Source organism: Nocardioidaceae bacterium SCSIO 66511 (genome assembly GCA_023100825.1).
In the GTDB taxonomy this organism is placed as follows: domain Bacteria; phylum Actinomycetota; class Actinomycetes; order Propionibacteriales; family Nocardioidaceae; genus Solicola.
In genome coordinates, this window is the sequence record CP095846.1 from 2241633 (window position 1) to 2472318 (window position 230686).

The following is a 230686-nucleotide window of genomic DNA, read 5'->3' on the forward strand; positions in this document are numbered from 1 at the left end:
CCGCTGCGCATCGAGTGCTACGACGTCTCGAACCTCCAGGGCACCGAGGTGGTCGCGTCGATGGTGGTGTTCGAGGACGGCCTTCCCCGCAAGAACGAGTACCGCCGGTTCGTCATTCGCGGGGTCGACGGTCAGAACGACGTCGCGTCGATGCACGAGACGATCACCAGACGGTTCCGGAGGCTGCTCGACGAGCAGGCCGCGGCCGGGGCGACCGCGGCGGGTGACGGATCGGCTGCCACCGAGGACGACGATGCCGCACCGGGCCTGATCGACCCCGAGACCGGCCGACCGCGCAAGTTCTCGTACAGCCCGTCGCTAGTGGTCGTCGACGGCGGTCCTCCGCAGGTCGCCGCGGCGCAGCGCGCACTCGACGAGCTGGGCGTCGACGACGTCGCCCTGTGCGGGTTGGCGAAGCGGCTCGAAGAGGTCTGGGTCCCCGGCGAAGACGATCCGGTGATCCTGCCCCGTACGAGCGAAGGCCTGTATCTCCTGCAGCGCATCCGCGACGAGGCGCACCGGTTCGCGATCGGGCACCATCGCAAACGCCGCTCGAAGTCGATGGTCGAAAGCCAGCTCGACGGGGTGTCGGGGTTGGGCGATGTTCGACGCAAGGCACTGCTCAAGCACTTCGGCTCGCTGAAGAAGCTCCGCGCGGCGACCGTCGAAGAGATCGCCGAGGTGCCAGGATTCGGCATACGTACGGCAGCCAACGTCGTCGAGGCGCTCGCCGCAGTCAACGGAAACGGCAGCAACCGGACCACGTCGGTCAACACCGCGACCGGCGAGATCACCGAGGAGTAGAGGGGACGCGATGTCAGCGATCCGCGAGGTACTGCTCGTCACCGGGATGACCGGGGCGGGCCGGAGTACGGCTGCAAAGGTGCTCGAAGACCTCGGCTGGTTCGTCGTCGACAACCTGCCGCCGCAGTTGCTCGAGCAGACCATAGAGCTGCTCGGCAAGGGTGCATCCGACACCCGTCTGGCGGTCGTCGTGGACGCTCGGTCGCGGTGGTTCTTCTCCGAGCTCGAGGGCTCCCTCACCGATCTACGCGAGCACGGCCTGCGACCGTCGACGCTGTTCCTCGACGCCAGCGACGACGTCCTCGTCCGCCGTCAGGAGGCCGCACGCCGGCCCCATCCGTTGATGCCGGAAGGCCGGTTGCTCGACGGCATCGAGGCCGAGCGCACGATGCTGCGGGTGATCCGCGGCCGGGCCGACGTACTCATCGACACGTCACATCTGAACGTCCATCAGCTGGCAGCCCGGGTGACGACCGCGTTCGCTGACCCCGAGGTGCAGCCGATCCGGGCGACCGTCGTGTCGTTCGGTTTCAAGTACGGCATCCCTGCCGACGCGGACATGGTCGCCGATATGCGGTTTCTTCCCAACCCGTTCTGGGTGCCGGAACTGCGGCACCAGACCGGCCTGACCGAGCCCGTACGTGAGTACGTCTACTCGGCGACCGAAGCGATGGAGTTCCTCGACAACTACGAGGCGGTGCTCAAGGGCGTCGCGCGCGGGTTCGTCCGTGAGGGAAAGCGCTTCCTGAGCATCGCCATCGGGTGCACCGGAGGCAAGCACCGAAGCGTCGCGATGTCCGAGGCGCTCGCCGAACGCCTTCGCGGCGATGACATGCGGGTCTTGGTCGTGCACCGCGACCTGGGGCGCGAGTGACGCCGCGTCGCGTGCCGCGTGCGCCGGGGATCACTCGCCCCGGCGAGCTTCCGTCGGTCGTCGCACTCGGCGGCGGTCACGGGCTGGCGGCGACCCTCGCCGCCGTCCGCCGCATCACCCCCGACATCACCGCCGTCGCGACGGTCGCAGACAACGGCGGTTCGTCCGGCCGCTTACGCGACGAGCTCGGCGTACTCCCGCCCGGTGATCTGCGGATGGCGCTCGCAGCCCTGTGTGGCGATGACGAATGGGGCCGCATCTGGGCCGACGTTCTGCAGCACCGGTTCAGCACCGGAGGCGACCTGCACAACCACGCCGTCGGCAACCTGCTGATCGTCGCGCTGTGGGAGCTGCTCGGCGATCACGTCAACGGGCTCGATCTGGTAGGTCAGCTGCTGGGAGCGCAAGGCCGGGTGCTGCCGATGAGCTCGGTTCCGCTCGACATCGAGGCGCTCGTCCGCCGCGAGCTCGACGGCGAAGAGGTGATCGGGCGCGTACGCGGACAGGTCGAGGTGGCATCGACCGATGCCGAGGTGATGGCGGTACGCCTCGACCCACCCGATCCGCCAGCGTGTCCGGAGGCCGTCGAAGCCATCCGGGCGGCCGACTGGGTCGTGGTCGGGCCCGGATCCTGGTTCACCAGCGTCATTCCGAACCTCCTCGTGCCCGGCATCTTCGATGCGCTGCACGACACCGCGGCGAGACGCATCGTCGTGCTCAACCTCGCGGCACAGCCGGGCGAGACGGACGGATTCTCCCCTGAGACGCATCTCGAAGTGCTCACTGCCCACGCACCGGATCTCCAGATCGACACGGTGCTTGCCGATCCGGGCACAGTCGACGACACCACCAGCCTCTCGAAGGCCGCCGCTTCTCTCGGCGCCGAGCTGGTCGTCGCGGATGTCGGCGCCATCGACGGTTCGCCACGGCATGATCCGCTCCGGCTAGCCTCGGTGCTCGAAGACGTCATCGGATAGTCGCGGCTGGTCCGGCGACCGATTGCGCGTAGACCAGCGACAGGTGGCCGTGCGGCGCGTAACGTCGGATTCGACGTAGAGTTGGTCCGTTGTACTCGGACGACGGAGGGTCGCAGTTGCGACGGAAACGGGGCAGGAACGATCTATGGCAATGACTGCACAAGTCAAAGCGGAGCTCTCGAGCACGACGATCACCAAGGCCTGCTGCCGGAAGGCCGAAGTGTCGTCGTTATTGCGCTTCGCGGGTGGACTCCACATCGTCAGCGGCAAAGTCGTCGTCGAGGCCGAGCTGGACACGGGGGCGGCAGCACGACGGGTTCGCAAGGACATCCAGGAGGTGTACGGCCACGACAGCGAGCTCGTGGTCGTCAACGGTTCCGGCATTCGCAAGGGCACGACGTACGTGGTGCGGGTCGTCCGTGACGGCGAGGCTCTTGCTCGCCAGACCGGGTTGCTCGACGGACGCGGCAGACCCGTACGCGGGCTTCCTCCGCAGGTGGTCTCCGGCTCGTCCTGTGACTCGGTCGCTGCCTGGCGTGGAGCGTTCCTCGCCCGCGGCTCGCTGACCGAGCCCGGACGCTCGTCATCGCTCGAGGTGACCTGCCCGGGTCCCGAGGCGGCACTCGCGCTGTGCGGCGCTTCTCGTCGGTTGGGCATCGCCGCGAAGGCTCGCGAGGTACGCGGTGTCGATCGCGTCGTCATTCGTGACGGCGAGGCGATCGGCGCAATGCTCACTCGGCTCGGTGCGCACGAGACCCTGCTGGGCTGGGAAGAGCGTCGCATGCGCCGTGAGGTACGCGCGACCGCGAATCGCCTGGCGAACTTCGACGATGCCAACCTGCGCCGGTCTGCGCGGGCGGCGGTGGCCGCGGGTGCGCGGGTCGAGCGCGCGTTGGAGATCCTCGCCGAAGACGTACCCGATCACCTCAAGCTGGCCGGCAGCCTGCGGGTCGAACACAAACAGGCGAGCCTCGAGGAGCTCGGTCAACTGCACGAGCCGCCGCTGACCAAGGACGCCATCGCCGGGCGGATCCGGCGACTGCTGGCGATGGCCGACAAGCGGGCCAAGGAGCAGGGCGTACCCGACACCGAGGCGTCGCTCACCGACGACATGCTGCGCGAGGACGCCTAGTACTCGTCGTTGCGCATGGTCCGTGCCAGTTCGGCGATATCGGCCGGTGTCACCCGGCAACATCCACCGACGGCGGCGGCCCCGGCCGCGACCCAGTGTTCGGCAAGGCCCGCGTCGAAGGACGACTGCCCGGTCCATTGCCGGTCGGCCCAGCCCTCGCCGCTGTTCGGGTAGACGACGATCGGCTTGTCGGTCGCCGCACGGGCCACGCGAACGGCGGGTTCGACGTCGGCAGGTGCGCAGCAGTTGACGCCGACTGCGACGATCTCGGCAGCGTCGGCAACGACGGCGAAGGCCTCGTCGAGTGGCTGCCCGGCGCGGGTGCGGTCGCCGTCGATGGTGTACGTCAGCCACGCCGGCACCGCACGGCCGTACATCGCGCGTACGAGCGCCTCGGCCTCGTCTGTGTCGGGAACCGTCTCCAGTGCGAGTACATCTGCGCCGGCATCGCAGAGGACATCGAGGCGCGGCGTATGCCATGCGGCGAGCTCGGCGACGGAGAGGCCGTAACGGCCGCGATACTCCGAGCCGTCGGCGAGAGCCGCGCCGTAAGGTCCGGCCGATGCGGCCACCCAACGGCGGACGCCATCGGATCCGACCTCGTCGCGCGCCGCGACAGCGAGCTCGACCGCTCGACGGATCAACCGTGCTGCCTCGGACTCCGCGAGTCCGCGCTCGGCAAAGCCGCCGAAACTCGCCTGATACGTCGCAGTGGTGGCGACCTGGGCGCCGGCCCGATAGAACGTCTCGTGTGTGGCAGTGATCTCGGCAGGATCGTCGACGAGAAGTCGCGCCGACCACAGTTTGTCCGAGAGGTCGTTACCGCGTCGCTCCAGCTCGGTCGCGAGTCCGCCATCGAGGATCGTCGGCGGGCCGTCGAAGAGGTCCACGCACCGAGCGTACGACGGCCTGCCGGCGGGCTCCCGCTTCGGCCCCGATCGCACGGAACCGGTAGTCTCGGTCAAGACCTGAGTATGTCTTGCACCGAGGAGCAGACGCCGTGACCGTGCGTGTAGGTATCAATGGATTCGGCCGCATCGGCCGCAACTTCTTCCGGGCCGTCGAGGAGGCGGGCGCCGATATCGAGATCGTCGCCTTCAACGACCTCGGCGACGACGAGACGCAGGCGCATCTGCTGAAGTACGACTCGATCCTCGGGCGCTTCGACAAGGATGTCTCAGTCGTCGACGGCGGCATCAAGATCGGCGACCGCGTGGTGACCTCGCTGGCCGAGCGCGACCCAGCACAGCTGCCGTGGAAGGACCTCGGCGTCGACGTCGTCCTCGAGTCGACCGGGCTGTTCACCGATGCCGAGAAGGCGAAGGCGCACCTCGACGGTGGGGCAAAGAAGGTCATCGTCTCCGCGCCGGCCAAGAACGCCGACGCCACCTTCGTGGTCGGCGTCAACGAAAAGTCGTACGACGCGAGCGCGCACCACATCATGTCCAACGCCTCGTGCACGACCAACTGCCTGGCGCCGATGGCCAAGGTGCTCAACGACGGCATCGGCATCGAGCGCGGCCTGATGACCACGATCCACGCGTACACCCAGGACCAGAACCTCCAGGACGGCCCGCACAAGGACCTTCGCCGGGCCCGGGCCGCCGCGCTCAACGTCATCCCGACCACGACCGGTGCTGCCAAGGCCGTCGGTCTGGTGCTCCCCGAGCTCGACGGCAAGCTCGACGGCTACTCGCTGCGGGTCCCGGTGCCGACCGGTTCGATCACCGATCTGACGTTCACTGCGTCAAGGGAGACGACGTCAGACGAGATCAACCAGATCGTGCGCACTGCCGCCGAAGGCCCGCTGAAGGGGATCATCACCTACACCGAGGACCCCATCGTCAGCAGTGACATCGTCACCGACCCCGCGTCGTGCATCTTCGACGCGAGCTTGACGAAGGTGATCGGCGATCAGGTGAAGGTCTTCGGTTGGTACGACAACGAGTGGGGCTTCTCGAACCGTCTCGTCGACATGGTCAAGATCGTCGGCTCGTCCCTCTGAGCCCGCGACCAGTGCGAACGATCGACGACCTCGGCGACCTCCGCGGGCGCCGCGTACTCGTACGAAGCGATCTGAACGTTCCGCTCGACGGCACGACGATCACCGATGACGGGCGGGTACGCGCAAGCCTGCCCACCCTCACCCACCTGCGCGACGCGGGCGCTCGGGTGATCGTCACGGCACATCTTGGCCGTCCGAAGGGTACGCCCGACCCCGCGTACTCGCTGGCACCGGTCGCCGCGCGACTCGGCGAGCTGCTCGGCGGCGACGTGGCGCTGGCGACCGACACGGTCGGTGAGTCCGCCCGCAGTACGGTCAACGCCCTCGACGACGGCCAGGTCTGCGTCCTCGAGAACGTCCGCTTCAACGCGGGTGAGACGAGCAAGGACGACGCCGAGCGCGCCGCCTTCGCCGGTGAGCTCGCGAGCCTTGCGGATGTGTTCGTCTCCGACGGCTTCGGTGTCGTGCATCGCAAGCAGGCCAGCGTTTACGACGTCGCGAAACTGCTGCCGCACGCCGCCGGCGGGCTCGTCGAGAAGGAGACCGAGGTGCTGCGACGCCTCACCGAGTCACCCGATCGGCCGTACGCCGTGGTGCTTGGCGGCTCCAAGGTGTCCGACAAGCTCGGCGTCATCGACAGCCTGCTGGAGAAGGCCGATACGTTGCTGGTGGGCGGCGGGATGGTGTTCACCTTCCTCGCCGCGCAGGGCTACGAGGTGGGCAAGTCGCTGCTCGAGGCCGATCAGCTCGACACGGTTCGGGGCTACCTGGCGGAAGCGAAGGAGCGCGGCGTCGACATCGTGCTGCCGACCGACATCGTGGTCGCACCGGAGTTCGCCGCCGATGCTCCAGCGACGGTCGTCGCTGCGGACGCGATGCCCGCCGACCAGCTCGGCCTCGACATCGGGCCCGAGTCGGCGGCGGCATTCGCCGAGGCGATCCGCGGCGCGCGTACCGTCTTCTGGAACGGCCCGATGGGCGTCTTCGAGATGGAAGCCTTCGCCGCGGGCACGCGTACCGTCGCCGAGGCGCTCACGGAGGTCGACGGTCTGTCCGTCGTCGGCGGGGGAGACTCCGCGGCCGCCGTTCGTACGCTCGGCTTCGCCGACAGCCGGTTCGGGCACATCTCGACCGGCGGCGGAGCAAGCCTGGAGTTCCTCGAGGGCAAGACACTGCCCGGCCTCGACGTACTGGAGAACTGACGTGGCAAACAGCCGCACCCCGCTGATGGCGGGCAACTGGAAGTCGAACCTCAACCACCAGGAGGCCGTCGTCCTGGTGCAGAAGCTCGCCTGGACGCTGCAGGACAAGAAGCACGACTTCGCGCGTTCCGAGATCGCCGTGATCCCGCCGTTCACCGATCTGCGCAGCGTGCAGACCCTGGTCGACGGCGACCGACTCAAGATCACCTATGGCGCGCAAGACGTGTCGGTACACGACGGCGGCGCGTACACGGGCGAGGTCTCCGCGGCGATGCTGGCCAAGCTCGGCTGCACCTACGTCGTCGTCGGACACTCCGAGCGCCGGGAGTATCACGGCGAGGACGACGCGACGGTCTCGGTCAAGGCACAGAAGACGATCGCGGCCGATATGACGCCGATCGTTTGCGTCGGCGAAGGCCTCGAGGTACGCCAGGCGGGCGAGCAGGTCGAGCACACGGTCGCGCAGGTAGACGGAGCACTGGCCGGGTTGACTGCAGAGCAGGTCGCCGGTCTCGTGATCGCGTACGAGCCGGTCTGGGCGATCGGCACCGGCGAGGTCGCGACACCTGCCGATGCGCAGGAGGTGTGTGCGGCGATCCGTGGCCGCCTCGCCGAGACGGTCGCGCCAGAGGCCGCCGAGGCGACGCGTATCCTGTACGGTGGGTCGGTCAAGGCGACCAACATCGCGTCGATCATGGCGCAGCCCGACGTCGACGGAGCCCTCGTCGGCGGCGCTAGCCTGAAGGCCGATGAGTTCGCCGCGATCGGCCGGTACTACGACATGCCCGATCTGAACCTCGACAACAACACGTAAGGCCCCTCCGCTGTGATTATTTTCTTCGAGGTAGTCCTCGTCGTCTCGAGCCTGGTGATGATTCTGCTCGTGCTGATGCACAAGGGCCGTGGCGGCGGACTGTCCGATATGTTCGGCGGCGGTGTTTCGAGCGGCCTCGGCGGATCGTCGGTCGCTGAGCGCAACCTCGACCGACTCACGATCGGCACCGCGGTGATCTGGGCGGTCAGCATCGTTGCCCTGGGGTTGCTGTTGAAGGTGTCGGCCTGAAATAGTGGCCGCCGAATAGCCACACTGCACACTGAGAGCCCGACCCGGGAGGTCAATTCGTGGCCAGTGGAAGTGCAATCCGTGGGACCCGAATCGGGTCGGGACCCATGGGCGAGGATGTACGCGGCGCGCCTGCCCCGCGTACGTACATCAACTACTACTGCGGCAATGGTCATGCGACCACGTTGAGCTTCAACGCGGGAGTCGAACCACCCGAGCGGTGGGACTGCCCCAGCTGCGGGCTACCCGCCGGCGATGACGAGAACAACCCGCCGCCGCCGGTGCGCATCGAGCCGTACAAAACACATCTCGCGTACGTCAAGGAGCGTCGCTCCGACGACGAGGCCGCGGCGATCCTGAACGAAGCGCTCTCGGACCTTCGTACCCGTCGCAAGAACGGCGAAGCGATCTACTAGGTCGTCACGGCGGGATCCGGCCATCTTGGTGTGCGGTCGCGCACCTGCGCGACGGGACTCCTGTCACGGCAGCCCCGTACGTACCAACGGGCACGGCAACCGCCCGCTTTGCATGGTGTTCCTGCCATGCAAAGCGGCACTTCACCATGTCTACTTGGTGAACTGCCAGCACCGACCGCGCAGAAGCCAACCGGAACGGGAAAGCCGGCGGGCAACCCCAGCCAGGTAGCTGCGGCTCCCGCGTCGCCGCGTCTTTTGCCGAGCCAGAACGCGACGGGATGCCGACAGCGAGGCGAAATCGGGCAGCCGAGTGGTCGCATCGAAGGAGCGGGAGAGCCGACCGTGACGAGAAGGGAAGCGTCGAGTGGTCGGCCGAAGAAGCAGGGAAGCCCGACTGTGAAGCCAAGTCGGGGCAGGCGGGTAGTCGGGTCGGGGAGCCCGGGAGTCAGTGCCTCAGAGGGCACTCGCGGCCGCGGCATCGAGGTGCCAGACGGTCTCGACCTCGCCGCGTACGCCGGTCGCCGGCGACTCCTGTACGTCGGTAACCGCGGAGAGCGAGCGAGCGACGGCGTCGGCCTTGCCTGCACCCGACACGATGAACCAGACGGCGCGTGACCGGTTGAGCGCGCCGAAGGTCAGGCTGATGCGTTCGGGAGGCGGTTTGGGGGAGTCGGTGACGGCGACGGTGATCCGGTCATCGACGGACAGCTGCGGATAGCCGGGAAACAGCGATGCGATGTGGCCGTCGGGCCCCAGCCCCAACAACAGGAGATCGAAGGATCCGGCGCCGAATGCTCGTACCTCGTCGCCGTAGGCGTCTGCCGCCGCGTCGAGGTCGCCTGCGTCGGACGACGGCATCTGGTGAATACGAGACTCGCGTGCGCCGAGGTCGGTCAGCATCGCCTCTCGCGCTTGTACGGCATTTCGGTCGGGCGAGTCGGCGGCTACGAACCGCTCATCGCCCCACCAGAACTCCACCGAGGTCCACTCCACGTCGCCCCGGCGTGGAGATGCGGCGACCGCCCGGTAGAGGTCGTTGGCGATGGTGCCGCCGGTCAGTCCGAGGTGTGGGACCCGACCGGATCGCTGTACGTCTGCGAGGCGTCCGATGAGTCGGTCGGCCACGTCGCCGACCAGACCCGTGGCGTCTGCGTGTCGTACGACCTCGGACTCTGTGGGGAGCTCGCTCATGCCGACGCCTTCCGCTTCTTGGATCTCGCCGCAGCCGCCGTACGCTCGGCGCGGCTGAGCACCTGCTTGACGGTCTGCGCGTACACCTCGTCTTCGTCGAGCCGGCGTAGGTCTTCGGCCAGGCACTCGGCGACCGTGCGGCGGTTCAGGGCTACCGGTCGATCGGCCTCGCCCGGAATGGTGAAGGTGCCGGTGCTACCGGCATCACGGTGGACGACGACATCGCCGGAGGCCGTACGCAGCCGCACGTCGGTCAGGCCGGGTCCGCGCGACGTGACATGCTCGATCTCGACGTCGAGCCGAGACTCCAGCCACGCACACATCAGGTCCGCGCTCGGGTTCGCGCGAGCGGCGGCGATGCGGCCGGACAACACGGGCTCATCGACCTGATCGAGTGCCGCGGCCAGCAGGGCGCGCCAAGGCGTCAGCCGGGTCCACGCAAGGTCGGTGTCACCGGCGGCGTAGTGCCTGGCCGCGTTGAGCAGCGCCTTGTGTTTGGATCCGCGGGATGCGGCCGCGTCGGTGATGCGGCGTTGGGCGAGTTGCCCGATCGCATCTCCGCTCGGATCGTCGGGAGCGTCGGTCGGCCACCAGACGACGACGGGGGAGTCGGGTAGCAGCAGCGGGAGCACAGCGGACTCCGCGTGACGTACGAGCTCGCCGCTCACGCGCAACAGCAGTGACTCGCCGGGGGAGTCATCGCCGATCGAGACCCGCGCGTCGAGCTGGGCCTTGCCTCGCGTCGATCGTCGCACCAGCCCGATCACGCGTGAGGGGTGCTCCGACGACACCTCCGCCGCGGCCTTCATCGCGTCGTAGTGCGACGCCTCATCGGTGACGACCACCAGCGTCATCACCATGTCCATCGCTGGGCTGCCCGCATTCCGGCGCGCGTGTACGAGCGCGGACGCGATGTCCGACGAAGTGGTATCGGTCAGCTCGAACACGTGCGTTGTCCCTTCCTCATGGACGCCGCCAGGTACGTCCGTCTCGGGCGAGCATCTCGTCGGCCGACGCGGGACCCCACGTACCGGACGGGTACTGGTCGGGTTTGCCGTCGGCCTGCCAGAACTCGATGATCGGGTCGAGGATGCGCCACGCGAGCTCGACCTCCTCATGCCGCGGGAACAGCGGCGGGTCACCCAGGAGAACGTCGAGGATGAGCCGTTCGTACGCCTCGGGGCTGGACTCGACGAAGGCGCCGCCGTACGCGAAGTCCATGTTGACGTCGCGGATCTCCATCGCCGTACCGGGCACCTTCGCGCCGAACCTGAGCGTGACGCCCTCGTCCGGCTGGATGCGCATGACGAGTGCGTTCTGGCCGAGCTCCTCGACGGCCGTTGCCTCGAAGGGCAAGTGCGGCGCACGCTTGAACACGACCGCCACCTCGGTGACACGGCGCCCGAGCCGCTTGCCCGTACGAAGGTAGAACGGCACACCGGCCCACCGGCGCGTCGCGATGTCGAGCCGGATCGCCGCGTACGTCTCGGTCGTGGACCTCGACGAGATGTCCTTCTCCTCGAGGTAGCCGGGTACCTTCTCGCCGCTGGCCCATCCCGGTGCGTACTGGCCGCGGACCGTGTGCTCGTCGAGCCGCGCGGGAAGTCGTACCGACGACAGGATCTTCTGCTTCTCGATCCGCAGCGCCCGCGCGGAGAACGACACCGGCTCTTCCATCGCCACCAGGGCCATCAGCTGCAGAAGGTGATTCTGGATCACATCGCGGGCGGCTCCGATGCCGTCGTAGTAGCCGGCTCGACCGCCGATGCCGATGTCTTCGGCCATCGTGATCTGCACATGGTCGACATAGTTGGAGTTCCACACGGGCTCGAACAACCCGTTCGCGAAACGGAACGCCAGAATGTTCTGGACGGTCTCCTTGCCGAGGTAGTGGTCGATGCGAAACACCGACTCGGGCGGGAAGACCTCGGAGACGATCGCGTTGAGCTCTTTCGCGCTCTGCAGATCGTGGCCGAACGGCTTCTCGATGACGACCCGGCGCCAGGAGTCGCCGTGCTGGTCGGCGAGTCCGTGCTTGCGCAGCTTGTCGATGACCGTGGGAAAGAATCCCGGCGGGATCGACAGGTAGAACGCGTGGTTGCCGCGGGTGCCGCGGGCGACATCGAGCTCCTCGACGGTCTCGCGGAGGTGTTCGTACGCCTCGTCGTCGTCGAAGTCGCCCGAGACGAAGCGGAAGCCCTCGGCGAGCTGGTCCCACACCTCTTGGCGGAACGGCGTACGCGCATGAGTCTTGGCCGAGTCGTAGACGACCTGCGCGAAGTCCTGGTTCTCCCAGTCTCGTCGCGCGAATCCCACCAGCGAGAATCCCGGTGGCAACAGGCCGCGGTTCGCGAGGTCGTAGATCGCCGGGATCAGCTTTTTGCGGGCAAGGTCTCCGGTGACGCCGAACATCACCATGCTGCAGGGCCCGGCGATCTGCGGGAGCCGCCGATCACGCGGATCGCGCAGCGGGTTCTGCTCCATGCGTTATCCCACCGCCTTCAGGATCGCGGCCACGCCGGCCGCTCGGTCGGTCAGGTGGAGCCGCAGCACCGGCCGGTCGTGGTCGGCGAGGACGGATGCGTCGCCCGCTGCCTGTGCATGGATGAACTCGCCGAAGGTGAAGTCCCGGCCCGGTACGTCGAGGTCCTGGTCGGCGTCGTCGGTGATCTGGAGGTACACACCGGTCGACGGGCCGCCCTTGTGGTACTGACCCGTCGAGTGCAGGAACCGGGGACCCCAGCCGAAGGTCGTCGGCCGACCCGTACGCCGGGCGAGCGATCGCCGTACGGTCGCCAGCTCTGCGTCGCGGCGTCGGTCGAGGTAGGCCATCACCGCAAGATATCCGCGGTCGGGATCGAGCTTTTCCAACAAGGTCGTGAGCGCATCGGTCACCGTCGTGGCGTCGCCGATGACGTCGGCCGGGCCGTACACATCGACCGCGCCGTCGGTGAATGCGGGCGTCGGCTGCTCGCCTCCGCCGGACAGCAACCCGCGGGCGGCCGCCTTCGCGCTCTCGACGTCGGGCTGGTCGAACGGGTTGATGCCGATGATGCGGCCGGCGACCGCGGTTGCGTACTCCCAGAGCAGCATCTGTGCGCCGAGTCCGGCATCGACAGCGGCGCCCCAGCCAGACGCGGGTACGACGGTCTCGAAGGGGAATCCGGCGCCGATCGAGTACAGCCCCTCGTCGTCGGTGTTCGGGTCGAAGTTCGGTGCATTGACTCCCTCGACCACGACCGGCAGCACGCCTTTGCCGTCCTTGCCTGTCGACTCGGCAAGCAGTTGTTCGGCCCAGTCGGCGAACCCGACGATCGGGGTGTCGACGGACACGAGCACGACCTTGTCGGCTCCGGCGCGGTTGGCCACGCCGAGAACCGCGCCGAGTCGGAGGGCAGGGTTGTCGACGTCGTCGGAGGTCAGCGCCGTGCTGATCGCCGAGGCGTCGTCGAGCAGCCCGCCGATATCGGCGCCCGCGAGACCGCTTGGTACGAGGCCGAACGCCGTCAGCGCCGAGTAGCGACCCCCGACGTCGGGGTTCGCGTGGAACACCCGGTAGCCGTCCGCCGTCGCCTGCTCATCGAGCGGCGAGCCCGGGTCGGTGACGACGACGATGCGCTCGGCCGGGGCGATACCAGCGTCGCGGAACGCCCGCTCGTACGCCCGCCGCTGACTGTCGGTCTCGACCGTGCCGCCGGACTTGCTGGAGACCACGACGACCGTACGGTCGAGCCGGTCAGCGATGGCGGCCCGTACGAAGTCGGGATGCGACGAGTCGACAACGGTCAACTCAACGCCGTCGGATGCGCAGATCACCTCGGGTGCGAGCGATGAGCCTCCCATGCCGCACAGCACGACGTGGTCGACACCGCGGGCGCGTAGCTCGGCGCGCAGCTGTTCGATGTCGCCGACCAGGGGCCGCGACTCCTCGGCCAGCCCGACCCAGGCGAGCCGCTTTGCCGCCTCCGACTCGGCGGCCGGGCCCCACAGGGTGTGATCGCGAGCGCCGATGCGGCTGGCGACGCGGTTCTCGACGAGCTCCTCGACGGCGCTCGTGTACGCAGTGACGTCGCGGTATCCCGCCCGCAGATGGAACGTGCCATTGGCGCGTACCTCCGCGGCGTTCCAGTCGGGCCCGGTCACCGGCGCGCCTTGTCGAGTTCGCTCTGCACCGTCTCCTCGAGCTCTGCCCACGACTTGTCGAACTTGTCGACGCCTTCGTCCTCGAGCACCTGGACGACGTCGTCGTACGAGATGCCGACCGCCGCAATCTGGTCGAGTACGGCTCGGGATTCGTCGTACGTGCCGTGCACGGTGTCTTCGGAGCGGACCTCGGCGTGGTCGGCTACCGCCCGCAGAGTCGCCTCCGGCATCGTGTTGACCGTCGGCCCCACGATCAGGTCGTCGACGTACATCGTGTCGGAGTAGTCGGGGTTCTTGACGCCGGTCGACGCCCACAGCGGACGCTGCATCCGCATGCCTGCACTGTGCAGCGACCGGGCACGCTCGGACGAGAACTCCTGTTCGTACAGCTCGAACGCCAGCCGCGCGTTGGCGACGGCGGCCTTGCCGCGCAGCGCGAGTGCTTCGTCGGTGCCGATCGCCTCCAGCCGCTTGTCGATCTCGGTGTCGACCCGGCTGACGAAGAACGATGCGACCGAGTGGATGCGCGAGACGTCATGGCCTGCGGCCTTGGCCTGCTCGATACCGGAGAGGTACGCGCCGATCACCTCGCGGTGGCGCTCGAGCGCGAAGATCAGGGTGACGTTGATGCTGATTCCCGCGGCGATGCTCGCCTCGATCGCTGGCACCCCGGCGGCGGTGGCCGGGATCTTCACCAGGAGGTTCGGTCGGTTGACCTTGTCGTGCAGCTCCTTCGCCCTCCGGATCGTCGCATCGGTGTCATGTGCGAGACCGGGCTCGACCTCGATCGAGACCCGGCCGTCGACACCGTCGGTGCGGTCGAAAACGGGGAGCATCAGATCGCATGCCTCTTGTACGTCGCGCGTCGTGAGCTCGTACACCGCGGTCTGTACGTCGGCGCCCGCCGCTGCGAGCTCACGTATCTGCTCGGTGTAGCGCTCGCCGTCGGACAGCGCCTTGGCGAAGATCGTCGGGTTGGTCGTCACCCCGACGACGTTGGAGCCGGCGATCAGCTCGGACAGGTTGCCGCTCTCGATCCGCTCGCGAGACAGGTCGTCGAGCCAGATGGAGACTCCGGCATCGGAGAGTGATTGGAGTCGGTCGTTCATGATTCTCCTTGCCTGGTTTGCCGTTGTGGAGGTTGTGCGGCAGGACGGTCAGGGCGCGTCGGGATTGTCGCCGGGGCCGACCGGACCGGACGGGCGCGCGAACACCGAGACTCCCGCGCCGCCGAGCTCGGAGGCGGCCTTGATGCTGTCGCGGGCGGCCGCAGCGACCGCGTCGGCTGTGAGGTGGAACTTCTCGTACAGCGTCGCGTAGTCGGCCGAAGCGCCGAAATGCTCAATGGCGACGATGCGACCGGCATCGCCGACCACTTCGCGCCAGCCCTGTGCGATGCCGGCCTCGACGCTGACCCGAGCACGTACGTGCGGTGGGATCACCTCGTCGCGGTACGCGGCCGGCTGCGCGTCGAACCATTCACGGCACGGCATCGACACGACTCGGGCGCTGACGCCGTCGGATGCAAGCCGGTCGCGTGCCTGTACGGCGAGCTGTACCTCGGACCCGGTCGCGACCAGCACGACGTCGGGATCGCCGTCGGTGTCGAGGAGTACGTATCCGCCCTTGGCGACCCCGTCGGTCGTGGCGTATCCGTCCTCGCCGCGAGGGAAGGTCGGCAGGTTCTGCCGGCTCAGGGCCAGTGCCGAGGGACGGTCGGTGTGCTGCATGACCAGTCGCCAGGCGGCGACCGTCTCGTTGGCGTCGGCCGGTCGGATCACGTCGAGACCCGGGATGGCTCGTAGAGCGGCCAGGTGCTCGATCGGCTGGTGGGTCGGGCCGTCCTCGCCGAGGCCGATCGAGTCGTGGGTCCAGACGTACGTGACCGGTAGCTCCATCAGCGCCGCGAGGCGTACCGACGGACGCATGTAGTCGCTGAACACCAGGAAGGTGCCGCCGTACGGACGGGTAAGGCCGCTGAGCGCGATGCCGTTGAGGACCGCGCCCATGCCGTGCTCGCGGATGCCGAAGTGGAGCACGCGGCCGTACTCGTCGCCGGAGAACTCCTTCGTCGAATGCTCGGCCGGCAGGAAGGACGGCTCGCCCTTCGGAGTGGTGTTGTTGGAGCCGGCGAGGTCGGCGGATCCTCCCCACAGCTCGGGGAGCTTCGGCGCCGCCGCGGACAGGAACTCTCCGGACGCCTTCCGGGTCGCGACGCCCTTGGCGTCGGCCGGGAACGTCGGCAGCTCGGAGTCCCAGCCGTCGGGAAGTGCACGCGCCTCGAGCCGCTGCAGGAGTCGGTTGCGCTCGGGGTTCGCGGCCGCCCACGTGGTGTACTGATTGGCCCACTCGGTGCTCGCCTCGCGGCCGCGGTCGAGTGCCTTACGGGTGTGCGCGATCACGTCCGGGTCGACATCGAACGTCTTATCCGGATCGAAGCCGAGGATCTCCTTGGTCGCACGCACTTCGTCCTCGCCGAGCGCAGAACCGTGCGAGGCGCCGGTGTTCTGTTTATTGGGCGCCGGCCACGCGATGATCGTGCGCAAGACGATGAAGCTCGGCTTGTCGGTGACCGCCTCCGCCGCACGGTACGCGTCGTACAGCGCCTGGACGTCTTCCTCGTAGCGGGTGCCGTCGTTGGTCCAGTCGACGGTCTGAACGTGCCAGCCGTACGCCTCGTACCGCTTGGCGACGTCTTCGGAGAACGCCACCGCCGTGTCGTCCTCGATCGAGATGCGGTTGTCGTCGTAGAGCACCGTGAGATTGCCGAGCTGCTGGTGGCCGGCCAGCGACGACGCCTCGCTTGCCACGCCCTCTTCGAGGTCGCCGTCCGAGGCGATCACGTAGACGTGATGATCGAACGGGCTCTGGCCCTCTGCGGCGTCCGGGTCGAGCAGGCCGCGTTGGCGCCGCGCAGCCATCGCCATGCCGACGGCGTTGCCGACACCCTGACCCAGCGGGCCGGTCGTCACCTCGACGCCCTTCGTATGGCCGTGCTCCGGGTGCCCGGGTGTGAGGCTGCCCCACGTACGCAGGGACTCCAGATCGGTGAGCTCGAGCCCGTACCCGGTCAGATAGAGCTGGATGTACTGGGTCAGGCTGGAGTGCCCGCACGAGAGCACGAAGCGGTCGCGCGCAATCCACTCGGGGTCGGCTGGATCGTGGCGCATCAGGCGGTTGTAGATCAGGTACGCGGCCGGGGCCAGGCTCATCGCGGTGCCGGGGTGGCCGTTGCCGACCTTCTGCACGGCGTCCATCGCGAGGACTCGGACGGTGTCGACCGCCTTGCGATCGAGATCGGTCCACTCGAGCTGATGGTTACCAGTGGTCACAGCGCTCTGTCCTTCTCATCGGGGTTCGTGCTCATCGGACGTGTTCGTGGGTCAGTCGCATGCGACATGCACCCGGGGTCGAGCCTACTCGTCGCGCAACGTTCGCTCAGGTCTGCTCGGCCCCGAAATGCCCGGGCATCCCCGGTGTCGGCTTACGAGCTCTCGGGTTCTAGAATCGGCGGGTGCGCGTTCGGTCCGTACGCGCCAATGTCAGGGCTCGGCCCCGGCCGAGTCGCGCTGTCGTTACGAGGTGTCTGTGACTGCCGTCGATCCGCACGCCGTGCCGGTACGCGAGGTCGCCACCGAGCCGACTCCGGATCCAACGGCGCGCGACGTGGTCATGGCCTACGTCGCCCTGACCAAACCGCGGATCATCGAGCTCCTCCTGCTCACGACGGTCCCGGTCATGTTCCTCGCCGAGCAGGGCGTACCAGGGCTGTGGGTCGTCGTCGCCACCGTCGTCGGCGGCACCCTGTCGGCCGGTAGCGCCAACGCCCTGAACTGCGTTGTCGACGCCGACATCGACCAGCGGATGCGCCGGACCCGCCGCCGCCCGTTGCCCCGGCACGCGGTGAGTTCGCGATCGGCCCTCGTCTTCGGCCTGGTGCTCGGCGTCGTCTCGACGGTGTGGCTGGGCCTTCTCGTCAACTGGCTGTCGTCGGGGCTCGCGCTCGCCGCGAACGTCTCGTACGTCGTCGGCTACAGCATGCTGCTCAAGCGGCGTACGACTCAGAACATCGTCTGGGGCGGGGCCGCGGGCTGCTTCCCGGCGCTGATCGGCTGGACCGCCGTCACCAACGAGCTCGCCTGGGCGCCGGTCGTGCTGTTCATGGTGGTCTTTTTCTGGACTCCGCCGCACTTCTGGGCGCTCGCGATCCGCTACCGCGAGGACTACGCGGCCGCCGATGTGCCGATGCTTCCGTCGGTTGCACCGACCGAGGTCGTAGCGCGCAAGATCGTCAACTACGCCTGGGCGATGGCCGCCACGTCCCTCCTGCTCTGGCCGGTCACACCGACCGGATGGTTCTACCCGGCCGTAGCCATCACGTTGGCGATCGTGTTCCTGGTCGAGGCGTACGACCTGCTGCGTCGGGCGCGTACCGGAGACTCGATCGCGACGCTGCAGCCGATGCGGCTGTTCCACTTCTCCAACGCGTACCTCGCCTTGCTGTTCGTTGCGGCAGCGGTCGACCCCTTCCTGCGCTGAGTGCAGCTCCAGCACGCGACCGGGGCAGACGCACGCCATGCGAATGATGGAAAAACAACATTCACTGATAGTTTCTCAACGTATTGCAGATCGGGAGACGAAACGGTGACGCGATGGCCGACCAAGCGAACGTCGACGACCGGATCGCACGTGCTCGGCGGTTCGGGTTCAACGTCCGAGACGTCCCCGAGGCCCGGTTCACGGCGAAGGACGAGAGCCACGACGACGGGCCCGGCCACGGCATGTTCCTCGGCGCGATCGGTGGACCTGCGTTCTCGCGCGATCTGAACGGCCGGTTCTCCCGCTGGCATCTCCATCCTGGTATGCACCTGGTCGCCGATGTCGACGCCGCGTTCCTGGCCGTTCGCTGGGTCGATGGTGGCGCGACGCGATCGGCCCGCCTGCGGCGGAACGAAGTCGAGACGCACGAGGTGGCCGCTCTGCACCCGATGAGCCATGAGGTGATCGGGCTGCGGCATGCACCGTTCGAGCTCGTCGTGACGTCGTTCTCGCCGGTCATCCCCGGCGACGAGGACGCGAGTGCAGGCCCGGTCGTCGTGATGGACGTACATGCGGTTCCGCTTCCGGGTGAGCATCGCCTGCCGCCGATCGACATCGCGTTGTTCTGGCCGAATCTCAACGGCTGGCGGGCGTCCGCCGTCACCTCGACCGATCGTGGCGATGTCGCCTGGCCGGGTCTCCATCACGCCGGCAACGTCAACCAGGAGTCGCCACTGGACACGGGCGTCTGCGTCGTGCAGTCGCGTACGAGCGCCGCCGGCACTCAGCCGCGTCAGGGAGTGTCGGTCGCCGTTGCCGGTGGGACCTCCGAGTACAGCGTCCAACAGCAGTTCCGGCTGACGCCGATGGCCACCGGTGTACCCGACGAGGAGCAGGCGTACACCCTCGCCGGCACCTACGACGCATTCGTGCGAACTGGTCGGCTGGGAATGACACCCGACGCGTCGTGGGAGGCACATTGGCACGAGCCGGTCGGTAGCGCGGTCGCGGCACATATCGACGGAGCATCGGGTCCCGCACGTACCCGGTTCGTCGTTGCGTTCGACTGGCCGGAGGTCACCTTCGGCATGGGACGAACCTGGAGGCGACGCTACGCGGCTCGGGCGGCGACGGACTGTGTCGGTCTGGCACGTAAGGCGCTCGAAGCGGGCGATGGCTGGCTGGCGTCGATCGACGCGTGGCACGAGTCGACGCTCGAACGCCTGACGCGAGCGGGGTGGTCGCCTTCGGTCGCGGGCTGCGTGGTCAACGAGCTCAACCTCGCCGTGTCACTCGGCACGGCTTGGGTCGACGGGTCTGCCTCATCGCCACAAGGCCCCGAGCACCTCGGTCTGCTGGAGGGGTTCGACGAGGGCTACTTCTACTACAACACCTCCGATCTGTGGCACTACGCGTTTCCGGCGATCGGCCTGAACTGGCCGCGGCTTGCCGACCTCGTCGTCTCCGATCTCGGTGATGCGCTCGACCGAGAGATCACCGATCGGCGTCCGATCTATCGACCGGCCGAACCGCGTCCGATCCTGGTGGCAGATAAGCTCCCGCACGATCTCGGCAACCCGCTCGAAGACCCGTTCGTACGCGTCAACGGTTACTCGATGCGCGACGACCCGAACACGTGGCGGGACTCCAACCCCGCGTACGTACTGGCGACCGTCGTTCATCACCGGATGCACGGCATAGAGCTCGACGCGCGGACGTGGGATCGGCTGCAGGCCGCAGCAGAGGTGACGGCAAGGCAGTCCGGCGACAACGGTTCGGTGCCGCGCCATGACGAGTTCGGCGACAGCACCTGGGACAACCTCGGGCTGCGCGGGTACTCCACCTACACAACGGGGCTGTGCGCTGGCATGTGGGCGGTGCTTGCACAGGAGGCCGTCGCCAGAGGCGTCGACCCGTCGTCGTACGAGCGGCGGCGTGACGTGAGTGTCGAAGTACTGGATGAACTGTGGACGGGACGGTGCTTCCGCGCTGCATCCGAGGGCAAGTATGTGGATGCGGTGATGCCGGACTCGTTGATGGGCGTCTTCTACGCCGATGTCGCCGGCGTCGGCGACATCGTGTCCGAGGTGCGCATACGAGAGCATCTGAGCACCGCGTACGACTTCGCTCATCGAGCCAACAGCGGCGGTGCCGTTGGGCCACTGCTGATCGCCGAGGAGACTCTTCGTGAGTACGAACGCGACGGCGGGCAGGAGCTTCAGGTCAACGAGGTGCTGATCGGTTCGGCCTGGCTCTTCACCGCGATGCTCGCGCGGTACGGGCTGGCCGAGCAGGCGAGCACCGTGGCGGACGCGATCCGAAACGTCCTGTACGGCGACAGCGGGCTGCAGTTCCGGTCGCCGGCCGCGGTGAATGCCGACGGCAAGTTCCGTGCCCCGCTGAACATGCGACCGCTCGCCGCGTGGTGGCTTGCCGCTCTCGCCGAGCACTGACGCCCGAAGCCGTCAGCTGTGCAGAACGGTGTCGCCGGTCAGCCGTGCAGTGAACGGGACGCGGTCGAACCCGACGAGCGTCACCTCGTGCCCCTCATCGAACGAGCCGTACGCTTGCAGCGTCCATGGTCGTTCGGCGAGATCGTCGGTGTTGCGAACCGACTCATCGACGCGAATCCGTGGGATCACGGCACCGGTGCGTACGAGCACCGGCATTTCCTCGATCCGGACCGTCCGGGTCACGTAACCGGGGCCGGTGAACCGCTCGTCGCTCAGCAGGTCGGTCCACTCGCCAGACGGTACGTAGAAGCGCCGGTCGACGGGCTCGGTGCCGTCGTCGAAGACCGGTGTGACGAGGAGGTCCGATCCGAGCAGGAACTGCGAGTCGATGCGTGCGGCGATCGGGTCGTCGGCGAACTCGAGCGCGAGCGGACGCATCACCGGCCACCCGTTTCGGAGCGACTCGTGCACCACCTGCCACAGATAGGGCAGCAGCTCGTACCGCAGTCGGATCCACGTACGCGCGATGCGTAGCGTCTCGTCGTCGAACGCCCAGGGCTCGCGTGGCCGCAGTCCATGCGCCCGCATCATGGGCGAGAGCGCACCGAGCTGCGTCCAGCGCACGTACAACCCGGGCGTGAGCTCCGGCCCGAAGAACCCGCCGATGTCGTGGCTCCACAGCCCCGGTGCCGACATGGCGTAGGACAGTCCGGCGCGTACGGTCGCCTGCATGCCGGCGACGGTCGACTCTGCGTCTCCTCCCCACTGGCCGGGGTAGCGGTGCGAGCCCGCCCATCCGCTGCGTCCCCAGACGAGCGGCGCACGCCCGGTCATCCGAGCGATGCCGTCGCTGACGGCGGCGTTGTAGCGCAGCGGATACAGGTTGTGCGCGTTCGCAGGCGGCGTACCGTCGGCGAGCGCTGCGTCTGCAGGCAGACCTTCGCCGAAATCGGTCTTGAACACGGCGACACCGTCGTCGAGGAAGTCGCGGTGCAGCTCCTGCCACCACCTGACGGCGTCGGGGTTGGTGAAGTCGACGAGTGCACGATGGCGGCCGTCGGGGGTCGGCGTACCGGCCACTCGTGCGATCGCGCCGTCGGTCGTACGCACCAGGAAGCCGCGGTCCTCGGCTTCCCGGTAGCGCGGGGATTCCGGATCGAGATAGGGCAGCTCCCACAGGGAAAGCCGCAGGGCCTGCGCCGCGAGCTCCTCGATGAAGTCACCGCGATCGCCGAACCGATCGGTGTTCCAGATGAAGTCGCAGTTCAACCGGTCGACGACGAGCCAGTCGGGGTCGAGGTGGAGTACGTCGCACGGGACCTCGTGGTTGCGCATACCGGCTGCGACGTCGAGCATCTCCTCGCGCGAGTGGTAGCGGCAGCGACCCATCCAGTAGCCGAACGCCCAGAGAGGCGGCACTTCTGCCCGTCCGGTCAGCTCGGTGTACGAGGTGAGTCGGCGTTTGGGATCGGCGCCGACCACGACGTACAGGTCCATTGCGGTGTCCTGGGTGGTGAGGCCGAAAACGCTCGGCATCGAGTGCCCGACGTCTGCGGTGATGACCGCACCGGTGTTGAGGAACCCCGCGTACCCGGCTGTCGAGTGCCAGACCGGAACCGGCTTGTACGCGGCTCCCGTGCCGGTGCCCAGTGCGTCGGCCGATCGCAGGGTCAGGCGCTGACCGTTCTTCGCCAACCGGGAGAACTGCTCACCGAAGCCGAGCACCTCTTCGTCGGCCTCCAGTTCGAAGTTCACCGTGAGGGCGTCTTCGGTGGCGACCATGGATGGTGCGAGGGGGAGACCGGCGGCCTGCCGCAACCTGTCGGCGGAGCGCAGGACGATCCGACCGGTCTGCCGATCTTCGATCAGCACGGTGAACGGATTCTTGGTGACGCGTACGCGAAACAGCTCAGTTGCGATCTCGACTGCATCCGGAAGGTCGCGTACCGATGCATCGGTCGGCCCGGGTACGGGGTCGATGACGATGCCCGTGCCTGTGCCGTCTCCTCCGACCGGGTCGTCGTCCGGCGGACCCACGACGAGCCGAACGATGTCCGGGGCCACGACCGTGACTCGAATGGCCAGTGAGACCTCATCATCGGCGGATGGAGTCAGCAACGACGGGAGGTTCGGCAGGGTTGTCTCGATGCCCTGTACCTGTGGCGGCTCACCCGTCAGGTAACCGGGTAGTCCGGCGACAGTTGCAGCGGCCACTGCACGGAGTGTGCAGCTCGCGCTGCGGTCGTCGACCTTGATGTCGGTCAGCTCGCGTACGAGGTACGTGCTCATGCTCAGCCCTTCACTGCGCCTGCGGTCAAACCTGCGACGAAGTACCGCTGCAGGAAGACGTACGCCACCACGATCGGCGTCGAGGCGATGACCACTCCGGTGAAGAGCAACGGATAGTTGGTGAGGTACTGGCCCTGGAAGTCCAATAGGGCAAGGGGAAGCGTGCGCTTGGACGGCTCTTGGATGAACAGCAGCGGATACAGCAGGTCGTTCCACTGGATGACGAACAGGAAGATCGCCGTCGCGGCGAGGGAAGGCAGCGACAGCGGAATCGCAACCGACCGGAAGGTACGCCACGGCCCCGCGCCATCGATCTCCGACGACTCGAACAGCTCCCGCGGGAGCGTACGCATGAATCCGGTCAGGATGAACACCGCGACCGGGAGGGTGACGACCACCTCGATCAGCACGAGGCCGACCAGGCTGTTCAACAGACCGAGCTGATCGAAGAGCACGTACTGCGGAATCATGTTCGCCTGAGCCGGCACCGCCATCCCGATCACGAGGAATCCGTAGATCGCCCAGCCTCTCCAGCCGGGGATCCGCGAGATGCCGAACGCGGCGAGGCTCGCCGTGAACAACGTGACGGTCACGGCGCAACCGGTCACGATCACGCTGTTCACGAACGCGTCCGACATCGCCTGGCTGCCGAGGACGGTCCGGTAGTTGCCGAGGTCGAGGGAGTTCGGTAACGAGAACGGCGAGTCGAAGAGTTCTCGCGAGGTCTTGAACGTGCCGGTCAGCACGACCAACAGCGGCACAGTGATGAGTAGCGCGTACACGCCGAGTACGGCGCGACGTCCGAGTGTGGCGGTCATCTGTCTCCTCCTCGCTCAGGCGCCTTGTTGGGTCAGTCGGAGCACCCGGCGTTGCAGCAGCGTCACGACGGCGATGATGACCATGAACACGAGCGACTCGGCCGCGGCGTACCCGAACTCGGAGTTCGCGAACGTCGTGTAGATCCTGGTCGAGAGGATGTCGAGCGACTGCTTCGGCGGGTTACCGCCCATCCCCAGGATCAGGTCGAACGCCTTGAACGACTGGATCGTCGTGTACGCGACGACGATCGCGGTGGTCGGCGCGACCATCGGCCAGGTCACGTAGCGGAACCGCTGCCACCTCGACGTACCGTCGAGGTCGGCCGACTCGTAGAGCTCGCGCGGTATCTGCTGCAGACCGGCGATGAACAACACCATCAGCTGGCCGGCGTGCGCCCAGACCTGGGTGATGGCGACGTAGTAGATCGCCAGCCGGGCATCGCCGAGGAACGCGCTCTGCAACCCGTCAAGACCGATCGCGCCGAGTGTCTGGTTGATCAGGCCGAAGTTGGGGTCGTACATGAACCGCCAGATGAACGCGACCGATACCGACGACAGGATGGTCGGCACGAAGTACAACGCGCGCAGGAAGGTCGAGCCGCGGGAGTTTCGGACGAGCAGCAGTGCGAGCGCAAGTGAGAGCACCGTCTGGGCGATCACGACCACGAGCAGGAACTTCACGTTGTTGGTCAGCGCGTTGGTGAACAGCGAGTCGTCGGTGAGGATGTCGACGAAGTTCTGCGCCCCCACCTGGTTGAAGTCCGGGCTGAAGCCGTCCCAGTCCGTGGTTGCGTACTGCACTGCCTGGAACGTCGGAACGGCGAAGAAGACCGTGTAGAGCACCACCGCCGGCAGCGTGAACAGGTAGTGGACCGGGTGCGTACGCCGCTGCCTGCCCCGTCGGCGCCTCGACTTCGTCTTCGGTTCGCCCGGCCCGGTCGAGCCGGGCACGTCTGCTGATCGCTCGTCGGTCGAGGTCGTCATTTGATCTGTTGGTCGACGATGCCCTGCGCCTTCTCGGCGGCCTGCTCCGGCGACGAGCCGGCGACGACCTCGATACATGATCCCTGGACCGCAGTCGCGACATCGAGGTCGAGGAACTGGTAACGCGGCGCGAGGATGGTCTCCCGGTCGAGCCAGGGCTCGAGCCGTGCGAGGTCCGGATCGGTGTACTCGACAGCGGTGACCGGTACGTGCTGGCGCGTACCGTTTGCGTACTCCGAAGCGATCTCGGGCTTCGCGAGGAACTCGAGGAACGCGGAGGCGGCCTCGCCGTTGTCCGAGGCGGAGTTCACGCCGAGCAGGAACGTGTGGTTGTGCACGCCTTCGTACTTCGCCTCGGAGGCCGAGGTGGTGATGGGGGAGAGCACATCCATGGGGAACTTCGCACCGAGCGAGCGCACCGCGATGATGTGGTACGAGCCGGTCGCCAGCATCGCCGCCTTCTGCGAGGCAAACATCTGCTCGAGCGGTTCCGGCTGGGTGCCCGATGCGTTGTCCTGCATGTACGGAACGAGCTCGGCGTACTGCTCGAGGCTCTTCAGGAACCAGTCATCGGTGCATCTGTACTCGCCCTGCTCGATCTTCGTACACATGTCCGGTGAGGGTGCGTTGTTCATGATCATCGAGTTCATCAGCTGTGCGGCGTTCCCGGGCTCACCGCCGGGCCACGCGATCGGCGTGATCCCGGCGCTCTTGAACGTGTCGCACATCGACAGGAAGCCGTCCCAGTCGGTCGGTACCTCGGAGACGCCGTGCTTGTCGAAGAGGTCGATGTTGTAGACGGGCATCAGGAAAACGCTCTGGTACGGCAGGCCGTACTGCTTGCCGTCGCGCTGACCGAGCTTCGCCGCGTCGGGGGCGAAGGCCGACACCAGATCGTCGTTGGTCAGCTCGGCATAGATGCCGGCTTTGGTCATGTCCTCGAACTGTGCACCTCGGAATGCCACGAAGGTGTCACCGACGTTGCCCGATTTGATGCGCTGCAACGCACTCGACTGGTAGTCCTCGGCCGCCGAGATGTCCTGCTGGATCGAGACGTCCGGATACTCCGCGGTGAACTTCTTCAGGATCTTGTCGAAGACCTTCTGGTCTTCTGCGCGCCAGTGGGCGAACGAGACGTCGCCTTCAACGGCTCCTTCGACGGCCGGTGCAGTGCTCGACTTGCCGGACGAGCTGGAGCCGGGCCCTGCGCATGCCGTTGCGACCATGCCGGCCCCGGCGGCACCGATCAGCCCGAGAAATCGACGCCGGTCGAGTGGGTTGTGCCTTGGCTGTGACATGAGGGTTCCTTCCAGATTGCGTGAGTGCCTACCACTCCACGACTGGGATATCGATCAGATCTGCTGCTGCTCGAAGTTGGGGGCGTACGTCGGTCCAGGCCAGGACCGTGTGGTGTGGGAATCCGCCGGTCACCAGTCCGTTGACGAAGTTCTCGGCGTCGGCGTCGAGGGCGACCGCGGCGGAGTTGCCCTGGAACCTGTTCGGCTCCGGTACGGACTCTCCGGATGCGATCAACAGCCGGAGTCCGTTGCTGTTCGGATCCTCGGTGAGCCGGGCCAGGATGACGGGGCCCGTCCTGAGCGGGAAGTCGCCGACGACGCCGATCTTGCGGTTGCAGTGCACGGACTGGGTTGACGGGGCGCCGTCTGCTGCCAGCTCGGTCGCGGCGGAGCCGCAGTGCCACACCCGGACGATGTTCTTTCGTACGTCGAGGTCGACCGTGTCGACGAGGTACGTGGGTCCTGAGCCGAGGGCCTCGAGGAGAAGCATGGTCGCGGTCCCGTACACGTCGCGCTCGCATGCGGTCGGCGTGCCCGCGTCTGCGAGGCGAGACAGCGATGAGCACGGGCAGGTGCCGAGCTCGGTCGGAAACTCGGGCCAGCACCGAACGGCGAGCGCAGACAGCACCTGGTCGGCGGTCCAGTCGCGCAGTGCCGAGGTGATCGCCGCGAAGCCTGCGACCTGCGAGTCATCCAGGTCGTCGAGGGTCGGTCGCTGCCGGCGCGCATCGGCGAGTTCGCGCGTGCGGTCCGCGTCGCTCACCTTGCGCACCTTGGCGAACGCGTCGTCGGTGGTCAACGCGACGACTTCGACACCGAGCAGCTTCGCCAGCATCGCCTCGTCGTACTCACTGGGTGTGAATCCGGCCGGTGCGTCGCCGACGATCCCGATGCGCTGCCCTCGGAGGGTGGCGAGCGCGTCTCGGGCGGTGTCGTCGCTCGCACGCGGCCGGTGAGCTGCGGGGAGGTCCGCGGCGGCCGGAAGTCTGCCGTCGAGGGCTTCCGACAACGCATCACGTACGTGGGACTCGTCGGGGTCGCCGTACAGAAGTCGGACCTCGCCTCCTGCGCGGACGACCGCGTGACCGAAGAGATTCGCGCCGCACAGGGAGTTCAGCCAGAGTCGGTCGCCGACAGGTCCGGGTTCGCGGAACGCCCAGAGCAGCACCGGAGCCGCGTCACCGTAGAGCCGAAGAGCCGGAGTGGCGTCGGAGAACGACGCACACACGTTGATCACCAGGTCGACGTCGTCGCCGAGGTAATCGGCGGCCGCTTCGACGGCGTCGGGAGTCATCACCAGGTCGGTCGGACCGACCACCTCGGCGCCGAGCTCGACGAGCAGCTCGCGAGCGGCGGCAGCACGCAGCTCGGCAACGTCGACGGCGAACGTCGGTCGTGCGGTGGGGATCATCGCGATGCGTGTCATGTGGTCGCCTCCCTTTGTCAGCGCCCTGCGACGGTTTCGTCGACGACGGCACAGAGACGCTGTAGTCGCGCTACGGCGTCGGTCGAGAGTGCCGCAGGGTAGTCGGGGCGGCCGACGGCGCCACTCCAGACGGCTCGGCCGCACAGGAACCCCGATGCTCCGGCGGAGCAGGCGATTCGTACCGCTTCGGGGAACGTATCCGCCTGTACGCCGCTGGACAGTACGACCCAGGGCGAGTCGACGGCATCGGTGATGGCGGCGCAGTCGGCGCGGATCAGATCGGCGTCGCCCTCACCGTGGTGGGGGACCTCGGCCTTGTAGAGGTCGGCTCCGAGCGCTCCTAGCTCCTTGGCCGCAGCGAGTACGCCGGCGTTCCAGTCCCAATGGTCGCCGCCGAGGGGCGCGCGGGAGACCGGCTCGACGATGCTGATCAGGTCGTGCGCGCGACATCGCCGGACGAACTCCTCGACCATCGAGGCGCGCGCCACGGGATCGGTGTCGGGCCGGTAGATCACCAGCAGCTTCAGTGCTTTCGCGCCCTGACGCGCATACTCGGCGGGGTCGACGGCCGGGTCGATCCTGGTGTCCGCGACCAGCTCGTCGCGGCTGGGGATGAACTCGTCGGCCGCCGCCACCAGTGCGCAGTTCTCGTCGATCGCGCCCTCCTCGATGGCGCGGTCGAGCACGAACTGCTTGTCGAGCAGTACCGCAGACGCGTACGGGGTCAGAGCGCGGGTCGCCGCCAGTTTGAAGTCCGTCACCTGTTCGTCCGAGACCGGCGTGGTCTGATGCTCCGCGAACATCGCCCGGAGCGCCTCACGCTGGTCGATGGCGAGCATCGCGAATGCTCCGGAGGGTCGGGTGATCGAGCTGAGGTCCCGGCGGGCGGTCGTCATTCTGTTTCGTACCTCGCGTCGTTGTCGGAGCGGAGCGCGGTCACAACGGTGTCGTGATCGGGTATGGCCGAGCGCCCGTCGAGGGCGCGGCAGGAAAGTGCGGCTGCGACGTTCGCGTACGCGAGACGCTGCTCGAGCGGAAGCCCGCGTACGGTTGCTGCGAGCAGCGCACCGTGAAACACATCTCCGGCGCCGAGGGTGCTGACCACGTCGATCTGATGCCCGTCGGCGCTCGCTTGCTCACCGCCCTGCGAAGCGGCGAAACATCCCTCGGCTCCGTTCGTCGCAACAACGGTGTGTGCGCCGTCGCTCAGCGCTCGGTCGAGGAGTGCGGGTACGTCGAGCGCACCGTAGGTACGACGCAGGGACTCGACGGTCGGTACGTGCAGCGCAACGCCCGTCGGCGTGAACGCGTCGATCGGGTTGCCCGCATCGACGGAGACCCTCGGTGCGCTGTTCGCCGACGGGTTGACCAGACCTCTGATCGCCGGCCAGCCGATGTGGTCGACGTGCACCCAGTCCGCGGTGCGGATCGCTTCTGCCGCGGGGGAGTCGGCGCCGATCTCGAGCGGCGCGACCGGGCGAGTCGCGATGGCGCGTACCCGGTCGCGGGCGTGTACGAGGATCACGCTTGCACCTGTGCGACGGGTTGTCGTGCGTTCGACGCACTCCGTGTCGACGCCCTCGTCATCCAGCCAGGCGAGCACCCGGTCACCCTCGGCGTCGGCGCCGACCGCTCCGACGAACTGGCTCGTCTGCCCGAGTCGAGCGGCGGCTACCGCTGCAGTGGCGGCCGGACCACCGCCCGCGACCTCGAAGTCGTCGGCGATGGTGCGCTGGTCGCCCGCCGGGAACTCCGGGACGAGCGCGATCGCATCGAACGTGGCAGCACCGACGAAGACGAGACGCGAGAGCGAGGTCGACACGCGGTCCTCCGGGGGCGGCACGGACGTAAATTCGTCGAAACGCTAACATAGAATGTTGGAATAGCAACATCCGTTGTTTGCGGTGACGAGATAGGAGAAGATCGCGTTGGTGACGAGGCTCCGGTACGACGGCGCGCCGGAGCGACGACGGTGGATTGTCGACCAACTCCATGTGTCTGGGTTTCTTTCCGTTCCGGGACTCGCGGAAGAGCTCGGCATCTCCGATATGACGGTCCGCCGAGACCTACGCCGACTCGAGGGCGAAGGCGAGGTCGTGATGGTCCACGGCGGCGTTCGTCTCCCGCACGCGCATCTGAGGTCGACGGAGTTCGTCACGCGAGCACAGCTGCGAGCGGCGGAGAAGGACCTCATTGCACGGCACGCCGTACGGTCCGTACGCACCGACGACGTCGTCGGCATCGATGCGGGCACGACCACCTATCCGATCGTGCAGGCGCTGCCGTCGTCATTCGCGGGCGCCGTGGTCACGCCTTCCGTCCCGGTTGTCCATGCACTGCTCGGGCGACCCGAGGTCCGGGTCGTGGGGCTTGGTGGCGATCTGCACTCGGCGAGCCAGGCGTTCGTTGGTCCGTCGGCCGTCGAGGCCGCAGAGCGACTCCGGGTGCGTACGTTCTTCCTGGCCGCTTCGGCGATCGACGAGCGGGGCGTGTACGTCGAGACCGACGTCGAGCGGCCGACGAAACTCGCGCTGATGGCGGGGGCGCATCAGGTGGTGTTGCTGGCCGACCACAGCAAGTTCGAGCGCACCGCCCCGGTCTTGTTGTGTCCGTTGGAGCGGATCGACCGGGTCGTGACCGATGCCGGTACGTCAGACGCTCAGCGGGCGTCGCTGACCGATGCGGGCATCGAGGTCGAGGTGGCAACCTAGTCTCGCCGTGGGGACCTTATCTACGCCGAGTCGACAGGATCGTCCATGACTGTTTCCGCGTCCATCCCGCGCATTCGGGTGCTCGCGCCGCTTTATGTTCCGGATGCGTCCGATGAGGTCCGCGGCCTCGTCGACCGGCTTGCCGTCTCGGCGCTTCGGCTCCTGTCGAATGCGGGTGCAGAGGTGTCCGTGATCGACGTTTCGGCGGCCGAGCGTCTACCGGTCGACGTCGCATGTACGACCGACGGTGTGCTGTTGCTGGGCGGCGGAGACATCGACCCCGCCTTGTACGGAGCGGAATCCGGCCCCAACCTGTATGGCGTCGATCGGCGGGCCGACGACTACACCATCGAGGTCATCACCGCCGCCAGACGCGGAGGGATACCGGTCTTGGGGATCTGCCGTGGCAACCAGCTGATCAACGTCGCTGCCGGCGGAACTCTGTACACCGACATCGCCGACCCGGCCTTGCATCACGGGGTCGCTCCGGCACAGCTCTTCGTCGACGAGGCAGTGACGCTGGCGCCGGACTCATGGGTCTCGCGTCTCTACGGCACCGACCGCCTGGTCGTACGCTCCGGACACCACCAGGCGATACGTGAGGTCGGCACCGGCCTACGTACCTGTGCGGTGGCCGACGACGGAATCGTCGAGGGAGTCGAGGCCGAGTCCGGCTGGTGCGTCGGAGTGCAGTGGCATCCAGAGGACCCCGACGGCCCGTCCGTGGATGCGGCGACGATCTTCAAGGGCTTTGTCGAGGCGTGCGGAGAATGACCGGCGCGGTTCGCGCGGGGTCAGTGTGTGTCCGGACGGCTACGGCCGCTCGGCGTGTCCGAGTCGTGTCCAGATACGCACAAGAGCCCGCAGGTCGTCATCGTCGAGTCGGTCGAAGAACAGCCGTCGAAGATCTGCGTGCTGCTGGCGCCATGCCTTGCGCAGTAGTGCGCGCCCGTCCTTGGTGAGCACGGCATTGCTCCCGCGGCCGTCGTCGAGGGATCGTCGGCGCTCGATGAGTCCTCGGTTCTCGAGACGATCGGCGAGCCGGGTGAATCCGCCGGTCGACATCAGCCGGCGAGAGGCGAGATCGGACATACGCATGCCGTTACGGCCCGCCTCGCCCAGCAGGCTGAGCACGCTGTACTCCGACATACTCACGCTCACCTGAGCAAGGCCGGATTCGAGCGCGCGCCAGATCGAGTCGTGGGTGAGCAGGAAGCCGCGCCATGCCTCGTCCTCGAGTTCGCGGAGCTTCTCGGTCGCCATATCGGAAATCTAACCACGGGGCGGGAATAGTGTCTTGCTGGTCGCCGTTATAGATGTCTGCATAGGCAACTATATCGGAGGCGAGGAACATGACGTTCGAGATCGGCATCATGACATTCGGGGAAGTGACCGAGGACGCGCTCACCGGGCACCTCCCATCGCCGCGGCAACGCGTGCAGGAGACGATCGAGCAAGCAAGGCTCGCCGACGCAGTGGGCTTGGACCTCTTCGCCGTCGGCGAGCATCACCGCAGCGACTTCGTCGGCTCTGCTCCCACCATCCTGCTCGCCGCCGCGGCCGAGGCCACGAAGGACATTCGGCTGACCAGTTCGGTGACCGTCCTCAGCTCGGAGGATCCGGTACGCGTGTGGGAGCAATTTGCGACCATCGACCTGCTCTCCGCGGGTCGAGCGGAGATCATCGCCGGACGCGGGTCGTACACCGAGTCCTTCCCGCTGTTCGGCTACGACCTGGCCGACTACGCCGACCTGTTTCGCGAGAAGCTGGACCTGTTGCTGCAGATCCGCGAGCGCAACCCGTTGACCTGGTCCGGTGAGTTCCGGGCACCTTTGGTCGACGCGGACATCGCGCCACGAGCCGATGGGGAGACGATCCCGATCTGGGTCGGGGTCGGCGGCTCACCGGCCTCCGCGATCAGTACGGGACGCCTCGGCCTCCCGATGGCCATGGCACTGCTCCTCGGGCCGCTCAGGTCACACCAGCAGACCATCGAGCTGTATCGGGGGTCGGCTCAGCAGGCGGGCCACGACGCGATGAATCTGCCCGTGAGCATCAACGTGCACGGCTTCGTCGGTCGTACGAGCCAGGGAGCGCGGGACACGATGTACCCGTACTTCGCGAAGGGCATGGCCGACAACAACCATCAACGTGGCGAGGGCATTCGCATCCCGAGGCCTGCATTCGACGCGCAGGCGACTCCGCAGTCCGGCCTGCTGGTCGGTAGCTCGCAGGAGATCATCGACAAGCTGATGGAGTACCACCGGGTCTACGGCCTGAACCGCGCCCTCATCCAGATGGGGTTCGGCGGTGTCCCGCAGCGCGATCACCTCGATGCGATCGAGCGGCTCGGCACCGAGGTTGCGCCGGTCGTCCGCCGCGAGGTGGACGCCATAGAGGGGAGCGCCGCATGACGACGACGCTCATCGATGCCGCGCACGATGTCGGCGGGGCCGGCGCGGCCCTCGAGGTGGTCGTGGTGAACGGCAGCCCGAGTGAGAAGTCGAAGACCATGGGTCTTGTCGACGTCGTGCTGGACACGCTGCGAGCCACTCGCGCCATCCGCGTGCAACGGATCGATGTCTACCGGCTCGGGCCGAGCTTCACCGGTCTGACCGATCGCGAAGACGCGCCCGCCGACATCGAGGCAGTCCTCCGGCTCGCCGAGGGCGCCGACCTGCTGATCGCGGCGACACCGGTGTTTCGGGGTTCGTACACCGGTCTGTTCAAGCACTTCTTCGACCTCATCGACCAGTACGCGCTCGCGAACAAGCTCGTACTGCTTGCGGCGACGGGCGGCGGTGACCACCACGCCCTGGTGCTGGAGCACGCATTGCGTCCGCTGTTCGGGTTCTTTCAGGCGATGACCGTGCCCGTGGCGGTCTTTGCGTCGTCGGGCGACTTCGACGGCACGATACTGCTCAACCCGCGTGTCTACGGTCGGATCGAGATGGCACTCGATGACGTCGCAACCCTGCTCGACGCACGCGTTTCCTCGTCCGAGCCGACGTGAGCACTTGCCGGCCGCCGGCTGCGATGTCCTCGCGGTCGTCGCCGGACGTCAACGCGTCATGGCCGAGGTTCGGCGGTCTTCGAGCTTGGTGCGGTGACGGGCGTGATCGTGTCGGCGGCACGACCGTACGCCGCGCACATCAGCCACGTACCAACGGCAACGAGGGCCGATGCGCCGAGCATATGAGCGGCGACCAGTACGATCGGCAGGTCGGTGAAGTACTGGACGAAGCCGATCAAACCCTGTGCGAGTCCGACGGCGAGGAACACGACGGTGGGGCGCGCCGGGAGGTGCAACGCGCGGAAAACGAACACGCAGCCGACGGACAGACCGAGGAGGACGAGTACGGCATCGGCGTGCAGCTGGCTCATATCGGCCGGATCGAGGCCGTTGCGCCGCGCGTCCAGGTCGCCGGCATGCGGGCCGCTCCCGGTGACGATCGTGCCGATGTACAAGGCAACCCAGAGCGCGACATAGGTGAGTACGACGAGCTGGCGGGCCGCACCGGGTACGACGCGCTCACCGCTGCTGCCGTACGGTCGACGGACCCAGACCAGAAGGACCGTTGCACCGGCGATGAGCGTCATCGACAGCATCATGTGCAGCGCGACGACCCACGGGTTGAGGTCGGTGAGAACCGTGATGCCGCCGATCACTCCCTGGAACGGGATGCCCAACGCGATCATCGTCGCGAGCACGAGCGCGCTACGCCGCCGCGGCCGCCAGCGCAGGATCGCCAGCCAGGTGGCGATCGCGACGGCCACCAGTACGTACGTCAGCAGACGGTTGCCGAACTCGATGACGCCGTAGATGCCCAGCTCCGAATGCGGAGTGAGGGAGTCCTCGGTGCACTTGGGCCAGGTCGGGCAGCCGAGGCCGGAGCCGGTCAGCCGTACAGCTCCGCCCGTGACGACGATGCCGATGTTCGCGACCAGGTTGGCGATCGCCAACCCGCGTACGAATCCATCGGACGGAGTGACGAAAGCGTCGATCAGCCGCCGCATCTCACTCCCACCTGAATGTCTTGGCGACGGTGAATCCGGCGAGCACCGTCCAGGCGAACAGTACGACGATCGGAGCGATGCCGGGTACGTCGCCCGCGGTCGCCGATCGGATGCTCTCGGACAGTGCCGCCGATGGCAGCAGCTCGAGGAACGGCTGGGCCGATTCGGGGTAGCGCTGCAGCGGTACGACGATGGCCCCACCGAGTAGCAGCAGCACGTAGATCAGGTTCGCCGCGGCGAGCGTCGCCTCTGCGCGTAACACGCCTGCGACCAGGAGTCCCAATGCGCCGAATGCAGCCGTACCGAGCAACACGACCGGGACCAGCATGGCGACCGATGCTGCCCCGCCGGACGGGTTCCACCCGAGCAGCAGCGCGGTAGCAGCCAGCACGACCAGCTGCAGCGCCTCGACCACCAGTACCGCGATGGTTTTGCCGGCCAGCAGGCCGGCTCGCGGTAGGGGAGTCGACCCGAGCAGCTTGAGCACTTCGTACCGGCGCTCGAAACCGGTGGCGATGGCGAGCGAGGTGAACGACGTCGACATGATCGCCAGGGCGAGCACGCCCGGCGCAAGGATGTCGATTCGCGATCCCGAGCCGAGATCGACCACGTCGCCGGACTCCGTGCCGGCGATGAGCACTAGCAACGGGATCACCAATGCGAGCAGGATCTGCTCGCCGTTGCGCAGCAGCAGGCGACTCTCCATGCGTGCCTGGGCAAGGACCATCCGTGGTAGCGGTGCGGCCCCCGGGCGCGGCGTCAGATCGAGCGTCACCGGAGCTCCCGACCGGTCAGATCGAGGAAGACGTCCTCGAGCGTGCGTCGCTCGACGGAGAGGCGTTCGGGCATGATGCCGTTCGAGGCGCACCACGCAGTGAGCGTTGCGAGCAGCGAAGGGTCGATCTCGCCGGTCACGACGTACGAGCCGGGCATCGTCTCGACGACCTTCGTCGCGGCCGAAAGTGCCTGCGCGAGCTCGCCGACGTCCAGGCCTGGGTGCGCTGTGAAGCGGATGGTGTTCTCTGCACCCGACGACGTGAGCTGCATCGGCGTACCGCTGGCGATCACGCGACCGTTGTCGACGACGTGGACGTGGTCGGCGAGCCGCTCGGCCTCGTCTATGTAATGCGTGGTGAGTACGACGCTGACTCCCGCATCGCGGAGGTCGTCGACGAGCTGCCAGGTCGCGCGGCGGGCCTGTGGGTCGAGACCGGCGGTGGGTTCGTCGAGGAAGACGAGCTCCGGACGCCCGACGATCGCCATCGCCAGGCCGAGGCGTTGGCGTTGCCCTCCGGACATCCGGCGGTACGGGGTACGTCCGAGAGATCCGATGCCGAGCCGGTCGACGAGTGCATCGACGTCGAGCGGGTGGGCATGCAGGGACGCGACGTGCGCGAGCATCTCATGCGCGCGAGCACCCGACCACGAACCAGCCTGCTGCAACATCACGCCGACACGGGGTCGCAGCTCGCGGGCGTCGGCAACCGGATCGAGCCCGAGCACGCGTACCGTGCCGACCTGCGGACGCCGGTAGCCCTCGCACGTCTCGATCGTGGTCGTCTTACCCGCGCCGTTGGGGCCGAGTACCGCGGTGACGGTGCCGCGGTCGACGCGCAGGCTCAGGCCGTCGACGGCGCGTACATCCCCGTAGCGCATGACGAGGCCGCTGACTTCGACGACCGGGGGCTCCACCAGGCCAGTCTATTTACGTGACCGGTGACACTCCTCGCTCGGGTGCGCGAGTGGACAAGGCTGACCCTGGGACAGCCTAGGGTTGCGACGACCGATCGGGCGGTGAGAAGGGATGCAACACCATGTCTCCACCATGGGAGAAGCACCCGCACTCGGCCGAGTTCTACTGGGACCGCGCCGAAACGGTCGAGAGCTCCGCCGGTGACTACGAGAACCTCTCGACCAACGTCTGGACAGCGCACGGGCCCGCAAGGGAAGGGGTTGCGGGCGACATCTCCGGCCCGATCAACAAGGTCCCGCCGGATGTACGCCGCGAGGCATTCACGCAGATGCGGATGGCGCTCGCATCCGCAGCAGGGCTCCGGTATTTCGGCGACGCCGTGCTCATCTTCGACCAAGAAGTCGACGAGCTGAACGAGCAGTACGCCAATGCGCAGGCACACGACTTCTACGTCACCGAGACCGCGGTTCACGTCGACCCGATGAACCCGCCGTTGCTTCCCCCGGGTTCGGAGGACATCTTGCGCGGCCAGATGATCGCGAACCTGGACAAGCGGTACGCGGAGCTCGAGAAGGATCTGGACGAGGCCGGAGACGAGGCCGCCGGGATGGTCACCAACTACGACCCGAGCGAGGCCGAAGTACGGCGATGGATGGCCTCCGGCGTACTGCCACCTGCTGCCGCGGCCGTGTACTCCGACTACGACTTCACCGACCTGCCGGAGTTCAAGGCATGGGAGAAGGGTGGCGACTTCCCGACCGGGGGAGAGCAACGCCGCACCTGGGCGACGTTCTTCGGGCCCGGACCCACGAGCGCGCAGGCCGTCACCGCACAGGTCGGCGAGCCCGGTCCCGATCGCGGCATCATCTACGGCCGCTACTTCATCAGCCGCAACGATGCGGCCGAACCCGCGGACCTGCTCGGGGACAACCGTGGATTCACCAGTGACGCGAACGCGCCGTACCGAATTGCGTTCGCGTACGACACAGCGACGGGGGAGATGAGCTACACCGTCAGCGGCAGTACGACGCGCGCCGGTGCAGATATGGACGCGCGGGAGATCGTCGACGACGAGCTGCCGTGGACGAACACCCATCCCACCGTGCAGACCCATTCGGATGGTCGGATCACGATCGACGTACACGCGGTGAATCCACAGACGCCTGCTGGTGCCGTCGACACGCAGATCACGATCGACCCCGACCAGAACTACGCACGGTTACAGGGCGACGACTACCCCGACTTCGAGCTCTACCGCCAGAACCGCGACGGGACGACGACCGAGATCGGCCGCGACGAGATGTCGCCTCTGGACGGTACGGCAACGCTCTGGCCGTTCCAAGGACGCGATGAGCACTGGGGCGGCGAGAACGGTCCGTCCGACGGGCCGGTGCAGGAGCCGGACTGGCAGGAGCGCTGAGCTCGCTCCGTCGCAGACCCTCGTACGGCCGTGATCTGGCGGGCCGGTGTTTTGCGATCGGTTACGCCCGGGTCGCTACCTAGTGGATCTGGGCGTCCCCGGTCGCAACGGGGCGGGATCTGGGCGTCCCCGGTCGCTACCTAGTGGATCTGGGCGTAACCGATCGCAACGGAATGAGATCTGGGCGTAACCGATCGCAACCGGGCGATCCGGCGCTGTCGGCCGCGCCTACTCCGGCGGCGGTGTGTACGGAACCAACTCGCCGGTCGTCGGGTCAACCGTGGCGTAGCCCATCTTGATGCGGAGGTCCTCGCCGTTGCCCTGCACCTGGTACGTGTTGATGATGGCTCGTCGCGATCCGTCCTCGTTCTCCTGGAAGACGACCTCGCTCGAGTAGTGCCGGTTGTACTCGGCCTGTTGGGCGGCGCTGAGACCCTCCAAACCACTGATTGCGAGCGACAATGCGCCGAGCTTGCGCTCGACCGAGGGCGGGGGCTTCTGCGAGTCCGGAATCGGCCCGGTCACCGGCTTCTCGACGTCGGGTGGGGCGGTGGTGCCGTCGTTGAGGTACGCCACTCCGTTGTCGGTGACCACATAGTCGTACTGGTCGGCGCCGACCGACTGCCATTCACCGTACGGCTTCGCTCCGGAGAGGATCCATGCGATGGTGTCCGAAGCGTCGACCGGATCGCCGAAGGCGAGGCTGCCGTCCTGCGACATGACCGTGTTCCAGCCGGATCCAGGACCGTCATCGGGAATCGCGTCGTACTGGGGCCTCATCACGGGGCCGTCCGTCGGCGGTGCGTCACCCGGTATCGCCAGGTCGTAGAGCAGTCCGTCGGGGCCGATGATCCTTCCGGTGGAGTGGCCGACTCCCGGGAGACAAGTCCCACCGGGGTGGACGTTGTCCTCGAGCTTCCAGTCCTTGGCGAACTCGGCGACTGCCTCGGGACGGTTCCCGGCGATGAGCTCGCGAACCGACCAGTTGAGGTCGGGATTGCCGAGTACCTTGGCGAGCTCGGCATCGCTGAAGTGTGCGAGTCCATCCTTGGTGATCGCGGTATCCCTGCCCAGTGTTGGGAGGTCGGTGAGCTTGAGGTTCGCACCCGGCCACGCCGAGACGGCGGCGGCCGCAAGGTTGCCTTCGGCCCACTCGAGGCGGATCTCCTCGTTCGTCGGTTCCCGATCGAGGTTGGTCGCGACTTCGTTCGCAGCGTCGTCGATCTGGGTGTCCAGGCGCCCCTTCTCGACGTCGAGCGCTCGACCACCGCTGTCCTTCTTGTCCTTCGTCAGCTTGTCGTACGCAGCGTTGAGGCTGTCGATCGAGCGCGGATCGCACGACGTCTTGTTGTACTCGTCGATGGCGTCGGCGAACTTCTCCAGCTGGCACGCAGACCAGATCGCCTTACGCGTCATCTGTGACGCGTCGCCCTTGAACGGAGTCGTCGTCGGCCGAATCGCCTCCTGGACCTCGCCCGCGGCCTCGCTGATCGCGGCGCGATGGTCGGAGTCGACCGTGCGCTCGACGCCGGCGATCGAGTCTGCCGACCCGTTCGATCGCCGCGCGATCTCGCGTACCGAGCCTGCGTCGGCGGAGTAGTACTCGTAGTGCCCCATTAGTCCTCCCGAAAGTAGGGCGAAGCGGTTGATAGTTCGAACGGAGGCACCACAGACCGGCTATGGCGCCGCCGTGACGCCGTCGCGGCTCACGGGGTCATCGGCTCGAGGTGTCCGCTCTCCGGGTCGAGGGTGGCGTAGCCGACCTTGACCCGGATGTCCTCGCCGTCGCTCTGCACCTGGTATGTGGTGATGACCGCTCGCCGTGAGCCGTCCTCGTTCTCCTGGAAGGAGATCTGGCTGGCGTAGTGGCGATTGGCCTCGGCCTGATTGACGTTCTCGAGCTTCTCCAGAGCGTCCCGGACCAGGTCTGACGCGCCGACCATGCGATCGATGGGCGGCGGCTTCTGCGAGTCGGGGATGGGGCCGGTCAGCGGGCCCTCGACTCCGACCGGCGGTGCCGTCAAGGCGTCGTGGAGGTACTTCTCCTGGTCGGGGCCGATCGACTGGTAGTCACCGTTCGGCCCGTACGGGCTGAACAAGAAGGCGGTCGGGTCCGAGTCGTCGCCGACGGTGATACTGCCGTTCTTCGACATGACCGGATCCCACCCGTTCTCCGTACCGTCGCCGGGTGGTGACAGGTCGTAGACGCGCCCGTCCGGTCCGATGATTCTGCCCATCGACGAGCCCGTCTTCGCGTTGCAGTTGCCGCCCGGGTGGAGGTGATCGCCCATCTTCCAGTCCTTGGCGAACTCATCGACCGCACCCTGGCGGGTGTCGAGGATGAGGTCGCGGACCTTCGAGTTCAGGTCGGGGTCTGCCAGCACGTCGGCGAGACCCCCGTCGGTGAAGGCCTTCAGGCCGTCTTCGGTGATAGCCGTGTCAGCTGTGCCAGGGGGGAGGTCACCGAGCTTCAGATGTGCGCCGGGAAATGCCATGACTGCGGACGCGGGAAGGTTGCCCGCCCTCCACTCCAACCGGACCTCAGCGTCGGTGGGCTCTCGGTCGAGGTTGTTCGCGACCTGCTCTGCGGCGTCGTCGATCTGGGTGTCGAGGCGCCCCTTCTCGACGTCGAGCGCCCGGCCGCCGCTGTCCTTCTTTTCCTTCGTCAGCTTGTCGAACGCCTTGTTGAGCCGGTCGATCGACCGGGGGTCCGACGACGTCTTGTTGTACTTGTCGATCGCATCGGCGAACTTCTCCAGCTGGCACGCGGACCAGATCGCCCGGCGCTTCACCTGCGCCGCGTCACCGACGATCGGTTTGGTGATCGGCTTGATCGCGGTCTGGGCGTCGCCGGCGGCCTCGCTGATCGCCGCTCGATGGTCGGACTCGACGTTACTCTCGACGCCTGCGATCGCATCGGCGGAGCCATTCGACTGGCGAGCGATGCCTCGGACGGAACCCGAGGTCGCCGGGTAGTACTCGTAGTGCGCCATGAAGTCATCCCGGGAGCGTTGCTTGGACGGTTGGTATGTAGGACGTTATGACGCGGAAGGGTCACGCAGCGTACGCGGCCGATTCCGGGTCGGTAGTGACTAAGGTCAACCTTGGTTGAACGCACCGAGCATTAACATCACACTGGTGTTGTGAAATACACGCGTGCCGCCGAGTCGTCGCAGCCCGACGACGCGCCGACGCGTGACCGCGTGGTCAAGAGCATCCTCGAATCCGGCCCGTCGACGGCCGCTGACCTCGCCGAACGCCTGGAGCTCACTCCCGCAGCCGTACGCCGGCATCTCGATCAGTTGCTCTCCGAGGGCACGATCGAGGCGCGGGAGCCGAGGGTCACCGGGCATCGCGGCCGTGGTCGACCGCCGAAGATCTTCGTGATCACCGACGCCGGCCGTGATGAGTTCGCGCAGCAGTACGACGATCTCGCCGTTCACGCGCTGCGGTTCCTCGCGGACACCTCGGGAGACGAGGCGGTTCTCGAGTTCGCGCGGCGCCGGGTCGGCGAGCTGGAGGAGCGCTATCGGCCGCTGATCGAGGCCGTGCCGGTCGAGGATCGACCCCGAGTGCTCGCCGACGCGTTGAGCGCCGACGGGTATGCCGCATCGGTTCGTACTGCACCGAGCGGCGATCAGGTCTGCCAGCACCACTGTCCGGTGGCTCACGTGGCCGCGGAGTTCCCGCAGCTGTGTGACGCCGAGACAGAGGTGTTCTCCCGGCTGCTGGGTCAGCACGTCCAGCGGCTGGCGACCATCGCGCACGGCGACGGCGTGTGCACCACGAATGTTCCCGACCACGACAGGAATCCCACGGCGGCCGGCGCTGTTAGCACTGCGGGCGCACCGGCAGCTGCCACAACAGGTTCGAACAACCCCGGGAGGACTCCCAGATGACGACAACGTCCAACGAGCGCAATGCGGTCGAGGAAGCCAACCCGGAGCTCGCCGGTCTCGGCCGGTACGACTTCGGCTGGTCCGACTCCGACACCGCGGGCGCCGCGGCACAGCGCGGCCTTTCGGAGGACGTCGTACGCGACATCTCCGCGAAGAAGGACGAGCCCGACTGGATGCTCGATCTCCGGCTGAAGGGCCACAAGCTGTTCGGCCGTAAGCCGCTGCCGCAGTGGGGCGCCGGCCTGGAGGACATCGACTTCGACAACATCAAGTACTTCGTCCGCTCGACGGAGAAGCAGGCCCAGTCCTGGGAGGACCTCCCCGAGGACATCAAGAACACCTACGACAAGCTCGGCATCCCCGAGGCCGAGAAGCAGCGTCTCGTCGCTGGTGTCGCCGCGCAGTACGAGTCGGAGGTCGTGTACCACCAGATCCGCGAGGATCTCGAGGAGCAGGGTGTCATCTTCCTCGACACCGACACGGCGCTGCGCGAGCACCCGGAGCTGTTCAAGGAGTACTTCACCACCGTGATCCCGGTCGGTGACAACAAGTTCTCCGCGCTGAACTCCGCGGTCTGGTCCGGCGGATCCTTCATCTACGTGCCGCCCGGCGTGCACGTCGACATCCCGCTGCAGGCGTACTTCCGGATCAACACCGAGAACATGGGCCAGTTCGAGCGCACCCTGATCATCGTCGACGAGGACGCCTACGTCCATTACGTCGAGGGCTGCACCGCGCCGATCTACAAGACCGACTCGCTGCACTCGGCCGTCGTCGAGATCGTCGTGAAGAAGGGCGGCCGCTGCCGCTACACGACGATCCAGAACTGGTCCAACAACGTCTACAACCTCGTCACCAAGCGCGCCACCTGCGAGGAGGGCGCGACGATGGAGTGGGTCGACGGCAACATCGGCTCCAAGGTGACGATGAAGTACCCCGCGATCTACCTGATGGGTGAGCACTCGCGCGGCGAGACGCTGTCGCTCGCGTTCGCCGGCGAGGGCCAGCACCAGGACTCCGGCGCCAAGATGGTGCACTGCGCACCGCACACGTCGAGTTCCATCATCTCCAAGTCGGTCGCGCGCGGCGGCGGTCGTACGTCGTACCGCGGCCTGCTGCAGGTGCTCGAAGGCGCCGAACACTCGGCCAGCACGGTCAAATGTGATGCGCTGCTGGTCGACCAGATCAGCCGGTCGGATACGTATCCGTACGTCGACGTACGCGAGGACGACGTCGCGCTCGGCCACGAGGCAACCGTCTCGAAGGTCAGCGACGACCAGCTGTTCTACCTGATGAGCCGCGGCCTCGATGAAGACGAGGCGATGGCGATGATCGTCCGCGGCTTCGTCGAGCCCATCGCCCGAGAGCTGCCGATGGAGTACGCCCTCGAGCTGAACCGTCTGATCGAGCTGCAAATGGAAGGTGCCGTCGGGTGACCGTCACCACTGATACCGACAAAGAGAATCTCTCGGGAGCAATCGAGACGACCGAGCGCATCGCAAGTCATCTCCACCCGACGGGTTCGTTCTCCCTTGACGACCATGCCGTCCCGAACGGCCTGGAGGAGATCTGGCGATTCACGCCGCTGAAACGGCTGAAGGGCCTGCACAACGGCAAGTTCAACCCCGACGGCAAGCTGGTCGCGAGCGTCGACGCCGACGAGCGCGTGCGGGTCGAGACCGTCGGTCGCGACGATTCACGCCTGGGTAGCGTGTACGCCCCGGGTGACCGGATCAGCGCACAGGCCTGGACATCCTTCACCGAGGCGACCGTCGTCACCGTGCCTGCGGAGGCCGAGGTCGATGAGCCGATCGTGGTCAGCGTGCGCGGAGAGAACTCCGACCAGGCCACGTTCGGGCACGTGTTCCTCGACGTCGAGCAGTTCGCGTCCGCGACGATCCTGCTGGACCACTCGGGCAGTGCTCTGCTCGCCGCTAACGTCGAGGTGCGTGTCGGCGACGGCGCGACTCTCACCCTGCTGTCGCTACAGGACTGGGACGACGATGCCGTGCACGTCGCACACCACCACGCGGTGGTCGGGCGCGACGCCACGTACAAGCATGTCGCGGTGTCGTTCGGCGGCGACCTCGTACGGCTGAACTCCTCGGTCGAGTACGGCAGCTCCGGCGGTGACGTCACCATGCTGGGCCTGTACTTCGCCGACGCCGGGCAGCATCTCGAGCACCGGCTGTTCGTCGACCACAACCGGCCCAAGGGACGCAGCCACGTCGACTACAAGGGTGCGTTGCAGGGCGACAAGGCGCATACGGTGTGGATCGGCGATGTGCTCATCCGCAAGTCCGGCGAGGGCATCGAGACCTACGAGAGCAACGACAACCTCGTGCTGACCGACGGCTGTCGGGCCGACTCGGTTCCGAACCTCGAGATCGAGACGGGCGAGATCGCCGGCGCCGGCCACGCGAGCACAACGGGCCGGTTCGACGATCAGCACCTGTTCTACCTGCAGAGCCGCGGCATCCCAGAGGACGAAGCGCGGCGGCTGGTCGTCTACGGCTTCTTCAACGACATCATCAGGCGCATCGGCGTACCTCAGATCGAGCCGCGACTGTTGAGCGCTGTCGAGGCCGAGCTGGCGAAGAACATCGGTGTCGCCGCGGCGACGAGCGAGACGACGGCATGAGGGCACGGCGATGAGCTTCGTGCGTGCGGCGTCGTTCGACGACGTGCCGAAAGGCGGCTCGATCGGGATCGAGGTGAGCGGAGTCGACGTGGCGCTGGTGCGTGACGGTGACGACGTCTACGCGATCCACGACGAGTGCTCGCATGCGGAGATCCCGCTGTCGGAGGGCGACGTCGAAGGCTGCGAGATCGAGTGCTGGCTGCACGGTTCTCGCTTCGACGTACGTACCGGCGCAGTGCTCAACCTGCCGGCGACCGAACCGGTTTCGGTATACCCGTGCAAACGCGACGGCGACGACATCGTGGTCGATGTCGAGAGCCCGTTGCCCGCACCCGAATAGACCCACAGATCCCACGAAACAGACGGAGTACGAGAGACATGGCCACACTGGACATCCGCGACCTGCATGTCGAGGTCGAGACCGAGGACGGCCCGAAGGAGATCCTGCGCGGCGTCGACCTCACCGTGAAGTCGGGCGAGTCGCACGCGATCATGGGCCCCAACGGCTCGGGCAAGTCGACGCTGGCTTACTCGATCGCCGGCCACCCGAAGTACAAGATCACCGGCGGCTCTGTCGCCCTCGACGGCACCGATGTGCTCGACATGACCGTCGACGAGCGCGCGCGTGCCGGACTGTTCCTCGCGATGCAGTACCCCGTAGAGATCCCGGGCGTCTCGGTCGCGAACTTCCTGCGCGCTGCCAAGACCGCGATCGACGGTGAGGCGCCGAAGCTGCGTACGTGGGTCAAGGACGTCAACGACTCGCTCGAGGGCCTCAAGCTGGACAAGCAGTTCGCCCAGCGCAGCGTCAACGACGGCTTCTCCGGCGGCGAGAAGAAGCGCCACGAGATCGTGCAGCTGGAGCTGCTGAACCCGAAGTTCGCAGTGCTCGACGAGACCGACTCCGGCCTCGACATCGACGCGCTGCGCATCGTCGCCGACGGCGTCAACCGTTTCACCGGCCAGGGTGACCGCGGTCTGCTGCTGATCACGCACTACACGCGGATCCTGCGCTACATCAAGCCCGACTTCGTGCACGTGTTCGTCGCCGGCAAGGTCGCCGACGAAGGCGGCGCTGAGCTCGCGGAGCAGCTCGAGGCCGAGGGCTACGACAAGTACGTACGGGCGAGCGTCTGATGATTGTCGCCGAGCCCGGTACGCACGTCGGTTACGACGTCGACCTGGTGCGCCAGGACTTCCCGGTGCTCGGTCGGCGGTTGGCCGCAGACCACCCGCTCGTCTACCTCGACAGCGCCAACACCTCGCAGAAGCCGGGTGTCGTGCTGGATGCGATGGACGAGCACTACCGTCGCTACAACGCCAATGTCGCCCGCGCGATGCATCAGCTCGGTGCGGAGTCGAGTGCGGCGTTCGAAGGTGCACGTGACAAGGTCGCGGCCTTCATCAACGCGCCGTCGCGCGATGAGGTCGTCTTCACCAAGAACGCTTCCGAGGCGCTCAACCTGGTCGCGAACGTGCTCGCCAACTCTACGGGCGACCACAGTCTCGGCAACGGCGACGAGATCGTCATCACCGAGATGGAGCATCACTCCAACATCGTGCCGTGGCAGCTCGTACGTGACCGCACCGGCGCCACACTGCGGTGGTTCGGGCTCACCGATGACGGTCGGCTCGACCTCGAGGACCTCGATTCGCTGATCACCGAGCATACGAAGGTCGTCTCGCTCGCGTGGGTCTCGAACATGCTGGGCACGGTCAACCCGTTGTCGGTCATCGTCGAGAAGGCACATGCGGTCGGCGCCCTCGTCGTCGTCGACGCGTCACAGGCGGTCCCGCAGCTGCCGGTCGACGTGGCAGCACTCGGCGCCGACTTCGTCGCGTTCACCGGCCACAAGATGGTCGGCCCCACCGGTATCGGCGTGCTCTGGGGTCGCTACGACCTCCTTGCGTCCCTGCCGCCGTTCCTCGGTGGCGGCGAGATGATCGAGACGGTGGCGATGGAGCGTTCGACGTTCGCGCCGCCGCCGGCACGCTTCGAGGCGGGTACGCCGCCGATCGTGCAGGCGATCGGTCTCGGCGCAGCCGTCGACTACCTGTCGGCGCTGGGCATGGATGCGGTCGCGGCGCATGAGCAGGAGATCACGGCGTACGCGCTGGGCAGACTCGGCGAGGTCACGGGCCTGAACATCCTCGGCCCCACCGAATCGGTCGACCGCGGGGGAGCGGTGTCGTTCGAGCTCGACGACGTGCACCCGCACGATGTCGCCCAAGTCCTCGACTCGCGCGGTATCGCGGTGCGCGCGGGTCACCATTGCGCGAAGCCGGCACACAAGCGGTTCGGCGTGCAGTCGTCGACCCGGGCGTCGTTCTACCTGTACACCACGCCGGCCGAGATCGATGCGCTCGTCGACGGCATCGAGTACACCAAGCGCTACTTCAAGGTGGGGTGACGGATGGATCTCGACGTTCTGTACCAGGAGATCATCCTCGACCACTACAAGAACCCGCACGGCAAGGGTCTGCGGGAGCCGTACGAGGCCGAGGTGCACCACGTCAACCCGACGTGCGGTGACGAGATCACCATGCGGGTGCATCTTGCGGACGGTCAGGTCGCCGACATCTCATACGACGCGGAGGGCTGTTCGATCAGCCAGGCGTCGGCGTCGGTGCTGAACGACCTGCTGATCGGCAAATCGGTCGACGACGCCATGGGCATCCTGGAGGAGTTCCAGGCCGTGATGCAGGGTCGCGGCCAGGTCGAGCCCGATGAAGACCGTCTCGAGGACGGCATCGCGTTCGCGGGTGTGGCGAAGTTTCCGGCGCGGGTAAAGTGTGCGCTGTTGTCTTGGATGGCGTTCAAGGACGCAACGGCGCAGGCCGCGGCAGGGCCCGAATGAGCAGCGCGCGCAACGGCCTGCGCTGCCAGAAGGAGGAAGCATGACCGAGAACGCAACCGATCTGCCTGATGTCGACCTGTCTGCGGACACCACGGTCGCAGTAGACGATGTCAATGAGGCGCTCAAGGACGTCGTCGACCCCGAGCTCGGCATCAACATCGTCGACCTCGGCCTTGTGTACGGCGTCCAGCTCGACGAGGACAACAACGCGTCGATCGACATGACGCTGACGTCGGCGGCCTGCCCGCTGACCGATGTGATCGAGGACCAGACACGACAGGCGCTCGAGGGCCTGGTCAACGACTTCCGGATCAACTGGGTCTGGATGCCGCCGTGGGGTCCGGACAAGATCACCGACGACGGCCGCGAGATGCTGCGCGCGCTGGGCTTCAACGTCTGACCTGAGGTGGAGTCGCCGCACCGTACGGTGCTGGTCGCCTACGAACGCATCCACGGCTGGTGCGAGCGCTTCGGCGCCCGCCACGGCGGGCACACGCGTGCCGAAAGCGGCGGGCTAGTCCGGCTGACCGGCGCAGACGGCGCCGTCGCCGAGTACGTCGCCGAGGCCCCGCCGACCCGGTTCGGGTTGATCCTGGTGCGCCGCGGCGGGTACGCGATCGGCCTGGTCGAGAGCAAGCGGATCGTTGCCTCGAAGTGCGGAACGCGTTACGTACAAGGGCGGACGAAAGCAGGAGGCTGGAGCCAACAGCGCTACGCGCGCCGCCGTGCCAACCAGGCCGACGAGCTTGCTGCCGCCGCCGGTGAGGCAGTACACCGCGTCCTCGGCGCCGCGACTCCGCTCCTCGCGTACGGCGGGGGAGACCGGCGGCTGGTCGACGCCGCGGTCGACACCTCCCGCGTCCGCGGACTCACGCATGCCGACCGTTGGCTCGATATCGGCGAGCCGCGCCGAAAGACGTTGGATGCTGCTAGCGAGCAGGTACGCGCAGTGTCGATCGAGCTGAACGAGCTCGCCTGACTGATCAGTCGATGGTCGGGGCGTGCCGACGACCTCAGACGGCCACACCGAGTGCCGCCGTGACCTGTTCGGCCAGCGCGTACTCGAGCTGGCTCGGGGTCGCCGACGAGACATTGATGGAGCCACCTGCGGGCACCCCGAGGATGGAGCTCCCGTTGCCGAATGCGGTGTGCCAGACGCTTTCCGCGAAGGATCCGCTGCCGTCGGGCAGCGCCAGGTTGATCTCGACCGTACGCACGTTTGGCCCGAGCTCCTTACTCGCCCAGCGTTGCCACCGTCGCGCCGGTACCGACTCCCGGATCGGTTGGCCGTTGCTGGACGGCGGAATCGCCCACGCGGCCAGTCGTTGCAGCGCTGTGCGGTACGTACAGCCCGACAACCGGTGGATACCGAAGTCGTCGATGTCTTCCTCGAACGTGCCCACCCGGCTCTGCAGCACGTTGTTGCGACCGGTGCGTTGGCCGTTCTGCGCCGCCTGGGCGAAGATGTAGCCGACCCCGAGGTGACGGGCATCAGCGGCGAACTGCAGCTGTTGAGTGAGGTTGAGCGCGTACCCTCCGGGCTCCTGATCGATGGTGGCGAGACCTCGCATGTACAGGCTGCGCCGACCGAAGACGGCTGCCGATTCGGCGTCGAGGCGATCTTGGGACTCGATCCACGGACGCACAGTCAGTCCCGAACGGTCGTCGGACTCCAGCGCCGCCGTCTCCTCGTCGGACAGGGCCAGGAAAGTCACGCAGCCGTTGTCCGACGGCGCGACGACCTCCTGCAGGTACTGGACCAGGTGGTCGGTCAAGCTCGCTCCTCGGTCGATTGCTTCGCGCCGTGCTGGTCGATGCCGGTCAGTGCCGCTGATCGGCGCGGTAGTAGGTGTAGACCTGCTGGGATGCCAGCACGGTGTTTCGCACGAGCTGTGCATAGGCCTCGGCGTCGCGATGGCTGAGTGCCCAGACCATCGATCTGTGCGGCTTCCAGACCTGCTGCCGGCCGTCGTGTTCGTACTCGCCCGCAGCGCCCTGCCAGTCGAGCTTGCCCTTGGCGAGCGGCCGTGCGTACGCGGGGTCCAGGGCATCAAACCGCACGGTCTGCGCTGCCAGCGGGGTCACCCGGAACGACCCCACGCGGCCGACCTCCACCGACGTGACTACGCCGCCGTCATGCACACGACGACCTGCCACCTGGATGCTCGCGGTGTCGACGCTGTAGTGCGGAACCACGAACGTACGGATGCCGGGCAGCGAACGGAGCACCGTGCCGTGCTCGTACAGCAGGTGCTGCAGGAACAGCCATTCGCCGAGCCCATAGGTGAAGGACACCATGAGCACGACGAATACGAAGAGGCCCGCTGTCAGGCCGAGCGAGTTCGGCGCAGCGAGAACGGGGATCAGTGCGAACGGAATGCTGATCGCGAACACGACGGCCCAGCCAAGGGTCGTGCTCACCGGCCGGTGGCTGTCGATCAGCCGGCCGAGCTCCTGCAGGTCTCCGGGCCTCGCCATGGTGCGTCAGTGTCGCAGATGTCGGATGCGGCCACCGTGCCGGCCGGTCACCACGGGGTGATGTCGTCGATCAGGTCGCCCGCGCCTTCGACGACATCACCGACGCCTTCGACGACGTCCTTGGCCCCGCTGTGCTCGTACACCCAGTTCGCACCGTCGGCGATCTCGTGGCGATACGTCACGGCCAGGCTGCCCAGGGCAACGACTCCGGCGCCGATCGCAATCGCCGCACCGGCCGGCGGGAACGCCATCCCGGCCGCGGCGGCGATCATCATCCCGGTACCCAGGCCGCCGGACACGACCGTTGCCGTGCTGCCCACGACGTTGTTGTAGTCGTCGAGTGTGCCGCCGAGCGGGCCGTCGCCTTCCCAGTTGGCGATCGAGTCGTACAGCCCGTAACCGCCGGCCAGGACGGCCAGCGGCGGCAACGCCTTACCGACCTTGCCGGTGACGTTGAGGAACTTCGTCCACTTGCTGACGCTCGCCGCGTGCTTGCCCACGTAGCCGTACTTGCCGAAGAGATTGCCGGGCTGTGCGGCCTTGACGAGAGCATCGCCCCGGAGTGCCTGCTTGGCGGTCTTGTAGGCAGCGACGCGGTCGGCGAACGGCATCGTCGTGCCACGGTTCGTTCGCACCAGCTCACGCAGCTTCTGCAGCACGTCCCACTTCTGCATCGAGCCATTGGTGAGCTTGTTCAGGTCCTTGCCGGCGAGCCATTGGGCGACCGATGCCAGGCTGCCCTTCAGCCCCAACGCCCCCTTGACGGTGCCGACCCATTTGCGAAGCTCGTTGAGGCCGTGGACGGTCGTGCCGAGTGCGACGGCCGCCTCTTCCGGATCGATCGAGCCGATCAGGTACAACGCCAGTACGGTCTCGCGCGTCGGGCCTGCTGTCAGCATGGCCGCAGAGAAGTCGGCAGCATCGTCGAGGTCGCCCTCGTAGCCCTTGCGCTTCTCCTCCAGCTCGCCCTCGAGCTTCGTGCGTGCGGCGTCGATCAGGCCATCGCGTGCCTTGTCGTTCTCGGCGTCGGTGTTGCCCTCTTTGTGACCTGCGTCGTCGGCGACGCCGAAGTCGTTCGCCTTGGCGGTCTTGTACTCCTCGTTGAGGTCGTCGACGTGGCCGTTGTACGTACGGATGGCGCTCGCGAAATGGTTGATCGCCCCACCGCCGACCAGGGCCCAGGTCGCTTGCTCACCGGAGCCTTCCTGAGGATCTGCGGTGATGTTCTCGACGTTCGACTTGATGGTGCCGACGGACTGGTTCGCGGCGGTGTCGTTCTGGCTGGAGAGGTTCGACGTCAGAGCGCCGAACGTCGCCTGCATGTCCTTCGCCTGACCTCCGGCGTCGGCGGCCGCATCGGCACTTCCCTCGTAGTGCGGAAAAGGTAGCTTGGCCATGGTCCCGTCCGACTCCTTCCGCAGTTACGTTCTGTCACGTCTCGGCAACGTTATCCCCGCATTGGGTCACCGAACTCGTGGATGTCCCCCTGTGCGTGCACAGGGGGGTCAGGTCACACCTGGACTCCGAGCGAGGCCGCAATTCGCTCGGCCAGCAGCTCCTCGAGTCGGGTCCGAGTCATGGACGTGATCTGCAACGATTCGCCTTCTCGTTCTGCGAGGATCGCCGTCTCGAGCCCTTGTGCGAGTAGCCAGGTCTGCGGCGCCACCTCGCCGTCTGTCCCGGGGAAGAACAGGTCCAGCTCGACCGCGCGTACGTCGACTCCGAGCTCGTTGATGATCCAGCGTTGCCAGCGGTCGGTGGAGATCCGCGTACGCATCTGTACGCCGCCTCGGTCGGCGTTCGGGAGGGCCCATTCGGCGAGCCTGCTCACCGTGGCCCGGTAGGTGCAGGCGGAGAACAGGTGAATTCCCTCATCGTCGATGTCTTCCTCGTACGACCCGATCTGCTCTTGCAGGATGTTCGTGCGCGCGCTTCGGCGACCGCGCTCGATCGCTCGCGCGAGGATGTACGCCACCCCCAGCCGACGAGTGTCGGCCAGGAAGCGCAGCTCATCGGAGGGTACGAGCGCCGGCTCCCCGGTTTCGGGGTCCGTACCCGCGACCAGCAGTCCGCGCATCACCAGGCTTCGCTCGCCGAACCGGGCAGGCACGCTCGGATGGATGTCGTCTTGCTGCTCCAGCCACGGGCGTACGGTGAACCGGGAATCGTCGGTCTGCTCGATCGCCGCCGTCTCCTCGTCGGACATCCACTCGTAGGTGGCGACGTCCTTCCCGGTGCCGGTCAGCGCCGAGCGCAGGTACTCCACGAGCTCACTCATGGTCGGCACCCTGTGCATCGAGCGGGCTGGTGATTTCCTCCAACCGTTCACGCAGCGTGCGCCGGGAGATCGGCGCGATGCGTACGCGCTCTGGTGACTCGGCGTAGAGGATTTCACTCCGGTCGTCGAAGTTGTAGAGCGCGAACCGGTCCTCGGCTCGCCGGTCCATGGTCTTGTTGTGCCGCAGCGAGATCACGCTGGCTGCGATCTTGGCCTGGCCGAGCAGCGTCTGTGCGTCCTGCTGCCAGGTCGCGACCGGGTAGACGCGGCCCTTGCCGTCGTCGTCGGCCACGTCCGGCAGCGGGTTGAGCAGACCTGCGGCGGCATCGAGCGCGGCAGCGCGCTTCATCGCGGTGAACTGATGCCGGCCGTCGTGTGTGGTCACCTCGACCAGCGCCCTGCGATCGGCGCGTACGTACACGGCCGTGAACTGCCGGCCGAGGCCGCTGTTCTGGTCGATGAGCAGAGCGCTCAGCCACTGGCGACGGAGACGAAGCACGGTGCGAGCCGTAGGCTCCTCGTCGACGGAATTGGGGCCGCCGAGGGAAGTGCCGGTCTCCGTACGCCCGGTCTCGAACAACCGTTGGGCGGCCTCCTCGGTCGCGAGCGCCCGCTGTTGGTCGGAGACGGGTTCGCCGAGGCCGAGCATCGGCACCAGGCTGGCTTTGTCGGGTCCGTCGAGCGCAAGGATCTCGGCGTCGGAGATGACGAGAACCGGTTTCGGCGCGTACTCGACACCGTCGAAGATCTGGCGGGTGCGCTGCTGGAAGTCGTGTTCGGCGTCGGTCACCGCGTGATCGACCGATCTGTGCTGGCCGCCATGGCCGGATCACTCTCCCTGACGATCGGGACTGCGTACCGGCACAGGTTAGACCCTTCGGTGGGCCGGGCCCGTTGCCCCGTGACCCTCCGCGGGCGCAGGTCTACGGTGCTCGGGAGAGGTCGAGTGGTCGAGTGATGGCCCCGAGACGGGCCCGGATCGTCTCCCGAGAGCTTGGTGCCATCTCGAGCCGTTGGGCGCTTTCGGCGTACAGGATCTCGGTACGATCGTCGAAGTTGTAGACAGTGAATCGGTCGTCGGCAGGACGAGCCATCTCGCGGTCGTGCCGACGAGCGATGACGGTCGACACGGCTTTCGCTGTCGCGAGCCGACTCATCGCGGTCTCGGCCCAGGTGGCGGTGTCGTACGCCGTCGTTGGCCCGTCCGCGTGGCGTACCTCGGGAAACGGAGTGAGGAGCTGTGCCGACGCATCGAGCGCCGCCGTGCGCTCCAGCAGCGTGAACCGGTGCATGCAGTCCTGGCCGGCGAACTCGGTCATCGCCAGGCCGTCGGCGCGCAGATAGACGGTGATGAACTGCCGTCCGATGGATGCATGCTGATCGATCAGCAGTACGCCCAGCCAGGACCGCCGCATCCGCAGAACGGTGCGTACGGTCGGCTCCGCGGCCTGCGAGTCCGGCCCGCCGAGCGGCGTGCCGTCAAGGGTGCGTTCGGTTTCGCGCAGACGTGCTGCAGCGTCATTGACCGCACGAATCCGGTGTTCGTGCGGCACCTTGTTGGTGAGCTGGAGCAGGGGAGTGACCCGCGCCACATCCGGGCCGTCGAGGGCGAGGAGCTCGGATTCGTGGATCGTCAGTACGTGTGTTGGCCTCGGGCCGACGGCGTCGAGCAACTCGACGACACCTCGTTCGTACGCGTCCGTTGCGATGTCTCGTCTCATTGTGCGGATCACGCACCCCGAGCGAATCGGAGGGACTGGTCGATGCGGTCGGCGAGTAACTCGCGAAGGTGTTCGACGGTGAGCGGTTGTACGTCGAGCAGCTCGGCACCGAGCGGTCTGGCGAGCACGGCGGAGGAGCCCCCGTACGCGACCATCCACTGCTCGGCGGCTCGCTCTCCCGACGGCGACGGGAGATACACCTCGATTGCGATGACAGTCGGCTCGGTGGGCAGCTCGGCGAGTAGGTACTCCGCCCACTGAGCAGCCGGAATCCGAACGCCTCCGCCGAGGTGACCCGCACAGTCAGCGGGCAGGCACCAGCGCGCCAGCCGTGCCATGGCCGCGTCGTACGCACAGGCGGTGAACAGATGAAACCCCTGCGGCGAGATTTCTTCCTCGAATACACCGAGCTCCGGCTGAACGACCATGATCTTGCTGCTGTTGGACGCCTCGTTCGGGCGCAGCGCTCGTACGTACCCGAGGCCGATCCGGCGCGTGTCGAGCACGACCCTGACCTCGGGAGGTACATCGAGGACCGCCGGACCACCGTTGTTGTCGGCCGCTTCTCGCAGCAGCCCGCGGGCCAGCAGACTCCGTACGCCGAAACGACCGGCCAGCTCCTGGTCGACGCCGCGTGTTCGGCTGATCCAGGGAAAGGGTTCGGGAGTCGACGACGGGTCCTGGCCGAGCGCGGCGAGCTCCTCATCGGTCAACAGAGCGATGGTGTGCGGCTCGTCCTGCGCGCGCCGAAGCATGGCGCGCAGCAGTCGTACGGAGTCGGCCGGGATGCTCACGGTCGGCCTCCTGCCTGTGCTCGCGCACGCAGGTCGTTCGCGACGGTCACTGCGTCCCGGAAGCTCACGTACCAACGCTCGCTGTCGGCTGCCCGAGGCCGCACATCGATCGGTAGAGCCGTCATCGAGGCGATGGTCGACCGCCAGTCCGCGTGGCGCCGCGCGAGCCGGCGCGCGACTGCCGGAGCCGGGCCGACGAAACTCACCACCTCGACCATCGGCGCCTGCCGGTAGCGGCGGGCGAAGGTGTCGGTCACATCGGCGGCGCCACGCACCCGGCGGTACGGCTCTACCGTCACCGATTCCGGCGCGATGGTCGCGTACGGGACGGCGTACCTCGGCGTCAGTGGGACGGAGCTGTCGAGCAGCAGCCCGTGTTCATAGACCTGCTGTCGTACGAACAGTGACTCTGCGAACAGTCCGATCAGCAGTAGCGTGGTCAGGACGAATACGTACGCGCCGATCACAGGTGACCCGACTGCTCCGAACGCGAGTCCTGCGCCGATCGCCAGGCCCGGCGCGGAACACGCGGCCAGGGCAACTGCTGGCCTGATCGGGGTGTGACTCGAGATCAGCCGTCCGAGTTCAGCGGGCTGCACGGTCGCTCCGGGTGCCGGCCGACCGGCGGCATCCGATCGACGCATCACCACGGCGTGACCGCATCCCACGCTCCGCCGATCGTGTCGCCGACGTCGTCGGCAACGTCTCCGAGGTCGTCCAGCCGGTCACCGGCCCAGTCTCCGAGCTCGTCGACCCGATCGCCGGTCCAGTTCACGACATTTTCGACCCGGTCGCCGGTCCAATCGACAGCAGTGGAGACGCCGGCCGTGATGTCGTCCCAGTTGCGATAGATCATGATCCCCGCGGACACCAGCCCCGCGCCGATCAGGACGCCCGCACCGACCGGTCCGAGCGAGAGTACGGGGGTCAGCGCGAGCAGGCCGCCGCCCGACGATACGAGGCCGGCGACATCGCCCGTCGCGCGGAGGGCGGTGTCCCACCCGCTCTTGCCGTCGTTGCCGTTCATGATCAGGTCGACGAGATCCGTGCCGTTGGCGACAACGCTCAGGACGGCCAGCGTGCCGCCGAGCTTGCCGGTTGCTTTCGCGGCATCGACCCACTTGCTCGCGGCAGCCGCCTTGTCGGCCTCGGCGAAGAGCTTGGTGTACTGCAGCAGGCTGATCTCTTCGCGGGACTTCATATAGGTGTTCAGCGACGCAAGCGAGGTCGTGTCGAGGTTTCGGCCAATCGCGGTCAGCACGGCACCCCATTGGTGCTCGGTGCGTGCCAGCTCTGCCGCGACCTCGGTGAGGTCCTTGGATGCGCTGAACATCGCGAACAGCTTGCGGAACTTGCCAGGTGTCTTCCACAGCTTGCGTGCCTCGTGGAAGTAGCTGCGGATCGTGTTCAGCGTTTCGAGGTCGATATTGGGGAATGCCGCCGTCACGTCCATCGGGAGGTAGCCGGCAGCGATGAGCAGCATGATCGACTGATCCGTCGGCCCGGCGTCCAGCATCTTGCCGATCGCGTCGGCTTCCGAGTCGAGGTTCTCAAGCAGCTGGTCGCGCTCGCGGCGCAGCGTCGCCTGCAATCCGGAGTCCGCGGTACGGATTGCGCCGGCGCGATCCTCGGGTGTGGCTGTCTCGACGGTTCCGTCGACGGTGCACACGGGCGCGCCGACGTAGAAGTCGGCCGCCTTGGCGTCCTCGTACCGCCGATTGAGGTCGTCGATGCCGTCGTTGTAGGTATCGACGGCGTCGGCGTACCGATTCAGCGCGCCGCTGGACAGGTACGACGTCTGCCCGAGCTTGGTGCTCGTCGTCTCGGGGTCATCGGTCACTGCCGACGTTGGTGCTTCGATGTAACTGTCGACGGCGGCGGTAGCGGTCGACGATCGGCCGAACAGCGATCCGGACAGCACGCCGTAGGCGTCGCCGCTGCCCTTCGCCGTCGTCGCGTTGTCGCGAATGACCGACGGCTGGGCATCGTGGTGTGCAAACAGGCCCATGGCCTTCCCCCTTGTGCTGGCGCGGCAACACAGAAGCCGACCGCTTGGCGGTTGAAAACCTAGGAGCCGGTGAATACTTCTCGGCGCACAGCAGATTGCCGGGCGGTTACGGAGAGGCATCGGGCCGGGGCTGATGCTCGTAGGCCGTCGAGACAGCGCCGATTTGACTTGGCGTGACCCCTTCGGCTCCTACGGTGAAGACCGAACCTGCACCTGGGTCGTTCGGACGGGCGACCGATAACGATGAAGGAGCGGATCATGCCAGAAGTACGGATGAATGAGGTCGACGGAGTTTTCAAGTCCGGCCAGCACTACGGCGGCACGGGTGGCGACACCTTCAGCGCCAGCAAGACGCACCAGTCGAAGATGGAGGGCATCCGCCCGGGATTCATCGGCATGGGTGGCAACACAGCCCAGACGGTCGCGGCGCTCGGCAGCGGCACGACCGCGCAGATCGCCAAGCACATCGCCGACCAGGCCGTTCGCGCCGTGCAGGCCGGTAAGTCCGGTATCACCGGTGACGAGCAGGCGCACGGCGATCAGCAGGCCGCGCACTCGCAGAACGAGATGGTCGCGCAGAGCTCGATCCCCCCGATCAACGCTGTCTGACCCACCCAGCACGTACTGAAAGGACTTGAACAATGGCTACCTCCCAGATGCAACTCGTGATGAACCACGGCCTGATCGATGAGGGCTCGGCGAACCTCGGCGCCCACGTCGGCAATGTCGAGGGTTTCCGCGGTCAGATCAAGGCCGAGTGCGGTCGACTGCTCGCCAACTTCGGCGGCGGCGCCGGTACGGAAGAGCACGGCCAGGTCATGCGGATGGTCGACCAGCTGATCGACGATCACGTGAACGCGCTCACCACGCACAAGACAGGCATGGCGAACGCATCGGGCACCGCCGCGGCCACCGCCAAGACGATCGGCACCCGGATGGGCCAGACCGCCCTCTGATCCGACCGACGTCATTTCACCTGAGTGAAGGGAGGAACCGATGTCCTTCGGTATGAACCCGGCGCCGTTGGCCGGCGCCGGCCGTAGCGTCGGCAATCTGGATACCGATGCATCGTCTGCCGTGTCCAAGCTCAAGGGCGCGTTGGCCGACGCGGAAGGTGCCGTTCACCATCCCCTCCTCGCCGGTCGGATCGGCTCGGTCGTGACCGATGTGGCGACCCAGGGCAACCGCCTCGTGCACAACGTCGGTGCCGCCGGGTCCCAGATCGTCGACGCCGCGGTCCAGGGCGTGCAGGGTGACGAACAGTCTGCGTACGATCAGGAGCCTGCGAAGTCACTTGTCACCGAGCAGCTGCCGACAGTGACGAAGCCGATCAACTTCTGACAACCGCTCGTCCAGCAACAGGCGGCCCGGTCATCGAGAGATGACCGGGCCGCCTGTTGTTGTGCTACGAGCAATGCGCCCGCCGGGCGTCGTGTAAGAGCCGACGGGTCTGAGCGTCGTCCATCGAGGTGTGCAGGTCACTGGTACGGGCCGTACGTCCCTGCGACGACGGGGCGACCGTTGTCCGGCGGCGGGGCGGGTGCCGCCCGATCACTCGTCGTCGAGCGCTGTCTGCACCTGTGAGCCGCCGCCACCCCGGCCGACGTACAACGCACGGCCTTCGGGGAGGCGTGCGGGCGCAACGTTGTTGAGCACTCGGCCCTCCATCCGGTCGCCCGAGAACAGGAAGCCCGGCGTACCGATGTCGCCGAGGCGCTGCAGCAGCGGCTCGAAGATCGCGCGCCCGAGACCACCCGTACGCCGAGCGATGACCAGATGGAGGCCGAGGTCGCGGCCCTGCGGCACGAACTCCGTGTACTCCTGCAGCGGGTTGCCGTTGCTGGTCACGACCAGGTCGTAGTCGTCGACGAGCACGACGACCTCGAGGCCCTTCCACCAGGTGCGGTTGCGCAACTGCTCGGAGGTGACATCGGGGCCCGGTACGCGCTGGCGGATCGACGCACTGATCTCGGAAGTCACCTGGCGAGCGCGCTGCTCCTCGGTGACGTACGCGAGCATGTACTCGTCGGGCACGATGTCGAGCATCGTCCGGCGGTAGTCGACGACCACGAAGCCGAGCTGGTCCGGAGGCCGGCTCGCCATCAGCCCCTTCGCGAGGACCTTCAGCATGTTCGTCTTGCCGGTCTCGCCGTCGCCGTACACCAGCATGTGCGGCGACGAGCCGAACAGGCCGACCATGGCCGTGCCGAGGTTGAGCTCCGAAAGCCCGACCGGGATGTCTTCCTGCCCGGGTTTCGGCGTGTCCAGTTCGGAGAGGCGGACCAGGCTGGGCAGCACCTTGACCTTGGAGACCCGGGTGGTCCAGCGCTGGGAGACGACGGACGCGGCGTGGGCGATGCCCGCCGAGATGTCATCGGCGTCCTGCTCACCGTCGATGCGGGGAAGGGCGCCGTGGAACTGCAGGTTGCCGTCGATGTCGGTGAGTCCGCGACCCGGAGTGTCCTTCGGGATCTGGTCCATCAGCTTGCGGTCGAACGACGAGTCGTACGAGTCGTTCAACCGGAACTCGAGCTGGCCTCCGAAGGCCGGCTGCATCCGCATCCGGATCTGCATTCCCTGAGTCACCGACAACACGACGTGCACGCCGTAGTTCAGGCCGCGGGCGGCGATATCGCCGACCACGAACTCGAGCTGGTCGTACTCCTCGCGGAACGTACCCCAGCCGTCGACGACCAGGAACACATCGCCGGGGACATCGGCGGGTACGCGCCCTTCGGCTCGCGCGTTGCGCAAGTCGCGCATGGAGTTCAGCCCGTAGTCCTTGAACAGCTGCTCGCGCGCGTTGAGGATGCCCATCACGTCGTTGATCGTGCGCTGGATGCGCTCGGCGTCCATCCGGGTCGCGACCGCACCGACGTGCGGCATCGGTTCGAGCCCGGTCAACAGTCCGCCGCCGTAGTCGATGCAGTAGAACGCCACGTCGTTCGGCGCGTACCGCAGCGCCATCGACGTGATCATGGTAGCGAGGAGGACGCTCTTACCGGATGCCGGCGATCCGGCGATGACCAGGTTGCCGGCCGCGCCGCTGAAGTCCCAGTCGAGTACGAACTGGCGCTGTTTCGCGGCGTCGTCGACTCGGCCGAGCGCCGCCTTGACGGTCGCCACGTCGCCGCGCTCATCGACGTCGATCAGGTCGTCGAGGGTGAGGGTGTCCGGCAGCGGATCGAGCCACACCGGACGTACCTTGGGGGCGCCGACGGACTCCAGCTGGTGGCAGATGACGTCGAGCACCGACTGGTTGTCGGGGCCCGTCGGCTGGTCGGGTTGGTCGGCCTCCTCGTTGGCGGCGGCCGCCTGCTGCGCGATCCAGGTGCCGAGACCGTTGAGCGCGACGTACGGAACGACCGGGACGATGGTCTTCGGACCTTCGACCGGCGGGGTGTACGGCGAAGACACCAGGGCCGCCTTGAACCGTTCGAAGACCGTCGTATCGACCTTCAGATACCCCGAGCCCGGCTCCGGCGGGAGGTGATAGGCATCGGTGACGCCGATGGCGTCGCGGCTCTCGGACTCCGAGAACGTACGCAGGCTGATCCGGTACGACAGATGCGACTCGAGGCCGCGGATCTTGCCCATCTCCAACTTCTGCGTGGCGAGCAGCAGATGGACGCCGATGGATCGGCCGATCCGGCCGATCGCGACGAACAGCTCGGCGAAGTCGGGCTTCGCGGTGAGCAGCTCGGAGAACTCGTCGATGATGACGAGCAGATGGGGGAGCGGCTCGAGGTCCGCGCCCGCCTCGATCTGGTCGTGGTACGCCGTGACGTTCGGTAGGTTGCCGGCCTCCTTCAGGATCTCCTGGCGTCGCTGCATCTCACCGAACAACGCGTCACGCATCCGGTCGACGAGCGTCAGGTCGTCCTGGAGGTTGGTGATCATGCCCGCCATATGCGGGATGTCCTCCATGGCGGCGAACGTCGCACCACCCTTGAAGTCGACGAGCATCAGGGCGAGCCGGTCCGGTGGATGACCGATCACCAGCGAACTGACGAGCGTGCGCAGCATCTCCGACTTACCGGAGCCGGTTGCGCCGACGACCATGCCGTGCGGGCCCATACCGCCGTGTGCCGACTCCTTGAGGTCGAGCGTGACGGCGTTGCCGTTCTGCCCGACACCTATCGGCACCCGCAGCAAGTCGCGCAGGGCACGCCGACGCCAGGTCACCCGCGGGTCGAGCGTTGCCGGATCGGGTACGCCCAGAATATCGGGCAGGCCGACGGTCGTGGTCAGCGTCTCGTCGGCCTCCTCCTCGACCGAAAGGCGGAGGGCGGAGAGCTGCCGTGCGACGACGTTCGTGAGACCCGGCGGCGTGGTGTCGAGTCGGAACGACCAGGGTCGCGAGGCGATCGTCGTGGTGAGGTCGTCGCCGATGGTGATCCGGTCGTCGATCGTGTCGGGCTCGGCGCGCCGGTTCGTGACCAACGAGATCACGTGTACGCCGAGGTCGGCGAGACTGACGCTCGAATCAGGTGACTCGATCGTCTGCTGAGTCAGCAGCTCCTCACCGTCGACGATGACGACGAGATGCGTCGGTTTGGTGACTTCCTGTCCGCGAGCGCGCTGATGGCGGTCCAGGCGCGCTTCGAGGTCGGGGGCGAGGAACTCCTGCATCGACGCGATGCTGTTCGTGACCCGTCGGGCCGCCAGGTCGCCGTCGTACGTGGCTCCGTCGTGGGTGTGCGGCGCCCACTTCGCCCAGTCCCATTCGTGCGCGGTCGCATCGGAGCGTACGACGGCGAGCTCGAGGTCGTTGGGCGAGTGGAATGCGATCAATTGCGCGATGACGGACTGCGCGAGCGAGCGCGACAGAGCGGGCTGCCCGAGCACGCTCACGGATCCGACCTCCTTGAGGTCGATCGTGATCGGCTGGTCGTGGAGCACCGAGTAGCGGGTCTGCAGCTCCTTGGCCGCCTCGAGACACACCGGGTCGAACTCGTTCAGCGGACCGGTGTCGGCGTTCATCGTCAGCGGCGACGCGATCGGTTCGTCGCCGGTGCCGAGGCGTACGACCAGAAAGTCGGGGTCTGACAGCCGCCGCTCCCAGCGACGTGCGTCGTCGCGGGCGATGTCGATCAGGGCGCTGAGAGGGGGGTGACGCTTGGCCTGGCCGCCGCGCTGCGTCGCGATCGTGTCGCGGACCGAATGGCGGAGCTGCTCGATGTAGTCGAGGTAGCGTTCCCGCGACTCGCGCATCTTGCGCTTTGACCCGCTCTTCTGCCCGATGATCATCAGCGAGCCGACGGCGATGGAGCCGACGAGGAACAGCAGTCCGCCGACCGCCATGATCGGGTTGTCGTTCGTCAATGCAACCGACAACGACGCGGTGCCGCTCATGATCGGCATCAGGATCATGCCGAGGCCCATGGTCGACGGCTGGTCCTGTTCCCGTTTCGGGGGCTCCGCGATCTCCAAGTCGCTGGAGTCGGCGACCGGTGGCTGGTTTCGCGCGGGCCGCTTCACCAGGATCGTCGTCACATGGCACCTCGATGATCGTTGAGCATTTGGGCCGTCGTCGGGTTTAGACCGGCCCCCACCACGATATGCTCCCTCCGGGTCTAGTTGACACCACCGTCTGCCAGGATCGTGACCTGCTGTGATCGGATGACAGCGGAGCCGACCCGGATCCGCGACAGTTGTGAGGTGAGAGGAAGTACGGTGCTGACTGCGTACAGCCGCGTGACAGTCGTGAGCCCGGAGCGCACCGTCGACCTCGCGTTGCCGAGCGCGCTGCCGCTCTCGGAGGTGGTGCCGCAGGTTCTTCGGTTCTGCTCGCCCAACACCGAACGCGACCAGCCGACCGCCTGGACGCTCGCTCGCGTCGGCGGGACCCCGATTCCGCTCGGCCAGACCCTTTCCGATGCGGGTGTGCTCGACGGCGAGGTGCTCGAGCTGCGCGGTCAGCGCGCGAACGTCAAGCCCGCCGTCGTCGAAGACGTACGCGACGCGGTCGAAGACAGCACCGACGAGGCGGGCGGCGTCTGGTCGCCGACCACCACGGTCACGTACGCCCTGCTGGCAACGGCGGCGGCATTCACCGTCATCGGCCTGTTGCAGCTGCTTGCGCCGTCGCTGGTGACCGGCGACGACACGGTTGAGATCGTGAGCTCGGTCGTGGTGGTCGCGCTCATGCTTGGCGCGACGGCATGGGCGACGCAGTTCTCACACGCCTGGGTCGAGCAGGTGTGTCTCGGCGTCGCGATGGGCTGGGGCTACCTGGTCGGGTCGTCGCTGGCCGTCACCGCTGAGCTCGACTCCGAATGGGCGTGGATGATCGGGTTCTCCTGCGTCGCGGCGGTCGCCGGAGGCGGGCGGATCCTCACTCCTTCGGGCATCGCACACGTGTCCTGGTCGGCGTTCGTACTGGTTGCCGCAGTCACGTCCGGTGTCGTCGGCTTGATCACGGCGATCGACATCCCGCCGCTGCAGGATGTCCGCGCGATCCCCGTTGTTTTCCTGCTCGTCGTCGGCATCCTCCCGCGGGTCTCGCTGTCGGTCGGCGGTCTCGCGAGCGCCGACTACCGCGTACGCAACGCCGCCAGCGTCACGAGCGTCCAGCTGCGGGCGCGATATCGCGAGAGCAACGGCCTGCTGGTCGGTGCCCTCGTCGGCATCTCGGTCGTGGTCGTGTGGGCGGCGTGGTACCTCCAGCAGAGCGACCTGTGGTGGGACCGCTACCTGATGATCTCGCTCGGGCTGGTCGCGATCCTGCGGTCACGGGTGTTCTCGCGCATCCAGCATCTGGTGCCGCTGCGCGTCGCCGGCACCATCGTGCTGGTCCTCGAGGGGCTTTCATTCGCGCAGGAGTACGACGCGATGCACACCTGGGTCGTGTTGATCTTCGTCGGTGCTGCCGCGGCGCTGGTCGGCACGAGCACGCTCGGCATGTCCGATGTGACCCGGGCGCGGATCAAACGCACCCTGAACCTCGTGGAGTTCCTCATCGTCGTAGAGATGCTGGTGATGATGTGTGGTGCCATGGGCGTGTTCGACAAGGTCGGAGGGATGATGTGAGACGTGCCGATCTCGGGGCGTACGTCGGCGTCCACCTCTGTTTGCACCGGCATCGGGAGGTGATGGCACGATGAGCGATCAGGACACACCGGACGACGAGGAGCTCGAGGAGCGCCGCAAGGCGACGGCTCAGCAGGCCGCGGCCGATCTGGACCGAATGGGCATCGACCCACGCGCGCTCGGCCTCGACACACCGCCACCGCCGCGCGAGCCTGCGCAGCGTCCGCCGGCGCCGACCCAGCCTCCGCAGCCACCGATCGAGCAGCCGCAGCCACCGGCGTCCCTGGCACCTGCGCCGCCGGCGAGCGTGACTCCGTTGCGGCCGGAGTTCGCCGCACATCAGACGGCACCGGCCCAGCGGCCGCCCGATCCGCCATTCCAGCAGCCCACCCCTGCGCCGCCGCAGGGTCCTGTGCCGCCCCGCGGCCCCATGCCACCGCGTACCCCGGGTACGTACGCCCCGCAGCACGCTGCGCCGCCCGTCGAGCCGGCGCCCGCGCCACCGCGTCAGCGCACACCGGTCGAGGAGCTGCTCGCGCGCACCGCGGGCGACATGCCGGCACCGTCGCGCACCGGCGGCCTGTTGCGCACGATGACGTCGGCGATCGTCACTCCCGACTCCGCCGAGGCGACGGCCCATGAGCGTGAGCTCGTCGCCGCACTGCGTACGCGCCAGACCGAGCGCCGGGTCGTGTCGTTCTTCGCCGGTAAGGGCGGTGTCGGTACGACCACCGTCGTGGCCGGTGTCGGCACGGCACTTGCCGCGTTGCGCGAGGAGCACACCGTCGCGGTCGACGTACGCGCGGGCACGGCCTCGCTCGGGCAGCTGCTCGGAGTAGACGCGCCGATGTCGGTGCGGCGGTTCCTCAGCGACGGCGACGAGGCACGGGTCGCGGAGGCACCAACCGGCCTGCATGTGCTCGACGGTGTTGGCTGGGAGCAGCGCCTCCGGCGCACCGATGTGTCTACGGCCGTCGAGCGCCTCGGTGCCGACCACACGTTCACCCTGCTCGACGTCGGCAACGACGCGAGTGAGGTCGGGCACGCCGCCGTTGCTCGCAGCGATCAGACCGTCATCGTGGCGTCGGCAGGTCGCGCCGGTCTGGCCGCGCTCGAAGTGGCGACGGCGCGGCTCGCGCACACCGACCCGTTCGCCGTCGAACGCGCGGTGTACGCCATCGTGTGCCAGCACGACGAGGCGTACCGGCAGGTGCACCGTGAGACCGTGCAGCGCCTGGCGATCGACCCGCTGCGTGTCGTCGTCGTGCCCCCTGACGAGGTGCTCGCGAGCGGTCGCGGGTTCGATCCGGCGACCGTGCGCGTGTCGACCCGGACCGCGATGTTGCGCATCGGCGCGGCACTGGCGCTCTCCGGAGGGCGCCAGTGACCTCCCCGAACGGTTTCGAGCGTCCGGCACCACCGACGCCGCCTCCGCCCGCACCGCCGATGGGCGGCACACCGAACGCCGAGAAGTACGTACTCGCTGCCGACGCCATGCGCCGGCGGCAGCTTCGCTCGGCGCTCCTGCACGGCTCGCGGCGTACGTGGCGAGAGCATCCGCGGGTGTGGCCGGCCATCGTGGTCGGAGTCATCGCGGTTGCCGTGGTCGTTGCGGCGATCGCGGTCGTCGGCGCCTTCCAGAAGCAGCAGGAGAAGGAGAAGCAGGAAGAGGAGGAGTCGAACTCCTTGGTGTGGACGCAGTATGACCAGGTTCGCGACACCAGGTACGTTGTGCGACGGGCTGACAGCAGCTTGACACCTGGGATCCACTCGATAACGCGTTCGGACGAATCCGAAGGAAGACACTGAATGGCCAGCACGAAGACCCCCACCAGCACGCAGAACGGCACCTCCGGGCGGCTGCCGTCGACGCGTGAGCGGCGCCCTGCCCTCGCCGCGCTCGCCGTGCTGCTGATCGTCGGCGGTGCGCTCGCCAGCGCGTGGCTCGCGATGCAGTCGGGTCACCGAGCGGAGTTCGTCCAGGTCAGCGGTGAGCTCGGCCAGGGCCAGGAGATCACCGCCGATGACCTCGACACCGTCGAGCTACCCGAAGACTTCGAGGGCGGCGTGCCCGAGGCCGACCAGGACGACCTCGTCGGCAAGTTCACGACGACGCCGTGGACACCCGGCATGGTCGTCACCGACTCGATGTTCACCGACAAGAGCGAACAAGCCGACGAGTACCGCGTTGCGCTGCAGGTCGACCCGCCGCTGGCGCCCGAGCTGACCGCGGGCACCAACGTCGTCGTCTACACCGGCGGCGGTGACGGGGTCGCCGGCACCGTCACCGACGATGTCTCTGCGAGCGATGACGGGCTCGGCTCGAGCGACGTGTTCGCGGTGATCAGCGTCGACGCGACCTGCGGCAATCAGGTGGCGAAGGCCAAGCAGGCCGACACCGCGCAGGTCCTGGTCGCCAACAAGCCCGAGTCTCCCGACGCCGCGCAGACGTGCGGCTGAGCCGGGGTCAGAGATGGGACTGATTGCGGTCGCCTCGGCGAAGGGTTCGCCGGGCGCGACGACGACATCGCTGGTCATCGGTGCGCTGTGGCCGCGTCCGGTCGTGGTCGCCGAATGCGATCCCGCCGGCGGCGATATCGCGATGCGTATGCCCGCGGCCGAGGGCGGCGTACTCGACCCCGAGCGCGGGCTGTTGAGCCTCGCCGCAGCCGGCCGTAAGTCGATGCACTCCGATCTCGTGCTGCAGCACGCGCAGACCGTTGCGGGTGGGCTCGAGGTGCTGGTCGGTGTACGCGTGCCCGAGCAGGCCGTGGCACTGAACCAGCAGTGGGCGCAGTTCGGCCCGTTGCTAGCCGGCCTCGAGGGTCACGACGTCGTTGCCGACCTCGGCCGCCTCGGCGCGACGACGCCGCAGACCTCCCTGCTGGAGTCGGCGAGCGATGTCGTACTCGTCGTCGACACCCAGCCGAGCGCGGTCGTGCACATGCGCGAGCGGGCGCGGGCGATCGCGAACCGGTTCGAACCGCCTCGTGGGCCGCGCATCCACGTCGTGGTCGTCTCCGAGGTGCGCAGACGTCAAGCCGTACGAGAGATCGGCGATGCGCTGGAGCGTTCGGACGTCTCCGTCGTCGCAGTGCACCATCTCGCCGAGGATCCCAAGGGCGCGCTGTTCTTCGCCGGTCAGATCGAGGGGCGGCCCGACCGCACCAACCTCGTACGCACCGCCCGCCCTGTCGTTGCAGAGCTCGCCGCGGCGACCGCGCCCTACTTCCGCCCCGTCGACGAGGCCCCCGCGGAGGTTCAGCGATGACCGATCACGAGCTCGTACGCCAACTGCGCGTACAGGTCGCCGACCGGCTCAACGAGCAGCGTCGGCGCGACCAGGCGTCGGGCGTTGCTCCGATGTCGGTCGAGGACGAACGCGAGTACGCACGCTCGTTGATCGTGCAGGTGCTCGAAGACCATGCGCGCTACGAGATCGCCGAGGGCCGCGCCCCGCTTGCGGCCGACGACGAGGCCGGTGTCGCGTCGGCGATCCACTCGGCGCTGTTCGGCGTCGGTCGGCTGCAGCCGCTGCTGGAGGACCCCGAGGTCGAGAACGTCGACATCAACGGGTTCGACAACGTCTTCGTGCAGTACGGCGACGGCCGCGAGGAGCGGCATCCGCCGGTCGCCGAGAGCGACGAGGAGCTGGTCGAGCTGATCCAGGTCCTCGCGGCCCATACCGGGTTGTCGAGCCGTCCGTTCGACTCTGCCAACCCGCAGCTCGACCTGCGCCTTCCCGACGGCTCGCGGCTGTCGGCGGTGATGAACGTCTGCGCGAGGCCGTCCGTGTCGATCCGTAAGGCGCGGCTCGGCCGGGTGTTCCTCGACGAGCTGATCGCCAACGGCACCGTGAGTCCCGACATCGGGTCCTTCCTGAAGGCCGCTGTCGGCGCGCGCAAGAACATCATGATCGCGGGAGCGACGAACGCCGGTAAGACCACGCTGCTGCGTGCTCTGGCCAACGAGATCCCCGAGCACGAGCGGCTGGTCACCGTCGAGCGTGCGCTCGAGCTCGGTCTGGGGGAGTACGAAGACCTTCACCCCAATGTCGTCGCGTTCGAGGAGCGGCTGCCCAACTCCGAGGGGCTCGGCGGTGTGACGATGGCCGAGCTGGTCCGCCGTTCGCTGCGCATGAACCCGTCGCGGGTGATCGTCGGCGAGGTGCTCGGCGACGAGATCGTCACCATGCTCAACGCGATGAGCCAGGGCAACGACGGTTCGCTGTCGACGATCCACGCGAACTCCTCGCTCGAGGTGTTCAACCGCATCGGCACGTACGCGATCCAGTCCCGCGAGAAGCTGCCGATCGAGGCGACCAGCCTGCTGGTGGCGGGCGCGCTCGACTTCGTGATCTTCGTACGCAAGCACAACGACTACGTCGGCGGCGGCGAGCAGATCCGTGTCGTCGAGAGCATCCGAGAAGTCGTCGGGCACGACGAGCAGGTGCTGTCCAGCGAGGTGTTCGCGCCCGACTCGCAGGGCCGGGCCGCTGCACATGCTCCGATTGCGTGCATCCGTGACCTCGAAGAGCATGGCTACCAACCGCTCGTACACGGCGCATGGAACTGATTCCCCATGTCTGACTACCGGATCGCATTGGCGCTGACCGCCGGGGCCGTCGTCGGCCTCGGAGTCGCCTTGTGCATTCTCGCGATCGTGGGCGTCCCGCGCCGCGACGTCACGCCCCGGCGCGTACGCAGCCGCAAGGACGTCGAGCGGCAGACGAAGTTCGCTGTTGCGGGTGTCGTGGTGTTCGCCGCGACGCTGGTCGTGACGCAGTGGTTGGTGCTGGCGGCGGTCTTCGGCGCGGTGGTGATCTTCTGGGACCGGCTGTTCGGGGGTGCCCGCGTCGAGCGGCAGGCGATCGATCGCATCGAGGGTCTCGCGACGTGGACGGAGTCTCTGCGCGACACGATCGCCGGTGCGGTTGGGCTCGAGCAGGCGATTCCGGCGACGGCAGTGAACGCGGCACCGTCCATCCGGCCGGCACTGAACCTGCTCGTCGACCGGCTCCGCGTACGCGAACCACTTCCCGATGCGTTGATGAAGTTCGCCGACGACCTCGACGACCCGTCGGCCGACCTCGTCGTCGCCTCGCTGATCCTGAACGCTCGGTTGCGCGGGCCGGGTCTGCGCAGCGTGCTGTCGGCGTTATCGGAGTCGGCACGCGATGAGCTCGACCTGCGTAGGCGGGTCGAGGGCAGCCGTCGCAGCACCCGGCGCAGCGTGCTGATCGTGGTGCTGGTGATCGGCGCGATGTCGGGCTTCCTGATCCTGTTCAACCCGTCGTACGTCGAGCCGTACGACACTCCGCAGGGTCAGCTCGTGCTGGCGGTCGTGCTGGGGCTGTACGCGCTGTCGATCATGTGGCTGCGCAGGCTCGCGGGCGTACGCCAGCCGGAGCGGTTCCTCGTGCAGTCGCGGCATCAGGTTGAGTCCGAGGGGGCCGGCCGATGATCCTGCAGATGGCAGCCGGCGCCGTGATCGGCCTCGGGTTCCTGTTGCTGGTCTGGGTGCTGGCGAAACCCGCACCCGGCGTCGGCGCGACGCTTGCCCGGCTCGACGCGGGACGCCGCTCGCAGCAGGCGGCGACCACGACCGCGGCGAGTTCGCGAGTCGAGGCGCGCATCGACCGGGTGCGCGACGGCATCGGCGGCCGGATCGAGGCCGAGGCGATGGCGCGCGGGTTCAACCTCGATGCCACCCGCATGAACCTCGCGGTGATGAACAAGTCGATGGCGAGCCATCTCGGGTTGAAGGTACTGCTGGCGCTGGTCGCATTGGTCTGGTTCCCGATTGTGCTATCCGCAGCGGGAGTCTCCGTTGTGGGCCTGCCGTCGGTCGGGGTGCTTGCGGCCGTGGTGATCGCGTTCATGCTGCCCGATATGGCCTTGCGTCGCGATGCCGATGCCCGGCGGGCCGACTTCCGGCATGTGATGGGGTCGTTCCTCGATCTGGTCGCGATGAACCTCGCCGGCGGCCGCGGTCTGCCCGAGGCGCTGATGGCGGCGTCCTCGATCGGCGACCACTGGGCGATGGTGCGCATCCGGCAGGCGCTGTCGAACGCCCGAATCATGGGCCTCACGCCGTGGGAAGGCATCGCCGATCTCGGCAAGGAGCTCGGCGTCGACGAGCTGCGCGACCTAGCCTCGGCGCTGGCGCTGGCCGGCGATGAGGGCGCAAAGATCCGTTCATCGCTGATGGCACGCTCGGACAGCATGCGTCGCAAGGAGCTGGCCGACGTCGAGGGCGCTGCGGGAGAGAGCTCGCAGACCATGCTGTTGGCCCAGTTGCTGATGTGCGTGGCGTTCTTGATCTTCCTGGCCTATCCGGCCGTCCAACAACTCGGGAGTAGCTGACCATGACCGCATCGCTAAGAGGAGGTTTGGCATGAGTCTCGTGAAGATGCAGGTCGAGATCACCAGATTGTTGATTGTGCAGGTGCGAGGCCGGGCCGCTAAGGCCAGGCGCGAAGGCAGGAACGAGGTCGGTGCGTCCGCGATTGAGTGGGCGATCATCTCGGCGCTCGTCGTCGGTCTGGCAATTGTGGTGTTCGGCTTCGTTAAAGACGCGATCGAGAAAAAAGAGGGCGACATCAACAAGGAGCCGTAGCCCGAAAGATGGATCATCAACATGCTGAGTCGCGTACGCGCGACGACCGGGGCGTGAGCGCCATCGAGTTCTCGGTCGTCGTGCCCATCGTGCTGCTGCTGATCTTCCTCACCATCCAGGCCGGCTTCTGGATGTACGGCCGCAACAGCGCGCAGAGCGCCGCGCGCGAAGGCGTTTCGTACCTGCGGCTGGCCGGCGAGCACAACGACCCACAGTCGTTCAAGCCGAAGGCCGAGCAGTACGCGTACGACTACGCGACAGACATCGGCGGGCTGGACGGCGTCGAGGTCCACTCCGATATCAACGTCGACACGGGAAAGGTGACCATGACGGTGTCCGGCTCGATGGACGCACCCGCAGGCACCTGGACCGTGACCCAGTCGGTGACCGCCACGCTGGAGAAGTTCCGTCCCGATGCGGAGTTCGGCGATGGCGACTGAACGCGAGCAGGGCACGGCGAGCCTGGAGCTGGTGATCCTCGCTCCGGTGATGTTCGCCGTGCTGTCGCTGATCCTGGTCTTCGGCCGGTACGCCGAAACCGAAGGCAAGCTCGACCAGGCGGCGCGCGACGGTGCCCGCGCGGCCACCGCCCAGAACAGCCGCTCCGAGGCCGAGACGATCGCGCGTGACGTGGTCGACGAAGCGCTCACGGACGCACCGGAGTCATGCCGCAACGACGTCGACGTCGAGTTCGACCTCGGCCCCGGCGCGTACGAGTACATCGAGGAGACCGACCCGTCGGCGGTCTCGTACATCTCGGTACGGGTGAGCTGCGACGTCGACCTGACCGATCTCGGGCCGCTGCCGTTGAACTCGGCCACCATCGACCAGACGTTCACCAGTCCACTCGACCGCTATCGAGGGGTGGCCGAATGAGGTGGCGAAGCCTCGTACCCACGCGTGACGACCAGAGCGGGTCGATCACGCCGTTCGTGCTGATCGTCACGATCGCATTGTTCATGCTCGCCGGCCTGGTGATCGACGGCGGGCGGCAGATGAACTCACGCTCGCGTGCGGTCGCGTACGCCCAGGAGGCATCGCGCGCCGGTGCGACGGCGATCGACCTGAGCAGCGATATCGCGGTTGTCGACAAGAACGACGCGCAGGCGGCCGCAGCGCGCTTCTGTGAGAGCGCGATGGCCCGTGATGGCGATCTCGTCGACTGCCAGGTCACGCTGGTGCCGAGCGGCAACGAGAGCGGCACCGAGGTGTACGACGTCGAGGTGAACACGACGGTGGAGACGCAGGGCATCCTGAGCGGGATGTTCGGCGTCGACGTGTGGACCGCCGACGGCGTCGCGCGCGCCCGACCGATCCAGGGCGTCACCCAGGCGCAGTCCGGCCAGGAGCTGACGATGGGCCCGCCCGAGACAGAGCCGGGAACAAGCAATCCGTTCCCGACCGGCGGCACCGATGAGCCGACGGGCGACTACACGGAGTGCAAGAAGCCGTACTTCGACCCGTACGACCCGAACCACATCTGGCACAAGGGCGATAAGCCGCTCGACCCGCCGATCACCGAACCGATGCCGACCGAGGAGGCCTTCTGCTGGCCGCCGTGGGTGGCTCCGAAGCCGAAGAAGAAGGATCCGAAGAACCCGGACAACAACGGCAACCAGGGCGATAACGGCCACCACAACGGCAACGGAGGACAGAACAGGTGAACCAGATCCGGCTTCCGTCGACGGGCGCCCCGCGCGGCCGCGGTACGGACGTACTGCTGGGGATCCTCGCCCTGCTCGGCACCGTGGTGATCGTCGTCGGGGTGCCCGTTGCGCTGTTGCTGCTCGCGGGTCCGCCGTGGCAACCCGAGATCGATGATGCGCTGGTCTCCGAGGCCTCGGTCCGTGATGTCGTTGCAGTGCTGGCGATCATCGTCTGGCTCGCGTGGCTCTACTTCTGCGTGTGCCTCGTGGTCGAGGCGGTGGCCGAAGGTCGCGGCGGGCGGATCGCACCACAACTACTCGGCGGAGGCGCCGGTACGCAGGCGATCGCGCGACGCCTGATCGCGACCGTCGTTCTGATCGGTGGCACCGCGACTGGGCCGGTCGTGAGCGCTCATGCGATCTCGGTGCCGGCCGACCACGGGCCGGTTGCCGAGCTGGCTGGGGAGAAGAAGGCGCCCTCCCCGAGCGCGCAACACACACCCCCGACGACCGGCGGCCAGACTCCGGCGGTGACTGCTTCCGACGGCGTGGCCCCGTACTACGACGTACGCCCGCCTGAGGGACGCAACTACGAGACGCTGTGGGACATCGCCGATCGCTTCCTCGGCAGCGGTACGCGCTACAAGGAGATCCTCGAACTGAACCGTGGCACTGTGCAGCCCGACGGGTCGAAGCTGTCCGGCACCGACCTGATCCGGGCCGGTTGGGTGCTGCGACTACCCCCGGATGCGCACGGTGCGGGTCTGCGCATCGTCGACCACAGCCTCGACTCGCTCGATCCCGTCGATGCGGGTGCGACCCCCGAGGCCGACGACGGTGAGGTGGCCGCCTGGACGCCGTTGTTCGGTGCGGCCGGAGGCCTCCTCGCGGCCGGTCTGGCGGTCGGGCTTCGCCGATACCGGGCGAGCTCAACCGTCGGCGCTCTGGTCGGTCGGCGCCTCGACCCGCCCCCCAACGGCGGGTCGTCGCGTACGCCGGAAGCCGCACTGCGCAACGAGGCGGACGAAGACTCGGCCGCGTTGCTGAACCGTGGCCTACGCGCCTGGACCGCGACGAGCGGACGATCGGTGCCTCCGATCGCACAGTGCTCGGTTTCGCCGACCGGTGTGGCGGTCTCGTTCCACGGCACGCCGGAGGTCGAACCGTTCTCCGGCTGGACGCCCGGCCGCGACGGTCACGTGTGGCTGCTCGACCGACGCGCCGGCGCACAGCTCGGTGAGCGCTCTGCTGCACCGGCGCCCGGATTGGTGGCCTTCGGATCCCGCGACGACGGGTCCACGCTCTTACTGGACCTCGACGCGTTCCGCGGCATCGTCAGCATCGGCGGCGAAGGTCATCGAGCCCGGGCGGTGGCCATGAGCTTCGCGCTCGACACCGCCACCCATCCCTGGGCCGACCGGCGCCAGGTGACCATGGTCGGGTTCGCCGACGACATCACGTCGGTCGCCGATGAGACGATCCGGGTCGTAGACGACCTCTCCCAGGCGATCTCGCCGCTGGAGCGGGTTGCGGCCGCGCAGCAGCAGGCATGCGCGAGGGTCGGTGCGCGCAGCGTGCACGACGCGCGATTCACCCACGACGACACGTTGCTCTGGCAACACCAGCTCGTCGTGTGCTCGGGCGTACCGTCGCCCGACACACTGGCTACGTTGCACGAGCTCGCCTCAGACCGACGGTCGTCGATTGCGGTCGTGATCGTCGGCGACGTGCCGAGTGCGGCGGCGCGGCTGGTCGCCACCGAGGACGGCCGGTTGACGTGCGCGCCGATCGGACTCGACGTACGCGCCCAAGGCATCGACGTGGACGCGTACCGCGGGATCGTCGACGTGTACCAACGCACCGAGTCCGACCAGTCCGGCGCCGATGGTCCCGACGGGCCGGAGACGCTCGCACCACCGGTCGATGTGAGCGAGGTCGATCCGGCGCTGTTCGACGCGCAGACCCGGCAGCCGGTGGAAGTACGCATTCTCGGTCCGGTGCGGGTCGACGGCGTCGGCCAGATCTCCGAGCCGAGGCGCGACCTGCTGACCGAGATCGCCGTGTACGTCGCATTGCAGCCCGGCGGAGTGCACACGGCCGCGCTCACCAAGGCGGTCTGGCCGCGGGGCGTACCCGAGGTGACCCGCGATGCCGAGCTCGAGCGCGTCTCGGCGTGGCTCGGACCCGAACGGTTCGGCCTCGTCGACGGACTCTGGCAGCTTCGCGGCCCGGGCGTACGCGTCGACTGGGACGTGTTCCGGGCGTACGTCGACCATGCCGAGCGGATGCCGCGAGAGGCCGAGCAGGCATTGGGTGCAGCACTCGAGCTCATCCGCGGGCAGGCCTGGATGGGGCTGCCGTTCGGCCGCTACTCGTGGTTGGCATACGACTCCGTGCAGGTGCAGGTGCCGGCGTTGGTCATCCGTACGACGCGGCGGTTGGCCGCCATGCGAGCCGACCGCGGTGACGGCGAGGGCGCCCGTGACGCGTTGCTGACCGGGCTCGACCTGGCGCCGGCATCGGAGCAGCTCTGGTGCGATGCGCTGCGCCTTGCGGAGCGGTTCGCGGCGCCGCGCGATATCAAGATGGTCGCCGACGGGATGTACGCCTCGATCGCCCGCCACGGCTCGCCGCACGGTGCGCGACCCGAGACGAACGCGCTGGTCGACAAGCTGCTACCGGGCTACCGCCGCGCCGCCTGAGCGAAAACCGGTTCGCGATCGCCGCCGGCGGCCGCGTAGGCTTGCTCGTCGGCCCCGCTGTACGCGCGTGTGGCCGCCTCCTGCACACCCGAACCGATTGTGGAGTCCTGCCATGCTGACCGTCAGCGGCCTCGAACTGCGGGTCGGCGCTCGCATGCTGATGTCCGACGTCGGATTCCGGGTCGGCGACGGTGACAAGGTCGGCCTGGTCGGGCGCAACGGCGCCGGCAAGACCACGCTGACCCGCGTACTCGCGGGGGAGGGCCAGCCGACGGCGGGCACCGTCACCAACACGGGCACCGTCGGTTACCTGCCGCAGGATCCGCGCACCGGCGACCTCGAAGTCTCGGCCCGCGAGCGCATCCTCTCCGCCCGCGGCATTGACGAGGTCGTCCGAAAGCTGCGCAAGGCCGAGGCAGATATGGGCTCCGACGACGAGCGCGTACGCGAGAAGGCCATGCGGCGGTACGAACGCGCCGATGCAGAACTGCACGCCGGCGGCGGGTACGCGGCCGAGTCGGAGGCGGCCACGATCGCGGCCAGCCTCGGGCTTCCGGACCGCGTGATGGGCCAGCCTCTCGCCACCCTCTCCGGTGGACAGCGGCGGCGGGTCGAACTGGCTCGTATCCTGTTCTCCGGCGCCGACACTCTGCTGCTCGACGAGCCGACGAACCATCTCGACGCCGACTCGATCGTCTGGCTGCGCGACTTTCTGAAGGCCCATCACGGCGGCCTCGTGGTGATCAGCCACGATGTCGCGTTGCTCGACCACACCGTCACCAAGGTGCTGCACCTCGACGCCAACCGAGCCGAGGTCGATGTCTACAACATGGGCTGGAAGTTGTACCTCCGCCAGCGCGAGACCGACGAGCGCCGGCGCAAGCGCGAACGCGCCAACGCCGAGCGCAAGGCCAGCCAGCTCCAGGCGCAGGCGGCCAAGATGGGCGCGAAGGCGACCAAGGCAGTAGCCGCGAAGAACATGGCCCGGCGCGCCGAACGGATGCTGTCGGGTCTCGAGGCCGAGCGGGCCGCAGATCGCGTGGCGCACATCAAGTTCCCGTCGCCGGCGCCCTGCGGCAAGACACCGCTGCAGGCCGCCGAGCTGAGCAAGTCGTACGGCTCCCTGGAGATCTTCACCGACGTCGACCTCGCCGTCGACAAGGGCAGCAGGGTCGTCGTGCTCGGTCTCAACGGCGCGGGCAAGACGACGCTGCTGCGCATTCTCGCGGGTCTCGACAAGCCCGATACCGGGCAGGTGCAGCCGGGGCACGGCCTCAAGATCGGCTACTACGCACAGGAGCACGAGACGCTCGACCTGCGGCGTACGGTGCTGGAGAACATGCAGTCATCGGCGCCGCAGCTGACCGACACCCAGGCGAGGAGCGTGCTCGGCTCGTTCCTGTTCACCGGTGACGACTCCCACAAGCCGTCGTCGGTGTTGTCGGGCGGAGAGAAGACCCGGCTCGCACTCGCCACCCTGATCGTCTCGGCCGCGAACGTGCTGCTGCTCGACGAGCCGACCAACAACCTCGACCCCGCTTCGCGTGACGAGGTGCTGCGTGCAATCCGTACGTACGAGGGCGCGATTGTGCTCGTCACGCACGACGAGGGCGCCGTCGAGGCGCTCGAGCCCGACCGGGTGCTCATCCTGCCCGAAGGCGACGAAGACCTCTGGTCCGATGAGTACGCCGAGCTGATCAGTCTCGCCTGAGGGTGTAATTGACCCCTTTTGCGGCCATGATGGATGGGTGCGACTTCTTGTAACCTGCACCGACGTCGACGGGAGCCTGACGTGACGACCACAGCGCAGCGCATGCGCGGACTGGCGGCCCTTGTCGCCCTTGCCGTTCTGATCCTGGGTGTTCCCTGGGCTCTGTGGACGTACACGGGCGGTGCGCCGTGGGATGCAGTGGCACAGCCCGGCGACTGGCTGAGCAGTGAGCTCGACAACTCCGCAATCGTGTCGATCCTGACGCTGGTCATGTGGGCCGCCTGGGCGTACTTCGTGGTCTGCGTCGCCGTCGAGGTCGTACGCGCACGTCAGGACCGCCCGGCGCCGAGCGGCGGAGTCGGTGCCCAGCCGCTGGCGCGACGCCTCGTTGCGTCGGTGCTGCTGCTGATCGGCACGGCCACCGTTGCGGCACCCGCAGCCACGGCTGCCTCCGGCGGCGGTTCGGACGCCCCGGCGGTGCAGCAGAGCGTGCGGGCCGCCTTCGCCAAGATCGAGCAGGCGCAGCGCGTACCCGCGAACGCGCAGGCCGGCGCCGCAACCTCGGCCGGGGGCGGTCTCGCTCAGAATACGGCTGCCACCGCGGCCAAGGGCGACGTCGCGTACTACGTGCAACCGCCGCGCGCCGGCAACTACGACTGCCTCTGGGACATCGCGGAGCGCACCCTCGGCGACGGGATGCGCTGGCATGAGATCTACAACCTGAACAAGGGTGTGCTGCAAGAGGACGGCAACCGGTTGATCGATCCCGATCTGATCTACCCGGGCTGGCGGATGCAGCTGCCCGATGACGCTCGGGGCCCGAACGTCATCCGCCCCGACGGGCAGTCGCAGGGCAACAACGGCAACGCTGCGCACAACGGGTCGACCACCCAGCAGGGCGAGGGAGAGGTCGCCTTCGAGGGTTCGGCCGAGGGCGCCGCCGAGACGTCCTCGAGCCCGGCGGCGAAGGAAGACCACTCGACGTTGTACGCCCAGCTCGGGCTCGGCGGCGGTCTGATCGCCGCGGGTCTGCTGTGGGGCCTGCGCCGCCAGCGCGGCTGGAACGGCGGCGACCCGCCCGGGCGCGGTACGCCGTTCGACGAGGAGTACTCGCTGCAGCTGCGGGCCGACCGCCCGTCGGCGATGTTCGCCGACCGCGCCATGCGCTCGATGGGACGTCGCGGCGCCGGTGCGCGACCGAGCGTCGCTCGGCTGGGCGCTGAGCACCTGAGCATACGTTTCGACGGCGTCGCCGGGCCGCCGGCGAAGGGGTGGAGCCCCGGCGCGGATGCGTACGAATGGACGACCACCGCCGACGCCCTGCCCGGCGACCACGTCGACGGACCGTCTGCCGCGCCGCAGCTCGCGTGCATCGGCGTCGACGGGTCCGAGCAGGTGCTGGTCAACCTGGCCGCCGCCGGCGGTGTCGTTGCCGTCAGCGGTGATCGCCGGGTCGCTACCGAGATGGCGCGCTCGATCGTCGTCGACCTTGCAACGCATGCGTGGGCAGACGTCATCGAGGTGATCGCGGTCGGCTTCCACGAAGATCTCCTGCCGCTCGGAGGCGGGCGGTTGCGCCAGTTCGAGTCACTCGACGACGCCATCGCGCACGTACGCGGGTCGGTCCAGCACCGGCTCAGCGAGCGGGTGATCGTATCCGCCGAAGAGCCGTCACGTACCCAGACCGCGGCTCTGACCGGCTTCGCGACAGATCAGGCGAAGCCCGTCGGCGTGTTCTGCTGCGGCGAGGTCGACCGGGCCGGTCTGCGGCTCTCGGCGAACGCCGACGGCGTCGTCGTACCGGCCGGATGGGGCATGGCCCTGAACGCGCAGCGGCTTCCCGCCGCGAGCATTCCGCCGTTGGTGTCCCTCTACGGCCAGGAGGTCGTACCGGTCGAGCCCGACGCGGCGCAGGCGGTGCCGGGCTACGACCCGCGAGTCGCCGACCCGAGTGCGGGTGTCGTGGCCGATATCCGGCTGCTCGGCGAGGTACGCGTGACCGCGGCCGGTGACATCGACGAAGACCGGCTCCCGCTGGCGACCGAGATCGTGACCTGCCTCGCGCTGAATCCCCAGGGCGTGCACCAGCGGGTGCTCGAGGGCATGCTGTGGCCGCGTGGCGCCTCCGATGACGTGGTGTCGGCGGCGATGGAGACCGCTCAGACCTGGCTGACGTCGCTCAGCGGTGTCTCCGCGATGTCGTTGGCCGACGGCCGCTGGTCGCTCGATCTCAGCCGCGTACGCGTCGACTGGCATCTGCTTACGATGTGTGACGTCGATCTGGCCCGAAGCGGACTCGCTTCGGCACTCGATGGCCTGCGCTACGTGACGGATGCGCCCATGTCGGGGCTCCCGAGCGGCCGGTACGCATGGCTGCGTCCGGAACAGGGCCGACGGATCCGCGAGACGATCGTTTCGGTCGCCGAGGGTGCGGCCGGGTCGGCGTCCGACAACGGCAGGCATGAGGACGCGGTCGAAGCGCTGCGCACCGGCCTGCTCGGCGTACCCGATGCGGAGGTCCTGTGGCGGCGGCTGCTGCGACTCACCGCAGCGCGCGACGGTGACCTGGCGGCCGTTGCCGACGAGATGTTTGCCACGTTGGGTCGGTGCGGCTCGCCGCGCGGGCCCGAGGGCAGCACGCTCGCACTCGTCGACGACCTCCTGCCGAACCGCCAGCGCACCGCCTGACGGTCGGGCGTCGGGAATGTAATCGGTATTACGTCGGTTGACCTCACCGGGAGGTGAGGCCGATGAATCCAAACACCTGGCGCTCGCTCACGAACGATCCGACCGTTCTGCGGCAACGTGTCACAAGGGGCACGACCCGACGCATTCTGACCTACGCGCGTCCGTACCGTCGCCAGATCGCGGCGTTCCTGGTGCTCGTGGTGCTCACTGCCGGGCTCACGGTGGCGACGCCGCTGCTGTTCAAGTCGATCATCGACGACGGCGTCGTACGCGGCGACACTTCGGTCGTCGTGATCCTGTCCAGCATCGTGGCGCTGCTCTCGTTCGTCGAGGCCGGTCTCGCGCTCGCCCAGCGCTACTTCTCCGCGCGTCTCGGTGAAGGCCTGATCTACGATCTGCGCTCCGAGGTCTTCGACCACGTGCAGCGGATGCCGCTCGCGTTCTTCACCCGGAGCCAGACCGGTGCCCTCGTCTCGCGGCTCAACAACGACGTGATCGGAGCGCAGCGGGCCTTCACCTCGACGTTGTCGGGCGTCGTCTCCAACATCATCAGCCTGGCACTCGTCGTCGGCACCATGATCGTGCTGTCCTGGCAGATCACCGTGGTCGCGTTCCTGCTCGTGCCGATCTTCTTGATCCCGGCCAAATGGGCGGGCAAGCGGCTGTCGGGTCTGACCCGCCGGCAGATGGAGGTCAACGCCGACTTGGGCGGCACGATGACCGAGCGCTTCCAGGTCGGCGGAGCGATGACCGTGAAGCTGTTCGGACGACCCGACGAGGAGCGCGACGGCTTCTCCGGGCAGGCCGCGCAGGTACGTGACCTCGGCGTACGAATCGCGATGACGAGCCGGATCTTCTTCTCCGCGATGACTCTGGTCGCCGCCCTTGCGACCGCTCTGGTCTACGGCATCGGCGGCGTGATGGGCATCAACGGCGTACTGACCGTCGGTACGCTGCTCGCGCTGGCCGCGCTGATGGGTCGCCTGTACGGTCCGCTGACGTCGCTGACCAACGTGCACGTCGACATCATGACCGCGCTGGTCAGCTTCGAGCGAGTATTCGAGGTGCTCGACCTCCCACAGACCATTCGCGATGCCAACGACGCCGTACAGCTGCCCGAGCACGCGCCCGCGAGCGTAGAGCTCGACCAGGTGCATTTCGGCTACGACGACGCTGACGCGACTCTGACCAGCCTGGAGGGCGTCGCACGATCCGGCCAGGCACCGACCGGCGAGGTCCTGCACGACGTCTCGTTCACGATCGAACCCGGGCAGATGGTCGCGCTCGTCGGCCACTCCGGCGCCGGCAAGACGACGGTGAGCTCGTTGCTCGCGCGGTTGTACGACGTCGACTCCGGCGCCGTACTCGTCGGCGGGCATGACGTACGCCAACTCCGGCAGGACTCCCTGCGCGACACGATCGGGTACGTCGCACAGGATCCGTTCATGTTCCACGACACCATCCGTGCCAACCTGCTGTACGCCTATCCGGATGCCACCGACGAGCAGATGCGCGCGGCGCTCACCGATGCACAGATCATCGATCTGGTCGATGCGCTGCCCGATGGTCTCGACACGGTGGTCGGCGATCGTGGGCACCGCCTGTCCGGCGGTGAGCGTCAGCGCCTCGCCATCGCGCGGCTGATGCTGAAGAGCCCGCGGGTCGTCGTCCTCGACGAGGCGACCGCACACCTCGACTCCGAGTCGGAACGGGCCGTGCAGGAGGCACTCGACCGCGCGCTCGTCGGGCGTACCTCTCTGGTGATCGCGCACCGGCTATCGACCGTACGCAATGCCGACGCGATCGTGGTGCTCGACGCCGGCCGAGTGGTCGAGCACGGCACGCATGCCGATCTGCTCGCTCGCGGAGGCACGTACGCCGAGCTGTACCGCACCCAGTTCGCGACCGACGCCGTCCCAGCGGCCGGCTAGCTGCTGGCAGCCCCGTACTTGTCGCCAGCCGCCTCGTGAGCCGCGCGTTTCTGCCCCTGATCGGGCGATTCCGGGGCTGAAGTGTGCGGCCCAGCGGGCCCGCGGGAGGTGCGGCGGGGCCGCGGGTGGGCTTCGGTCCAGGCGAAGTAGAACCAGCCGAACACCGCAAGCGCTGCGAAGAAGAACCACTGCATCGCGTAGAAGAAGTGCGGGCCCTGGCCCAGGTCCGGACGCGGCTCGGGCTCCAAGCCGTCGTCACCGGCGGGCTGCTGCTCGGTGCGATTCACGTAGCCGGGGTACGCGTCGTACGGAAGCGCGGTCTCGATGCCGGCGCTCGACACGGCGCGTACCTGCCCGTCGGTCGGCTCGATCGCGGCGGCGTCGGCGGTGCTGTCGACTCGCACCCATCCGGTGACCGTCACGGTGCCGGACGGGGGAGCGGGGATGTCGACGTCGGCCGAGTTGTTGGGGGTCGCCATCCAGCCACGGTTGACGATCACCGCCGTGCCCGATTCGGTCACCAGCGGCGTCACGACGTCGACGCCGGGGCCCTCGTCGCGGGTCTGGTACTTCTCAACGACCTCATGCTCGGTGTCGTACGTGCCGGTGACCGTCACCGGGGTCCACTGGCTGTCGGCCGGTACGGACTCGTCGTCCGGACCGATGACCTCGTCGATCGGGCGCGGCTCCTCGTCCAGATGCGCGCGTACGATCTCGTTCTCGGCGGTGCGCTGCTCATGGCGGTCGTGCTGCCAGATCCCCAGACGTACGCACACTCCGGCGAGCAGGATCACGAAGAGCGCGAACCCCAGCCACCTCGGCGAGAGGACGAATCGGTACACACCGAAACGGTACGCGCAACGCGTCGTGAGACGGCCATGGGGCTCCGTCGGGTATGGCGGCTAGGCTGGATGAATGACCCAGGATCTCGCGGCTCCGACACTGCTTGCGGACCAGTACGGCCGGGTGGCGACCGACCTGCGGGTCTCGCTGACCGATCGGTGCAACCTGCGTTGCCAGTACTGCATGCCCGCCGAGGGTCTCGACTGGCTCCCGACCGACGAGACGCTCACCGACGACGAGGTCGTACGTCTGATCCGGATCGGCGTCGACCACCTCGGTATCCGAGAGATCCGGCTGACCGGCGGTGAGCCGCTGCTCCGGCGCGGCCTCGCATCCATCATCGGCCAGGTCACGGCGCTCTCACCGCGTCCGAAGGTGTCCATCACCACCAACGCGCTCGGCCTCAAGCACACGGCCGGCGCGCTCGCGGAAGCCGGGCTCGATCGGGTCAACGTCAGTCTCGACACCGTCGACCGTGACACGTTCGCCGAGATCACCCGGCGCGATCGGCTCAATGACGTCATCGCCGGGCTCGAAGCCGCGAAGGCCGCCGGGCTCGAGCCGGTGAAGATCAACGCGGTGCTGATGCGTGGCGTCAACGACGAGCAAGCGCCGAGTCTGGTCGCGTGGTGTCTCGAACGCGGTTACCGGCTGCGGTTCATCGAGCAGATGCCACTGGACGCACAGCACCAGTGGAACCGCGACCAGATGATCACCGCCGACGAGATCTTCGCGCTGCTGCGTCCGCATTACACGCTCACGCCGAGCGGTCGCTCGCGCGGCTCGGCTCCGGCCGAAGAGTTCGCAATCGACGGCGGTCCTGCGACCGTCGGCATCATCGCGTCTGTGACCCGGCCGTTCTGCGGCGACTGCGACCGCGTACGCCTGACGGCCGACGGCCAAGTACGCAACTGTCTGTTCGCCCGCGAGGAGTCCGACCTCCGCAGTGGCCTGCGGGGTGGAGCGTCCGACGCCGAGCTCGCGCAGCAGTGGCGGGACGCCATGTGGATCAAGCGTCCCGGCCACGGCATCGACGACGAGGGCTTCCTGCAGCCGGCGCGTCCGATGTCGGCCATCGGCGGCTGAAACCCCGCTGACACGTGAGAAGTGTCGTGCCGACACGCGACTTCCAGCTCCCATAACCCGCGGGTGAGCGGGGTATTTCTCGCGGGTCAGGGCGAGGGTGAGAAGGGCTCCGTCGCCTTCCAGAACCCGCGCGCCGACAGGAACGTACGCAGGTGTTCCTCGTGCTCGTCACAGGCGAGCCAGGTCTTGCGCCGATCGGGCGTGTGGATCTTCGGGTTGTTCCAGAGCAGCTGATACTGCGCTGGCGCAGTACAGCCCTTGGCCGAGCAGACGGGGTCGATACTTCCTGCGTCACTCACCCGGTCAGCGTACGCGGCCACAAAACGGCCCCTGGAAAGGGCGATGCCGGACAGCCACGGGGGGAGCCATCCGGCATCTGACAACCTCGACGGGGGAGACGAGGCGTCGGCACCGGACATTACACGACCGTGACCTAGTTCGCATCCCCCTGCGTCCCACTTTCCAAACTGCCTGCCGGCGTACGGCGATACGGCTCCGCAGAACCGGTACGGCGCTGCGATGCGGTGTTGGCCAGTACGACCGCGATGTACGGCAGCAGCACCGCACCTGCGACGAAAATCCAGCGCAGCGGACCGGTCGCGATGACCGCCGCTACGAAGCACACGGTGCGAATGCCCATCGAGATCAGGTAACGCATCTGGCGTCGATGCAGGTCGACGCTGCGCCCGGGCTGGGCACTGGTGATGTTGACCGCGTCATGCGCGTGCGGGTCCATACCTCTACGGTACGCCGCGCCGGCGGTGTGGGTGAAGATGGAGTCCCACGAAACCGAGGAGAAACCATGAGCGACCGCACCTATCGCGTCACCGAGATCGTCGGAACGTCGCCGGACGGCGTCGACCAGGCGATCGAGAACGGCATCGCCCGCGCGGGCGACACGCTGCGCCACCTCGACTGGTTCGAGGTGACCGGCGTACGCGGCCAGATCGTCGACAAGGAGGTATCGCACTACCAAGTCACGATGAAGCTCGGTTTCCGCCTCGAGGACGACGAGTAACCGATACCGGCAAGTAGCCGATAGCGTTTGCGAGGCGTTGCCGTCCGGCGCGTCCGACGTATGAGCGAGAGGTACGACGTGGGTCGATCGGTACTGGTCACGGGAGGCAATCGCGGGATCGGGCGCGCGATCGCGCAGCGGTTCAAGGACGCGGGCGACCAGGTCGCCGTCACGTACCGCAGCGGGGAGCCGCCAGCCGGTTTTCTGGGTGTGCGTTGCGACGTCACGGTGCAGGAGCAGGTCGATGAGGCATTCGCGACCATCGAGGCCGAACACGGCCCGGTCGAGGTGCTGGTGGCCAACGCCGGCGTCAACCGCGACACCCTGCTGTTGCGGATGAGCGACGACGACTGGGCGACTGTGCTCGACACCAACCTCACGGGCTCGTTCCGGGTCGCGAAGCGTGCCGCCAAGGGCATGTTGCGCCTTCGCCGCGGCCGGATCGTGTTCATCTCCTCGGTGGTCGGGCTGCTCGGCAGCGCCGGCCAGGTCAACTACGCGGCCAGCAAGTCCGGTCTCGTCGGTATGGCGCGTTCCATCGCGCGTGAGCTCGGTAGCCGCTCGATCACAGCCAACGTCGTTGCGCCGGGATTCACCGAGACCGAGATGACCGCTGAGCTGCCGGAGGCCAAGCGCGAGGAGTACAAGGCCTCGATCCCGCTCGGCAGGTACGCCGACGTCGAAGAGGTCGCCGGTGTCGTCGAGTTCGTCGCGTCGGAGCAGGCGGGCTACGTCACGGGCGCGGTGATCCCGGTCGACGGCGGCCTCGGCATGGGCCACTGAGAGAACAGGAGCACACGTGGGAATCCTCGACGGTAAGAAGCTGCTCGTCACCGGCGTGACGATGGACAACTCGATCGGGTTCGCGGTCGCGCGTACGGCCCAGGACGAAGGCGCCGAGGTGGTCGTCTCCAACTTCGGCCGTGCCCTCGGCATCACTCGGCGCATCGTGAACCGGCTGCCGAAGCCCGCCGAAGTGATCGAGCTCGACGTCACCGACGACGATCACCTCGCCGGCCTTCCTGCGCGCCTCGAGGAGACAATCGGCGGACTCGACGGCATCTTCCACTCGATCGCGTACGGCAACCCGGAGACGATCCTCGGCGGACGCTTCGTCGGTGCGCCGTGGGAAGACGTCGCGCACGCGGTGCAGGTCTCCGCGTACTCCCTGATGTCGCTCACGAACGCCGCCCGGCCGCTGCTCGGGCGCGGGAGCTCCGTCGTCGGCATGACCTTCGACGCGACGGTCGCTTGGCCCGCGTACGACTGGATGGGCGTGGCGAAGGCCGGCCTGGAGTCGTGTTCGCGCTACCTCGCCCGCGACCTCGGACCCGACGGCATCCGGGTCAACCTGGTGTCGGCCGGACCGTTGAAGACGCTTGCCGCCAAGGCGATTCCCGGCTTCGAGGAGATCGAGACGATCTGGAGCGATCGCGCGCCGCTCGGCTGGGACGAGAAGGACAACGAGCCGACCGCACGGGCCGCGGCCGCACTGCTGAGCGACTTCTTCCCGGCGACGACGGGCGAGATCGTGCACGTCGACGGCGGATACCACGCGATGGGCACCTGAGCGGTGTCGCGCCGACTGGTGCTGGTCCGGCACGCAAAGACTGTGTCAGCGGCGGCCAGCGACGCCGAACGCCCGCTGACAGAGCGCGGCCGCCGCCAGGCAAGTCTTCTCGGTACGCGCCTCGCCGAGCAGCGGCTCGGCGTCACACACGCGCTGGTGTCACCGGCCGTACGCGCGCGTGAGACATGGAGCGGCGTAGCGGCCGGCCTCGACGGGGCGACACACGAGCTCGTCGACGACCTGTACGTCGCGACACCCGACGATGTGCTCACCGCAGTACGCACATCGGGCTCGGTGGCCGACACCCTCGTGGTCGTCGGGCACAACCCGACGATCGCCGACCTCGCGTGGCTGCTGGCCGGCGACGTGCCGGGAGGCGCGTACGACGAGCTGCGCTCCGGCGGCTACTCGCCGAGCACGACGACGTTGTTCGCCGCCGAGAGCGAATGGGAAGACGTCGACCAGACCTCGCTCGGGCTGATCGGATACATCCCGCCGCTGGCCTGATCGAGATCGGCGGCGAAAGGCACGGTCAGGGAGTCAGCTCGCCGGCTTCCTCGTCCGCGGCCTCGACCTCTTCTCGGGTGATGCCGAGCAGGTAGACGATCGCGTCGAGGTACGGCACCGACACAGACGTATCGGCGGCCTCGCGGACGACCGGCTTCGCGTTGAAGGCGATGCCGAGCCCGGCAGTCGCGAGCATGTCGAGGTCGTTCGCGCCGTCGCCGATCGCGACGGTGTTGGACAGCGCGATGCCCGAGTCTTCGGCGAAGCGTCGCAGCGCGGTCGCCTTGCCAGCGCGGTCGACGACCGGGCCGATCAGCCGACCGGTGAGCCGGTCGCCGTCGACCTCCAGCCGGTTCGCGGCGGCGTAGTGGATGCCGAGATCCTCGGCGATCCGGTCGACGACCTGGGTGAAACCGCCGCTGACCATCGCGAAGCGGTAGCCGAGGCGCTTGAGGGTACGAATCATGGTGCGAGCGCCGGGTGTGTAGACGAGCGACTCGTAGACGTGGTCGAGGGCTGCGACGGGTACACCCTCGAGCAGCCGGACGCGGGCGCGCAGGGAGTCGGCGAAGTCGAGCTCACCTCGCATCGCCGAGGCAGTCACGGCGGCGACCTGATCACGGAACCCGGCGTGGTCGGCGAGCATCTCGATCACCTCGCCCTGGATGAGCGTGGAGTCGACATCCATGACGACGAGCCGTTGCGCGTGGCGGTGGATCCCCGTCGGGCTCACCGCGATGTCGACCTCCTGGCGTACGGCCTCCTGCGCCAGCACCATCTGCAGATGCTCGGGGTCCGAACCCGACACATCGAGATCGATCGCGGTCACTGGATAGCGCGCCATTCGTACGATCCGGTCGATGTTGGCACCCGCCTCGGCGATGCGACCGGCGACGCCGGCGACCGCTTCCGGTGTGAGCGGCGAGCCCAGCACGGTCACATGCGTACGCCCGATGCGCCGGGGGCGGTTGTCGCCCTCGCCGCGGACGACCTCGACCTCCATGCCGAGCGACGCCGCGACGGACTGCATCGCGTCCGCGAACCCGTCGCGGTCGACGGGTTCGGTGAACAGCACGCCGAGCACGAGTCGCCCGCGCAGCAGCAGCTGTTCGATGTCGAGCACCTCTGCGTCGAACCCGGCGGCGGCCTCGAAGACCCGCGAGGTCACACCGCGGTGATCGCGGCCGGTGAGGGTGACGAGGAGGGTTGGCGCCGAAGGATCGGGCTTGGGCATGAGGGGAACGTTCATCGCACCCTGAGGTTAGCGCTGCCCGGGAGCGTCGCAGGCGGCAACCACCGCATGTCGGGCGGCCCGGTGCAGGGCGGTGGTCGTCCGACGCCGCGCCTGGCCGTCGGCGACGCCGACTGCGCCTCCCTCGTCGGCCAGGGCGAGCTCGCAGATGCGCAGGCAGCGCACGGCGAGTGCTGCCACTCGCTGAGCTCTGTCGTCGTACCCGGGTGGCAGCATGCCGTCGCGCGCCGCACGCAGGTCGGAGAGCGCATCGGCGATCTCCGGACGCCAACGGGCGACGTCGAGCTCGGCGAGCTCGCGTCCGGTCTCGATGAGCTGTTCGCGCAGCGTCCGCTCCGCCTCGGCGAGTGACTGCGGCGGGGCCGGGTGCGCGGCGTACGCCGCCCAGAACACCCCGCGTCCCACGGCCGACGGCACGAGTCCGAGCGAGCAGCCGTCGAGTACGACCGCTTCCTCGGCGTCGATCGCGACTTCGTTGAACTCTCTGGGACCGGCGAGTCCGGTCGGGTCGCCGGGCGCCGGCAGGGCGAGCGTTGCCCGGGCTGCACCCCGCCTGCGGAGCTCCGGCCAAGCTCGATCCAGAGCAACGATCTCGTCGGTCAGCCCGGTCACGTCGTGTGCCGCGTCGTCACCGCGTACGGCGTCGACCGCGTCGTCGAGTGGCGCGTACCCGGCGAGCCAGGCGTTGAACCATGCAGCCAAGAGGGCGGATCGGGGGAGGAGCGTCATGGGCGCCCGTCGGAGACCGTGTGCACGTGACTATTATCCAGCGTGGGCCCGAACGTTTCGCGGGCCGTACGCAGGCGCGAGATCCGCGAAGGGAGATCATGGCCTCGGTCATCGAGCTCGTCGACACCACGATCGTGCGCGGCGGACAACGGATTCTCGACTCCGTGACGTGGACGGTCAACGACGACGAACGCTGGGTCGTGCTCGGCGCCAACGGTGCCGGCAAGACGACCGTGCTCCAGGTCGCCGGTGCGCAGATGCATCCGACCAGCGGCGTTGCAGGCATCCTCGGCGAGGTGCTCGGCACGGTCGACGTGTTCGAGCTGCGCCCGCGGATCGGCCAGTCGAGCGCCGCGCTTGCCGAGAGAGTCCCGCGGGCCGAACGCGTACGTGATGTGGTCGTATCGGCCGCGTACGCCGTGATCGGCCGATGGCGCGAGGAGTACGACGACCTCGACCTCGAGCGCGCCGACGAACTACTCAGGCAGGTCGGCATCGGACATCTCGCCGAGCGGAGGTTCGGCACGCTCAGCGAGGGTGAGCGCAAGCGCACCCTGATCGCCCGCGCGCTGATGACCGATCCGGAGCTGATGTTGCTCGACGAGCCCGCGGCCGGTCTCGACCTCGGCGCCAGGGAGGACCTCGTCTCGACCCTCGAGCAACTCGCCGCCGACCCGGACGCACCGGCACTCGTGCTCGTCTCACACCACGTCGAGGAGATCCCGCCCGGGTTCACTCACGTACTGCTGATGCGGCACGGACGCGTCGTCGCGGCCGGGCCGATCGACGAGGCGCTCACCGACGCCAACCTCACCTCGACCTTCGAGACACCGCTGACGCTCACCCGGGTCGCGGGCCGGTACGCCGCGCGCCGCGCTGCGTGAGACCGCGCATCGCCGACCAACCGAGAGCCGCATACGTGCGGTGCATTCGCACCTGAGTCCACTAGGGTATTGGCCGTGTCCGAGTTCTTCGACTGGCTGAGCGACAACGCGTGGGTCGGTTGGGCCGGAGCGGGGGTCCTACTCGCGATCGCAGAGATGGTGAGCCTCGATCTGGTTCTGCTGATGCTCGCGGTCGGCTGTTTCGCCGGGTCCGTCACCGCCGTCGCCGGCGGGTCGGTGGTCATCGCGAGCGTGATTGCGATCGCTACGTCGGTGGCGATGCTCTACTTCGTACGTCCGTCGCTGATCCGCCGCCTCCACGGCGGCCCGGAGCTCGCGACAGGCACGGCCGCACTGGTGGGTAAACCCGCGGTCGTCGTGGCCCGGATCGGCGCCTCGGGCGGCCGGGTGAAGCTCGCCGGCGAGGTGTGGACGGCGCGGTCGTACGACCCGTCGGTCGAGCTGGAGCCGGGCACGGAGGTCGCGGTGCTGGAGATCGACGGCGCGACCGCAGTGGTTTTCCCGCAGGACTGAGTGGCCCCAACGACACGACGTACGTACGCAGCAAGAAGTCTCGGATCGGACCCGAAAGGACCATTGAGTGGAACTCGCAGTTTCCATCTTCCTTGTCTTGATCGCCTTGTTGGTGATCGTGACGCTTGCGAAGACGATCAAGATCATCCCGCAGGCGCGCAGCGGGATCGTCGAGCGCTTCGGTCGGTACAAGAAGACTCTGAACCCGGGTCTGAACTTCTTGACCCCGTGGATCGAGAAGGTGCGCTACGTCATCGACATGCGCGAGCAGGTCGTGTCGTTCCCGCCGCAGCCGGTCATCACCGAGGACAACCTGGTCGTCTCGATCGATACGGTGATCTACTTCCAGGTCACCAACCCGGTCACCGCCACGTACGAGATCGCGAACTACATCCAGGCCATCGAGCAGCTGACGATGACCACGCTCCGCCAGATCACCGGTGGCATGACCCTCGAGCACGCGCTCACCGGGCGCGACCAGATCAACGGCTCCCTGCGCGGCGTACTCGACGAGGCGACCGGGCGCTGGGGCATCCGCGTCAACCGGGTCGAGCTGAAGGGGATCGACCCGCCTCCGTCGATCAAGGATGCGATGGAGAAGCAGATGCGCGCCGAACGCGATAAGCGCGCCGCCATTCTCACCGCAGAAGGCGGTCGGCAGTCGGCCATTCTGACCGCCGAGGGTGAGAAGCAGAGCTCGATCCTGTCCGCCGAAGGTGATCGTGAGGCGGCGATCCTACGCGCGCAGGCCGAGCGTGAGGCAGCGATCCTGAAGTCACAGGGTGAGGGCCAGGCGATCCAGACGGTGTTCCAGGCCATTCACGACGGCAACCCGGACCAGTCGTTGCTCGCGTACCAGTACCTGCAGATGATGCCTCGCATCGCGGAGGGCGACGCGAACAAGGTGTGGATCGTGCCGAGCGAGATCGGCAAGGCACTCGAGGGTCTCGGCCACGCGGTCGGTGCGATCCCCGATCACACCGAGGGACCACAGAAGCGGGTCAGCCTCAACGAGCCGGTCGCGGAGGTTTCCGATGAGCGGCTGAGTGCCACCCACGATGCGGTCGCCGAGGCGATCGAAGACGCTCGCAGCGCCGCGGCGCCCGGTGGTGGCGGGTCGCGTCAGCGCCAACAGCAGTCGGAGCAGGGTCAGTCGACTCCGCCGCCGGCAGCGGCACCACCGACACAGTCCGGGCCTCCCGCGGGGGCACCGCCGAGCGGGCCGACCCAGCAGCAGCGGCCGCCGCGGCCACAGGATCCGCCGGCGAGCCCACCGCCCGGTCGCCAGCCTCCGCGCTGATCTCGCCCGCTGGGCATGACGTACGCGCGGGCGTACGTCATGCCCAGCGAGGCAGGTAGGTCAGTGGCGGTACGTGCCGACCGTGATCGCGCGAGCCAAGGTCTTGAACGCGAGGTTGAACGAAACGACCGCGGGGCTCACGTCGGAGTCGACGCCGAGCGACTCCTCGGATACAGCGTGTACGACGTAGAAGTAGCGATGCACCTGGTCGCCCTCGGGCGGCGCGGCTCCCGTGTAGGCGAACGTCCCACCATCGTTTCGTACGTGGAATGCCTTGCCCGGTAGGTCGTCGTTGCTCGCACCGATGCCCGCCGGCAGCTCTGTCGTCGTCGCGGGCAGGTCCACCAGCACCCAGTGCCAGAACCCGGACGGCGTCGGCGCATCGGGATCGAAGCAGGTGACCACGAAGCTCTTCGTCGCTTCGGGGAACTCCGACCAATGCAGCTGCGGCGAGGTGTTGCCGGCAGCCGCCACCTGCGCGTCGCTGAGCGGCTCGCCGTCCGTCACGTCGTCGCTGGTGACCGAGAATGCCTCGACCCGCGGCAGCAGGTCGTACGGGTTGGGGGTGACCGGACGGTCCAGGCTCATAGATTCTCCATACAAGAGTGCGGCACTTGCCCCCGACGCTACCGCTCGTCTTGAAACGTGGGCGACCGCGTAGGTACCCGCGACTGGCCGTGTAGCGTCGGTCAGCAGTCAACGAACCCCGAACGGTACCGATATGACGACGACTTCGCATCCGCCCGCAGACAACGCCCCGCCCTATCCGGTCGGCCTGCTGTTTGCCGGCAAACGCGTCGTAGTGGTCGGCGGCGGGCAGGTGTCGCAGCGACGTATTCCGGCCCTGCTCGCTGCGGGCGCCCGCGTCACGGTCGTATCGCCTGATGTCACACCGGCCATCGAGGGTCTTTCCGCCGGCGCCGAGATCGAGTGGCAGCGGCGTGGCTTCCGAGCGGGTGATCTCAGCGGGGCGTGGTATGCGCTCGCGCTGTCCGATGACGCCGCGGTCAATGCTGCGGTTGTGGCGGAGGCCGATGCGCAGCAGACGTTCTGCGTACGCGGTGACGATGCCGTGGCCGGATCGGCGTGGACCCCGGCGACAGGGCGCTTCGACGAACTGACCGTTGCGGTGATGGCCAACCGAGACCCGCGCCGATCGGCGGCCGTACGAGACGCGCTCGTCGATGCCCTCCGCAGCGGCGAGGTGACGGCGCCGCACCACCGAGACAAGCGTCCCGGGGTCGTCCTCGTCGGCGGCGGACCGGGCGACCCCGAGCTGATCACGCTCGCCGGCCGACGCGCATTGGCGGAGGCCGATGTGGTCATCGCCGACCGGCTGGCACCGCGCGAGCTACTCTCCGAGCTCCCCGCCGACGTCGAAGTGATCGACGCGACCAAGTTGCCGCGAGGTCGGGCCGCACAACAAGAGGAGATCAACCGACTTCTCGTCGAACATGCGCGCGCTGGCAAACGCGTCGTACGCCTCAAGGGCGGCGACCCGTTCGTGTTCGGACGCGGCATGGAAGAGCAGATCGAGTGCGTACGCGCGGGCATCGAATGCACGGTGATTCCCGGCATCACCAGTGCGATAGCCGTTCCGAGTGCGGCCGGCGTGCCCGTGACGCACCGGGGTGTCACGCATGCGTTCACGGTGGTCTCCGGGCATCTGCCGCCCGGCCACCCCGACTCACTCGTGGACTGGTCTGCTCTCGCCCGAGTCGGTGGCAGCGTCGTGCTGCTGATGGGCGTCGACAACCTCGCGGCGATCGCCGCGGCGATGATCGATGCCGGCCGCGCACCGGATACGCCCGTCGCTGTCGTCCAGGAAGGCGGGATGCCGACCGAGCGGAGGCTCCGCTCGACCCTGCTACACGCGGCCGAAGACGTCGCCTCGGCGCGGATCCGACCACCCGCGGTCGTGGTGGTGGGAGAGGTCGTCGACGTCCTGGAGGACGCAGTCGCCGATGGTTGAGCGGGTGGAGATCGACGACGCCGGTGACCCGATGCTTCGCGACTACGTCGGTCTGCGCGATGTTCAGGCGCGACGGTCGCTCGAGGTCGAGCACGGGTTCTTCATCGCCGAGGGGGAGAAGGTCGTACGTCGCGCACTCGAGTCGGGGCACCGGCCGCGTTCCTTCCTGATGGCGCCGCGTTGGCTGGACTCTCTCGGCGATGTGCTCGACGACCACGACGTGCCGTGTTTCGTGCTCGATGAGGCCGCGATAGAAGGCGTAACGGGGTTTCACGTCCACCGTGGAGCATTGGCGTCCCTCGAACGCCCCGAGCCGCGCTCTGCCGACGACGTGCTGCGAGACGCGAGCAGGGTCGTCGTCATCGAGGACGTCATGGACCACACCAATGTCGGGGCGATCTTCCGCAGCGTCGCCGCACTCGGGTTCGACGCCGTGCTGCTGTCTCCGCGCTGTGCAGACCCGCTCTATCGACGCTCGATCAAAGTCGCGATGGGCTCGGTGTTCTGGCTGCCGTACGCGCGCCTCGACGACTGGTACGCGGCGCCGGATCTGCTTGCTCGGCACGGGTTCCAGCGAGTCGCGATGGCGCTGGACCCCGAAGCGATCGACCTGGCGCGGCTGGACGTACGCGACCGGATCGCCCTGCTGGTCGGCTCCGAGGGCCACGGCCTGTCGCCCCGATGGCAGACGACTGCCGACGACGTCATGATGATCCCGATGGCGGCCGAGATCGACTCGCTGAACGTCGCGGCATCGGTCGCGGTTGCGTGCTGGGCCATCCGAGAGGCGCGTACCCGCTGACCGGTCGGCGAGCGGGTACGCCTTGGGTTCGCTGGTAGCGTCCTCAGCCACTGATCCCATGCACCCGAGCCGAGGAGTTGGCGCGCACGATGACTGTGATCGAGGTCCGTAACGAGGCGAAGGGCAAGCACGACCCCGACTACCGGGGCCGCACCTTCACCGATGCCCAGATCGCAGAAGGCGGGCACCGTTCGTTCGTCGGCGGCGGTTGGGAGGAGATCGGCCGCGCACAGCTGGAGTTCCTGAAGTCGAGAGGACTACGGCCTCATCACCGGTTCCTCGATGTCGGATGTGGGAGCTTCCGCGCCGGACGTCATCTCATCGACTACCTCGACCCCGGCAACTACTACGGCTTCGACATCAACCACGCCGTGATGGCGGCCGGGTACGTGAACGAGCTCACCGATGAGCAGCGCGACCGGCTCCCGATCGCCAACCTGCACTCGACCGATCGGTTCGACACCGACTTCGGCGTGACGTTCGACATGGCTATCGCGCAGTCGGTGTTCACGCACGTCTCGATCAACCACATTCGGCTCTGCATGTTCAGAGTCGCCAAGGTGATGAAGCAGGGCGGCGTCTTCTACGCGACCTTCAACGAGCACGGGCCGAAGTACCCACTCGACAAGTTCACGAAGACGCGGTTCACCGAGCGCAACGCGTACTGGTACTACCGACGCGATCTGCGTTGGGCCGCACGGTTCAGTCCGTGGGAGTTCGAGTACATCGGCGACTGGGGACATCCGCGGGGCGCACAGGAGATGATCAAGCTCACCCGCTCGTGAGCTCGCGTTCCAGCGGCGTACGGAAGCTGGGTACGACGACGGTGTCGAGGCGAGAGGTCAGTCGGTCGGCCCGGTCTGTGATCGCTCGCTCGGCGTCGGCGCCGACGTCTTCGAGTACTCGCCAGCGCACCGTGCCGTCGTCGACGACCGCCCAGCCACCGACGATTCGGCCATCCCACCAGACGGTCGGTCCGATGTTGCCGTTGCGGTCGAACAGCGCCACGTGGTGGTCGCCGAGGTACCAGTCGCGGTGCTTCCAACCCATCGGGGTCGGGTCGAGAGCAGGTAGCAGGGCCGCCGCAGGCTCCGGCTGCCCGGTCTCGTCGACGTCATCGGCGAGGACGACGCCGGTGCCTGCCTCTAACTGCACGGCGACGGTGTCGAGACCGGCAACCGCCTTGCGGGTCTGACCGAGCGGCCAGCCGGTCCACCACTGCAGATCCTCGATCGTCGCCGGGCCGAATCGGCGGAGCCAATGCTCGGCGAGCCGAGCTCGGGCCGTTTCGGGTGCGAGGTCGTCGATGCCGTCCGGCCACCACGACTGTGCCGGCTCCCAGGTGTGCAGTCGCGAGGTCCAGTCGCCACGCGGAGATCCGCGGACGATTCGCCCGTACGCGCCGAGGATCGTCAGCACGCGGCTGTTGATGGTGCGTCGGATGTCGTACGACTTATCGGTGACAGGCAGCGTCGCGGTACGAAGGCGGGGCTCGTCGGACGACAGCTGAACGGCCGTAGCAGACCCGCGCTTGACGAGCGCGTCGACGGCCGCCTGCTCGACATCGGCGAGCCAGGTGTCGAGGTCGCCGTCGAGCTCGGGATCGGTCGGTAGGCGGTCGAGATCCTTGAGCAACCCGCGGCGCAGACGCTCGGCGACCGGAAGCGCCGACGCGTGGTGGATGCACGCGACCAGCTCTTGGGGTACGACGAACAAGGTGCGCCGCATCGCCATCAGTCGGACCAGGGACCGGCGGTCGTACAGCGCGGCGGAGACATCGCCGAGCTCGGCATCCGGGACGCGCGCGAGCACCGACAGGTAGACCGACGCAGGATCGCTGGCATGTAAGGCGAGTAGGCTCCGCGCGGCGTCGTCGGTGTCGGTCGCGCGATGATCCGCACTGAGCCGATGACGAGTCTGAAGGCGATTGCGGCGCTGCCGGTCTGACATCCTCAACACGCCATCAGGATCCCATCCGCCACCGACAACGTGCTCGCCGTCGATTCGCCATGCCCGCGGACCGCCGAGCGGGTACCGTCTTGCAATGGAGCCAGCACGCACCGCCACCACCGTCCGCTCCGGCGTCAGACGAGCCGCACGGGTCGCGAAAGGACTGGCGTCACCAGCGACGCGCGAACGCTACCTCGATGCCGTGAAACATCGGCTGCACGACGAGCGACCGGGTCACGGCGTCGAACGCTGCCTGGTGTGCAAGGCGCCGTCACCTCGGCATCGGACGATTCACTCCGCGTCATCGCCGGACAAGGTCCGCTACGTGCGTATCTGCGGCAGCTGCGGGCACATCAGCATTCCCGAAAACCGAAACGACTACACCGAACGCGATTACAGCCAGCTGCCGTCGAGCGGTCGCACCGGCCACGAGGGTAGGCCGGGCCGCGATTACCACATCGCCTCACTGGCTCTCGAAGGCATCGCGCGCAAGGACGTCGAGGTGCTGCTGTACGGAGTCGGCGCCAGCCGAGACAACCACACCATCAAGGATCTACCGAAGGTACGAAGCGTTGCGATCGGCGACATCATGAAGCTCCGCGACGATGGAGAGTTCGTCGACCTCACGAAGCGGCCGCCGAGGAAGTTCGACCTCGTCATCGCCAGCGAGGTGATCGAGCACTTCCGCGATCCTGTACCGGACTTTCGCACGCTGTTCGGGTTCGTCAAGCGCAACGGGCTGGTGGTCTGCGCCACCAACGTCTACGGAGGCAATGACCTGTCCCGCGACCGCTACATCTTCTACTCCGACCACACGTCGTACTACACGCCCACCGCGTTGCATCACATCGCGCTGATGTACGGGATGCACATCGATTTCCGGATGCCGATCATCGGGGCCGGTATGCGTAAGCGCTACATCTTCTTCACCCGCTCGCGTGCGACCTTGGACCGGCTCTCGGTGTACTTCGGATCGCGTGCGTACGCGCCGTCCGAGTCGGCGTACCGGCTTCGGGCCGTGAAACGCTCCGATGAGAAGCGGTCCACCTGACCCGCACTAGCTCTCGACGTGCTCCGCGTCGCGCTGTGCGGCAGGCCAGTCCTGGTGGAACCGGTCGGCGACGCTCTCGGCCTGCTTGAACAGCTTCTTTCGCGCCCGCGTGGAGAGCCGGTCGCCGAACACGCGACCGTAGAGGTGGTCGGTCTCGTGTTGCAGGCAGCGCGCGAGCGTACCGCCTTCGCCGATGTAGGTCACCGCGGCGCCGGTGTGGTCATAACCGTCGACGCGTGCCCAGTCGGGCCGGGCGCAGGCCGAATAGCCGCCGGGAAGCGAGAGACAGCCCTCGTCGTCCTCGTCGAGGTGTCGCTCGCCCGGATCGGGCAGGGTGAGCACCGGATTGCAGACGACGCCCTTGACCCGCTGGTCGGCACCGTCGGTGCAGTCGAATACGAACACCTTCTGGTCGACGCCGATCTGGTTGGCGGCGAGGCCGGCGCCCTCGGCGGCGTACATCGTCTCGAACATGTCGGCAACGAGGGTGGCGAGGTCGGCGTCGAAATCCGTGACGTCGCGTAGCTCTCGATGCATCACCGGCGTGCCCCACCGAGTGATCGGCCGTACGGTGCCTCCGGTCGGCAGGTCGGACACGTGGACTCCTCGACGACTCGTGGTGATGATGCCGTGCCAAATCCTAGACGTGGGGCGTTCGATGCGAACGAGCGGCGTGAGCGAGGTCATGTGCACCTGAGTGCAAACGAGAGTTACACTTGTCCCGTGAGCAGAAATCCGAGGACCGGAGGAGCCGTCGTGTCATCAGACCGAGGGATCGTCACCTACCGCCGCGACGCGATGGGCTACGGCCTGGCCGCGCTGCACCGGATCGCCGGCTCGAAGATGATCGACCGGCTCGGCATGCGCAAGCCGACCGAGCGAGTCGTGTTCCAGGCGACTAAGACAGGCTTCCGTACGCTCGGGGCGGTCAACCGGACCTTCGTGAAGAAGCGCGGCGGGGGCTCGCCGAGCCGTACGCGCTCGGGCCCGCGCACCGGAGTCTTCGACCTCACTCCGACCGACGACCAGCAGATGATCGTCTCGGTCGTCGAGGAGTTCGCGGCCGACGTGGTACGCCCGGCGGCGGACAAGGCCGAGGAGCTCTGCGAGACACCGGACGAGATCCTGTCGCAGGCCGCAGAGCTCGGTCTGACCCTGCTGGAGGTGCCCGACGACCTCGGCGGGCTCGATGGCGAGCGGTCTGCCACCACGGGCGTCCTCGTCGCGGAAGCGTTGGCACACGGCGATATGGGCCTCGCGGTCTCCTGCCTCGCGCCCGCATCGGTCGCCACCGCATTGTCGCTGTGGGGGAGTGCCGACCAGCAGCAGACGTACCTGCCTTCGTTCACCGGTGACAAGGTGCCGGCGGCGGCATTGGCCGTCGCCGAGCCGACGCCGTTGTTCGATCCGCTCGCATTGCAGACCACCGCGCGGCGCTCACCCGGTGGCGGCTACGTACTTCAGGGTGTGAAGTCCGCGGTCGTTCGCGCCGCTCAGGCAGAGCTGTTCGTCGTAGCGGCCGAGATCGAAGGCAGCGGACCGGCGATGTTCCTGGTCGAGTCCGATACTGCCGGCCTCGAGATCGAGGCCGATCCGTCGATGGGTCTGCGCGCCGCGTCCTTGTCGCGGGTCGTTCTCGACGGCGTACGCGTACCCGAGGAGGCGCTGCTCGGCGGTGCGGGTACGTCGTCCTACCGCGAGTGCATCCGGCTGTCGAGGCTCGCGTGGTCCGCGTTGGCCGTCGGCACCGCCCAGGCGGTGCTCGACTACGTGACTCCGTATGTGAAGGAGCGCAAGGCGTTCGGCGAACCGATCGCGTACCGGCAGTCGGTCGCGTTCATGGTCGCCAACATCGGGATCGAGCTGGAGGGCATGCGGCTCGCGACATACCGAGCCGCCTCTCGCGCCGAGCAGGGGCTCGACCACGCGCGTGAGGTCGCGATCGCGGGGCGCCTCTGCGCGGAGTACGGGATGAAGATCGGCCAGGACGGTGTCCAACTGCTCGGTGGCCACGGCTTCGTCAAGGAGCATCCGGTCGAACGCTGGTATCGCGACCTGCGCGCGGTAGGTGTGATGGAAGGCAGCCTCCTCGTCTGAGGAGCCGTACTCGAGAAGGACTGCATAGATGATCAACCTGGAAACACCCCGCAAGTTCAAGACGTTCATCGGCCAGGCGCATCAGGTCGCGGCGGAGTTCCTGCGACCGAACTCCCGGAAGTACGACACGGCGGAGCATGCGTACCCCAAGGAGCTCGACCTGCTCGCGTCGCTCGTCGACGGGATGGACGATTCGGGCAACAGCCAGGGCGCCGGTGCGAAAGGCGTTCGGCGTAGCGGCGGTGATGCCGAGTCGGTACGCAACGGCACGAACATGTCGTCGGTGCTGTCGGTCATGGAGATGTGCTGGGGTGACGTCGGCCTCACGCTCTCGATGCCGCGCCAGGGCCTCGGCAACTCGGCGATCGCATCGGTTGCAACCGACGAGCAGCTCGCCCGCTTCGACGGGGTGTGGGCCGCCATGGCGATCACCGAGCCCGGATGCGGATCCGACTCCGCCGCGATCAACGCCACCGCCGTGCTCGACGGTGACGCGTACGTGCTGAACGGCGAGAAGATCTTCGTGACGTCCGGTGATCGTGCCGATGCCGTGGTCGTTTGGGCGACGCTCGACAAGTCGAAGGGCCGGGCTGCGATCAAGTCGTTCGTGGTCATGAAGGACACGCCCGGTATCCACGTCGAGCGCCTCGAGCACAAGCTCGGCATTCGCGGTTCGGACACAGCCACCATCATTCTCGACAACTGCCGGGTCCCGGCCGAGAACCTCCTCGGTAGCCCCGAGATCGACACGGAGCAGGGCTTCGCCGGCGTCATGCAGACGTTCGACAACACGCGGCCACTTGTCGCCGCGATGGCGGTCGGCTGCGCGCGGGCGTCCCTCGAGGCGACGCGTGACCTGCTCCGCGATGCGGGCATCGAGATCGACTACGACCGGCCGGCGAACCGCCAGTCGGCCGCGGCCGCTACGTACCTCGCGATGGAGTCGGACTGGGAGGCGGCGTACCTGCTGACGGCGCAGGCGGCCTGGATGGCCGACAACTCCAAGCCGAACTCGCTGCAGGCGTCGATGGCCAAGGCCAAGGCCGGCCGCTGCGCCAACGACATCACGCTGCGCTGCGTTGAGCTCGCGGGCACTCTCGGGTACGGGGAGCACGAACTACTGGAGAAGTGGAGCCGCGACTCCAAGATCCTGGACATCTTCGAGGGCACCCAGCAGATCCAACAGCTCATCGTCGCGCGCCGGTTGCTCGACCTGTCGAGTGCCGAGCTGAAGTAGCATCCCGGGCGGCCGCGACCCGCGGTCAGCCGGTCCTCGCGGTACGTTCGTGGCCTGTCACAGGACTCGGAGTGTGCCGTGTTGGTGGAAGTGAACAAGGTCTCGGTCGAGGGCCCGCATGGACCGCTGCTACGACCGACCTCGCTGTCGTTCGGGAGCAAGGACGCCGCGCTGGTCGTCGGCCCGCCTGGTGCCGGCCACACGGCGCTGGCGTTGGCCGTCTCGGGGCGGCTACGGCCGACATCGGGCCAGGTGACGGCCGACGGCGACCGGTCGCTTGCACACCTACGCCGACGGATCGCGCCGGTCGATGTCGCGGGTGTCTCGGAGCCCGACGAGGTCGTCCCGTTCGCGGCCGTCATCGGGGAGGAGCTCGCGATGTGCGGACGACGTGCCTCGCGCTCGGCGGTTCGTGCGTACCTGACCGAGCGTGGTGCAGACGACTTCATCGACACTCGGGTCGAGAACGTACCCCCGGATATCCGCGCCTGGCTACTGACCGACCTGGCAATGCAACGCTCCGGCGTGGAGGGCGTCGTGATCGCGTGCCCCGACCGATACGGACTCCGCGCCGAGGTCGCCTGGGAGATCGCCCTGTGGGCGGCGGAGGCCGGTTCCGCTGTCCTCCTGCAGTTGATGCAGAACACCGCTGACGCCATCGCCGTCGAACCGACGGTGATCGGCGACGTCTCGTTGGGAGGTGTTCGATGAGCTCGCTACGCATGGCGTTCACCGAGCTCCGACGGTTGTTCGCCGGACGACTGCCGCGGCTCGCCATCGGCGCGTTGATCCTCATACCGTCGATGTACGCCGGACTGTATCTGTGGGCGAACCACGACCCGTACGGCAACCTCGACCAGGTGGACGCCGCGCTCGTCGTCGCCGACACCGGGGCCAAGGCCTCAGATGGGACGAATCTGCATGTCGGCCGCGACGTCGCCGACGACCTGGTCGACGACGGCTCCTTCCGGTGGCATGAGGTGTCGGCGGAGGAAGCCGAGGACGGGGTTCGAAACGGTGAGTACAGCTTCGCGGTGACATTGCCGAAGCGATTCTCCGCGGCGCTCGCGTCGACGGCCGACCTCGACCCGCAGAAGGGCCGCCTGCGCCTGACGACCAATGACTCGAACAACTATCTCGCACACTCGATCGGCGACCAGCTGATGACGCGGATCGCCGGAACGATCACCGAACGAGTCGGCAAGCGGGCCGCTTCTGAGTTCCTCGCCGGGTTCGCAGATGTTCATTCCCAGGTACGCAAGGCGGGCAACGGGGCCGCGGAACTGCGCGACGGACTGGCCGACGCGGTACGTGGATCTCGTCGACTGGAAAAGGGTGCGGGTACGCTCGCGAACGGCGAGGGTCGCCTCGTAGAAGGCCAAGAACGCCTCGCCGCCGGCATCGGCACCGCCGACCGAGGGGCGAAACGACTCGACAGCGGTGCCCACCGGCTCGCGGACGGACTCGACACCCTTGCCCGGCGTACTGCCTCACTGCCGCGCCAGACCGCGCGACTCGCATCCGGGTCCCGACAAGTGGCCGACGGCAACCGGCGGATCGCCGCGGTCGCCGATCGGGCGGCGACGATCTCGAGCGCGGTCATGAGCACGGTCGACGCCGCGGGACAGGACATTCGCACGGCTCTGCGACGGATGGGGCTTTCGCCGGCGCAGGTCCAACGAGTGATGCGCCATCTCGACCGCGTCCGCACGCCGCTCGAGCGGGTCAACCGAAAGATCCATGGTGCCGCCCGCGACACTGACCGGCTCGCCGACGGTGCGCAGCGGGTCGCGGACGGCAACCGACGACTCAGCAAGGCGTCAGGCAGGTTGGTGAGCGGCATCGGCACCGCGGATCGTGGGGCGACCCGGCTCGCGTCCGGTGCGGATCGCCTGGTCTCCGGCATCGATCGGCTGGGCAGCGGCAGCGATCGGCTGGTCGACGCACAACGCCGCGCGCACAAGGGCGCGCGGCGACTCGACACGGGCGCAGGTCGCCTCGTCAACGGCCTGGTCGACGCCCGCGACGGCGCGGGACAGCTTGCGAGCGGCCTACGGAACGGGCTGGAATCCATCCCCAACCTCGACAAGTCGGACCGTAAGTCGGCCGCCTCAGCGATCGCCTCTCCGGTCGACGTCGAATCCGTCTCCCAAGCGAGCGCGGGTTCGTACGGCGCGGGGCTCGCTCCCTTCTTCATGGGCCTCGCGACCTGGATCGGGGCGTACGTGGTGTTCCTGCTGGTCCGACCCCTGTCGAATCGCGCCATCGCGGCCCGGGCGTGGCCCGCGCGCATCGCACTCGGCGGTTGGATTCCTCCGTCGCTCATCGGCATCGTCCAGGTTGCGGTGATGCTGCTCATCATCGCGGCGGTGGTCGGAATCACCATCGCCAACACGTTGCAGGCGTTGCTCTTCCTCGTGCTGGTCACGGTGACCTTCGTGGCGATCGTGCACGCCTTGAATGCGTGGCTTGGGGGAGTGGGGCAGTTCGTCGGCCTGGTGCTGCTCGTGCTGCAGCTGGTCAGTGCCGGCGGTACGTTCCCGTGGCAGACGCTGCCCGGACCGCTCCAGGCGCTGCACCATGTGCTGCCGCTTTCGTACGCGATCGATGGTCTCCGTCACCTGATGTACGGCGGGCCGCTGACCGGGGTCGGACGCGACGTGTTCGTGCTCTGCGTGTTTCTTGCGGCTAGTCTGTTCGCTACTGCGGTCGCCGCTCGGCGCCAGCGGATGTGGACCGTTTCGAGGATCAAACCGGAGTTGGCACTGTGAGCGATATTCCCCTTGCCCGCGATGTCGAGTACGAGATCACCCGCATGCTGCGGCGATCGCGTGCTCGGAGCATGCGTACGGTTGCCGATGTACACCCCGATCTCGAGCTCGGCAACTACCTGCTGCTCCTGGCGGTCGACGATGCCTGCGGCCCGGGGTCCGACGGTGTACGCGCCACCGAGCTCGCAGAGTCGTTCGCGGTGCACAAGTCGACCGTGAGCCGAGGGCTGGCGACGCTCGAGCAGATCGGTCTGGTCGAGCGTGTCCCCGATCCGACGGACGGCCGCGCCCGGCTGGTCCGGCTGACCGACGAGGCCGCTCGGCGGGTCGAGGAGGTGCGCCGACGCCGCCATGAGCAGCTGGCAGCGGTCCTCGAGGACTGGCAGTCCGACGACCTCACGACACTCGCTCGCCTGCTGGATCAGCTGAACAACGCGCTCGACCAAGGCTGACGTGCACTGGCGCGGTTGACGTGTACCGTCTGCTCATGCGAATTGCACGAGGGGTCGCCGCGATGACGTGCGCAGCAGCGCTGGCGATGGCCGCGTCGGCGTGCAGTGACGAGGATGATCCAGCGGATGACGAGCCCACCGAGGCGGGTCCGAGTTCGATCGACCGGTTGAGCGACATTCCGGATGCCGTTCTGGTGATCAAGCCGAAGTCGCAAGACGCGCCCAAGACGTATCGAACCGCGAAGATCGTCAGTGCGAACCCGTCGGCGAGCGGCGAGTCGGTCGATGTGAACTTCGAGGCGGGGCCCGACATGTGCAGCATGTTCACCGGGTACGCGACACAGGAGACCGACTCGACGATCGAGGTGACGGTGATCATCGGTGAACAGGCAAACTGCACGGGTGACCCGACCGAGCGTACGACGGTGCTGAACGTCGACGAGCCGGTGGGCGATCGCGACGTCGTCGTCTCCGAGTACTCCCAGGAGTCCATCCCGATCAAAAACCCCTCCCAGTAACGCTGAGGACGTCGATGAGCTTGCGTACGCGCTTCACGGATACCCGTCCGGCGGTTCCCAGCGACTGGGCGAACAGGCTCACCCGCAGCTCCTCGAGCGACCATCGCGCGTTACGTACTCCGGGCGCGTCGAGCTGGTCGGGTCGCAGGTTCTCGGTTGCCGCGTGGAAATCTCCCTCGAGACCCTGTACGTCGCGCATCGCCGCCGCATCGGACGCGAGTGACGTGGGCGCTCGCGCGAGCCGCATCGACGCCGCCCGGAGATAGCGCGGCAGCTGCCGGAGCTGCTCGACACCGGTCTCGCGGACGAAACCGTCGTACAGCAGCCACGACAGTTGGACCCGGATGTCATCCACGACGGTGGCCAAGGCTGATGGTGCCGTGTCGAGCTCGCGGGTCAGGCTCTGCCAGGCTCCGAGCGCATCGACGACATCGTGTACGACGGCCGCCGTGGTCTCGTAGGTGTCGGCGCGCACCGCGTCGCGTAGCTGTGCGAACGCGGCCGCTCCGCGAACCGGACCGCCGTGTCTGAGAACGAGTGCGTCCAGCGCAGCGTCACGGGAATCCTCGAGCAGGTCGAGAACGGTCCGGTACGGACTGTCCGCGATCGTCAGCTTCGTCCGGTTGTCGAAGCCCTTGGTGATCGCCGCAACCGGGGAGGGCGTCGTCAACGCGATCAGCCGGGAGACACCTCGGATCAGGCCGTACGCCTGCTCGCCGGTGTCCTCGACGACCACGATGCTCACGCTGGTTCGCCGATCGACCAGGGTGGGGTAGCCGTGGACCTGATGCCCGTGTCGCTCGACCGCGATTCGTGCCTCGAGATCGCCGAAGTCCCAATCGGTGATGCCGTCTCGGCTGATCCGGTCGGCGGCGCCGGTGAGTGCGCTCCGCAGCTGTGGGCGAAGCTCCTCGCGCAGCTTTTCGAGGTCGCGTCCTTCGCCGACGGTTCTGTCGCCGTCGACGATGCGAAAGCGCATCCGTAGGTGCTCCGGGAGTCGGCTCAGGTCGAAGTCATCGACGGCGACGGGAAGACCACCGATCCGTTGCAGGGCGCCGGCGAGCACCGCCAGCATCGGGCCGTCCTTCGGTCCCACCTCCGCGAGCAACCTGCGGGCCGTATCACCGGCGGGTACGAAGTTGCGTCGTAGCCCTTTCGGCAGCGTCTTGATGAGCGCCGCGACCAGCGCCTCACGATGTCCCGGGACCTGCCACCAGAACGCGTCGGCATCGACGGTGTGCAGTTCTTCGAGCGGGATGTCGACGGTCACTCCGTCGGCGGACGCGCCGGGCTCGAACGCGTACGAGAGCGCCAGGCCTTCGGACTCGGAGGTCCACACGTCGGGGAACTGTTCGATCCTCTCGTCCGGGTCCGCATCGCCCCGCAGAAGCAGGGTCTTCTCGAAGTCGAGGAGGTCGGGATCGCGTTTGCGGCGGCGCTTCCACCAGCTGTCGAAGTGTCGACCGGAAACGACGGTGTCCGGCAGCCGCTCGTCGTAGAAGGCGAAGAGCGTGTCATCGTCGACCAAGAGGTCACGGCGGCGCGCGCGGTCCTCGAGCTCGGCGACATCATCGAGCAGCCGCCTGTTGCGACGGAAGAAGCCGTGCCGCGTCGACCACTCGCCTTGGACGAGGGCATGCCGGATGAACAGCTCGCGTGATACCGCGGGGTCGATCCTGCCGTATGCGACCGAGCGATCCACGACGATCGGCACGCCGTACAGCGTCACCTTCTCGTGGGCCATGACTGCGCCGCGCCGCTTCGACCAGTGTGGTTCGCTGTACGACCGCTTGACGAGATGCTGCGCGAGGGGTTCGATCCAGTCCGGGTCGATCCGCGCCACCGTACGCGCCCAGAGCCGCGACGTCTCGACCAGCTCGGAGGCCATCACCCACCGCGGCGGCTTCTTGCCGACGGGTGAACCGGGGAAGATCGCGAACCGCGCGTTGCGGGCACCGACATACTCCCGGGTCTCCGCGTCACGCAGGCCGATGTGCGACAGCAGACCGGCCAGCAGGGAGCGATGGATTGCGTCGTCGCCCGCATCCGGTTCGTTCAGGCTCAGTCCGAGATCACGTACGGATTGACGCAGTTGGGTGTGTACGTCCTGCCATTCACGGATACGCAAGTAGTGCAGGAACTCGTCGCGGCACATGCGCCGGAACTGGTTGCCGGACAGCTCGCGTCGTTTCGTACGCAGGTAGCGCCACAGGTCGAGGTACGCGGCGAAGTCGGAATGCTCGGACCCGAATCGCCGATGACTGGCGTCTGCTGCGTCGCGGTGTTCGGCGGGACGTTCGCGTGGATCCTGGATCGACAGGCCCGCGACGATCACCAGCACCTCACGCAGGCACCCATTGCGATCCGCCTCCACCAACATCCGCGCGAGTCGCGGGTCGAGCGGAAGGTCGGCGATGATGCGTCCGACGTCGGTGAGCTCCTTGCCTGCAGCGTCGATCGCACCGAGCTCGCGCAGCAGCGCAACGCCGTCTCGTACCGCACGCGGATCGGGCGGGTCGGGGAACGGGAAGGACGAGAGCTCACCGAGGCCGAGCGAGATCATGGAGAGGATGACCGATGCCAGGCTGGTACGAAGGATCTCGGGTTCGGTGAACTCCGGGCGGGACTCGTAGTCCTCTTCGGAGTACAGGCGGATGCAGATGCCGTCGGACGTACGTCCGCAGCGCCCGGCGCGTTGGTTCGCACTGGCCTGGGAGATCGGCTCGATCGGCAGTCGTTGCACCTTGAGCCGCTGGCTGTAGCGGGAGATGCGGGCGGTGCCGGGATCGATGACGTACTTGATGCCCGGGACGGTCAGGGACGTTTCGGCGACGTTCGTCGCAAGAACGATTCGCCGCCCGGTGTGCGGCTTGAACACTCGCTGCTGCTCGGCGGTGGACAGGCGTGCGTACAGGGGCAGGACCTCGGTGTTGCGCAGCGCGCGGCGCTCGAGCATGTCCGCGGTGTCGCGGATCTCCCGCTCGCCGGACAGGAACACCAAGATGTCACCCGGCGGCTCGGTCGAGAGCTCGTCCACGGCATCGGAGATCGCCTGTAGCTGGTCGCCGTCGTCGCGCTCGGCCAGCGGGCGATAGCGTTTCTCGACCGGGTACGTACGGCCGCTCACCTCGATGATCGGCGCGGGCCCGGCCGCCGTGCGGAACAGCTCGGCGAACCGTTCCGGGTCGATGGTCGCCGAGGTGATGATGACCTTGAGGTCCTTGCGGCGTGGGAGCAGCCGGCGCAGGTAGCCGATCAGGAAGTCGATGGACAGGCTGCGCTCGTGTGCCTCGTCGACGATGATCGTGTCGTAGCTGCGCAGGTCCGGGTCCTTCCGGATCTCCGAGAGCAACAACCCGTCGGTCATCACCTTGACGGCGGTGTCGCGGCTCGTCCGGTCGGAGAAGCGCACCGCAAATCCCACGGACGTACCGAGCTCGACCTTGCACTCCTCGGCGATGCGGGCTGCAACCGTACGCGCGGCGATGCGGCGGGGCTGGGTGTGACCGATCTTCTTGCGACCACCACGGCCGAGCGCGAGACAGATCTTCGGCAGCTGCGTGGTCTTGCCGGAGCCGGTCTCGCCCGCCACGATCACGACCTGATGCGCCTCGATGGCCGCCGCGATGTCGTCGCGGCGCTCGGTGACGGGGAGCTCGGCGGGGAAGGTGATCGCTGCCGGATCGATTCCTGCGCCGGATGCGTCGTCGGTCACGCGTCGTCCACCGGCGTACTGGTATAGATGGCGTTGTCGGTGGTCATGCCTCGACGATATCCAGCCCGACGAAGGAGGCTCGCGTGCACCTGACGAAGTTCGGACACTCGTGCGTCCGGCTGAACGAAGGCGAACGGACGCTCGTACTCGACCCGGGCGTGTTCAGCGCGGCCGCCGATGCGTTGCACGGCACCGATGCCGTGCTGATCACCCATGAGCACCCCGACCACGTCGACGCGGATGCGCTGACCGCTGCTGCCTCGGGCAACGCCGAGCTACGCATCTGGGCTCCGGCGAGCGTCGCGGAGAAGCTGGCACCGCTCTCGGACATCGTGACCACGGTGCGGCCGGGGGAGGAGTTCGAGGCAGCCGGCTTCGAGGTTCGTACGTTCGGCGGCCAGCACGCGTTGATCCACAAGGACGTCCCCGTCGTCGCGAACGTCGGCTATCTGATCGACGGTGCCGTGTACCACCCGGGCGACTCGTTCACCGTTCCGACCGTGCCGGTCGACACCGTGCTCGTTCCGATCCACGCTCCGTGGTCGCGGGTCGGGGAGGTCCTCGACTTCATGATCGCCGTACGCGCGCGGCGCGGCTTCCAGATCCACGATGCGTTGCTCAACGACAACGGCTTGGGTGTCGTGTACGCGCACGTTCACCGCGTGGCCGGCGAGTACGACCTCGAGTTCGAGGTACTCGACACGGGGACGACGGTCGACCTCAGCGCAGGGTGAGCGTGTCGATCGCGTACGCCATGGCTCCGACCAGCTCGGCGCGCTGACCGAGTGCAGCGGCGCGTACGTCCACCGTCGCCGCGGTCGCCGGCTGGGCATACTGGTCCAGCGACTCGCGTACGCCGGAGACGACCGGGACGCCGATGGTGCCCAGATCGCCGCCGATCACGACCAGGGACGGGTTGAGGCAGTTGCACAGGTCCGCGATCACGCGGCCGATCGTGCGCCCGGCGGTCGTCAGGATCCTCAGCGCGACGGGGTTCTCGAGCATTCCTGTCGGCCACTCGTCGCCCTCGGCGGCCAGCACATGCGCGAGTTGACGTCGCACCTGGGTACTCGAGACCACGGTCTCCAGGCATCCCCGGTTACCGCAGCGGCACCAGGCCCCGCCGTCGCCGAGCTGGGTGTGCCCGATCTCGCCGGCGATACCGACCGATCCGCGGTACGTGCGACCGTCGAGGACGAGCCCGGCGCCGATACCGTGTGAGGCCTTGATGTAGAGGAAGTCGCGAGCGCCGGTCGCCGCGCCGAACCGGAGCTCACCGTGCGCACCCATGTCCGCGTCGTTGGCGATGTGGACCCGACGCCCGAGGCGTGCGCCGAGCTCGCGAGCGGGATCGACATCGACCCAGGAGGCGAGAATCGTGGGTGATCTGACCTGACCGGTGGTGCCGTCGACGGGGCCCGGGACTCCCGCGCACACGGCGAGAATCTGCTGCGGATCGATGCCGACCTCGCGTACCGCTCGATCGAACATCGCCGTGGCCGTGTCGAAGGCATCGATCGCACGCCCGTCGACGTCGACGGGCGTATGCAGCTCGGCGCGCATGTCACCGACGGTGTCGGCGATCGCGACCGATACGTGAGCGTGGCCGAAGTCGATCGCGGCGACCCAGCCGGGAGGCGCCGACGGCACGAGTAGTGCGGACGGTCGCCCCCGTCTCGCGGTACGCCGGGCGGCATCGGGTAAGCGCTCCTCGAGCAGCCCCTCGTCGAGGAGACCTTGGACCCCGTGCGCGACCGCGCTTCTCGCGAGGCCGGTCGATCGGGACAGCTCGCTGCGACTCAGCGCGCCATGCGTTCGGACGGCTTCGAGCAACAGCCGTCGCGATCGCGCTCGGCGTGCGGTGACCGGCTCCGACTCCTTCATGACGGCACTCTAATACTCCGCCGAAAGGAATAAATAGGATTCCTTACAGATGTCTTGACGCGCAATATCGGTGCCTCTACGTTCGTACGAAATTGCGTCGGAGGTAGCGAAATGTCGTCTCGTCTCAGCAATCGCTCGCTCATCGGAATCGTCGCCGCGGCCCTCACCTGCACGGTCGCTGCCGCCGTCGCCGGCCAACCCGCCTCGGCCGCCGAGCGCACCCGCGTCGACGCCGCGTACAAGAACCCCGACCTACCGGTCGCGAAGCGGGTGGATGACCTGCTCGACCGGATGACGTTGGAGGAGAAGGTCGGGCAGATGATCCAGACCGAGCGCTACCAGGTCTACGACGACGCATCGCCGATCACCGAGTACAAGCTCGGCAGCATCCTCTCCGGCGGTGGCTCCACGCCGCCCGAGAACACACCAGAGGCCTGGGCGGACATGGTGGACCGGTTCCAGCGTGCCGCACTCGACACGCGGCTCGGCATCCCGTTGCTGTACGGCGTCGACTCGGTGCACGGCCACAACAATCTGTACGGTGCGACCGTCTTTCCACACAACATCGGACTCGGCGCGACCCGTGACCCCGCACTCGTACGCGAGGCCGCACACATCACCGCGGAGGAGACGCGGGCGACCGGGCCGCAATGGACGTTCTCACCGTGTATCTGCACCGCGCGCGACGATCGCTGGGGACGTACGTACGAGAGCTTCGGCGAGTCGGCGAGTCTCGCCACCCGGCTCGAGACGGCGATCGACGGATTTCAAGGCGGCCCGGGTGAGTTGTCCGATCCGGACCGGGTGCTCGCCACGGCGAAGCATTATGCGGGCGACGGTGCGACGGAGTACGGCACCGGCGAGGGCGACTACACGCTCGACCAGGGCATTGATGTCACGAACTTCTTCGACTTCTGGCGGCACTCGCTGCGACAGTACGTACCAGCCGTGCGACGACACGACGTCGGCTCGGTCATGCCGTCGTTCTCCAGCGTCGACTGGCAGGGTGACGGTGTCGGAAACCCGACGAAGATGCATGCGAACAAGCGCCTGATCAACGGCTTGCTCAAGCACACGATGGGCTTCCGCGGCATCGTGATCACCGACTGGGCGGGCATTCACCAGATCCCAGGTACGTGGAAGAAGCAGGTACGCACGGCCGTCAACGCAGGCATCGACATGTTCATGGAACCCGACTCGTACAAGGAGTTCCACGACACTCTGCTCGCCGAGGTCGAGGCCGGGCGCGTGTCGATGGAGCGGATCGACGACGCTGTGACCCGCATCCTGACCGCGAAGTTCGAGCTCGGACTGTTCGAGGATCCGTTCACCCCGCGCGAGCACATGGGCGACATCGGCAGCGACGACCACCGTGCGCTCGCCCGCAAGGCGGTGCAGGAATCACAAGTGTTGCTGAAGAATCACGGCAACACGCTTCCGTATGACGCCGATGATGACATCTACGTGGCAGGGAGCAACGCCGACAACCTGGGCAACCAGGCCGGCGGGTGGACGATCACCTGGCAGGGCGGTTCGACCAACAAGATCAAGGGCACCACGATCCTCGAAGGGATCCAGGATGCCGCGGGTGGCGAGGTCAGCTACAGCGAAGACGCCTCCGCTCCGATCGGGGAGCACGACCTCGGCGTCGTGGTCGTCGGCGAGACACCATATGCCGAAGGCTTCGGCGACGTCGGCGGGCCCAGCTGGAGCGGCGACCCAGGTGACAACGGCAAGCCTCGCCCGGCGAAGACGATGAAGCTGTCCAACGCCGACAAAGCAGCCGTCGACAAGGTGTGTACGAAGGCCGAGCGGTGCGTGGTCGTCGTCGTGTCGGGTCGGCCGATGGTCATCGATCCGGATCGACGCGCACGCATCGACGCGCTCGTCGCCGCCTGGCTTCCCGGCAGCGAGGGTGCGGGTGTCGCCGACACCCTGTTCGGCGAGGCACCCTACACCGGCAGGCTGCCGGTCACCTGGCCGCGCACGCTCGCGCAGGAGCCGATCAACATCGGCGACCGCGACTACGACCCGCTGTACGCCTACGGGCACGGTCTGCGTACGCGCACCAGGTGACCCGCCGGCTCACGAAACGGGCTCGGGACTGGCGTCCGGCTGGGTGCCGTTCGTACTGGTCGCGGGGGCGGTCGCCTCGCTCTTGATCGATGTCATGAGCGACTGTGCCAGCCCAAGCCCGGCACCGCCCATCGTGAGTGCCTTACCGAGCATGTCCTCCATGCCCTCGGCACCGTTGAGCACCACGAGGTTGTCGATGTTCGACAGCGCGGAGGCTCCCGCGCTCACGATCTCGGGGTACTGCTCGGCGATCTGCTGCGCGATGACGGCTTCCTGGTTGTCGGCAAGAGCCTGCGCCCGCGCCTCGATACCGGCGGCCTCGGCTCGGCCCTTCGCCTCGATCGCCGACGCCTCCGCGGCACCGGTGACCTGAGTCGCCTCGGCCTCGGCCTGGCCGCGCAGCTTCATCTCCTCGGACTCGGCCTGTGCCCGAGCGATCGCCGCTTCCCGCTCGGCGTTCGCGATCGTCACCTGGCGGTACGCTTCCGCGTCCGCGGGCTTGCGTACCTCGGTGTCGAGGATCTTCTCCTGCCGCTCCGCATCGAGCTGGGCCGCCGAGGTCTCCGCGCGTACGACCTCCTGACGAGCGTTCGCCTGGGCGAGCGGACCGGACTGCTCGGCCTCGGCGCGCGCACGATCGACGTCTGCCTGGTAGCCCGACTGTTTGATGGACGACTCGCGGACCGCGGCCGCGTTGTGCGCCGCGGCCTCCTGCTCGGCGACGGTCGCCTCCTGATCGCGCTCCGCGGCGGCGATACGCGCCTTCGACTCGATCGCAACCGATTGGGGCTTGCCGAGGTTGAGGATGTACTGCACCTCGTCATCGATCTCCTGGATCTGCAGGGAGTCGACCACCAGGCCGAGCTTGCCGAGGTCGTCGGCGAGCGAGGTGCGGATGTTGGTGGTGAGCTCTTCCCGGTTGTGCAGCATGTCCTCGACGGTCATCCCGCCGACGATCGCGCGCAGGTGTCCGGCGAACAGCTCGTGGATGGTGGACTCCATCTCGTCGGTGCTCTGCTCCAGGAACCGGCGCGCCGCATTGGCGATCGATGCGAGGTCGTCGCCCACCTTGTACGCGACGACGCCCCGTACGCTCAGCGGGATGCTCTGGTTGCTGACGCACTTGACGTCAAGGCCGGTCGATCGGATGTCGAGGCCGAGGCGGCGGACGGTCTGGAAGCCGGGGAGCACTGCCGTGCCTCGCCCGACGACGATCTTGAAGCCGAGGCTGTCCAGGCTGGTGAGGTTCTGACCGTGTGCTCCCAGGCCGGAGATGATCAGCGCTTCGTTGGGTTCGGCAACTCGCCAGACGAGTCGGAACAAGACGATGAGCACGACGATGGCGGCCGCTGCGGCCCCGATGGCTATGTACATGCTGGTTGAGAGTCTCCGATCTGCGCCCGGGTTCGGGCGTTGTGAACGTGAATCTTGGAGGGGTCCGAGATTTCAGAGCTGCGCGACGTAGACGTTGCGCGGGGGCATGTACTCCTGCACGACGACCGACGAGCCGACCTCGATCGACTCACCCGAGACTGCGGGGTAGGCGTTGAACGCTTCGCTGCCCCCACGGACGGCGATCATCACCTCGCCGACGAGGCCCGGGCCGATTCGGCCCGTCACTCGGCCCGTCTTGCCGACCATGTGCGCCCCCTTGACTCGCAGTGCGTCGCTCGATCCTAGCGGGGCACGGGTCCGGCCGACCGGCGGACCCGACGGGGCAGGTGTATTACGGCAGACCGAGCGGTTCCTTGAGCAATGCGTAGCCGACGAATGCGACGATGTCGAGGATGGTGTGCGCGATGATCAGCGGCATCACCCGGCCGGTGCGGTGGTAGAAGTAGCCGAAGATGACGCCCATGACGGCGTTGCCGATACCGGGGCCGACGCCCTGGTAGAGGTGGTACGACCCGCGTACCGCTGCGCTGAGGGCGATCGTCGCGGGCAGTCCCCACTGGAGGTCCCGCAGCCGCGTCATCAGATATCCGACGACGACGACCTCCTCGAGTACGGCGTTCTGCAACGCCGCCAGGATGAGCACCGGCACCGTCCACCAGTACTCATTGAGCGCGCTGGGCACGACGGTCGCCGTCATGCCGAGCTCCCGCCCGATGAAGTAGAACGCCAGGCCGGGCAGCCCGATGAGAGCGGCGAGTCCGACGCCGGCACCGATGTCGAACCCGGGACGCCGGCGATCGAGCCCGAGCGTACGCATCGCGGATCGGCCGTTGTCGGAGAGCAGGTAGATCGCGAGCGCGACGGGCACGAGGGCGAAGACGATGCCGAGGACCTGATACGTCAGGTCGAGGTACTCCCGAGTGCTCTCGGACGCGTTGAGGGTGGCGGTCTGATCGCGCAGCGGGCCGGCGGTGAGCTTGCCGATCAGGCTGACGACCGCGTACACGGCGGACTGACCGAGACTGAGCCCCAGCACGATCCAGATCTCGGCCCGGATGCGCGTACGGCTCGACATACGCGCAGCGTAGAGGACTCTGTCTCGCCGTTCGCATAGGCTCGACAAGCGTCGCGCCACGGCGCTACCGATCCGAGGAGACAGCCGATGAGCCACGTACGCGAGCCGGTGCGTCGCCCAGCCGTGCCGGCGTTGCTCGACGGCGCGACCGACGACGGGGCTCGCCGCCAGGCGCTCCGTCGGATGCGGATAGTCGCAGTGTCGCTGCTGATCGCGGCCGCGGTCGTGTACGCGATCACCCTCGACCGCGACGGTGCCTTGGGATTCGTGAACGCGGCCGCCGAAGCGGCGATGGTGGGAGCGATCGCCGACTGGTTCGCCGTGACGGCGTTGTTTCGGCATCCACTCGGCATCCCGATCCCGCATACCGCTCTGATCCCGAACCGCAAGAACGCGCTCGCGAAGAGTCTCGAGGAATTCGTCGGCGCCAACTTCCTGGTCGAGGACGTCGTGCGAGAGCGCGTACGCGAGGCCGACGTCGCTCAGCGCGTCGGCGAATGGCTCAGCGATGATCGACACAGCCAACGGCTCGTGGACGAGGCCGCCACCGTACTGGGCGCCGCCGTCGGTCGCGTCCGCGACGAGGACGTGGACGCGCTCGTCGGTGATGTGCTCATTCCACGGTTGGTCGCCGAACCATTGAGCCCGGCGGCGGGTCAGCTCCTCGCCCAAGTCGTCGACGACGGAGCGCACAAGGGTCTTGTCGATCTCACCCTCTCGGAGATCCATCGGTGGCTGGTCGACAACGAAGAGGTCGTCGAGCGGATCCTCGCGGAGCGGGCGCCGTGGTGGACCCCGCAGTGGCTCGATGAGCGGGTCATCCGGCGGCTACGCATCGAGGTGGTTGCCTGGGTCGCCGACATCCGCGACGACGCGACACACCCTGCGCGCAAGGCGTTCGACCGCTTGCTCGCCGATCTGGCGAACGACCTGCAGAACGACCCCGAGGTGATGGAGCGTGCCGAGGGTCTCAAGGAGCGGGTGCTGTCGCAGCCGGGCGTACGAGATGCGTCCATCGCCATCTGGAAGGCGCTACGAAACGCCCTCACCGATGCCCTCGACGATCCCGAGGGAATGCTCCGGCGTCGCGGCCTCGCCGAAGTACGCGCCTTCGGCGACCGGCTCTCGACCGACGCCGAGCTACAGCGTCGGGTCGACGCGTACGCGGAGGACGCTGCGGCGTACCTCGTCGGCAGGTACGGCGCCGAGGTGACGACGATCATCTCCGACACCGTCGGCCGCTGGGACGGTCGCGAGACGGCGAACCGGATCGAGCTCTACGTGGGCCGAGACCTCCAGTTCATCCGCATCAACGGCACAGTCGTAGGCGGCCTGGTCGGGTTGCTGATACACACCGTTACGGTTCTCGTATGACGCGGGTGGACGGGCGAGGGCTCTTCTTCGATGCCCTTGCGGTCGTGGTCTTCGTCGCCATCGGTCGAATGCAGCACGACGGCGACGGCGCGTTCCCACCCGACGAGGTGCTTCGTACTCTGTGGCCCTTCCTCGGCGGCCTGCTGATCGCGGTCGTCGTCCTCACCATCTCCGCGACCACGTACTCCCGGGTGGCCGCGGGTGGCGCGGTCGCCCTGTTGACCGCGTTGTGCGGGCTCGCGCTGAGATATGCGAGCGGCCAGGGAATTGCGGTGTCCTTCGCGATCGTTACGTTGATCGTGCTCGGTGTGCTGATGATCGGCTGGAGACTGATCGTCAACACTGTCAGTCGCGCGTAGCATAGTTCACCAGGTGAATGATTCGCCTGCTACGGCGATCTGACGCCGGGCCGTCGAATTTGAACTCAACATAAGTTGAGGTTCTAGTGTTGCGGTCGCCGCAGCTCGCAGATCCAGGGGGTTGGAACCACATGAGCATGGAAGTCACCGCGTGGACGTCGATGTACCACGCGATGCACGCACAGGAGGACCGTCGCCCGTTCTCGCGGGCGACGCTGCGGAGGATCCTCGGGTTCGCGCGTCCGCATCGTTCGAAGCTGATCGCGTTCTTCCTGGTCAGCACAGTCGCGGCCGCGATGGCGGTTCTCACCCCGGTTCTCGCGGGCCGGGTCGTCGACGCGATCACGGCAGGCGATGAGTTCTCGGTCGTACGCACGCTCGCGATCATCATCGCACTGCTCGCGATCGGCGAGGCCGCGTTCGGCGTCCTGACCCGGTGGCTGTCGGCGACGATCGGCGAGGGCCTGATCCTCGACCTCCGTACCGCTGTGTTCGACCACGTCCAGCGCATGCCGGTCGCGTTCTTCACTCGTACGCAGACCGGTGCGCTCGTCAGCCGGTTGAACAACGATGTGATCGGCGCACAGCGTGCGTTCAGCGACACGTTGTCCGGCGTCGTGAGCAACCTGGTGAAGCTGGTGCTGACGCTCGCGGTGATGATCGCGATTTCGTGGCAGATCACGCTGCTCGCTCTGGTTCTGCTTCCGGTGTTCGTACTCCCTGCGCGGCTGATGGGCCGGCGGCTCGCGGCTTTGGAGCGGGAGGCCGCGAACCACAACGCGGTGATGGGCAGCCGGATGACCGAGCGGTTCTCGGCGCCGGGTGCGACCTTGATCAAGCTGTTCGGTCGACCGGGCGACGAGTCGCGGGAGTTCGCGGTCCGCGCATCGCGCGTACGCGATATCGGGGTACGTACTGCAATGCTGCAGGTCATCTTCGTCACCGCGCTGACGCTGGTCTCCGCACTCGCACTCGCGCTCGTGTACGGCCTCGGCGGGTTCTACGCACTGCGCGGCGACCTGGAAGCCGGCTCCGTCGTCACGCTGGCGCTGCTGCTCACCCAGCTGTACGCTCCGCTGACGGCACTCGCGAGCGCTCGCGTCGAGGTGATGAGCGCCCTGGTCAGCTTCGAGCGGGTCTTCGAGGTCCTCGACCTGGTGCCGCTCATCCGCGACTCCGACGACGCCCGGCCGGTCCCCTCAGGGCCGGTGTCGGTCGAGTTCGACGACGTCGGGTTCGCGTACCCCTCGGCGGACAAGGTCTCCCTCGCCTCCCTCGAGGAGGTCGCGTCGCTCGACACTCGCGGCGGCGAGGCCGTGCTCCATGATGTGAGCTTCCGGGTCGAGCCGGGTCAGCTCGTGGCGCTGGTCGGCTCGTCCGGCGCGGGCAAGTCGACGATCGCCTCGCTCGTGCCCCGGCTGTACGACGCCGATTCGGGCAGCGTCCGGCTCGCCGGTGTCGACGTACGCGACCTCAGCGCCGACTCCCTGCGCGACTCGCTCGGGATGGTCACCCAGGACGGTCACCTGTTCCACGAGACGCTCCGTGCGAACCTACTGCTCGCACGACCCGACGCCACCGACGACGACCTGTGGCATGCCCTGCGTCGCGTCCGTCTCGACGGGCTAGTAGCTGAGCTACCCGAAGCGCTCGACACCGTCGTGGGGGAGCGCGGATACCGGTTCTCCGGCGGCGAGCGGCAGCGCATCACCATCGCGCGGTTGCTCCTCGCGGAGCCGCGCGTCGTGATCCTCGACGAGGCGACCGCCCATCTCGACTCGACCTCCGAGGCCGATGTCCAGCACGCCCTCAACGAGGCACTCGACGGGCGTACCGCGATCGTCATCGCGCACCGCCTGTCGACCGTTCGCGCCGCCGACCAGATTCTGGTCGTCGAAGCAGGTCGGGTCGTCGAGCGAGGCACCCACGACGAGCTGCTCGATCGAGGCGGACGCTACGAGGAGCTCTACCGGACCCAGTTCAGCGACGGAACGGAGCGGGCTGTGGTCCGCTGAGACGCTTTGATCGCCGACCTCGGGACGCTACGCACCGTTTGCCGGTCCGACCGATTGCGGGTATGACGGACGGGAGAGCACAGCTGCGGAGGTTCCATGGCACAACGGATCGAGGATTACGCGCTCGTCGGCGATCTCCAGACGGCGGCTCTGATCGGCAAGGACGGAGGAGTCGACTGGCTGTGCCTGCCGCGGTTCGACTCGGGGGCGTGCTTCGCCGCGATGCTGGCCGACGAGGATGCGGGCAGGTGGCGCATCGCGCCGGCGGGCGCCCGGGAGTGCACACGCCGTAGCTACCGAGGTGACACACTCGTACTGCAGACGGAGTGGGATACCCCGGACGGCGCCATCCGGGTCATCGACTTCATGCCGCTTCGGGGCAAGGCTGCCGACATCGTCCGGATCGTCGAGGGCGTCAGCGGCCGCGTCACGGTCGAGGTGAGCCTCAAGCTGCGGTTCGACTACGGCAGCGTGGTCCCGTGGGTGCGGCACACCTCCGGGCAGCTCGAGGCGGTAGCTGGTCCCGACGCCGTGTGGCTTCGTACGCCCGTCGCGGTGCACGGCCGAAACCTCGGGTCGTACGCGACGTTCGAGGTGGCTGCGGGCGATCGAGTGCCGTTCGTCCTGACGCATCAGGAGTCGCACCTACCTGCGCCGACGCCCGTCGATCCGGAGCGGGCGCTGCGCGACACGGAGTCGTTCTGGCGCAACTGGATCGCGACCGCCGACGTACCCGACCGCTGGGCTGAGCCCGTACGCCGATCTCTGATCATCCTGAAGGCGCTGACGTACGCGCCGACCGGAGGCGTGCTCGCCGCCGCGACGACGTCCCTGCCCGAGCAGATCGGCGGCGAACGCAATTGGGACTACCGTTATTGTTGGCTGCGCGACTCGACGTTCACGCTGGGTGCGCTGCTCGGCTGCGGGTACGACGACGAGGCAGAAGCGTGGCGCGCATGGCTGTTGCGTGCGGTCGCGGGTGAGCCGGCTGATCTGCAGATCATGTACGGCGTCGACGGCACCCGGAGGCTGCCCGAGGCAGAGCTCGACTGGCTCGCTGGGTACGAAGGCTCGCGCCCGGTGCGCATCGGCAACGCCGCCTCCGAGCAGCTCCAGCTCGACGTCTGGGGCGAGGTGCTCGACTCACTGCACCTCGCACGTACCGTCGGACTCGCTCCGGACGACCATGCATGGGACATCCAGCAGGCCCTGCTCGACCATCTCGAGCGAAACTGGACCGCGCGCGACAACGGCATCTGGGAGGGACGAGGTCCCAGGCGCGACTTCGTGTACTCGAAGGTGATGTGCTGGGTCGGCCTGGACCGCGGAGTCCAAGCGGTCGAGCGGTTCGGACTGGACGGCCCGGTCGATCGGTGGCGCGCTGCCCGCGACCAGATCCACGCCGAGGTGTGCAGCAAGGGCTTCGACGCCGAGCGCAACACGTTCACCCAGTTCTATGGTTCGCAGGGCCTCGACGCCGCGCTGCTGCTCATGCCACGCACCGGGTTCCTCCCGCCGGACGACCCGCGCATCGTCGGCACGGTGGACGCAATCGGGCGTGAGCTCTCCCGCGACGGCCTGATCCTGCGGTACGACCCGTCGGCAGACGGCGGAGTCGACGGGCTGGAGGGCACCGAGGGGACGTTCCTCGCGTGCAGCTTCTGGATGGTGTACGCCCTCCACCTCATCGGCCGCCGCGACGACGCGGTCGAACTGTTCGAGCGGTTGCTCACGCTACGCAGCGATCTGGGTCTGCTCGCCGAGGAGTACGACGTGCCGACGTCGAGGCAGCTCGGCAACACACCACAGGCGTACAGCCACGTGGGGCTCGTCAACTGTGCGAGAGCGCTGTCCGGCCAGGGGTGAAGGGGCCATGGACAGCGACGTACGTTCCGTTGCCGACGCGATGCGGGCGACGGACCGCCGTGACTTCCTCCCCGAGAAGCAGCGTCCGTGGGCGGGGGAGGACCGCCCCCTGTCGATCGGCGCCGGCCAGACCAACTCCCAGCCGACCACGGTGCTGAACCAGATCGTGCTCCTCGGCGTCAGCACGGGCGCTCGAGTTCTCGACGTCGGCGCCGGCTCCGGCTGGACGACGGCGATCATCGCCCGGCTGGTCGGGCCGTCCGGCCGCGTCATCGGTGTCGAGATCGACGAGCTGATCGGCGCCTGGGGTGCGGCGAACGTCGCCCGCCAGCAACTCCCATGGGCCGAGTATCGCCTTGCACACAAGGGAGTTCTCGGCTGGCCGCCAGAGGCGCCGTACGATCGCATCCTGGTCTCGGCTGAGGCCGCAACGATTCCCGGGCCGCTGGTCGACCAGTTGGGAGACGACGCCACGATGGTCGTGGTGGTCAACGGCGTCATGCTGCGCGTACGGCGCGAACACGGATCCGCACCGGTCGTCACCGAACACGGGCATTACCGGTTCGTACCCTTGCGCTGAGGATGCCGAAACCCGCTAGCGGTACAGCGTCGAGAGCACGACCTCGCGAAGCTCTGCGGACTTGTCGGCGTTCCATCCGTCGGGCTGGAGGATCGCTGCCCACGCGTCCACATGCTCACCCCGGTAGACGTGGCCGTGACCGGCCGGCACCTCGGTGCCGAGCGGGAGATCCGCCGTCACCTGCCAGAACGTCACGAACGGGATCCACTGCATCTCGTCGAGTACGTCGGATCCGCGCTCTTCTTCGAGCCAGTCCGGTCGCTGCAGCAGCAGGTCGGTGTTCCACCAAACGATCGGATCCGACGGTTGCTGGAGATACAGGATCCGGGTGCCGTCCCAGGGTTCTTCCGTCGGCTTGATCTCGCCGCGGGCATCCGCGGCGAATCGCACCGTCCGTCCGTCGCGATACACCGGCTCGATCTCGGGGGATCGCGGCGCCCGGTCGTCGACGAACTCGCCGTACAGCTTGTTGAAGCTCGGCGGCCCGACGAAAAGAGCGCCGTCGGTGCGGCTGGCCAGGTCGAACTCACCGCTGAACGCGGTCTCTCCGCCGAACGATCCGAGGCTCTCCCCGAACACGTACAGATTCGGCCGTTGCTCTGCCGGCAGGTCCGCCCACTTCGCGTACACCGCGTCGAACAGCGCGCGTCCGGCATCACGCGCCACCTCCTGGTCAACGAGGTACGACAGCCAGGAGGGGAAGTGGGAGTACTGGATCCCCACCGTCGCAGAGTCCCCGGCGGTCAGATACTCGAAGCTGTTGACCGAGCTGGGTTCGACAAAGCCGCTGCCCGTCGTCGTCACGACGAGGAGGTTCTTGCGCTCGAACCCGCCGGCTCGTTCGAGGTCTCGAAGCGCCAGGTCGGCGCGCTCCTCGACGTCGTCTGCCGATGCCGACCCGGCGTAGATCCGGATCGGGTCCTCTGCGGCCGACCCGGTGAAGTCACCGATCGCTTCGGCGTCGGGTCCGCGGCCGACGAAGGATCGTCCCTGTCGGCCGAGATCGTCCCATTCGATGAGCGAGCCCGGACCGCCGGAGCGCAGCTCGTTCGCTGGTTCGGAAGCACTGGCAGCTGTGCCGAGGTCGGAGACGGCGAACGTCCGATCGGCCGTGGTCATGATCGCATCCCAGAGCACACCGCTGACCAGCGTGAACAGCACGCCGGCGAGCAGTACGAACCCCGTTGCGCGTGCGGCGCGTTCACCCATGGCTCTGCTCAGCAGTCGGCTGATCCTTCGGTAGCACCACCGAACACCCCGGGCGATCTCGATGAGAACGAAGAAGAGCACGAACCCGAGCACCGGGATGACCCAGACGAGCCCGAGGCCTTCCTGCTCCATGCCCATCAGGTCGCGGATCCGGTACTGCCACACCTGGCCGATGACGATCGCGGTGAGTCCGGAGAGGCCGGCAACGACGGCGAAGATCCACCAAGACCGTGCCGACGCAGACTTGGGCCCGCGGTCGGCGAACTCGCGCCACACCCGGGCCAGCACGAGCCCGACCGCGTACCCGATCGCGCCGTTGATGCCCGTGACGACGGCCTGGAAGACGATCGGGCGGGGGAGCAGTGACGGCGTGAACGACAGACAGGCGAACAACACCGCTGTCGAGGCACCCGGCAAGGTGTAGTGAAGTCGGCGAGCGAGCGCCGAAGCCGTCCTGCGAGCAGTGACGCGTACGGTGCTCAGGTCTCCTCCAAGACTCAGTACTCGACCGGGTCGCGAGTGATCGGGCATGTCATGCAGTGACCGCCGCCGCGGCCTCGCCCGAGTTCTGCACCGACGATCGTGATGACCTCGACACCGGCCTTGCGTAGCAGGGTGTTGGTCAGGGTGTTGCGGTCGTAAGTGAAGACCGTTCCGGGCGACACCGCAACGGCGTTGTTGCCGCTGTCCCACTGCTGGCGCTCCGACTGATAGACGTCACCTCCGGTCTCGACTACCCGGAGCTCGCGCAGACCGAGTGACTCGGCGACGACGTCGACGAACGGCGTTGAGCCATGATCGGTGACTTCGATGTCCGATGCGTTGTCGCCGGGTCGCAGCGAGAACGTGTGCACGGCATCCATGATCGTGGGGAACAGCGTCACGATGTCGCGGTCTGCGAAGGTGAACACCGTGTCGAGGTGCATCGCCGCACGCAGCTTCGGCATCCCCGCGACCACGACCCGCTCGGCGGCGCCTTGCTCGAACAGTGACGCCGTGACCTGGGTGATTGCCTGACGCGACGTACGCTCACTCATGCCCATCAGTACGACACCGTTGCCGACGGGCATGATGTCGCCGCCCTCGAACGATGCCTGACCCCAGTCGAGCTCCGGATCGCCCCACCAGACGGTCGAACCGACGAAGTCGGGGTGGAACTGGTAGATCGCTTTCATCAGTAACGTCTCGTGGTGACGGGCCGGCCAGTACAGCGGGTTGAGCGTCACGCCGCCGTACAACCAGCACGTCGTGTCACGGGTGTACAACGTGTTGGGCAGAGGCGGCATCAGGTACTCACGTGCTCCCCGCGACTCCCGGGCAAGCGCCATGTGTCCCGGACGGTAGTCGTCTGGAACATCGCTCGTTGCCAGCCCTCCGATCAGGTACTCGGCAAGGGGGCGAGCATCCAACGACTCGAGGTACTCGCGAGTACTGTCGACAAGGCCGTGTCCGACCTCGTTCGCGATGATCTTGCGGTCGAGCAGCCAGTCGCGGGCGACCGGATCGCGCACGGTCTCGGTCAGGAGATCGTGCAGCTCGACGACCTCGACGCCGTGCCCGCGCAGCTTGTTGACGAAGTCGGCGTGGTCTCGTTGGGCGTTTTCGACCCACATGACATCGTCGAAGAGGAGATCGTCGTTGTTGGACGGCGTCAAGCGCCGATGTGCGAGACCGGGCGCGCAGACGAGGACCTTGCGCAGAGCACCCACCTCGGAGTGGACGCCGTAGGACGCGACTTCGGACATGGTCGTTCCTTCTCGATAGCGGTTTACAACTCGATGTATCCGGTGACGAGGCCGATGACGCCGGTCAGGCCGCCGGCAAGGATGACCACCAACAGACCGATCTCCGTCGGGGTGAAGAGTCGACGCTCGTTCTCGCTGCGAGCCTTGATGTACAGCAGCGTCGCCGGGGCATAGATGACGGTCGACAGCAGTAAGAACTTCAAGCCCGCCGCCTCGAAGAGGAACAGCGTGTACGCCGTGGCGATCCCGGCGAAGATCGTCTCGCGACGGCGGACCCTGGGCGACACGTCTTCGTACGCCTCACCGGTCAACCCGAGCCTGAGGGCGTACGCGGCCGCCAGAAAGTACGGCACCAGCGCGAGGCTGGTGCAGAGGTCGAGCATGAAGTTGAGCGCGTCGTCGACCAGCAAGGTGAGGGCGACGAGTGCCTGTACGCCCATGGACGTGACGACAAGTGCGGTGATCGGCGTTCCGTTGTCGTCCGCGCGCCCGAGGAAACGCGGGAAGTCGTCGCTACGCGCCGGGATGTACATCACCTCGGCGGCCATCAGCGTCCAGGCGAGGTACGCGCCGAGCACCGAGACGATGACCGCGACGCTGATGAACACCTCACCCCAGTCGCCGACGACGGACTCGAAGAGGCCGACCATCGACGGCTGTCGCGTATCCGCGATCTCGGGTTGCGGCTTGACGGAGTAGCTGGACAACGTCACGAGTACGAACAGCGCGAGCACGCTGACGAAACCGAGGACGGTTGCTCTGCCCACGTCGGCACGGCTCTTGGCGTACCTCGAGTACACGCTCGCGCCCTCGATGCCGAGAAACACGAAGGTGGTGATGATCATCGTGTTGCGAACCTGCTCGTTCAGCGAGCCCAGGTCGCCGTACCCGGTCGCGAGCCAGTTGTCCGAGAACACCCCGGCGTCGATCGAGATGAACAGTACGACGATGAACACCAGGATCGGAATGATCTTGAAGACCGTCACGATCCGGTTGATGACGGCCGCGTCTCGCACACCGCGCGCGATCAAAATGTGAAAGAGCCACACACCGGCGGTGGAGAGCGCGGCGGCGAGTACCGTGTCGCCGTCACCGAACCCGTCGAAGAACGTGCCGAGCGTCGCCGAGATGAACACCCAGTAGAAGGTGTTGCCGGCGACGGCGCTCGCCCAGAATCCGATGGCGGAGTTGAATCCTGCGTAGTCGCCGAAGCCGGCCTTGGCGTAGATGAACACGCCCGAGTCGAGGTCGGGCCTGCGAACCGCGAGGTTCTGGAACACGAACGCGAGCATCAGCATGCCTGCGCCGGCGACCGCCCACGCGATCAGGGATCCGAGGATCCCGGTCGCAACACCGAACCGGGCGGGCAGCGAGAACACCCCGGCGCCCACCATCGAACCCACGACCATGGCCGTGAGAGTCGGTACGGAGAGCTTGGAAGCGGCAACAGCGCCATCGGCGCTACCTGTCTCGGCCATTCACGTTCTCCCACAACAAGGTAGGTACGTCGCGATCCTTGTCCACGGCCACTCTCCCTGAGCCGGACTATGCTCGCAATCCGAACGACGTCTGCAGGGTCGTTGCGCAGGTGTTCGCGTTACAGACATCGTTGTGTCACACCGACCACCCCGTGGCGCAACCCCGGCACGGAATCCATGAGGCATGGAGACCTCACGCCGTACTTTGATCAAGGCCGGTGCTGCCACCGGTGCCGCGCTCGGCGTGCCACTCGCGTCCGCCTCCCCAGCAGATGCGCGCAAGCACGCCGCCCGACTTCGTTCCGATCCGTTCACTCTCGGTGTCGCCTGCGGCGATCCCTGGCCGGACGGGTTCGTCATCTGGACCCGGCTCGCCCTCGAGCCGCTCGCCGAGAACGGCCTCGGCGGTATGCCGAACGTCCCGTTCCGGGTGGAGTGGGAGGTCGCGCGAGACCCGTCCTTCCGCCGGATCGTCCGGCGCGGATCCCAACCGGCGAAGCCCGATTCGGCGCACACCATTCACGTCGAGCTACGCGGTCTTCCCGCGGACCGCGACTACTGGTACCGCTTCCGCTGCGGCCGGTTCGAGTCCCGGGCAGGAAGGGCGCGGACGACTCCCCGGCGTGGCACGATGCCGTCTTCGCTCGCAATGTCGTTCGTATCGTGCTCGCAGTTCGAGCACGGCTACTTCACCGCGTACCGCCGGATGGCTGAGGACAATCCCGACCTGGTGTTGCATCTCGGCGACTACCAGTACGAGTACAAGGCCGGCGACTACGAGGCGCCGGGCGGCAATGTCCGCGACCACGAGGGTCCGGAGACGACGACCCTCGAGTCGTACCGCCAGCGACATGCGCAGTACAAGACCGATCCGGACCTGCAGGCCGCACATGCGGTCGCGCCATGGATCGCCGTCTGGGACGACCACGAGCTCGACAACAACTGGGCCGACGAGGTACCGGAGAAGGCCGAGGAAGAGTTCCTCGATCGACGGGCCGCGGCGTTCCGCGCGTACTACGAGAACATGCCGCTACGTCGTACGTCGGTGCCCCGCGGGATCGACATGCAGCTCTACCGCCGGGTGGCGTGGGGCGAGCTCGCGACTTTCCACATGCTCGACACCCGGCAGTACCGCGACGACCAGGGGTGTGGCGACGGGTACGACACCGACTGCCCGGCCGCGGTCGACCCGGCTCGTTCGATCACCGGCGCCGCCCAGGAAGCCTGGCTACTGAACGGGTTCCGGCGGTCGCAGGCCCGCTGGGACCTGCTCGGCCAGCAGGTCTTCTTCGCCCAGCGCGACAGCGACGAGGGCCCGCTGAAGACGGTCTCGATGGACGCCTGGGACGGGTACGCAGCATCGCGTGAACGCATCACCCAAGGCTGGGTCGATGCCGATGTGCGTAACCCGGTGGTGCTCACCGGCGACGTGCACGCGCACTGGGCGAGCGACCTCAAACTGGACTACGACGACCCGACGACGAAGACCGTCGGCGCGGAGCTGGTCTGCTCGTCGATCACCTCGGGCGGCAGCGGAGAGGACTCCGCGTCAGGTTCGCACCCGTGGTTGAAGTGGAACCCGCATCTGCAGTTCCAGAACAACCTGCGCGGGTACGTGCGCACGAAGATCACCCCGACCGAGATGCAGGCCGACTTCCGGTGCCTGTCCGATGTCACGACGCGGACAGCGGACGCGTTCACCCGCGCGTCGTTCGTCATCGCCGACCGCGAGCCCGGTCTGCACCAGACGTACGACAACCCGCCGGAGCAGCTCAAGCGCGACGGCCGGTCGGACCGCCAGATCGGGCGGGACACGATCACCTGGGAGACCCGTCGCCCCTGAGTAGGCGAACGCCTTCCGATCAGCACCTCGCCGCCGCGGACCGTACAAGACCCGCGGCGGCGAGGTCATGCTGTGCCGGCCGAGCGTTTCCGGCGCGCACGACCGGGAATGGTGAGGACCGGAAGTTGTCAACCGACCTGGGAGGCTCCCATGGATCGATCGACCGAACGTCGCGGCCGCGTCAGCCGTCGCGCCGTGCTGATGGGCATTGCCGTCGGCGCAACCGCGCCGGTCGCAACCGCGCTGAGCGGCGGGCCGGCGATGGCCCACCCGAGAACACAAACGGCACAGCAGACCCCACGACGGAAGAGTACGTCCGCGGCACCCGAGTGCCTGTCCGGGCTCATTCAGGAAGGACGGATGACGTATGCAGATCTCATGGCTGGCTGATGTCCTCCGCGGCGCCGGCGTAGAGGTCGTAGAGCAGGGCGACTGGCTGAACCGCAGCGCCGGCGCAGACTTCGAGCCGTTCGGTGTGCTCTGGCACCACACGGCGGCGCTGTCGAGCCCTGAGAATCCGGCACCCGCACTCGACATCTGCATCAACGGCAGATCGGACCTCCCCGGCCCGCTGTGCCACGCGCACGTCGACTACAACGGCGTGTTCAACGTGGTCTCCGCGAACCGCGCGAACCACGCCGGCGAGTCCGGCGGTAGCGGTCCCATCCCGGCCGGCGACGGCAACACGATGATGATCGGATGGGAGATCGACTACGCGGGCGACGGCTCGGGCGAGGGCGGCCCCGTCCAGGAGATGACGCAGGCGCAGTACGACGCGTCGATCGCCGCGACCGCCGCGGTCATCGCTCAGCTCGGTACCGACGCGGAGCACGTACGCGGCCATCGCGAGACGAGCACCTCGGGAAAGATCGACCCGTCGTTCATCGACCTGGACGCGATGCGCGCCGACGTGGCGGCGGCGATGGGCTGATCACTCGGGACGGGTGGCGCCGTGTAATCGGTTTCCGGCTTGGAGCCACGGCGCAACCCCGGTTGCTCTTGACGTCCTGACACTCCAGTCCTAGATTGCGTGAAATCGATTACGCACCTGGGAGTGGTCATGGCCGATACCCGCGTCACCCGTCGTACGCTCCTGCGCGGCAGCGCCGGCGCGGTCGCCGCCACCACGTTCGCCGGCTCGGCGGCCACCCTGCTCGGTGGCTGCAGTGGTGACGACGATGACGACGGCACGCTGTCGTTCTGGAACTTCTACGGGCCTGCCGACGACGAGGATCCACAGAGCCAGTGGTTCGTGGACCTCGTCGACGAGTGGAACGCAAACAACGACGTGCAGGTCAAGCTGCACTACCTGCCGCCCGCCGAGTACTTCTCCGGCACGCCGTTGCAGACGGCGTTCCAGGGTGGGGAAGGCCCGGACATCTTCATGATCAGCCCGGGAGACTTCCTGCGGTACTACAACGGCGGGGTCTTGGCGGACCTCACGGATGAGCTCGGCGACGCGCGGGATGACTTCAAACCGGGGCTGCTGGACGGACGTAGCGTCGATGGCGCGGTGTACGGCCTGCCGATGGAGGTGGAGCCGCTCGGCCTCTTCTACAGCATTCCGGCCTACGAGCGGGCCAAGCTCTCGCAGGGCGATGTCCCGCGTACCTGGGATCAGTTGCTCGACGTCGCCGACAAGCTCACCGGCAACGACAACTTCGGGATGCTGTTCGAGACCGCTCCCGGCTACTACCAGAACTTCACGTGGTACCCGTTCATGTGGATGGGCGACGGTGCCGTCGTGGACGGGTCCAGCAGTGCATTCGACTCCGAGCAGACCGCGGCCGCGTTGGATCTCTGGGGTCGGACAATCGACACCGGCGTCTCACCCCGCAAGGCACAGGGCGACGGCGGCTCGGACGGCTCGGCGAACCTGGGCAGCGGGTTCGTCGGAATGCAGCAGACCGGCATCTGGGCTGCTGCGGCCCTCGAACTCGACTACCCGAAGCTCGAGTACGGCGTCGCGCCGCTGCCCACGCCACCGGGCGGTTCGGCGAGCACCGCGATGGGCGGCTGGGCCTTCGTCGCCAACTCGAAGGGCAAGAACCCGTCGAAGGCGGCCGAATTCGTGATCTGGGCACTCGGCTCGACCGACAAGGCCGGAGTAGAGCGGTGCCGGAAGTGGAACACCGTCGTCAAGACGAACCTGCCGGCCCGCAAGTCCGTCGAGAAGTCCGCCCTGCAGCACGGTGCGTTCGAGAACGACCAACTCAAGGTGTTCGTCGAGGAGATCGCGCCGACCGGCGTCACCGAACCGCGCTATCCGCCGGAGGTCTACCAGCCCGTCTCGGACGCGATCCAGGCATGTCAGCTCGACGGCGCGAACGCGGCCGACGAGGCGGCAAAGGCGAGCGAGGCGATCGACACCTTCCTGGGGACGTACGACGGTGCTCCGATCGTCTAGCGCCTCCAACCGGACGCGCGCGCGACCGCGCTACCGCCGCCGGGAGGTCGTGGCCGCGTACCTGTTCCTCGCGCCGGATCTGATCGGACTCCTCGTCTTCGTGGTGCTGCCGATGTGCCTTGCGTTCGGCGTCGCGCTGTTCGAGGTGGACGGTTTCGGCAACTACACCTACGTCGGGCTCGACAACTATGCGTTGATGCTCGACGACTCCAAGCTGCTGCAGAGCCTGCGGGTGACCGCGATCTACGTGGTCGCGTTCGTGCCGCTCGCATTCGTGGCGAGCCTCGGCATCGCCCTGCTCACCCGACGGCAGTACCGCGGCGTCGGCGCCGTACGCGCCGCGTTCTTCCTGCCCAACGTGATCAGCCTCGTCGTTGCCGGTCTGATGTGGCAGTTCCTGCTCGTCGACAAGCGTGGTGCTGTCGGCAACCTGCTCTCGACGGTCGGGCTCGACGATGTCTCGCTGCTCGGTGAGCCGTCACTTGCTCTCGCCACCTTCATCGCGATCAGCGTCTGGTTCATGATGGGCTACCAGATGATGGTGTTCCTGGCCGGGCTGAAGGACATCCCGGCCGAGCTGGAGGACGCCGCGACCGTTGACGGAGCGGGTGCGTGGCAACGCTTCCGGCATGTGACCTGGCCGCTGCTGCGGCCGACCAGCTTCTTCGTTCTCGTCACGTCGACGGTCGCCGCCGTGACGGGAGTCCAGGCGTTCGACCTGGTGTACGTACTCACGAAGGGCGGCCCGGCCAACTCGACGTCGACGATCGTCTACTACATCTACGAGCAGGCGTTCACCCTGAACAACATCGGGTACGCCTCGGCGATCACCACCCTTGCCGTCGGCATCCTTGTCGTCGGCACCGGGTTCATGTTCGCGCTGACCCGGGGAGGTCGTTTCGATGCGGACTAGACGTGTCTCGTACGTCGTGGTCGCGGCGTACCTGCTCGCCTTCATCGTCGTTGCGCCCTTGCTGTGGACGCTGTTCAGCGCCTTCAAACCCGAACAGGACGTGTTCGCCACCGGTTGGCCCTCAAAGCTGACGCTCGACAACTTCCGGTACGTGTTCACCGACATGGAGCTCCCGCGCTATCTCTTGAACTCGGCGATCGTCTCGGTCGTGGTCACCGCGGTCGCGTTGCTCACCCACTCGATGGCCGCGTACGCCTTGGCGCGGCTGCGGTTCCCCGGTCGAGGCGTCATCTTCTCGCTGATCATCTCGACACTGCTGGTCTCGCTGCCGGTGATCCTGGTGCCGCTGTTCCTGGTGGTCAAGGAACTCGACATGCTGGACAGCTACGCCGGACTCATCGTGCCGATGATCTTCCATGCGTACGGGATCTTCCTGCTGCGGCAGTTCTACCTGAACATCCCGCGAGAGCTGGAGGAGGCGGCCGACCTGGACGGTTGCGGCTACCTCCGTCGGTACTGGAGTGTTGTGCTGCCGATGAGCCGGCCCGCCCTCGCCTCGCTGACGGTGCTGTTCTTCCTCGCGAACTGGAATGCCTTCCTGTGGCCGCTGAGCATCACCCAGAATCCCGATCTGCGCGTCACCCAGCTCGGCATCGCAGGTCTGCAGGGGCAGTACTCGTCCAGCTGGAACTACATCCTCGCTGCCGCGGTGGTCGCCGCGATCCCGACGACCGTCGTCTTCCTGCTGGGTCAACGTCGCCTCGTCGACGCCATGAAGACCTCCGGCATCAAGTGACCGGCACCGACCGACAAGGAGCACAACTCCGATGGACTACGGACAGCATGGCAGCAGCCTGCGCGACCTTCCCCGCCTGCGCAGCTCGCGGCGCCGACGCGCATCGAGCTGGGATCGTAGCGGCGGCAACGACGATCGGCTGACCGTCGAACCCGGTGACACGGCTCTGCTCGCACACATCGACGGTCCGGGCTCGATCAACCACATCTGGTGCACCGTCGCTCGACCGATGCTGGACGGACCCGATGACACCGAGGCCGACTACCTGCGCCGCCTCGTCCTGCGCATCACCTGGGACGACCAACGGCATCCGAGCGTGTTGGTGCCACTCGGCGACTTCTTCGGCGTCGGACACGGTCGTACGGTCAACTTCAGCTCGGCGCCGCTGCAGATGAGCCCGCAGGACGGGCGCGGGTTCAACTGCTGGTTCCACATGCCGTTCGCGGCGGGTGCCCGAGTCGAGCTGGTCTCGGAGATGGATCGACTGCCGGTGTACTTCTACTACTACGTCGACTACGAGACGTACGAACAACCCCGCGACGATCTGGGCTACTTTCACGCGTCGTTCCACCGGGAGAACCCGACCGACGGGCAGCCGCAAGGGAGCGCGTCGTTGCGTGAGCGTCTCGTCGAGGGCGAGAACCTCACCGGCGAGGGAAACTACGTGATTCTGGAGGCCGAGGGCAGGGGACACTACGTCGGATCGGTGCTCAACGTGCGCAACCTCCGCGACTCCAGCGAGTGGAACTGGTACGGCGAGGGTGACGACATGATCTTCATCGACGGCGAGCCGTTCCCGCCGTCTCTGCACGGGACCGGCACCGAGGACTACTTCAACACCGCATGGTGTCCGGACCAGGCGTACGCCGCGCCGTACCACGGGCTGACGCTTCCGGGCGGCACGAACTGGAGCGGTGAGATCTCGATGTATCGCTTCCACATCGAGGACCCGGTCACGTTCGACCGGTCGATCCGGGTCACCATCGAGCACGGCCACGCCAACAAGCGCAGCGATGACCTCTCGTCGGTCGCGTACTGGTACCAGACCCTACCCGGGCGCCCACTTCGGCTACCGTCCGTTGCGGAGCGGCTACCGTACGCCTGACCCGCGATCCGGATCGGGATCACGCCATTTCCGGCGGATCTCTCCGCTATGCCTGATGATGGGAGTACTCGGTAGGAGGTCTCCCATGACATCGCTTCTCGAGATGTCCAGGCGAGCGGTCGCCCGGCCGTGAGCGGACCGATGCTGCTCGCGGCCCATGTGGTCGTGTACGCAGCGATCCCGATGTCGTTCGCGCTGTTGCGGCGTCCGGCCCGGGAGATCGCGTTCTACCTCTACATCGGCTTGGTGCTCCTCGCCGGGGGCCTGATCGGGTCGGTCTACGTACTCCCGGTCACCGGAGGCATCCCGGCGGGCAGCATTCTGTACGTCACGCTGATGTTCTCCAGCCTGCTGCTGGTGGTGCTCGAGCGCGACGCGCGGGTCGTGCGTACGGTCATCAGGGTCGTGCTCGGGGTCGAGGTCTTCAAGTTCGTCGCCTTCGCGCTTGCGACGTACGCGCTCCGAGACGGCAATGCGATCAACCCGTTGGACACCAGTCCGGAGCTACTCGACGACTCGCTCATGGTGACCCTTCTAGGCGGCACTCTGATCGTCGTCGAGCTGGTCGCCCTGACCGTCGTGCTCGAGGTCCTCAAGCGACGGATCAACGGTCCGGTGGTCCTCGGGGCGTCGTACGTCGCGATCTTCGTCGCTCTGCTCTGCTTCGACGGCCTCATGCTGCCCTTCATCGCGCTGTCTTCCCCGGCCGACTTCGGCGAGCTCATGCAGGTCGGCGTCCGGGTCAAGCTCGTTCTCGGCCTGTCCTTCAGCGTTCCCCTGATCGTGTTCCTGATCGTGTTTCGCCAGCAGCTGGCTGCCTTCCGGCGGGCGCGGGTTCCGTTGCAGGAGCTGCTGATCGGCCCGCGCGAGGACCTCGTCCGCGAGCTCGAACGGCAGCGAGAGGCGATCCGGGCCTCGGCCGAGCAGTACCGACAGCTGGTCGAGTCGACGGGTGACGTCGTGGTGACGAGCACGGTTGAGGGCGTCATCACCAGCTGGAACCGGGCCGCCGAGAAGGTGTACGGCTACACCCACGACGAGGCCGTCGGTTCGTCGATGGAACTGGTGACGACCTCCGACCAGCTCGCGGATCTCGCACAGCTCGTGCACCGGGCGTCTGAGGGCATGACGATCGCCGGACACGAGACGACCCACCGGCGCCGCGACGGCACAGCGGTCGACGTCTCGCTCACCGTGTCGCCCGTGATCGACCACGGCGATTCGATCATCGGCCTGTCCTACATCGGGCGCGACATCGGTGAACGTCGCCGGATGGAACGGACGCTCACGTACCAAGCGCGCCACGACGCACTGACCGGTCTTCCGAACCGGGTGTACCTCGAAGACGCCATCGCCGACCTCGCGCGCTCCCGAAACGGACCTCGATCCGTCGCCGTGCTCTTCGTCGACATCGACCGGTTCAAGATCGTCAACGATGCGGCGGGCCACCATGTCGGCGACGGCCTGCTCATCGAGGCGGCCGCTCGGCTCCGCGCCATCATCGACGCAAGCGAAACGGTGGCACGGTTCGGCGGAGACGAGTTCGCGTTGCTCTGCCCTGGGCGCGACCTCGAGTCGACCACCGGGCTCGCGAGACGGCTGCTGGACGCACTGACGGACCCGTTCGAGATCGCCGGGCACCGGTTCTTCGTGAGCGCGAGTATCGGGATCGCCGTCGACTCCGCCGCACACGCCACGGAGCTCGTACGCCGCTCCGATATGGCGATGTACGCCGCCAAGGCGCAGGGGAGCGGGACCTGGCGCCTGTTCGACCAGGCGATGGACGATCGCGCCCGCCGCGCGCTCGTGCTCGGGAGCGACCTCGGGCGAGCGATCGAGGCGAGCGATCTCGAGCTGCACTACCAACCGATCATCGACCTGCGTTCGGGCCGGCTGCGGTCGGTGGAGGCGCTCACCCGCTGGCGACACGACCTACGCGGGTACGTCGACCCGGAGGAGTTCGTATCGGTCGCCGAGGAGACCGGTCTGATCACCCAGCTCGACACCTGGGTGATGAACCGTGCCTGTCGCGACGGCGCTCGGCTGCTGGCGACGCACACCCTGCCCGCCGACGGGCACGTCGCCGTCAACCTGTCGGTGCAGGACATCGTCGACCCGGCGTTCGAGACCGTGCTCCTCGACGCGATCGACGGCGCGGGGCCGCCGTTTCATGCCGACAAGCTGATGCTCGAGCTGACCGAGAGAGTCCTGATGCGAGACGTCGAGCGCACGGCCGCCCGGCTTCGCAAGCTGACGGCGCTCGGGGTACGTGTCGCGATCGACGACTTCGGCACCGGCTACGCGTCGCTTGCGTACCTGCGGCCGTTCCCGACCAGCACGTTGAAGATCGACCAGACCTTCGTCGCCGGCATCGTCACCAACGCCAGTGACCTCGCGATCGTACGATCGGTCGTCGACCTCGCCCATGCGATCGGGCTCGAGACCGTCGCCGAGGGCGTCGAGACCGAGACTCAGCTGGATCTGCTCCGCGAGATGCGGTGTGACGCCGCGCAGGGGTTCCTGTGGGGGCCGGCGATGGCCGTCGACGGCCTCATCGAGGGATATGCGGCCTCAGGCCGCCTTGCGAGCGGACGGTGAACTGCCCGCGCCCTCCGTGCCGTTCTGTAGACCACTCCCGCGCACCGGTCGGGGCGCGGGCACCTTAGGGCGCTCCTGCGGCTCGTCCTCTTCGTCATCGTGTGCGGCGGCGATGATCGAGGTGGCGAGGCACAGCAGGCCGAGGATCAGGGTGAACGCGATCCAGACCGTGTTGATCGGGCCGACCAGCGGATCGGGGCTGTGCGAGCCGATCATCTCGTAGGGCACGATCACGGCACTGATCATCACGGTGAGCGCGGCACCCAACGGTCGCAGCCAGTCCTGCCGCGACGCGGCGAGCAGCTCCTCGCGGGCGCGAACCTGTGCGCGGAACTCCGGAAGTTCTCGTGGCGGCAAGGTCGCCAACCACGCGCGATGGCGGTCGTTGCGCTCGCGCTGAGCCGAACGCGTACCGAAGTGGGCGAGCAGGCCGGCGATCAGCAGTGCCGCCGCGGCTGCGACGACGATGACGGAAACGCCGAGCGGTAGGCCGATGAAGGACAGAACGGAAACGGCGAGCGAGGTCAGGGTGATGGTCGTGAGGCCGACGCCCAGCGGCGCATTCTCGAGTCGTTCGTATATGCTCCGTGCGCGCCCCGCCATGTCTGTGTTATCCCTCCGCGTGTGTTGAACCCACCTTCTATGGTGAACCCTCGAACGGCCTTTCGCGTTCCCGACGCGAGGTGATATAGGTCATGCTGGCGCAAAACGCGAGGTTTGAGTCGCGTCCGACAACGGAACGATGCGGGTACCGATCGATCCGACCCGGAGGCACCATCGATGACCCGTCCCGTAGTCCGTACCCTCGCCGCCGTTGCGGGCATCGCCCTGACGACGACGCTGATCGGCAGCCCACCCAGCTCCGCAGCACAGTCGACCGCGACCGAGCCGCCTGAGCAGTTCCGGGGCTACTGGGTCGACGGGTTCAACGAGGGCATCTACGACGCGGACGAAGTCACCGAACTGGTCGATGCGGCGCAAGACGTCGGCGCCAACGCACTGATCGTCCAAGTCGGGCGCAGGTTCGACTGCTTCTGCAACAACTCGCTGTACCCGCGCTCGGACGAGAAGGGTCTCGACCCGGAGCCGTACGACCCGCTGGCAGAAGTCATTGCGCAGGGCCACGAGGCCGGGCTCGAGGTGCACGCCTGGGTCAACGCGACAACGCTGTGGAACGAGGCCGACCCGCCCGAGTCGTCCGATCACGCGTTCAACAAGCACGGGCTCGACGCACACGGCCGCGACCGCTGGCTCAACAAGCGAGTCGACGGTGAGGAGCTCGTCGGCGACAACTCCTACATGGACCCGGCGAACCCCGATGCCGTCGACTACCAGGTGCGCGCGATCGCATCGCTCACGCGCAACTACGACGTCGACGGCGTGAACCTCGACTACATCCGCTACCCCGACAACGAAGCGGAGTTCCAGAACGACTGGGGTTACTCGGAGACGTCGCTCGCCCGGTTTGCGGCCGAGACCGGGCGATCCGACCGGCCGAAGCCGACCGATCCGCAGTTCGCACAGTGGCGTAGAGACCAGGTGAGCAACCTGGTTCGCAAGATCTTCCTCCGGATGTACCAGGTCGATCGAAGCGATCGACTCAGCATCAACGGCATCACCTATGCGTACGGTCCGCAGACGTACGGCGGATGGGAACAGACCCGGCCGTACCTGAATGTGCTGCAGGACTGGAAGGGCTGGATCGACGAAGGCATCATCGACACGGTCACGGCGATGAACTACAAGCGCGAGTGGATGCCCGACCAGGAGCAGATGTTCGACGAGTGGAACCGCGCGCTCGCGAACTATCGCGGCGACCGCCACGTCGTCTCCGGCCCCGCGCTCTACCTGAACGAGATCGCCGACTCCGTGGCTCAGGCCGCAGAGATCGACGCGCTGCCTCTCGACGGCTGGATGGGATACGCGTACGCGAACGCGTCGAAGACGGCGGCAGAGTCCGAGGACCCTGCGGTCAAGGACTCGGAACGCTCGAAGCTCGCGGCCGCCCTGCGTGACGAGGTGTTCACCGACGACGCCGTCGTGCCGGAGATGGATTGGAAGGCCGAGCCGCGTACAGGCAACATCTCCGCGAAGGTACGGGCGCCGCGCCGACTCGAGGACCAGCTGGACGTCCAGGTGACGCCGCTCGGCGAGACACCCGGACGTGCACAGGTGGTGCGTACCGACGGCAACGGATGGTTCGGTGTCGTCGACCTCGAGCCGGGCAGGTATCGGCTGAAGGTCGTCGAGCCCGGTGTGCGCAGTCGCGTCGCGCGGGTCCGCGTACGTGCAGGCGCCGTCGTACGCGCCCAACTGCGGGCTCAGAGGTAGGCCGCGGCGAGTTCTGGTGGCATCGGCTCGTAGTGGTCGAGCGAACGGGTGAACGTACCCGTGCCGTGGGTGGCCGATCGGAGGTCGATCGCGTAGCGCACCAGCTCGGTGGCGGGTACGTGTGCGCGGACGACCGTGCCTGCTTCGTCGTCCTTGTCGGTGCCGAGCAGCCTTCCGCGTCGCGCGGACAGATCGCTCATCACCGCACCGATGAGCTCGTCGGGGATGCTCACGGCGATCTCGTCGTAAGGTTCCAGGATCGACACACCCGCGCGCTCTGCCGCAGCTCGCAGCGCGAAGCCGCCAGCGGTCTGGAAGGCGGAATCGGAGGAGTCGACGCTGTGCGCCTTACCGCCGGTCAGCGTCACCCGTACGTCGACCAGCGGGTGACCGCTGCGTACGCCTCTACCGAGCTGGGCGCGAACGCCCTTCTCCACGCTGGGGATGAACTGACGGGGTACGGCGCCGCCGACGACCTTCTCGACGAACTCGAAACCGCTCCCTTCGGGCAGCGGCTCGACGTCTATCTCGCAGATCGCGTACTGGCCGTGGCCACCGGACTGCTTGACGTGCCGGCCGAGCCCGCTGGCCGAGGAGGCGACCGTCTCTCGCAGCGGCACTCGCAGCGTGATCTGCTCGACATTGACGCCGAACCTGGTGCGTAGCCGGTTCAGTGCCTCGTCGGCATGTGACTCACCCATCGCCCAGAGCACGAGCTGACGGGTCTCGGGGTTGTTCTCGATCCGCAGCGAGGGGTCCTCCGCGGCCAGCCGGCTCAGCGCCTCGGGCAGCTTGTCGTCGTCGGACTTCGATGCCGCCTCGAGCGCGATCGGCAGCAACGGAGTCGGCATGGCCCACGGCCGGAGCAGCCGCGGCAGATCCGGGTGCGAGAGCGTGTCGCCGGTCTCGGCGCGAGTGAGTCGGCCGATCAGTGCGACGTCACCAGCGACGACGTGTTTGGCCGCCTGCTGTTGCTTGCCGAACGGGTACGCAAGCGATCCGACCCGCTCGTCCTCGTCATGTTCCAGATGCCCGGAACCGGCTCCGAAGAAGGAGGTGAAGTGACCCGAGACGTGTACGGTCTCGTCGCCGTCGAGCGTGCCCGAGAAGACCCGGACGAGGCTGACCCGGCCGACGTACGGATCGCTCGTCGTCTTGACTACCTCGGCCACCAGGGGCCCGTCGGGATCACACGGCAACGGTGCGGTCGCGACTCCGACGGGAGTGAACAACTCGGGTGTCGGGTGGCTCGCCGGTGACGGAAATGCGCGTACGAGGAGGTCCAGCAACTCTTGTGCACCGACCCCGGACGCGGCCGTTGCAACGACCGGGTAGAACGAGCCGCGGGCAACAGCGCGCTCGAGATCGGCGATCAGCACTTCCTCGGAGATGTCCTCCCCGCCGACGTAGCGGTCCATCAGGGACTCGTCCTCGGACTCCTCGATCACCCCTTCGATCAGCTCACCTCGAAGCTCGGTCTCGGCCGTACGTTTCGCTGCGGTAGGGGAGTCCTCGATCATCACGTTGCGCAGGTCTGCGCCGCGGTGGTCGTAGAACGTCGCGCTCAGCAAGCCGACCAGCCCGATGAGCTCACCGGCCTCCGAGACGGGTATGAACACCGGCAGCACCTTCTCGCCGAATGCGGCTTGTGCCTGGGAGAGGACGCCGTCGTAGTCGGCACTGGCGTGGTCGAGCTTGGTGATCGCGACCACGCGCGGCATCCCGACGTCGGCACACTCCCGCCAGAGCGCGGTCGTCGCATGGTCGATGCCCTCATTGGCCGCAACGACGAACAGCGCACAGTCGGCGGCGCGGAGGCCGGCACGCAGCTCGCCGACGAAGTCCGCGTACCCGGGTGTGTCGATCAGATTGACCTTCGTACCCCGGTGCACCAGCGGCGCGACCGACAACGACATCGACCGGTGGTGTGCCTGCTCGGCCTCGTCGAAATCGCACACCGTGGTGCCGTCGGCGACGGTACCGGCGCGGGGGATCGTGCCGTTCGCTGCGAGCAACGTCTCCACCAGAGTTGTCTTACCGGAGGAGCTGGGCCCGATCAGGACGACGTTGCGAATCCTGTCAGGCCCGAAGTCGCCTGGGTCGGCCCTGCCGTCGTCGGAGGCGCTCTTGTCGCTCATGGTCCAACGCTGCTCCTCTTGCGCGCGGTGCACAAGCCCGCGCCCGGTCAATTTCGTTGGACACCGGAGCCGTCGACCCACTTGGATGTTGCGATGAGTTGCTTCTTATCGCATACGACCATCGACTGCCGTGATGCCTACCAGCTCTCCGAGTGGTGGAAGCCGGTGCTGGACTACACCGACATCGAAGGCGACCCCAACCTCCCGGGTCACGAAGAGTGCATGATCGTCGACCCGGACTCGGGTCACAAGCTGCTCTTCATCGAGGTGCCCGACACCGAGCTTCCGGCCAAGCGGATCCACCTCGACCTCCGGCCGCGTACGCGCGACCAGGACGACGAGGTGGCATGGCTGTTGGAGTACGGCGCTACCGAGCTGGCCGACCTTCGTGGCAAGTACGGCCCCGGCACCGGCTGGGTGACGATGGCCGACCCCGAGGGCAACCAGTTCTGCGTACTTCGGTCGCCGCAGCAGCTGGCCGAGGCGCAGGATCAACAGGACTAGGTAGGGGCCGCGACCCGCAACCTGCTTCGTCAGCGGTAAGGGGCGAGGGCGTCGAGGATGCGTTGCTCGGCGCCCCCGAGACCCCACCGGGCGGCGAACTCACCGAAGCGCTCGGCGTCGCTGTCTGCGACCGCACGAAGCGCCAGGTCGGGGTCACCGACGGGTGCGTCGGCCGCGACGCGGACCACGCGCGGTGCGACGTCGAGATAGTCCGAGCCTTCGACGATGTTCTGCCGGGCCCGCGGCTTGATCTTCGACCAGCGATCGGCCGCCGCCTCCCTGATCGCGTCGAGGGTCTCGAACTCTCGTACGAGCGCCGCCGCGGTCTTGTCGCCGATCCCGGCGATACCCGGCAGGCCGTCGGACGGGTCGCCTCGCAACACCGCGAAGTCGACGTACTGGTCGGGGCGTACGCCGTACTTCTCGACGATCACCTCGTCGGTCACCTGCTCGAGGTTGCCGACTCCACGTGCCGTGTAGAGCACCCGCCGCGACCTCGCATCGTCGACGAGCTGGAACAGGTCGCGATCGCCCGTGACGATGTCGACGGGTCCGTCCCAACGATGCGTGAGAGTGCCGATCACGTCGTCCGCTTCGTTCTCGGCCGCGCCGACGACCGCGATGCCGAGGATCGACAGTGCCTCCGCGATCAGCGGCACCTGCGGGGAGAGCAGATCGGGTGTCTCCTCGACATCGGCGTCGTCTTCGACCACTTCTACGACTCGATGTGCCTTGTACGTCGGGAGGAGCTCGACGCGCCATGCCGGTCGCCAGTCATCGTCCCAGCAGGCGGCGAGTGCATCCGGCCGATAGTCGGAGACCAGCCGGGCGACGAAGTCGAGCAGCCCGCGCAAGGCGTTGACCGGAGTACCGTCAGGCGCGCGGATGCTGTCGGGAATCCCGAAGAACGCCCGGAAGTACAACGACGCGGTATCGAGCAGCAGCAGACGCTTCGCGGTATCGGCCATGGCCCGATCCTGCCACGATAGGCTGCGCGTGTGACATCAGATCTGCGTCAACGACTGTTGCGTGCTGGCGAGCTCGCGGCCGAGCACGGCATCGACACACTGCTCGTCTCGCCCGGCTCCGACCTGCGATATCTCACCGGATACGACGCCAAACCGCTCGAACGGCTGACGTGCCTGGTGCTGCCCGCCGGACACCCGCCTGCGCTCGTCGTGCCACTGCTCGAACGCCCCGCGGCCGAGGCCGCCGGAGTCGCCGACCTCGGCATCGAGATCGTCGCCTGGAACGAAACCGACGACCCGTACGCGGTAGTCGCGCGCTACATCGACGCCGACGCCCCCACGGTCGCGTATGACAACCAGATGTGGGCCGAGAAGGTGCTCGCCTTCGCCGACGCCATGCCGGGCGCGAAGCAGACGCTGGCCGGCGAGGTCATCGGCGCGCTCAGGATGCGTAAGAGCGCGTACGAGATCGACCTGCTGCGCGACGCCGGCGCCGCCATCGACCGCGTGCATGCTCGCATGGGCGAATGGCTACGGCCGGGCCGCACCGAACGCGAGGTCGGTGCCGACATCGCCGCCGCGATCATCGACGAGGGGCACGCAACGGTCGACTTCGTCATCGTCGGCTCCGGGCCCAACGGCGCATCACCGCATCATGAAGTCTCCGATCGCGTGATCGGCGAGAACGAGCCGGTGGTGATCGACATCGGCGGTACGACCGAGGCCGGATACTGCTCCGACTCGACGCGTACGTACGTCACCGGCTCGCACGTCCCGGACGATTTCGCCGCCTACTACGCGGTGCTGCAACAGGCGCAGCAGGCACAGTGCGAGTACGCCCGGCCCGGCGTAACAGCTGCGTCGGTCGACAAGGTGGGCCGCGACATCATCGCGTCCGCCGGTTACGGCGACGCGTTCATCCATCGCACGGGTCACGGGATCGGCATGGAGACGCACGAGGACCCCTACATCGTCGACGGCAACGACCTCGTGCTCGAGGCCGGGATGGCCTTCTCGATCGAGCCGGGCATCTACGTGGAGGGCAAGCACGGAGCACGGATCGAAGACATCGTCGTCTGCACCGACGACGGCGCCGAGCGGCTCAACGTGCGTCCCCGCGACCTCGGCGTCCTCGGCTAGGAGACGGGTCCATGGAGGACATCGACCGGCAGATCGTTCGGGCGCTGACCGCCGACGGGCGCGCGTCGTTCACCGAGCTCGGCAAGCTGACGGGGTTGTCCACCTCGGCCGTACACCAACGCGTGAAGCGGCTCGAACAGCGAGGGGTGATCACCGGCTACCGGGCGACGATCGACCTCGAGGAGGTCGGCCTCCCGCTGTCGGCGTTCATCTCGATCCGCCCGATCGACCCGAGCCAACCCGATGACTCGCCGGAGCGGCTGCGCGACATCAAGGAGATCGAGTCCTGCTATTCGGTCGCCGGCGAGGAGAGCTACATCCTCAAGGTCCGGGTGAGTTCGCCGAACGATCTCGAGGAACTGCTCGCCCGCATCCGCAGCGTCGCGAACGTCGCCACCCGCACCACGATCGTGCTCTCCACGCCGTACGAGAACCGGCCCGTCGACCTCTGACGACCACGCCCGCCGACGCCTGTCCACAAGCTGGACACCTACCTCCGGTAGAGTCGTGGAGATCGTCTTGAGGAGAAACGACTAGTGACCAGCACCCCGAAGTACGATGTGTACCGGCTGACTGATCCCAATGACACCCAGTTCCTGCAGCTCCACGACCTCGTCACAACGATGGTCGAGCAGGGCGCTGCCCTCGGGTGGGTCGAGCCTCCCAGCGAACGCGACCTGCGTGAGCTGGTGGCAGATCTGATCCAGGCAGGCGAGCTCGACAACGCCTGTCTGGTCGTCGCCGAGACCCTGACCACGGCGGGCGAACAACCCCAGATCGTCGGCTTCGCCTACTGGAACCGGCGGGAGGGCGAGACCGAGGAGCCGCATGCCGATATCGCGAAGGTCGCCGTCTCGGCCGACGCACGTGGCGGCGGACTCGGCCGGCGAATGGTCGAGGAGCTGATCTCCTACGGCCGCAAGGTCGGCGTCGAGATCCTGACCCTCGACGTACGCGGCAACAACCACGCCGCGATGCAGCTGTACGAACGCCTCGGCTTCCGCGAGTACGGCCGGATCGAGGACTTCGTCGCCGTCGACAACGAGCGGTGGGACAACGTCTACTTCTCGCTCGACCTCCGTGAGGCGGCTGAGGACGACCTCGTCCGCCACGGTGACTCGCCCCTCGGCCCAGGGGCGTCCCGCCGGCGCACCTGACGACGGCGAGCGGACCGTACACCCCCGCGGTACGGTCCGCAGAGCCGCCTACTTGCTGAGTTCGGCGTGCGCCACGGCCGAGTACAGACCCCAGTTGCTCCCGCCACTGGTGTTCGTGAACCTCACCCGCACGGTGTGGCGTCCCTTGCCGACCTTGCCGCAGAACTGCGCGGCACCGGAGGCATAGCCATCGGAGTTGCCGGCGCTCATCCAGTACGCGGGAGACCCGAGGGTGCTCGGCTTCAGCGGCTTGCCGTCGACGGTCACGGTCACGGCGCCGATCTGGTACGCGGCGTACAGGTAACCGAACCCCGTGACCGATACCGACACGGTGTCCTTGCCCCGCTTCGGACCCTTGAACTTCATGCTGCCCGGTAGCGCCTTGGTGGTGCCGGCCGGGATCTGGAAGAACCCGTCGTAGATCCCGATGTTGCGGCTCGCCCTGGTGGCTCCGCCGTTGCAGCTGAATCCGGTGAGGGCCTTCTGGGCGCTTGCCGTTCGGGCCGGATCCGGCGCCGTTGCGTCGCCGTCCGCACTGGCGCTGAGGGTGGGGGTCACGAGGGCCGCACCCATCAGGCCGCCCGCCGCAATCGCCACCCCGGTCGCCACGGTAGGTGTCTTGCGCATTTCTCTCACTCCCTGTGTGTGTCCACCCGAATTGGGTGGATTCCTCTACGCACAGGAGCGATATCTGCGACTCTTGATACATCGCGAATCCGGGTGTGCCCGGATGTATCAAGACGAGGCTGCACGTCCTCCTTCGGGGCGTGGAAACAATGGTGTGCAGCCGCCTGGGAGAGCCCATGGCCGCGCCGACGCCGCAGACCTCGCAAGCGCGCTGGGTGGTGTCGGCCGGCCTCTTCACCCGCTGGCGCAGCGGAGACCACACGGCGCTCGACGAGCTGGTACGTACGAACTCGCCGGCGCTTTGGCAGCTCGTCCGCGCGTACGGCATCGAACGCCACTTGGCCGAGGACGTCGTACAGACGACCTGGCTGGCCTTCGTACGTCATCGCGACCGGATCGCCGACCCTCGCTCGGTGACGGCATGGCTGGCGACGACCGCGCGCCGTGAGGCGTGGCGAGTCGCCAAGGAGTCGTCGCGCCTCAACGCCTCCGACGACCAGACGGTCGCCGACGCGCTGCCCGCAGCGGTGGCGGCCGAGGAACAGGCGCAGCTCGCCGACGAGTCCCACCGTCTCTGGCAGACGGTGCAGTTGCTTTCGCACCGCTGTCAGCGGCTGCTGCGAGTCATCGCGTTCGAGGATCGCCCGGACTACCGACGCCTCGCCTCCGAGCTGGAGATGCCGGTGGGCAGCATCGGGCCGACCCGCGGGCGCTGTCTGGCCAAGCTACGCAGCCTGTTGGCCGGAGGGAGCGACGAATGAGCGCCGACGAGTACGCCCGCCTGTGGTCCGGACTTCGCGAGGTCTGGGAGGCGGTCGATCCCGCACCATCGGGTCTTGCCGACCGGGTGATCGCCGGACTCGAGCTGGCCGGGATCGACGCTGAGTTCGAGTTGCTGCAGCTCACGGAGTGGTCGCATGGTCTGGTCGGCGCCCGCTCGGAAACGCCGGCCGACGTGATCAGCCTCCGATCCGACTCCCTGAACGTCGTCCTCCATGTGAGTCCGCGCGACGGGTTGCGCTGTGACCTGGTCGGCTGGGTCGATCCTCCCCAGCCGGTTTCGGTCCAGGTGCTCCAGCCCGACGTGCAGGAGTCCGCTCTGTCCGATACGTCCGGCCGATTCGAGCTGTACGGGCTCGCCGCCGGACCTACCCGCCTCGTACTCGTCATCGGTCACTCGGGTGACCACCGCGACCCGCCGTGGTTCGCAACCAACACCTTGGAGCTGTAGCAGATGCCGGTCGACGACAAACCAACCCACGAACGTCCGTATGTGCCTCCGGCGCGCCGTATCCGGGTCCTCGACCCGGCTGTCGCGGTGGTCGTCGACGGCGCACCACCTCCGCGACCCACCGCGTACATCGGCGACCACCTGCTGGTCAACGCGGGCGGCGACGATCGCGAGCTGGTCAACCGATTGGGCTCGATCGCCGAGGAGCTCGGCTGGCGGCTCCAACCGCGTAAGGAACAGGAGCGACTCGTCGTCCGAAGGCTCGGTCGCGACGAAGCGCCGGTCGGGCTGCTCGTACTGGAGCTGAAGCCCGTGCCGGGTCGTGCCGTACGCCCGCCGGATGCATGGGAGCTGTTGCAGTCGGCTCGGGCCGAGCTCGGACGCGACGCCGTGCGTACCGTCGGCCTCGATCACGTGCTCACCCTGGCCGCCGTCGGTGGCGACCCATTCCACTCCGGGGACCCGTTCCACTCGGGCGACCCTTTCCATTCCGGCGATCCGTTTCACTCGGGAGATCCGTTCCACTCCGGCGACGCGAGTGCGCTGCCTTCGTACCTGTTGCCCGGCCTGGGTGGACGACAGCCGGTGATGGTCACAGCCGACCCGCCGGCAACGCCTGCGAACACCACCTACGAGCCGGTGGTGGCGATTCTCGATACCGGGTGCGGTTCACATCCGTGGCTGGACGGCGTCGTCGACCGGTCGGTCGAGCTGGACTCGACTCCGATCGGCCAGATCGGCGCCGCATCCGCACCGGAAGCGAATCCAGATCTCGTCGGCCCGCTCGACGGATCGCTCGATCCGTTCACCGGTCACGGCACGTTCATCGCGGGCCTCGTGCACCAGAAGTGCCCACAGGCGAAGATCATCGCCTGGCGGGCGGTCCAGGCCGACGGTCTGATCGTCGAGTCCGAGCTCGTCGCCTCGCTCACCAAGATCGCCGAGTTGATCCGGCGCCACGCGTCCGCAATCAGCGGAGGGCAGCGGATCGACGTGCTCAACCTGTCGATGGGCTATTACCACGAGACGCCCGAGGACGCCTTCTTCGACACCACGCTGTACGCGTTGTTGGAGCTGATGGGGGAGTGCGGCACGATTGTCACGACCTCGGCGGGCAACGACGCGACCAAGCGGCTTCGGTTCCCAGCCGCGTTCGCACCGTGGTCGGGCGGAAGCCCGATTCGTGCCGACTGCCTGCCGGTCCTGTCGGTCGGCGCTCTCAACCCAGACGGCACCGACGCGCTGTTCACGAACACCGGTGAATGGGTTTCGGCGATGCGGTCCGGAGCCGGGATCGTGAGCACCTTTCCCAAGCTCGATGCGGGTAGGCTGCCTCCGGCGCGTACGGTCCTCGACGGACGCGTACGGGAGTCGATCGACCTCGACGACTTCAGCAGCGGGTTCGCGGTGTGGAGCGGTACGTCGTTCGCGGCGCCGGTGCTCGCGGGTGAGATCGCCGCCCGCATCGCCGAGCTGGCGACGAGTCCGTCCGTCGGCGTCGCCGACACCATCGAACGCGCTTGGAAGGCCGTTGCCGATACGACCCACCTCCACCCGTAGCCGCAATCGTGCGTACCGCCGCGCAGCTGTACGACCTCGCCCGTGACGAAGAGACCGCCGGTCGACTCACGCGCGCGGCTGCCTTGTGCGACACCGCTCTACAACGGTCGCCGAGCGCGGAGCTCCGTACGCGGATTCTCGTCACGCTCGCGTACCTCGACGCCGAAGGCGGAGACGTCGACGGTGGCATCGCACGGTGCGAGGAGGTGCTGTCCGCCGACGACCATCGTGGCACCGAACGAGGTCGTACGCTTGCCCAGCTCGGACTCTTGCGCATGCGCAGCGGTGATGCCGGCCGCGCACTCGACGCCTTTGCGGCAGCGCTGCCGCTGCTTCCGGACGCCGATCCCTATCTCGCGCGGCTCTACCTCAATCGCGGCAACGTGTACCTACAGCGCAGCACCGTCGACCCGGCGGAGCACGACTTCGCGCTCGCGTTCGAACATGCTCGACGTGCGGATCTCGACCAGATCGCCGCCAAGGCGTTGCACAACCGTGGGTATGTACGTCTTCTGCGCGGAGACCTGGTCGGCGCGCTCGACGACATGGCGGCCGCGCGGCCGACGCTGGCCCCGTTGTCGCCCCTCAACCTCGCCGTATGCGATATGGACCGCGCCGAGGTGTTGCTTGCCGCCGGACTGACCGAAGACGCAAGTGAGGTCCTGCGTACGGCCGGCCAGGCCCTCGGCCGCCAGCGGATGCGACAGCAGCAGGGCGAGGCCGAGCTGGTGCTTGCCCGGCTGCAACTCGTATCGGGCGACACCCGCCTTGCGCAAGCGACGGCTCGTTCGGCGGTGCGCCGGTTCGAAGCGCAGGGCAGCAGCACCTGGGTACTACGGGCGCAGGTTGTGGTCCTCGCGGCAGCCGCCGATCTCGACGAACACGATGACACGGTCATCGTCCGAGCGCTGCAACTGGCCGAGGAGCTCGAGCGCGCAGGGTTCCGCGAACCCGCCACCCGGGCACGGCTGATCGCGGGTCTCGCCGCTATCCGTACCGGTGACCTCGAGTCCGGCGCAGAACTGCTGCGGAGGGTTCGCATCACGCCCGCAACGTCCATGACGAACCGGATGCTCGCCGCGCGGGTACGTGCGTCACTGGCGCTCGCACGCGGGCGCCGATCACGCGCGCGGCATCATCTGCAGTCCGCACTCGACGGTCTTGCCGGCTGGCAAGCCACGTTCGGCAACATCGACCTGCAGGCGGCGTCGATGGTGCACGGCCGCGCCTGCGCACTTCTCGGCCTCGACGCAGCCGTCGACGACGGCTCACTCCCGGTCCTGCTCGAGTGGTCCGAGCGAGCACGTTCCCTGGCCGGACGGTTGCCCGTCGTACGCCCGCCACGCGACCTCGAGGCGGCCGGAGTGCTCACCGAACTGCGGGCCCTGCGCACCTCGGAGAATCCGGATCACTCGAGGGCCGCCGAGCTCGAGACCCTCGTACGCGAACGACTGTGGCGCACGCACGGCGGCGTGCCGAGCAAGCCGGTGACCGTCGACGAGCTACGGTCGCGGCTGGCAGCGCGCAGCGGTACGTACCTCGCGTACTTCCACACGCGAGGACGCTTGTACGGCCTCGCAGTGACACCGGAGCAACACCGGCTCGTCGACCTCGCTCCGTTGGCAGACATCGCCCGGCTACTCGACGGGCTCTCCACGGACTTGGACATGGTCGCCACTCGGACCTCCGCGTCCATGCACCGGGTGCTGGTGGAGTCGGTTCGGATGCGCCTTTCGACATTGGCCGAACGAGTACTGGCGCCGTTGGTCGATCTCGTCGACGAGCGTCCGGTTGCTCTTTCGGCGACCGGCGTTCTCGCCGATGTCCCGTGGCCGCTGCTGCCAGGTCTGCGCGGTCGCGAGGTCACGGTCACGCGCTCTGCGACGTCATGGGTACGGACGCCGCGACCGGATCCGCCGACGTCGCCCGGCTTCGTAGCGGGTCCGGATGTCGTACGCGCAGATGACGAGGTACGACGTGCGGCCGCCGCGTGGACGAGTCCGCAGATCCTCGCGGGCGCTGCTGCGGCGGCCGACGCCGTGGCGAACCTGGCGCCGCACACCGACCTACTGCACGTCGCGGCACACGGGAGCCACCGGGCGCAGAACCCGTTGTTCTCCGCCGTGCGCCTGACCGATGGCCCGTGGTTCGGCTATGACATCGACCACCTCGAGCGAGTCCCGTCCATCGTGGTGCTGTCCGCATGCGAGCTCGGACGCTCTGTCGCGGGCAGTGGACGCGAGGCGCTCGGCATGACCGTCGCGTGGCTGCATGCTGGCGCAAGGTGCGTGATCGCCTCACCTGCACCGATCAGCGACGACGTGGCCTGCGAGGTGCTGGAGCGCACCCATACCGCGCTCGCACGAGGGGCGACGCCGTCGGCCGCGCTCGCCGAGGGCATCGCGCGTAACCCTTCCGAGCCGGTTCCACTGGTCTGCTTCGGCACTGGTTGGTGACCGGCTCCGACCCCGATCCGTCAATCTGCAATTGCAAATCCGCCTTCTCCGGTTGACAGATGGCCGAGCGGTAGGCAGTCTCTGGGAGGAGAGTCCACCAAGCTGAACGGGGTCTCGGGAAGACGGGGACAACGGACGCGAGCGACTTGCTCCTTGCCAGAGTGTGTATGCCGCGGCCTGTCCGCCGGTTCCGTACTTCCGACGGTGGCGCAGTCAGGAGCCCTGGCGTCCAGTAGACAACGGGTGTCGGATCGCAACCAGCGGTCCGGGGTTCGGTCCGAAGGTCGCAGGGCTCTTGGCATGCCACCGAGTAGGGCTCCCGTACCCTTGGTGCCGTGGTGGACAGCGCAGACCCGAGCCGATTCACGCCCAGGGTCCGATTGACAGTGGCGGTCGTTGCCGGCCTCCTCGTCGCATGCGGCTTCAAGCCCGTCGGTTCGCTGCTCCTGCTGCTCGCCGGCCTCGTGATCCTCATCATCGCGCTGCGCGGGGCGAGCGTACGACTCAGCGCGCTGATCGGGTTGGCCTTCGGTATCGCTCAGTCGGCATTGATGTTCTCGTGGGTGCACGTGCTCGGCTACCACGTCTGGATCATCCTCGCGATCGTCGAGGCCTTGTACTTCCCGATCTTCGCCGTCGGCTTCGCGCTGGTGTCGCGCCTGCGCGGGTGGCCCCTCTGGGGCGCCTGCGTGTGGCTCGCCGTGGAATACGCCCGCGGATCGTTCCCGCTCGGCGGCTTCCCGTGGGGCCGCCTTGGTGATGCGACCATCGACACTCCGCTCGAGTCGTACGCCCGACTCGTCGGCGTACCCGTGCTGAGCGGGATCGTCTTCGCCATTGCGGCCGTCGTCGTGTACGCGTGGACCCGCCGCTCGAGCCGGATCGTTCTGGGCAGCACCGCGGTCGGTCTCGTCGCGACGTTGCTGCTCGCGCTCGTACTGCCGCTCGGAGTCGCCGACGAAGACAAGCAGGTACGCATCGCGCTGATCCAGGGCGACGTACCCGGCCGCGGCGCCGACGGTCAGGCCGAGCAACTCCAGGTCGTCGACAACCACGTCGGCGCAACTCTCGACCTCGCAGCAGATATCGAGAACGGCGACGAGGAGCCGGTCGACGCCGTGCTGTGGCCCGAGAACGGTTCCGACCTCGACCCGTTCACCAATCCGTCCGTCGGCGCGCAGATCGAACGCGCCGTACGCGCAGTGGGCGTACCCGTGCTCGTCGGAGCGATCCTCGACGGCCCCGACGACAGCACCCGCAAGAACGTCGGCATCGCGTGGGACCCGCAGACGGGGCCCGGTGACAGGTATCAGAAACGCCATCTGGTGCCGTACGGCGAGTACGTCCCGCTCCGCTCGCTCGCCCGGAAGATCGACGAGCGCGTCGATACCGAGATACCGCGCGACATGATCGCGGGCGAGCGCTCCGGAGCCCTGCGGCTCGGTTCGATGGTCGTCGGCGACATGCTCTGCTTCGACGTTGCCTACCACGATGTATTGCGGCAGAACATCGACGACGGCGCGCAACTGCTGGTCGTGCAGACGAACAACTCCGCGTACATCGAGACGGCACAACCCGATCAGCAATGGGATATCGCACGCATGCGCGCGATCGAGTCGGGCCGCTACGTCGCGGTGCCGTCGATCAACGGCGTGAGCGGCATCGCCGACGCGAGCGGTGACGTCATCGTGCAAGGGGACAAGGACGTCGCCCAGGTCCTCACCGGCGAGGTCGAGACCGCAACGGGCATCACGCCGGGAATCCGGTACGGCGGCTGGCTCGAGCTCGCCGCTGGGCTGGCCGGGGTTGTCGCCGCCGCCTATGCCGCCACGGCAGGCATCCACGGCCGTCGGCGCACCCGGCCCGAACAACCCCCGACCGAGTCGGTCGACATGGAGGTCAGCAGGTGAACGAGGCACAGGGGGGCGCGCTCGTCATCGTCCCCACCTACAACGAAGCCGATAACGTCGAAGCGATCGTGCAGCGCGTACGCGCCGCGGAGCCGTCGGCCCACGTCCTCGTCGTCGACGACGGCTCGCCCGACGGCACGGGCAAGATCGCCGACTCGATGGCCGCCGACGATGCCGCGATCCACGTACTCCATCGCGTCGGTAAGCAGGGACTCGGCGCCGCGTACCTCGCCGGGTTCGAATGGGGTCTCGAACGCGGCTACGGCTATCTGGTGGAGATGGACGCCGACGGATCGCATCCTCCCGAGCGGCTGCCCGCCATGCTCGAGGCTTCACGACACGGTGCCGGGCTCGTGATCGGATCGCGCTGGGTACGCGGGGGAGCAGTGCGCAACTGGCCGATCCACCGACTGGCGCTGTCGCGAGGTGCGAATACGTACGCGCGTCTCGCGCTCGGCATACCCGTTCGCGATGCGACGGCCGGCTATCGGGTGTTCCGCCGCGAGACCCTGCTGGCGCTCGACCTCGACTCGGTCTCTTCGCGCGGCTACTGCTTCCAGATCGACCTGACACTGCGCGCCGCCGATGCCGGGATCACAACGCGCGAGCTGCCCATCACCTTCACCGAACGCGAGCGTGGCGAGTCGAAGATGGACGGGTCGATCGTGGTCGAGGCGCTCGTCCGGGTCACCCTGTGGGGCATCTCGCGACGATTGCGCGCCGTACGCTCCGTCCTTGCCCGAAGCTCCACGTAGGCTGGAAGGACACCCGATCCCGGGAGAGACATGAAGAGCGTGCGCATTCGCTGGGTGCCGGCCGTACTCCTGCTGACGCCCATCATCGAGATCGTCGTGATCATCGTGGTCGCGAACCTCATCGGTTGGGCCGCCACCATCGTCGCGCTGGCCGCGTTGTCGATTCTCGGAGTCATCCTGGTCCGCCGCGCCGGCCGCCAGGCATGGGCCGAGCTCGCCCGCAACCGGTCGGTCGGCGCCGAGCCCAGCCGTGGCGTCGCCGACCGAGCTCTGACGTTCCTCGGAGGACTGCTGCTCATCCCGCCGGGGTTCGTCAAGGACGTAGTGGCGCTCGTCCTGCTACTGCCGTTCACCCGGCCGCTGGTCCGCAACTGGATCCAGGCCTGGGCGGTCCGTCAGGGCACCATGTACTTCGCCTCGAACGTCGACCCGACGATGCCGACCAACAGACACGGGACGACCACACCCCACGGCCCCGACGTCGTGCACGGTGAGGTCATCGACGACGACTGAGGCACCGGCCGAGGGCCGGTTCGCGCCATAAAAAGGCCCGGGCCGCGCCGTCGGGGGGAACGACGCGACCCGGGGGTCTATGGGGTGGCGGTCAGGCCGTACGCTTGCGGCCCTTCGTACGCCGGTGCAGGTGAGCCGGACCGATCTCGCCGCCGCGCAGCAACTCCAGCCGCTCGGAGAGGATGTCCTCGAGCTCCTTGACCGAGCGCCGCTCGAGCAACATATCCCAGTGGGTACGTGCGGGCTTCTCCTTCTTCGGCTCCGGTTCGTTACCGTCGCTCAGCCTACCGATCTGCCCGGTGCGGGGATCTTCCCACTCGAGCGGAATCTCAGCATCGTCGGCCATCACCACCGTAAAGCGTGTGCCGTCCGCCCGAACGTACTCGACTTCCTGTCGTGGCGCCATCTCGACCCCACGCTCATCTTCGAAGCTCTGGGTGCCGAGCCGCGCTCCGCGGAGTGCGCGTTCCGCCATGTGACCCTCCTACGACAGTCCGAATCGTCCTACCTGCTCTTACTCCACCCAACGTACGGGACACAGGTGAGATTCCCCTGAGAGCTCCCGAGATTGGTGAGTCAGACCACCTTCGGTTCAAGGTTACCTGCTTCGCGGATGCCGCGTCGAACGTTCAGCGGTACAAGCAGTGCGAGCCCGATCACAAAGAACACGATCAATGCGAGGATTGCCGGGCGGTAGGAGTCCGTCAGCTGATGCATCACACCGAACAGCAAGGTGCCCAGCCAGCTCGTACCGCGCTCACATGCCTGGTACAGCGAGAAGTACTCGGCCTCACGACCCTTGGGGATGAGCTGGCTGAACAGCGATCGAGCCAGGGCCTGCGTACCGCCGAGCACGACGCCGATCGCGAACGCGAGCACGAGAAACAGCCCGGCTGCGCCGGCCGGCAGGAAGTAGCCGACCGTCACGACGACCATCCAACCCACCAGCCCGCCGACGATCGTGGGTTTCGCGCCGATCCGCGCGGCGACGCGACCGAACAGCAGCGCTCCGCCGAACGCGACGAACTGCACCATCAGGATCGCGCCGATCAGAAAGCTCGTGTCAAAACCGAGCTGCTTCTCCCCATAGACCGACGCCGACGCGATCACCGTCTGGACGCCGTCGTTGAAGAACAGGAAGGCGACCAGGAACATCAGGGTGCGGGGGTACGCCCGGGCCTCGCGCAACGTCGCGAACAGCCGGCCGAAGCTGCGCCACAACAGGTCGCGCCGACCGTCGTCGGGGAGACCCGGAGGCCGGTCCTTCAGTCCCCGGAAGGGAATGATGGTGAACGCGGCCCACCAGATGCCCGCAGACAGCAGACTGATTCGTACGGCCGTTGCTGTGTCGATGCCGATGGCGTCATGAGCAGTGACGAGTACGAGGTTCAGCGCAAGCAGCGTGCCGCCGCCGAGGTAACCGAACGCCCAACCGCGCGCCGACACGTCATCGCGCTCGTCCGGACCGGCGATGTCGATCAGCAGCGAATGATAGATCGACAGCGACGCCGCACCAGAGACGCTCGAGATGACCAGCAGCACCGCGCCGAGCTGCCAGTTCGCACCGGCGATGAAGACCATCGCCGCCGTCGACGCACTGCCGACCCATCCGTACACACACATCATCCGGCGCTTCGACGGACTTCCGTCGGCGATCGCGCCAACCAGCGGTACCAGCACCGCCGACAGCAACGTACTGAACGTGATGATGTAGAAGACGAGGGAACCGGGGGAGACCGAGACGCCGGCGATGACGAGAGCCGCCTTGCACGGATCGTCGGTCGTGCCCGGCTCGCCGCACGCCGCCGTCTCGGCGACGCTCGTGAGGTACGGCGCGAACAACACCGCGGTGACCGTCGTGAAGTACGCGGAGTTCGCCCAGTCGTAGAAGTACCACGCCCGCCGTTCGTTCACGCCGACACCCACTGCGAGCGGCGTTCCAGCACGTCGCGCAGCAGGTCGGGCCGATCGGTGACGATGCCGTCGACACCCAGCTCCAGCAGCCCGCCCATGGTGCGCGGGTCGTCGATCGTCCACACGTGCACTTGCAGACCACTGCGATGCGCCCGGCGTACGAAACCGGAGGTGACAACGGAGACGCCGTACCGACGCATCGGCACCTGTACGCAGCTCGCGCCCTGCTCAACGGTCACCCGCCACGGCGCCAACCGCAACGCGGCGATCGCACGCGGGCCGAGCGAGGTCGTCACCCTCGGCTCGAGGCCACGGATCCGCGCCAGCCGGGCATCTGAGAACGACGCCAGACACACCCGATCGAACGCAGCATGCCTGCGAATGACATCAAGCGTCGGCACCACGGCCGAATCGGCCTTCACATCGATGTTGAAACGTGCGTCAGCAAACTGCGCCAACAGCGAGTCCAACTCCGGAATCGGCTCACGACCCGCGATCCGCGCCGCGCGTACCTCGGCCGCCGAAAGCCGAGCGATCTCGCCCGAACCATCGGTGACCCGATCCAACCGCTCATCATGGAAGGCGAACACAACGCCCTCCCGCGACGCATGCACATCGGTCTCGAGATAGCGGTAACCGAGCTCAACGGCATTGGCGAACGCGACGACGGAGTTCTCCAGCCCCGCATTCGCCGCCAGCCCCGCACCTCCGCGATGCGCGATCGCGAGCGGCCCAGGCCAGTCGAGGTACGGATGTCGCGGCACAGCGGCAAGTATGCCGGGTGAGCGTCCTCACTATCGGCCACGGGTCGAGTGTTTTGCACCGCCGGACCGTAGCCGCTGGGCTACCGTTGGTGAATGGCGAGCATGATGTGTCCCAAGTGCCAAGGGCAGCTGAGCGAGTTCCACCGCGCCGGCGCCACGATCTCGCAATGCGACAACTGCGAGGGGATCTTCCTCGACCGCGCCGACCTCGGCCTCCTGATCGAGGAGGAGAACGCCTGGCACGAGGCCAACTCCGGCTACCACACGCAGCCCCTACCGAAGATCACGCCGACCATGACCGCCCCGCCGAAGTCGAGCAAGGCCAAGAGCCGGGCATTCATCGACACCCTCTTCGGCGCCTGACCTCCCGCTAGCGCTCGCCCACGCGCGCACACTCCTCAGATGTCGCTCTATCTTCGCGCGACATCTTGCGGGGCTCGCCTCCGCCGACCGCCTCGTACCTCGGCGGTCGGCTCCGGCTCACTCCTCAGATGTCGCGGAAAGTCTCGATCTGGGCGCCCAGCGCATTCAACCGATCCGCGAGGTCCTCGTAGCCTCGGTTGATCACGTACACATTGCGCAGCACCGACGTGCCCTTCGCTGCCAACATCGCCAACAGCACCACGACCGCAGGCCGCAACGCGGGCGGGCAGATCAACTCCGCGCCACGCCAACGCGTCGGCCCCTCGATCAGCACCCGGTGTGGATCGAGCAACTGGACCTTCGCGCCCAGCTTGTTCAGCTCCGTCAGGTAGATCGCACGGTTCTCGTACACCCAGTCGTGCAACATCGTCGAACCCGTCGCCGTCGCGGCGATCACCGCGAAGAAGGGCAAGTTGTCGATGTTGAGCCCCGGGAACGGCATCGGATGGATCTTGTCGATCGGCGAATGCAGCGTCGACGGATGCGTCGTGATGTCGACCAGCCGGGTGTGGCCGTTCTCGGCGAGATACTCCTCGCCGCGGTCGTAGCTGAAGCCCATCTCCTCGAGCAGCGCGAGCTCGATCTCCATGAACTCGATCGGAACCCGGCGCACCGTGATCGTCGACTCCGTCACGATCGCCGCAGCGACCAGGCTCATCGCCTCGATCGGGTCCTCGCTCGGCGCGTACTCGACATCGCGGTTGATCTGCGGCACACCGTGCACCCGCAGCGTCGTCGTGCCGATGCCCTCGACGCGCACGCCGAGCTCCTCGAGGAAGAAGCAGAGGTCTTGGACCATGTAGTTCGGGCTGGCGTTGCGGATCGTGGTGACGCCGTCGAACCTCGCCGCCGCAAGCAGGGCATTCTCGGTCACCGTGTCGCCGCGCTCGGTGAGCACGATCGGACGCTGCGGACGCGCACCGATGTTCATGCTCGCGTGATAGCTGCCCTCGGTCGCCTTCACCTCGAGGCCGAACGGACGCAACGCCGTCATATGCGGCTCGACCGTGCGAGTACCGAGATCGCACCCACCGGCGTACGGCAGCTGGAACAACTGCTCGCGGTGCATCAGCGGGCCGAGGAACATGATGATGCTTCGGGTCCGGCGAGCGGCCTCCGCATCGATGGCGTCGAGGTTCAACTCGGCGGGCGGGATGATCTCGAGATCGTTGCTGTCGTCGATCCAGCGGGTCTTGACCCCGATCGACTGGAGTACCTCGAGGAGCCGGTTGACCTCCTCGATCCGGGCGACCTTGCGCAAAACAGTGCGGCCCTCGTTCAACAACGAACCCGCGAGCAAGGCGACGCCGGCATTCTTACTCGACTTGACGTCGATCGACCCGGAGAGCCGCGTACCGCCCGCAACGCGCAGATGCATCGGGCCGGCAGTGCCGAGGGAGACGATCTCGGAGTCGAGGGCCTCACCGACCCGCGCGAGCATCTCGAGGCTCATGTTCTGCTGCCCCCGTTCGATCCGGTTGACTGCACTCTGACTGGTGTTCAGCTCGTGTGCGAGTTCGGTCTGGGTCCACCCACGGTGCTTACGTGCGTCGCGGATGAGCTTGCCGATACGGATCAAGTAGTCGTCACTCATGCGCGAAACTCTATCTCATATCTGAGATAATTCGCGAACTCGCTCCCGGTGTTTCGCATCACGTCCCACGTGGACAGACGCGCGGTACCCGATCCAGGTTGCCTCGACACCACATCCAATTGGCAAGATGAACGAGTGCCACCGACTCCAAAAGCATCCAACATCGACTTCGTCTCCGCAATTCCGAAGGCGGAGCTGCACGTACACCTGGTCGGCTCGGCGCCGGTCGAGACCGTCCTCGAGCTGGCCCGTAGGCATCCCGACCGTGGCGTACCGACCGACGAAGACGCGCTCCGCTCGTTCTACGAGTTCCGCGACTTCGCGCACTTCATCGACGTCTACATCGCCGTCAACTCGCTGGTTCGCACCGCACTCGACGTCGAACTCCTCATCGTCGGTGTCGCCCGCGACCTCGCCGCCCAGAACGTCCGGTACGCCGAGCTGACCGTGACTCCCGACAGCCACCTGCTGATGGGAATCGCACCCGACGAGGTTGCGACCGCGCTCGACCAGGCCCGGCGTACTGCGGCCGCCGAGCACGGGGTCACGCTCCAGTGGATCTTCGACATACCCGGCGAGCTCGGGCTGGAGTCGGGCGAACGCACCATCGACTGGGTCGAGCGGTACGCGCCGCCGAACACGGTCGGCTTCGGGCTCGGCGGTCCGGAGCAGGGCGTCGACCGACCGCAGTTCGCCGACGTCTTCGCGCGCGCACGCGCAGTCGGCCTGCACAGCGTGCCGCACGCCGGCGAGACGACCGGCCCGAGGACGGTATGGGACGCGTTGGAGTCGCTGCGTGCCGAGCGGATCGGTCACGGGATCTCCTCGGCACAGGACCCGCGGCTGCTGGAGCATCTGGCCGAGCATCAGATCCCGCTCGAGGTGTGCCCGACGTCGAACCTGCGTACTCGCGCGGTCAGCGACCTCACCGAGCATCCGTTCTCGGTGCTGCGCGACGCGGGCGTCGTCCTCACCTTGAACAGCGACGACCCCGGTATGTTCGCCACCAGTCTGAACGGCGAGTACGCCGTTGCACGAGACATCTTCGGCCTCGACGACGCGGCTCTCGCCGAGCTGGCCCGCACCGCTGTCCGGGTGTCGTACGCACCCGCCGACGTACGCAACGGCCTGCTCGCGGAGATCGACGCCGTCGCGGAAGGGTTCGAGTCGGCCTGAACGGGGTATCACCTCCCGCAACGGCGAGCGAGAGTTGAGGCCCATGGCACGACGTACCTACGCCCGGATCGCGGCAGCGATCGTCCTGACGGCAGCGGTTGCCACCGGCCCGCCGGCGGTGTCCGCGCCCGCCGACGACCTGGTGGCGCTCGGCGACTCGTACTCCTCGGGCACAGGCACCCGCGAGTACTACGACGAGAACTGCCAGCGATCGCACTTCGCGTACGCCGAGCTGATGGCGCAGCGCCTCGGCGCGAACCTCGACATGCAGGCGTGCGGCGGCGCGACCGTCTCGAGCGTGACCGCAAACCAGCTCGGCACGCTCGACGCCGAGACGGGCTACGTCACGCTCACGGTCGGCGGCAACGACGCCGGGTTCACCGATGTCCTGCTTGAATGCGGCAAGCCCGGCTGGATGTCGGACTGCGATGCGGCCGTCGACGGCGCGCAGGCGTACATCCGCGATGTGTTGCCTGGCACGCTCGACGCGCTGTACGGCGAGATCTCCTCGCGCGCTCCGAATGCGATCGTCGTCGTCGGTTCGTACCCGCGGCTGTTCATGGGGGAGGACTGCAACGCCGGAACCTGGTTCAGCCCGGCGGAGCAGGATCGACTCAACGCGACGGCAGACCAGCTCGCCGATGTCATCAACGCGCAAGCGGCGGCACACGGGTTCGGCTTCGCCGACGTGCGCGAGGCATTCACCGGGCACGCGGTGTGCGACTCGCAGGCGTGGATCAACGGCCTGTCGAATCCCGTCAGAGAGTCGTACCACCCGAACCGCGACGGGCACGTCGGTTACACAGACGTCTTCGACACGGTGCTGTGAGGGTCACCAGTTCTCGATCGACGCGCCGAGGATCTCGGCCAGGTCCTCCTCACGTACCGCTCTCGGCGCCACGGCGAGCAACCGCTGCTGCTTGACGGCTCCATCGACGAGCGCCGCCACATCGCTCTCGGTGTAGCCGACGGCGCCGATGCCGTTGGGGATACCGATATCTCGCATCAGGTCGGCAAGCACGCTCGGCAGCCGATCGGACGGGTCGCCGGTGTGCGCGCCATGCGGGTCGAGCATGCTAGCGGCGGCCAGATGCTTACCGGGATCGGTTGCGAAAGTGAAGCGGAACGCGGCCGGCGCGGTCAGCGACACCGACTGACCATGCGGTACGAGCGCCTCGCCGACCGGATAGTTGTCCGGCCGGTACTCACGTACCCGCCCGGCGATCGGGTACGCGCACGCGTGCGGGATGTGGACTCCTGCGTTGCCGAAGCCCATTCCGGCGAACGTGGCAGCCAGCATCATGTCGCTACGCGCGTCGAGGTCGCCGCCGTTGAGCACGGCTCGCCGGAACGAACGAGCGAGCAGGTCGAGCGCCTTCTCGGTCCATGCATCCGAGATCGGATTGGAGCCGCAGTACGCCACGCGGGACTCCGCACTGTGGCGGGCGAAGCTATCGAACGGTTTCGCGGTGTAGGACTCCAGCGCGTGGCAAAGCACGTCCATCCCGCTCGCGGCGGTGACCTCCGCAGGCATGGACAGCGTCAGCAGCGGGTCGATCACCGCCATCGTCGGCCGGAGCCGTGGATGGCTGATGCCCGATTTCACCCTGTGGTCGACGAAGTCCATGACGCACACCGGTGTCGTCTCCGCGCCGGTACCGGCCGTCGTAGGTACGGCGACGAGCGGCTTCAACGGACCCGGCGGTGCCTTTGCCTCGCCAATGGGCTTGTTCACATACGCGAACAGGTCGTCGGGGTAGGTGGTCAGAAGATTGATTGCCTTGGCGGTGTCGATCGTCGACCCGCCGCCGACGGCGATGAATGCATCCCAACGGCTCGCGCTCGCGTACTCGACCGCCGCCAGGATGCTCCGATCGGTCGGCTCGACCCGGACCTGGTCGTAGATGTCGACGCTCAGACCGCCGGCTTTCGCGGCGTCGGCGACGCGCTGCGGTAGCCCGGCTGCCGCAATCGCCGGGTCGGTCACGATGAGCACTCGATCGGCACCGAGCTGGGCCAGATCGGAGCCGAGCTCATCGGCCGCGCCGACGCCGAACTTGAGGGGCGTCGCACCCCAGGTGAACACGGTCTCGTGCAGATACTCCGTCACGCTCGCCTCACTTCTCCGGCCGGTAGGGTGCGAGCCATGGTACGGACCCTGGGCGCCGGCACTGTCGTACGCGACGATCGCGGCAGGCTGCTACTCGTACTGCGCGCTCACGAACCCGAGGCGGGTCGATGGACGATCCCGGGCGGACACGTCGAGCCGGGGGAGACGCTCGAAGAATGTGCGCGCCGGGAGACGCTGGAGGAGACCGGCATCGAGGTCACGGTCGGCCGTGAGCTCGGCTCCATCGACATCCCCAACGGCGACGAGACGATCGAGGCGCACGACTTCGCCGCGACGGTGGTCGGCGGATCGCTGCAAGCAGGCGACGACGCCGCGGACGCCGGGTGGTTCGACTTCGAGCAGTTGGCGGAGATGCCGCTCACCGTCGACCTGCGCGAGACCCTCGAGGCGTACGGAGCGATCACCCCGAAGGGTTCGGGATAGCGATCCCACGAGACTGTTCTTTTCACTTCCGGGTACCCCTACTCGCCGCTTCGCTCACCACCACGGTCGGCATTCCGCACCTCTTCGGTGCGACCACCCGGCCGCCCGATTCCGGATCGCTGTCGACCCTCCCTCGGCTTCTGGCTCGGTGAAAGACGCGGCGACGCGGGAGTCGCACCTACGACCTGGGGTTGCTCTCCGGCTAGCCCGTTCCGGCTGGCTTTTGCGGGGTCGGTGGGTGGTCGTTTACCAAGTAAACATGGTGAAGTACCGCTTCGCATGGCAGGGACACCGTGCAACGTGACAGGTTGCCGTGCCCGTTGGTACGCCAGTGACTATCGGTACGGGTGTGACACCGAATCCAAACGTTACCCCGATCCAATATTAAAGTAACGGGGAAGCCGCCGAGCAGCCCAAGCCGAAGAGCCGCCCCGCGCGTCGCCGCGTCTTTTGCCCAGCCGAATGAGCGCGGAAAGCCGACAGTGAGGCGAAATCTGGCACACGAGTAGTCGACCGAAGGAGCGCGGAAAGCCGGCAGCCGAACCCGCACCTACTGCGAGCCGGCGCCTTCGGGCAGCGACTCCAGCAGGCCCTCGATCTCGTCACGGTTGACGTCCCGGGACGACTGGAAGCCGGTCTCGGCGAGCAGTACGAGGGCACGGCGCCAGGCGGTGCGGGCCTCATCGAGGCGGTCGGCGCGGCGGTAGACGGTTCCGAGGTCTCGCAGCACGCCGGCGGCGAAGCTCGCAGCGCCAATGCGCTGCATCAATTCGGCCGCTTCTTCGTACGTCGCGATGGCCTCGTCGCTTCGGTGATCGGCGGCCTGTGCGTCGCCGAGGCGCTCGAGGGCGTACGCGAGCGCGCGCGGGTTGCCGGAATCACGCAGGCTGGAGACCGCACCGGCCGCGGCATACCGAGCATCGTCTGTGCGACCGATGGATAGATACACGGAAGCGACTCCCGCGAGTCCCATCGCGTACGAAAGTGGATGGCCCTGCCTCCGTGCGGCGTCGACGACGTTCTCGTAGCGCGTCACGGACTCGTCGAGGCGGTTGAGCCGCGCCAAGGTCAGTGCGATGTTCAGTTCGGCTCTGATCACACCGCTCGGCTCGTCTGCACGCGCGTAGAGGTCGCGTGTACGGTGCGCAACGGCGAGCGCGGACTCGTGGTCGCCGAGCTCGGAGTACACCGCGGCGACACAGTTGGCACATTCGGCCTGCGCGAGTAGGTGCCCGGCTCGTCGGGCGTTCTGCTCGGCCTGCTCGTACATCGCGAGCGAAGACCCGAGCCGACCCTGCATGTTCAGGTGTACGAAGACCTCGCGGGCAAGGTGATAACCGGTCTGGTCGTCCCTCACGTTCGCCTCGTCGATCACCTGAAGTAGGTAGGACTCATGCGTCGCGAACCACTCGTGTGCCTCGGGGGCGGAGTCGAACACCTCAGGTGTCACACCGTCGAGCAGCGGAAGCGGCACGGGAGCCGAGCGCGGTGGGTTGATCGTGTGCGATGCGTTCCGCGCGGAATGCAGGCACCAGTTCCGCAATCGATCCATGGCATCGGAGTTGAGCTGTGCCGGCATCTTCGAGACGCCGAGCTCAACCGCGACGTCACGCAACAGGTCGTGGCATGCGTACCACCCACGGCCCAGTGCCGTCAGCAGGTTCTGCTCGACGAGGCGGTCGAGTCTTGCCTCGGCATCGCGCACGTCGAGTGCCGCGATCGACGCGACCGCGGCCGCCGTGACCTGGGGTCCCTCGTACATGCCGACCGCCCGGAACGCCAGCGCCGTGTCCTCGTCGAGCGCGTGGTACGACCCTTCGAGGACCGCGCGCACATTCGTCAGCGCGTCGTCACCGGTGCTGAGGAGTGCGAGACGCTGCCGCCGATCGCGGAGTCCGGCGTTCAGATCATCGAGAGGTCTGGCACCGTCTCGTTCCAGCCGCTCGGCAGCGACGGCAAGGGCGAGCGGCAGATGCCCGCAGTGCTCGGCGAGCTCCGCGAGCTCGGCGGCCGGATGCTCCCGGCCGAGGCGCTGCCGGAGTAGCCGGATCGACTCCTCCTCGGCCATTTCGTGTACGCCGAGGCGGGCCACCCCCTCGCGTACGACCAGGCTCCGCAGTTGATTGCGGCTCGTCACGAACGTGACACCCAGCCCGCTGGCCAGCAATGGGCGCACGTGGTCCTCGTCGCGCGCATTGTCGAGCAGGACGAGCAGCTTGCGGTTCGCCTGCACCGAACGCAGTAAGGCGGTGCGCTCGTCCGTACTGGCCGGGATCTCGCCAGCCGGCACACCGAGGCCGCGCAGCAGTCGATCGAGGGCTCTGTCGGCAGGCAACGGCTCGCCGGGACCATAGCCGCAGAGGTTGAGGTACAGCTGCCCGTCCGGGAAGCGGTCGAGGTTGTCCTGCGCCCAACAGATCGCGAGGCTGGTCTTGCCCGAGCCGCCGCGCCCGTGTAGCGCGATCATCGCACCGTCGTCCGCACGCCGATCGAGCTCCGCACGGAGGTCGTCGCGGCCGACGAATCCTCGTACGGCAGGCGGCAGTTGATGGGGACTGCGCTCGACCGGCGACGTCGGCGCCGCCGTGGCAAGCTCATCCGACTTCGCCAGCAGAGTTTGATAGACGGCGCGCAACTCCGGGGACGGATCGACTCCGAGCTCTTTCGCGAGTCGCTTGCGTACGGACTCATAGCGATCCAGCGCCTCGGCGGTACGGCCGGCGTGATCGAGCGCGGTGAGCAACCCGACCCAGAGCGTCTCCCGCAAGGGATGGCGTTCGACCTGTCCGTTGAGCTCGAGGATGCAGCGGGCGTAGTCGCCGGCAGCGAGGTCGAGATCAACCGCTCTTTCGACGGCCTGGAGATAGCGCTCGGTCCAGGCGGGCGCCTCGTGTCTGGCAAGCCACTCCGACGGCGGTGTTCCGAACGGCTCGTCGGTCCAGCTCGCCAGGGCGCAGTGCAGTGCCGAGCGTTCGATGTCGGGGTCATCGGATGCCGCATCCTCGACGGCGTCGGCGAACGCCAGCAGATCGACGGCCGACCGGGGCACACGGAGTACGTAGCCCTGACGCTCGGTGTCGAGGAGGTCCGCACCGAGCACCCTCCGCAGACGCCCGACGTACGTCTGGAGGCTGCCACGGATGCGCTCTGGCGGGTCGTCGTCCCAGATGGCTCGGGCGAGGGTGTCGACTCCAACCACGCGGCCGGCCGACAGCGCCAGCACGGCGAGCAGCGCGCGGACCCGCCGGCCCGGCAGCGCAACCGGATGACCGTCTCGTACGGCCTCGACTGCTCCGATGAGCCGAATCTCCACCAGGCGTACCTCCCGGCCCACAGATTAGGACCCTTATAGGTCGATGAACAGGAAGTACTACCGGAAGTAGCCGTCCATGTGCCCGTCCCGGGGATGAGTAGCCGCCACAGTGTCAGTGCATTCGCCTACATTCGGCGGATGGGTTCCACCTCCGCCGCGTACGACCTCCATCACTACCTCCGCGAGGCTCGCTCGGGTTTGCTGCGTTCCCTCGACGGGCTGGGTGAGTACGACATCCGTCGCCCGATGACGCCCAGCGGCACGAACCTGCTCGGCCTGGTCAAGCACTTGACCGATATCGAGGCGAGCTACCTCGGGAGCTGTGTCGAGCGTCCGGCGCCGATCACGTTGCCTTGGGTTGACGACGGCTCGATCTGGGACGGTAGCGACATGTGGGCGACGGCAGACGAGTCCCGCGACTACATACTCGGGCTGTACGCTGCTGCGACCGAGCACGCCGACACCGTGATCGAGGAGTTGCCGCTCGACGCCCCCGCGTACGTCGAGTGGTGGGCGGAAGGCCGTCGCCATTCGACGTTCGGCCATCTACTGACCCGGGTCGTCGCCGAAACCGCGCAGCATGCCGGCCATGCCGACATCATCCGCGAGAGCATCGACGGGCGCGGCGGTCGCGATCACGACGACGTCGGCGGTGAGGCCTGGTGGTCGGCGTACGTCGCGAGTATCCAGGCTGCTGCCGATACGTTCCGCTAGGACGCGTCACCTAGAGTTCGCGCCCATCAGGTGAGCTGCTGATCGCCGTGACTGACCGCGATCTTTCGATTCCGCTGCGTAGGCATACGACGCCGTGCGAGACTGCCCGGCAATACAAGGGGGAACACCATGCGAGTAATCATGTCCATGGCGACGGCCGCGGCCGCAGCAGTCGCGCTGGCCGCGCCGGCCACGACCGCGAGCGCGACCGCGCAACCGGCAGCAGCGCCTGAGGCGAAGTGCAAAGGCCACACTGTCACGATCAACGGCACCGACGGCAACGACAAGATTGTCGGCACCCCGCGCGCCGATGTGATCCGTACCTGGAAGGGCGACGACGTCATCAAGGGCCGCGGCGGCAACGACATCATCTGCGGCGACGAGGGCGCGGACACGTTGATCGGAGGCGCCGGCAACGACCGGCTGCACGGCGGGCCGTTCAAGCTGATCGACTATGAGGAGGAGCTCGGTGCAAAGGGTGATCTGCTGATCGGCGGGCGTGGCAACGACCGAATCTTCGGCGGCGGCTCGCCCGAGAACGAGAGCCCCTGGGTGATGCCCTTCCTCGTCGTACCGGATCGGGTGGAGTTCCCGGAGGCGCGCGGCGGCATCACGATCGACAAGCGCGGCGTCGCGACGGGCCCGGGCATCGGCCGGGACCGTCTGTTCGGCGCCCAGCGTGTAACCGGCACCCGCTGGGCCGACCGCATCACCGTTCGGGGCGAACACATCGTCGCCGGAAAAGGCGGTGACGACCGGATCACGGTGCTCACCGGCCCGAAGGACGGCCAGATCGAAGCGAGTGCTCGCGGCCAGCGCGGCGACGACCGGATCGACCTCTCCAGATCCGCCAAGGGGTATTACGAGATCGATGGTGGCGCCGGCCGCGACCGGCTCACCGGGTCACCGCGGACGGAGTACATCGTCGATCGCTTCGGTCGCGGCTCGGTACGCGGCGGCGGCTCGTACGACCAGATCAGTGTGACCTCGCGGGTATCCGTACGCGGCGACGGCGGTGACGACCTGCTCCAGATTCGACTCGTCAAGGGCCATCTTCGCTCGATCGACGGCGGCGCCGGGCGCGACCGCCTGGAGTTGAGTAATCCGACGGGCAGAGATCTACACATCAACCTTCCCAAGCGACAGCTGCGGGTCGGCCGCGCCGCAGCCTCGCTCCGCCGAGCCGAGGCGTACGCGGTGCCTGCGCGCAACGCCGATGCGTATTTCGTCGGCAGCGACCGCGCCGACCGGTTGTCGTCGTTCGTCCGCAAGGGCAACTTCATCCGAGCCCGGCTCGGGGGCGGCGACGACAAGTTCAACATCGGCGGGCCGTACGGCCCGGCCGGACGCGCGATCGTGTACGGCGAGGGCGGCGCCGACGAGCTGGACGGCAACTACACCCACGACCGGTTCTTCGGCGGACGCGGCAACGACACCCTATGGGGAGACGTCGCCAACGACGTGCTCCGCGGCGGACCCGGGCACGACAAGGCCGACGGCGGGCCAGGCAAGAAGGACCTGTGTCGCGCTGAGTCGAAGCGTCAGTGCGAGCGCTGACGGGTGCGGGGCGGCCTGGTCACCGGGGCCAGGCCGCCTCGCGCTGACGTTCGTACCGTTTGCGTTCTCGTCGCCGCATGGTCGCCGGAAGGGTGAGGATCAGGGCGATCGCAATCCCGATCAGTGCACCGCCGGTGTTCGCGATCAGGTCGCGACCGTCCGAAACTCGGCCCGGGATCTGACTCTGTGCCGACTCGATGAATGCGGTCATCGCGAAGGAAGCGATCGCGGCAAGCCACCAGCCGCCCGCTCCGAACAGCAGCAGCAGGAACATCCCGATGGGTACGAACAACGCAATGTTGGCCAGGAACTCGAGCCGGGTGTAGTCGATCGACTCCGCGTAGCCGCGACGGTGCAGCGCATCGAGTACGCGCTCGATTAACCGCTGGTCGTCCGGGCCGATCGGCTGCGGCGTGAGCGTCAGCCAGGCGACGAAGATCAGGTACCCGCCCGTGATCAGGCTGAGGAACGGATGGCGATGGAGCATCACACCAGTGTGCAGGGTGATTGGTTGACGCAATCCGATGGTCGCACGCGCGCGGTCTGGCAAGATCGGTCTGTGACCGCCAAACCGAGCCCGCAGCAACGCCTCGATGACCTCGCCCAGCTGCGAAAGGTGCGTGACCGGATCGACCGTGAGTACGCCCGGCCGCTCGACGTCGAGGAGCTTGCCCGCGGCGTACACATGTCGTCGGGGCACCTCAGCCGGCAGTTCCGAATGGCATACGGCGAGTCGCCGTACAGCTACCTGATGACGCGGCGCGTTGAGCGGGCGATGGCCCTGCTCCGCCGCGGTGACCTCAGCGTCACTGACGTCTGCTTCGAGGTCGGGTTCTCGTCCCTTGGCACGTTCAGCACCCGGTTCGCCGAGCTCGTCGGCGTAGCGCCGAGCGCGTACCAGCGAGAGGGTACGCGCGTCACTGCGGGCATGCCGCCATGTGTCGCGAAACAGGTCGCCAGACCGATCAGGAATCGAGAAGCACCGGTGTCGGACCTGCGTCTAGCGTGAGCCGCATGACTTCCATCGATTACGTCACCCTCGAAGTGGCAGACCGCACCGCATCCGAAAACCTCTACCAGAAGGCATGGGGCCTCGGCGACCGCATCCGCGTACGCACGTCGCAGGAGCCGACGTCCGGCTTCCGTGGCTTCACGATGTCGCTCGTCGTACCCCAACCTGCCACCGTTCGCTCGCTCGTCGATGCCGCACTCGACGCCGGCGCGACCTCGCTCAAGCCGGCCGAGAAGTCGTTCTGGGGCTATGGCGGGGCCGTACAGGCGGCGGACGGGACGATCTGGACGATCGCATCGTCATCGAAGAAGGACACCGCGCCCGACAACGGCGAGATCAGCGATATCGTCCTGCTCCTCGGTGTCTCCGACGTCAAGGAGACCAAGAAGTTCTACGTCGACCAGGGCCTGAGGGTTAAGCGCAGCTTCGGCAGCAAGTACGTGGAGTTCGACGGGGCCGACAGTGCGATCACGTTGTCGTTGTACGGCCGTCGTGCGCTTGCCAAGCATGCCGGCGTCTCGCCCGAGGGCAGCGGCTCGCACCGCCTCGCAATCGGCAGCGATTCCACACCGTTCACCGACCCCGACGGCTTCTCCTGGGAGGCCGGCGCTCCGATCGCGAGCTGACCGACCATGTGCCCAACCGCCTGGAAGCAGGCACTCGCCGCCGACCACCACCGCCAACTCACAGGGAGCATGACCACCATGGACATCAGCATCCACACCACCGCCCTACCGCACGTCGACCCGGACGCCTCTGTCGCGTTCTACCGCGACGTGCTCGACTTCGAGGTACGCAGCGACGTGGGCAACGGCACGATGCGCTGGATCGTCGTCGGACCGAGCGACCAGCCGGACGTGAATCTGCTCCTCGCCCCGCCGGTCGCCGATCCGGGCGTGACCGACGACGAACGCCGCACCATCACCGAGATGATGGCGAAGGGCACGTACGGCTGGATCCTGCTCGCAACGTCAGACCTCACCGGTACCTTCGAGAAGGTCGAAGCGAGCGGCGCAGAAGTGGTCCAAGAACCCACCGACCAGCCGTACGGCATTCGCGACTGCGCCCTTCGCGACCCGGCGGGCAACATGGTCCGGATCCAGCAGCGCTGACGGCAGACCGAACGAAGGAGACACGATGACCGCAGCGTCCCACGCAGCCGACAGCCATGACCTGATCCGCGTTCACGGAGCACGCGAGAACAACCTCCGCGATATCGACATCGAGATACCGAAGCGCCGACTCACCGCGTTCACCGGCGTTTCCGGCTCCGGCAAGAGCTCCCTGGTGTTCAGTACGATCGCCGCCGAGTCGCGGCGGATGATCAACGAAACCTACAGCGCCTTCCTGCAGGGCTTCATGCCGTCGCAAGCCCGCCCCGACGTCGACGTACTCGAGGGTCTGACCACGGCGATCATCGTCGACCAGGAGCGGATGGGCTCGAACCCCCGCTCCACCGTCGGCACTGCGACCGATGCGAACGCGATGCTGCGCATCCTGTTCAGCCGGCTCGGCGACCCTCACGTCGGCTCACCCCAGGCGTACTCCTTCAACGTCGCCTCGATAAGCGGCGCAGGCGCGGTCACCCTCGAGAAGGGCGGGGAGAAGGTCAAGGAACGACGCGAGTTCAGCATCACCGGCGGCATGTGTCCGCGCTGCGAGGGTCGCGGGTCGGTCTCCGACTTCGACCTGTCTGCGCTGTACGACGACTCGAAGTCGCTCAACGAAGGCGCCCTGACGATTCCCGGCTACAGCATGGACGGCTGGTACGGCCGCATCTTCCGAGGCTGCGGGTTCTTCGATCCCGATAAGCCGATCGCGAAGTTCAACAAGCGCGAGCTCAACGCCCTGCTCTACAAGGAGCCGACCAAGATCAAGGTCGAGGGCGTCAACGTCACGTACGAAGGCCTCATCCCACGCATCCAGAAGTCGATGCTGGCGAAGGACCGCGAGGCAATGCAGCCGCATATCCGCGCCTTCGTCGATCGGGCGATCACGTTCGACAGCTGCCCCGAGTGCGAAGGCACCCGGCTGAGCGAGGGCGCACGGTCGTCGAAGATCGAGGGCGTCAGCATCGCGGACGCCTGCGATATGCAGATCAGCGACCTCGCCGAGTGGGTGCGCAAGCTCGACGAACCATCGGTCGCGCCACTGCTGACGACACTCGGTGAGACGCTCGACTCGTTCGTCGAGATCGGTTTGGGCTACCTCAGCCTGAACCGCCCGGCAGGCACCTTGTCCGGGGGAGAAGCGCAACGGACGAAGATGATTCGCCATCTCGGCTCGGCGCTCACCGACGTCACCTACGTGTTCGACGAGCCGACGATCGGTCTGCACCCGCACGACATCGAGCGGATGAACAACCTGCTCCTGCGACTGCGCGACAAGGGCAACACGGTGCTCGTCGTCGAGCACAAGCCGGAGACGATTGCCATTGCCGACCATGTCGTCGACCTCGGTCCCGGCGCCGGCGCCGATGGCGGCACCGTGTGCTTCGAAGGCACCGTCGAGGGTCTACAAGGCAGCGACACGCTCACCGGGCGGCATCTCGAGGACCGCGCGAGCCTGAAGGAGTCCGTACGCGCGGCGACCGGTGCGCTCGAGATCCGCGGCGCTGACCAGAACAACCTGCAAGGCGTCGACGTCGACGTGCCGACCGGGGTGCTGACGGTCGTCACCGGTGTCGCCGGCTCGGGCAAGAGCTCGCTCATCGACGGCAACCTGGCTCGCCGCGACGGTGTGGTCGTCGTCGACCAGACGGCGATCAAGGGGTCGAGGCGATCCAATCCCGCCACGTACACCGGCCTCCTCGATCCCATCCGCAAGGCGTTCGCGAAGGCCAATGGCGTCAAGCCGGCGTTGTTCAGCGCCAACTCCGAGGGCGCGTGCCCGACGTGCAACGGTGCGGGCGTCGTCTACACCGAGCTCGGTGTGATGGAGACCGTCGCGACCACCTGCGAGGAGTGCGAGGGCAAGCGGTACCAAGCGGCCGTCCTCGAGTACAAGCTCGGCGGGCGCGACATCAGCGAAGTACTCGCGATGTCCGTCGACCAGGCCGAGGAAATGTTCGCCGACGGACCTGCGCGTACGCCCGCAGCCCATAAGATCCTGCAGCGTATGGCCGACGTCGGGCTCGGCTACCTCACTCTCGGCCAGCCGCTCACGACCTTGTCGGGCGGAGAGCGACAGCGGCTCAAGCTCGCGACCCACATGGGGGAGAAGGGCGGCGTCTACATCCTCGATGAGCCGACGACCGGTCTGCACCTCGCCGATGTCGAGCACCTGTTGGGTCTGCTCGACCGGCTGGTCGACTCGGGCAAGTCGGTCATCGTGATCGAGCATCACCAGGCGGTGATGGCGCACGCCGACTGGATCATCGATCTCGGTCCGGGCGCGGGGCACGATGGCGGCAAGGTCGTCTTCGAGGGAACGCCCGCCGACCTGGTCGATGCCCGATCAACCCTGACCGCCGAGCATCTGGCGGCGTACGTCGGTGCTTGACGACGGTCGCGCTGTCCGGCTCGGGCGGCTGGTCACCGCCTAGAGCTGCCGGACGAGATCGGCGAGGTCGGTTGCGTATCCGTCGAAGCGATCGCCACTAGCGGGAGGGTCCCCGACGGGACGCTCGACGTACGCGGTGCGCAGGCCGGCAGCCTGCGCACCGCGAAGGTCCCACGCGTGTGCGGCGACCATCAGGATCCGTTCGGGCGCACAGCCGGCCGCTTCGACGGCGAGCTTGTACACCTCAGCGGCCGGCTTGTACGCCCTCGCGCCCTCGGCGGACAACGCAAGATGCCACCGCAGACCCGCGTACTCATTGAGTCGGAGCAAGGCTGCGCGACTGGCATTCGAGAGCCCGATCACCGGGTATCGCGTCGCGAGGTCGGCGAGCCCGGCGGCCGCGTCCGGCCATGGCTGTAGGCGTTGACCTGCCGCTGCGAGCCGCTCGATGGTCGTCGACCCGGAGACCCCTGCACGGTCGGCTATCCGATGCGCCGCTTCGCGGTCGATGACCTGGGTGTTCGCGTACACCCGGTCTCCGCGACCGATCCGCGCCTGCTCTATCTCGACGTGCGTCTGCCACAGGGCGAGAAGCTCTTCGACGTACTCGGCGCGTGCTGTCGGGACGGCCTCGCGGATTGCCTCCCGGAGCCCAGTGGGCTCGTCGACCATCGTGCCGAGTACGTCGAAGACGACCACGTCGATATCGACCATGCGAGTCACCCGTCATCTCCGTCACTGGTTGAACTGGTGACACACCTTGCATCAGTGTCACGTCACCTGTCAAACTGGTGACGTGACCTTCGCCTTTGTGAGTGGCAACGCCGCTCTGGATCTCACCGGCACCGTGGAATCGCGCCGAGACCACCCGAAAGATCTGCTGGACACACCCGCAAGCCTCGAGCGGTGGATGGGGGAGTGCCGAGTGCTACCCGACGCGGCGAACGTCGACACGCGGACATTCGCATCCGCGCTGGAGCTGCGCGAGGCGGTTTATCGACTCGCACGCGACCGGATCGAGGGTCGCCCGTTCACCCACGAACACCTTCAGACACTCAACGCCGTCGCGTCCGAGCCGACGCCGGACATCGAGCTCACCGACGCAGGTGTGAAGCTGACGGGTGATGCGCAATCAATGCTGGCCTACCTGGCTCGGGACGCGATCGCATTGCTCGCCGACAACGACGCACAGCTGAAGGAATGCGGTCGCCCCGAGTGCACCCGCCTCTATCTGGACCGGTCTCGCGGTGCCCGGCGTACCTGGTGCGGGATGAAAGAGTGCGGCGACCGGATGAAGGCAGCGGCCTACCGTTCTCGCAAACGTGCCAGTGCGTCGCCGGCCGATGTCCGCGCGTAGATCACCTCGCGGCGATCGCGGCGACGAGCCACCAGGCCGCCTCGTCTGAGCACGCCGAGGTGGGTGTTCACGCCGCCAGGACTCCAGCCGGTCGCATCGGCGAGCGCTCGCGTCGATGCCGGTCGCTCCAGCATGCGGAGCAGGGTCGCCCGGCGAGATCCGATGAGCTCGCTCAGTGCATCCGCGTCGCTCCGCCCGACGGACCACAGGTCACCTGTCCCGGGCGGCTGATAGGTGAGTGCCGGGTCCCACGGCGCATCGGTACGCGGCCAGGCGCCGAACGCCAGGACGGACGGCAGCAGCAACAACCCGCGTCCGGCGAGCTCTACTGTGTGCGGCTCGGGCTTGGCGTTCGCCAAGGTGAGCACCGATCCGTCCCAGGTGACGTCCGGATCAAGGTTTGCGAACGCCGTCTCTCCGCCCTCGACGACGAGGCGCCCTGCCCTCGCTGCGATCTCGCTCTCCAGGAATGCTGTAATCCGGGGCCACCACGGCGCGATCGTCGCCTCCCAGAAGGCGCGCATCTGGTCGATGAGCCTGCGCAGCGCGTTCGTCGTGTCGTCGATGAGGGGACGAACATCATCGGGGATGCCCTCCGGAAAGGCGCGTACCAGGTCGGCGCGTACAACTGCCGGTGCGGTCGCCGCGATCCGAGCAAGCTCGTCGGCAATCAGAGGGTGCGGCACCAGGGGAGGCGGGGCGTGGAAGTTCGGCCAGATCGTGCGACCGAGCGGGTTCACGGCGTAGAGCAGATCGACGTCCAGGCCGGCGAGGTGAGGCAGCGTCGCTCGCACCCAACCTCGATGCTCGGGAAACAGGTGAGGCAGTCGGAGTACGTACGTTGCCGCCGTGAGCTCGGTCAAGGGCGAGATGGCAAACCTTGTGCGGAGCAGGTCGTCTCGCCCGAACGCGAACACGATCCGCGAACTGCTCCGGCGCGTCGGCACGGATTCAGATTAGCGCGAATCTCTCGGGCTCAAGGCGGCCTTCGACTAGAACTGGCGTCGTTCGACACCACAAGGAGTATGAAAATGAGCCACGAACGAGCCGACGGTCTCGCGCCCCATGCCGCACAGCTGCTGGAGCAGAACGCTTACCTGACCCTCGCGACGGTGACCAGCGCCGGGCGGCCTTGGGCGTCGCCTGTGTACTTCGCGGCAGACGGGCTGGCCGACTTCTACTGGTCATCGGCGACCTACAGCCGCCACTCACAGAACCTCGCGGAGACCGGAGTCGTCAGTGTCGCCGTTTTCGACTCGACCGTACCGCCGTACCACGGTCGCGCGCTGTACGCCGAAGGCCATGCGACCGTTGTGGACGACGACGAACTCGAGCATGCGCTCGCGATCTACCCGGGCCCGCAGTCGCGCGGAGGCTCGCGGCTGGACATCGACGACGTCACCGGGTCGTCTCCGTGGCGGCTCTACCGAGCACGAGCCACCGACGTATGGGTCCTGTGTCCGCGCGACCCGAGAAGCCCTTGCGCGCTCCACGGACGAGACGACGATCACCGGGCACACGTATGGTCGGCACAATCGTCCGACTGAAGGAACTCGTGGATGGTCATCGTCGCCGGCCACCACGAGGCCGGACCGGCGTCACCGTGACCTTGGATGCGCGTCTATCCGAAGGCGTACCCCGATCGCATCGCCGCCGTGGCGGGGCTACGCGAGCTCGGCTCGTCCAGCGCACTCGTGGCGACACCGGCATCAAATCGCGGCGGCGTCGCGACGTACCTGTCGGCCGGTTTCGAGCGGCTTCCCGATCGGCGCGACCTGCACCGATCCTGCGAGTGATGAGTTTTGAGGTCCGCGCCAGTCACATGTACGACTGGATACGACGAGACTGAGGATGACGTGATGACTGTGAACACTCGTTCGGACGATCGACACCTGGATAGGTCGGCAGCGGCCGACGAACCGGCGTTCGCCGAGTCGACCGAGCGGCACCGGCGCGAGCTGCACGTGCACTGCTACCGGATGCTGGGGTCGTTCGACGACGCCGAGGACGCTGTGCAGGAGACGTACCTGCGCGCCTGGCGGCGACGTGAGACGTTCGAGGGACGATCGTCGCTGCGGGCCTGGCTGTACCGGATCGCCACCAACGTGTGCCTTGATCTGCTGGCGAAGAATCGTCCGGAGCCCGCCACCGACGGGGAAGTGCTGTGGCTACAGCCCTACCCGGACCGGCTCCTCGATGAGCTGCCCGGCCCCGACGAGCCCGAGGCGGTCACTGTCGCTCGGGAGACGATCGAGCTGGCGTACGTAGTCGCCGTCCAGCACCTGGCGCCGCGGCCGCGCGCAGTGCTCATCCTGCGAGACGTGCTCGGCTGGCCGGCCAAAGATGTCGCGGACCTCCTCGGAGACTCGGTCAACTCGGTCAACAGCGCGCTACAGCGGGCTCGAGCAGGCATGCGGGAGTGCTTGCCAACCGACCGGCAGGACTGGAGCGGTGGCAGCAGCGACGGTCAGACACGCAATCTGGTACGCCGCTTCACCGACGCCACCATTGCGACTGACATCGACGCACTCGCTGCGATGCTGCGAGACGATGTCCGCTGTTCGATGCCGCCCTCAGCGGGCCTGCGCACCGGCCGCGACACCGTGGTGAACGACTGGATCCAGGACGGCTTCGACACGCTCGGTCCCATGCGCGCGGTGCTCAGCTCCGTGAATCGGCAGCCCGCCGTCGGCATCTACCTCTGGCGCGACGACCAGAACGCCTACGTACCACTAGCGATCGATGTCCTGCGCATCGCCGACGACTCGATCACCGAGATCACGACATTCCACGGCGACCAGTTCGTACGCATCGGGCTGCCCGAGCGACTGTCATCGGACGGTACGGAGGTCTCGGTCGGGGAGTGACCCCGCGGCGCAATGGGTGCGGCCGACGATCACTTGGCATCACTTCCCCCGTACCTATTGCGCACGATCCGTCGAAAGCGGCGGAATCGCCGCTTGGCTGTGGTCCAGTCGAAGGTGAAAAGTGGGTCGGGCGTACGCCAGTCGCGACCGTAGTTGGCCGTGAGGAGCGCCTCGGGCTTCGCCGGTACGAGAAGGTTGGTTGACCCGTCGACGGAGATCGGCTTCAACGGGATCGCATCCTCTGCTGCGACCTCACCGAAGCAGCACGGGAACACGTACAGGCGCCCGGCACGGATCCATGCCGGAAACAGGTCGAGCATCAAGCCGTCGGGGGAGGCGGTCTTCGTGTGGATCGTCTCGCGGCGATCCATCTCGGGGTCGAGCACACCGCTCGCACGGAGTTTCCTGCGCAGCTTGACCCATTCGATCGCTGCCGCCTTCGTCGTATCGGCATGGAGCAACACGGCGAGGTCGACGTCGTCGTCGTGCCAGATGATCCCGTCGTCACGGGTCAGACCGAGCAGAGTTCCGGAGTTCGCGAATGTCTCGTACCCGAGCCCTTGCAAGGCGCGTACGACCTCGTCGACCTGCGACCATAGCTCGTGTGCGGGACGAAGTGCGGGGCGCAGGTTGTATCCGTGTGCGGTCACGGTGCGGTCACCGAGGAACTCCTGCACCTTCGCCCAGAACTGGTCGTACCGCTCGGAGGTTCCGCGCCTCGCGTGGGCGGCACGTAGCCGGGCCAGCCGCCGGATCACCCGGGGACCACACTGGCGGAAGTGCACATCGAGCAGGATGTCGATCTGCCGCCAACGCAGCCGTCGCTCCGCCTTGGGGACGCCGTCGAGCGCGGCACGCAAGGTCTCGTACTCGGACTCGGGTCGTTCAGCTGCCCGATGCAGTTGAACGACCCGTTCGCGCACGCGGGCTGGCACGTCCGCATGCATGACAGAATTATTCACGCCAGAAAACGCTAGCAGGCCATTCCAGCCGCGACCTGCAGCGACGCGAGCGCCGGCGCGCAAGTCGGGGGACTTCCGTCACACGGACTGACTCAACGCACCGTCTCGTACCTGGTCAGCGTCACGCCGTCGGGGAACATCCGAGTCTCGGTCAGCCTCAGATTCACCCAGTTGTCGAGCGCAGTGAAGAAGGGGAGACCCGCACCCACCAGAACGGGCGCAGTGACGAGTATGTACTCGTCGATCAGCCCGGCCCGCATTGCCGTCGCGGCCAACGTGGCGCCGGCGATGTCCATCGGGTCGCCGTCCTCGGCCTTGAGCCGGGTGATCTCGGTCACGGCGTTGTTACTGACCAGTCGTGAGTTCCAGTCGACCGAGCTGATCGTCGAGGAGAACACCACCTTCGGCATGTCCCGCCAGCGACCGGCGAACTCGATCTCGGCCGGCGTGGCGCCTGGCTGTTGGTCGGCCGTCGGCCAGTGGGAGCTCATCGTGTCCCACAGCCGCCGCCCGTACAGCGCCAGGCTCGTCGAGCCGACCCGGTCAGACCACCACTGGAACAGCTCGTCGCTCGGCACGCTCCAGCCGAGTTCGTCGCCAGGTGCGGCGACGTAGCCGTCCAGGCTCACGTTCATAGCGAAACTCAATTTGCGCATGCATCAGCCTCCCGTAGATCGGTACACGGTGACCAGACGCGCACAGCGCGAAAAACTCATCGGCCCGGCCGCCGAGGTACGCGCTCCGGCCACATGAGCGGCTCCTATTGGCCGGAAGCCGTACTTCGGCGACTGAGAGATGCTCCCGTGATTAAGTGCCGATAATGTACATTATGTCATTTCGAAGTGGATTGCTCGCTCTCATCAGCGAGCGGTTTCCTGGCCGCGATCGTGAACGTGCACGGAATCTTGTCGCGCCACTGCGGGCCGAACTCCCAACTACCGTCGACGGGTGCCGTCAACTCGGAGAAGCACCACGGCAGCGATCTGCCCTCGTCGAAACGCTCCAGAACCAAGCCTGCCGCGAGCAGCGAGCCGATGATCTCGGCGAGCGAGTGCGGCCATTCGTAGCTGCGAGTGTGCGCGGTCGTTCCCTCTCCGGCGTACGTCGAACCGTCGTCCCAGGTCTGCGCACGACCGTTGGCGAAGTAGCGGTAGCCCACCACCGGCGTGCTCGCCTTCTCGTCCAAGGCCAACAATGCCGGGTGCCCATCGCGGATGTAGAAGAGGCCGCCCGGGCGTAGGAGCTCGGCGATCTGACGAGCCCACGTCGCAAGGTCACTCAGCCAGACGATCGTGCCGACGCTGGTGTAGACGACGTCGAAGTCCCCCGCCACCGCCTCACGTGCAGCCAGTACGTCCGACTCGACCCAGGAGATCTCGAGGTCAGCCTCGCCGGCGAGCCGCCGCGCCACGTTCAGCGACGTTGCGGAGAAGTCCAGACCCGTGACGCGTGCACCGAGCCTCGCCAGCGAGATGGTGTCCGTACCGATGTGGCACTGCAAGTGCAGCACGTCGAACCCGGCGAGCGGTTTGTCGAGGTCACCGGCGTCGGCACTGCCTCGTCCGCGGCCGTCGAGGTGCTGCAGCAGCACGGGCAGGTCGTCGCGGATCACCGTGCTGATCGCCTCGGAATCCGCCGCGAGGTCGTGGGAATCATAGAGGTCTTCGTGCAGTACCGCGCGGTCGTCCCAGAGTTCGCGGTTGGCGTCTCGAGCGGATTCCCACCCAACGGTGCTGTCGTAGCCCTCCTCCCCTGCCGCGGCTCCGTCCATCTGCTCCATGTCGCGCGCTCCTCGTTCGTTCTCGCGGGTTCGACTCTCATCCAACACCCACGGAAACCGGTTGCATCGAGCGGAGCGCCGGAGCGAGTCTGTACGCGTGCGGGACTACGACGACCTGATTGCCGAGGCGCTGGAGGCCGACGTCAGCGGCTGGGGTTTCGACTGGCTCGACGGCCGGGCGACGGAGGAACGTCCACCGTGGGGCTACGCGCGCCTGGTAGCGCGACGACTCGCGGAGGTGCAGTCCGCACTCGACATCGACACCGGAGGCGGGGAGGTCGTCGGCGAGGCGCCCCTACTCCCCGACCGGATGGCCGTCACAGAGAGCTGGGGGCCGAATCTCGAACGCGCGCGTACCCTCCTCGAACCACGCGGCGTGAAGGTCGTGGACACCGGCGACGAAGACACCCTGCCGTTTGCCGACCAGACCTTCGAACTCGTCACCTCACGCCATCCGGTGCGGCCGAACTGGGCTGAGATCGCGAGAGTCCTTGCGCCAGGCGGGCATTACTTCGCACAGCACGTCGGTCCGGCATCGGCATTCGAGCTCATCGAGTACTTCCTCGGTCCTCTCCCCGCAGAACGAGAAGGCCGCCGCCCCGATCACGAGGCGGCAGCGGCGAAGCGCGCCGGACTCGTCGTCGAGTCGCTGCAGACGGCGCGCTGCCGAATGCGCTTCCATGACATCGGAGCGGTCGTGTGGACCCTGCGAAAATGCGTGTGGTGGGTACCCGACTTCTCCGTCGCCAAGTACGACCGGCAGTTACGGGCACTCGACGAGCAGCTGCGCGCCGGCGAACCGTTCGTCGCTCACTCGACCCGCCATCTCATCGAGGCATCGATCCCAGCACTGCAGAAAGACCCTGTTGCAGGTCGCTGACGAAGTACGCGGGGACTTCCAACGAGGGAAAGTGTCCCCCGGTCTCAGGCGTACTCCACCGGACGATGTTTCGGTATCTCTCCTGCGCCAATGCGCGTGGGCTCTTCTCGACATCGCGCGGATACATCGTGAGCGCGGCCGGGACGTCGACCCGGAGCTCGGGGTCGAGCGAGTCGTGGCTCTCGTAGTAGATACGTGCGGCCGATGCCCCGGTCCGCGTCAACCAGTACAAGGTCACGTCGTCAAGCACGCGATCCCGCGAAATCGTCTCGAACGGGCTGTCCCCGGTGTCTGACCATTCGGCGAACTTGTCGAGGATCCACGCCAGCAGCCCGACGGGCGAGTCCACCAGCGAGTAGCCGATGGTCTGCGGTCGACTCGCCTGAAGCTTCGCGTACGCCGCGCGCCGGTGCCAGAAGTCATGCGTATCGGCGACCCACTCGCGCTCGACCGTCGTGAGCCCAGCGGTCGACAAGCCCGGCGGCGGCTCGGCGAACGTCGTGTGGATCCCGAGCACGTGCTGCGGGAACCTGCCGGCGAGGACGGTGGTGATGTTGCCGCCCCAATCGCCACCGTGCGCAGCGAACTTCGAATAGCCGAGCCTGCCCATCAGCTCCACCCAGGCGGCCGCGACCTTCTCGGTCCCCCACCCGGTGGTAGCCGGCCTGTCGCTGTAGCCGAACCCGGGCAGCGACGGAGCCACGACGTGGAACGCCGGCAGCCTCTCCTCCTTGGGGTCTGTCAGCTCACCGATGACATCGATGAACCGGACGATGCTGTCCGGCCAGCCGTGCGTCAGGATCAGCGGAGTCGCATCTGCGCGTGGCGATCGGCAGTGCAGGAAGTGGATTCCCAGACCGTCGATGGTCGTACGAAACTGTCCGATCCGATTGAGCCGATCCTCGAATGAGCGCCAGTCGTAATCGGTGCGCCAGTAGCGCACGAGCTCGACGAGATCGTCGAGCGGGACGCCCTGGTCCCATCGGCGCGGGTCCGGGGCGGGGCGATAGACGGTCTCCGCCTCCGGGAGCCGCGCAGCCTCGAGCCGCGACCGCAGATCGTCGAGTTCGGCATCGGCGGCACGTGCTTCGAATGCTCGTACGTCGGTTGTCGGGCCAGACATGAGATCCCCTTCAGGCTATGAACCAGCTTAGATGGTTCTAGCAGAAGAGCCGACAGGTGCGCAACCGGCTAAGGTGGTTCCATGGGTACTGAGTTCCCCGATTTCCGGCTGGGTAGCGTGCTGGCGACGAGCTTCACGGCGACGCTGACCGAGCGCCAGGGCTCTTCCGTAGAACGGATTCCCGTGCCGCAACGGCTCGCCGACTGGCTGACGGTGAGCGGCCTACCGGTGGACTCCTGCACTCCGACGCAGCTCGAGCTCGCGCGCGAGCTACGGGAGTCGATTCACGCCGTGGCCACCGCAGCGGCGGCCCACGATGCTCTGCCAACGACTGCGATCCGGGTCATCAACGAGCGCAGTGCCGAGGGACGTGCCGCGGCAATTCTGACGCCGAGCGGCGAGCGCCGATGGCGCCTCGGATCGGACTCTGGCGTCGAAGACGCGCTCGGCGTGATCGCCGCAGACGCGATCAACATCGTCACCGGCGAACGAGACGGAAAGTTGGCCTTGTGCGCGTCGCCGACCTGCCGAGCCGCCTTCTTCGACACCAGCCAGAGCCGCACCCGCAAATGGTGCGATATGAACACCTGCGGCAATAAGCAGAAGAAGGCGCGCTTCAACGCCAACCGGCGCTAGACACCGTAGGGCCGGCGCTTGGCGGTCTACGACTGAGAGTGCTCAACAACTCGAACTCACACCTGCCGATACATCACATGGAGGCCCACCCGGCCGTGCCGCGGATGCTCGAAGGCCTCGGGAACCGTGCCGACGATGTCGAAGCCGATCGCCTGCCACAGGTTCACCGCCGGTTCGTTCGTCTCGACGACTGCGTTGAACTGCATGGCGGCATAGTCTCGTTCGCGAGCCCACGCCAGCGCGTACTCACCGAGTGCGCGTCCCACTCCCCTCCCCCGTGCCTGCGGAGCGACCATGAAGCTCGCCGTAGAGACATGGGCGCCCGGGCCCGGACGGTTCGTGCCCATGCCGGCCGAGCCGAGCACGACTCCGTCATCTTCGGCAACGACCAGGTGGTCGGGCGAAGTCCACACTTCCTTGGCTTGGGCCGACGTCCACGCCGGGTCGTACGGGAACGTCTCGCCGGCCTCGTTGATGGCGCGAAACGTCGGCCAGAAGTCGTTCCAGTCGTCGTCGCGAAAATCTCGAATCTGCACGACCGCAACGCTATTGGGCGTCGGCCAATCCCGCTAGCGAGTTTGGTCGGAGCGCCAGGCTGCAAGCGTTTCGAGTACGTCCCGGGAGACGGGCAGTGGCTCCGGAGCGTCGGCGTCGACCAGATCGTCGTCGGCCTCGCCATCGAGTTCGGCGACGGCGTCGTGGAGGCGCTCCATCTTCTGGTCGAGGTCGTGCGCGGTGTCGGCGGCGGCTCTCAGCTCATGCAGGATCGAGTCGGGGACGGCACGGTCGTACTTGTAGTAGATCTTGTGCTCGAGGCTGGCCCAAAAGTCCATCGCAATTGTGCGGATCTGGATCTCGACGAAGACGTTCTCCACCCGATCGGACATATACACCGGGATCTCGACGATCACGTGCAGGCTCTTGTAACCGTTCGGTTTGGGATTCGCGATGTAGTCGCGAACCTCGACGACGCTCACATCGCGCTGACGCGTCAGCATGTCGCTGATCTCGTACGCATCGGAGATGAAACTGCAGGTGATTCGTACGCCCGCGATGTCGAGCAACGTCTTGCGGATGCCCTCGAACGTCAGCGGGCTCTCCTTGCGGATCGCCTTACGTACGATGCTCTCCGGAGTTTTCAACCGCGAGCTCACATGCTCGATCGGGTTGTACTCATGGGCGTACCCGAACTCGTCGCGCAGGATGTTGATCTTGGTCGTCACCTCGGCGAGACCGAACTTGTACGCCATCATGAAGCGATTGAACTCGCCCCTGAGCTCGCTGATGCCGACCAGATCATTCACGCCTCCGAGTCTGCCAGGCGACTCCACATCGGCGAAGGGTTGGTTCGATCGGCTAACGTTCAACTGTGGGAAACCCAGGGGGGCTTGTTCGTTCATCCACGTCACCTCGCGCCAGGGCCATCGCGTGCTCGGCGTACGTGGCGATGCTCGCGGTGTGGGTGTACGCGATCGGCGTACCGACCGATGCAGTGCAGATCTTCGCTTGGCTTTGGCTGGCGACGATCGCCTGGAACATCGGCGCGCCGTGGCGTACGCATCTGCAGTTCGTCAAGGACTGGTGGATACCGCTGATCATCTTGTTGTTGTATCTCTACAGCCGCGCGCTGTCCGACGACATCCAGGCGGTCGTACACATCACGGAGCCGATCCGCTTCGATCGTTGGATCGGCGGCGGCACGACGCCGACGGAGCACCTCCAGTCGGCACTGTGCGGTAATCCGTGCTCGACTGCGATCTCCCCGCGCTGGTACGACGAGCTCCTCACCGGCGTCTACTTCTCACACTTCGTCGTCGCGCCGGCGATCGCGGTCGTGCTATGGCTGCGCAGCCGCGCAGCATGGTTGCCGTTCATGCGCCGATACATCGCCATCAACCTCGCAGCATTGGTCGTCTACGTCGCCTACCCGATGGCTCCGCCGTGGATGGCCTCCGAAGACGGCTACCTGCCGTCCGACATCGATCGGCTCACCGGCCGCGGCTGGGACGACCTCGGCATGGGCGGCTTCCATCTGGCGTTGGCCAACGTCGGTAACCCCGTGGCCGCGATGCCGTCGCTGCACGCGGGGCTCGCCGCACTCGTCGCGTTCTACGGAGTGCTCAAACTTCGCAGCGCTTGGCGTTGGTTGCTGTTGCTGTACCCCCTCGCGATGTCGTTCATGCTCGTCTACTACGGCGAGCACTATGTGATCGACGTACTCGCCGGGTACGCGCTCGCGGGCGTCGTACTCGCCGGTTGCTCGTGGTGGGAGCATCGCCGCGACCGTCCGACCTCAGAGTCCGAACCCGCACAGGTCGGAGCGTCGTCACGCCCGGGTGTGTCGTAGCCACCAGAGTCCGACAAAGGGCAACACGAGTGGTACGTACCCGTACCCCTGGCCGAAGCCCGACCAGACCGTGTCGTCGGGGAACAGCTCCTCGTCGACGAGGCTGAGCGTGCCGACGGCGAGTACGCCGATCAGCTCGACCAGAATCGTCACCAGCGCGAGACCGCGCGTGCTGTCACGCCCGAGACCAAGGGCGATCGTCGCGACGATGTAGACGATGCCGGCGAACGCCGACAGCAGGTACGCGACCGGAGCCTCGTCGAAGCGCGTCGCGATCTGAACCAACGAGCGAGCCGTCGCCGCGAGCGCGAAGACCGCGTACACCGCGACAAGCACCCGACCGAAGCCATCCGCGGTCGACTCAGACATAGCGTCCGCCCCACAGGTCGAGCAGACGCAAGCACAGTACTGCGACGGTGATCATGCCGATCACCATGACGCCGGTCCCCCATCGGCTCTTGTCGGAGACGCCCCACAACACGGCGACCACCGGAACCACGACTACGGTCACGAGGTACGCGACAAAAGTGACGCCATCGATGTCGCGGGAGGTCTGCGCCAACGCGATGCAACCACCCACGAGCTGGGCGATCAGCAGGACCTCCACGGCAGCGACCGCGTAGAACAGACCGTTGCTGAATGGTCGCTCTCGCGCTGTCAGCCATCCCGCGTACGCGGAGACGACGAGCGCCAGTGCGCATAGGCCGTACGCCGTCAGGTCCGTCACGGCGCCAGCCTATGCAGTGGCGCTCAGCGGGTCAGCAGCGGTCGAGCATCTCCGACAGCGCGGCCTTCTCAGCCTCGTCGACCGTCAGCTCGTAAACGAACTTGGTGTCGATCCACTCGCGCGAGTAGACGCACCAGACGTTCTCGTTCTCCGGCTTCCACTCGGCAGGATCATCATCGCCCTTGCTCATATTGCTGCTCGCACTCACGGCGATCAGCTGCGAATGGGTGAGGTCGTTCGCGAACTCCTCACGGTGATCCGTCGTCCACTCGTTCGCGCCGGACTTCCATGCCTCCGACAGGGGCACGATGTGGTCGATGTGTACGTCGGACGGATCGGTGAACGTTTCGCCGTCGTACACGCTGTACCACGATCCGTCCGTCGGGTAGCAGTCGTCGCCGGTGGAGACGTCCGTACCGTCACGCTTCAGCACCGTCTCGCGGGTATCGCAGGTGCCCTCGACCGTGTGCCAATGCGGAAAGAGGTCGCGGTCGTAGTCGTCGCCGCTGCCGGGCGTCGCGACGGTGAGCTCGTCGAGGTGCGCGCGAGCGGTCGCCTCGTCGGGTGGGTCCGGCGGATACGCAGATGCCGTCGTTGCCCCGGAGAGCCCGAGAGTGACGAGCAGGGCGAAGGCGAGTGCGAGCAGACCGAGGGCGCGACGCGGGTTCATGTCGGTGACCTTCCCTGCGAGGAGATCGCCGAAACGTCGGCTCAGGTGAACATCGCGTGCGGCTCAGTCGCCGTCGACGCCCGCTTCCACGGCCGGCCGATCACCCGGGTGGCGAAGAGCCGCGACCAGCGCGACCGCGAGTGCGATCGCCATCGCGATGAGAACGGCTCGCATTCCGAGTGCGAAGTCATGCGCCGCCGCGTGCTCGATCGAAGCCCGTAGCGACTCCGAACCGTGCGACGACGACTCCGGCCCGGCGCCGGTCGCTGCCTCCTTCGCGACCTTCGACGCCTCGGAGTCGGATAGGCCGAGGCCGGTCAGCGACGACTTGAAACGGTCGCTGAAGACATGGGATGCGAGCGTACCGAGAATCGCGAACCCCAGCGACGCGCCGTAGTTCCGGACGGTCTGGTTCAGCCCGGTGACCTCTCCGTACGACGCGCCGGCCGCCCGCGAGACGGCGTCGGCGCTCACGGGGCCCATCAGCATGCCGATGCCGGCTCCTGCGAGCAGCATCGGGTACGTCTGCGCATGCGACGTCAGGGTCGTCACGTTGTCTGCCCACCAGCCGAACCCGGCTATCGCAAGTACACAACCGAGTACGACCGCGGGTTTCGCGCCGCGTGCATCGAAGATGCGCCCGCCCACTTGAGCGGCGATCAGGTAGCCGAGGAAGAACTGCAGCAAGAGAATGCTCGACTGGTGTGCGTTGAGCCCCAATGAGACGTCGGCATAGATACTCAGGAAATAGGAAACGGGTACGAACGCCATCATTGCGAAGAACAGAACCAGCGAATCGACTCGCATCCCTGCGGATCGGAAAATGTCCAGCCGGATGAGCGGAATTACTGTCCGTCGTTCCACCACCACGAAGAGTGCAAGCAAAACCAATCCGCCCGCTATCGCAACCCAGGTCGCGGGACTTTCCCAGCCCCAATCCGCAGACTGGGAAAACCCGAGGACGCTCAACGCCATCCCCGCTGCGACCAGCACCGCCCCACGCCAGTCGATCCGCTCGTCCCGACGCGCGTCGGCGACGCCGACAACCGATGCCAACACGAACGCAACCACCGCGATCGGGACGTTGATCCAGAAGATCGCCCGCCAGCTGATCTCCAGCAGGTATCCGCCGAGGAACGGCCCGAGCGCCGTGAACGCACCGCTCAGGCCGAAGAAGGTGGCCAGCGATTTGCCGCGTCGCTCCGGCGCTGCCGAGGCGAACACGATCGCGATTGCTGCCGGCAGCAATACAGCCGCGAACGCACCCTGTGCGACGCGTGCCGAGACCAGCCACCACTCCGCCCAGGACTCGTTCGGCGTCAGCGCGCACAGTGCCGACGAGATCGCGAAGCCGGCGATGCCGACAAGGACCACACGCCGCGATCCCAAGACATCCGCGACCCGGCCGCCGAGCGCGAACGTCGCCGCGAGCGCGACGAGATAGGCATTGATCACCCAATGTCCTTGTTGTGTCGACAACGACAGATCGGCCTGGAGCTCGGGCGAGGCTATCGCCACGATCGTCTGGTCGATGAATGTCATCGACACGGCGAGAATCATTGCCAGAAAGACAAATCGACTCGTCTGGGTGCTGGTTGTAGTCGCCATGGGTATAACCTCGCGAACCGGCCCGCCCGAGTACGAGCAAATGGTCAATCGGACAATCGTTGCACCGCACATCGGCTTATGGACCATTTCGACGAAATTGACAACTCCCCGGGCCTACGCGGACATCGTGTTTCGGCGCATGACCCGGCGGCATACGCTGGGCGGGTGGCCAACCTCAATGTCGACGAGGCTCGCGTACGCGCAGAGCTGATCACCGTCCATGCGTACGACGTAGCGCTCGATCTCGATACGGGCGCGGATTCGTTCGACTCGCGCACCACGATCCGCTTCGATGCGGCCGCGAACGCCGAGACGTTCGTAGAGCTGCGCGCAGAGCAGGTGCATGAGCTCGTTCTCGACGGCGATCCGCTCGACCCGGGCTCCTGTGTCGACGGCCGGGTCCCGCTGGCGGTGACCGCGGGATCCCATGTGCTCGAGGCACGCGCCACGATGGCGTACAGCAACGACGGCGAGGGCATGCATCGGGCAGTCGACCCGATCGACGGCGAGCCCTATCTGCACGCGATGTCGTTCCTGGACGCCGCACCCCGGATCTTCTGCTGCTTCGACCAGCCCGATCTGAAGGCTCCGTACACGATCGAGGTACGCGCACCGCGCCACTGGGTGGTGATCGGCAATGCGCGTGCCGATCGCAGCGCCGACGGTCTATGGCGTCTCGCTGAGACCAAGCCGCTGTCCACGTACTTCGTGACGCTCGTCGCCGGTCCGTACCACGTACTCACCCGTGATCACGACGGCATCCGCCTCGGCCTGGCCGTACGCCAGTCGATCGCACCGCATCTCGACAAGGACGCCGAGGAGCTGTTCACAGTCACGGCGCAGTGCTTCGACGCGTACCACGAGATGTTCGGCATTCGGTACCCGTTCGGCGACTACTTCCAGTGCTTCGTACCCGAGTTCAATGCGGGCGCGATGGAGAACCCCGGATGCGTCACCTTTCGCGACGATATGATCTTCCGCTCCCGGGTGACGCGCGCCGAGCGCGGCACCCGAGCGCGCGTGATCGCGCACGAGATGGCTCACCAGTGGTTCGGCGATCTGGTGACGATGCGGTGGTGGGACGACCTGTGGCTCAACGAGTCGTTCGCCGAGTACATGGGCACCCGAGTGACCGACGACGCCACCGAGTTCACCGACAGCTGGGTCGACTTCGCCAGCGCTCGCAAGCCGTGGGGTCTACGAGCCGACCAGCGACCGTCGACGCATCCGGTCGCCGGTAACGGCGCACCCGACGGTGCCAGTGCACTCGCCGACTTCGACGGCATCTCGTATGCGAAGGGTGCATCGATCCTCAAGCAACTCGCGGCCCATCTCGGCGACGACGTCTTCCTGGAAGGCGTACGCGACCATCTCCGCCGGCACTCGTACGGCAACGCGACTCTGCATGACCTCTTCGACGCGTGGCGTCGCGCCGGCGCCACCGACCTCGATGAGTGGGCTCAGGCGTGGCTGCGTACGGCTGGCGCCGACGTCATTCGATCCGACCGGACGACGGTCGCGGTCGAGTCACCCGACGGCACCATCCGGCCGCATACCTTCAAGGTCGGCATCCTCGACGATGCCGGGATCACCACCCGTCCGATCTCTCTCGACGGCGCGCCGCAACCGATCGAGGTGCCCGAACGTGCCGCGCTGCTCCTCGATACCGCAGACGACACCTGGGCCCGCTTCCGCCACGATCCGCAGACCCTGTCGACCCTCGTCGACGCCTGGCCACGGATCACCGATCCGGTGACTCGGGCGAGCCTGTGGCTAGGCCTGCGTGACGCGGTCGACGGTGGAGACATCCACACCGACCAGGCGGTGGCTCTGTTGGAGAGCGCGGTCCCCCACGAGACGGAGGACATCACCCTCCTGATGCTCGCGTCCTGGGCCGAGCAGTCGCTGCTGAGCCGATATGTTGCAGACCCGGCGTCGGCCCGTCACCGCCTCGCGCACGCCTATGCATCGCGGCTCGCCACCGCCGCACCGGGCTCCGCGCTACAACTCGCGGCCGCACGAGGGCTCGTCACCCTCAGCTCCGACACCGCGTTGCTCGACCGATGGATCGCCGGTGACGGGCCGGACGGCCTCGCGATCGACGATGAGCTTCGTTGGCGCATCGTCACGCGCCTCGCCCGCTGGGGCGCCATCACGGCTGACTCGATCGACCGCGAGTTCGAGCGTGACGGTTCCAGTTCCGGCCTGATCCACGCGACCCGTGCCCGCGCTGCGCTTCCCGACGCTGATGCGAAGGCGAGCGCGTGGCGGGACCTCACCACCGACACCGGTCTGTCGAACTACCTGCTCTACGCGACCGCAGAGGGATTCTGGTGGCCGGAGCAGGCGGCACTGCACGCGTCGTACGTCGAGCGGTATTTCGCGGAGATTCCGCCGACACAGGAGTTTCGTTCGGGCTGGGTCGTCGCAGAGGTGGCGGGTTCGGCCTTCCCGTTCGTCGCCATCAACGAGCGTACGCTCGCCACTGCCGAGCACACGCTCGAACGCGACGACCTCGTACCCGGCCTTCGACGCAGCATCGCCGATGAGACGGCCGATCTGGCCGATGCGCTCGAGGTACGGCGTCGGGCTCGGGAGTCGTGATGGCACGCCGGCCGGGCCCGACCCGGCGAGTCCAAGTGCTCGAGATCGACGGCTCGCGAACGCTGCGCCACGAGGACCGGCTGGCGACCGAGGAACCACTCGAGCTTCGGGTCGACGCTCCCGGGCTGCCGACCGAACGCTTCGGTGTGACGATGCGTACGCCCGGTCACGACTTCGAGCTCGCCGCCGGCCTGCTCTTCGCCGAGGGGGTGTACGAAACACGCGACGATCTCCGCTCGATCGCCTACTGCACCGACGCAGATCTGCGGGAGGAAGAAGAGTTCAACGTCGTCACCGCACACCTGAGCACCAGTCCGGCAGCCGGTTGGCGTCCACGTGAGGTCTCGTCGGCATGTGGCGTGTGTGGCAAGGAGTCGGTATCCGACGTGGTGGCCGTCGCCGGCCCGATCCGCTCCGACCTCCGCGTCGACGCCGACGTCCTGGCCACGCTGCCCGATCGGCTGCGCAAGGAGCAGCAGGTCTTTTCGACCACCGGCGGGCTCCACGCGGCCGGGATCTTCGACTCCGATGGCAATGCCCTCGTCGTACGAGAGGACGTCGGCCGACACAACGCCGTCGACAAGGCGATCGGCCATTGCCTTCTCGACCAGCGGCCCCTCGACACCTCCGTGCTCTGCGTGAGCGGACGCGTTGCGTACGAGATCGTGCAGAAAGCGGCCGTCGCCGGCATCGGCCTGGTCATCGCCGTCGGTGCGCCGTCGTCGCTTGCCGTCGATGTCGCCAAACAGGTTGGTATCGCAGTGGTCGGTTTCGTACGCGACGGGCGGATGGTCGTCTACAGCCGCCACGATCGCGTAGACCTACCCGGCTGAGTCTCCGGATCCGGGGTTGAAAGGCCCTTGCGACTTGCACATCGTGGGTGTGCAGATCGCTGAAGTTCCATGCGCCCGGGGCGTTCACCAAACGGCGACGGTCGCTCACGGGTCCTCTGGGTTGGTTTCACCAACCCAAGGCCCACTGCGGACACGGATAGTCCGCTTCAGGAGGTGCAACGCAGGGTGGTGTCATTACCCCCGATAGTGTCGCTCGCATGGCTGACGTCGACCCGACCTTCACCGAGCTGCCGCTGCATCGCCTGGCCGATGCGGCGCTGCAGCGCGCACGAGACTTCGGCGCGACGCATGCCGATTTCCGGATCGAACGTCTCCGCTCGCAGACGATCGCGATGCGCGACGGCTCCCTGGAGGGCACGCATGACGGCGAGCAGCTCGGCCTGTGCGTCCGCGTCATCGTCGACGGTACGTGGGGTTTCGCGTCGACCTTCGACCTGACGACCACCTCGGCCGTACGCACCACAGAGGAAGCCGTCCGCGTCGCCCATGTGTCGGCACCGGTCAGCCCGCAGCGCATCGAGTTGGCGCCGGAGCCCGTGCATCGCCGTGCTGTCTGGGTTTCGGCGTACGACGTCGACCCGCTCGCCGTACCCCTCGACGACAAGGTCGCCCTGCTCCGCGACTGGAGCGAGGGTCTCCGCGCGGCACCCGTCGTCGCCCACGCCATCGCGTATCTCGAGCAGTACGTCGAGAACAAGTTCTACGCAGACCTGTCCGGTACGAGCACGACCCAACAACGCGTCCGGCTGCACCCCGAGCTCGAGATCCACGGCGAGCGCGACGGCCGGATCGACTCGATGCGTACGATCGCGCCGCCGGTCGGCCGCGGGTGGGAGTACCTCACCGACGGTTCGTACGACTGGGCCGGCGAGCTGGCGGCCATGCCCGACCAACTCGCCGAGAAGCTCGCCGCACCGAGCGTCGAGCCGGGTACGTACGATCTCGTGATCGAGCCGACCAACCTCTGGCTCACCATCCACGAGTCGATCGGCCACGCGACCGAACTCGACCGCGCGCTCGGCTACGAGGCCAACTTCGCCGGCACCTCGTTCGCGACGTACGACCAGCTCGGAAAGCTCCAATACGGCTCTCCCATCATGCACGTCACCGGCGACCGCACGGTCGAGCACGGGCTCGCGACCATCGGCTACGACGACGACGGTGTCGAGGCACAGTCGTGGGATCTCATCCGGGACGGCGTTCTCGTCGGATATCAGCTCGACCGATCCACCGCGGCGCTGAAGGGCTACGACCGCTCCAACGGCTGTGCCTTCGCCGACTCCCCCGCGCATGTTCCGCTCCAGCGGATGGCCAACGTCTCGCTGCAGCCGGCCGCCGACGGGCCCGACACCACAGATCTGATCGCGGATGTCGAACGCGGCCTGTACGTCGTCGGTGACAAGTCCTGGTCGATAGATATGCAGCGCTACAACTTCCAGTTCACCGGTCAACGGTTCTACCGGATCGAGAATGGCGAGCTGAAGGGTCAGGTACGCGATGCGGCGTACCAAGCCACGACCACCGACTTCTGGCGCTCGATGTCCGCGGTCGGCGGTCCGCAGACCTGGCAGCTCTGTGGCGCGTTCAACTGCGGCAAGGCGCAGCCGAGCCAGGTCGCGTCAGTCAGTCACGGTGCGCCGAGTGCGCTTTTCCGCGACGTCTCAATTCTGAACACCCAAGCCGAGTCGGGACGTTAGGACGCAGTCGATGCAGAAGACCACACCCCAGGACCTCGTCGAACGGGGTCTCGAGCAGTCCACGGCGGACGGCTGCGTCGTCATCGTCGACCGGTCGTCGAACGCCAACCTGCGTTGGGCCAACAACACGTTGACCACGAACGGCGTCGCCCGTGGATCAACCGTCACTGTCATCTCGACGGTCGACGGCAGTTCCGGCACGGCGGCCGCGTCATTGTCCCGGAGCGCCTCGGCTCTCGATGAGGTGGCCGCCCTCGTCGAACGCGCCGACCGGTCCGCGCGTGAGGCGTCACCCGCCGACGATGCCGCGCCGCTCATCGACGGCGAGGCCGACGACGACTGGTCGGCCGCCGCGGAGACGACCACCATCGACGTGCTCGAGCCCGTCGCCCGTCAACTCGGTAACGCGTTCGCCCGGGCACGGAGCAGCGACCGCCTGCTCTTCGGGTACGCCGAGCACGATCTGACCACCACGTACCTCGGTTCGTCGACCGGGTTGCGCCGGCGCCACGTACAGCCCGGTGGCCATATCGGAATCACCGGCAAAGACTCGACGCTGACCCGATCCGCGTGGGTCGGGCAATCCACCCGAGATTTCGCCGACGTCGACGCACTCGCCCTCGACTCCGAGCTCGATCGCCGCCTCGGCTGGGCACAGCGCTCGGTCGACCTCGACGCAGGGCGCTACGACACCGTCCTTCCGCCAACGGCGGTCGCCGACCTGATGATCTACGCGTACTGGTCGGCAGGCGGGCGCGAGGCGTACGACGGACAGTCCGTCTTCTCCCGCCCCGGCGGGGGTACGCGGATCGGCGACCGACTGTCCGACCGCCCGGTGCAGGTCTTCTCCGATCCGGCCGCACCCGGACTCGAATGCAGTCCGTTCGCCGTCGAGCACGCCTCCGCGAGCAGTTCATCGGTGTTCGACAACGGCCTGCCGCTGCACCGTACGAACTGGGTCGCCGACGGCGAGCTCCGCGCACTTCGCCAGTCTCGGCACTCCGCCGCGCTGAGCGGTCACGATGCCACACCGGGCATCGAGAACCTCCTCGTCGAGGTCGACGACGCGACCGGCACCACCGAGGAACTCGTTGCCGACGTCGAACGCGGCCTACTGCTGACCTGCCTGTGGTACATCCGCGAGGTCGACGCGCAGACGCTGTTGCTCACCGGCCTCACCCGCGACGGCGTCTATCTGGTCGAGAACGGCGAGATCACCGGAGCCGTCAACAACTTCCGCTTCAACGAGAGTCCGGTCGATCTACTAGACCGCTTCTCGCATGCAGGCGCCTCCGTTCCGTCGTTCAGCCGGGAGTGGGGCGATGAGTTCCTGCGTACATCGACCCCGGCACTGCGCGTGCCCGACTTCAACATGAGCAGCGTCAGCCAGGCCCGCTAAAGCTCCCGGTCACCGGCCCATAGTGTGTATGCTGTGTGTATGGCACGAATCAACGTGTGGGTCCCGGATGATCTGGCCGCCGACGCCCGGCATGCAGGCCTGAATGTCTCGGCGCTCACCCAGGCGGCGCTCTCGGCTGAACTCGCCGGGCGCGCTACCGACGCTTGGCTCGACACGTTGCGCGAACCCCGCACCAACGGCCCGTCGAACGAGGCCGTACTCGATGCAATCGACGATGCTCGCGAAGAGTTCGGAAGCAGGCGGTGAGCGATCATCCCGACCGCGAGCGGGTCGTGCTCGATGCGTCTGCCCTGGTCGATCTGCTCATCGCGGCACCGAGTGCCGGTGCGATTAGAGAACGCCTCCGTGGAACACTGCTCCACGCCCCAGCACACTTCGATGCAGAGGTTCTTTCCGCACTCGGTCGGCTGCATCGAAGTGGAGACCTATCCGTCTCCGAAGTCGATCAGGCACTCGCACACCTTTCGGCGATGCCGGTCACCCGGCATCCCATTGCGGATCTGTTGACCGGCGCTTGGGCACGACGAGACGGACTACGGCTGGTCGACGCGCTGTACGTCGAGCTGGCGGCCCGGCTCGGAGCACGACTATTGACACTTGATCAGCGGCTCGCTCGGGCCTGCCCGATCGCCGATGCGATCACCGCCCGCTAAAGCTCCCGATCACTTCGCCGAGTAGAGCCCGACGAGCTGTCCGTGCTCGGTGGCATGCTCGGCAACCGCGTCGAGTGCGGTCTCCAGCGACGCACCCTCGTCGAGGCCGGTCGGCTCGTCCAGTGCGTACAACTTGAACCGGTAGCGATGGGTGCCGCTCGGCGGACACGGACCGCCGTACGACGCATCACCCCAAGAGTTCTCTGCCTGAACACCGCCCTTAGGCACACCGGCCTCGTGGCTCACCCGTGTGGTGCGCGGAATGTCGAGCACCACCCAATGGGTCCACGTGCCGCCCGGGGCGTCCGGGTCGTCGACGACCAGCGCAAGCGCCTCGGCCTTCTTCGGGATGTGTCGCCAATGCAGAGTGGGCGACACGTCAACGCCGTCACAGGTGAACTTCGTCGGCACTGTTTCGCCTTGATCGAACGCCTTGCTGGACACCGTGATCGGCTTGTCCGCATGCGGGTTGCGCTGTCTGTCGGCGGAGTGGCCCTGCGCACAAGTTGCGCCGACCAGGACCAGGACGGCGGTCGCAGCGCCGACAGTGGTGACTCGATTTCGTACGTGCATGCGCGTCAGCGTACTGCTGGTTCGTCTCCCTTGCCGGGATACGCGACGCTCGGATCGTACGGGATCCTGGTGTAGCAGAACGTACCAAGGTCGAGGTGGCTGATGTCGCCGTCGGCGCGGCGTACGACTCGCATGGTCTCGGCGTTCTGGTAGCCGGCGAGTCCGCGGAACGTATCGGGCCCGGTCTGCTCGAACCGAAAGCCACTGCCGCCACCCAACGGTGTGAGCGACAGTCGTGTGCCGTCGGTCGTCATGCGGTACGGCCGGTTTCCCCAGTGCCACATCCCGACCAGTTCGGTGTGTGGTCCGGGAACGGACGCGGTCGGCTCCCACTCGTCAGCGAGGACGGGTTCGTGCGCCAGTGTCGTCTCGATCAGCTCACGCGGAACGGATTCAACCTCGAGTCCGTAGCCGGTGTTGGCCAGTACGATCGCGCCGACTCGCGAGACCGGGTCGACGAACAGCCCGGCGAGAAAGCCCGGCATCGATCCGGTGTGTCCGATGAGCAGCCGGTCGCCTCCCCGGAAAAGCCGCAAGCCGAGACCGTACGCGCCGCTCAGTCGTTCGTCGGGGTCGGCCGAATGCGGAGTGGACATGGACGTCAGCGCCGAACCGCTGAGCACGTCTGGATACTCGCCCAGCAGCGCGGCGCCGAACGACGCGAGATCGCCGGCCGTACTCCACAGTTGGCCGGCCGGCGCCATCGCGCCGGTGTCTTGATGCGGTTCGGGCGTGAGCGCGCCGGTGAGCGCTTCGACGGAGTAACCCTGTGCATGCGGGGGTTCCGCGGAGTACGTGGTGCGACTCATGCCGAGCGGGCGAAGCACTCGCGACTCGACGGCCTGCATCCACGGCTGCCCGCGGCGTACTTCGATGACCCGGGCGAGCACGCCGAACGCGGTGTTCGAGTAGTGATACCGCTCGGCGATCGGCAACACCCGGGACACGTCGGTGTTGGCCTTCACCAGGTCGTCGTACGAGCCGCCGGGGCTGCGTTCCCACCAGGGCCCGCGGGGTTCGGCCGGTATCCCTGCGCGATGGGCGAGCAGGTCTCGCAGTGTTGCGTCGGTGAACGGCCCTTCCGGAACGTGCGAACCCACCCGGTCGTTCAGGTCGAGCTCGCCCTCGTCGCGCAACTGCAGGACGAGCGCGGCAGTGACGGTCTTGGTGATCGACCCGATCCGGAACTGCGTGTCATGGTCCGGACGTATTCGCTCGCCCGGACGTACTGCGACACCACGACCGCTCGACCACGCGAGCGTTCCGTCGCGAATCACCCCAGCGACCATCGACGGAACCCGGCCGTCGGCCTGTGCTCGCGCGACGATCGCGTCCAGGTGCGGTCTGGTCGACTCGATCAAGTGTCTACTCCTCGAAGGCGTCGGGCGGCGGGCATGCGCAGACCAGGTTCCGGTCGCCGTAGGCCTGGTCGATGCGGGCTACCGGGGGCCAGTACTTATCGGGGTCGGCGCCCGCCGGGAAGGCGCCGACCATCGGCGCGTACGCGCGCTTCCAGTCGTCGGCGAGCGCACGCGTCGTATGCGGAGCGTGCCGCAGCGGGCTCTCCTCGACCGGCCACTCCCCCTGCTCGACCCGATCGATCTCGGCCCGGATCGCGATCATGGCGTCGCAGAACCGGTCGATCTCGGCGAGGTCCTCCGACTCGGTCGGCTCGACCATCAAGGTGCCGGCCACAGGGAAGCTCATCGTCGGCGCGTGGAAGCCGTAGTCGATCAGCCGCTTTGCGACGTCATCGACCGATACCCCGCTCGATTTGGTGAGCCCGCGCAGATCGAGGATGCACTCGTGTGCCACCAACCCGCCGACGCCGCTGTAGAGCACCGGGAAATACTCCTGCAGCCGCGTCGCGATGTAGTTGGCCGACAGCACCGCAACCGAGGTCGCCTCGGCGAGGCCCTCGCCGCCCATCATCGCCATGTACGCCCACGAGATGGGCAGGATGCCCGCCGAGCCGTACGGCGCCGCGCTCACCGCGCCGATGCCTTCGCGCCCGGAGGTGCGTGGATCGAGCGAGTGCGACGGCAGATGGTCGACCAGATGCGCGGCGACCGCTACGGGCCCGACTCCCGGTCCGCCGCCGCCGTGCGGGATGCAGAAGGTCTTGTGCAGGTTGAGATGTGAGACATCGCCACCGAACTCGCCCGGTTTGGCATGGCCGAGGAGAGCGTTCAGGTTGGCGCCATCGACATAGACCTGACCGCCGTACGAATGCACGACCTCGCACAGCTCAGCGATCTCGGGTTCGTAAACCCCATGCGTCGACGGGTAGGTGACCATGATCGCCGCCAGCCGGTCGGCGTACTGGTCGCACTTCGTACGCAGGTCGTCGAGGTCGACGCTGCCGTGCTCCTCTGCGGCGACGACGACGACCTTCAGACCCGCCATCACCGCCGAGGCCGCATTGGTGCCGTGCGCCGAGCTCGGAATCAGACAGACGTCACGCTGGTCGTCGCCGCGGCTGCGGTGATAGTGCCGGATGGCGAGCAAGCCGGCGAGCTCGCCCTGCGACCCGGCGTTGGGCTGCAGTGAAACCGCTGCGTAGCCGGTGACCTCCGCGAGCCATGACTCGAGCTCGTCGATCACCTCCAGCAGCCCGGCCGCGTCGCCCGCCGGTACGAACGGATGCAGATCGGCGAAACCCGGCCAGCTGATGGGTTCCATCTCGGCCGTTGCGTTGAGCTTCATCGTGCACGACCCGAGTGGGATCATGCCGCGGTCCAGCGCGTAGTCGCGACCGCTCAGCCGCTTGAGGTAGCGAAGGAGCTGAGTCTCGCTGCGGTGCTCGGAGAACACCGGATGGGTGAGGAACTCGCTGCGGCGGACCAGCTCGACGGGCAGCGCGTCTTCGGTCGCCGTATCGAGATCGTCGACGCTCCCGGCATCGTCGGCAGCGAACGCCGACCACACCTCTTCGAGGTGGCGAGCCGTGGTGACCTCCGAGGTGCTGACGGCGACGGTGTCCGCGTCGACCTCCAGCAGGTGCAGCCCAGCCGCCCGTGCGGCCGCCACGATCTGACGTGCCCGGCCGGGAACGCGCGCAGTGACCGTGTCGAAGAACGCTTCGTGCACGACCTCGACACCGGACCGACGCAGCCCTTCTGCCAGCACTGCTGCGTAGCGGTGGACTCGCGAGGCGATCTGGCGAAGCCCGTCGGCACCGTGGTAGACGGCGTACATCGAGGCGACGACCGCCAGCAGCACCTGTGCGGTGCAGATGTTCGAGGTGGCCCGGTCTCGACGGATGTGCTGCTCGCGAGTCTGCAGAGCCAACCGGTACGCGGGGCGCCCCTCGGCATCGACCGACACCCCGACGAGTCGGCCGGGCAGGTGGCGTTCGAGGCCTTCGCGTACGGCCATGAAGCCCGCATGCGGGCCGCCGTAGAACATCGGAACGCCGAACCGTTGAGCCGATCCGACGACGATGTCCGCGCCCAGATCACCGGGCGCCTCGAGCAGGCACAACGCGAGCGGGTCGGTCACGACGACCGCGAGACCGCCCTGTGCGTGTACGTGCTCGATCGCCGCGCGCGGATCGCCGATGCTGCCGTCTGCTCTGGGGTACGCGATCAGCGCTCCGCACACCTCGACGTCGATGGTCTCGCGCGATAGATCTGCCAGGATCAGTTCGATGCCCATCGCGTCGGCACGCGTACGTACGACCTCGATGGTCTGCGGCAGGCAGCCCGTGTCGACGACGAACGGCTGGGACGCCCTCGCGCGTACGGCCCGACGCGCGAGTGTCATCGCCTCGGCCGCGGCCGTCGCCTCATCGAGCAGCGACGCGTTTGCGGTCTGCAGGCCGGCGAGGTCGGAGATCATCGTCTGGAAGTTCAACAGCGCCTCGAGACGACCTTGCGAGATCTCCGGCTGGTACGGCGTGTACGCGGTGTACCACGACGGGTCCTCCAGCACATTGCGTCGGATGACCGCCGGTGTGATCGTCGGATGGTAGCCCAGCCCGAGCATCGCAATACCGGGATGGTTGCGGTCCGCCTTCGCCCGCAATGCCGCCAGCGCCTCGCCCTCGCTCAGTGCCGCCGGAAGGTGCAGCGGCTCGCGATCGGCGATGCTCGCGGGTACGGCCGCAGCCATCAGCGCGTCGAGCGACGCGTAGCCGACGCGCTCGAGCATGGTGCGCTGGTCTTGCTCGCGCGGGCCGATGTGACGTCGGGTGAATGCGTCGGCGGCGTCGAGTTCGGTCAGGGTCGGCCGGTCGGACATCGCGATCTCCAAGCAGAGGCGTCGGTATGTACTACGCCTCCCCCTCAGTCACGGATCTACCGCTCCAGAGTTGCCTGGTACGTGTGGTCCTTGCAGCCTGAGAGGTTCCGGGGAGGAGTTGCCCCTTCGGCGCTGCGCAACGGGAGTGCAGACTCTCCCACACGTCATCGACGGCTCTTTCAGGCTATCAGCCTGCGCGCTTGGCCCTCCGACGGGCGGCGAGCTCGTCACCGGCGTCTTCGCCGACCTGATCGTCGGCACGCTCACTCGGCAGCGCGGCCAGCGAACCTTCGATCTCGCGCCACACGCCGCCGATCGCGATGCCGAAGACGCCCTGACCGCCCTGGAGCAGGTCGATCACCTCGTCGGGCGAGCGGCATTCGTACACGCTCGCGCCGTCGCTCATCAAGGTGACCTCGGTGAGATCGTCGGTGCCCCGGTCGCGCAGATGAGAGACGGCCGTGCGGATCTGCTGTAGGGAGACTCCGGCGTCGAGTAGCCGCTTGATGATTTTCAGCAGCAGGATGTCGCGGAAGGAGTACAGCCGCTGGGTGCCGGATCCGCCGGCAGAGCGAACGGTCGGCTCGACAAGACCGGTGCGTGCCCAGTAGTCGAGCTGACGGTAGGTGATATCTGCCGCGTTGCATGCGGTCGGGCCACGAAAGCCCGTGTCGTCGGGCATCGGCGACAGATCGTCGTCGAATAGCAGACCCTGGTCGCCGGCGTCTTTGATCGCCTGCGCCTCACGCGCCGCATCGATCTTATGTGTCGCCTCGTCGCCGTGGTTGTTCACGTACTCGCCTTCCGAAACCACAGATCACCACTGTGGAGTTACAGGGCCGATGTTCCTCATTCAAGGTAGGCCGCGCCGCCTGGCGGGTCAACGACCTGCTGGTCACACGGGCGTGTCGCGTTCACGGCAAGTCTCAACCTCTACTTGAGGGTGACCCCTGGTCGTTCAGGACTCCTTCTCGAAGTCCTCGGGGCTGATCTGGTCGAGGAACTCGCGGAACTTCTCGACCTCGGCCTCTTCCTCGTCCGGAACATTCACCGAGGACTCGTCCAGCACGTCTTCGGCGCATACGATTCGCGAGCCGGTGCGCAGTGCCAGCGCGATGGCATCGGACGGTCGTGCGTCGACCTCGAGGCCGGACTCGAAGGCGAGGATCGCGTAGAAGGTGTTCTCGGTGACCTCGGTGATGCGCACCTCGTCGAGCTCCTGATCCATCGCACCCAACAGATCGCGCATCAGGTCATGGGTCATCGGTCGCGGGGGTACGACCCCTTGCTGGGCGAACGCGATCGCGGTCGCCTCGACCGCGCCGATCCAGATCGGCAGGTAACGCGCGCCCTCGACCTCACGCAGCAGCACCAGTGGGGTGTTGGACGGCATCTCCACGCGTACACCGACTACATCGAGCTCTCGCACACTTCTCACCCTACTCTTGCCCGGCAGACGACACACGCGGGTACGACCGACTGAGAGCTCGGGTGGATCTCAGTCCCGCTTCTGCAAACCGTGCTTGACGAGGGTCGTGTGCAGGCGTACCGAAAGTGCCGCCAGCTCGCGGATCGTCTCCTCCGCGCGGGCGCTCGCCGTCGGATCCCCGCGCCGGTGCTGGGTCGAAACGATCTGCTCGAACAGACCGATCTCGCGGTCTGCGGCGGTCTTGAACGCGCGCAGATGTCGTGGCTCGACTCCGTACGCGGCCAATGCCCCGACAGTCTTCGCGACCGTGAGGTCGACACCGTCGTAATGCTGATGGTTCAGCCGAGGTCGCAGCAGACCGAACTGCTCCATCGCCCCCAGCATTGCGTCGTCGATCTCGGCGGCTTCGAGCAACTCCGCGCGCGACAGCCTGATCTCGTGTCTGCTCGGACGGAATGAATCGCCGGTCGGGTAGCCGTCGTCGGCGAGCACGATCTTGGGCACGGTCGGCGTGCCCGTGTCTTCGTTGGCCTGGCTCGGCTCCAAGCCGCGGTCCATGGCCTCGAGATTCTTACGGATCTCGCGTAGTGGGTAGAACCTGTCGCGCTGCATCGTCAGGACGTACCGCAACCGCTCGACGTCGGTTGTCGAGAACTTGCGATACCCGGATGGGGTGCGTTCGGGTTCCACGAGCCCTTCGGACTCGAGATACCGGATCTTGGAGACCGTGATGTCCGGGAACTCCGAACGCAACTCCTGCAGCACGTCGCCGATGCTCATCCGATCGCGGGACGGCACCGCCTGGGTCACTGCCGGGTACCGCCCTGGGTGCTCGGGTAGTACACCAGCCGGTACTTGCCGATCTGCACCTCGTCACCGCCGGACAGCAGCACCTCGTCGATGCGGTCGCGGTTGACGTACGTGCCGTTCAGACTGCCGACGTCGGTCACGGTGAAGCCGCCACCTTGGACCCGCGAGAACACCGCGTGCCGCCTCGAGACGGTGACGTCGTCGAGGAAGATGTCGCTGTCGGGATGGCGTCCCGCCGTCACCTGGTCGGTGTCGAGCAGGAACCGTGAACCTGCGCTCGGCCCGCGCTGTACGAGGAGCAGGGCGCTGCCACCCGGGAGCGCCTCCAACGCCGTGGCGTCCTCGTCGGTCAGCTCACCCGGCTTACCCTCCAGATCCGCCCCTGTCTGAGGGATCGGAATGGTCGATGTGACCTCACTCGGTGACTCAGCGCTCGGGAACTCTGGCTCGCCAGACCCATCCCGGCCGCCGCTGCTATCAGCCATGGCGATCTCCTCCCGCTCCGGACTCTCAAGCATCACTTGAGGTTGATACCTAGAACCTATCACTCGCCGAGTTGCGCTTCGTAGGCCTGCGCATCCATCAACCCGTCGAGGTCGTTGCTGTCTGCGAGGCGCAGCTTGATCAGCCAGCCCTCGCCGTACGCATCGCTGTTGACGACCTCCGGGCTGCTCTCCAGCAACTCGTTGCGCGCGATGACCTCGCCCGCGAGCGGAGCGAACAGATCGCTCACCGACTTCGTCGACTCCAGCTCTCCGATGACCGACCCGGGCTCCACCTGCTCGCCCGCCTCGGGCAGGGACACGTACACGATGTCACCGAGCTCGCCCTGGGCGTAGTCGGTGATGCCGACCGTCGCGGTGTCGCCGTCGACGCGCACCCACTCGTGGTCGGAACTGTACTTGAGGTCGTCGGGGGTCACGGAGTCTCCTTCGGTGCGCCGGGCTCAGGATGCCGGTTGAGCGTACTCGGGTTCGCGGGGGTCGGACAACGCAGTGATCTCTATCGAATCGAGTTGTTCGACCTTCGCCTCGCCTCCGACGAGCTGGACCTCGTCGATCAGGCCCCCGCGGAAGCCGACTGCGTCGCGCAGGGTGTCGGCGTCGCCGATCACATCGAGCACGAGCGGCCGGGTCAGCTCACGGCCGTCGACGCGGATACCGCGGTCGGAGTCCACGAAGTAGGACTGCGCGATGATCCGGACGACACCGTTGATCGAGATGGCCTCCGCGCCCGCGTCCCGCAACTCCTCGATGGCGTTCAGCAGGGTCGAGGCGCCGACGGAGTTCTCTTCGTCGGTGATGGTGATCCGGATGCCCGGCCCGGTCACGGGAACCGTGCCGGCGAGGATCGACAACCGCTCCGCTTCCTTGGCGGCGGCCTCACGTGCGGCCTTGGTGCGCTTCGTCGACGACTGCAGGTCTGCGCGGGTGTCGTTGAGGTCCTCGAGGTCGGCGGAGACGCGTTCGTGTGCCGCGTCAAGGGAGTCCAGGAGCTGGACCAGATCGCCGCGCCGGTAGCCGGCGAAGTCGTCGTCCTCGCGTACGGTCTGGACCTGCATGACGGCAGCGAAGCCGAGAATGCCGAGCAGTACGGCCACGACGGTCTGCGCACGCCCCGGCCGCCTCTTCATCGCGTTCAGCAGCCGCGTACGTCCGGTCGGCCGGTCGGGCTCGGGTGTCTGGTCAGGCATGGAAGACATGCCTTCGTACCGCCGCCGCGTTGGCGAAGATGCGGATGCCCAACACGACGACGACGCCTGTCGAGAGCTGGCTGCCGACGCCGAGCTGGTCACCGAGGTACACGATGATTCCGGCAATCAGCACATTGGACACGAAGGAGACGACGAACACCTTGTCGTCGAACTTGCCGTCGAGGAACGCCCGGAACGCGCCGAAGACGGCGTCGAGCGCCGCCACAACTGCGATCGGCAGGTACGGCTGCAGCCCGATGGGAACGGTCGGCTCGAACACGAGGCCGAGCACGACGCCGATGATGAGGCCACCGATGGCAATCATTGGTTGTCCCCTTCGACCTGTGCGTGCCGCACCGTGACTCGACCCTTTGGCGCCGCCGGCAACTCGAGGTCGGCCTTACTGCTGACCTCGAACTGCATACCGTAGTTGTTCGCCAGCGTCGACCACGTGGCACCGGCCTGCGTGTCGATGAACCTGGCGGCGAGCGTATCCATGTTGCCGACCGCCTCGACAGTGTACGGAGCCGACAGCGAACGGTAGTTGACGGTGATCGCCTCCCCCGCCGAGCGGATGGAGGTCAACGTCGTCACGCGCTGACCGTTCACCGCGATCGCCTCCGCCCCGGCGTGCCACAGCCCGTTGACAAGCAGCTGTAGATCGGTGTCACGGATACGTCCCTGAGGCTGCGACTCGTAGTCGTCGGCGTTGTCGGCGACCACCACGGCTCCCGGGCCTTCGACGGGCACCAGGCCGACCGCGATCTGCTCGTTGACGACTCGCTGGTCGTACTCGGGATCGGAGGCACCCGCCTGCAGCGCCTCCACGTCGTCGCGCGCTTGCTCGACGGAGTCCTGCAGTGCGGCGACCGACGACTCGCGTTCGTGGATCTGGTCGACCAGTGCCTCTCGCTCCACTTCGGCCTGAGGTTCGCGGTCGTTGGTCTGCAGCGCGGCAAGCGTGAGCAGTAGTGCGAACGCGGCGAGCGCCGCGACCGTTGCGACTCGTCGGCGACGCGGGTTGCCGATCTGCGGGTCCTCGCGCCGCTCCGCTGCGACGTAGTAGTCGTCGTCGATCGAGTGCTCCACCAGCTCCTGGAGGAGGTTCATCGAGTCGCCCGGACGACCGAGGGAGCCGCTCATCTCGACTCAGCCCGTCCTGGTCGGCGGGCTCGTGGAGATGAGCTTGCGTACCTGCCAGGCGTACAGGAGGCCGGCCCACCAGTACAGCCCGGCGCCCCAGATCGTGAACGCCCAGCCGAACACGTCCGCGAGGTCGGCGATCGTGCCGGAGTCATCACCGAGGAGCAGCAGCGGAAAGGCGTACAGCAGACATGCCGTCGCGGCCTTGCCGAGGAAGTGCACGGGAAGTGAGCTGTAGCCCCGAGTACGAAGGAACGGCACCAGGCTGAACAGGAACACATCGCGCAGCGGAAGCAGGATCGCCAGCCACAGCGGGATGATGTCTCGCCAGGTGAGGCCGACCACGACGGCCAGGATGTACAGCCGGTCGGCAACGGGGTCGAGGATCGCGCCGAGTTTGGAGATCTGCCCGAGCGATCGAGCGAGCTTGCCGTCGAGATAGTCGGTCAGACCGGAGATCATCAGGACGAGTAGCGCCCATTCGTCTTCCTCCGGCCCGAGCACGAGCCAGAGGAAGAGGGGTACGCCCAGCAGTCGCAGGAAGCTCAGCAGATTGGGAACCGTGAACACCTGTGCAGAGGTCGCGTCGCCGTGGGCAGTGCTCACAGAACTCCTCTGCAGACGGTGATGGCGGCTGGTTTGCGGGACAAGCCTAACCGGGTGCGCTCTTGCCTCCGCGATGGTCCTGAGAGACTGTTGCCACAACGACAATCTCGTCGCATTCGACTTGGGAGGATTGAGTGGCTGAGTACACCCTGCCCGATCTGCCGTATGACTACGGCGCGTTGGAGCCGCACATCTCCGGCACGATCATGGAGCTGCATCACGACAAGCACCACCAGACGTATGTGACGGGCGCGAACACCGCACTGGACAAGCTCGCCGAGGCGCGCGACGTGCAGGAGTTCGGCACCGTCAACATGCTCGAGAAGAACCTCGCGTTCAACCTCGCCGGTCACGTCAACCACTCGGTCTTCTGGCCGAACATGTCCCCCGACGGCGGCGACAAGCCCGACGGCGACCTCGGCGCGGCCATCGACGACCAGTTCGGCTCCTTCGACGGCTTCCGTGGCCAGTTCGAGGCGAGCGCGCTGGGCATCCAGGGCTCCGGCTGGTCGATCCTCGCCTGGGACTCTCTCGGTCAGAAGCTGCTCATCTGCCAGCTGTACGACCACCAGGGCAACCTCCCGGTCGGGCTGACGCCGCTGCTGATGCTCGACATGTGGGAGCACGCGTTCTACCTGCAGTACAAGAACGTCAAGGCCGACTACGTCAAGGCGTGGTGGAACGTCGTCAACTGGGCCGACGTCACCGAGCGCTTCGCTACCGCGCGTACGGTCCACAACATCACCAAGGGCTGACCCCCTCGATACGCAAAGCAGCCTGCCCCGCCGATCACGGCCGGGCAGGCTGTCGCGTCTCGGCGCGCAGTCCGTTGCGTGGGGCGTTCTGCCCTAGCGCGAGCGGTCGCCCTCGTTCAACGAGGCGAGGTACTCGTTGTAGTCGTCCAGCGCGGTGTCGTCTTGCCGATCGAAGCGCTTCATCTCGCGCCGGTCGGTACGGAACCACTGGATGAACAGCGCAATCATGACGATCAACAACGGGAGCTCGCCCATCGCCCAGGAAACGCTCCCGCCGAGGTTCTGGTCGGCGAGCAGGTCGGTCTGGTACGGACGATCCAGGCTCTGCCAGTACGACTCGGCGAGAACGTTCGACGACGACATGATGGTCACCGAGAAGAATGCGTGGAACGGCATCGACACCAGCAGCACTGCGAATCTGCCGAGCGGCGGCACCTGTCTCGGAGACGGGTCGACGCCGACGATGACGTAGTAGAACAACGATCCGACGGCCAGGAAATGCAGCTCCATCAACGCGTGTCCGCTGTGGCGCTCCATCATCAGCGTGAACAGCCCGGAGAAGTAGAGCGCGTACAGGCTGATGATGAAGAGGAAGGCCGCGACCGCCGGATGCGTGATGACCACTGCGATCCGCGAATGGAGCGCCTTGACCAGCAGCTGCCGCGGCCCGATCTCACCGGGTTCGCGCGGCCCCGGCAGGGTACGTAGCGCGAGGGTGACCGGCGCCGCGAGCACCAGGAAGATCGGCGCGACCATCGACAGCAGCATGTGCGAGACCATGTGGGCGCTGAACAGCACATGCGCGTACGCGCCGAGTCCGCCGAAGGTCGCCCACGCGATGATCGCCAATCCGACGAACCAGGAGATGGTCCGCCCGATCGGCCAGACGTCACCGCGGCGACGCATGACCACGAGACCGGCGACGTACAGCGCCGCGCCCAGCGAGACGATGGCGAGTCCGACGCCGTTCGGGCTGAAGCTCCACAACACTCGCCCGACGGTCGGCGCGAGCGGCATCGGCTCACCCAGTAGCTCCGTCACCGGATCGGTGTAGAGGTCATCCGGGATGGGCGGTGGCGTACGTGACAGGGCGACGGCCAACCCGACCGTCGCGAACATGACCAACAACTCTGTCGCGGCGAGCCCGAGGAACGTACGCCCGGCGCGTTCTGCGCGTTCGAGTTTCGGAATCACCCAGCGTCGATGGCACAGTCCGAAAGCGCCGAGCGCGAGGAGCGCAAACGTCTTGGCGAGCACGAGATTGCCGTAATCGGTCGTGAACACCTGACCGAGCTTCTCGATCCGCACGCTTGCGTTGACGACTCCGGACAGTCCCACGATCGCGATGCACCAGGCCGCAAGTGCCGAGTAGCGACGCACGGCGGCCGGCAGGCGTTTGCTGCCCAAGGTCGCTACCCAACCGAGCGCGACGAGGCCACCGACCCACAGCGATGCCCCAGCGACGTGGAGCAGCAGGCTCGCGACGGCGAGCATATGCGAGCCGGAGGATGCCGAATGACCGGTGAGCACGGGCGGTACGAGCGTCACCAGCGCGAGCCCGAGGACGAGCGTCAGCCACGGGATGGAGAGGGTCCAGCGAGCGAGCACGGCGACGCAGATGGCGAGCGCGCCTTGGATGACGAGTGCCCGGCCGTTGTCCGTGTCGAGAATGAACGAGCTGATCTCCGCGTACGTCAGGTTGCCGACGGGTACGGCGAAGATGTCGGAGATCGAGAACGCGAGCTCGACGAAGACGGCGGCTGCCCACACCCAGGCCGTGGCCGATGCGTGTCGCACCGCCTGCGCGGCGTGGCCTTGTGCTCCCCCGCTCGGCGCGGGGAGCAAGAACGCCGCTGCCAACAGGAAGCCGATGCTGGCGTACCCGGCCAGATCAGCGACGACGCGGCTGATCGGCAGGCCCCAGCCGGTCAGCGCTCCTGGGTCCTCGATCGTGTCAGGTAGTTCTTCGGGTGCGGCGTGGCCGTACATCATCGCCAGGTAGAACACCGCGCCGGTGAGCAGCAGGGCCGCAACCGACCAGCGCACAACGCCGCCACCGCCACCTGCACGAGCGGGCGTACCTGGCTTTGAACCTGCCTTCTTACTGTCCACGGCGTCGGATCCAGGGCCACGCGAGGAGCCCGACGGCTACCACGACCGCGGCGCCGCCGACCGCCAGATGCGTTGCGTGGCGCTCCGCGAAGGACTCATCGTCCTTCGTCGCGGTCTCGTCGACCTGCTCTCCGCTGGTGACGTCGTACGTCAGCTCGCCAGTGATCGGATGGCCGTCGGCCGATACGACCCGGTACGCGATCGTGTACGTGCCGGCGATCCCGGCCGAGTCGACCGACTGGGTCACTTTGGTGCCGTCGACCGTCGGGTCTTCAGCAGCGAGAGTGGAGCCGTCGGGCGCCGTCACCTGCAGCTGCGCCGGGGTCGAGACGTCCTCGTTGAACGTGAGGGACACCGTCGCCGGCTCGGAGTCGAGGGCCGCGCCGTCTTTCGGGTTCGAGCTCACCAACGTAGCGTGCGCGGTCGCGGGGCCGGCCGTCGAGACGAGCACGAGGAAGAGGGCCGCAAGGACCGCGGCAGGCATGCGCAGGGACATCGTGTATCCAGCGTAGGAGGTGCCGGCGAGCGTCCGTCTCGCGGGATGACCGAATCGGTAGCGGCCGATGCCGGCATCACGCACACTGTGCCCATGACGACGTACGCCCAGGACATGTCAACGCCCGCCGAGGAGTTCATTGCTCTCGACGAACGTTGGAGCACGCACAACTATCACCCGCTTCCGGTCGTCATCGCCGAAGCGGACGGCGCGTGGGTCACCGACGTCGACGGCAACCGCTACCTCGACTTCCTCTCCGGCTACTCCGCGCTGAACTTCGGACACCGCCACCCCGCTGTCGTGACGGCTGCCGTCGAACAGCTCGGCCGGGTGACCCTGACCTCGCGCGCCTTCCACCACGACCAGTTCGGCCTGTTCTGCAAGGAACTTGCCGAGCTCACCGAAACCGACATGGTGCTGACGATGAACTCCGGCGCCGAAGCGGTCGAGTCCGCGATCAAGGTCGCTCGCAAGTGGGCGTACCAGGTCAAGGGCGTGCCCGCCGACGAGGCGCAGGTCGTCGTCGCCGCATCGAACTTCCACGGGCGCACCACCACGATCGTGTCGTTCTCCGACGACGAGACCGCACGGGCGGACTTCGGACCGTTCACGCCCGGCTTTGGCCAGGTTCCGTACGGCGATGCCGACGCTCTCCGCGCCGCCGTCAACGAGCGCACGGCAGCGTTGCTGCTGGAGCCGATCCAGGGCGAGGCGGGTGTCATCACTCCCCCGCCCGGCTACTTCGCCGAGGCAAGGCGCATCGCAGACGACGCCGGAGCGTTGTTGATCGCCGACGAGATCCAGTCGGGTCTCGCCCGCACCGGACGGCTCCTCGCACTCGACCATGAGGGCGTACGCGCCGATCTGTACACGCTCGGCAAGGCACTCGGCGGCGGCATCCTCCCGCTTTCGGCGGTCGTCGGGCGCCGCGATGTGCTCGATGTGCTTCGCCCCGGTGAGCACGGCTCCACCTTCGGCGGCAACCCCCTCGCGTGTGCTGTCGGCCGTGCCGTGATCGGGCTGTTGCGTACGGGTGAGTTCCAGGAGCGCTCGGCGAGCTTGGGGCAGCACCTGCACCAGCGGCTCGGCGAGCTCGTCGGCAGCGGCGTCACCGAGGTACGCGGGCGCGGGCTCTGGGCCGGCGTCGACATCGCACCCGGCGGCCTGTCCGGACGCGACGCATCCGAGTCGCTCGCCAAGCACGGTGTGCTCTGCAAGGAGACACACGGGAGCACGCTGCGGGTCGCTCCGCCGCTGGTGATCGACCGCGAGGACCTCGACCGAGGGATCGACGCGATTGCGACTGTCGTGGCCCAATGAATGGAAATGTTCGTTTTTGATCAGCCAATGGAGTAGCGTTCGGGCATGTTTGCCGCCGAACGACAGCGCGTGATCGTCGAGCACGTACGCGAGCGCGGCGCCGTTTCGATCAAGGATCTCGCCGCGCTCGTCGGCTCGTCCGAGGTGACGGTGCGGCGCGATCTCAAGCAACTGGAGGCGGCCGGAGAGCTCCGTCGCGAGCACGGGGGTGCCGTCCCGACCGTCGAGCAGCCGCGCGAGCCGACGTACGCCGAGAAGACCCGTACGGCCGCGCGGCAGAAGCGTGCGATCGCCAGGCTCGCGGCAAGCCTCGTCGACGACGGCGCGGCGATCGTGATCGGAGCCGGCACCACCACGATGGCGCTCGCCGAACAGCTGCGCAGCCGAAACGAGCTCACCGTGATGACGAACTCTCTCCTTGTGGCACAGGCCTTTGCCGATTCGCCACGGATCGAGGTCGTCCTGACCGGCGGAATGTTGCGTGGTTCGATCCTCGCGGTGGTCGGCAGCGCCGCCGAGCGTTCGCTCTCCGGGCTGCACGCCGACCGTACGTTCCTGTCCGGCAACGGTCTGACCGCTCGCAACGGTCTTTCGACTCCCAACCAGATGGTCGCCGGGGTCGACCGCGCGCTCGCCGAGGCGGGCAACGAGGTGTGCGTGCTCGCAGACCACACCAAGATCGGACGCAACTCGGTCATCCAGACGGTGCCGACGGAGCACATCGACACGATCGTCACCGATGCGACTTCCTCGACCGAGGAGCTCGACCGGTTCCGGGCGGCCGGGACCCAGGTGCAGGTCGCAACCTGATCGTGATCTGTCTCTTTTGAGTGATTCATTGACAACTTCTGATCACTCGTGAATGATTCTGTGATCCAGGTCTCACGAGGAGGTTGTCGGATGACCACCATCCATCCCGTCCGTACATTCGCCGCCGTCGCCTGCACGGCGGCGCTGGTGGTCAGCGGCTGTACGAAGTCCGAGGACTCCGGCGCAGCCGATACCTCCGGCGACCCGGAAGCGGGTGCTCAGCAGGTCAAGTCAGCAGGTACGAACGGCCCCGAGTGCTCACTCGACAAGTACGGCGCGGAGAAGCTCGACTTGGCCGACGCCACGGTCGGCTTCTCCCAGTCCGAGAAGGAGGACAACCCCTTCCGAATCGCCGAGACCGAGTCGATCACCCAGTCGGCCGAAGAGGCCGGCGTCAAAGACTTCATCAAGACGAACGCACAGACCCAGCTGTCCAAGCAGATCGCCGATATCCAGGGCATGATCTCGCAGGGCGTCGACGTGCTGATCGTCGCACCGCTCAACTCCGACGGCCTGGAGCCTGCGCTCAATGCCGCTAAGGACAAAGGCATTCCGGTCCTCACGGTCGACCGCAAGCTGAATGCCGAACCGTGCGAGGACTACATCTCCTTCCTCGGCTCCGACTTCACCGAGCAGGGCAAGCGCGCCGCCGATCAGGTCATCGAGGCGACCGACGGCAAGGCCAATGTCGCGATTCTGCTCGGCGCCTCGGGCAACAACGTCACCACCGAGCGTACGAAGGGCTTCGTCGACCAGATCGGCGCCGAGGCACCCGAGATCGAGATCGTTGCGCAGCAGACCGGTGAGTTCGCCCGCGACAAGGGCCAGCAGGTCACCGAGCAGCTGCTGCAGTCCAACCCCGAGATCGACACCATCTACGCCGAGAACGATGAGATGGGGCTCGGTGCACTCGCCGCCATCCGCGCCGCGGGCAAGCAGCCCGGTGAGGACATCAAGATCTTCTCCGTCGACGGCACCCGCAACGCCGTCAGCGAGATCACCAAGGGCACGTACAACGGTGTGATCGAGTCGAACCCGCGCTTCGGCCCGCTCGCGTTCGACACGCTCGAGAAGTTCTACGCCGGCGACCCGGTCACCGACGAGATCGTGATCGAGGACCGCGAGTACACCCCGGACAACGCCGAGGAGCTCCTGGACTCGGCGTACTGATGCAGCCCGTCCTGCAGGCGCGGGCGGTCGGCAAGCAGTTCTCGGGTGTCATCGCGCTCGACGGAGTCGACTTCGCCCTCGCGCCCGGTGAGAGCCACGCGCTCGTCGGCGAGAACGGCGCCGGCAAGTCCACGTTGATCAAACTGCTGACCGGCGTGTACCGGCCGGACTCGGGCTCGATCGCGATGGACGGCGAGACGGTTCAGTTCTCGCGGCCGGTCGACGCCCAACGCGCAGGGGTCAGCACCATCTACCAAGAGGTCAACCTGATCCCGCAGCTGTCTGCGGCTCGCAACATCTACCTCGGTCGCGAGCCGAAGACGCGGCTGCGCCTCGTCGACTACGCCGAGATGAACGAACAAGCCGCAGAGCTCCTTGCCGAGTACGGCATCGAGGTCGACGTACGACGGCCGCTGCGCGAGCTCGGCCTCGGTGCCCAGCAGATGGTGGCACTCGCCCGCGCCATGAGCATCAACGCCCGCGTCGTGATCATGGACGAGCCGACGTCCTCGCTCGAGCCTCGCGAGGTGAAGACGCTGTTCGACGTCGTTCACCGCTTGCGCGAACGCGACGTGGCGGTGGTGTACGTCAGCCACCGGATGGACGAGCTGTACGAGGTGTGCGAGCAGGTCAGCGTGCTGCGCGACGGGAACCTCGTGCATTCCGGAACTCTCGCTGACGTCTCGCGGCTCGAGCTTGTGTCCCTGATGCTGGGCCGCTCGGTCGACACCTTGCGTACGCGCGGCCTCACCGAGCTGCAGACCGAGCATGCCGAGTCGCAGACTCCACGATTGGTTGCGCGAGGTCTACGCCGACGCCATCGCATAGACGGCGTCGACCTGTCCGTACGCCCGGGCGAGGTCGTCGGGCTCGGCGGGCTGCTCGGATCCGGTCGCACCGAGACCCTGAAGGCCGTTGCGGGCGCCATGCCCCTCGACGAGGGGACCGTTGACGTCGACGGCAGCGACGTACGCTCCGGGTCCGTCGGCGCAGCGATCCGGGCCGGCATCGTGATGCTGCCCGAGGACCGCAAGGCTGAGGGCATCATCCCGCATCTCTCCGTACGCGAGAACATCGTGCTCGCCGCGCTCCCCCGCCTCTCTACGGCCGGTTTCGTCTCGAAGCGTAAGCAACGCCGGGTCGTCGAGGTGATGATGGAACGCCTGCGGATCAAGGCGTCCAGCCCCGAGCAGCCGGTCTCGGAGTTGTCGGGAGGCAACCAACAGAAGGTCATGGTGGCGCGGTGGCTCGCGATGAGCCCGACTGTGCTGCTTCTGGACGAGCCGACTCGTGGCATCGATGTCGGCGCGAAGGCCGAAGTGCAAGCCCTGATCGACGAGCTGGCGGCCGAGGGGCTGGCGATCGTGCTCGTGTCGTCGGAGATCGAGGAGGTCGTCGAAGGCGCGAGTCGAGTCGTCGTGCTCAAGGACGGCGGAGTCGTCACGGAGCTGACGGGTGAGGACGTCTCCGAGAATGGCTTGCTCGCGGCGCTCGCCCAGGCGGCAGAGGTGCCCGCATGACTGCGGTCGAGTCGGCTCCGCGTACGCGCCGCACGACCGATCTCACCGCGTTCGCCCGCGACTACGGCGTGTACGCCGCGTTGGTGATCGTCCTTGTCTACAACACGTTCTTCACCGACGGGTTCATCTCCGGCGACAACCTTCGCGTGCAGCTGATACAGGTCGTCCCGGTGCTGCTGGTTGCCCTCGGCATGGCGCTGGTCATCGGGACGGAGGGCATCGACCTGTCGGTCGGTGCGGTCATGTCTCTTGCCGCCGCGGTCCTTCCGCTCTATCTCGGCTACGGGTTCGTTCCCGCTGTGCTCGCTGCGCTGGTCTGCGGTGCGTTGGTCGGCCTCGTCAACGGTTCGATGGTCGCGTTCGTCGGACTGCAGCCGATCGTCGCAACTCTGGCCCTGATGATCGCCGGCCGGGGTATCGCGCTGGTCGTCTCCGACGAGCAGATGACCAGCGTCGACAACTCGCAGATGCTCGCTCTCGGCATCGACTCGATCCTCGGGATCCCTTACACCGTTGCCGTTGCTCTTGTCATCACGCTTGCCATGGTTGTGCTCGTCTCGCGCACGACGTACGGCCGCCAGCTCGTCGCGATCGGCGGCAACCGGCGTGCCGCCGAGCTCGCTGGGTTGCCCGTACGCCGGATCCTGGTGACGACCTATGTGGTGTGCGGTCTGCTCGCCGCTGTCGCGGGAATCATCGTCACCGCCCGATCCGGGGCGAGCGTACCCTCGACGATCGGCAACCTGATCGAGCTTTCGGCGATCACCGCCGTCGTGATCGGCGGCACTCCCCTGTCCGGCGGGCAGGTGCGCATCGTCGGCACCGTTGCCGGAGCGCTGCTGATCCAAGTCATCATCGCGACCTTGAGCCAGCACAACGTGCCGCCTTCGTACTCGCAGATCGTGCAGGCGCTGATCATCGTCGTCGCCATCTACATCCAGCGCGGGAGGTCGGCATGAGCATCGCGATCGATCCTGCAGAGCGCCGACGCCAGCGGGTCGCCTCCATCGCGCAGAAGCAGGGTGCGTTCGTCGTACTCGCGCTGCTGCTGGTGATCGGCAGTCTCACCTTCGACACGTTCGCCACCCGCTACAGCCTGACGAACATCGTGGTCGAGCAGTCGTTCCTCGCGATCGTCGCACTCGGGATGACGTTCGTGATCCTCACCGGCGGGATCGACCTGTCCGTCGGCTCGGTGTTCGCACTCGGCGGAGTGCTCGCCGCGTACGGCTCGGAGTACGGATTCCTCGGTGCACTCCTGCTTCCGGTCGTCGTATGCGGTGCGATCGGTGCGCTCCAGGGCTTCTGTATCGCGTACGGACGGATGGCACCGTTCATCGTCACCCTCGCCGGGTTGTTGGGCGTACGCGGCCTCGTCTTCGCGATCACCGACGAAGGTGCGGTCACGCCCGACGTCGAGTCGGACGCCTTCGTCTCGCTCGGCCAGGACGGACCGCTCGGGTTCACCTGGTCGGTTGTGCTGATGATCGTCGCGTACGCGGTCGCCGCCGTCATCTTGCATCGCACGAGTGCAGGACAGTCTGCACTGGCCATCGGCGGCAGCGAGGACGCCGCCAACCTGATGGGGCTTCCCGTCCCTCGGATCAAGCTGACGGTCTACCTGATGTCGGGAGTGCTCGCAGGTCTCGCCGGCGCGCTCAATGCCGCTCGGTCTTCGTCGGGGGTGACGACCGTCGGAGTCGGCATGGAGCTGGAGGCGATTGCGGCCGTCGTGATCGGCGGCACTCTGCTGACCGGCGGTCGCGGCGGAATCGCAGGCACGCTCGCCGGTGTGCTGTTGCTCGGCGTGATCCAGAAGTACATCAACTTGATCGGCGACCTCAGCTCGTCGTACCAGAACGTCGTCAGCGGGCTCTTCCTGCTCGCGGTCGTCGTGGTTCAGACCTATCTGTCCCGTAACCGAGACCCGTAAGAGATTCGCCACTAACAACCCAGTTGGAGTGTCCCTGATGAACCGCCTCAGAAACGGCGTGATCGTAGGTGCTTCGGCGGCAGTAGCCGCAGCCCTGCTCTCGGTAGCGCCCTCGCCAGCCAGCCCCGAGAGCAGCGCCTGGGAACCCAAGGATCCCGAGCTGACCACCCCGTGGACTTCGGCCGTCGGGCCGGACAACGCGTTGCCGGACTACCCGCGCCCGCAGCTGCGTCGAGCACAGTGGAAGAACCTCAACGGACTATGGGAGTTCGCGGCTGCCGCCGAGGGCGATGAGCCGCCGGTCGGCGAGGAGCTCGACGAGCGCGTACTCGTCCCGTACCCGATCGAGTCGGCTCTGTCGGGGATCAAGCGGCACGAGGATCGGATGTTCTACCGGCGTACGTTCAAGGTGCCTCGCAACTGGCAGTTGAACGGTCGACACGGCAAGCGTCTGCTGCTGCACTTCGGTGCTGTCGACTACGACGCCAAGGTCTGGATCAACGGCGATCTGGCGACCGAGCACCGAGGCGGGTTCGACCACTTCACCGTCGATGCCACCGACCATCTCCACCGAAGAGGCCCCCAGGAGATCGTCGTCGGGGTCAACGACCTGACCGACGGATTGAAGCAACCGGTCGGCAAACAGCGCATCCCCGCGATCGAGAATCCGGGCGGCATCTTCTACACCCCTGCCTCCGGCATCTGGCAGACGGTCTGGATGGAGCCGGTACGCGCGGCGCATATCGAGGACGTGACGGCGACGACCCGCAAGAACCTCCGCGAGGTCGATGTCACGGTCGACGCCGCCGCGGCGCGTGGGCAGAAGGTCCGGCTTCAGGCACGGCGCAACGGCAGGGTCGTCGCCCGCGGAGAAGGTGTGCCGGGCAAACCGATCCGGCTCGAGATCCGACGGCCCGAGCTGTGGACGCCTGACCATCCGAACCTCTACGACCTCCGTGTCGCGCTATACGACCGGTCGGGTCGACGCGCAGACAAGGCAGACTCGTACTTCGGCATGCGTACGGTCGACTCCGTCGTCGGCAAGGACGGGAAGCGACACATCGTCCTCAACGGCGAACCGACGTTCGTCAACTCGACGCTCGACCAGGGCTACTGGCCCGACGGGATCTTCACGGCACCGACCGACGAGGCACTGGCGTTCGACCTCAAAGCGCATAAGAAGCTGGGGTTCAACGCCGTACGCAAGCACATCAAGGTCGAGCCCGACCGCTGGTACTACTGGGCCGATCGCCTCGGCCTGATGGTCTGGCAGGACATGCCGTCGATGCAGAACGGCCGCAAGCCCGATCCCGAGCAGCCGGCACGCGACCAGTTCGAAGCCGAGTTGAAGACGATGATCGACCAGCACGACGGCTGGACGTCGATCATCGGCTGGGTGCCGTTCAACGAGGGCTGGGGCGAATGGGATGCCGAGGAGACCGGCCGGATCGCCGACTCGGTCAAGGCCGCCGATCCGACCCGACTCGTCAACGCACACAGCGGATACAACTGCTGCGACTCCGAGGGCGACTCGGGCCGCGGCGACATCATCGACTGGCATCAGTACACCGGTCCCGCCGCGCCGTCGCCGACCGCCGACCGCGCGGCAATCGACGGTGAGCACGGCGGCTACGGCCTCGTCGTCGACGATCATCTGTGGCCGGGCGAGCCGGGGGCGTACCAGATGGCGGAGTCCAAGCAGGAGCTGACGGATCTGTACGTACGCAACCAGTCCAGACTGTTGGAGCTCAGCCGCAAGTGCGGGTTGTCCGGCGGCATCTACACCCAGATCACCGATGTCGAGACCGAAGTGAACGGGTTCTTCACCTACGATCGCAAGGTCGAGAAGATGTTCCGCGGACCTGTACGCAAGATCAACGAGAAGCTGTCGCACTCGGGCAATCTGGGGCCGACGCCGCCCGATCCCGACGACGGCACGCCCGGTCTCGACGGCATCCACCGCTGGAGCCTCGACGACGGATCCGGTACGACCGCGGCCGACTCCGTTGGCGACGATGACCTGGCCGTGCAGGACGGCGCAACCTGGGCCGAGGGGAAGGCCGGCAAGGCGCTCGCGCTCGACGGCACCGGTTACGCCGACTCCGACGGTCCTGTCGTCGACACCCAAGGCAGTTTCTCTGTCTCGGCCTGGGTGAAACTCGACGAGACCGGCGGCGGCTTCCAGACGGCAGTCAGCCAGGACGGCGCTGACGCGTCGACGTTCTTCCTCCAGTACGACGGCGGCCAGAACAAGTTCGCGTTCAGCACGCTCGGCGGCCGCGCGTACGCGGATCAGACCGCCGAGGCGGGTCGCTGGTACCACCTGGTGGGCGTACGCGATGCCGCGTCGGGCACGTACCGACTCTATGTCGACGGGCAACCCGAGGGCACGTTGTCGCAGTGTCTCGGCGAGAACTCGACTGGCCCGTTGGCAGTCGGTCGGGCGAAGTACAACGGCGACAACGTCGATTTCCTCGGCGGAGCCGTCGACGACGTCCGCGTGTACGACCGTCCGCTCGATGATGCCGAAGTCACGGAGCTGTTCGAGGGTGCCGCCAGCCATTGACGGAACGCCCCGAGTGGGGTGAAGTCAGAGGATGACGACGCAATCGGAAAGTGCAGAGCAGTCGTACGTGATCGTTGGCGGCGGCCTCGCGGGGGCGAAGGCCGCCGAAACCCTTCGTGCGGAGGGCTTCGACCAGCGCATCGTGCTCCTGTGCGAGGAGGCCGAGGTGCCGTACGAACGGCCTCCTCTGTCGAAGGGTTACCTGCTCGGCAACGATCCGCGCGAGTCCGCGTACGTCCATGAGGCCGAGTGGTACCGCGAGCACGACATCGAGCTGCGGACCTCCACCCGGGTGCGCCGTATCGACCGGTTCGCCTCGGAGGTCGTGCTGACCGACGCGGAGAGGGTGCATTACGACCGACTACTCCTCGCGACAGGCTCCGAGCCGCGCCGGCTCGATGTGCCCGGCGCGGATCTCCAGGGTGTCCGCTACCTTCGTACCCTTCCCGACTCCGATGCGATCAAGCAGACCATCGAGGCCGGAGGACCGATCGTCGTGGTCGGCGCCGGCTGGATCGGTCTCGAGGTCGCGGCGGCCGCACGCGAGAACGGCGTCGAGGTCACCGTGCTCGAAGTCGCCGACCTGCCACTGCAGCAGGTTCTCGGCGACGAGGTGGCATCGGTGTTCGCCGACCTCCACCGCGAGCACGGCGTCGACCTACGGCTCGGCACGGGCATCGCATCGATCGAGGGTACGGACGGTCGGGTGTCCGCGGTGACCACGAGCGACGGGTCGTCGGTTCCGGCGGCCGCGGTCGTCGTCGGCATCGGTGCGTCTCCGCGTACCTCGCTCGCCGAGGACGCCGGACTCGTAGTCGACAACGGAGTACACGTCGATCCGCATCTCTTCTCCTCCGACCCGGTGATCCTCGCCGCCGGCGATATCGCAGCGGTCGAGCATCCGGTACTGCACCAGCGCATCCGCGTCGAGCACTGGGCCAATGCACTCGCGACCGGCCCGCATGCTGCGCGCTCGATGATGGGCCAAGACGTCGTGTTCGAGGAGCTGCCGTACTTCTTCACCGACCAGTACGACCTCGGCATGGAATACATCGGCTACACAACACCCGGCACGGTTGACGAGGTCGTACTCCGCGGCGACGTCGCCGGCCGAGCCTTCTACGCTTTCTGGCTCACATCGGGCCGGGTCGCTGCCGCGATGCACGTGAACCTGTGGGACGACGGCATCGACCCCGCCAAGGCGCTGATCCTCGACGGCGGACCCGTGGACACAGCGAAACTCGCCGACCCGTCCGTGCCTCTCGCCGAGACCCTCGTACGCTCTGAGGGTTGAGCGACGACCAGACCGCTTCCTGGGTTGACACTTTCATCGTTTCCCGTACGTCTCGGTGCAGACCGCATTGGCGGCGACGAGGATCCCGTTCCGGTGGGTTCGGTTGCTCGTCGGCTGACCCGATCCGCTGGTTTCCCGGTTGCCGGTCTGCCCTCAGCTGACCGGCCGAGAAGATTCTTCAAGAATCTTCGTTTTTCCTTGTGGATAAGGCCTTCTGGCCCCCGATGTTGTCAGTGGCGGCTGGCATGATGTGGGTTATGAGGACGGCGAATCTGATCGACGATGTCGAGACCACCGATGGTCTCGACGTCGCTGCGGCCGCTCGTGCTCAGCTCGCCCGCATCGAGGCTGCGCAGTTCGATGCGGTGTTGGCGTATCTGCGGCAGATCGCGTCGGAGCCGCTCGCCCAGGCCGGTGGGGTGAATGAATGGACCCGTTACGGCGGATCCGGGACACCGTCGGTGTCGGAGTATGCGGTCGCCGAAGTCGGACCCGTCCTCGGCCTGTCCGCCAACGGCGCCCGTGCGCTGATCGCCGATGGCCTGGATCTGGCGTATCGGCTGCCGCGGCTGTATGCGTGTCTGCATGACGGGAGTGTGGATGGGTGGCGGATCCGGAAAGTCGCGCGTGCGACGCGGGGGTTCACCATCGCCCAAGCCTCCGATGCCGACCGGCGGTTGTCGGCTGCGAATGTCGACGGAACGCCGTTGATCGCACGGATCACCATGCCCCGGCTACAGCTGGTGCTCGATCAGATCCGGTTCGTCGACGACCCCCACGGCGCCGAAAAGAAGCGCCGTGAGGCACGCAGGCAGCGGGGTGTGACGATCTGGTTCGAAGACGGCGTCGCCCACCTCTCCGGCACCCTGACCGTCGACGACGGACAACGACTCGACCAACGACTGGACCAGTTGGTGGAGTCGATGCGGTTCCTCGGCGACACCCGCCCCGACCACATCCTCCGATCCGTCGCGATGGGCATGGTCCACGAACCCGACAGCCTCGACGACCTCTACACCCTCGTCGCCGACAAAACCGACGACGCCACCGGCGCGGACGTACCCGCCGAGCCCGAGACTGAGCCTGAGGCCGAGTCTGAGCCGAAGCCGTCGAAGCGGCGCCGCAGCAGAAGGCGTGGGCTGCGGGAGACGGTGCTCTACCTTCATTACGACCGGTGCTGGGGCACCTGGTCACTCGACGACGTCGGCGCCATCACCCGGTCGGAGGCCGAACAGATCCTCGGCAAATCGTCGCGGATCGTGGTGAAGCCGGTGATCGATTTGGAGACCACGATCTCGACCACCGGCTATGTCGCACCGCCCCGGCTACGCGAGCAGACCGCGCTGATGAACGCCCTCACCTGCACATTCCCCTATTGCAACCGTCCGGCGAAACTCGGCGACTACGACCACATCCGTAACTACGCCGACGGCGGACCGACCGACTCACGAAACGGACACCGGCTCTGTAGGTTCCACCACCGGGCAAAGACCTTCACCGCCTGGACCGTCACGTCACCTGCGCCCGGAATCTGGTTATGGCTCTCCCCAGCAGGACGGTCGTACCTCGTCACCGCCGGCACCACCACCAAACTCCCCGGCAGAGTCGCCACCACCGACCCGCCAAAACGAAAACCCGCTGCCGCCTGATACCCCGCCACCTGAGCACCACCGTGGCGGGGCACAGGCATGCCCACGCAAGGCAGCGTCGTCATTCGATTCCAAAGGCAACCAAGTTGTGGGGTCTGACGTCTACCTGGGTACATCGCGATGCCGGGGTGGTCCCGGCACGCGCATTCACTCAGGGGGCAACACCATGAACAATCTCCGCAGGATCACTGTGTCCGGAGCCGCCGGGCTCGCGCTCGTGGCGCCGGTTCTCATCTCGGGCCCCGCGCATGCGGGCTACGACGCACGGGTCACGATCCACGTAAGCGACACGACCGTCCACTCCGGTCAACAGTTCCGCGTACACGGCAAGTACCTCTTCGGCGACAACACGCCGGTCGTCGGAAAGCGGATCCGCGTCCAGTCCAAGAGCCCCAAGGGCAAGTGGACCAACATCAAGGGGGCAACGCTGCGTACGAACGCCGAAGGCCACTACAGGATTCGGGTGATCCTGTCGCGCAAGGGCAACCGGATGCTGCGGGTCAAGGCACAAGGCCCCGACTCCCAGACGGCACCGCTACGCAGTAAGGCGATCAAGGTTCGGGTCCGCTGACCGAGTTCCCGTCGTCTCCAACCGACACGACCGGGGCGCGTCGCTCTCCAGCGGCGCGCCCCGGTCGTCTGTCGGCAGCGCCTTCTTCATCTGTGGACAGACCCGGCTAAGGTCGTACTGAGACGATCAGGAGGGTGCGACGGATGAGCGGACAGCCCGAACAGGGGTTGTCGATCTTCGAATGGGTCGACGATCCCCGGTTCCCGACCGTTCGACGCTACGGCTACGACACGGTCGCGGTCGACGCGTACGTACAGTCGCACGCCGCCGACTCCGAGAAGGCGCGGTCCCAATCCGATGGCGCACGCGCCGAGAGCGAGTCTCTACGCGCCGAGATCCGGCGGTTGCATGCCGATCTCAAGGAAGCTGGCATACCCACCGAATCGGAGATCGTCGGCCAAGTCACTACTCGGCTGATCGATGCTGACACGCGGGCCAAGCAGATTCTGGCCGACGGCGATGCGGCCGCAGAAAAGATCAGGCGCGATGGCCGGATCGAGGCCGATGAGCTCCGCGCGAAGGCGTCCGAGGAGCTCGCCGCGGTTCGCGCCGAACGTCTCGGCGAGGTCGAGCGGGACCGGTCGAAGGCGTCCGAGGACGCCGCCGAGACGCGTGCGGCCGCCCGGTCGGCGGCCGAGAAGATCGTCGGCGATGCCCGACGCGACGGCGACCAGCTCCGTCGGGCGAAGCAGGAGGAGGCAGCCTCGCTGCGCGCCACTGCAACTAAGGAGTCCGATGACGCGCGGGCGAAGGCCGATGCCGAGCTCGCCGAGGCCCGTCGCAACATCGAGGCCGAGCGCACCCTCCATCAACGTGAGGCGCGGGAAGCGCATACGACCACACGCAAACGCGCCCAGGAGCTCGCCGAACGCGCAGAAGGTCGCGTACGCGAGGTCGAAGAGCGGCTCCGGGCCGCGTCGACACAGGCACGAGAGCACCTCGATGCGAGCCGCGCCGAGGCGGATCGCCTCCTTCGACGCACGCGACGTCTCGCCGAGCAACGCATGTCCGAAGCACGCACCGCCGCTGCGGAGGCGGTCACTGCCGAAATCGCGCAGCTCGAACAACGCAAGGCAGACCTCGAAGCACGGATCGAGCACTATCGGCGGCGTGACGACGGCATGCGTACGCGGATCAGCGAGCTTCGCTCGATGGCGGCAGACCTCAGTGGGATCGAGGACGACGAGTCCGAACAGCCTCGATGACCGCGTTCATCGGACCCGGCACGACGGGTCCGTGACCGGGCAGAACCACCTCGACGTCCAGGTCGACGAGCACGCTCAGGTTCGCCGCCGCCTGTTCGGGGTCGGTATGGAAGAAGTCAGGTAGGAGTTGCGGCCCGTCTACGCGCGACGTCGCATGTGCCGTGGCGATCGCGTCTCCGGCGACGAGCGCACGCTCGCGCTCGAAGTAGTACACCGTATGCCCGCTCGTGTGCCCGGGTACGACGATCGGTAGCGGAGAACCCGGAAGGGACCCAGCCTCGTCTATGCTCCGTGCGCTCTGCACGCCGAGGCCTGCGCGGCCGCGCATCAGGATCGAGATCTCACTCGCCCATCGGAGCACGCCCGGCCGTAGGACGTTGCGGACGATATCGCGCGGTCCCGCCTGCTCGAGGAACTCCCTGCGGATGTGCGCCGCCTCACGGTCGCCGGAGTACACCGGCGTGCCGTACGCCTTGGCGAGCCAGGTCAGCCCGCCGATGTGATCGACGTGGCCGTGTGTGACGAGCGCTGCGGCGGCGTCGGCCGGGCGGTGACCGAGCTCTCGAATCGAGCGTTCGAGCAGGTCGCGCTGCCCGACGTACCCGCCGTCGATCAGCAGGAATCCGTCGGGCCCGTCGTACGCGACCCAGTTCACATGCTTGGTACGTACCAGCCGGAGCGAGTCGCTCGCCGGGGTGATCTCCACGTTGTCGACGATACCGCCGGGTGGTCACGCATTGTGAGGGAACTTGTGCCGACCACCCCCGGTAATGGCATCATCGGTGTGTCGGTCGGAAACTCCCGGCCACGGGGAACGAAACAACTCGGAGTTTCGGAGGACACTATGACGACTACACAGAACGGCAGCCCGGCCGGATCGGAGCTGCCGATCTACCAGGGGCTGCTCAACGACCTCGAGCCCGCCGCGCGCGCGACCGTGATCGCACAACAGGGCGAGGGACACGATACAGAGCCGCAAACACCGGACGAAGGGCATCAGCACCTGGCACAGCCCAGCTGAGCGGACACACCCCTCCACAGATCTCGCAGAGGTCAATGTCTAGACCTGAACCGGCGCCCCATTAGGGTGTAGCGGCGGCGCCAGCCGCAGGTAGACAATTGGAGGGAAGTCCATGAGTAAACCGATTTTGCGCACCGTGGCAGTTGCGGTTGCGAGCGTCGGGCTGACTGCAGGGTCGATCGCAGGCGCACAGGCCCAGTCCACATCGTGGGGTGACTCGGGCGGGAGCGGCCCGCTCAACATCAAGTCCTCGAAGGTGGCGCACGGCAAGAAGAAGGTGACGGTCAGTACCAAGATCGCCGACCTTCAGAAGGCCAGGAACCAAGGAGTCGCGTTCCACCTGCGCACGGCGCCGAAGAAGAAGCGCTACGCCGCCGTGGTGTCGGTCCGTAAGAAGGTCACGACCGTCCTCCTCAAGTCCAAGGGTGGGTCGTTCGTACCGGTCAAGTGCAAGGCCCTCAAGACCAAGCTCAACTTCAAGCGTGACCGTGCCAAGGTCGTGATCCCGCGCAAGTGCGTCGGGAAGCCCGGCAAGGTGAGCGCACGGGTCGAGACGGGCAAGGTCGGCGGTAAGCGCCACGATATGACCGCTTGGAGCAAGTACGTCAAGCGCGGTTGAACGAATCTTCTGGCCTGCGGCCCGCGCGCTCGGTGAGCGCGCGGGCCGTTCGTCAGGGGTAGCCTCTGCTTGATGCCCCAGGAGCCGCTGGCCGACTACCACCGCAAGCGCGACTTCACACGCACGCCGGAGCCCGCTGGCCAGGTTGCCACGCCCGACGGCGAGCGACCGCGTTTCGTCGTGCAGCGTCATCGCGCCTCTCGGCTGCACTATGACCTGCGGTTCGAGATCGACGGCGTGCTCGTCAGCTGGGCGGTGCCGAAAGGACCGACCCTCGACCCCGATGTGAAGCGGATGGCGGTCCACGTCGAGGACCATCCGATCGAGTACCTCGACTTCGAGGGTGTGATCCCGTCGGGCGAGTACGGGGGCGGCGACGTGATCGTCTGGGACATCGGCACCTGGGAGCCCCATGCCACCGACGATCCGGCCGCTGCAGTAGCGGATGGCGACTTCCACGCGGACCTGTACGGCACCAAGCTGCAGGGACGCGTCATCATCGTTCGTCGGGGCCCGCCCGGGGACAAGGAGCAGTGGCTGCTCCTGCACAAGCACGACGAGCACGCCGTCTCGGGCTGGGACCCGGAGGATCATCCGCGCTCAGTGCTGTCGGGGCGTACGAACGACGAGGTGAGAGCCGATCCCGATCGGCTCTGGCGCTCCGACCTACCCGCGGAACGCGCCACGATCACGGTGCACTCCCCTGGCCCGAGCGCCGACGAGCTGGCGGCTCTTGACGACCTCGGCGAAAACGGAACGTGGAGCGTCTTCGGCCACGAGATCAGGCTGACGAACCTCGATCGGGTGATGTTCCGTGCGCGTCACGATGAGCAGCCGATCACGAAACGTGAGTTGATGGCGTACGCTGCACGCATCGCGCCGACGCTGCTCCCCCAGCTGGCCGGGCGGCCGATCCTCCTGCACCGCTTTCCCAACGGTGCGCACGTGCACGGCAGCTGGCAGCGACGGCCTCCCGAAGCTGCACCCGCCTGGTTGCCCCGGGTGCTGGTTCGCGGCGGCGACAACGCCACGGCGTACCTCGCGGCCAACGATCCGGCCGGTCTCGTCTGGGCCGCAAACCGCGGCGCGCTGGAGTGGCACACGTGGGCGTCGACGGCCGAGTCGCCCGATAGGCCGACGTACGCCCTGATCGAGATCGACCCGTCGCACCACGGCGCATGGGACGACGTACGCGCCGCGGCCCGGCTCCATCGGACGGCGTTCGAGCATCTGGGCATTGCGGGTTATCCCAAGCTGACCGGTCGCACCGGCCTCGAGGTCTGGGTGCCGGTCACGTCCGGCCCGAGTTTCGATGACACCCGTGACTGGGTGCAGCGGCTGGCCGAGACCATCGCAGGTGTGCAAGCAGGCGTACGAGTGAAGCTTCGGGCCAATGCAAACGTCTTCGGCCGGACGCTGCCGGCGCCGTACAGCCCGGTGGCATCCGACGGCGCACCGGTATCGACGCCGGTCGAGTGGGAGGAGCTCGACGACCCGGGTCTGCGCCCCGACAGTTTCACCATTCGCAACGTACTCGACCGGTTGGCGGATCGTGGCGATCCGTTCGGATCCATCCGGAGCATTCGCCAGTCGCTGCCGGACTTCCGCTGACCACCGGGCTCAGCCGAGAATGCGGCTCTTCTGCGCCTCGAACTCCGCCTCCGACAGCACGCCTCGCTCCTTGAGCGCGGCCAATTCCTTGAGCTGCTCGATCCGCGCGTCCATGGCGGGAGCCGCCGGTGGCGCGACCTGCTGTTGGGGTTGCTCGTAGGCATAGGCACGCTGGGCGTCTTGCTCCGCCCACCGGCCGGCCTGTCGGCGCGAGACACGGTTCGACACGGCGGTCGCCGTACCCGCGATCGCGGCGGTTCTCACGACACCACGGAGGAGACCAGGCATGACATTGCCTCTCTATTCGGCTGCTTCGACGGCGTCGGCCAGAGCCTGCATCGGGATGCGGCCGCTCGCGACCAGCTGCGCGCCCCCACGACGGAGCGCTGCGGCGAACGGCGCGGCCCAGAGGTTCTCGTACACCAGGATGCCCGCTGAGCTGTCCGCCTCGAGGATGCCCGACGCCTCGTTGATGTCATCCTCGTCGAGGAGACCGGACGCGGCTCCGTCGAACTCGGCGAAGTCGAGCGTGCCGTCACCGTCGAAGTCGGCTACTTCCAACCGCGAGACCGAACCGTCGGCTGACTTGGTGACGAAGACGAGGTCGAGGATCCGGATGATGCCGCGGTCCACGAGATCAACGAGCATCGGGAGGCCTTCGCCCGTCATCTTGTTACCAGGGAACTCCACGACCAGATAGTCGACGGGTCCCATCACGTCCGAGGGCGGGTCTGCTTGCTGTGTCATCGTGCCTCCTCGAGGCCGTACGACCGACGAGTGATCGTGATTCTACCGGCGATTCGTTGCCAGCGGTCGGTTTCTCGGGTGACGATGGCCCACGTGACGTTGCGCGCTGAGGCCGATGAGCTGTACGGGCTGCCGCTCGAGGAGTTCGTCGCTTCCCGCAACGCTCGTACGAAAGAGGTACGCGCGAGCGGCGATCGGGCGACCGCTGCGCAGATCGCAAAGTTGCGCAAGCCTCGACGCGTTGCCTGGGTCCTGAACATGTTCGTCCGCCGGCAGCCCGAGGACGTCGACCGCCTCGTCGATCTCGGCTCACAGATCCGTACCGCGCAAGGAGACGCCGACCGGGACGAGCTCAGGAGCCTCGACCGGGCCCGCCGCGACCTGACGGCGGAGCTGACCCGGCGGGCGCGTTCGATAGCCGGTGAGCTCGGCCACGACATCGACGATCTGCTCGCCGCGGAGGTCGAAAACACCCTCCGAACGGCCATGGCCGACGCTGCCGGTGGGGCCGCGCTTCGTACTGGCCTGCTACTCGACGGGTTCGGTACCACCGGATTCGAGCCGGTGGACATCGAGAAGGTCGTCGCCGTTCCCGATGCCGCCTCGATCCCTGCCGAATCGCGCGCGGCGCCCGCACCGCCGCAAGGCCGGCATCTGCGCGCCGTACGAACCTCTGAACCGGCACGCGAGAAGAAGCCGGCGAACCGACCCGATCCGCGAGCAGCCGCCCGGGCACGCGCTCAGCAGGATCTCGACCAGGCACGACGCACGCTCGACCAGGCACGACGCACGCTCGCCGAGGCCGATGCGGTACGCGAGCAGGCCACCAGCGGCCACACCGAGGCGACGAACCGTCGCGAGTCTCTGGAGTCCGAACGACTTACACTCCAGGAGCGCCTTCGCGCACTGGACCGCGAGCTCGCCCAGGCACATCGCGCCGAAGACAAGGCCGAACGCGAGCGAGACCGCGCGGAGCGTGCGCAGGCCGCGGCGCAGCGGGCGGTCGACACCGCTGAGCGCCGCAGCAAGCAGACACGCTGACTGCTCGATGTCGGTGGGGGCTGCGAGGATTCGTAGGTGAACTTCGGCGTCTACCCAGCTCTGCTTCGACGCGACGGCGTCACCCGTACGCTGCTCGCTGCGCTGCTGTCGAGAAGCGCCGTGATCATGCAGGCAATCCCCGTCTCCTTCCTGGTGAAGGACCTCACCGGCACCTTCGCTTGGTCCGGGATCGTATTGGGCGTCTACTCGCTCGGCGCAGGCATCGGCTCGCCGCTGTGGAGCCGCCGTGCCGACCGTACGAGCGCGCGTACGGTCTTGACGCTCACCGGCATCGGCTGGGGCGTGAGCGTCGTGCTGATGGCGTTCGCCGGAGAGATCTGGTTCGGGTCGGTGCTGATCCTTGCGCTCGCCGGCGGCTTGCTCCAACCACCGACGGGTCCGATGTTGCGCACCGCGTGGCCTCGGATGGTCGCCACCCGCGAGCTACGCACGGCGTACTCCCTCGACGCGACCGCCCAGGAGCTGATGTTCATGGTCGGCCCACTCACCGGGGCGACCCTCGTCAGCATCGCCAGCCCGCAGGCGGCGCTGGTGCTCGCCGGTCTGACCACCGTTGCCGGCACCGCGTGGTTCGCCCGCCAGCCGGCGATCGATCGCTCGGCACGAGCGGTATCGGAGCACCTCGGGTTCGTCGAGACCGTTCTCGTCCGTGACCGGCTGCTCATCCTGATCGCCTTCTGTTGCGCCGTCATCGGTTTGGCCTCGGTCTCGCTCGGCATCGTGGCGTACGCCGAGCACGAAGACTGGCGGATGCTGTCCGGCCTGCTGGAGCTGATCTGGGCTGTCGGCAGCTTCGTCGGGGGCCTGGTCGCCGGAGCGTTGCCCGGGCGCCGACGCAGTCACGCGTGGCGGCGGGCGGCAATCGCGGCGGTCATCTTCGCGGCATGCGGACTAGCGACTGCCTCACCCTGGCTGCTGGGCCTCGGGCTCTTGGCGGCCGGTTCGATGATCGCGCCCGTGATGGCGTCGGCATCGGAGCGGCTGGGCGCCCTCACAACCGAGGCGGCCCGTGCCGAGGTGTTCGGTTGGATGGCAACGGCAGGCACGATCGGCATGGCCGTCGGGTCTGCCGTCGCCGGCTCGGTCGTCGAGTGGGCCGGTGTGCCCTGGGTCTTCGCGTTGACCGCCCTGATGCTGCTCGCAGCCACGATCGCGCTACTCCCCGTCCCGCCACTCGAGCCCGACGACGCCGACGACGCCGTCACTTCGGTGGATTCGGACGCACCCGCGGCCTGATCGCGAGATGCTTTCAGGCATGGAGCAGAGCCGGGTCGTGCGCGTCGCCCACCGATCCGCAGCCACCGCGCTATGGCTGCTGCAGCGGTTTCTGCTCATTGCCGTGGTCCTGATCGTCGGATGGGCCGTCTACCACCTGCTCGTGGTGCCCATCGTCGACGATGACGACCAGATCGCAATCTTCCTTGCCTTGTGGCTCGTACTGGCCTACATCGTGCTCCCCCGCCTGCAACGGATCCTGGCGAAGATCTACGTACCCGACTACTTCGTCGGACGCACCCGTACGAGCGAGGGGCTGCTCGGCGATCCGGTCAACCTCGCGTTCCTGGGCTCGGAGTCGCAGCTGACGGGCGCGATGCTCGCTGCGGGTTGGACTCGCGCCGATGACCTCACCTGGCGCACCGGCCTGCGTCTCGCATCCTGTGCGGTGCTGCGCCGCCCGTACCCCGCGGCGCCGGTGAGCCCGCTGTTCGTCTTCCAGCGCAAGCAGGACTTCGCCTTCGAGCAGGCGATCGGAGACAAGGTGTCGCAGCGCCATCACGTTCGGTTCTGGCGGTGCCCCGAGGGCTGGTTCATGCCCGGCGGCCTGCGCGTCGAATGGATCGCCGCCGGTACGTACGACCGCAGCGTCGGGTTGTCGCTGTTCACCCTGCAGATCACCCACAAGATCGGCGCCGACGTCGACCTCGAACGCGACCACATCGTGGAGACGCTCAACGGCTCGGGCGTGCCCCACACGGTGCGCTGGGTGCAGGACTACTTCTCCGGCTTCAGAGCCCGCAACGGCGGCGGCGACGCGATCAGCACCGACGGCAACCTCCCCGTCATCGACCTCGGCGGCGCGGCACTAGATCAGTGAGTCCCGAGCGACCTCGAGACCGCTCAGCAATGCGCCCCGCAGCACCGGATCGTCGGCGACCTCCGTCGGCAGTACGCGCGGCTGGTTCGGGCACATACCTGCGATCGCGTCCTCGACCCGCGTGGCAAGGGCCGCGCCTCCTGCGCTGCCGACGTCACCGGACAGCACGCAAACCGCCGGGTCCAGTACGACGCAGACGCCCGCAAGACCGGTTGCGAGGCGGGTTGCCAACTCGTCCAGAAACTCGCCTCCGCGGTCCGGATCGGCTACCGCCCTCTGCACGCAGATCGTTGCGTCGGCACCACGGATCCCGTGCTGCCTCGCCAGCCGGCGTACGCCCTCCGCGCCGACCAACGACTGGAACGCCGCGTTGCGCGGATTGGTCACGCCGCGCGGGCTGGGCGCACCCGGGACGGGAAGGTAGCCGATCTCGCCCGCTCCCCCGGCGACGCCGCGATGCAGGCGGCCGTTGACCACGATTCCGATACCGATGCCTCGGCCGAGCCAGGCGAGCACCACATCGTCGACCCCCTTGCCCGCACCGGCCGATCGTTCCGCGAGCGCCGCGAGGTTGACGTCGTTCTCGATCACGACCGGCCGCCGGAACCCGCGGCGGAGCGCCTCGTGCACGCCGGCCTGCCAGTCGGGAAGGTCGAACGCGTACCGCACGTCGCCGGACTTCGGGTCGACCATGCCGGGCGTACCGATCGACAGGCACCGCACACCGGACATCGGTACGCCCGCCCGGCGCGCAACCTTCTTAACGGCGCCGCGTACGACCGAGATCGGGTCCGACGAGTCGTTCGGATCGACGGAGAGACGACCCAGGATCGCACCGGTGATGTCGGCTACTGCGGCGGTGACCTCGTTCGGCCCGATATGTAGTCCGGCGACGTAGCCGCTCGACGGCACGACCGCGTACAGCGCCGCGCTCGGCCCGCGTGTGCCGCCCTGCGAGCCGACGACATGCACCAGGCCACGGCCCTCGAGCCTCGACAGCAACTGTGCGGCGGTCACCTTGGACAGGCCGGTGACCTCGGCGAGCCTCGTCTTCGTGACCGGCCCCGACGAGAGCATCAGGTCGACCGCCGCGCGGTCGTTCAGCTCGCCGATGAGGCGGGGCGTACCTGGCCGGTTGGCCATTCGATCAATCCTCTCGATCCGCCGACGGGAATGTTTCAGCAAGGACTCTTAACAGTTAACGCGACTCTATCCTTCCTGGTCACGCCCGACTTCAGAGTACGTGCCATTTAGTTGCCGTAGATGTTTTCTGTAAGGACTGCTTACAGTGTGGCGCCATGAGGCACCCATTCAGATCCGCCCTGGCCATCATCGCGACCACCCTGCTGCTCTGCGCGGCTGGCGCAACCACACCGTTCACCGCGACCGCCGACTCCGGTGCAGCCTCACCGGCTTTGCCGAAGCACTTCCTCACCGGGTACTGGCACAACTTCGTCAACGACGCGGGCGCCCTGCGGCTCGGCGACATACCCGACGAATACGACCTCGTCGCCGTCGCGTTCGGCGAGGCGACCACGACCCCCGGGGAGGTCGCGTTCACGATCGACCCGGACCTGTCGGCAGCGCTCGGCGGTTACAGCGACGACGACCTGAAGTCGGACATTCGCACGCTGCAGGAGCGCGGCAAACGCGTCATCGTCTCGGTCGGCGGCGAACTCGGTCAAGTACGGGTCGATGACGCAGCCTCGGCAACCGCTTTCGCCGACAGCGTGTACTCACTGATGCAGGAGTACGGCTTCGACGGCGTCGACATCGACCTCGAGAACGGACTGCAGCCCGACTTCATGGCCCAGGCTCTGCGCAGCCTGAGCGAGCAGGCGGGCTCCGAGCTGATCATCACGATGGCACCGCAGACGGTCGACATGCAGTCGACGGACGGGTCGTACTTCCAGCTGGCGACTCAGATCAAGGACATCCTCACGGTCGTCAACATGCAGTACTACAACTCTGGCAGCATGCTCGGCTGCGACGGCCAGGTGTACGCGCAGGGATCGGTCGACTTCCTGACCGCGCTGTCCTGCATCCAGCTGGAGAACGGCCTCCGGCCCGACCAAGTCGCGCTCGGGCTTCCCGCCGGGCCGGGCGCGGCCGGGGGCGGCGTCGTCGATCCGGCGGTCGTCACCGATGCACTCGACTGCCTCGCGTCGGCAAGCCGGTGCGGCTCGTTCACGCCACCGCGTACGTACCCCGACATCCGGGGAGCGATGACCTGGTCCATCAACTGGGACGTCGCCAACGGCGGAGCATTCGCCGACGCGGTCGGACCTCACCTCGACACCCTGCCCCAGTAACCCATCGGAGGAAAGCAATGAACCAGTCGACCAGACCGAGGCGCTTGCTCGCTCCCGTCGCCGCGACCCTGCTCTTGCTGCTGAGTTGCGTCGTCGGCGGCAGCATCGCCCAAGCAGATCAACCAGACCGAGGTCAGAGCACCGAACGGGCCGCCGGCGACAAGCTGATGGGCTACTTCACCGAATGGGGCGTCTACGGCCGCGACTACCACGTCAAGAACCTCGAGACGAGCGGCTCCGCCGACAAGCTCACCCATATCAACTACGCATTCGGCAACGTGACCAACGGCAAATGCGCGATCGGCGACAGCTACGCCGACTACGATCGCGCGTACACCGCCGAGGAGAGCGTCGACGGCGAGGCGGACACCTGGGACGAGGGCGCGCTGCGCGGCAACTTCAACCAGCTGCGCAAGCTCAAGGAGATGCATCCGGATCTCAAGATCCTCTGGTCGTTCGGCGGCTGGAGCTGGTCCGGAGGATTCACCGAGGCGGCGGCGAACCCCGAGACGTTCGCCGAGTCCTGCTACCAACTCGTCCATGACCCGCGTTGGGACGGCGTCTTCGACGGGATCGACATCGACTGGGAGTACCCGAACGCCTGCGGCCTCAGCTGCGACGAAAGCGGTCGGGAGGCATTCACGAAGTTGATGTCGGCGATGCGCGACCGGTTCGGCGACGAGCTGGTGACCGCCGCGATCACCGCCGACGCATCCGACGGCGGACGCATCGAGGCCGCCGACTATGCGGGCGCTTCGCAGTACGTCGACTGGTACAACGTGATGACCTACGACTTCTTCGGCGCCTTCGACGCTCAAGGCCCGACCGCTCCGCATTCGCCGCTCACGTCGTACGACGGCATTCCGAAGGAGAGTTTCAACTCTGACGCAGCCGTCAACAAGCTCACCGAGGCCGGCGTACCGGCGGAGAAGCTGCTGCTCGGTATCGGGTTCTACGGTCGCGGCTGGACCGGCGTGACCCAGGCCGAGCCGGGTGGCACCGCCACCGGACCGGCACCGGGCACGTACGAACAGGGCATCGAGGACTACAAGGTGCTCAAGGACTCCTGCCCGGCAACGGGTGAGGTCGGCGGCACCGCATACGCCTACTGCGGCAACGACTGGTGGAGCTACGACACCCCGGAGACCATCGCGACCAAGATGGCGTACGCCAACGAGCACGGCCTCGGCGGCGCATTCTTCTGGGAGGCCAGCGGCGACACAGCCGACGGCGAACTGATCGGTTCGATCGCGAAGGGACTGTCCTGACATGTTGACGAGAAGAACGATCCTGCGCAGCATTCCTGCGGCGGCAGCCGCGACCGCATTCGCCGGTTCGCAGTGGCCGGCATCGGCAGTGCCCCAACACCGACCCTTACGCCGAGCCCAAGCGGGTCTCTCCCTACGTTTCGTCAACAACACCGGCGCGTACGACAACTCGTCGATCAACTTCTACATCGTCGGAACGGACCTCGGCAGCGGGCAGCAGGTCCACGTCACACCGGACGGCGTCATGCAACCCGTCTCGCCGTCGGACAACGGGCCGGACGGATACGCCGACTACGCGGTCCCGTTCGCCGGATCCGGCGACACGACCGCCACGCTGCCAGACAACATGTCGGGCCGGATCTACTTCTCACTCGGTGACAAGGTGAAGTTCAAGGTCAACGAGGGCAACGCGCTCGCGTACCCGGCCGGGTGGGTCGAGGCCGACCCGAACTTCGGCGTCCTGCACGACTGCGTGGAGTTCACCCACAAGGACGGTCGGATCTACTGCAACACCACGATGGTCGACATGTTCAGCGTCCCGCTGTCGATTGCGCTCACGGGCGAGCAGTCACCGTCGACCGGGACCTTGGT

Annotated in this window: 220 protein-coding genes and 1 riboswitch (2 of these 221 only partly in view); of the genes, 133 read left to right on the forward strand and 87 right to left on the reverse strand. The window is 67.2% G+C overall.

Annotated elements, in window-relative coordinates:
* The 4 genes from uvrC to whiA form a co-directional block, all read left to right on the forward strand.
* Positions 1-804: the 3' end of an excinuclease ABC subunit UvrC gene (uvrC, locus tag MU582_10495; GenBank protein ID UPK77039.1), read on the forward strand. It extends 1200 nt beyond the left edge of the window; 804 of the gene's 2004 nt are visible here — the last part of the coding sequence; its start codon lies beyond the left edge, outside the window; its stop codon occupies positions 802-804.
* Positions 805-814: 10 nt separating this feature from the next.
* Positions 815-1678, forward strand: a complete 864-nt coding sequence (gene rapZ, locus MU582_10500) for an RNase adapter RapZ (GenBank protein UPK77040.1) — start codon at positions 815-817, stop codon at positions 1676-1678.
* Complete coding sequence (yvcK, locus tag MU582_10505) at positions 1675-2655, forward strand: uridine diphosphate-N-acetylglucosamine-binding protein YvcK (GenBank protein UPK77041.1); 981 nt, start codon at positions 1675-1677, stop codon at positions 2653-2655. Before rapZ ends, yvcK begins: the two co-directional genes overlap by 4 nt.
* A 145-nt stretch (positions 2656-2800) precedes the next feature.
* Complete coding sequence (gene whiA, locus MU582_10510; GenBank protein ID UPK77042.1) at positions 2801-3787, forward strand: DNA-binding protein WhiA; 987 nt, start codon at positions 2801-2803, stop codon at positions 3785-3787.
* On the opposite strand, the gene mmuM is transcribed toward whiA, so the two are convergent.
* Positions 3784-4677 (reverse strand): homocysteine S-methyltransferase, encoded by an 894-nt coding sequence (gene mmuM / locus MU582_10515; protein UPK77043.1) that lies wholly within the window; start codon positions 4675-4677, stop codon positions 3784-3786. The genes whiA and mmuM overlap by 4 nt on opposite strands.
* A 110-nt stretch (positions 4678-4787) precedes the next feature.
* Between mmuM and gap the strand changes: the two genes are divergently transcribed.
* From gap to MU582_10540, 5 genes are read left to right on the forward strand one after another with little or no spacing between them, the layout of a single operon-like run.
* Positions 4788-5792 carry a type I glyceraldehyde-3-phosphate dehydrogenase gene (gap, locus tag MU582_10520; GenBank protein UPK77044.1) on the forward strand — a complete coding sequence of 335 codons (1005 nt, stop codon included), beginning with the start codon at positions 4788-4790 and terminating at the stop codon, positions 5790-5792.
* Positions 5793-5803: 11 nt separating this feature from the next.
* The gene (locus MU582_10525) at positions 5804-6994 is read left to right on the forward strand and encodes a phosphoglycerate kinase (GenBank protein UPK77045.1); all 1191 of its coding nucleotides are present in this window, start codon (positions 5804-5806) and stop codon (positions 6992-6994) included.
* Positions 6995-7019: 25 nt separating this feature from the next.
* The gene (tpiA, locus tag MU582_10530) at positions 7020-7808 is read left to right on the forward strand and encodes a triose-phosphate isomerase (GenBank protein ID UPK77150.1); all 789 of its coding nucleotides are present in this window, start codon (positions 7020-7022) and stop codon (positions 7806-7808) included.
* Positions 7809-7820: 12 nt separating this feature from the next.
* Complete coding sequence (secG, locus tag MU582_10535; protein UPK77046.1) at positions 7821-8057, forward strand: preprotein translocase subunit SecG; 237 nt, start codon at positions 7821-7823, stop codon at positions 8055-8057.
* A gap of 59 nt (positions 8058-8116) precedes the next feature.
* On the forward strand, positions 8117-8473 hold the full coding sequence (locus MU582_10540) for an RNA polymerase-binding protein RbpA (GenBank protein ID UPK77047.1): 357 nt from the start codon (positions 8117-8119) through the stop codon (positions 8471-8473).
* Between the two features lie 453 nt (positions 8474-8926).
* Here MU582_10540 and pgl read toward each other — a convergent pair whose 3' ends face one another.
* From pgl to tkt, 6 genes are read right to left on the reverse strand one after another with little or no spacing between them, the layout of a single operon-like run.
* Positions 8927-9664: a 6-phosphogluconolactonase gene (pgl, locus tag MU582_10545; protein ID UPK77048.1), complete on the reverse strand. Its 738-nt coding sequence runs from the start codon at positions 9662-9664 to the stop codon at positions 8927-8929.
* Positions 9661-10611 carry a glucose-6-phosphate dehydrogenase assembly protein OpcA gene (locus tag MU582_10550; protein ID UPK77049.1) on the reverse strand — a complete coding sequence of 317 codons (951 nt, stop codon included), beginning with the start codon at positions 10609-10611 and terminating at the stop codon, positions 9661-9663. Before MU582_10550 ends, pgl begins: the two co-directional genes overlap by 4 nt.
* A gap of 16 nt (positions 10612-10627) precedes the next feature.
* Positions 10628-12148: a glucose-6-phosphate dehydrogenase gene (gene zwf, locus MU582_10555; protein UPK77050.1), complete on the reverse strand. Its 1521-nt coding sequence runs from the start codon at positions 12146-12148 to the stop codon at positions 10628-10630.
* A gap of 3 nt (positions 12149-12151) precedes the next feature.
* Positions 12152-13807, reverse strand: a complete 1656-nt coding sequence (locus MU582_10560) for a glucose-6-phosphate isomerase (protein UPK77051.1) — start codon at positions 13805-13807, stop codon at positions 12152-12154.
* Positions 13804-14916, reverse strand: a complete 1113-nt coding sequence (gene tal / locus MU582_10565; protein UPK77052.1) for a transaldolase — start codon at positions 14914-14916, stop codon at positions 13804-13806. The genes MU582_10560 and tal overlap by 4 nt, the downstream gene beginning before the upstream one ends.
* Before the next feature lie 48 nt (positions 14917-14964).
* Complete coding sequence (tkt, locus tag MU582_10570) at positions 14965-17064, reverse strand: transketolase (GenBank protein ID UPK77151.1); 2100 nt, start codon at positions 17062-17064, stop codon at positions 14965-14967.
* 355 nt (positions 17065-17419) lie between these two features.
* Between tkt and MU582_10575 the strand changes: the two genes are divergently transcribed.
* Together MU582_10575 and MU582_10580 are read left to right on the forward strand one after the other, a co-directional pair.
* Positions 17420-18346 carry a heme o synthase gene (locus MU582_10575; protein UPK77152.1) on the forward strand — a complete coding sequence of 309 codons (927 nt, stop codon included), beginning with the start codon at positions 17420-17422 and terminating at the stop codon, positions 18344-18346.
* A gap of 113 nt (positions 18347-18459) precedes the next feature.
* On the forward strand, positions 18460-20799 hold the full coding sequence (locus tag MU582_10580) for a non-lysosomal glucosylceramidase (GenBank protein ID UPK77053.1): 2340 nt from the start codon (positions 18460-18462) through the stop codon (positions 20797-20799).
* Positions 20800-20811: 12 nt separating this feature from the next.
* Here the strand turns inward: MU582_10580 and MU582_10585 are convergent, their stop codons facing one another.
* From MU582_10585 to MU582_10615, 7 genes are read right to left on the reverse strand one after another with little or no spacing between them, the layout of a single operon-like run.
* Positions 20812-23088 carry a hypothetical protein gene (locus MU582_10585; protein UPK77054.1) on the reverse strand — a complete coding sequence of 759 codons (2277 nt, stop codon included), beginning with the start codon at positions 23086-23088 and terminating at the stop codon, positions 20812-20814.
* A 2-nt stretch (positions 23089-23090) separates the two neighbouring features.
* A complete protein-coding gene (locus MU582_10590) occupies positions 23091-23906 on the reverse strand; it encodes a carbohydrate ABC transporter permease (protein ID UPK77055.1) in 816 nt (271 codons plus the stop codon).
* A 15-nt stretch (positions 23907-23921) separates the two neighbouring features.
* Positions 23922-24890 (reverse strand): sugar ABC transporter permease, encoded by a 969-nt coding sequence (locus tag MU582_10595; GenBank protein ID UPK77056.1) that lies wholly within the window; start codon positions 24888-24890, stop codon positions 23922-23924.
* The gene (locus MU582_10600) at positions 24887-26188 is read right to left on the reverse strand and encodes an extracellular solute-binding protein (GenBank protein ID UPK77057.1); all 1302 of its coding nucleotides are present in this window, start codon (positions 26186-26188) and stop codon (positions 24887-24889) included. The genes MU582_10595 and MU582_10600 overlap by 4 nt, the downstream gene beginning before the upstream one ends.
* 28 nt (positions 26189-26216) lie before the next feature.
* Positions 26217-27614: a hypothetical protein gene (locus tag MU582_10605; protein ID UPK77058.1), complete on the reverse strand. Its 1398-nt coding sequence runs from the start codon at positions 27612-27614 to the stop codon at positions 26217-26219.
* Between the two features lie 17 nt (positions 27615-27631).
* On the reverse strand, positions 27632-28510 hold the full coding sequence (locus MU582_10610; GenBank protein UPK77059.1) for an aldolase: 879 nt from the start codon (positions 28508-28510) through the stop codon (positions 27632-27634).
* Positions 28507-29436: a carbohydrate kinase family protein gene (locus tag MU582_10615; protein UPK77060.1), complete on the reverse strand. Its 930-nt coding sequence runs from the start codon at positions 29434-29436 to the stop codon at positions 28507-28509. Before MU582_10615 ends, MU582_10610 begins: the two co-directional genes overlap by 4 nt.
* A gap of 172 nt (positions 29437-29608) precedes the next feature.
* On the opposite strand from MU582_10615, the gene MU582_10620 reads away from it, so the two are divergent.
* On the forward strand, positions 29609-30325 hold the full coding sequence (locus MU582_10620) for a DeoR/GlpR family DNA-binding transcription regulator (GenBank protein ID UPK77061.1): 717 nt from the start codon (positions 29609-29611) through the stop codon (positions 30323-30325).
* A gap of 45 nt (positions 30326-30370) precedes the next feature.
* A complete protein-coding gene (locus MU582_10625) occupies positions 30371-31099 on the forward strand; it encodes a gamma-glutamyl-gamma-aminobutyrate hydrolase family protein (GenBank protein ID UPK77062.1) in 729 nt (242 codons plus the stop codon).
* A 39-nt stretch (positions 31100-31138) separates the two neighbouring features.
* On the opposite strand, the gene MU582_10630 is transcribed toward MU582_10625, so the two are convergent.
* Positions 31139-31588 carry a MarR family transcriptional regulator gene (locus MU582_10630; GenBank protein ID UPK77063.1) on the reverse strand — a complete coding sequence of 150 codons (450 nt, stop codon included), beginning with the start codon at positions 31586-31588 and terminating at the stop codon, positions 31139-31141.
* 89 nt (positions 31589-31677) lie between these two features.
* Between MU582_10630 and MU582_10635 the strand changes: the two genes are divergently transcribed.
* Both MU582_10635 and MU582_10640 read left to right on the forward strand, forming a co-directional pair.
* The gene (locus tag MU582_10635) at positions 31678-32739 is read left to right on the forward strand and encodes an LLM class flavin-dependent oxidoreductase (GenBank protein UPK77064.1); all 1062 of its coding nucleotides are present in this window, start codon (positions 31678-31680) and stop codon (positions 32737-32739) included.
* A complete protein-coding gene (locus MU582_10640) occupies positions 32736-33338 on the forward strand; it encodes an NAD(P)H-dependent oxidoreductase (GenBank protein UPK77065.1) in 603 nt (200 codons plus the stop codon). Before MU582_10635 ends, MU582_10640 begins: the two co-directional genes overlap by 4 nt.
* Before the next feature lie 56 nt (positions 33339-33394).
* Here the strand turns inward: MU582_10640 and MU582_10645 are convergent, their stop codons facing one another.
* Genes MU582_10645 through MU582_10655 form a run of 3 tightly spaced genes read right to left on the reverse strand, consistent with a single transcriptional unit; the run spans position 33395 to position 36034 of the window.
* Entirely contained in the window at positions 33395-34342 is a 948-nt protein-coding gene (locus MU582_10645) for a COX15/CtaA family protein (GenBank protein UPK77066.1), read from the reverse strand.
* 1 nt (position 34343) lies between these two features.
* Positions 34344-35117 carry an ABC transporter permease gene (locus MU582_10650; GenBank protein UPK77067.1) on the reverse strand — a complete coding sequence of 258 codons (774 nt, stop codon included), beginning with the start codon at positions 35115-35117 and terminating at the stop codon, positions 34344-34346.
* On the reverse strand, positions 35114-36034 hold the full coding sequence (locus MU582_10655; GenBank protein ID UPK77068.1) for an ABC transporter ATP-binding protein: 921 nt from the start codon (positions 36032-36034) through the stop codon (positions 35114-35116). Before MU582_10655 ends, MU582_10650 begins: the two co-directional genes overlap by 4 nt.
* A gap of 122 nt (positions 36035-36156) precedes the next feature.
* Here MU582_10655 and MU582_10660 point away from each other — a divergent pair, with 122 nt between their 5' ends.
* Complete coding sequence (locus tag MU582_10660; GenBank protein ID UPK77069.1) at positions 36157-37455, forward strand: hypothetical protein; 1299 nt, start codon at positions 36157-36159, stop codon at positions 37453-37455.
* 228 nt (positions 37456-37683) lie between these two features.
* Here MU582_10660 and MU582_10665 read toward each other — a convergent pair whose 3' ends face one another.
* Together MU582_10665 and MU582_10670 are read right to left on the reverse strand one after the other, a co-directional pair.
* On the reverse strand, positions 37684-39072 hold the full coding sequence (locus MU582_10665) for a hypothetical protein (GenBank protein ID UPK77070.1): 1389 nt from the start codon (positions 39070-39072) through the stop codon (positions 37684-37686).
* An 89-nt stretch (positions 39073-39161) separates the two neighbouring features.
* Positions 39162-40448, reverse strand: coding sequence for a hypothetical protein (locus tag MU582_10670; GenBank protein ID UPK77071.1), 1287 nt, complete (start codon positions 40446-40448; stop codon positions 39162-39164).
* A 150-nt stretch (positions 40449-40598) separates the two neighbouring features.
* On the opposite strand from MU582_10670, the gene MU582_10675 reads away from it, so the two are divergent.
* The 9 genes from MU582_10675 to MU582_10715 are packed head-to-tail and all read left to right on the forward strand — an operon-like array spanning position 40599 to position 47832.
* Positions 40599-41354, forward strand: coding sequence for a transcriptional regulator (locus tag MU582_10675; protein UPK77072.1), 756 nt, complete (start codon positions 40599-40601; stop codon positions 41352-41354).
* Entirely contained in the window at positions 41351-42790 is a 1440-nt protein-coding gene (gene sufB, locus MU582_10680; GenBank protein UPK77073.1) for a Fe-S cluster assembly protein SufB, read from the forward strand. Before MU582_10675 ends, sufB begins: the two co-directional genes overlap by 4 nt.
* Positions 42787-43995, forward strand: a complete 1209-nt coding sequence (sufD, locus tag MU582_10685; GenBank protein ID UPK77074.1) for a Fe-S cluster assembly protein SufD — start codon at positions 42787-42789, stop codon at positions 43993-43995. The genes sufB and sufD overlap by 4 nt, the downstream gene beginning before the upstream one ends.
* A 10-nt stretch (positions 43996-44005) precedes the next feature.
* The gene (locus tag MU582_10690) at positions 44006-44335 is read left to right on the forward strand and encodes a non-heme iron oxygenase ferredoxin subunit (GenBank protein ID UPK77075.1); all 330 of its coding nucleotides are present in this window, start codon (positions 44006-44008) and stop codon (positions 44333-44335) included.
* A 38-nt stretch (positions 44336-44373) separates the two neighbouring features.
* Positions 44374-45132: a Fe-S cluster assembly ATPase SufC gene (sufC, locus tag MU582_10695; GenBank protein ID UPK77076.1), complete on the forward strand. Its 759-nt coding sequence runs from the start codon at positions 44374-44376 to the stop codon at positions 45130-45132.
* Positions 45132-46406 carry a cysteine desulfurase gene (locus MU582_10700; protein UPK77077.1) on the forward strand — a complete coding sequence of 425 codons (1275 nt, stop codon included), beginning with the start codon at positions 45132-45134 and terminating at the stop codon, positions 46404-46406. The genes sufC and MU582_10700 overlap by 1 nt, the downstream gene beginning before the upstream one ends.
* A gap of 3 nt (positions 46407-46409) precedes the next feature.
* Entirely contained in the window at positions 46410-46853 is a 444-nt protein-coding gene (locus MU582_10705; protein UPK77078.1) for an SUF system NifU family Fe-S cluster assembly protein, read from the forward strand.
* 40 nt (positions 46854-46893) lie between these two features.
* A complete protein-coding gene (locus MU582_10710) occupies positions 46894-47253 on the forward strand; it encodes a metal-sulfur cluster assembly factor (protein ID UPK77079.1) in 360 nt (119 codons plus the stop codon).
* A gap of 6 nt (positions 47254-47259) precedes the next feature.
* Positions 47260-47832, forward strand: coding sequence for a hypothetical protein (locus MU582_10715; GenBank protein ID UPK77080.1), 573 nt, complete (start codon positions 47260-47262; stop codon positions 47830-47832).
* Between the two features lie 34 nt (positions 47833-47866).
* On the opposite strand, the gene MU582_10720 is transcribed toward MU582_10715, so the two are convergent.
* The 9 genes from MU582_10720 to MU582_10760 all read right to left on the reverse strand — a co-directional run bounded on the left by MU582_10720 (position 47867) and on the right by MU582_10760 (position 56132).
* Positions 47867-48628: a hypothetical protein gene (locus MU582_10720; protein ID UPK77081.1), complete on the reverse strand. Its 762-nt coding sequence runs from the start codon at positions 48626-48628 to the stop codon at positions 47867-47869.
* Between the two features lie 46 nt (positions 48629-48674).
* Positions 48675-49331: a hypothetical protein gene (locus tag MU582_10725; GenBank protein ID UPK77082.1), complete on the reverse strand. Its 657-nt coding sequence runs from the start codon at positions 49329-49331 to the stop codon at positions 48675-48677.
* Positions 49332-49378: 47 nt separating this feature from the next.
* On the reverse strand, positions 49379-50728 hold the full coding sequence (locus MU582_10730; protein UPK77083.1) for a hypothetical protein: 1350 nt from the start codon (positions 50726-50728) through the stop codon (positions 49379-49381).
* 113 nt (positions 50729-50841) lie between these two features.
* Positions 50842-51609 (reverse strand): hypothetical protein, encoded by a 768-nt coding sequence (locus tag MU582_10735; GenBank protein ID UPK77084.1) that lies wholly within the window; start codon positions 51607-51609, stop codon positions 50842-50844.
* On the reverse strand, positions 51602-52399 hold the full coding sequence (locus tag MU582_10740) for a hypothetical protein (protein UPK77085.1): 798 nt from the start codon (positions 52397-52399) through the stop codon (positions 51602-51604). The genes MU582_10735 and MU582_10740 overlap by 8 nt, the downstream gene beginning before the upstream one ends.
* A 133-nt stretch (positions 52400-52532) precedes the next feature.
* Positions 52533-53330, reverse strand: a complete 798-nt coding sequence (locus MU582_10745; GenBank protein UPK77086.1) for a hypothetical protein — start codon at positions 53328-53330, stop codon at positions 52533-52535.
* Positions 53331-53338: 8 nt separating this feature from the next.
* Complete coding sequence (locus tag MU582_10750; GenBank protein UPK77087.1) at positions 53339-54124, reverse strand: hypothetical protein; 786 nt, start codon at positions 54122-54124, stop codon at positions 53339-53341.
* Positions 54121-54723 (reverse strand): hypothetical protein, encoded by a 603-nt coding sequence (locus MU582_10755; GenBank protein ID UPK77088.1) that lies wholly within the window; start codon positions 54721-54723, stop codon positions 54121-54123. The genes MU582_10750 and MU582_10755 overlap by 4 nt, the downstream gene beginning before the upstream one ends.
* Before the next feature lie 44 nt (positions 54724-54767).
* Positions 54768-56132 carry a hypothetical protein gene (locus MU582_10760; GenBank protein ID UPK77089.1) on the reverse strand — a complete coding sequence of 455 codons (1365 nt, stop codon included), beginning with the start codon at positions 56130-56132 and terminating at the stop codon, positions 54768-54770.
* Between the two features lie 258 nt (positions 56133-56390).
* On the opposite strand from MU582_10760, the gene MU582_10765 reads away from it, so the two are divergent.
* Genes MU582_10765 through MU582_10775 form a run of 3 tightly spaced genes read left to right on the forward strand, consistent with a single transcriptional unit; the run spans position 56391 to position 57473 of the window.
* The gene (locus MU582_10765; protein ID UPK77090.1) at positions 56391-56741 is read left to right on the forward strand and encodes a hypothetical protein; all 351 of its coding nucleotides are present in this window, start codon (positions 56391-56393) and stop codon (positions 56739-56741) included.
* A gap of 32 nt (positions 56742-56773) precedes the next feature.
* A complete protein-coding gene (locus MU582_10770) occupies positions 56774-57088 on the forward strand; it encodes a hypothetical protein (protein UPK77091.1) in 315 nt (104 codons plus the stop codon).
* 40 nt (positions 57089-57128) lie between these two features.
* Positions 57129-57473, forward strand: a complete 345-nt coding sequence (locus tag MU582_10775) for a hypothetical protein (protein UPK77092.1) — start codon at positions 57129-57131, stop codon at positions 57471-57473.
* A 210-nt stretch (positions 57474-57683) separates the two neighbouring features.
* Here the strand turns inward: MU582_10775 and eccCa are convergent, their stop codons facing one another.
* A complete protein-coding gene (gene eccCa, locus MU582_10780; GenBank protein UPK77093.1) occupies positions 57684-61628 on the reverse strand; it encodes a type VII secretion protein EccCa in 3945 nt (1314 codons plus the stop codon).
* A 165-nt stretch (positions 61629-61793) separates the two neighbouring features.
* Here eccCa and eccD point away from each other — a divergent pair, with 165 nt between their 5' ends.
* The 16 genes from eccD to MU582_10860 all read left to right on the forward strand — a co-directional run bounded on the left by eccD (position 61794) and on the right by MU582_10860 (position 80460).
* Positions 61794-63164 carry a type VII secretion integral membrane protein EccD gene (gene eccD, locus MU582_10785; GenBank protein ID UPK77094.1) on the forward strand — a complete coding sequence of 457 codons (1371 nt, stop codon included), beginning with the start codon at positions 61794-61796 and terminating at the stop codon, positions 63162-63164.
* 70 nt (positions 63165-63234) lie between these two features.
* The gene (locus tag MU582_10790; GenBank protein UPK72937.1) at positions 63235-64551 is read left to right on the forward strand and encodes a hypothetical protein; all 1317 of its coding nucleotides are present in this window, start codon (positions 63235-63237) and stop codon (positions 64549-64551) included.
* A complete protein-coding gene (locus MU582_10795) occupies positions 64548-64973 on the forward strand; it encodes a hypothetical protein (protein ID UPK72938.1) in 426 nt (141 codons plus the stop codon). The genes MU582_10790 and MU582_10795 overlap by 4 nt, the downstream gene beginning before the upstream one ends.
* Positions 64974-65624 carry an SAF domain-containing protein gene (locus MU582_10800; protein ID UPK72939.1) on the forward strand — a complete coding sequence of 217 codons (651 nt, stop codon included), beginning with the start codon at positions 64974-64976 and terminating at the stop codon, positions 65622-65624.
* Positions 65625-65637: 13 nt separating this feature from the next.
* Positions 65638-66435, forward strand: a complete 798-nt coding sequence (locus tag MU582_10805) for a hypothetical protein (GenBank protein UPK72940.1) — start codon at positions 65638-65640, stop codon at positions 66433-66435.
* Positions 66432-67739, forward strand: coding sequence for a Flp pilus assembly complex ATPase component TadA (gene tadA, locus MU582_10810; GenBank protein UPK72941.1), 1308 nt, complete (start codon positions 66432-66434; stop codon positions 67737-67739). Before MU582_10805 ends, tadA begins: the two co-directional genes overlap by 4 nt.
* A gap of 6 nt (positions 67740-67745) precedes the next feature.
* The gene (locus tag MU582_10815; GenBank protein UPK72942.1) at positions 67746-68627 is read left to right on the forward strand and encodes a type II secretion system F family protein; all 882 of its coding nucleotides are present in this window, start codon (positions 67746-67748) and stop codon (positions 68625-68627) included.
* The gene (locus MU582_10820) at positions 68624-69529 is read left to right on the forward strand and encodes a type II secretion system F family protein (protein UPK72943.1); all 906 of its coding nucleotides are present in this window, start codon (positions 68624-68626) and stop codon (positions 69527-69529) included. Before MU582_10815 ends, MU582_10820 begins: the two co-directional genes overlap by 4 nt.
* A gap of 31 nt (positions 69530-69560) precedes the next feature.
* The gene (locus MU582_10825; protein UPK72944.1) at positions 69561-69782 is read left to right on the forward strand and encodes a hypothetical protein; all 222 of its coding nucleotides are present in this window, start codon (positions 69561-69563) and stop codon (positions 69780-69782) included.
* 8 nt (positions 69783-69790) lie between these two features.
* The gene (locus tag MU582_10830) at positions 69791-70222 is read left to right on the forward strand and encodes a pilus assembly protein (GenBank protein UPK72945.1); all 432 of its coding nucleotides are present in this window, start codon (positions 69791-69793) and stop codon (positions 70220-70222) included.
* Positions 70212-70658, forward strand: a complete 447-nt coding sequence (locus MU582_10835; protein UPK72946.1) for a pilus assembly protein — start codon at positions 70212-70214, stop codon at positions 70656-70658. Before MU582_10830 ends, MU582_10835 begins: the two co-directional genes overlap by 11 nt.
* Positions 70655-71446, forward strand: a complete 792-nt coding sequence (locus tag MU582_10840; GenBank protein UPK72947.1) for a pilus assembly protein TadG-related protein — start codon at positions 70655-70657, stop codon at positions 71444-71446. The genes MU582_10835 and MU582_10840 overlap by 4 nt, the downstream gene beginning before the upstream one ends.
* Positions 71443-74130 carry a LysM peptidoglycan-binding domain-containing protein gene (locus MU582_10845; protein ID UPK72948.1) on the forward strand — a complete coding sequence of 896 codons (2688 nt, stop codon included), beginning with the start codon at positions 71443-71445 and terminating at the stop codon, positions 74128-74130. Before MU582_10840 ends, MU582_10845 begins: the two co-directional genes overlap by 4 nt.
* A gap of 112 nt (positions 74131-74242) precedes the next feature.
* On the forward strand, positions 74243-75841 hold the full coding sequence (locus MU582_10850) for an ATP-binding cassette domain-containing protein (protein ID UPK72949.1): 1599 nt from the start codon (positions 74243-74245) through the stop codon (positions 75839-75841).
* 81 nt (positions 75842-75922) lie between these two features.
* On the forward strand, positions 75923-78529 hold the full coding sequence (locus tag MU582_10855) for a LysM peptidoglycan-binding domain-containing protein (protein UPK72950.1): 2607 nt from the start codon (positions 75923-75925) through the stop codon (positions 78527-78529).
* A gap of 62 nt (positions 78530-78591) precedes the next feature.
* Positions 78592-80460 (forward strand): ABC transporter ATP-binding protein/permease, encoded by a 1869-nt coding sequence (locus MU582_10860; GenBank protein ID UPK72951.1) that lies wholly within the window; start codon positions 78592-78594, stop codon positions 80458-80460.
* On the opposite strand, the gene MU582_10865 is transcribed toward MU582_10860, so the two are convergent.
* Positions 80457-81302: an SURF1 family protein gene (locus MU582_10865; protein UPK72952.1), complete on the reverse strand. Its 846-nt coding sequence runs from the start codon at positions 81300-81302 to the stop codon at positions 80457-80459. The genes MU582_10860 and MU582_10865 overlap by 4 nt on opposite strands.
* 73 nt (positions 81303-81375) lie before the next feature.
* Here MU582_10865 and moaA point away from each other — a divergent pair, with 73 nt between their 5' ends.
* On the forward strand, positions 81376-82389 hold the full coding sequence (gene moaA, locus MU582_10870) for a GTP 3',8-cyclase MoaA (protein UPK72953.1): 1014 nt from the start codon (positions 81376-81378) through the stop codon (positions 82387-82389).
* Between the two features lie 86 nt (positions 82390-82475).
* Here the strand turns inward: moaA and MU582_10875 are convergent, their stop codons facing one another.
* On the reverse strand, positions 82476-82688 hold the full coding sequence (locus tag MU582_10875) for a hypothetical protein (protein ID UPK72954.1): 213 nt from the start codon (positions 82686-82688) through the stop codon (positions 82476-82478).
* Positions 82689-82822: 134 nt separating this feature from the next.
* Positions 82823-83125 carry a DUF3099 domain-containing protein gene (locus MU582_10880; GenBank protein UPK72955.1) on the reverse strand — a complete coding sequence of 101 codons (303 nt, stop codon included), beginning with the start codon at positions 83123-83125 and terminating at the stop codon, positions 82823-82825.
* 66 nt (positions 83126-83191) lie between these two features.
* Here MU582_10880 and MU582_10885 point away from each other — a divergent pair, with 66 nt between their 5' ends.
* From MU582_10885 to MU582_10900, 4 genes are read left to right on the forward strand one after another with little or no spacing between them, the layout of a single operon-like run.
* Complete coding sequence (locus MU582_10885; GenBank protein UPK72956.1) at positions 83192-83407, forward strand: dodecin family protein; 216 nt, start codon at positions 83192-83194, stop codon at positions 83405-83407.
* A gap of 60 nt (positions 83408-83467) precedes the next feature.
* Complete coding sequence (locus MU582_10890; protein ID UPK72957.1) at positions 83468-84190, forward strand: beta-ketoacyl-ACP reductase; 723 nt, start codon at positions 83468-83470, stop codon at positions 84188-84190.
* Between the two features lie 16 nt (positions 84191-84206).
* Entirely contained in the window at positions 84207-84977 is a 771-nt protein-coding gene (fabI, locus tag MU582_10895; protein UPK72958.1) for an enoyl-ACP reductase FabI, read from the forward strand.
* 42 nt (positions 84978-85019) lie between these two features.
* Positions 85020-85484 carry a histidine phosphatase family protein gene (locus MU582_10900; GenBank protein ID UPK72959.1) on the forward strand — a complete coding sequence of 155 codons (465 nt, stop codon included), beginning with the start codon at positions 85020-85022 and terminating at the stop codon, positions 85482-85484.
* Between the two features lie 25 nt (positions 85485-85509).
* Here MU582_10900 and serB read toward each other — a convergent pair whose 3' ends face one another.
* Both serB and MU582_10910 read right to left on the reverse strand, forming a co-directional pair.
* Positions 85510-86733 (reverse strand): phosphoserine phosphatase SerB, encoded by a 1224-nt coding sequence (gene serB / locus MU582_10905; GenBank protein ID UPK72960.1) that lies wholly within the window; start codon positions 86731-86733, stop codon positions 85510-85512.
* A 12-nt stretch (positions 86734-86745) separates the two neighbouring features.
* Entirely contained in the window at positions 86746-87465 is a 720-nt protein-coding gene (locus tag MU582_10910) for a hypothetical protein (GenBank protein ID UPK72961.1), read from the reverse strand.
* 98 nt (positions 87466-87563) lie between these two features.
* On the opposite strand from MU582_10910, the gene MU582_10915 reads away from it, so the two are divergent.
* From MU582_10915 to MU582_10925, 3 genes are all read left to right on the forward strand, one after another.
* A complete protein-coding gene (locus MU582_10915) occupies positions 87564-88349 on the forward strand; it encodes an ABC transporter ATP-binding protein (protein ID UPK72962.1) in 786 nt (261 codons plus the stop codon).
* 75 nt (positions 88350-88424) lie between these two features.
* Positions 88425-88883, forward strand: coding sequence for an NfeD family protein (locus MU582_10920; GenBank protein UPK72963.1), 459 nt, complete (start codon positions 88425-88427; stop codon positions 88881-88883).
* 67 nt (positions 88884-88950) lie between these two features.
* Positions 88951-90183: an SPFH/Band 7/PHB domain protein gene (locus tag MU582_10925; protein UPK72964.1), complete on the forward strand. Its 1233-nt coding sequence runs from the start codon at positions 88951-88953 to the stop codon at positions 90181-90183.
* Positions 90184-90243: 60 nt separating this feature from the next.
* Here the strand turns inward: MU582_10925 and MU582_10930 are convergent, their stop codons facing one another.
* The gene (locus tag MU582_10930) at positions 90244-90771 is read right to left on the reverse strand and encodes a YbhB/YbcL family Raf kinase inhibitor-like protein (GenBank protein UPK72965.1); all 528 of its coding nucleotides are present in this window, start codon (positions 90769-90771) and stop codon (positions 90244-90246) included.
* A 133-nt stretch (positions 90772-90904) separates the two neighbouring features.
* Between MU582_10930 and cobA the strand changes: the two genes are divergently transcribed.
* From cobA to MU582_10945, 3 genes are all read left to right on the forward strand, one after another.
* On the forward strand, positions 90905-92155 hold the full coding sequence (cobA, locus tag MU582_10935; GenBank protein UPK72966.1) for a uroporphyrinogen-III C-methyltransferase: 1251 nt from the start codon (positions 90905-90907) through the stop codon (positions 92153-92155).
* Positions 92148-92957: an RNA methyltransferase gene (locus tag MU582_10940; GenBank protein ID UPK72967.1), complete on the forward strand. Its 810-nt coding sequence runs from the start codon at positions 92148-92150 to the stop codon at positions 92955-92957. Before cobA ends, MU582_10940 begins: the two co-directional genes overlap by 8 nt.
* 89 nt (positions 92958-93046) lie before the next feature.
* The gene (locus MU582_10945) at positions 93047-93742 is read left to right on the forward strand and encodes a class I SAM-dependent methyltransferase (protein ID UPK72968.1); all 696 of its coding nucleotides are present in this window, start codon (positions 93047-93049) and stop codon (positions 93740-93742) included.
* Here the strand turns inward: MU582_10945 and MU582_10950 are convergent.
* Positions 93729-94907, reverse strand: coding sequence for a winged helix DNA-binding domain-containing protein (locus MU582_10950; protein ID UPK72969.1), 1179 nt, complete (start codon positions 94905-94907; stop codon positions 93729-93731). The genes MU582_10945 and MU582_10950 overlap by 14 nt on opposite strands.
* A 94-nt stretch (positions 94908-95001) precedes the next feature.
* Here MU582_10950 and MU582_10955 point away from each other — a divergent pair, with 94 nt between their 5' ends.
* Positions 95002-95958 (forward strand): class I SAM-dependent methyltransferase, encoded by a 957-nt coding sequence (locus tag MU582_10955; protein UPK72970.1) that lies wholly within the window; start codon positions 95002-95004, stop codon positions 95956-95958.
* Positions 95959-95964: 6 nt separating this feature from the next.
* On the opposite strand, the gene def is transcribed toward MU582_10955, so the two are convergent.
* Positions 95965-96495 carry a peptide deformylase gene (gene def / locus MU582_10960; GenBank protein UPK77153.1) on the reverse strand — a complete coding sequence of 177 codons (531 nt, stop codon included), beginning with the start codon at positions 96493-96495 and terminating at the stop codon, positions 95965-95967.
* Positions 96496-96714: 219 nt separating this feature from the next.
* Here def and MU582_10965 point away from each other — a divergent pair, with 219 nt between their 5' ends.
* From MU582_10965 to MU582_10990, 6 genes are all read left to right on the forward strand, one after another.
* Positions 96715-98055 (forward strand): acyl-CoA dehydrogenase family protein, encoded by a 1341-nt coding sequence (locus MU582_10965; GenBank protein ID UPK72971.1) that lies wholly within the window; start codon positions 96715-96717, stop codon positions 98053-98055.
* 28 nt (positions 98056-98083) lie between these two features.
* Positions 98084-99292, forward strand: a complete 1209-nt coding sequence (locus MU582_10970; GenBank protein ID UPK72972.1) for an acyl-CoA dehydrogenase family protein — start codon at positions 98084-98086, stop codon at positions 99290-99292.
* A gap of 78 nt (positions 99293-99370) precedes the next feature.
* Entirely contained in the window at positions 99371-100003 is a 633-nt protein-coding gene (locus MU582_10975) for an ATP-binding cassette domain-containing protein (GenBank protein UPK72973.1), read from the forward strand.
* A complete protein-coding gene (locus tag MU582_10980) occupies positions 100000-102063 on the forward strand; it encodes a YhgE/Pip domain-containing protein (protein ID UPK72974.1) in 2064 nt (687 codons plus the stop codon). The genes MU582_10975 and MU582_10980 overlap by 4 nt, the downstream gene beginning before the upstream one ends.
* Complete coding sequence (locus MU582_10985) at positions 102060-102515, forward strand: MarR family transcriptional regulator (protein ID UPK72975.1); 456 nt, start codon at positions 102060-102062, stop codon at positions 102513-102515. Before MU582_10980 ends, MU582_10985 begins: the two co-directional genes overlap by 4 nt.
* Positions 102516-102550: 35 nt before the next feature.
* Complete coding sequence (locus MU582_10990; GenBank protein ID UPK72976.1) at positions 102551-103033, forward strand: hypothetical protein; 483 nt, start codon at positions 102551-102553, stop codon at positions 103031-103033.
* On the opposite strand, the gene hrpA is transcribed toward MU582_10990, so the two are convergent.
* Positions 103014-106748: an ATP-dependent RNA helicase HrpA gene (gene hrpA / locus MU582_10995; protein UPK72977.1), complete on the reverse strand. Its 3735-nt coding sequence runs from the start codon at positions 106746-106748 to the stop codon at positions 103014-103016. The two genes, MU582_10990 and hrpA, sit on opposite strands and share 20 nt — an antisense overlap.
* 83 nt (positions 106749-106831) lie before the next feature.
* On the opposite strand from hrpA, the gene MU582_11000 reads away from it, so the two are divergent.
* On the forward strand, positions 106832-107482 hold the full coding sequence (locus MU582_11000) for an MBL fold metallo-hydrolase (GenBank protein UPK72978.1): 651 nt from the start codon (positions 106832-106834) through the stop codon (positions 107480-107482).
* Here the strand turns inward: MU582_11000 and MU582_11005 are convergent.
* Complete coding sequence (locus MU582_11005; protein ID UPK72979.1) at positions 107469-108632, reverse strand: ROK family protein; 1164 nt, start codon at positions 108630-108632, stop codon at positions 107469-107471. The genes MU582_11000 and MU582_11005 overlap by 14 nt on opposite strands.
* A gap of 111 nt (positions 108633-108743) precedes the next feature.
* Between MU582_11005 and MU582_11010 the strand changes: the two genes are divergently transcribed.
* Positions 108744-110708, forward strand: coding sequence for a glycoside hydrolase family 3 C-terminal domain-containing protein (locus tag MU582_11010; GenBank protein UPK72980.1), 1965 nt, complete (start codon positions 108744-108746; stop codon positions 110706-110708).
* Positions 110709-110717: 9 nt separating this feature from the next.
* On the opposite strand, the gene MU582_11015 is transcribed toward MU582_11010, so the two are convergent.
* The 3 genes from MU582_11015 to MU582_11025 all read right to left on the reverse strand — a co-directional run bounded on the left by MU582_11015 (position 110718) and on the right by MU582_11025 (position 113178).
* Positions 110718-112082: an SPFH domain-containing protein gene (locus MU582_11015; protein UPK72981.1), complete on the reverse strand. Its 1365-nt coding sequence runs from the start codon at positions 112080-112082 to the stop codon at positions 110718-110720.
* A 72-nt stretch (positions 112083-112154) separates the two neighbouring features.
* The gene (locus MU582_11020) at positions 112155-112349 is read right to left on the reverse strand and encodes a hypothetical protein (GenBank protein UPK72982.1); all 195 of its coding nucleotides are present in this window, start codon (positions 112347-112349) and stop codon (positions 112155-112157) included.
* An 85-nt stretch (positions 112350-112434) separates the two neighbouring features.
* Positions 112435-113178 (reverse strand): CPBP family intramembrane metalloprotease, encoded by a 744-nt coding sequence (locus tag MU582_11025; protein UPK72983.1) that lies wholly within the window; start codon positions 113176-113178, stop codon positions 112435-112437.
* Positions 113179-113265: 87 nt separating this feature from the next.
* Here MU582_11025 and MU582_11030 point away from each other — a divergent pair, with 87 nt between their 5' ends.
* From MU582_11030 to MU582_11050, 5 genes are all read left to right on the forward strand, one after another.
* On the forward strand, positions 113266-114552 hold the full coding sequence (locus MU582_11030) for a DUF445 domain-containing protein (protein ID UPK72984.1): 1287 nt from the start codon (positions 113266-113268) through the stop codon (positions 114550-114552).
* A complete protein-coding gene (locus MU582_11035) occupies positions 114549-114911 on the forward strand; it encodes a DUF3054 domain-containing protein (GenBank protein ID UPK72985.1) in 363 nt (120 codons plus the stop codon). The genes MU582_11030 and MU582_11035 overlap by 4 nt, the downstream gene beginning before the upstream one ends.
* A gap of 131 nt (positions 114912-115042) precedes the next feature.
* Positions 115043-116926 (forward strand): ABC transporter ATP-binding protein/permease, encoded by a 1884-nt coding sequence (locus tag MU582_11040; protein ID UPK72986.1) that lies wholly within the window; start codon positions 115043-115045, stop codon positions 116924-116926.
* Positions 116927-117022: 96 nt separating this feature from the next.
* Positions 117023-118792, forward strand: a complete 1770-nt coding sequence (locus MU582_11045; protein ID UPK72987.1) for a glycoside hydrolase family 15 protein — start codon at positions 117023-117025, stop codon at positions 118790-118792.
* Positions 118793-118799: 7 nt separating this feature from the next.
* Positions 118800-119372, forward strand: a complete 573-nt coding sequence (locus tag MU582_11050; protein ID UPK72988.1) for a protein-L-isoaspartate carboxylmethyltransferase — start codon at positions 118800-118802, stop codon at positions 119370-119372.
* Positions 119373-119387: 15 nt separating this feature from the next.
* Here MU582_11050 and MU582_11055 read toward each other — a convergent pair whose 3' ends face one another.
* From MU582_11055 to MU582_11065, 3 genes are read right to left on the reverse strand one after another with little or no spacing between them, the layout of a single operon-like run.
* Positions 119388-121112, reverse strand: coding sequence for an alpha/beta-hydrolase family protein (locus MU582_11055; protein ID UPK72989.1), 1725 nt, complete (start codon positions 121110-121112; stop codon positions 119388-119390).
* On the reverse strand, positions 121079-122326 hold the full coding sequence (locus MU582_11060) for an arginine deiminase (GenBank protein UPK72990.1): 1248 nt from the start codon (positions 122324-122326) through the stop codon (positions 121079-121081). Before MU582_11060 ends, MU582_11055 begins: the two co-directional genes overlap by 34 nt.
* A 23-nt stretch (positions 122327-122349) precedes the next feature.
* Positions 122350-123804 carry a basic amino acid/polyamine antiporter gene (locus tag MU582_11065; protein UPK72991.1) on the reverse strand — a complete coding sequence of 485 codons (1455 nt, stop codon included), beginning with the start codon at positions 123802-123804 and terminating at the stop codon, positions 122350-122352.
* A gap of 184 nt (positions 123805-123988) precedes the next feature.
* Here MU582_11065 and MU582_11070 point away from each other — a divergent pair, with 184 nt between their 5' ends.
* The 8 genes from MU582_11070 (at position 123989) to MU582_11105 (ending at position 133466) form a co-directional block, all read left to right on the forward strand.
* Positions 123989-125647 carry an alkaline phosphatase D family protein gene (locus tag MU582_11070; GenBank protein UPK72992.1) on the forward strand — a complete coding sequence of 553 codons (1659 nt, stop codon included), beginning with the start codon at positions 123989-123991 and terminating at the stop codon, positions 125645-125647.
* A 150-nt stretch (positions 125648-125797) separates the two neighbouring features.
* Positions 125798-126037 (forward strand): hypothetical protein, encoded by a 240-nt coding sequence (locus MU582_11075; protein UPK72993.1) that lies wholly within the window; start codon positions 125798-125800, stop codon positions 126035-126037.
* Positions 126015-126578, forward strand: coding sequence for an N-acetylmuramoyl-L-alanine amidase (locus tag MU582_11080; GenBank protein UPK72994.1), 564 nt, complete (start codon positions 126015-126017; stop codon positions 126576-126578). Before MU582_11075 ends, MU582_11080 begins: the two co-directional genes overlap by 23 nt.
* A gap of 129 nt (positions 126579-126707) precedes the next feature.
* Positions 126708-128054 (forward strand): sugar ABC transporter substrate-binding protein, encoded by a 1347-nt coding sequence (locus MU582_11085; protein ID UPK72995.1) that lies wholly within the window; start codon positions 126708-126710, stop codon positions 128052-128054.
* Positions 128055-128103: 49 nt separating this feature from the next.
* On the forward strand, positions 128104-128967 hold the full coding sequence (locus MU582_11090; GenBank protein UPK72996.1) for a sugar ABC transporter permease: 864 nt from the start codon (positions 128104-128106) through the stop codon (positions 128965-128967).
* A complete protein-coding gene (locus MU582_11095; GenBank protein UPK72997.1) occupies positions 128957-129763 on the forward strand; it encodes a carbohydrate ABC transporter permease in 807 nt (268 codons plus the stop codon). Before MU582_11090 ends, MU582_11095 begins: the two co-directional genes overlap by 11 nt.
* A gap of 31 nt (positions 129764-129794) precedes the next feature.
* Positions 129795-130868 (forward strand): DUF2961 domain-containing protein, encoded by a 1074-nt coding sequence (locus MU582_11100; GenBank protein ID UPK72998.1) that lies wholly within the window; start codon positions 129795-129797, stop codon positions 130866-130868.
* 129 nt (positions 130869-130997) lie between these two features.
* Positions 130998-133466, forward strand: coding sequence for an EAL domain-containing protein (locus MU582_11105; GenBank protein UPK72999.1), 2469 nt, complete (start codon positions 130998-131000; stop codon positions 133464-133466).
* Here MU582_11105 and MU582_11110 read toward each other — a convergent pair.
* Positions 133440-134069: a hypothetical protein gene (locus MU582_11110; GenBank protein ID UPK73000.1), complete on the reverse strand. Its 630-nt coding sequence runs from the start codon at positions 134067-134069 to the stop codon at positions 133440-133442. The two genes, MU582_11105 and MU582_11110, sit on opposite strands and share 27 nt — an antisense overlap.
* A gap of 177 nt (positions 134070-134246) precedes the next feature.
* On the opposite strand from MU582_11110, the gene MU582_11115 reads away from it, so the two are divergent.
* Complete coding sequence (locus MU582_11115; GenBank protein ID UPK73001.1) at positions 134247-135797, forward strand: family 10 glycosylhydrolase; 1551 nt, start codon at positions 134247-134249, stop codon at positions 135795-135797.
* On the opposite strand, the gene MU582_11120 is transcribed toward MU582_11115, so the two are convergent.
* Positions 135788-137935 (reverse strand): elongation factor G-like protein EF-G2, encoded by a 2148-nt coding sequence (locus MU582_11120; protein ID UPK73002.1) that lies wholly within the window; start codon positions 137933-137935, stop codon positions 135788-135790. The two genes, MU582_11115 and MU582_11120, sit on opposite strands and share 10 nt — an antisense overlap.
* Before the next feature lie 93 nt (positions 137936-138028).
* Here MU582_11120 and MU582_11125 point away from each other — a divergent pair, with 93 nt between their 5' ends.
* On the forward strand, positions 138029-138439 hold the full coding sequence (locus tag MU582_11125) for a VOC family protein (protein ID UPK73003.1): 411 nt from the start codon (positions 138029-138031) through the stop codon (positions 138437-138439).
* 29 nt (positions 138440-138468) lie between these two features.
* Here the strand turns inward: MU582_11125 and MU582_11130 are convergent, their stop codons facing one another.
* On the reverse strand, positions 138469-139407 hold the full coding sequence (locus MU582_11130; protein ID UPK73004.1) for a 5'-3' exonuclease: 939 nt from the start codon (positions 139405-139407) through the stop codon (positions 138469-138471).
* A 30-nt stretch (positions 139408-139437) separates the two neighbouring features.
* Here MU582_11130 and MU582_11135 point away from each other — a divergent pair, with 30 nt between their 5' ends.
* The 3 genes from MU582_11135 to MU582_11145 all read left to right on the forward strand — a co-directional run bounded on the left by MU582_11135 (position 139438) and on the right by MU582_11145 (position 141704).
* Positions 139438-140547 (forward strand): Xaa-Pro peptidase family protein, encoded by a 1110-nt coding sequence (locus MU582_11135; protein UPK73005.1) that lies wholly within the window; start codon positions 139438-139440, stop codon positions 140545-140547.
* Between the two features lie 11 nt (positions 140548-140558).
* Entirely contained in the window at positions 140559-140999 is a 441-nt protein-coding gene (locus MU582_11140) for an Lrp/AsnC family transcriptional regulator (protein UPK73006.1), read from the forward strand.
* An 84-nt stretch (positions 141000-141083) separates the two neighbouring features.
* Complete coding sequence (locus MU582_11145; GenBank protein UPK73007.1) at positions 141084-141704, forward strand: GNAT family N-acetyltransferase; 621 nt, start codon at positions 141084-141086, stop codon at positions 141702-141704.
* Between the two features lie 48 nt (positions 141705-141752).
* Here the strand turns inward: MU582_11145 and MU582_11150 are convergent, their stop codons facing one another.
* Positions 141753-142331, reverse strand: a complete 579-nt coding sequence (locus tag MU582_11150; protein ID UPK73008.1) for a hypothetical protein — start codon at positions 142329-142331, stop codon at positions 141753-141755.
* 176 nt (positions 142332-142507) lie between these two features.
* Between MU582_11150 and MU582_11155 the strand changes: the two genes are divergently transcribed.
* The 7 genes from MU582_11155 (at position 142508) to MU582_11185 (ending at position 150756) form a co-directional block, all read left to right on the forward strand.
* A complete protein-coding gene (locus MU582_11155; protein UPK73009.1) occupies positions 142508-143092 on the forward strand; it encodes a sigma-70 family RNA polymerase sigma factor in 585 nt (194 codons plus the stop codon).
* The gene (locus MU582_11160) at positions 143089-143562 is read left to right on the forward strand and encodes a hypothetical protein (protein ID UPK73010.1); all 474 of its coding nucleotides are present in this window, start codon (positions 143089-143091) and stop codon (positions 143560-143562) included. The genes MU582_11155 and MU582_11160 overlap by 4 nt, the downstream gene beginning before the upstream one ends.
* A 3-nt stretch (positions 143563-143565) precedes the next feature.
* Entirely contained in the window at positions 143566-145122 is a 1557-nt protein-coding gene (locus MU582_11165) for a S8/S53 family peptidase (protein UPK73011.1), read from the forward strand.
* An 8-nt stretch (positions 145123-145130) separates the two neighbouring features.
* A complete protein-coding gene (locus MU582_11170) occupies positions 145131-147578 on the forward strand; it encodes a CHAT domain-containing protein (protein UPK73012.1) in 2448 nt (815 codons plus the stop codon).
* 335 nt (positions 147579-147913) lie between these two features.
* Entirely contained in the window at positions 147914-149488 is a 1575-nt protein-coding gene (gene lnt / locus MU582_11175; GenBank protein UPK73013.1) for an apolipoprotein N-acyltransferase, read from the forward strand.
* A complete protein-coding gene (locus MU582_11180) occupies positions 149485-150243 on the forward strand; it encodes a polyprenol monophosphomannose synthase (GenBank protein ID UPK73014.1) in 759 nt (252 codons plus the stop codon). Before lnt ends, MU582_11180 begins: the two co-directional genes overlap by 4 nt.
* Before the next feature lie 30 nt (positions 150244-150273).
* Positions 150274-150756 carry an FxsA family protein gene (locus MU582_11185; protein ID UPK73015.1) on the forward strand — a complete coding sequence of 161 codons (483 nt, stop codon included), beginning with the start codon at positions 150274-150276 and terminating at the stop codon, positions 150754-150756.
* A gap of 91 nt (positions 150757-150847) precedes the next feature.
* Here the strand turns inward: MU582_11185 and MU582_11190 are convergent, their stop codons facing one another.
* The 3 genes from MU582_11190 to MU582_11200 form a co-directional block, all read right to left on the reverse strand.
* Positions 150848-151231, reverse strand: coding sequence for an RNA polymerase-binding protein RbpA (locus tag MU582_11190; protein ID UPK73016.1), 384 nt, complete (start codon positions 151229-151231; stop codon positions 150848-150850).
* A gap of 101 nt (positions 151232-151332) precedes the next feature.
* Positions 151333-152670: an MFS transporter gene (locus MU582_11195; GenBank protein ID UPK73017.1), complete on the reverse strand. Its 1338-nt coding sequence runs from the start codon at positions 152668-152670 to the stop codon at positions 151333-151335.
* The gene (locus MU582_11200; GenBank protein UPK73018.1) at positions 152667-153434 is read right to left on the reverse strand and encodes a glycerophosphodiester phosphodiesterase; all 768 of its coding nucleotides are present in this window, start codon (positions 153432-153434) and stop codon (positions 152667-152669) included. The genes MU582_11195 and MU582_11200 overlap by 4 nt, the downstream gene beginning before the upstream one ends.
* A 93-nt stretch (positions 153435-153527) precedes the next feature.
* Here MU582_11200 and MU582_11205 point away from each other — a divergent pair, with 93 nt between their 5' ends.
* Positions 153528-153797 (forward strand): zf-TFIIB domain-containing protein, encoded by a 270-nt coding sequence (locus MU582_11205; protein ID UPK73019.1) that lies wholly within the window; start codon positions 153528-153530, stop codon positions 153795-153797.
* Between the two features lie 124 nt (positions 153798-153921).
* Here the strand turns inward: MU582_11205 and MU582_11210 are convergent, their stop codons facing one another.
* Positions 153922-155451 carry a UDP-N-acetylglucosamine 1-carboxyvinyltransferase gene (locus tag MU582_11210; protein UPK73020.1) on the reverse strand — a complete coding sequence of 510 codons (1530 nt, stop codon included), beginning with the start codon at positions 155449-155451 and terminating at the stop codon, positions 153922-153924.
* 135 nt (positions 155452-155586) lie between these two features.
* Here MU582_11210 and add point away from each other — a divergent pair, with 135 nt between their 5' ends.
* On the forward strand, positions 155587-156627 hold the full coding sequence (gene add, locus MU582_11215; protein ID UPK73021.1) for an adenosine deaminase: 1041 nt from the start codon (positions 155587-155589) through the stop codon (positions 156625-156627).
* A gap of 43 nt (positions 156628-156670) precedes the next feature.
* Entirely contained in the window at positions 156671-157456 is a 786-nt protein-coding gene (locus MU582_11220) for an SGNH/GDSL hydrolase family protein (GenBank protein UPK73022.1), read from the forward strand.
* A 3-nt stretch (positions 157457-157459) separates the two neighbouring features.
* Here the strand turns inward: MU582_11220 and MU582_11225 are convergent, their stop codons facing one another.
* The gene (locus tag MU582_11225) at positions 157460-158737 is read right to left on the reverse strand and encodes an iron-containing alcohol dehydrogenase (protein UPK73023.1); all 1278 of its coding nucleotides are present in this window, start codon (positions 158735-158737) and stop codon (positions 157460-157462) included.
* Between the two features lie 36 nt (positions 158738-158773).
* On the opposite strand from MU582_11225, the gene MU582_11230 reads away from it, so the two are divergent.
* The gene (locus MU582_11230; GenBank protein ID UPK73024.1) at positions 158774-159181 is read left to right on the forward strand and encodes an NUDIX domain-containing protein; all 408 of its coding nucleotides are present in this window, start codon (positions 158774-158776) and stop codon (positions 159179-159181) included.
* Positions 159182-159731: 550 nt separating this feature from the next.
* Here the strand turns inward: MU582_11230 and MU582_11235 are convergent.
* Positions 159732-162494 (reverse strand): winged helix-turn-helix domain-containing protein, encoded by a 2763-nt coding sequence (locus MU582_11235; GenBank protein ID UPK73025.1) that lies wholly within the window; start codon positions 162492-162494, stop codon positions 159732-159734.
* Positions 162495-162632: 138 nt separating this feature from the next.
* On the opposite strand from MU582_11235, the gene MU582_11240 reads away from it, so the two are divergent.
* Entirely contained in the window at positions 162633-163208 is a 576-nt protein-coding gene (locus MU582_11240; protein ID UPK73026.1) for a DinB family protein, read from the forward strand.
* Positions 163209-163337: 129 nt separating this feature from the next.
* Positions 163338-164765, forward strand: a complete 1428-nt coding sequence (locus MU582_11245) for a hypothetical protein (protein ID UPK73027.1) — start codon at positions 163338-163340, stop codon at positions 164763-164765.
* A 19-nt stretch (positions 164766-164784) separates the two neighbouring features.
* Here the strand turns inward: MU582_11245 and MU582_11250 are convergent, their stop codons facing one another.
* Positions 164785-165252 carry a VanZ family protein gene (locus MU582_11250; GenBank protein ID UPK73028.1) on the reverse strand — a complete coding sequence of 156 codons (468 nt, stop codon included), beginning with the start codon at positions 165250-165252 and terminating at the stop codon, positions 164785-164787.
* A 72-nt stretch (positions 165253-165324) separates the two neighbouring features.
* Between MU582_11250 and MU582_11255 the strand changes: the two genes are divergently transcribed.
* The 4 genes from MU582_11255 (at position 165325) to MU582_11270 (ending at position 169278) form a co-directional block, all read left to right on the forward strand.
* Positions 165325-165774, forward strand: a complete 450-nt coding sequence (locus tag MU582_11255; GenBank protein ID UPK73029.1) for an AraC family transcriptional regulator — start codon at positions 165325-165327, stop codon at positions 165772-165774.
* A gap of 5 nt (positions 165775-165779) precedes the next feature.
* A complete protein-coding gene (locus MU582_11260; protein UPK73030.1) occupies positions 165780-166403 on the forward strand; it encodes a glyoxalase in 624 nt (207 codons plus the stop codon).
* Positions 166404-166481: 78 nt separating this feature from the next.
* Positions 166482-166889: a VOC family protein gene (locus tag MU582_11265; protein ID UPK73031.1), complete on the forward strand. Its 408-nt coding sequence runs from the start codon at positions 166482-166484 to the stop codon at positions 166887-166889.
* 25 nt (positions 166890-166914) lie between these two features.
* Positions 166915-169278, forward strand: coding sequence for an excinuclease ABC subunit UvrA (locus tag MU582_11270; GenBank protein ID UPK73032.1), 2364 nt, complete (start codon positions 166915-166917; stop codon positions 169276-169278).
* 39 nt (positions 169279-169317) lie between these two features.
* Here MU582_11270 and MU582_11275 read toward each other — a convergent pair whose 3' ends face one another.
* Positions 169318-169992, reverse strand: coding sequence for a haloacid dehalogenase type II (locus MU582_11275; GenBank protein ID UPK77154.1), 675 nt, complete (start codon positions 169990-169992; stop codon positions 169318-169320).
* 82 nt (positions 169993-170074) lie between these two features.
* Here MU582_11275 and MU582_11280 point away from each other — a divergent pair, with 82 nt between their 5' ends.
* Positions 170075-170635 carry an ABATE domain-containing protein gene (locus MU582_11280; protein UPK73033.1) on the forward strand — a complete coding sequence of 187 codons (561 nt, stop codon included), beginning with the start codon at positions 170075-170077 and terminating at the stop codon, positions 170633-170635.
* Here MU582_11280 and MU582_11285 read toward each other — a convergent pair.
* Entirely contained in the window at positions 170584-171582 is a 999-nt protein-coding gene (locus MU582_11285) for a winged helix-turn-helix domain-containing protein (protein ID UPK73034.1), read from the reverse strand. The two genes, MU582_11280 and MU582_11285, sit on opposite strands and share 52 nt — an antisense overlap.
* Before the next feature lie 84 nt (positions 171583-171666).
* Here MU582_11285 and MU582_11290 point away from each other — a divergent pair, with 84 nt between their 5' ends.
* The 3 genes from MU582_11290 to MU582_11300 all read left to right on the forward strand — a co-directional run bounded on the left by MU582_11290 (position 171667) and on the right by MU582_11300 (position 173502).
* Entirely contained in the window at positions 171667-172182 is a 516-nt protein-coding gene (locus MU582_11290; protein UPK73035.1) for a pyridoxamine 5'-phosphate oxidase family protein, read from the forward strand.
* Between the two features lie 66 nt (positions 172183-172248).
* Positions 172249-172431, forward strand: a complete 183-nt coding sequence (locus tag MU582_11295; GenBank protein ID UPK73036.1) for a hypothetical protein — start codon at positions 172249-172251, stop codon at positions 172429-172431.
* Positions 172432-172494: 63 nt separating this feature from the next.
* The gene (locus MU582_11300) at positions 172495-173502 is read left to right on the forward strand and encodes an RNA polymerase subunit sigma-70 (protein UPK73037.1); all 1008 of its coding nucleotides are present in this window, start codon (positions 172495-172497) and stop codon (positions 173500-173502) included.
* A 29-nt stretch (positions 173503-173531) separates the two neighbouring features.
* On the opposite strand, the gene MU582_11305 is transcribed toward MU582_11300, so the two are convergent.
* The 3 genes from MU582_11305 to MU582_11315 form a co-directional block, all read right to left on the reverse strand.
* A complete protein-coding gene (locus MU582_11305) occupies positions 173532-174449 on the reverse strand; it encodes a hypothetical protein (GenBank protein ID UPK73038.1) in 918 nt (305 codons plus the stop codon).
* A gap of 107 nt (positions 174450-174556) precedes the next feature.
* Entirely contained in the window at positions 174557-175099 is a 543-nt protein-coding gene (locus MU582_11310) for a dihydrofolate reductase family protein (protein UPK73039.1), read from the reverse strand.
* Between the two features lie 197 nt (positions 175100-175296).
* The gene (locus MU582_11315; GenBank protein UPK73040.1) at positions 175297-176244 is read right to left on the reverse strand and encodes a class I SAM-dependent methyltransferase; all 948 of its coding nucleotides are present in this window, start codon (positions 176242-176244) and stop codon (positions 175297-175299) included.
* 97 nt (positions 176245-176341) lie between these two features.
* Between MU582_11315 and MU582_11320 the strand changes: the two genes are divergently transcribed.
* Entirely contained in the window at positions 176342-177124 is a 783-nt protein-coding gene (locus MU582_11320) for a class I SAM-dependent methyltransferase (GenBank protein UPK73041.1), read from the forward strand.
* Here MU582_11320 and MU582_11325 read toward each other — a convergent pair.
* Positions 177072-178247, reverse strand: coding sequence for an epoxide hydrolase 1 (locus MU582_11325; GenBank protein UPK73042.1), 1176 nt, complete (start codon positions 178245-178247; stop codon positions 177072-177074). The two genes, MU582_11320 and MU582_11325, sit on opposite strands and share 53 nt — an antisense overlap.
* A gap of 81 nt (positions 178248-178328) precedes the next feature.
* On the opposite strand from MU582_11325, the gene MU582_11330 reads away from it, so the two are divergent.
* Positions 178329-178883 carry a CGNR zinc finger domain-containing protein gene (locus MU582_11330; GenBank protein ID UPK73043.1) on the forward strand — a complete coding sequence of 185 codons (555 nt, stop codon included), beginning with the start codon at positions 178329-178331 and terminating at the stop codon, positions 178881-178883.
* A gap of 56 nt (positions 178884-178939) precedes the next feature.
* On the opposite strand, the gene MU582_11335 is transcribed toward MU582_11330, so the two are convergent.
* The gene (locus tag MU582_11335; GenBank protein ID UPK73044.1) at positions 178940-179419 is read right to left on the reverse strand and encodes a GNAT family N-acetyltransferase; all 480 of its coding nucleotides are present in this window, start codon (positions 179417-179419) and stop codon (positions 178940-178942) included.
* A gap of 33 nt (positions 179420-179452) precedes the next feature.
* On the reverse strand, positions 179453-180187 hold the full coding sequence (locus MU582_11340) for a GTP pyrophosphokinase family protein (GenBank protein UPK73045.1): 735 nt from the start codon (positions 180185-180187) through the stop codon (positions 179453-179455).
* Between the two features lie 143 nt (positions 180188-180330).
* On the opposite strand from MU582_11340, the gene MU582_11345 reads away from it, so the two are divergent.
* A complete protein-coding gene (locus MU582_11345) occupies positions 180331-181230 on the forward strand; it encodes a phosphatase PAP2 family protein (protein ID UPK77155.1) in 900 nt (299 codons plus the stop codon).
* Here the strand turns inward: MU582_11345 and MU582_11350 are convergent.
* From MU582_11350 to MU582_11365, 4 genes are all read right to left on the reverse strand, one after another.
* Positions 181210-181599: a hypothetical protein gene (locus MU582_11350; GenBank protein UPK73046.1), complete on the reverse strand. Its 390-nt coding sequence runs from the start codon at positions 181597-181599 to the stop codon at positions 181210-181212. The two genes, MU582_11345 and MU582_11350, sit on opposite strands and share 21 nt — an antisense overlap.
* Complete coding sequence (locus MU582_11355; GenBank protein ID UPK73047.1) at positions 181592-181957, reverse strand: hypothetical protein; 366 nt, start codon at positions 181955-181957, stop codon at positions 181592-181594. Before MU582_11355 ends, MU582_11350 begins: the two co-directional genes overlap by 8 nt.
* A 31-nt stretch (positions 181958-181988) precedes the next feature.
* Positions 181989-182627 (reverse strand): HNH endonuclease family protein, encoded by a 639-nt coding sequence (locus MU582_11360; protein ID UPK73048.1) that lies wholly within the window; start codon positions 182625-182627, stop codon positions 181989-181991.
* A gap of 63 nt (positions 182628-182690) precedes the next feature.
* The gene (locus MU582_11365; protein UPK73049.1) at positions 182691-184283 is read right to left on the reverse strand and encodes an MFS transporter; all 1593 of its coding nucleotides are present in this window, start codon (positions 184281-184283) and stop codon (positions 182691-182693) included.
* A 117-nt stretch (positions 184284-184400) separates the two neighbouring features.
* Here MU582_11365 and pepN point away from each other — a divergent pair, with 117 nt between their 5' ends.
* From pepN to MU582_11395, 6 genes are all read left to right on the forward strand, one after another.
* On the forward strand, positions 184401-186839 hold the full coding sequence (gene pepN, locus MU582_11370; GenBank protein UPK73050.1) for an aminopeptidase N: 2439 nt from the start codon (positions 184401-184403) through the stop codon (positions 186837-186839).
* Positions 186839-187672: a formate dehydrogenase accessory sulfurtransferase FdhD gene (gene fdhD / locus MU582_11375; GenBank protein ID UPK73051.1), complete on the forward strand. Its 834-nt coding sequence runs from the start codon at positions 186839-186841 to the stop codon at positions 187670-187672. Before pepN ends, fdhD begins: the two co-directional genes overlap by 1 nt.
* A gap of 218 nt (positions 187673-187890) precedes the next feature.
* Positions 187891-189390: a TldD/PmbA family protein gene (locus MU582_11380; GenBank protein ID UPK73052.1), complete on the forward strand. Its 1500-nt coding sequence runs from the start codon at positions 187891-187893 to the stop codon at positions 189388-189390.
* Between the two features lie 10 nt (positions 189391-189400).
* Positions 189401-190789: a metallopeptidase TldD-related protein gene (locus MU582_11385; GenBank protein UPK73053.1), complete on the forward strand. Its 1389-nt coding sequence runs from the start codon at positions 189401-189403 to the stop codon at positions 190787-190789.
* Positions 190790-190828: 39 nt separating this feature from the next.
* Positions 190829-191056 (forward strand): type II toxin-antitoxin system CcdA family antitoxin, encoded by a 228-nt coding sequence (locus tag MU582_11390; GenBank protein UPK73054.1) that lies wholly within the window; start codon positions 190829-190831, stop codon positions 191054-191056.
* Positions 191053-191463 carry a type II toxin-antitoxin system VapC family toxin gene (locus MU582_11395; protein UPK73055.1) on the forward strand — a complete coding sequence of 137 codons (411 nt, stop codon included), beginning with the start codon at positions 191053-191055 and terminating at the stop codon, positions 191461-191463. The genes MU582_11390 and MU582_11395 overlap by 4 nt, the downstream gene beginning before the upstream one ends.
* Positions 191464-191472: 9 nt before the next feature.
* Here MU582_11395 and MU582_11400 read toward each other — a convergent pair whose 3' ends face one another.
* From MU582_11400 to MU582_11455, 12 genes are all read right to left on the reverse strand, one after another.
* Positions 191473-192036 (reverse strand): YbhB/YbcL family Raf kinase inhibitor-like protein, encoded by a 564-nt coding sequence (locus MU582_11400; protein UPK73056.1) that lies wholly within the window; start codon positions 192034-192036, stop codon positions 191473-191475.
* Between the two features lie 5 nt (positions 192037-192041).
* On the reverse strand, positions 192042-193397 hold the full coding sequence (locus MU582_11405; protein ID UPK73057.1) for a beta-lactamase family protein: 1356 nt from the start codon (positions 193395-193397) through the stop codon (positions 192042-192044).
* A gap of 4 nt (positions 193398-193401) precedes the next feature.
* Positions 193402-196278, reverse strand: coding sequence for an aminomethyl-transferring glycine dehydrogenase (gcvP, locus tag MU582_11410; GenBank protein ID UPK73058.1), 2877 nt, complete (start codon positions 196276-196278; stop codon positions 193402-193404).
* A gap of 74 nt (positions 196279-196352) precedes the next feature.
* A riboswitch (glycine riboswitch) is annotated at positions 196353-196448 on the reverse strand.
* A 17-nt stretch (positions 196449-196465) separates the two neighbouring features.
* Positions 196466-196987, reverse strand: coding sequence for a MerR family transcriptional regulator (locus MU582_11415; protein ID UPK77156.1), 522 nt, complete (start codon positions 196985-196987; stop codon positions 196466-196468).
* A gap of 249 nt (positions 196988-197236) precedes the next feature.
* Positions 197237-197707: a bifunctional nuclease family protein gene (locus tag MU582_11420; GenBank protein ID UPK73059.1), complete on the reverse strand. Its 471-nt coding sequence runs from the start codon at positions 197705-197707 to the stop codon at positions 197237-197239.
* A gap of 69 nt (positions 197708-197776) precedes the next feature.
* The gene (locus tag MU582_11425; GenBank protein UPK73060.1) at positions 197777-198517 is read right to left on the reverse strand and encodes a MerR family transcriptional regulator; all 741 of its coding nucleotides are present in this window, start codon (positions 198515-198517) and stop codon (positions 197777-197779) included.
* Positions 198514-199002 (reverse strand): FHA domain-containing protein, encoded by a 489-nt coding sequence (locus MU582_11430; protein UPK73061.1) that lies wholly within the window; start codon positions 199000-199002, stop codon positions 198514-198516. The genes MU582_11425 and MU582_11430 overlap by 4 nt, the downstream gene beginning before the upstream one ends.
* Before the next feature lie 59 nt (positions 199003-199061).
* Entirely contained in the window at positions 199062-199439 is a 378-nt protein-coding gene (gene gcvH, locus MU582_11435) for a glycine cleavage system protein GcvH (GenBank protein ID UPK73062.1), read from the reverse strand.
* A 24-nt stretch (positions 199440-199463) separates the two neighbouring features.
* Positions 199464-200210: a DUF881 domain-containing protein gene (locus tag MU582_11440; GenBank protein UPK73063.1), complete on the reverse strand. Its 747-nt coding sequence runs from the start codon at positions 200208-200210 to the stop codon at positions 199464-199466.
* Positions 200203-200535 carry a small basic family protein gene (locus tag MU582_11445; protein ID UPK73064.1) on the reverse strand — a complete coding sequence of 111 codons (333 nt, stop codon included), beginning with the start codon at positions 200533-200535 and terminating at the stop codon, positions 200203-200205. Before MU582_11445 ends, MU582_11440 begins: the two co-directional genes overlap by 8 nt.
* Complete coding sequence (locus MU582_11450) at positions 200532-201353, reverse strand: DUF881 domain-containing protein (protein ID UPK73065.1); 822 nt, start codon at positions 201351-201353, stop codon at positions 200532-200534. The genes MU582_11445 and MU582_11450 overlap by 4 nt, the downstream gene beginning before the upstream one ends.
* Positions 201354-201359: 6 nt before the next feature.
* Positions 201360-201959 carry a CDP-alcohol phosphatidyltransferase family protein gene (locus tag MU582_11455; protein UPK73066.1) on the reverse strand — a complete coding sequence of 200 codons (600 nt, stop codon included), beginning with the start codon at positions 201957-201959 and terminating at the stop codon, positions 201360-201362.
* Between the two features lie 134 nt (positions 201960-202093).
* Between MU582_11455 and MU582_11460 the strand changes: the two genes are divergently transcribed.
* Entirely contained in the window at positions 202094-202714 is a 621-nt protein-coding gene (locus MU582_11460) for a superoxide dismutase (GenBank protein UPK73067.1), read from the forward strand.
* Positions 202715-202807: 93 nt separating this feature from the next.
* Here the strand turns inward: MU582_11460 and MU582_11465 are convergent, their stop codons facing one another.
* Positions 202808-204826, reverse strand: a complete 2019-nt coding sequence (locus MU582_11465) for a bifunctional copper resistance protein CopD/cytochrome c oxidase assembly protein (protein UPK73068.1) — start codon at positions 204824-204826, stop codon at positions 202808-202810.
* Complete coding sequence (locus MU582_11470) at positions 204816-205322, reverse strand: copper resistance protein CopC (protein UPK73069.1); 507 nt, start codon at positions 205320-205322, stop codon at positions 204816-204818. Before MU582_11470 ends, MU582_11465 begins: the two co-directional genes overlap by 11 nt.
* Positions 205323-205436: 114 nt before the next feature.
* Here MU582_11470 and rocD point away from each other — a divergent pair, with 114 nt between their 5' ends.
* From rocD to MU582_11525, 11 genes are all read left to right on the forward strand, one after another.
* Complete coding sequence (gene rocD, locus MU582_11475; protein ID UPK77157.1) at positions 205437-206642, forward strand: ornithine--oxo-acid transaminase; 1206 nt, start codon at positions 205437-205439, stop codon at positions 206640-206642.
* A gap of 45 nt (positions 206643-206687) precedes the next feature.
* A complete protein-coding gene (locus MU582_11480; protein UPK73070.1) occupies positions 206688-207452 on the forward strand; it encodes a DeoR/GlpR family DNA-binding transcription regulator in 765 nt (254 codons plus the stop codon).
* 90 nt (positions 207453-207542) lie between these two features.
* The gene (locus tag MU582_11485; protein UPK73071.1) at positions 207543-208622 is read left to right on the forward strand and encodes an ABC transporter substrate-binding protein; all 1080 of its coding nucleotides are present in this window, start codon (positions 207543-207545) and stop codon (positions 208620-208622) included.
* Positions 208622-210142, forward strand: coding sequence for a sugar ABC transporter ATP-binding protein (locus tag MU582_11490; GenBank protein UPK73072.1), 1521 nt, complete (start codon positions 208622-208624; stop codon positions 210140-210142). Before MU582_11485 ends, MU582_11490 begins: the two co-directional genes overlap by 1 nt.
* On the forward strand, positions 210139-211101 hold the full coding sequence (locus tag MU582_11495) for an ABC transporter permease (GenBank protein ID UPK73073.1): 963 nt from the start codon (positions 210139-210141) through the stop codon (positions 211099-211101). The genes MU582_11490 and MU582_11495 overlap by 4 nt, the downstream gene beginning before the upstream one ends.
* Positions 211098-212075 carry an ABC transporter permease gene (locus MU582_11500; protein UPK73074.1) on the forward strand — a complete coding sequence of 326 codons (978 nt, stop codon included), beginning with the start codon at positions 211098-211100 and terminating at the stop codon, positions 212073-212075. Before MU582_11495 ends, MU582_11500 begins: the two co-directional genes overlap by 4 nt.
* Before the next feature lie 37 nt (positions 212076-212112).
* Entirely contained in the window at positions 212113-214641 is a 2529-nt protein-coding gene (locus MU582_11505) for a hypothetical protein (protein UPK73075.1), read from the forward strand.
* A 31-nt stretch (positions 214642-214672) separates the two neighbouring features.
* Positions 214673-215935 carry an FAD-dependent oxidoreductase gene (locus MU582_11510; GenBank protein UPK73076.1) on the forward strand — a complete coding sequence of 421 codons (1263 nt, stop codon included), beginning with the start codon at positions 214673-214675 and terminating at the stop codon, positions 215933-215935.
* A gap of 257 nt (positions 215936-216192) precedes the next feature.
* Complete coding sequence (locus MU582_11515; GenBank protein UPK73077.1) at positions 216193-217584, forward strand: HNH endonuclease; 1392 nt, start codon at positions 216193-216195, stop codon at positions 217582-217584.
* 166 nt (positions 217585-217750) lie between these two features.
* The gene (locus MU582_11520) at positions 217751-218155 is read left to right on the forward strand and encodes a hypothetical protein (GenBank protein ID UPK73078.1); all 405 of its coding nucleotides are present in this window, start codon (positions 217751-217753) and stop codon (positions 218153-218155) included.
* A 143-nt stretch (positions 218156-218298) separates the two neighbouring features.
* Positions 218299-219360: a hypothetical protein gene (locus MU582_11525; protein ID UPK73079.1), complete on the forward strand. Its 1062-nt coding sequence runs from the start codon at positions 218299-218301 to the stop codon at positions 219358-219360.
* Here the strand turns inward: MU582_11525 and MU582_11530 are convergent.
* Positions 219320-220066 (reverse strand): MBL fold metallo-hydrolase, encoded by a 747-nt coding sequence (locus MU582_11530; protein ID UPK73080.1) that lies wholly within the window; start codon positions 220064-220066, stop codon positions 219320-219322. The two genes, MU582_11525 and MU582_11530, sit on opposite strands and share 41 nt — an antisense overlap.
* Before the next feature lie 138 nt (positions 220067-220204).
* On the opposite strand from MU582_11530, the gene MU582_11535 reads away from it, so the two are divergent.
* The 3 genes from MU582_11535 (at position 220205) to MU582_11545 (ending at position 222611) form a co-directional block, all read left to right on the forward strand.
* Positions 220205-220381 (forward strand): hypothetical protein, encoded by a 177-nt coding sequence (locus tag MU582_11535; GenBank protein ID UPK73081.1) that lies wholly within the window; start codon positions 220205-220207, stop codon positions 220379-220381.
* 112 nt (positions 220382-220493) lie between these two features.
* Positions 220494-221000, forward strand: a complete 507-nt coding sequence (locus MU582_11540) for a hypothetical protein (GenBank protein UPK73082.1) — start codon at positions 220494-220496, stop codon at positions 220998-221000.
* Between the two features lie 72 nt (positions 221001-221072).
* Positions 221073-222611, forward strand: coding sequence for an ATP-dependent DNA ligase (locus MU582_11545; protein ID UPK73083.1), 1539 nt, complete (start codon positions 221073-221075; stop codon positions 222609-222611).
* A 9-nt stretch (positions 222612-222620) separates the two neighbouring features.
* On the opposite strand, the gene MU582_11550 is transcribed toward MU582_11545, so the two are convergent.
* Both MU582_11550 and MU582_11555 read right to left on the reverse strand, forming a co-directional pair.
* Positions 222621-222875 carry an SHOCT domain-containing protein gene (locus tag MU582_11550; protein UPK73084.1) on the reverse strand — a complete coding sequence of 85 codons (255 nt, stop codon included), beginning with the start codon at positions 222873-222875 and terminating at the stop codon, positions 222621-222623.
* A gap of 36 nt (positions 222876-222911) precedes the next feature.
* Positions 222912-223358: a DUF6325 family protein gene (locus MU582_11555; protein UPK73085.1), complete on the reverse strand. Its 447-nt coding sequence runs from the start codon at positions 223356-223358 to the stop codon at positions 222912-222914.
* 93 nt (positions 223359-223451) lie between these two features.
* Between MU582_11555 and MU582_11560 the strand changes: the two genes are divergently transcribed.
* The 3 genes from MU582_11560 to MU582_11570 are packed head-to-tail and all read left to right on the forward strand — an operon-like array spanning position 223452 to position 226515.
* On the forward strand, positions 223452-224399 hold the full coding sequence (locus tag MU582_11560) for a hypothetical protein (GenBank protein ID UPK73086.1): 948 nt from the start codon (positions 223452-223454) through the stop codon (positions 224397-224399).
* Positions 224400-224435: 36 nt separating this feature from the next.
* Entirely contained in the window at positions 224436-225656 is a 1221-nt protein-coding gene (locus MU582_11565) for an MFS transporter (protein UPK73087.1), read from the forward strand.
* A gap of 19 nt (positions 225657-225675) precedes the next feature.
* The gene (locus MU582_11570) at positions 225676-226515 is read left to right on the forward strand and encodes an LssY C-terminal domain-containing protein (GenBank protein UPK73088.1); all 840 of its coding nucleotides are present in this window, start codon (positions 225676-225678) and stop codon (positions 226513-226515) included.
* Here the strand turns inward: MU582_11570 and MU582_11575 are convergent.
* Positions 226504-227658 (reverse strand): ROK family protein, encoded by a 1155-nt coding sequence (locus tag MU582_11575; GenBank protein ID UPK73089.1) that lies wholly within the window; start codon positions 227656-227658, stop codon positions 226504-226506. The genes MU582_11570 and MU582_11575 overlap by 12 nt on opposite strands.
* Positions 227659-227813: 155 nt before the next feature.
* Between MU582_11575 and MU582_11580 the strand changes: the two genes are divergently transcribed.
* The 3 genes in view from MU582_11580 to MU582_11590 are tightly spaced (at most 17 nt apart) and all read left to right on the forward strand, a layout consistent with a single transcriptional unit that may run on beyond the window.
* On the forward strand, positions 227814-228827 hold the full coding sequence (locus tag MU582_11580) for a chitinase (protein UPK73090.1): 1014 nt from the start codon (positions 227814-227816) through the stop codon (positions 228825-228827).
* Between the two features lie 17 nt (positions 228828-228844).
* Positions 228845-230095 carry a glycoside hydrolase family 18 protein gene (locus MU582_11585; protein UPK73091.1) on the forward strand — a complete coding sequence of 417 codons (1251 nt, stop codon included), beginning with the start codon at positions 228845-228847 and terminating at the stop codon, positions 230093-230095.
* Position 230096: 1 nt separating this feature from the next.
* Positions 230097-230686: the 5' portion of a beta-1,3-glucanase family protein gene (locus tag MU582_11590; GenBank protein UPK73092.1), read on the forward strand. 577 nt of this gene lie beyond the right edge of the window; the window shows 590 of its 1167 coding nt (coding positions 1-590); its start codon is at positions 230097-230099; its stop codon lies beyond the right edge, outside the window.

Excerpts from the sequence above, each read along its gene's own strand:
- gcvP (UPK73058.1), bottom strand. The coding sequence starts at position 196,278 with ATGTCCGACCGGCCGACCCTGACCGAACTCGACGCCGCCGACGCATTC.
- MU582_10890 (UPK72957.1), top strand. The coding sequence starts at position 83,468 with ATGAGCGAGAGGTACGACGTGGGTCGATCGGTACTGGTCACGGGAGGC.
- rapZ (UPK77040.1), top strand. The coding sequence starts at position 815 with ATGTCAGCGATCCGCGAGGTACTGCTCGTCACCGGGATGACCGGGGCG.
- MU582_10885 (UPK72956.1), top strand. The coding sequence starts at position 83,192 with ATGAGCGACCGCACCTATCGCGTCACCGAGATCGTCGGAACGTCGCCG.
- MU582_10980 (UPK72974.1), top strand. The coding sequence starts at position 100,000 with ATGAGCTCGCTACGCATGGCGTTCACCGAGCTCCGACGGTTGTTCGCC.
- MU582_11060 (UPK72990.1), bottom strand. The coding sequence starts at position 122,326 with ATGTCCGAAGTCGCGTCCTACGGCGTCCACTCCGAGGTGGGTGCTCTG.
- MU582_11495 (UPK73073.1), top strand. The coding sequence starts at position 210,139 with ATGACTGCGGTCGAGTCGGCTCCGCGTACGCGCCGCACGACCGATCTC.
- MU582_11445 (UPK73064.1), bottom strand. The coding sequence starts at position 200,535 with ATGATTGCCATCGGTGGCCTCATCATCGGCGTCGTGCTCGGCCTCGTG.
- MU582_11250 (UPK73028.1), bottom strand. The coding sequence starts at position 165,252 with ATGCTCCATCGCCATCCGTTCCTCAGCCTGATCACGGGCGGGTACCTG.
- MU582_11310 (UPK73039.1), bottom strand. The coding sequence starts at position 175,099 with ATGAACGTGAGCCTGGACGGCTACGTCGCCGCACCTGGCGACGAACTC.
- MU582_10640 (UPK77065.1), top strand. The coding sequence starts at position 32,736 with ATGACGACGACGCTCATCGATGCCGCGCACGATGTCGGCGGGGCCGGC.
- MU582_11295 (UPK73036.1), top strand. The coding sequence starts at position 172,249 with ATGCGCGTCTATCCGAAGGCGTACCCCGATCGCATCGCCGCCGTGGCG.
- MU582_10645 (UPK77066.1), bottom strand. The coding sequence starts at position 34,342 with ATGCGGCGGCTGATCGACGCTTTCGTCACTCCGTCCGATGGATTCGTA.
- MU582_10710 (UPK77079.1), top strand. The coding sequence starts at position 46,894 with ATGACCGAGAACGCAACCGATCTGCCTGATGTCGACCTGTCTGCGGAC.
- MU582_11185 (UPK73015.1), top strand. The coding sequence starts at position 150,274 with ATGAAGAGCGTGCGCATTCGCTGGGTGCCGGCCGTACTCCTGCTGACG.
- MU582_11205 (UPK73019.1), top strand. The coding sequence starts at position 153,528 with ATGGCGAGCATGATGTGTCCCAAGTGCCAAGGGCAGCTGAGCGAGTTC.
- pgl (UPK77048.1), bottom strand. The coding sequence starts at position 9,664 with ATGAGCGAGCTCCCCACAGAGTCCGAGGTCGTACGACACGCAGACGCC.
- MU582_11190 (UPK73016.1), bottom strand. The coding sequence starts at position 151,231 with ATGGCGGAACGCGCACTCCGCGGAGCGCGGCTCGGCACCCAGAGCTTC.
- MU582_11150 (UPK73008.1), bottom strand. The coding sequence starts at position 142,331 with ATGCGCAAGACACCTACCGTGGCGACCGGGGTGGCGATTGCGGCGGGC.
- MU582_11120 (UPK73002.1), bottom strand. The coding sequence starts at position 137,935 with ATGAGCGACAAGAGCGCCTCCGACGACGGCAGGGCCGACCCAGGCGAC.
- whiA (UPK77042.1), top strand. The coding sequence starts at position 2,801 with ATGGCAATGACTGCACAAGTCAAAGCGGAGCTCTCGAGCACGACGATC.
- MU582_11400 (UPK73056.1), bottom strand. The coding sequence starts at position 192,036 with ATGCACGTACGAAATCGAGTCACCACTGTCGGCGCTGCGACCGCCGTC.
- MU582_10635 (UPK77064.1), top strand. The coding sequence starts at position 31,678 with ATGACGTTCGAGATCGGCATCATGACATTCGGGGAAGTGACCGAGGAC.
- MU582_10730 (UPK77083.1), bottom strand. The coding sequence starts at position 50,728 with ATGGCCAAGCTACCTTTTCCGCACTACGAGGGAAGTGCCGATGCGGCC.
- MU582_11490 (UPK73072.1), top strand. The coding sequence starts at position 208,622 with ATGCAGCCCGTCCTGCAGGCGCGGGCGGTCGGCAAGCAGTTCTCGGGT.
- moaA (UPK72953.1), top strand. The coding sequence starts at position 81,376 with ATGACCCAGGATCTCGCGGCTCCGACACTGCTTGCGGACCAGTACGGC.
- tkt (UPK77151.1), bottom strand. The coding sequence starts at position 17,064 with ATGGACGCCGTGCAGAAGGTCGGCAACGGCCACCCCGGCACCGCGATG.
- MU582_10760 (UPK77089.1), bottom strand. The coding sequence starts at position 56,132 with ATGGGCCTGTTTGCACACCACGATGCCCAGCCGTCGGTCATTCGCGAC.
- MU582_11485 (UPK73071.1), top strand. The coding sequence starts at position 207,543 with ATGACCACCATCCATCCCGTCCGTACATTCGCCGCCGTCGCCTGCACG.
- MU582_11030 (UPK72984.1), top strand. The coding sequence starts at position 113,266 with ATGAGCCACGTACGCGAGCCGGTGCGTCGCCCAGCCGTGCCGGCGTTG.
- MU582_11055 (UPK72989.1), bottom strand. The coding sequence starts at position 121,112 with ATGCCCGATCACTCGCGACCCGGTCGAGTACTGAGTCTTGGAGGAGAC.
- def (UPK77153.1), bottom strand. The coding sequence starts at position 96,495 with ATGCATCGAGAGCTACGCGACGTCACGGATTTCGACGCCGACCTCGCC.
- MU582_11440 (UPK73063.1), bottom strand. The coding sequence starts at position 200,210 with ATGCCTGACCAGACACCCGAGCCCGACCGGCCGACCGGACGTACGCGG.
- MU582_10700 (UPK77077.1), top strand. The coding sequence starts at position 45,132 with ATGATTGTCGCCGAGCCCGGTACGCACGTCGGTTACGACGTCGACCTG.
- MU582_10585 (UPK77054.1), bottom strand. The coding sequence starts at position 23,088 with ATGAGCACGTACCTCGTACGCGAGCTGACCGACATCAAGGTCGACGAC.
- MU582_10800 (UPK72939.1), top strand. The coding sequence starts at position 64,974 with ATGGCCAGCACGAAGACCCCCACCAGCACGCAGAACGGCACCTCCGGG.
- serB (UPK72960.1), bottom strand. The coding sequence starts at position 86,733 with ATGAACGTTCCCCTCATGCCCAAGCCCGATCCTTCGGCGCCAACCCTC.
- MU582_10600 (UPK77057.1), bottom strand. The coding sequence starts at position 26,188 with ATGTCACAGCCAAGGCACAACCCACTCGACCGGCGTCGATTTCTCGGG.
- MU582_10820 (UPK72943.1), top strand. The coding sequence starts at position 68,624 with ATGATCCTGCAGATGGCAGCCGGCGCCGTGATCGGCCTCGGGTTCCTG.
- MU582_11290 (UPK73035.1), top strand. The coding sequence starts at position 171,667 with ATGAGCCACGAACGAGCCGACGGTCTCGCGCCCCATGCCGCACAGCTG.
- MU582_10955 (UPK72970.1), top strand. The coding sequence starts at position 95,002 with ATGGAGCCAGCACGCACCGCCACCACCGTCCGCTCCGGCGTCAGACGA.
- MU582_10825 (UPK72944.1), top strand. The coding sequence starts at position 69,561 with ATGAGTCTCGTGAAGATGCAGGTCGAGATCACCAGATTGTTGATTGTG.
- MU582_10970 (UPK72972.1), top strand. The coding sequence starts at position 98,084 with ATGATCAACCTGGAAACACCCCGCAAGTTCAAGACGTTCATCGGCCAG.
- MU582_11050 (UPK72988.1), top strand. The coding sequence starts at position 118,800 with ATGGACAGCGACGTACGTTCCGTTGCCGACGCGATGCGGGCGACGGAC.
- MU582_11505 (UPK73075.1), top strand. The coding sequence starts at position 212,113 with ATGAACCGCCTCAGAAACGGCGTGATCGTAGGTGCTTCGGCGGCAGTA.
- MU582_10915 (UPK72962.1), top strand. The coding sequence starts at position 87,564 with ATGGCCTCGGTCATCGAGCTCGTCGACACCACGATCGTGCGCGGCGGA.
- MU582_10630 (UPK77063.1), bottom strand. The coding sequence starts at position 31,588 with ATGGCGACCGAGAAGCTCCGCGAACTCGAGGACGAGGCATGGCGCGGC.
- MU582_10625 (UPK77062.1), top strand. The coding sequence starts at position 30,371 with ATGACTGTTTCCGCGTCCATCCCGCGCATTCGGGTGCTCGCGCCGCTT.
- MU582_11100 (UPK72998.1), top strand. The coding sequence starts at position 129,795 with ATGGACTACGGACAGCATGGCAGCAGCCTGCGCGACCTTCCCCGCCTG.
- MU582_11430 (UPK73061.1), bottom strand. The coding sequence starts at position 199,002 with ATGGCTGATAGCAGCGGCGGCCGGGATGGGTCTGGCGAGCCAGAGTTC.
- MU582_10830 (UPK72945.1), top strand. The coding sequence starts at position 69,791 with ATGGATCATCAACATGCTGAGTCGCGTACGCGCGACGACCGGGGCGTG.
- MU582_11165 (UPK73011.1), top strand. The coding sequence starts at position 143,566 with ATGCCGGTCGACGACAAACCAACCCACGAACGTCCGTATGTGCCTCCG.
- MU582_10705 (UPK77078.1), top strand. The coding sequence starts at position 46,410 with ATGGATCTCGACGTTCTGTACCAGGAGATCATCCTCGACCACTACAAG.
- MU582_11115 (UPK73001.1), top strand. The coding sequence starts at position 134,247 with ATGACCCGTCCCGTAGTCCGTACCCTCGCCGCCGTTGCGGGCATCGCC.
- MU582_10605 (UPK77058.1), bottom strand. The coding sequence starts at position 27,614 with ATGACACGCATCGCGATGATCCCCACCGCACGACCGACGTTCGCCGTC.
- tpiA (UPK77150.1), top strand. The coding sequence starts at position 7,020 with ATGGCGGGCAACTGGAAGTCGAACCTCAACCACCAGGAGGCCGTCGTC.
- MU582_11330 (UPK73043.1), top strand. The coding sequence starts at position 178,329 with ATGGGTACTGAGTTCCCCGATTTCCGGCTGGGTAGCGTGCTGGCGACG.
- MU582_11315 (UPK73040.1), bottom strand. The coding sequence starts at position 176,244 with ATGGAGCAGATGGACGGAGCCGCGGCAGGGGAGGAGGGCTACGACAGC.
- MU582_11160 (UPK73010.1), top strand. The coding sequence starts at position 143,089 with ATGAGCGCCGACGAGTACGCCCGCCTGTGGTCCGGACTTCGCGAGGTC.
- MU582_10990 (UPK72976.1), top strand. The coding sequence starts at position 102,551 with ATGCGAATTGCACGAGGGGTCGCCGCGATGACGTGCGCAGCAGCGCTG.
- MU582_11480 (UPK73070.1), top strand. The coding sequence starts at position 206,688 with ATGTTTGCCGCCGAACGACAGCGCGTGATCGTCGAGCACGTACGCGAG.
- MU582_10775 (UPK77092.1), top strand. The coding sequence starts at position 57,129 with ATGTCCTTCGGTATGAACCCGGCGCCGTTGGCCGGCGCCGGCCGTAGC.
- MU582_11325 (UPK73042.1), bottom strand. The coding sequence starts at position 178,247 with ATGTCTGGCCCGACAACCGACGTACGAGCATTCGAAGCACGTGCCGCC.
- fdhD (UPK73051.1), top strand. The coding sequence starts at position 186,839 with ATGGCACGCCGGCCGGGCCCGACCCGGCGAGTCCAAGTGCTCGAGATC.
- MU582_11240 (UPK73026.1), top strand. The coding sequence starts at position 162,633 with ATGGGTTCCACCTCCGCCGCGTACGACCTCCATCACTACCTCCGCGAG.
- MU582_11450 (UPK73065.1), bottom strand. The coding sequence starts at position 201,353 with ATGAGCGGCTCCCTCGGTCGTCCGGGCGACTCGATGAACCTCCTCCAG.
- MU582_10815 (UPK72942.1), top strand. The coding sequence starts at position 67,746 with ATGTCTGACTACCGGATCGCATTGGCGCTGACCGCCGGGGCCGTCGTC.
- MU582_10660 (UPK77069.1), top strand. The coding sequence starts at position 36,157 with ATGTCTCCACCATGGGAGAAGCACCCGCACTCGGCCGAGTTCTACTGG.
- MU582_11305 (UPK73038.1), bottom strand. The coding sequence starts at position 174,449 with ATGCATGCGGACGTGCCAGCCCGCGTGCGCGAACGGGTCGTTCAACTG.
- MU582_11350 (UPK73046.1), bottom strand. The coding sequence starts at position 181,599 with ATGTCTGAGTCGACCGCGGATGGCTTCGGTCGGGTGCTTGTCGCGGTG.
- MU582_10945 (UPK72968.1), top strand. The coding sequence starts at position 93,047 with ATGACTGTGATCGAGGTCCGTAACGAGGCGAAGGGCAAGCACGACCCC.
- MU582_10725 (UPK77082.1), bottom strand. The coding sequence starts at position 49,331 with ATGGCGAGGCCCGGAGACCTGCAGGAGCTCGGCCGGCTGATCGACAGC.
- MU582_10880 (UPK72955.1), bottom strand. The coding sequence starts at position 83,125 with ATGGACCCGCACGCGCATGACGCGGTCAACATCACCAGTGCCCAGCCC.
- MU582_10610 (UPK77059.1), bottom strand. The coding sequence starts at position 28,510 with ATGACGACCGCCCGCCGGGACCTCAGCTCGATCACCCGACCCTCCGGA.
- MU582_10665 (UPK77070.1), bottom strand. The coding sequence starts at position 39,072 with ATGGGGCACTACGAGTACTACTCCGCCGACGCAGGCTCGGTACGCGAG.
- MU582_11510 (UPK73076.1), top strand. The coding sequence starts at position 214,673 with ATGACGACGCAATCGGAAAGTGCAGAGCAGTCGTACGTGATCGTTGGC.
- MU582_11345 (UPK77155.1), top strand. The coding sequence starts at position 180,331 with ATGCTCGCGGTGTGGGTGTACGCGATCGGCGTACCGACCGATGCAGTG.
- MU582_11130 (UPK73004.1), bottom strand. The coding sequence starts at position 139,407 with ATGGCCGATACCGCGAAGCGTCTGCTGCTGCTCGATACCGCGTCGTTG.
- MU582_10940 (UPK72967.1), top strand. The coding sequence starts at position 92,148 with ATGGTTGAGCGGGTGGAGATCGACGACGCCGGTGACCCGATGCTTCGC.
- cobA (UPK72966.1), top strand. The coding sequence starts at position 90,905 with ATGACGACGACTTCGCATCCGCCCGCAGACAACGCCCCGCCCTATCCG.
- MU582_10860 (UPK72951.1), top strand. The coding sequence starts at position 78,592 with ATGAATCCAAACACCTGGCGCTCGCTCACGAACGATCCGACCGTTCTG.
- MU582_10930 (UPK72965.1), bottom strand. The coding sequence starts at position 90,771 with ATGAGCCTGGACCGTCCGGTCACCCCCAACCCGTACGACCTGCTGCCG.
- MU582_10765 (UPK77090.1), top strand. The coding sequence starts at position 56,391 with ATGCCAGAAGTACGGATGAATGAGGTCGACGGAGTTTTCAAGTCCGGC.
- MU582_11260 (UPK73030.1), top strand. The coding sequence starts at position 165,780 with ATGACTTCCATCGATTACGTCACCCTCGAAGTGGCAGACCGCACCGCA.
- MU582_11535 (UPK73081.1), top strand. The coding sequence starts at position 220,205 with ATGACGACTACACAGAACGGCAGCCCGGCCGGATCGGAGCTGCCGATC.
- MU582_11020 (UPK72982.1), bottom strand. The coding sequence starts at position 112,349 with ATGGTCGGCAAGACGGGCCGAGTGACGGGCCGAATCGGCCCGGGCCTC.
- MU582_11155 (UPK73009.1), top strand. The coding sequence starts at position 142,508 with ATGGCCGCGCCGACGCCGCAGACCTCGCAAGCGCGCTGGGTGGTGTCG.
- sufB (UPK77073.1), top strand. The coding sequence starts at position 41,351 with ATGACGACAACGTCCAACGAGCGCAATGCGGTCGAGGAAGCCAACCCG.
- MU582_11265 (UPK73031.1), top strand. The coding sequence starts at position 166,482 with ATGGACATCAGCATCCACACCACCGCCCTACCGCACGTCGACCCGGAC.
- MU582_10690 (UPK77075.1), top strand. The coding sequence starts at position 44,006 with ATGAGCTTCGTGCGTGCGGCGTCGTTCGACGACGTGCCGAAAGGCGGC.
- MU582_10770 (UPK77091.1), top strand. The coding sequence starts at position 56,774 with ATGGCTACCTCCCAGATGCAACTCGTGATGAACCACGGCCTGATCGAT.
- MU582_11570 (UPK73088.1), top strand. The coding sequence starts at position 225,676 with ATGGAGCAGAGCCGGGTCGTGCGCGTCGCCCACCGATCCGCAGCCACC.
- MU582_11580 (UPK73090.1), top strand. The coding sequence starts at position 227,814 with ATGAGGCACCCATTCAGATCCGCCCTGGCCATCATCGCGACCACCCTG.
- sufC (UPK77076.1), top strand. The coding sequence starts at position 44,374 with ATGGCCACACTGGACATCCGCGACCTGCATGTCGAGGTCGAGACCGAG.
- MU582_11270 (UPK73032.1), top strand. The coding sequence starts at position 166,915 with ATGACCGCAGCGTCCCACGCAGCCGACAGCCATGACCTGATCCGCGTT.
- MU582_11070 (UPK72992.1), top strand. The coding sequence starts at position 123,989 with ATGGAGACCTCACGCCGTACTTTGATCAAGGCCGGTGCTGCCACCGGT.
- MU582_10910 (UPK72961.1), bottom strand. The coding sequence starts at position 87,465 with ATGACGCTCCTCCCCCGATCCGCCCTCTTGGCTGCATGGTTCAACGCC.
- rocD (UPK77157.1), top strand. The coding sequence starts at position 205,437 with ATGTCAACGCCCGCCGAGGAGTTCATTGCTCTCGACGAACGTTGGAGC.
- MU582_11300 (UPK73037.1), top strand. The coding sequence starts at position 172,495 with ATGACTGTGAACACTCGTTCGGACGATCGACACCTGGATAGGTCGGCA.
- tadA (UPK72941.1), top strand. The coding sequence starts at position 66,432 with ATGACCGATCACGAGCTCGTACGCCAACTGCGCGTACAGGTCGCCGAC.
- MU582_11385 (UPK73053.1), top strand. The coding sequence starts at position 189,401 with ATGCAGAAGACCACACCCCAGGACCTCGTCGAACGGGGTCTCGAGCAG.
- MU582_11390 (UPK73054.1), top strand. The coding sequence starts at position 190,829 with ATGGCACGAATCAACGTGTGGGTCCCGGATGATCTGGCCGCCGACGCC.
- MU582_10840 (UPK72947.1), top strand. The coding sequence starts at position 70,655 with ATGAGGTGGCGAAGCCTCGTACCCACGCGTGACGACCAGAGCGGGTCG.
- MU582_11360 (UPK73048.1), bottom strand. The coding sequence starts at position 182,627 with ATGAACCCGCGTCGCGCCCTCGGTCTGCTCGCACTCGCCTTCGCCCTG.
- MU582_11220 (UPK73022.1), top strand. The coding sequence starts at position 156,671 with ATGGCACGACGTACCTACGCCCGGATCGCGGCAGCGATCGTCCTGACG.
- MU582_11275 (UPK77154.1), bottom strand. The coding sequence starts at position 169,992 with ATGGTCGATATCGACGTGGTCGTCTTCGACGTACTCGGCACGATGGTC.
- MU582_11520 (UPK73078.1), top strand. The coding sequence starts at position 217,751 with ATGAACAATCTCCGCAGGATCACTGTGTCCGGAGCCGCCGGGCTCGCG.
- MU582_11025 (UPK72983.1), bottom strand. The coding sequence starts at position 113,178 with ATGTCGAGCCGTACGCGCATCCGGGCCGAGATCTGGATCGTGCTGGGG.
- MU582_10580 (UPK77053.1), top strand. The coding sequence starts at position 18,460 with ATGGCCGACCAAGCGAACGTCGACGACCGGATCGCACGTGCTCGGCGG.
- MU582_11245 (UPK73027.1), top strand. The coding sequence starts at position 163,338 with ATGCGAGTAATCATGTCCATGGCGACGGCCGCGGCCGCAGCAGTCGCG.
- MU582_11470 (UPK73069.1), bottom strand. The coding sequence starts at position 205,322 with ATGTCCCTGCGCATGCCTGCCGCGGTCCTTGCGGCCCTCTTCCTCGTG.
- MU582_11065 (UPK72991.1), bottom strand. The coding sequence starts at position 123,804 with ATGGCCGAGACAGGTAGCGCCGATGGCGCTGTTGCCGCTTCCAAGCTC.
- MU582_10790 (UPK72937.1), top strand. The coding sequence starts at position 63,235 with ATGAGCGATCAGGACACACCGGACGACGAGGAGCTCGAGGAGCGCCGC.
- MU582_11035 (UPK72985.1), top strand. The coding sequence starts at position 114,549 with ATGACGCGGGTGGACGGGCGAGGGCTCTTCTTCGATGCCCTTGCGGTC.
- MU582_11045 (UPK72987.1), top strand. The coding sequence starts at position 117,023 with ATGGCACAACGGATCGAGGATTACGCGCTCGTCGGCGATCTCCAGACG.
- MU582_11140 (UPK73006.1), top strand. The coding sequence starts at position 140,559 with ATGGAGGACATCGACCGGCAGATCGTTCGGGCGCTGACCGCCGACGGG.
- MU582_11380 (UPK73052.1), top strand. The coding sequence starts at position 187,891 with ATGGCTGACGTCGACCCGACCTTCACCGAGCTGCCGCTGCATCGCCTG.
- MU582_11230 (UPK73024.1), top strand. The coding sequence starts at position 158,774 with ATGGTACGGACCCTGGGCGCCGGCACTGTCGTACGCGACGATCGCGGC.
- MU582_10745 (UPK77086.1), bottom strand. The coding sequence starts at position 53,330 with ATGAGACGAGACATCGCAACGGACGCGTACGAACGAGGTGTCGTCGAG.
- MU582_11540 (UPK73082.1), top strand. The coding sequence starts at position 220,494 with ATGAGTAAACCGATTTTGCGCACCGTGGCAGTTGCGGTTGCGAGCGTC.
- MU582_11015 (UPK72981.1), bottom strand. The coding sequence starts at position 112,082 with ATGTACATAGCCATCGGGGCCGCAGCGGCCGCCATCGTCGTGCTCATC.
- MU582_11110 (UPK73000.1), bottom strand. The coding sequence starts at position 134,069 with ATGGCGGGGCGCGCACGGAGCATATACGAACGACTCGAGAATGCGCCG.
- MU582_11080 (UPK72994.1), top strand. The coding sequence starts at position 126,015 with ATGCAGATCTCATGGCTGGCTGATGTCCTCCGCGGCGCCGGCGTAGAG.
- MU582_10590 (UPK77055.1), bottom strand. The coding sequence starts at position 23,906 with ATGACCGCCACACTCGGACGTCGCGCCGTACTCGGCGTGTACGCGCTA.
- MU582_11555 (UPK73085.1), bottom strand. The coding sequence starts at position 223,358 with ATGACACAGCAAGCAGACCCGCCCTCGGACGTGATGGGACCCGTCGAC.
- MU582_11075 (UPK72993.1), top strand. The coding sequence starts at position 125,798 with ATGGATCGATCGACCGAACGTCGCGGCCGCGTCAGCCGTCGCGCCGTG.
- MU582_11010 (UPK72980.1), top strand. The coding sequence starts at position 108,744 with ATGTCGTCTCGTCTCAGCAATCGCTCGCTCATCGGAATCGTCGCCGCG.
- MU582_10835 (UPK72946.1), top strand. The coding sequence starts at position 70,212 with ATGGCGACTGAACGCGAGCAGGGCACGGCGAGCCTGGAGCTGGTGATC.
- MU582_11515 (UPK73077.1), top strand. The coding sequence starts at position 216,193 with ATGAGGACGGCGAATCTGATCGACGATGTCGAGACCACCGATGGTCTC.
- MU582_10805 (UPK72940.1), top strand. The coding sequence starts at position 65,638 with ATGGGACTGATTGCGGTCGCCTCGGCGAAGGGTTCGCCGGGCGCGACG.
- MU582_11545 (UPK73083.1), top strand. The coding sequence starts at position 221,073 with ATGCCCCAGGAGCCGCTGGCCGACTACCACCGCAAGCGCGACTTCACA.
- MU582_11575 (UPK73089.1), bottom strand. The coding sequence starts at position 227,658 with ATGGCCAACCGGCCAGGTACGCCCCGCCTCATCGGCGAGCTGAACGAC.
- MU582_11085 (UPK72995.1), top strand. The coding sequence starts at position 126,708 with ATGGCCGATACCCGCGTCACCCGTCGTACGCTCCTGCGCGGCAGCGCC.
- MU582_11525 (UPK73079.1), top strand. The coding sequence starts at position 218,299 with ATGAGCGGACAGCCCGAACAGGGGTTGTCGATCTTCGAATGGGTCGAC.
- MU582_11585 (UPK73091.1), top strand. The coding sequence starts at position 228,845 with ATGAACCAGTCGACCAGACCGAGGCGCTTGCTCGCTCCCGTCGCCGCG.
- MU582_10735 (UPK77084.1), bottom strand. The coding sequence starts at position 51,609 with ATGAGTGAGCTCGTGGAGTACCTGCGCTCGGCGCTGACCGGCACCGGG.
- MU582_11500 (UPK73074.1), top strand. The coding sequence starts at position 211,098 with ATGAGCATCGCGATCGATCCTGCAGAGCGCCGACGCCAGCGGGTCGCC.
- MU582_11095 (UPK72997.1), top strand. The coding sequence starts at position 128,957 with ATGCGGACTAGACGTGTCTCGTACGTCGTGGTCGCGGCGTACCTGCTC.
- MU582_11210 (UPK73020.1), bottom strand. The coding sequence starts at position 155,451 with ATGAGTGACGACTACTTGATCCGTATCGGCAAGCTCATCCGCGACGCA.
- tal (UPK77052.1), bottom strand. The coding sequence starts at position 14,916 with ATGAACGACCGACTCCAATCACTCTCCGATGCCGGAGTCTCCATCTGG.
- MU582_11040 (UPK72986.1), top strand. The coding sequence starts at position 115,043 with ATGAGCATGGAAGTCACCGCGTGGACGTCGATGTACCACGCGATGCAC.
- MU582_10950 (UPK72969.1), bottom strand. The coding sequence starts at position 94,907 with ATGTCAGACCGGCAGCGCCGCAATCGCCTTCAGACTCGTCATCGGCTC.
- MU582_10595 (UPK77056.1), bottom strand. The coding sequence starts at position 24,890 with ATGACGACCTCGACCGACGAGCGATCAGCAGACGTGCCCGGCTCGACC.
- MU582_11125 (UPK73003.1), top strand. The coding sequence starts at position 138,029 with ATGAGTTGCTTCTTATCGCATACGACCATCGACTGCCGTGATGCCTAC.
- MU582_10850 (UPK72949.1), top strand. The coding sequence starts at position 74,243 with ATGCTGACCGTCAGCGGCCTCGAACTGCGGGTCGGCGCTCGCATGCTG.
- MU582_10670 (UPK77071.1), bottom strand. The coding sequence starts at position 40,448 with ATGGCGCACTACGAGTACTACCCGGCGACCTCGGGTTCCGTCCGAGGC.
- MU582_11005 (UPK72979.1), bottom strand. The coding sequence starts at position 108,632 with ATGAAGGAGTCGGAGCCGGTCACCGCACGCCGAGCGCGATCGCGACGG.
- zwf (UPK77050.1), bottom strand. The coding sequence starts at position 12,148 with ATGGAGCAGAACCCGCTGCGCGATCCGCGTGATCGGCGGCTCCCGCAG.